At 71.3% G+C, this 221683-nt stretch carries 218 protein-coding genes, 1 tRNA gene and 1 riboswitch (1 of these 220 cut by a window edge); of the genes, 112 read left to right on the top strand and 107 right to left on the bottom strand.

What is annotated here, in order from left to right; translation table 11 throughout:
- Positions 1-53 carry the end of an alpha/beta fold hydrolase gene (locus G3576_RS21315; protein ID WP_164696448.1) on the top strand. Its footprint begins 757 nt before the window's first position, so 53 of the gene's 810 nt are visible here — the last part of the coding sequence; the start codon falls outside the window, past its left edge; the stop codon is at positions 51-53.
- Positions 50-772: an SDR family oxidoreductase gene (locus G3576_RS21310; RefSeq protein WP_164696447.1), complete on the top strand. Its 723-nt coding sequence runs from the start codon at positions 50-52 to the stop codon at positions 770-772. The genes G3576_RS21315 and G3576_RS21310 overlap by 4 nt, the downstream gene beginning before the upstream one ends.
- A 67-nt stretch (positions 773-839) precedes the next feature.
- Here the strand turns inward: G3576_RS21310 and G3576_RS21305 are convergent, their stop codons facing one another.
- Entirely contained in the window at positions 840-1700 is an 861-nt protein-coding gene (locus G3576_RS21305; RefSeq protein WP_164696446.1) for a TauD/TfdA dioxygenase family protein, read from the bottom strand.
- Between the two features lie 235 nt (positions 1701-1935).
- Here G3576_RS21305 and G3576_RS21300 point away from each other — a divergent pair, with 235 nt between their 5' ends.
- The 10 genes from G3576_RS21300 to ychF all read left to right on the top strand — a co-directional run bounded on the left by G3576_RS21300 (position 1936) and on the right by ychF (position 8889).
- Complete coding sequence (locus G3576_RS21300) at positions 1936-2082, top strand: hypothetical protein (RefSeq protein ID WP_164696445.1); 147 nt, start codon at positions 1936-1938, stop codon at positions 2080-2082.
- A 160-nt stretch (positions 2083-2242) separates the two neighbouring features.
- Positions 2243-3385, top strand: a complete 1143-nt coding sequence (locus G3576_RS21295; protein WP_207622950.1) for a YeeE/YedE family protein — start codon at positions 2243-2245, stop codon at positions 3383-3385.
- 82 nt (positions 3386-3467) lie between these two features.
- On the top strand, positions 3468-3755 hold the full coding sequence (locus tag G3576_RS21290) for a c-type cytochrome (protein WP_164696444.1): 288 nt from the start codon (positions 3468-3470) through the stop codon (positions 3753-3755).
- A gap of 11 nt (positions 3756-3766) precedes the next feature.
- Positions 3767-5038: an NAD(P)/FAD-dependent oxidoreductase gene (locus G3576_RS21285; protein ID WP_164696443.1), complete on the top strand. Its 1272-nt coding sequence runs from the start codon at positions 3767-3769 to the stop codon at positions 5036-5038.
- Positions 5038-5475 (top strand): thiosulfate oxidation carrier protein SoxY, encoded by a 438-nt coding sequence (locus G3576_RS21280; protein ID WP_164696442.1) that lies wholly within the window; start codon positions 5038-5040, stop codon positions 5473-5475. The genes G3576_RS21285 and G3576_RS21280 overlap by 1 nt, the downstream gene beginning before the upstream one ends.
- On the top strand, positions 5472-5795 hold the full coding sequence (locus tag G3576_RS21275) for a thiosulfate oxidation carrier complex protein SoxZ (protein WP_164696441.1): 324 nt from the start codon (positions 5472-5474) through the stop codon (positions 5793-5795). Before G3576_RS21280 ends, G3576_RS21275 begins: the two co-directional genes overlap by 4 nt.
- Before the next feature lie 134 nt (positions 5796-5929).
- A complete protein-coding gene (locus G3576_RS21270) occupies positions 5930-6625 on the top strand; it encodes a 50S ribosomal protein L25/general stress protein Ctc (RefSeq protein WP_164696440.1) in 696 nt (231 codons plus the stop codon).
- 93 nt (positions 6626-6718) lie between these two features.
- On the top strand, positions 6719-7318 hold the full coding sequence (gene pth / locus G3576_RS21265) for an aminoacyl-tRNA hydrolase (RefSeq protein WP_164696439.1): 600 nt from the start codon (positions 6719-6721) through the stop codon (positions 7316-7318).
- Entirely contained in the window at positions 7318-7788 is a 471-nt protein-coding gene (locus G3576_RS21260) for a hypothetical protein (RefSeq protein ID WP_164696438.1), read from the top strand. Before pth ends, G3576_RS21260 begins: the two co-directional genes overlap by 1 nt.
- Positions 7789-7794: 6 nt before the next feature.
- Positions 7795-8889 carry a redox-regulated ATPase YchF gene (ychF, locus tag G3576_RS21255; protein WP_164696437.1) on the top strand — a complete coding sequence of 365 codons (1095 nt, stop codon included), beginning with the start codon at positions 7795-7797 and terminating at the stop codon, positions 8887-8889.
- Between the two features lie 115 nt (positions 8890-9004).
- On the opposite strand, the gene G3576_RS21250 is transcribed toward ychF, so the two are convergent.
- A complete protein-coding gene (locus G3576_RS21250; RefSeq protein ID WP_164696436.1) occupies positions 9005-11029 on the bottom strand; it encodes a M3 family metallopeptidase in 2025 nt (674 codons plus the stop codon).
- Between the two features lie 102 nt (positions 11030-11131).
- On the opposite strand from G3576_RS21250, the gene G3576_RS21245 reads away from it, so the two are divergent.
- Positions 11132-12304: a cobalamin-independent methionine synthase II family protein gene (locus G3576_RS21245; RefSeq protein ID WP_164696435.1), complete on the top strand. Its 1173-nt coding sequence runs from the start codon at positions 11132-11134 to the stop codon at positions 12302-12304.
- Positions 12305-12392: 88 nt separating this feature from the next.
- Here the strand turns inward: G3576_RS21245 and G3576_RS21240 are convergent, their stop codons facing one another.
- Positions 12393-12818, bottom strand: coding sequence for a GlcG/HbpS family heme-binding protein (locus G3576_RS21240; protein ID WP_164696434.1), 426 nt, complete (start codon positions 12816-12818; stop codon positions 12393-12395).
- Positions 12819-12829: 11 nt separating this feature from the next.
- Complete coding sequence (locus G3576_RS21235; RefSeq protein WP_164696433.1) at positions 12830-14794, bottom strand: oxidoreductase; 1965 nt, start codon at positions 14792-14794, stop codon at positions 12830-12832.
- Positions 14795-14917: 123 nt separating this feature from the next.
- Between G3576_RS21235 and G3576_RS21230 the strand changes: the two genes are divergently transcribed.
- Genes G3576_RS21230 through G3576_RS21210 form a run of 5 tightly spaced genes read left to right on the top strand, consistent with a single transcriptional unit; the run spans position 14918 to position 19134 of the window.
- Positions 14918-15394 (top strand): tripartite tricarboxylate transporter TctB family protein, encoded by a 477-nt coding sequence (locus tag G3576_RS21230; protein ID WP_164696432.1) that lies wholly within the window; start codon positions 14918-14920, stop codon positions 15392-15394.
- Positions 15395-15397: 3 nt separating this feature from the next.
- Entirely contained in the window at positions 15398-16894 is a 1497-nt protein-coding gene (locus G3576_RS21225; protein WP_164696431.1) for a tripartite tricarboxylate transporter permease, read from the top strand.
- Positions 16891-17913, top strand: a complete 1023-nt coding sequence (locus G3576_RS21220) for a Bug family tripartite tricarboxylate transporter substrate binding protein (protein ID WP_164696430.1) — start codon at positions 16891-16893, stop codon at positions 17911-17913. The genes G3576_RS21225 and G3576_RS21220 overlap by 4 nt, the downstream gene beginning before the upstream one ends.
- Before the next feature lie 2 nt (positions 17914-17915).
- Positions 17916-18668, top strand: coding sequence for a maleate cis-trans isomerase family protein (locus tag G3576_RS21215; RefSeq protein ID WP_164696429.1), 753 nt, complete (start codon positions 17916-17918; stop codon positions 18666-18668).
- Between the two features lies 1 nt (position 18669).
- Entirely contained in the window at positions 18670-19134 is a 465-nt protein-coding gene (locus G3576_RS21210; protein ID WP_164696428.1) for a RidA family protein, read from the top strand.
- Here G3576_RS21210 and G3576_RS21205 read toward each other — a convergent pair.
- Positions 19086-20042: a LysR family transcriptional regulator gene (locus tag G3576_RS21205; protein ID WP_164696427.1), complete on the bottom strand. Its 957-nt coding sequence runs from the start codon at positions 20040-20042 to the stop codon at positions 19086-19088. The genes G3576_RS21210 and G3576_RS21205 overlap by 49 nt on opposite strands.
- Before the next feature lie 106 nt (positions 20043-20148).
- Between G3576_RS21205 and G3576_RS21200 the strand changes: the two genes are divergently transcribed.
- A complete protein-coding gene (locus tag G3576_RS21200) occupies positions 20149-21558 on the top strand; it encodes an FAD-binding oxidoreductase (protein ID WP_164696426.1) in 1410 nt (469 codons plus the stop codon).
- A gap of 119 nt (positions 21559-21677) precedes the next feature.
- On the opposite strand, the gene G3576_RS21195 is transcribed toward G3576_RS21200, so the two are convergent.
- Positions 21678-22136: an Lrp/AsnC ligand binding domain-containing protein gene (locus G3576_RS21195; RefSeq protein ID WP_456237351.1), complete on the bottom strand. Its 459-nt coding sequence runs from the start codon at positions 22134-22136 to the stop codon at positions 21678-21680.
- Positions 22137-22257: 121 nt separating this feature from the next.
- Between G3576_RS21195 and putA the strand changes: the two genes are divergently transcribed.
- Complete coding sequence (putA, locus tag G3576_RS21190; RefSeq protein WP_164696425.1) at positions 22258-25809, top strand: bifunctional proline dehydrogenase/L-glutamate gamma-semialdehyde dehydrogenase PutA; 3552 nt, start codon at positions 22258-22260, stop codon at positions 25807-25809.
- A gap of 1 nt (position 25810) precedes the next feature.
- On the opposite strand, the gene G3576_RS21185 is transcribed toward putA, so the two are convergent.
- On the bottom strand, positions 25811-26764 hold the full coding sequence (locus G3576_RS21185; RefSeq protein ID WP_226381988.1) for an allantoinase PuuE: 954 nt from the start codon (positions 26762-26764) through the stop codon (positions 25811-25813).
- 114 nt (positions 26765-26878) lie between these two features.
- Between G3576_RS21185 and G3576_RS21180 the strand changes: the two genes are divergently transcribed.
- Together G3576_RS21180 and G3576_RS21175 are read left to right on the top strand one after the other, a co-directional pair.
- The gene (locus G3576_RS21180) at positions 26879-27406 is read left to right on the top strand and encodes an ureidoglycolate lyase (protein WP_164696424.1); all 528 of its coding nucleotides are present in this window, start codon (positions 26879-26881) and stop codon (positions 27404-27406) included.
- A gap of 52 nt (positions 27407-27458) precedes the next feature.
- On the top strand, positions 27459-27695 hold the full coding sequence (locus G3576_RS21175; protein WP_164696423.1) for a hypothetical protein: 237 nt from the start codon (positions 27459-27461) through the stop codon (positions 27693-27695).
- Here G3576_RS21175 and G3576_RS21170 read toward each other — a convergent pair.
- The 7 genes from G3576_RS21170 to G3576_RS21140 are packed head-to-tail and all read right to left on the bottom strand — an operon-like array spanning position 27692 to position 35390.
- On the bottom strand, positions 27692-29371 hold the full coding sequence (locus tag G3576_RS21170) for a tannase/feruloyl esterase family alpha/beta hydrolase (RefSeq protein WP_164696422.1): 1680 nt from the start codon (positions 29369-29371) through the stop codon (positions 27692-27694). The two genes, G3576_RS21175 and G3576_RS21170, sit on opposite strands and share 4 nt — an antisense overlap.
- Positions 29372-29394: 23 nt before the next feature.
- Positions 29395-29814 carry a cupin domain-containing protein gene (locus G3576_RS21165; protein ID WP_164696421.1) on the bottom strand — a complete coding sequence of 140 codons (420 nt, stop codon included), beginning with the start codon at positions 29812-29814 and terminating at the stop codon, positions 29395-29397.
- A 12-nt stretch (positions 29815-29826) separates the two neighbouring features.
- Positions 29827-30798, bottom strand: coding sequence for a Bug family tripartite tricarboxylate transporter substrate binding protein (locus G3576_RS21160; RefSeq protein WP_164696420.1), 972 nt, complete (start codon positions 30796-30798; stop codon positions 29827-29829).
- Between the two features lie 53 nt (positions 30799-30851).
- Positions 30852-32525 carry a CocE/NonD family hydrolase gene (locus tag G3576_RS21155; protein ID WP_207622948.1) on the bottom strand — a complete coding sequence of 558 codons (1674 nt, stop codon included), beginning with the start codon at positions 32523-32525 and terminating at the stop codon, positions 30852-30854.
- Between the two features lie 4 nt (positions 32526-32529).
- The gene (locus tag G3576_RS21150) at positions 32530-33498 is read right to left on the bottom strand and encodes a Bug family tripartite tricarboxylate transporter substrate binding protein (RefSeq protein ID WP_164696419.1); all 969 of its coding nucleotides are present in this window, start codon (positions 33496-33498) and stop codon (positions 32530-32532) included.
- Between the two features lie 39 nt (positions 33499-33537).
- The gene (locus G3576_RS21145; RefSeq protein ID WP_164696418.1) at positions 33538-34497 is read right to left on the bottom strand and encodes a Bug family tripartite tricarboxylate transporter substrate binding protein; all 960 of its coding nucleotides are present in this window, start codon (positions 34495-34497) and stop codon (positions 33538-33540) included.
- Positions 34494-35390: a polysaccharide deacetylase family protein gene (locus tag G3576_RS21140; protein WP_164696417.1), complete on the bottom strand. Its 897-nt coding sequence runs from the start codon at positions 35388-35390 to the stop codon at positions 34494-34496. The genes G3576_RS21145 and G3576_RS21140 overlap by 4 nt, the downstream gene beginning before the upstream one ends.
- A gap of 156 nt (positions 35391-35546) precedes the next feature.
- Here G3576_RS21140 and G3576_RS21135 point away from each other — a divergent pair, with 156 nt between their 5' ends.
- The 3 genes from G3576_RS21135 to G3576_RS21125 are packed head-to-tail and all read left to right on the top strand — an operon-like array spanning position 35547 to position 38116.
- Positions 35547-36239 (top strand): GntR family transcriptional regulator, encoded by a 693-nt coding sequence (locus G3576_RS21135; RefSeq protein ID WP_164696416.1) that lies wholly within the window; start codon positions 35547-35549, stop codon positions 36237-36239.
- A complete protein-coding gene (locus G3576_RS21130) occupies positions 36236-37156 on the top strand; it encodes an ABC transporter substrate-binding protein (protein WP_164696415.1) in 921 nt (306 codons plus the stop codon). The genes G3576_RS21135 and G3576_RS21130 overlap by 4 nt, the downstream gene beginning before the upstream one ends.
- Before the next feature lie 54 nt (positions 37157-37210).
- On the top strand, positions 37211-38116 hold the full coding sequence (locus G3576_RS21125; RefSeq protein ID WP_164696414.1) for a polysaccharide deacetylase family protein: 906 nt from the start codon (positions 37211-37213) through the stop codon (positions 38114-38116).
- Between the two features lie 6 nt (positions 38117-38122).
- On the opposite strand, the gene G3576_RS21120 is transcribed toward G3576_RS21125, so the two are convergent.
- The 5 genes from G3576_RS21120 to G3576_RS21100 all read right to left on the bottom strand — a co-directional run bounded on the left by G3576_RS21120 (position 38123) and on the right by G3576_RS21100 (position 42773).
- A complete protein-coding gene (locus G3576_RS21120; protein ID WP_235952284.1) occupies positions 38123-39361 on the bottom strand; it encodes a pyridoxal phosphate-dependent aminotransferase in 1239 nt (412 codons plus the stop codon).
- A gap of 11 nt (positions 39362-39372) precedes the next feature.
- Positions 39373-40149: an ABC transporter ATP-binding protein gene (locus tag G3576_RS21115; RefSeq protein ID WP_164696413.1), complete on the bottom strand. Its 777-nt coding sequence runs from the start codon at positions 40147-40149 to the stop codon at positions 39373-39375.
- A gap of 4 nt (positions 40150-40153) precedes the next feature.
- Positions 40154-40915, bottom strand: a complete 762-nt coding sequence (locus tag G3576_RS21110; RefSeq protein WP_164696412.1) for an ABC transporter permease — start codon at positions 40913-40915, stop codon at positions 40154-40156.
- A 9-nt stretch (positions 40916-40924) separates the two neighbouring features.
- Positions 40925-41926: an ABC transporter substrate-binding protein gene (locus G3576_RS21105; protein WP_164696411.1), complete on the bottom strand. Its 1002-nt coding sequence runs from the start codon at positions 41924-41926 to the stop codon at positions 40925-40927.
- 115 nt (positions 41927-42041) lie between these two features.
- Complete coding sequence (locus G3576_RS21100) at positions 42042-42773, bottom strand: TetR/AcrR family transcriptional regulator (protein ID WP_164696410.1); 732 nt, start codon at positions 42771-42773, stop codon at positions 42042-42044.
- A gap of 185 nt (positions 42774-42958) precedes the next feature.
- Here G3576_RS21100 and G3576_RS21095 point away from each other — a divergent pair, with 185 nt between their 5' ends.
- Together G3576_RS21095 and G3576_RS21090 are read left to right on the top strand one after the other, a co-directional pair.
- Positions 42959-45277, top strand: coding sequence for a xanthine dehydrogenase family protein molybdopterin-binding subunit (locus G3576_RS21095; protein ID WP_164696409.1), 2319 nt, complete (start codon positions 42959-42961; stop codon positions 45275-45277).
- Positions 45274-45747 (top strand): VOC family protein, encoded by a 474-nt coding sequence (locus G3576_RS21090; RefSeq protein WP_164696408.1) that lies wholly within the window; start codon positions 45274-45276, stop codon positions 45745-45747. The genes G3576_RS21095 and G3576_RS21090 overlap by 4 nt, the downstream gene beginning before the upstream one ends.
- Before the next feature lie 112 nt (positions 45748-45859).
- On the opposite strand, the gene biuH is transcribed toward G3576_RS21090, so the two are convergent.
- The 9 genes from biuH to G3576_RS21045 all read right to left on the bottom strand — a co-directional run bounded on the left by biuH (position 45860) and on the right by G3576_RS21045 (position 55104).
- Entirely contained in the window at positions 45860-46537 is a 678-nt protein-coding gene (biuH, locus tag G3576_RS21085; RefSeq protein ID WP_164696407.1) for a biuret amidohydrolase, read from the bottom strand.
- 11 nt (positions 46538-46548) lie between these two features.
- Complete coding sequence (locus tag G3576_RS21080; RefSeq protein ID WP_164696406.1) at positions 46549-47904, bottom strand: LLM class flavin-dependent oxidoreductase; 1356 nt, start codon at positions 47902-47904, stop codon at positions 46549-46551.
- A 15-nt stretch (positions 47905-47919) separates the two neighbouring features.
- Positions 47920-49401, bottom strand: coding sequence for an amidase (locus tag G3576_RS21075; protein ID WP_164696405.1), 1482 nt, complete (start codon positions 49399-49401; stop codon positions 47920-47922).
- Between the two features lie 4 nt (positions 49402-49405).
- Complete coding sequence (locus tag G3576_RS21070) at positions 49406-50233, bottom strand: ABC transporter permease (RefSeq protein WP_164696404.1); 828 nt, start codon at positions 50231-50233, stop codon at positions 49406-49408.
- Positions 50230-51036: an ABC transporter ATP-binding protein gene (locus G3576_RS21065; protein WP_164696403.1), complete on the bottom strand. Its 807-nt coding sequence runs from the start codon at positions 51034-51036 to the stop codon at positions 50230-50232. Before G3576_RS21065 ends, G3576_RS21070 begins: the two co-directional genes overlap by 4 nt.
- Before the next feature lie 3 nt (positions 51037-51039).
- Positions 51040-52080, bottom strand: a complete 1041-nt coding sequence (locus G3576_RS21060) for an ABC transporter substrate-binding protein (RefSeq protein WP_164696402.1) — start codon at positions 52078-52080, stop codon at positions 51040-51042.
- A gap of 30 nt (positions 52081-52110) precedes the next feature.
- Positions 52111-52881, bottom strand: a complete 771-nt coding sequence (locus G3576_RS21055) for an ABC transporter permease (protein WP_164696401.1) — start codon at positions 52879-52881, stop codon at positions 52111-52113.
- On the bottom strand, positions 52878-54005 hold the full coding sequence (locus tag G3576_RS21050) for a ring-opening amidohydrolase (RefSeq protein WP_207622946.1): 1128 nt from the start codon (positions 54003-54005) through the stop codon (positions 52878-52880). The genes G3576_RS21055 and G3576_RS21050 overlap by 4 nt, the downstream gene beginning before the upstream one ends.
- Positions 54006-54099: 94 nt before the next feature.
- On the bottom strand, positions 54100-55104 hold the full coding sequence (locus tag G3576_RS21045) for a LysR family transcriptional regulator (protein ID WP_164696400.1): 1005 nt from the start codon (positions 55102-55104) through the stop codon (positions 54100-54102).
- Positions 55105-55244: 140 nt separating this feature from the next.
- Here G3576_RS21045 and G3576_RS21040 point away from each other — a divergent pair, with 140 nt between their 5' ends.
- A complete protein-coding gene (locus G3576_RS21040; protein WP_164696399.1) occupies positions 55245-56219 on the top strand; it encodes a LysR family transcriptional regulator in 975 nt (324 codons plus the stop codon).
- A gap of 239 nt (positions 56220-56458) precedes the next feature.
- On the opposite strand, the gene G3576_RS21035 is transcribed toward G3576_RS21040, so the two are convergent.
- From G3576_RS21035 to G3576_RS21025, 3 genes are all read right to left on the bottom strand, one after another.
- Positions 56459-56773 (bottom strand): hypothetical protein, encoded by a 315-nt coding sequence (locus G3576_RS21035; RefSeq protein WP_164696398.1) that lies wholly within the window; start codon positions 56771-56773, stop codon positions 56459-56461.
- An 84-nt stretch (positions 56774-56857) separates the two neighbouring features.
- Entirely contained in the window at positions 56858-57028 is a 171-nt protein-coding gene (locus tag G3576_RS21030; protein WP_164696397.1) for a hypothetical protein, read from the bottom strand.
- A 241-nt stretch (positions 57029-57269) separates the two neighbouring features.
- Positions 57270-57344 (bottom strand) — tRNA-Gln (locus tag G3576_RS21025).
- A 326-nt stretch (positions 57345-57670) separates the two neighbouring features.
- Between G3576_RS21025 and G3576_RS21020 the strand changes: the two genes are divergently transcribed.
- Positions 57671-59356, top strand: a complete 1686-nt coding sequence (locus G3576_RS21020; protein ID WP_164696396.1) for a M10 family metallopeptidase — start codon at positions 57671-57673, stop codon at positions 59354-59356.
- A 6-nt stretch (positions 59357-59362) separates the two neighbouring features.
- On the opposite strand, the gene G3576_RS21015 is transcribed toward G3576_RS21020, so the two are convergent.
- Complete coding sequence (locus G3576_RS21015; protein WP_164696395.1) at positions 59363-60127, bottom strand: creatininase family protein; 765 nt, start codon at positions 60125-60127, stop codon at positions 59363-59365.
- A 55-nt stretch (positions 60128-60182) separates the two neighbouring features.
- Positions 60183-60656, bottom strand: coding sequence for a hypothetical protein (locus G3576_RS21010; protein WP_164696394.1), 474 nt, complete (start codon positions 60654-60656; stop codon positions 60183-60185).
- Between the two features lie 206 nt (positions 60657-60862).
- Here G3576_RS21010 and G3576_RS21005 point away from each other — a divergent pair, with 206 nt between their 5' ends.
- Positions 60863-62122, top strand: coding sequence for a c-type cytochrome (locus G3576_RS21005; RefSeq protein ID WP_164696393.1), 1260 nt, complete (start codon positions 60863-60865; stop codon positions 62120-62122).
- 3 nt (positions 62123-62125) lie between these two features.
- On the opposite strand, the gene G3576_RS21000 is transcribed toward G3576_RS21005, so the two are convergent.
- From G3576_RS21000 to ubiA, 3 genes are read right to left on the bottom strand one after another with little or no spacing between them, the layout of a single operon-like run.
- Entirely contained in the window at positions 62126-62536 is a 411-nt protein-coding gene (locus G3576_RS21000; protein WP_164696392.1) for a type IV secretion protein Rhs, read from the bottom strand.
- A 29-nt stretch (positions 62537-62565) separates the two neighbouring features.
- Positions 62566-63210: a class I SAM-dependent methyltransferase gene (locus G3576_RS20995; RefSeq protein WP_164696391.1), complete on the bottom strand. Its 645-nt coding sequence runs from the start codon at positions 63208-63210 to the stop codon at positions 62566-62568.
- A complete protein-coding gene (ubiA, locus tag G3576_RS20990; protein WP_164696390.1) occupies positions 63210-64109 on the bottom strand; it encodes a 4-hydroxybenzoate octaprenyltransferase in 900 nt (299 codons plus the stop codon). Before ubiA ends, G3576_RS20995 begins: the two co-directional genes overlap by 1 nt.
- 29 nt (positions 64110-64138) lie before the next feature.
- Here ubiA and G3576_RS20985 point away from each other — a divergent pair, with 29 nt between their 5' ends.
- Positions 64139-64852, top strand: coding sequence for a 16S rRNA (uracil(1498)-N(3))-methyltransferase (locus G3576_RS20985; RefSeq protein WP_164696389.1), 714 nt, complete (start codon positions 64139-64141; stop codon positions 64850-64852).
- 52 nt (positions 64853-64904) lie between these two features.
- Positions 64905-66248: a glutamate--cysteine ligase gene (locus tag G3576_RS20980; protein WP_164696388.1), complete on the top strand. Its 1344-nt coding sequence runs from the start codon at positions 64905-64907 to the stop codon at positions 66246-66248.
- 166 nt (positions 66249-66414) lie between these two features.
- Here the strand turns inward: G3576_RS20980 and G3576_RS20975 are convergent, their stop codons facing one another.
- The gene (locus G3576_RS20975; protein ID WP_164696387.1) at positions 66415-67071 is read right to left on the bottom strand and encodes a GntR family transcriptional regulator; all 657 of its coding nucleotides are present in this window, start codon (positions 67069-67071) and stop codon (positions 66415-66417) included.
- A 59-nt stretch (positions 67072-67130) separates the two neighbouring features.
- Here G3576_RS20975 and G3576_RS20970 point away from each other — a divergent pair, with 59 nt between their 5' ends.
- Both G3576_RS20970 and G3576_RS20965 read left to right on the top strand, forming a co-directional pair.
- Positions 67131-68162, top strand: coding sequence for a mannonate dehydratase (locus G3576_RS20970; RefSeq protein WP_164696386.1), 1032 nt, complete (start codon positions 67131-67133; stop codon positions 68160-68162).
- A complete protein-coding gene (locus tag G3576_RS20965; RefSeq protein ID WP_235952282.1) occupies positions 68159-69133 on the top strand; it encodes a Bug family tripartite tricarboxylate transporter substrate binding protein in 975 nt (324 codons plus the stop codon). The genes G3576_RS20970 and G3576_RS20965 overlap by 4 nt, the downstream gene beginning before the upstream one ends.
- Positions 69134-69202: 69 nt before the next feature.
- Here G3576_RS20965 and G3576_RS20960 read toward each other — a convergent pair whose 3' ends face one another.
- The 4 genes from G3576_RS20960 to G3576_RS20945 form a co-directional block, all read right to left on the bottom strand.
- Entirely contained in the window at positions 69203-70378 is a 1176-nt protein-coding gene (locus G3576_RS20960) for a pyridoxal-phosphate-dependent aminotransferase family protein (RefSeq protein WP_164696385.1), read from the bottom strand.
- Between the two features lie 83 nt (positions 70379-70461).
- A complete protein-coding gene (gene tldD / locus G3576_RS20955) occupies positions 70462-71892 on the bottom strand; it encodes a metalloprotease TldD (protein WP_328729465.1) in 1431 nt (476 codons plus the stop codon).
- Positions 71893-71915: 23 nt separating this feature from the next.
- Positions 71916-74531, bottom strand: a complete 2616-nt coding sequence (locus G3576_RS20950; RefSeq protein ID WP_164696384.1) for a PAS-domain containing protein — start codon at positions 74529-74531, stop codon at positions 71916-71918.
- A complete protein-coding gene (locus G3576_RS20945) occupies positions 74528-75664 on the bottom strand; it encodes a COX15/CtaA family protein (protein ID WP_328729462.1) in 1137 nt (378 codons plus the stop codon). Before G3576_RS20945 ends, G3576_RS20950 begins: the two co-directional genes overlap by 4 nt.
- A gap of 346 nt (positions 75665-76010) precedes the next feature.
- On the opposite strand from G3576_RS20945, the gene G3576_RS20940 reads away from it, so the two are divergent.
- From G3576_RS20940 to ubiM, 3 genes are all read left to right on the top strand, one after another.
- Entirely contained in the window at positions 76011-76718 is a 708-nt protein-coding gene (locus G3576_RS20940; RefSeq protein WP_235952280.1) for a glycosyltransferase, read from the top strand.
- 5 nt (positions 76719-76723) lie between these two features.
- Positions 76724-77407, top strand: a complete 684-nt coding sequence (locus G3576_RS20935; RefSeq protein ID WP_328729461.1) for a TVP38/TMEM64 family protein — start codon at positions 76724-76726, stop codon at positions 77405-77407.
- Between the two features lie 78 nt (positions 77408-77485).
- Positions 77486-78664, top strand: coding sequence for a 5-demethoxyubiquinol-8 5-hydroxylase UbiM (gene ubiM, locus G3576_RS20930; protein WP_164696382.1), 1179 nt, complete (start codon positions 77486-77488; stop codon positions 78662-78664).
- 19 nt (positions 78665-78683) lie between these two features.
- Here ubiM and G3576_RS20925 read toward each other — a convergent pair whose 3' ends face one another.
- Positions 78684-78968 (bottom strand): usg protein, encoded by a 285-nt coding sequence (locus G3576_RS20925; RefSeq protein ID WP_164696381.1) that lies wholly within the window; start codon positions 78966-78968, stop codon positions 78684-78686.
- Positions 78969-79282: 314 nt separating this feature from the next.
- Between G3576_RS20925 and groES the strand changes: the two genes are divergently transcribed.
- The 3 genes from groES (at position 79283) to G3576_RS20910 (ending at position 81862) form a co-directional block, all read left to right on the top strand.
- Positions 79283-79594, top strand: coding sequence for a co-chaperone GroES (gene groES, locus G3576_RS20920; RefSeq protein WP_133289015.1), 312 nt, complete (start codon positions 79283-79285; stop codon positions 79592-79594).
- A gap of 110 nt (positions 79595-79704) precedes the next feature.
- Positions 79705-81345, top strand: a complete 1641-nt coding sequence (gene groL / locus G3576_RS20915) for a chaperonin GroEL (RefSeq protein ID WP_164696380.1) — start codon at positions 79705-79707, stop codon at positions 81343-81345.
- A gap of 313 nt (positions 81346-81658) precedes the next feature.
- Positions 81659-81862, top strand: a complete 204-nt coding sequence (locus G3576_RS20910; protein ID WP_092955136.1) for a cold-shock protein — start codon at positions 81659-81661, stop codon at positions 81860-81862.
- 108 nt (positions 81863-81970) lie between these two features.
- Here G3576_RS20910 and G3576_RS20905 read toward each other — a convergent pair whose 3' ends face one another.
- On the bottom strand, positions 81971-82525 hold the full coding sequence (locus G3576_RS20905) for a hypothetical protein (protein ID WP_164696379.1): 555 nt from the start codon (positions 82523-82525) through the stop codon (positions 81971-81973).
- Between the two features lie 72 nt (positions 82526-82597).
- Between G3576_RS20905 and G3576_RS20900 the strand changes: the two genes are divergently transcribed.
- From G3576_RS20900 to G3576_RS20890, 3 genes are all read left to right on the top strand, one after another.
- Complete coding sequence (locus tag G3576_RS20900) at positions 82598-83551, top strand: threonine dehydratase (RefSeq protein WP_164696378.1); 954 nt, start codon at positions 82598-82600, stop codon at positions 83549-83551.
- A gap of 124 nt (positions 83552-83675) precedes the next feature.
- Complete coding sequence (locus tag G3576_RS20895; protein ID WP_164696377.1) at positions 83676-84857, top strand: amidohydrolase family protein; 1182 nt, start codon at positions 83676-83678, stop codon at positions 84855-84857.
- A gap of 54 nt (positions 84858-84911) precedes the next feature.
- Positions 84912-85826, top strand: coding sequence for an MBL fold metallo-hydrolase (locus G3576_RS20890; RefSeq protein ID WP_164696376.1), 915 nt, complete (start codon positions 84912-84914; stop codon positions 85824-85826).
- Here the strand turns inward: G3576_RS20890 and G3576_RS20885 are convergent.
- The 5 genes from G3576_RS20885 to G3576_RS20865 all read right to left on the bottom strand — a co-directional run bounded on the left by G3576_RS20885 (position 85819) and on the right by G3576_RS20865 (position 93103).
- On the bottom strand, positions 85819-86253 hold the full coding sequence (locus tag G3576_RS20885; RefSeq protein ID WP_164696375.1) for a tellurite resistance TerB family protein: 435 nt from the start codon (positions 86251-86253) through the stop codon (positions 85819-85821). The two genes, G3576_RS20890 and G3576_RS20885, sit on opposite strands and share 8 nt — an antisense overlap.
- A 90-nt stretch (positions 86254-86343) precedes the next feature.
- A complete protein-coding gene (locus G3576_RS20880; protein ID WP_235952278.1) occupies positions 86344-88398 on the bottom strand; it encodes a prolyl oligopeptidase family serine peptidase in 2055 nt (684 codons plus the stop codon).
- Entirely contained in the window at positions 88399-91194 is a 2796-nt protein-coding gene (locus G3576_RS20875; RefSeq protein ID WP_164696374.1) for an ATP-dependent DNA helicase, read from the bottom strand.
- Positions 91195-91294: 100 nt separating this feature from the next.
- Positions 91295-92305, bottom strand: a complete 1011-nt coding sequence (locus tag G3576_RS20870; RefSeq protein WP_164696373.1) for an aspartate-semialdehyde dehydrogenase — start codon at positions 92303-92305, stop codon at positions 91295-91297.
- Positions 92306-92395: 90 nt separating this feature from the next.
- A complete protein-coding gene (locus tag G3576_RS20865) occupies positions 92396-93103 on the bottom strand; it encodes a carbonic anhydrase (protein WP_164696372.1) in 708 nt (235 codons plus the stop codon).
- A 162-nt stretch (positions 93104-93265) separates the two neighbouring features.
- Between G3576_RS20865 and G3576_RS20860 the strand changes: the two genes are divergently transcribed.
- Positions 93266-94903: a lysine--tRNA ligase gene (locus G3576_RS20860; protein ID WP_164696371.1), complete on the top strand. Its 1638-nt coding sequence runs from the start codon at positions 93266-93268 to the stop codon at positions 94901-94903.
- Positions 94900-96852 (top strand): lysylphosphatidylglycerol synthase domain-containing protein, encoded by a 1953-nt coding sequence (locus G3576_RS32350; RefSeq protein WP_164696370.1) that lies wholly within the window; start codon positions 94900-94902, stop codon positions 96850-96852. Before G3576_RS20860 ends, G3576_RS32350 begins: the two co-directional genes overlap by 4 nt.
- A gap of 30 nt (positions 96853-96882) precedes the next feature.
- Here the strand turns inward: G3576_RS32350 and G3576_RS20850 are convergent, their stop codons facing one another.
- The gene (locus G3576_RS20850; protein WP_164696369.1) at positions 96883-97770 is read right to left on the bottom strand and encodes an NAD(P)H-binding protein; all 888 of its coding nucleotides are present in this window, start codon (positions 97768-97770) and stop codon (positions 96883-96885) included.
- A gap of 148 nt (positions 97771-97918) precedes the next feature.
- On the opposite strand from G3576_RS20850, the gene G3576_RS20845 reads away from it, so the two are divergent.
- Positions 97919-98317 carry a winged helix-turn-helix transcriptional regulator gene (locus tag G3576_RS20845; protein ID WP_235952276.1) on the top strand — a complete coding sequence of 133 codons (399 nt, stop codon included), beginning with the start codon at positions 97919-97921 and terminating at the stop codon, positions 98315-98317.
- Positions 98318-98320: 3 nt separating this feature from the next.
- Here G3576_RS20845 and G3576_RS20840 read toward each other — a convergent pair whose 3' ends face one another.
- Positions 98321-98965 carry a S24 family peptidase gene (locus G3576_RS20840; RefSeq protein ID WP_164696368.1) on the bottom strand — a complete coding sequence of 215 codons (645 nt, stop codon included), beginning with the start codon at positions 98963-98965 and terminating at the stop codon, positions 98321-98323.
- Between the two features lie 177 nt (positions 98966-99142).
- Between G3576_RS20840 and G3576_RS20835 the strand changes: the two genes are divergently transcribed.
- The 12 genes from G3576_RS20835 (at position 99143) to terL (ending at position 110850) form a co-directional block, all read left to right on the top strand.
- A complete protein-coding gene (locus tag G3576_RS20835) occupies positions 99143-99595 on the top strand; it encodes a hypothetical protein (protein ID WP_164696367.1) in 453 nt (150 codons plus the stop codon).
- Complete coding sequence (locus G3576_RS20830) at positions 99592-100056, top strand: hypothetical protein (RefSeq protein ID WP_207622945.1); 465 nt, start codon at positions 99592-99594, stop codon at positions 100054-100056. Before G3576_RS20835 ends, G3576_RS20830 begins: the two co-directional genes overlap by 4 nt.
- 161 nt (positions 100057-100217) lie before the next feature.
- Positions 100218-100466 (top strand): hypothetical protein, encoded by a 249-nt coding sequence (locus G3576_RS20825; RefSeq protein ID WP_235952275.1) that lies wholly within the window; start codon positions 100218-100220, stop codon positions 100464-100466.
- A gap of 5 nt (positions 100467-100471) precedes the next feature.
- Positions 100472-101911 carry a portal protein gene (locus tag G3576_RS20820; RefSeq protein WP_328729445.1) on the top strand — a complete coding sequence of 480 codons (1440 nt, stop codon included), beginning with the start codon at positions 100472-100474 and terminating at the stop codon, positions 101909-101911.
- Positions 101912-101919: 8 nt separating this feature from the next.
- A complete protein-coding gene (locus tag G3576_RS20815; protein WP_164696366.1) occupies positions 101920-102657 on the top strand; it encodes a capsid assembly protein in 738 nt (245 codons plus the stop codon).
- A gap of 272 nt (positions 102658-102929) precedes the next feature.
- A complete protein-coding gene (locus G3576_RS20810; RefSeq protein WP_164696365.1) occupies positions 102930-103769 on the top strand; it encodes a phage capsid protein in 840 nt (279 codons plus the stop codon).
- Positions 103770-103856: 87 nt separating this feature from the next.
- Positions 103857-104426 (top strand): hypothetical protein, encoded by a 570-nt coding sequence (locus tag G3576_RS20805; protein ID WP_164696364.1) that lies wholly within the window; start codon positions 103857-103859, stop codon positions 104424-104426.
- Positions 104427-104430: 4 nt separating this feature from the next.
- Positions 104431-106311, top strand: a complete 1881-nt coding sequence (locus G3576_RS20800) for a hypothetical protein (protein ID WP_164696363.1) — start codon at positions 104431-104433, stop codon at positions 106309-106311.
- On the top strand, positions 106311-106751 hold the full coding sequence (locus tag G3576_RS20795; RefSeq protein ID WP_164696362.1) for a hypothetical protein: 441 nt from the start codon (positions 106311-106313) through the stop codon (positions 106749-106751). The genes G3576_RS20800 and G3576_RS20795 overlap by 1 nt, the downstream gene beginning before the upstream one ends.
- Positions 106752-106811: 60 nt before the next feature.
- Positions 106812-109094, top strand: coding sequence for a phage tail fiber domain-containing protein (locus G3576_RS20790; protein WP_164696361.1), 2283 nt, complete (start codon positions 106812-106814; stop codon positions 109092-109094).
- Positions 109091-109417 (top strand): hypothetical protein, encoded by a 327-nt coding sequence (locus G3576_RS20785; RefSeq protein WP_164696360.1) that lies wholly within the window; start codon positions 109091-109093, stop codon positions 109415-109417. The genes G3576_RS20790 and G3576_RS20785 overlap by 4 nt, the downstream gene beginning before the upstream one ends.
- Positions 109414-110850 carry a phage terminase large subunit gene (gene terL / locus G3576_RS20780; RefSeq protein WP_164696359.1) on the top strand — a complete coding sequence of 479 codons (1437 nt, stop codon included), beginning with the start codon at positions 109414-109416 and terminating at the stop codon, positions 110848-110850. Before G3576_RS20785 ends, terL begins: the two co-directional genes overlap by 4 nt.
- Before the next feature lie 3 nt (positions 110851-110853).
- Here the strand turns inward: terL and G3576_RS20775 are convergent, their stop codons facing one another.
- Positions 110854-111072 carry a hypothetical protein gene (locus tag G3576_RS20775; RefSeq protein WP_164696358.1) on the bottom strand — a complete coding sequence of 73 codons (219 nt, stop codon included), beginning with the start codon at positions 111070-111072 and terminating at the stop codon, positions 110854-110856.
- Positions 111073-111165: 93 nt separating this feature from the next.
- Between G3576_RS20775 and G3576_RS20770 the strand changes: the two genes are divergently transcribed.
- Genes G3576_RS20770 through G3576_RS20760 form a run of 3 tightly spaced genes read left to right on the top strand, consistent with a single transcriptional unit; the run spans position 111166 to position 112369 of the window.
- Entirely contained in the window at positions 111166-111540 is a 375-nt protein-coding gene (locus tag G3576_RS20770; protein WP_164696357.1) for a hypothetical protein, read from the top strand.
- Positions 111537-111983, top strand: coding sequence for a cell wall hydrolase (locus G3576_RS20765; protein ID WP_164696356.1), 447 nt, complete (start codon positions 111537-111539; stop codon positions 111981-111983). The genes G3576_RS20770 and G3576_RS20765 overlap by 4 nt, the downstream gene beginning before the upstream one ends.
- 29 nt (positions 111984-112012) lie before the next feature.
- Positions 112013-112369 carry a DUF952 domain-containing protein gene (locus tag G3576_RS20760; RefSeq protein WP_164696355.1) on the top strand — a complete coding sequence of 119 codons (357 nt, stop codon included), beginning with the start codon at positions 112013-112015 and terminating at the stop codon, positions 112367-112369.
- 8 nt (positions 112370-112377) lie between these two features.
- Here the strand turns inward: G3576_RS20760 and G3576_RS20755 are convergent, their stop codons facing one another.
- Both G3576_RS20755 and G3576_RS20750 read right to left on the bottom strand, forming a co-directional pair.
- Positions 112378-113100, bottom strand: a complete 723-nt coding sequence (locus tag G3576_RS20755) for a DUF4189 domain-containing protein (protein WP_164696354.1) — start codon at positions 113098-113100, stop codon at positions 112378-112380.
- A 131-nt stretch (positions 113101-113231) separates the two neighbouring features.
- A complete protein-coding gene (locus G3576_RS20750; RefSeq protein WP_164696353.1) occupies positions 113232-114209 on the bottom strand; it encodes a Bug family tripartite tricarboxylate transporter substrate binding protein in 978 nt (325 codons plus the stop codon).
- A 200-nt stretch (positions 114210-114409) separates the two neighbouring features.
- Between G3576_RS20750 and G3576_RS20745 the strand changes: the two genes are divergently transcribed.
- Positions 114410-115993, top strand: coding sequence for an ABC transporter substrate-binding protein (locus tag G3576_RS20745; protein WP_164696352.1), 1584 nt, complete (start codon positions 114410-114412; stop codon positions 115991-115993).
- 8 nt (positions 115994-116001) lie between these two features.
- Positions 116002-117378 carry an amidase gene (locus tag G3576_RS20740; RefSeq protein WP_164696351.1) on the top strand — a complete coding sequence of 459 codons (1377 nt, stop codon included), beginning with the start codon at positions 116002-116004 and terminating at the stop codon, positions 117376-117378.
- Positions 117379-117544: 166 nt separating this feature from the next.
- Here the strand turns inward: G3576_RS20740 and G3576_RS20735 are convergent, their stop codons facing one another.
- The 3 genes from G3576_RS20735 to G3576_RS20725 form a co-directional block, all read right to left on the bottom strand.
- The gene (locus G3576_RS20735) at positions 117545-119092 is read right to left on the bottom strand and encodes a UxaA family hydrolase (RefSeq protein ID WP_164696350.1); all 1548 of its coding nucleotides are present in this window, start codon (positions 119090-119092) and stop codon (positions 117545-117547) included.
- 86 nt (positions 119093-119178) lie between these two features.
- On the bottom strand, positions 119179-119589 hold the full coding sequence (locus tag G3576_RS20730; RefSeq protein WP_164696349.1) for a hypothetical protein: 411 nt from the start codon (positions 119587-119589) through the stop codon (positions 119179-119181).
- A 116-nt stretch (positions 119590-119705) separates the two neighbouring features.
- Positions 119706-120452 (bottom strand): SDR family NAD(P)-dependent oxidoreductase, encoded by a 747-nt coding sequence (locus G3576_RS20725; RefSeq protein ID WP_207622944.1) that lies wholly within the window; start codon positions 120450-120452, stop codon positions 119706-119708.
- 124 nt (positions 120453-120576) lie between these two features.
- Here G3576_RS20725 and G3576_RS20720 point away from each other — a divergent pair, with 124 nt between their 5' ends.
- The 3 genes from G3576_RS20720 to G3576_RS20710 are packed head-to-tail and all read left to right on the top strand — an operon-like array spanning position 120577 to position 125826.
- Positions 120577-122166, top strand: a complete 1590-nt coding sequence (locus G3576_RS20720; protein WP_164696347.1) for a thiamine pyrophosphate-binding protein — start codon at positions 120577-120579, stop codon at positions 122164-122166.
- Between the two features lies 1 nt (position 122167).
- A complete protein-coding gene (locus tag G3576_RS20715) occupies positions 122168-123760 on the top strand; it encodes a hydantoinase B/oxoprolinase family protein (protein WP_164696346.1) in 1593 nt (530 codons plus the stop codon).
- A complete protein-coding gene (locus G3576_RS20710) occupies positions 123757-125826 on the top strand; it encodes a hydantoinase/oxoprolinase family protein (protein ID WP_164696345.1) in 2070 nt (689 codons plus the stop codon). The genes G3576_RS20715 and G3576_RS20710 overlap by 4 nt, the downstream gene beginning before the upstream one ends.
- Here the strand turns inward: G3576_RS20710 and ilvE are convergent.
- Entirely contained in the window at positions 125819-126730 is a 912-nt protein-coding gene (gene ilvE, locus G3576_RS20705; protein WP_164696344.1) for a branched-chain-amino-acid transaminase, read from the bottom strand. The two genes, G3576_RS20710 and ilvE, sit on opposite strands and share 8 nt — an antisense overlap.
- A gap of 80 nt (positions 126731-126810) precedes the next feature.
- Between ilvE and G3576_RS20700 the strand changes: the two genes are divergently transcribed.
- The gene (locus G3576_RS20700) at positions 126811-127908 is read left to right on the top strand and encodes an alpha/beta hydrolase (RefSeq protein ID WP_164696343.1); all 1098 of its coding nucleotides are present in this window, start codon (positions 126811-126813) and stop codon (positions 127906-127908) included.
- Here the strand turns inward: G3576_RS20700 and G3576_RS20695 are convergent.
- Together G3576_RS20695 and G3576_RS20690 are read right to left on the bottom strand one after the other, a co-directional pair.
- Entirely contained in the window at positions 127899-128870 is a 972-nt protein-coding gene (locus tag G3576_RS20695; protein WP_164696342.1) for a catechol 2,3-dioxygenase, read from the bottom strand. The two genes, G3576_RS20700 and G3576_RS20695, sit on opposite strands and share 10 nt — an antisense overlap.
- A gap of 38 nt (positions 128871-128908) precedes the next feature.
- Positions 128909-129331 (bottom strand): CBS domain-containing protein, encoded by a 423-nt coding sequence (locus tag G3576_RS20690; protein ID WP_164696341.1) that lies wholly within the window; start codon positions 129329-129331, stop codon positions 128909-128911.
- Between the two features lie 179 nt (positions 129332-129510).
- Between G3576_RS20690 and G3576_RS20685 the strand changes: the two genes are divergently transcribed.
- Both G3576_RS20685 and G3576_RS20680 read left to right on the top strand, forming a co-directional pair.
- Positions 129511-130485, top strand: a complete 975-nt coding sequence (locus G3576_RS20685) for a Bug family tripartite tricarboxylate transporter substrate binding protein (protein ID WP_164696340.1) — start codon at positions 129511-129513, stop codon at positions 130483-130485.
- 17 nt (positions 130486-130502) lie between these two features.
- Positions 130503-131324, top strand: coding sequence for an alpha/beta fold hydrolase (locus G3576_RS20680; RefSeq protein WP_164696339.1), 822 nt, complete (start codon positions 130503-130505; stop codon positions 131322-131324).
- Here G3576_RS20680 and G3576_RS20675 read toward each other — a convergent pair.
- From G3576_RS20675 to G3576_RS20665, 3 genes are read right to left on the bottom strand one after another with little or no spacing between them, the layout of a single operon-like run.
- A complete protein-coding gene (locus G3576_RS20675) occupies positions 131309-132130 on the bottom strand; it encodes an alpha/beta fold hydrolase (protein WP_164696338.1) in 822 nt (273 codons plus the stop codon). The genes G3576_RS20680 and G3576_RS20675 overlap by 16 nt on opposite strands.
- 1 nt (position 132131) lies before the next feature.
- Entirely contained in the window at positions 132132-132911 is a 780-nt protein-coding gene (locus tag G3576_RS20670; RefSeq protein WP_164696337.1) for an SDR family NAD(P)-dependent oxidoreductase, read from the bottom strand.
- Positions 132911-133753: a polysaccharide deacetylase family protein gene (locus G3576_RS20665; RefSeq protein WP_164696336.1), complete on the bottom strand. Its 843-nt coding sequence runs from the start codon at positions 133751-133753 to the stop codon at positions 132911-132913. The genes G3576_RS20670 and G3576_RS20665 overlap by 1 nt, the downstream gene beginning before the upstream one ends.
- A gap of 124 nt (positions 133754-133877) precedes the next feature.
- Between G3576_RS20665 and G3576_RS20660 the strand changes: the two genes are divergently transcribed.
- Positions 133878-135095, top strand: coding sequence for an MFS transporter (locus tag G3576_RS20660; RefSeq protein WP_164696335.1), 1218 nt, complete (start codon positions 133878-133880; stop codon positions 135093-135095).
- Between the two features lie 29 nt (positions 135096-135124).
- The gene (locus tag G3576_RS20655; protein WP_164696334.1) at positions 135125-135895 is read left to right on the top strand and encodes a fumarylacetoacetate hydrolase family protein; all 771 of its coding nucleotides are present in this window, start codon (positions 135125-135127) and stop codon (positions 135893-135895) included.
- 73 nt (positions 135896-135968) lie between these two features.
- Here G3576_RS20655 and wrbA read toward each other — a convergent pair whose 3' ends face one another.
- The 3 genes from wrbA to G3576_RS20640 form a co-directional block, all read right to left on the bottom strand.
- Positions 135969-136586, bottom strand: a complete 618-nt coding sequence (gene wrbA / locus G3576_RS20650) for an NAD(P)H:quinone oxidoreductase (RefSeq protein ID WP_164696333.1) — start codon at positions 136584-136586, stop codon at positions 135969-135971.
- Positions 136587-136690: 104 nt separating this feature from the next.
- The gene (locus G3576_RS20645; RefSeq protein WP_164696332.1) at positions 136691-137668 is read right to left on the bottom strand and encodes a 2-dehydropantoate 2-reductase; all 978 of its coding nucleotides are present in this window, start codon (positions 137666-137668) and stop codon (positions 136691-136693) included.
- Positions 137665-139191, bottom strand: a complete 1527-nt coding sequence (locus G3576_RS20640) for an acyl--CoA ligase (protein WP_164696331.1) — start codon at positions 139189-139191, stop codon at positions 137665-137667. The genes G3576_RS20645 and G3576_RS20640 overlap by 4 nt, the downstream gene beginning before the upstream one ends.
- A gap of 117 nt (positions 139192-139308) precedes the next feature.
- Between G3576_RS20640 and G3576_RS20635 the strand changes: the two genes are divergently transcribed.
- From G3576_RS20635 to G3576_RS20620, 4 genes are all read left to right on the top strand, one after another.
- A complete protein-coding gene (locus tag G3576_RS20635; protein ID WP_164696330.1) occupies positions 139309-140631 on the top strand; it encodes a murein hydrolase activator EnvC family protein in 1323 nt (440 codons plus the stop codon).
- Positions 140632-140709: 78 nt separating this feature from the next.
- On the top strand, positions 140710-142209 hold the full coding sequence (locus tag G3576_RS20630) for a S41 family peptidase (RefSeq protein WP_235952273.1): 1500 nt from the start codon (positions 140710-140712) through the stop codon (positions 142207-142209).
- 21 nt (positions 142210-142230) lie between these two features.
- Positions 142231-143433, top strand: a complete 1203-nt coding sequence (locus tag G3576_RS20625) for a divergent polysaccharide deacetylase family protein (protein WP_164696329.1) — start codon at positions 142231-142233, stop codon at positions 143431-143433.
- A 32-nt stretch (positions 143434-143465) separates the two neighbouring features.
- Positions 143466-143951, top strand: a complete 486-nt coding sequence (locus G3576_RS20620; RefSeq protein WP_164696328.1) for an RNA pyrophosphohydrolase — start codon at positions 143466-143468, stop codon at positions 143949-143951.
- Positions 143952-144026: 75 nt separating this feature from the next.
- Here the strand turns inward: G3576_RS20620 and G3576_RS20615 are convergent, their stop codons facing one another.
- The 9 genes from G3576_RS20615 to atpH form a co-directional block, all read right to left on the bottom strand.
- Positions 144027-145019 (bottom strand): Bug family tripartite tricarboxylate transporter substrate binding protein, encoded by a 993-nt coding sequence (locus tag G3576_RS20615; protein ID WP_164696327.1) that lies wholly within the window; start codon positions 145017-145019, stop codon positions 144027-144029.
- Positions 145020-145071: 52 nt separating this feature from the next.
- Entirely contained in the window at positions 145072-146169 is a 1098-nt protein-coding gene (locus tag G3576_RS20610; RefSeq protein WP_164696458.1) for an endo-1,4-beta-xylanase, read from the bottom strand.
- A gap of 66 nt (positions 146170-146235) precedes the next feature.
- Positions 146236-147375, bottom strand: coding sequence for an endo-1,4-beta-xylanase (locus tag G3576_RS20605; protein WP_235952271.1), 1140 nt, complete (start codon positions 147373-147375; stop codon positions 146236-146238).
- Between the two features lie 2 nt (positions 147376-147377).
- On the bottom strand, positions 147378-148241 hold the full coding sequence (locus tag G3576_RS20600; RefSeq protein WP_164696326.1) for a ferritin-like domain-containing protein: 864 nt from the start codon (positions 148239-148241) through the stop codon (positions 147378-147380).
- Positions 148242-148379: 138 nt separating this feature from the next.
- Entirely contained in the window at positions 148380-148790 is a 411-nt protein-coding gene (atpC, locus tag G3576_RS20595) for an ATP synthase F1 subunit epsilon (protein WP_164696325.1), read from the bottom strand.
- A gap of 90 nt (positions 148791-148880) precedes the next feature.
- Positions 148881-150308 (bottom strand): F0F1 ATP synthase subunit beta, encoded by a 1428-nt coding sequence (gene atpD / locus G3576_RS20590; protein ID WP_164696324.1) that lies wholly within the window; start codon positions 150306-150308, stop codon positions 148881-148883.
- A 13-nt stretch (positions 150309-150321) separates the two neighbouring features.
- Entirely contained in the window at positions 150322-151206 is an 885-nt protein-coding gene (locus G3576_RS20585) for a F0F1 ATP synthase subunit gamma (protein ID WP_164696323.1), read from the bottom strand.
- A 26-nt stretch (positions 151207-151232) separates the two neighbouring features.
- Positions 151233-152771 (bottom strand): F0F1 ATP synthase subunit alpha, encoded by a 1539-nt coding sequence (gene atpA, locus G3576_RS20580; RefSeq protein ID WP_164696322.1) that lies wholly within the window; start codon positions 152769-152771, stop codon positions 151233-151235.
- A 1-nt stretch (position 152772) separates the two neighbouring features.
- Entirely contained in the window at positions 152773-153378 is a 606-nt protein-coding gene (gene atpH / locus G3576_RS20575; RefSeq protein ID WP_207622943.1) for an ATP synthase F1 subunit delta, read from the bottom strand.
- 182 nt (positions 153379-153560) lie between these two features.
- Between atpH and G3576_RS20570 the strand changes: the two genes are divergently transcribed.
- The gene (locus G3576_RS20570) at positions 153561-154787 is read left to right on the top strand and encodes an MFS transporter (protein WP_164696321.1); all 1227 of its coding nucleotides are present in this window, start codon (positions 153561-153563) and stop codon (positions 154785-154787) included.
- Positions 154788-154796: 9 nt separating this feature from the next.
- Here the strand turns inward: G3576_RS20570 and G3576_RS20565 are convergent, their stop codons facing one another.
- The 3 genes from G3576_RS20565 to hisC form a co-directional block, all read right to left on the bottom strand.
- On the bottom strand, positions 154797-155195 hold the full coding sequence (locus G3576_RS20565) for a (R)-mandelonitrile lyase (RefSeq protein ID WP_164696320.1): 399 nt from the start codon (positions 155193-155195) through the stop codon (positions 154797-154799).
- A gap of 265 nt (positions 155196-155460) precedes the next feature.
- The gene (locus G3576_RS20560) at positions 155461-156348 is read right to left on the bottom strand and encodes a prephenate/arogenate dehydrogenase family protein (RefSeq protein WP_164696319.1); all 888 of its coding nucleotides are present in this window, start codon (positions 156346-156348) and stop codon (positions 155461-155463) included.
- Positions 156341-157426 carry a histidinol-phosphate transaminase gene (gene hisC / locus G3576_RS20555; protein WP_164696318.1) on the bottom strand — a complete coding sequence of 362 codons (1086 nt, stop codon included), beginning with the start codon at positions 157424-157426 and terminating at the stop codon, positions 156341-156343. Before hisC ends, G3576_RS20560 begins: the two co-directional genes overlap by 8 nt.
- Before the next feature lie 145 nt (positions 157427-157571).
- Here hisC and metX point away from each other — a divergent pair, with 145 nt between their 5' ends.
- On the top strand, positions 157572-158726 hold the full coding sequence (gene metX / locus G3576_RS20550) for a homoserine O-acetyltransferase MetX (protein ID WP_328729423.1): 1155 nt from the start codon (positions 157572-157574) through the stop codon (positions 158724-158726).
- A 47-nt stretch (positions 158727-158773) separates the two neighbouring features.
- On the opposite strand, the gene G3576_RS20545 is transcribed toward metX, so the two are convergent.
- On the bottom strand, positions 158774-159433 hold the full coding sequence (locus G3576_RS20545; protein WP_164696317.1) for a GntR family transcriptional regulator: 660 nt from the start codon (positions 159431-159433) through the stop codon (positions 158774-158776).
- Positions 159430-160176, bottom strand: coding sequence for a GntR family transcriptional regulator (locus G3576_RS20540; RefSeq protein WP_328729422.1), 747 nt, complete (start codon positions 160174-160176; stop codon positions 159430-159432). The genes G3576_RS20545 and G3576_RS20540 overlap by 4 nt, the downstream gene beginning before the upstream one ends.
- Positions 160177-160354: 178 nt before the next feature.
- On the opposite strand from G3576_RS20540, the gene dctP reads away from it, so the two are divergent.
- From dctP to metW, 7 genes are all read left to right on the top strand, one after another.
- Positions 160355-161344, top strand: coding sequence for a TRAP transporter substrate-binding protein DctP (dctP, locus tag G3576_RS20535; RefSeq protein ID WP_164696315.1), 990 nt, complete (start codon positions 160355-160357; stop codon positions 161342-161344).
- Positions 161345-161351: 7 nt separating this feature from the next.
- Positions 161352-161825 carry a TRAP transporter small permease gene (locus tag G3576_RS20530; RefSeq protein WP_164696314.1) on the top strand — a complete coding sequence of 158 codons (474 nt, stop codon included), beginning with the start codon at positions 161352-161354 and terminating at the stop codon, positions 161823-161825.
- 17 nt (positions 161826-161842) lie between these two features.
- Positions 161843-163123, top strand: coding sequence for a TRAP transporter large permease (locus G3576_RS20525; protein ID WP_207622942.1), 1281 nt, complete (start codon positions 161843-161845; stop codon positions 163121-163123).
- 4 nt (positions 163124-163127) lie between these two features.
- Complete coding sequence (locus tag G3576_RS20520) at positions 163128-163571, top strand: type II 3-dehydroquinate dehydratase (RefSeq protein ID WP_164696312.1); 444 nt, start codon at positions 163128-163130, stop codon at positions 163569-163571.
- A 75-nt stretch (positions 163572-163646) separates the two neighbouring features.
- A complete protein-coding gene (locus tag G3576_RS20515) occupies positions 163647-164675 on the top strand; it encodes an ABC transporter substrate-binding protein (RefSeq protein ID WP_164696311.1) in 1029 nt (342 codons plus the stop codon).
- 11 nt (positions 164676-164686) lie between these two features.
- Entirely contained in the window at positions 164687-165640 is a 954-nt protein-coding gene (locus G3576_RS20510; protein WP_164696310.1) for an isopenicillin N synthase family dioxygenase, read from the top strand.
- A gap of 109 nt (positions 165641-165749) precedes the next feature.
- Positions 165750-166349, top strand: a complete 600-nt coding sequence (metW, locus tag G3576_RS20505; protein ID WP_164696454.1) for a methionine biosynthesis protein MetW — start codon at positions 165750-165752, stop codon at positions 166347-166349.
- Between the two features lie 18 nt (positions 166350-166367).
- Here metW and G3576_RS20500 read toward each other — a convergent pair whose 3' ends face one another.
- Positions 166368-166553, bottom strand: a complete 186-nt coding sequence (locus G3576_RS20500) for a hypothetical protein (RefSeq protein ID WP_164696309.1) — start codon at positions 166551-166553, stop codon at positions 166368-166370.
- Between the two features lie 473 nt (positions 166554-167026).
- Between G3576_RS20500 and phbB the strand changes: the two genes are divergently transcribed.
- From phbB to G3576_RS20485, 3 genes are read left to right on the top strand one after another with little or no spacing between them, the layout of a single operon-like run.
- Entirely contained in the window at positions 167027-167749 is a 723-nt protein-coding gene (gene phbB / locus G3576_RS20495; RefSeq protein ID WP_164696308.1) for an acetoacetyl-CoA reductase, read from the top strand.
- A 51-nt stretch (positions 167750-167800) separates the two neighbouring features.
- On the top strand, positions 167801-168436 hold the full coding sequence (locus G3576_RS20490; RefSeq protein WP_164696307.1) for a YciI family protein: 636 nt from the start codon (positions 167801-167803) through the stop codon (positions 168434-168436).
- Positions 168429-168815: a carboxymuconolactone decarboxylase family protein gene (locus tag G3576_RS20485; RefSeq protein WP_164696306.1), complete on the top strand. Its 387-nt coding sequence runs from the start codon at positions 168429-168431 to the stop codon at positions 168813-168815. The genes G3576_RS20490 and G3576_RS20485 overlap by 8 nt, the downstream gene beginning before the upstream one ends.
- Positions 168816-168820: 5 nt before the next feature.
- Here G3576_RS20485 and G3576_RS20480 read toward each other — a convergent pair whose 3' ends face one another.
- Complete coding sequence (locus tag G3576_RS20480; protein WP_164696305.1) at positions 168821-168994, bottom strand: hypothetical protein; 174 nt, start codon at positions 168992-168994, stop codon at positions 168821-168823.
- 66 nt (positions 168995-169060) lie between these two features.
- Here G3576_RS20480 and yddG point away from each other — a divergent pair, with 66 nt between their 5' ends.
- On the top strand, positions 169061-169906 hold the full coding sequence (gene yddG, locus G3576_RS20475; protein ID WP_164696304.1) for an aromatic amino acid exporter YddG: 846 nt from the start codon (positions 169061-169063) through the stop codon (positions 169904-169906).
- Positions 169907-169921: 15 nt separating this feature from the next.
- Here the strand turns inward: yddG and G3576_RS20470 are convergent, their stop codons facing one another.
- The 4 genes from G3576_RS20470 to gloB form a co-directional block, all read right to left on the bottom strand.
- Positions 169922-170125, bottom strand: coding sequence for a hypothetical protein (locus G3576_RS20470; RefSeq protein WP_164696303.1), 204 nt, complete (start codon positions 170123-170125; stop codon positions 169922-169924).
- Positions 170126-170275: 150 nt separating this feature from the next.
- The gene (locus G3576_RS20465) at positions 170276-170884 is read right to left on the bottom strand and encodes a class I SAM-dependent methyltransferase (RefSeq protein ID WP_164696302.1); all 609 of its coding nucleotides are present in this window, start codon (positions 170882-170884) and stop codon (positions 170276-170278) included.
- Positions 170885-170887: 3 nt separating this feature from the next.
- Positions 170888-171484 (bottom strand): glutathione S-transferase N-terminal domain-containing protein, encoded by a 597-nt coding sequence (locus G3576_RS20460; protein ID WP_164696301.1) that lies wholly within the window; start codon positions 171482-171484, stop codon positions 170888-170890.
- A gap of 10 nt (positions 171485-171494) precedes the next feature.
- Complete coding sequence (gloB, locus tag G3576_RS20455; protein WP_164696300.1) at positions 171495-172229, bottom strand: hydroxyacylglutathione hydrolase; 735 nt, start codon at positions 172227-172229, stop codon at positions 171495-171497.
- A 65-nt stretch (positions 172230-172294) separates the two neighbouring features.
- Between gloB and G3576_RS20450 the strand changes: the two genes are divergently transcribed.
- Both G3576_RS20450 and G3576_RS20445 read left to right on the top strand, forming a co-directional pair.
- Positions 172295-173041, top strand: coding sequence for a class I SAM-dependent methyltransferase (locus G3576_RS20450; protein ID WP_164696299.1), 747 nt, complete (start codon positions 172295-172297; stop codon positions 173039-173041).
- A 117-nt stretch (positions 173042-173158) separates the two neighbouring features.
- The gene (locus tag G3576_RS20445; RefSeq protein ID WP_207622941.1) at positions 173159-173782 is read left to right on the top strand and encodes a hypothetical protein; all 624 of its coding nucleotides are present in this window, start codon (positions 173159-173161) and stop codon (positions 173780-173782) included.
- 18 nt (positions 173783-173800) lie between these two features.
- On the opposite strand, the gene G3576_RS32345 is transcribed toward G3576_RS20445, so the two are convergent.
- The 3 genes from G3576_RS32345 to G3576_RS20430 form a co-directional block, all read right to left on the bottom strand.
- Positions 173801-176296, bottom strand: coding sequence for a calcium-binding protein (locus tag G3576_RS32345; protein ID WP_164696298.1), 2496 nt, complete (start codon positions 176294-176296; stop codon positions 173801-173803).
- A gap of 141 nt (positions 176297-176437) precedes the next feature.
- On the bottom strand, positions 176438-177613 hold the full coding sequence (locus G3576_RS20435) for an acetyl-CoA C-acetyltransferase (RefSeq protein ID WP_164696297.1): 1176 nt from the start codon (positions 177611-177613) through the stop codon (positions 176438-176440).
- Between the two features lie 87 nt (positions 177614-177700).
- On the bottom strand, positions 177701-178948 hold the full coding sequence (locus G3576_RS20430; protein ID WP_235952268.1) for an alpha/beta fold hydrolase: 1248 nt from the start codon (positions 178946-178948) through the stop codon (positions 177701-177703).
- Positions 178949-179461: 513 nt separating this feature from the next.
- On the opposite strand from G3576_RS20430, the gene phaR reads away from it, so the two are divergent.
- The 3 genes from phaR (at position 179462) to G3576_RS20415 (ending at position 181629) form a co-directional block, all read left to right on the top strand.
- Positions 179462-180073, top strand: a complete 612-nt coding sequence (phaR, locus tag G3576_RS20425) for a polyhydroxyalkanoate synthesis repressor PhaR (RefSeq protein ID WP_164696296.1) — start codon at positions 179462-179464, stop codon at positions 180071-180073.
- Positions 180074-180304: 231 nt separating this feature from the next.
- Positions 180305-180778 (top strand): helix-turn-helix domain-containing protein, encoded by a 474-nt coding sequence (locus G3576_RS20420; RefSeq protein ID WP_164696295.1) that lies wholly within the window; start codon positions 180305-180307, stop codon positions 180776-180778.
- Between the two features lie 80 nt (positions 180779-180858).
- Positions 180859-181629 carry a hypothetical protein gene (locus tag G3576_RS20415; protein ID WP_164696294.1) on the top strand — a complete coding sequence of 257 codons (771 nt, stop codon included), beginning with the start codon at positions 180859-180861 and terminating at the stop codon, positions 181627-181629.
- Between the two features lie 195 nt (positions 181630-181824).
- Here G3576_RS20415 and G3576_RS20410 read toward each other — a convergent pair whose 3' ends face one another.
- Together G3576_RS20410 and G3576_RS20405 are read right to left on the bottom strand one after the other, a co-directional pair.
- Entirely contained in the window at positions 181825-183309 is a 1485-nt protein-coding gene (locus tag G3576_RS20410; RefSeq protein WP_235952266.1) for an NADP-dependent isocitrate dehydrogenase, read from the bottom strand.
- A 3-nt stretch (positions 183310-183312) separates the two neighbouring features.
- Positions 183313-183522, bottom strand: a complete 210-nt coding sequence (locus tag G3576_RS20405; RefSeq protein ID WP_164696293.1) for a hypothetical protein — start codon at positions 183520-183522, stop codon at positions 183313-183315.
- A 276-nt stretch (positions 183523-183798) separates the two neighbouring features.
- On the opposite strand from G3576_RS20405, the gene G3576_RS20400 reads away from it, so the two are divergent.
- Positions 183799-186645, top strand: coding sequence for an autotransporter outer membrane beta-barrel domain-containing protein (locus tag G3576_RS20400; protein WP_164696292.1), 2847 nt, complete (start codon positions 183799-183801; stop codon positions 186643-186645).
- A gap of 93 nt (positions 186646-186738) precedes the next feature.
- Positions 186739-187512 (top strand): OmpA family protein, encoded by a 774-nt coding sequence (locus tag G3576_RS20395; protein ID WP_164696291.1) that lies wholly within the window; start codon positions 186739-186741, stop codon positions 187510-187512.
- 7 nt (positions 187513-187519) lie between these two features.
- Here the strand turns inward: G3576_RS20395 and G3576_RS20390 are convergent, their stop codons facing one another.
- From G3576_RS20390 to G3576_RS20375, 4 genes are all read right to left on the bottom strand, one after another.
- Positions 187520-187849 (bottom strand): type II toxin-antitoxin system YafQ family toxin, encoded by a 330-nt coding sequence (locus G3576_RS20390; RefSeq protein WP_164696290.1) that lies wholly within the window; start codon positions 187847-187849, stop codon positions 187520-187522.
- The gene (locus G3576_RS20385; protein ID WP_207622940.1) at positions 187824-188084 is read right to left on the bottom strand and encodes a type II toxin-antitoxin system RelB/DinJ family antitoxin; all 261 of its coding nucleotides are present in this window, start codon (positions 188082-188084) and stop codon (positions 187824-187826) included. The genes G3576_RS20390 and G3576_RS20385 overlap by 26 nt, the downstream gene beginning before the upstream one ends.
- Positions 188085-188164: 80 nt before the next feature.
- Positions 188165-189109, bottom strand: coding sequence for a carotenoid 1,2-hydratase (locus tag G3576_RS20380; RefSeq protein WP_207622939.1), 945 nt, complete (start codon positions 189107-189109; stop codon positions 188165-188167).
- Between the two features lie 8 nt (positions 189110-189117).
- Entirely contained in the window at positions 189118-190611 is a 1494-nt protein-coding gene (locus G3576_RS20375; RefSeq protein WP_207622938.1) for a phytoene desaturase family protein, read from the bottom strand.
- Positions 190612-190899: 288 nt separating this feature from the next.
- On the opposite strand from G3576_RS20375, the gene ppsR reads away from it, so the two are divergent.
- From ppsR to G3576_RS20350, 5 genes are read left to right on the top strand one after another with little or no spacing between them, the layout of a single operon-like run.
- Entirely contained in the window at positions 190900-192288 is a 1389-nt protein-coding gene (gene ppsR / locus G3576_RS20370) for a transcriptional regulator PpsR (protein ID WP_164696288.1), read from the top strand.
- Positions 192288-194483 carry a GAF domain-containing protein gene (locus G3576_RS20365; protein ID WP_207622937.1) on the top strand — a complete coding sequence of 732 codons (2196 nt, stop codon included), beginning with the start codon at positions 192288-192290 and terminating at the stop codon, positions 194481-194483. The genes ppsR and G3576_RS20365 overlap by 1 nt, the downstream gene beginning before the upstream one ends.
- A gap of 8 nt (positions 194484-194491) precedes the next feature.
- Positions 194492-195079 (top strand): biliverdin-producing heme oxygenase, encoded by a 588-nt coding sequence (locus G3576_RS20360; protein ID WP_164696287.1) that lies wholly within the window; start codon positions 194492-194494, stop codon positions 195077-195079.
- 43 nt (positions 195080-195122) lie between these two features.
- Positions 195123-195977: a substrate-binding domain-containing protein gene (locus G3576_RS20355; RefSeq protein WP_164696286.1), complete on the top strand. Its 855-nt coding sequence runs from the start codon at positions 195123-195125 to the stop codon at positions 195975-195977.
- Complete coding sequence (locus G3576_RS20350; RefSeq protein ID WP_164696285.1) at positions 195974-197890, top strand: putative bifunctional diguanylate cyclase/phosphodiesterase; 1917 nt, start codon at positions 195974-195976, stop codon at positions 197888-197890. Before G3576_RS20355 ends, G3576_RS20350 begins: the two co-directional genes overlap by 4 nt.
- Here G3576_RS20350 and G3576_RS20345 read toward each other — a convergent pair.
- The 7 genes from G3576_RS20345 to G3576_RS20315 all read right to left on the bottom strand — a co-directional run bounded on the left by G3576_RS20345 (position 197854) and on the right by G3576_RS20315 (position 203097).
- Positions 197854-198576, bottom strand: a complete 723-nt coding sequence (locus G3576_RS20345; protein ID WP_164696284.1) for a class II aldolase/adducin family protein — start codon at positions 198574-198576, stop codon at positions 197854-197856. The genes G3576_RS20350 and G3576_RS20345 overlap by 37 nt on opposite strands.
- A complete protein-coding gene (locus tag G3576_RS20340) occupies positions 198573-199772 on the bottom strand; it encodes a 3-hydroxybenzoate 6-monooxygenase (RefSeq protein ID WP_164696283.1) in 1200 nt (399 codons plus the stop codon). Before G3576_RS20340 ends, G3576_RS20345 begins: the two co-directional genes overlap by 4 nt.
- A 148-nt stretch (positions 199773-199920) precedes the next feature.
- Complete coding sequence (locus G3576_RS20335; protein WP_164696282.1) at positions 199921-200880, bottom strand: Bug family tripartite tricarboxylate transporter substrate binding protein; 960 nt, start codon at positions 200878-200880, stop codon at positions 199921-199923.
- Positions 200881-200936: 56 nt separating this feature from the next.
- Positions 200937-201695, bottom strand: coding sequence for an NTP transferase domain-containing protein (locus G3576_RS20330; protein ID WP_164696281.1), 759 nt, complete (start codon positions 201693-201695; stop codon positions 200937-200939).
- An 80-nt stretch (positions 201696-201775) separates the two neighbouring features.
- A complete protein-coding gene (locus G3576_RS20325; RefSeq protein ID WP_164696280.1) occupies positions 201776-202069 on the bottom strand; it encodes a hypothetical protein in 294 nt (97 codons plus the stop codon).
- A gap of 39 nt (positions 202070-202108) precedes the next feature.
- Positions 202109-202216: riboswitch (SAM-I-IV-variant riboswitch) on the bottom strand.
- A 105-nt stretch (positions 202217-202321) separates the two neighbouring features.
- Complete coding sequence (locus tag G3576_RS20320) at positions 202322-202654, bottom strand: FKBP-type peptidyl-prolyl cis-trans isomerase (RefSeq protein ID WP_235952264.1); 333 nt, start codon at positions 202652-202654, stop codon at positions 202322-202324.
- 14 nt (positions 202655-202668) lie between these two features.
- On the bottom strand, positions 202669-203097 hold the full coding sequence (locus G3576_RS20315; RefSeq protein WP_164696278.1) for a DUF3830 family protein: 429 nt from the start codon (positions 203095-203097) through the stop codon (positions 202669-202671).
- A 133-nt stretch (positions 203098-203230) separates the two neighbouring features.
- On the opposite strand from G3576_RS20315, the gene G3576_RS20310 reads away from it, so the two are divergent.
- Positions 203231-204130, top strand: a complete 900-nt coding sequence (locus tag G3576_RS20310; protein WP_164696277.1) for a YihY/virulence factor BrkB family protein — start codon at positions 203231-203233, stop codon at positions 204128-204130.
- Between the two features lie 46 nt (positions 204131-204176).
- On the opposite strand, the gene G3576_RS20305 is transcribed toward G3576_RS20310, so the two are convergent.
- The 3 genes from G3576_RS20305 to G3576_RS20295 all read right to left on the bottom strand — a co-directional run bounded on the left by G3576_RS20305 (position 204177) and on the right by G3576_RS20295 (position 207473).
- The gene (locus G3576_RS20305; protein ID WP_164696276.1) at positions 204177-205520 is read right to left on the bottom strand and encodes an SDR family oxidoreductase; all 1344 of its coding nucleotides are present in this window, start codon (positions 205518-205520) and stop codon (positions 204177-204179) included.
- Positions 205521-205633: 113 nt separating this feature from the next.
- Complete coding sequence (locus tag G3576_RS20300) at positions 205634-206368, bottom strand: superoxide dismutase (RefSeq protein ID WP_164696275.1); 735 nt, start codon at positions 206366-206368, stop codon at positions 205634-205636.
- Positions 206369-206420: 52 nt separating this feature from the next.
- A complete protein-coding gene (locus tag G3576_RS20295) occupies positions 206421-207473 on the bottom strand; it encodes an ABC transporter substrate-binding protein (RefSeq protein WP_164696274.1) in 1053 nt (350 codons plus the stop codon).
- Positions 207474-207614: 141 nt separating this feature from the next.
- On the opposite strand from G3576_RS20295, the gene G3576_RS20290 reads away from it, so the two are divergent.
- From G3576_RS20290 to G3576_RS20275, 4 genes are all read left to right on the top strand, one after another.
- Positions 207615-207953: a DUF883 family protein gene (locus G3576_RS20290; RefSeq protein ID WP_164696273.1), complete on the top strand. Its 339-nt coding sequence runs from the start codon at positions 207615-207617 to the stop codon at positions 207951-207953.
- A gap of 15 nt (positions 207954-207968) precedes the next feature.
- Positions 207969-208403 carry a hypothetical protein gene (locus tag G3576_RS20285; protein ID WP_164696272.1) on the top strand — a complete coding sequence of 145 codons (435 nt, stop codon included), beginning with the start codon at positions 207969-207971 and terminating at the stop codon, positions 208401-208403.
- Between the two features lie 104 nt (positions 208404-208507).
- The gene (locus G3576_RS20280) at positions 208508-210547 is read left to right on the top strand and encodes an HWE histidine kinase domain-containing protein (protein ID WP_164696271.1); all 2040 of its coding nucleotides are present in this window, start codon (positions 208508-208510) and stop codon (positions 210545-210547) included.
- Between the two features lie 33 nt (positions 210548-210580).
- On the top strand, positions 210581-211582 hold the full coding sequence (locus tag G3576_RS20275; protein ID WP_164696270.1) for an enoyl-CoA hydratase/isomerase family protein: 1002 nt from the start codon (positions 210581-210583) through the stop codon (positions 211580-211582).
- A gap of 284 nt (positions 211583-211866) precedes the next feature.
- Here the strand turns inward: G3576_RS20275 and G3576_RS20270 are convergent, their stop codons facing one another.
- Both G3576_RS20270 and G3576_RS20265 read right to left on the bottom strand, forming a co-directional pair.
- A complete protein-coding gene (locus G3576_RS20270; protein ID WP_164696269.1) occupies positions 211867-212619 on the bottom strand; it encodes a GntR family transcriptional regulator in 753 nt (250 codons plus the stop codon).
- Positions 212620-212731: 112 nt separating this feature from the next.
- On the bottom strand, positions 212732-213127 hold the full coding sequence (locus tag G3576_RS20265; protein ID WP_164696268.1) for a hypothetical protein: 396 nt from the start codon (positions 213125-213127) through the stop codon (positions 212732-212734).
- A 287-nt stretch (positions 213128-213414) separates the two neighbouring features.
- Here G3576_RS20265 and G3576_RS20260 point away from each other — a divergent pair, with 287 nt between their 5' ends.
- The gene (locus G3576_RS20260; protein WP_164696267.1) at positions 213415-214287 is read left to right on the top strand and encodes a glycosyltransferase; all 873 of its coding nucleotides are present in this window, start codon (positions 213415-213417) and stop codon (positions 214285-214287) included.
- 3 nt (positions 214288-214290) lie between these two features.
- Here G3576_RS20260 and G3576_RS20255 read toward each other — a convergent pair whose 3' ends face one another.
- The gene (locus G3576_RS20255; RefSeq protein WP_164696266.1) at positions 214291-214968 is read right to left on the bottom strand and encodes an SIMPL domain-containing protein; all 678 of its coding nucleotides are present in this window, start codon (positions 214966-214968) and stop codon (positions 214291-214293) included.
- Between the two features lie 164 nt (positions 214969-215132).
- Here G3576_RS20255 and G3576_RS20250 point away from each other — a divergent pair, with 164 nt between their 5' ends.
- The 6 genes from G3576_RS20250 to G3576_RS20225 all read left to right on the top strand — a co-directional run bounded on the left by G3576_RS20250 (position 215133) and on the right by G3576_RS20225 (position 221610).
- Positions 215133-216698, top strand: a complete 1566-nt coding sequence (locus tag G3576_RS20250; RefSeq protein ID WP_164696265.1) for an ABC transporter substrate-binding protein — start codon at positions 215133-215135, stop codon at positions 216696-216698.
- Between the two features lie 21 nt (positions 216699-216719).
- Entirely contained in the window at positions 216720-217061 is a 342-nt protein-coding gene (locus G3576_RS20245; protein ID WP_164696264.1) for a hypothetical protein, read from the top strand.
- Between the two features lie 20 nt (positions 217062-217081).
- Positions 217082-218497: an amidohydrolase family protein gene (locus G3576_RS20240; protein WP_164696263.1), complete on the top strand. Its 1416-nt coding sequence runs from the start codon at positions 217082-217084 to the stop codon at positions 218495-218497.
- Between the two features lie 85 nt (positions 218498-218582).
- Entirely contained in the window at positions 218583-219563 is a 981-nt protein-coding gene (locus tag G3576_RS20235) for a Bug family tripartite tricarboxylate transporter substrate binding protein (RefSeq protein WP_164696262.1), read from the top strand.
- Positions 219560-220705, top strand: coding sequence for a mandelate racemase/muconate lactonizing enzyme family protein (locus G3576_RS20230; RefSeq protein ID WP_164696261.1), 1146 nt, complete (start codon positions 219560-219562; stop codon positions 220703-220705). Before G3576_RS20235 ends, G3576_RS20230 begins: the two co-directional genes overlap by 4 nt.
- On the top strand, positions 220705-221610 hold the full coding sequence (locus tag G3576_RS20225) for an EamA family transporter (protein WP_164696260.1): 906 nt from the start codon (positions 220705-220707) through the stop codon (positions 221608-221610). The genes G3576_RS20230 and G3576_RS20225 overlap by 1 nt, the downstream gene beginning before the upstream one ends.
- Positions 221611-221683: the final 73 nt, after the last annotated feature.

Here is a 221683-nt window from a genome sequence, read left to right as displayed (position 1 = left end):
GGGAAGGGCTGGCGGAGCGTCTGCTGGCCTGGGTGGAGGAAACCTGGAAGTGAGCGATGCGGTCCTGATCACGGGGGGTTCCGGCGGCATCGGCCGCGCCATCGCGCGGCGCGCGGTGGAGGCGGGGCTGACCGTCGTGAACCTCGACCTGCGCGCGCCGGAGGAACCCCTGCCGCGCGAGGCCTTCTTCGCCTGCGACTTCGCGGACCTGGCCTCGGCGCGGGGCGTGCTGGCGGAGGCGGCGGCGAAGCATGGGCCGCTGCGCCTCGTGAACAATGTGGGCGTGGTGAAGCCCGCCAGCATCGAGGAGACGACGCCGGACGATTTGGCGACGGTGATGGATGTGAACCTGCGCAGCGCGCTGCTGGCGGCGCAGGCGCTGCTGCCGGCGATGCGCGCCGCGCGCTTCGGGCGGATCGTCAACATCGCCTCCCGCGCCGCGCTGGGGAAGGAGCTGCGCAGCGCCTATGGGGCCAGCAAGGCGGGGCTGATCGGGCTGGCGCGCACCTGGGCGCTGGAACTGGCCGCCGACGGCATCACGGTGAACGCGATCGGGCCCGGGCCGATCGCGACGGAGCTGTTCCGCCGCGCCAACCCGGACAACAGCCCGCGCACGCGGGCGATCATCGAGGGGGTGCCGGTGAAGCGGCTCGGCACGCCGGAGGATGTGGCGCATGGCGTCCACTTCTTCCTGGACGAGCGGGCGGGCTTCGTGACGGGGCAGGTGCTCTATGTGTGTGGCGGCATGACAGTGGGGCTGGCGCCGGTCTGACGATGCGGGGAAGGCGCTGCCTTCCCCGCACCCCATCCGCCAGGGGCGAGACGCCCCTGGACCGTCTTCAGCCGGCCGAGACCCAGGGCGTCACCAGGTCCGCCGGGCCGAGGGGGCGGCTGCCGCGGACCATGGTGCGGTGCAGGCGCCAGGCGGCCGGGAAGGCGGCGCGGTGCAGGACGGCGCGGTTGTCCCAGACCACCAGGTCGCCGGCCCGCCAGCGATGGCGCAGCGTGATGGCGGGGTCCGTCGCCGCGGCCAGCAGGCGGTGCAGCAGGGCCTCGCCCTCCGCCTCCGGCAATCCGCGCACGCGCGCGGTCGTGTCGTGGTCCAGGACGAGGGCGCGGCGGCCGGTCATGGGGTCGATCCGCACCAGCGGGTGCACCACCGGAGCCAGGCCGGCGGCGCGGCCGCGGGGATGGGCGTGCTCGACGGAGAGGTATTCGATCCGGTCCTTCAGATGGGGATCGAGCCGCGCATAGGCCGCGACCTGGGAGGCGAAGGCGATGACGCCGCCCTCGGCGGGGATCTCGGCGGCGAAGAGGGCGGAGTAGCGGCTGGGCGCCTCGGCCCAGGTCATGTGCGCATGCCACTGGGCGTGGCGGTCATCGGGCTCGTCCTGCTCCAGCACGACCTCCGGCAGGCCGGGCAGGGCGAGGCGGGAGAGCGGGTGGCGGGACAGCGTGCCGAGGCGCGCGGTGAAGGCCACCAGCTGCACGGGGTCCAGCGCCTGGTCGCGCAGCACCACCACCTCATGCGCCTCCAGCGCCTGGCGGAGTCCGGCGGCGGCGGTCTCGTCAAGGTCGCGCGTGACGTCGAGGCCCAGGACCTCCACCCCGAAGGCGGGATGGAGGGGGCGCGTTTCCAGCCCACGGGCGGACAGCGGCGCGGGGCGGGCGGGGAGGATGGCGGCGGCGAGGGAGGACATCGGGGACGGGGCTTTCCGGCAGGGGACAGGCAGGCGGCGGCGGGGTGCGGAGCGTCAACAGCGCCTGCGGATCGCGGTCCCTGTGCCCGGCATGGAAAAACCTTCGTGTTTCGTGGAATCATAATATACCGCTACGGACTCGCGAGTCCATCCGTTCTGATTGTCCGATCCGATAAAAACGACCTTGCGTCGTGCATCACTTGATCGCGCCGTGGATTTCGTGGAACATCCCTCCATGGCTGAACCCAACCCTCCGCGCCGGTCGCGCGCGGCACCGCTTTCCCTGTTCCTCGAAGGCCCGGCTGCGCTGGCGCTGCGGGCCGCGCTGGTGGTGGGCGCCGCGGTGGCTGCGCTGGCGGCCCTCGGGCTGATGCATCCGTGATGGAGGCGGCGATGTGGGGGTGGCTGGCAGCCATCCTGCTTGCCGCCCCGCCCGTGGAGGCGGAGGCCGAGGCGCTGCTGGCGGCGAGCGTCATCCTGTAGCTTCCGTTGCGCCTCCGCGGCGCCTATCTCGCCCCGCAACCGGGAAAAGGGGATCGGGCGTGGCGCAGCTTGTGGCTGGCCTGCTGATGGTAGGCGCCGCGGCCTGGCTGGGGGCGGGCGCCGTGTTCTGGCTGCTCGGCGCGGCGCTGGGCTTCGTGCTGTTCCAGGCGAGTTTCGGCTTCGCCGGCGCCTTCCGCCGGCTGCTGGCGGAAGGCCGCGGCGCGGGGCTGCGCGCGCAGATGCTGCTGCTGGCGGTGGCGACGGTGGTGATGCTGCCGGCGATTGAGGCCGGGAGCCTGGCGGGCGCGCCGGTCAGGGGCCTCGTCTTCCCCGTCGGCGTCGCGCTGCTGGTCGGCGCATTCCTCTTCGGCATCGGGATGCAGATCGGCGGCGGCTGCGCCTCCGGCACGCTCTACACGGCGGCGGGCGGCCAGGGGGCGCGGATGTGGATCACGCTCCTGGCCTTCATCGCGGGGGCGACGCTGGCGGCCTGGCAGTACGAGGCCTGGTCGGACTGGCCCGGGATCGGCGCGGTGTCGCTGCCCGGAGCGCTCGGGCTCGGGCCGGCGGTGGGGCTGAGCCTGGCGGCCTTCGCGCTGGTCTTCGGCCTGTCCCGCCTCATCGAGCAGGCGCGGCATGGCGCGGTGGAACCGATGGGCTGGCAGGCGCGCGCGCCCTTCCCCGGCGTGCTCTGGCGCGGCCCCTGGCCGATGGCCTGGGGGGCGGTGGGGCTGGCGCTGCTCTCGGCCCTGACGCTGTTCCTGGCGGGGCGGCCCTGGGCCATCACCGCGGCCTTTCCGCTCTGGGGCTCGAAGCTCGTGGAGGCGCTGGGGTGGGACGACCCGGCCTTCTGGGCCTTCTGGGAGGATCCGACGCGCACCGAGGCGCTGTTGCGCCCCCTGCTGGCGGACCGCACCACGGTGATGGATCTCGGCCTGATGGCGGGCGCCTTCCTGGCGGCGGCGCTGGCGGGGCGGGCGGGCGCATGGCGCTGGCCGCGGGTGGGGGAGGCCATCGCCTCCGTGGCAGGTGGGCTGCTGCTGGGGGTGGGGGCGGTGCTGGCCTCCGGCTGCAACATCAGCGCCTATCTCGGCGGCATCGCCTCCGGCAGCCTGCATGGCTGGGTCTGGATCGTGCCGGCGCTGCTGGGCAATGCGGTAGGGCTGCGGCTGCGGCCGCTCTTCGGCCTGGGCCGCGCGTGATTCGCGGCATTTGACACCATCGTTTCGTGCATTGTAGCAACTCCCCCGGAACGACGCCGAATGTCGCCCGGGGGAAAGAACGATGATCCGCATGACACTGGCTGCCGCCGCCCTGGCGGCCTGGGCGGGAGGCGCGCAGGCGCAGGCGCCGCTGGTGGCGGAAGGCTGCATCGGCTGCCATGGCCCGAACGGCGCGGGTGCGGGCGGGGTGCCGGCGCTGGCGGGGCGGGATCGGGCGGAGCTGGTGGCCCTGATGGCGGCCTTCCGGGCCAATGAGCGGCCGGCCACCATCATGGGCCGCGTCGCCCGCGGCTATACCGAGGCCGAGATCGCCGCCGCCGCCGACCATTTCGCCCGCCTGCCGCGCTGAGGATGCCCGCCATGACCCTCTCCCGCCGCGCGCTGCTGGGCGCCGCCGCCATACTCGCCACCCCGTCCCTGTCGCGCGCCCAGGGCCAGGCAAGGCTGCTGGTGGTGGGGGGCGGCTTCGGCGGCGCCTCGGCCGCCGCCTTCGCCCGCCGGCGCTACCCGGAACTCGCCGTGACGCTGGTGGAGCCGAAGACGCGCTTCGTCACCTGCCCCTATGGCAATCTGGTCATCGGCGGCGTGCGGCAGATGGGTGACATCACCCATGGCTATGACGGGCTGCGCGCCAAGGGCGTCCGCGTGGTGCATGACTGGGCCACGGGCATCGACGCGGCCGCGAAGCGCGTGCGGCTGCAGGGCGGGGAGACGCTGGAATACGACCGGCTGATCCTCTCCCCCGGCATCGCGCTGCGCTGGGGTGCGATCGAGGGCTATGACGAGGCCGCCGCCGAGCGCCTGCCCCATGCCTGGGTGCCCGGCGATGGCGCGCAGACCCTGCTGCTGCGCCGGCAACTCGAGGAGATGCCGGATGGCGGCGTGGTGGGGCTGGCGATCCCCGGCAACCCCTTCCGCTGCCCGCCCGGCCCCTATGAGCGCATCAGCATGATCGCGGGCTACCTGAAGCGCCACAAGCCGCGGTCGAAGATCCTGGCGCTGGACGCGAAGGACGCCTTCAGCAAGCAGGGGCTGTTCCAGGATGGGTGGAACGCCCTCTATCCCGGCATGATCGAATGGGTGCCGGCCAACCGCGACGGGCGCGTGACGCGCGTGGATGCCGCGGAGCGCGTGCTGGAGACGGAATTCGGCACGCGGCACAAGGTGGAGGTGGCGAACGTCATCCCGCCGCAATCCGCCGCCCGCATCGCGATCGAGGCCGGCCTCACGGACCAGTCCGGCTGGGTGCCGGTGAACCCCGTGACCTTCGAGAGCCGCGCCGCACCCGGCATCCATGTGGTGGGGGATGCCAACATCCCCGGCCCCATGCCGAAATCCGGCTACATCGCGAACTCCACGGCCAAGCAGGCGGTGGCGAGCGCGGTGGCGTCGCTGCGGGGCGAGGCGCCTCCCCAGGCCCTTTACTACAACACCTGCTACAGCCATGTGGGGGAGGATTACGGGATCTCCATCGTCGGCATCTTCCGCCCCAATGCGGAGGGCACGGCGATCGTCGAGGTGCCGAATTCCGGCGGCGTCTCCCCCCGCGGCGACCTGCCGGAGCAGCGGCGGCTGGAGGCGACCTATGCCGACAGCTGGTATGAGAGCATCACGAAGGACATGTTCGCCTGATGGCCCCTGCCCTCACCCGTCGCGCCGGCCTCGGCCTGCTGCTGCTGGCGCTGCCGGGCGGCGCGCTGGCGCAGGAAGACGCCGTGGCGACCGCGATCCGGGAGCAGGTGGGCGATACGACGGCGACCGAGGGCGGGATCACGCTGCGGGCGCCGCCCGTCGCGGAGAATGGCGGCCAGGTGCCGGTCACGGTGCTGGTGGACAGCCCCCAGACCGCCGAGGCCCATGTCACCGCCATCCATGTCTTCGCCACCCGCAACCCGACGCCCGGCGTCGCCAGCTTCCGCCTGACGCCGCTGATGGCGCGGGCGGAGGTGCAGACGCGCATCCGCCTGGCGGAGGACCAGCGGATCATCGCGATCGCGCAGCTGAGCGACGGATCGGTCCGCCGCACGGCCGCGGAGTTGCGCGTGACCACCGGGGGGTGCCTGTCATGACGCTCGCGACCCCCCGCATCCGCGTCCCCCGCAGCGCCCGGCCGGGCGAGGCGGTCGAGATCCGCGCCCTGATGGAACACCCGATGGAGACCGGGCTGCGGCAGGAAGGCGGCCGCGCGGCGCCCCGGGACATGCTGCAGCGCCTCACCGTCTCCGTGAACGGGGCGCTGGCCTTCCAGGCGGAGTTCCGCAACGGCACCTCCGCCAACCCCTACCACGTCTTCTTCCTGAAGCTGGACCGGACCAGCGAGCTGGTCTTCACCTGGACCGACGAGCAGGGGCGGAGCGCCCGGGCCCAGGCGCGCGTCACGGTGGGCTAGCAGGGGGGGCTGAATCCGGCCCGCGAGGCCGGTTTTCCGCGCGGAGCCTTGCGTCCGGGCGCCCTATCCGCTAGGCGTCGCCCCGCGTCGGCACCCCTGGAGGCCGGCGCTTTTCTTTTCAAAGGAGCCTGGCAATGGTCCAGACTGTTCGGATCGAGGCTGTGGCGCGCGAGCACGCAGGTAAGGGGGCAGCACGCGCGACCCGCCGTTCGGGGCTTGTCCCCGGTGTCGTCTATGGCGCCAAGCAGGAAGCGACCCTTGTGGCGCTGGACCCGCGCGACGTCATGAAGGAACTGACCAAGGGCGGCTGGCAGTCGCACCTCTATGAGGTGGCGGTGAAGGAAGGCCCGACGGAGCGCACCATCATGCGCGACGTGCAGTTCGACCCGGTGACCGACCGCCCCGTCCATGTCGATTTCCAGCGCGTCGCCCCCGGCGCCCGCATCCGCGTCCGCGTCCCCGTGACCTTCCTGAACGAGGACACCGCCCCCGGCATCAAGGCCGGCGGCGTGCTGAACGTGGTGCGGCGTGAGGTCGAGGTGATGGCCGAGATCGACAAGGTGCCGGATGGCTTCCAGATCGACCTCGGCGCCGCCAAGGTGGGTGAGAGCCTGCGCTGGTCCGCCATCAAGGACAATTTCGGCGCCCGCCCGGTGATCACCGGCCGCGACTTCGTCGTGGCGACCATCGCGCCGCCCACCACCGACGAGACCCTGGCCCCGGTGGCCGCCGCCCCGGCGCCGGACCCCAAGGCCAAGGGCAAGGGCGGCAAGGCCGCCGCCCCGGCCAAGGCTGCTGCGGCCCCGGCCGCGCCCGCCAAGAAGAAGTAACCTGCTGCCGGCGCCGCTCCCCCCGGGGTGCGGCGCCGGTCTCCATCATCGAAGCATGGGCCGGGCCGCGCGGCAGCGCTGCCCGGCGCGCGCATGGGCGCGGAGGATGTCGTGGCGCTGCTGTGGGTTGGCCTCGGGAATCCGGGGCAGGAACACGCGAAACAGCGCCACAACATCGGCTTCATGGCGATGGACGCCATCGCCCGCCGCCACAATTTCTCCAGCTGGCGCAAGCGCTTCAAGGGCCAAGTGGCGGAGGGCAGCATCGGCGGCACCAAGGTGCTGGCGCTGAAGCCCGAGACCTACATGAATGCCAGCGGCGATTCCGTGCAGCAGGCCGCCGCCTTCCTGAAGCTGGCGCCGGCCGATGTCTGGGCCTTCCATGACGAGCTGGACCTGGCGCCGGGCAAGGTGCGGGTGAAGAAGGGCGGCGGGGCCGCGGGCCATAACGGGCTGCGCGACATGCAGCGCGCCTTCGGCAGCCCCGATTTCTGGCGCGTCCGGCTCGGCATCGGGCATCCCGGGCACAAGGACCGCGTCCATGGCCATGTGCTCGGCAATTTCGCCAAGGTCGATACCTGGGTGGAGCCGCTGCTGGATGCGGTGGCCGATGCCGCGCCGCTGCTGGCCGCGGGCAAGGCCGAGGACTTCATGACGCGCATCGCACTTCTGACTCAGCAGGGACCGGCGTGATGCAGGACGAGGACGGCATGTTCGGGGGCGATTTCGGCGGCCCCGGCCCCGAGGATTTCGCCAATGGCGCCGCGGCACTGGCGGCGGGGCTGATCCGGGAAGCGCAGGCGCTGGCCGGCGCCGCTGCCGCGCTGCGCGCGACCGGCAACCCCAACCCGCCCGGCGTGGCGGCGGCGGAGCCCATTTCCGACGTGCGCCGCCTGCGGATGGTGCTGCACACCGCGGGCGAGGCCGCGCTGCGTGCCGCCCTCGCGCTGGATGCGGCATCGCTGCTGGCGGAGAACCGCAGCCCGCAGGAACACGCCATCCGCATCGCCGATGCCGCCAAGCGCGTCGGCCTGCCGGCGGCGACGCTGGCGCCGCTGCTGCGCGCCGCGGCGCTGGATTTCCGCACCGACGACGCGGCGGCGCGCATCGCCGCCTCCACCCTGGCAGCCGATCTCTGCGCGCTGCTTGCTCAGGAAGGCTGATCTCCCATGGGTTTCAACTGCGGCATCGTCGGCCTGCCCAATGTCGGCAAGTCCACCCTGTTCAACGCGCTGACGGCCACCGCCAGCGCCCAGGCCGCGAACTACCCCTTCTGCACGATCGAGCCGAATGTGGGCCGCGTGGCGGTGCCCGATCCGCGGCTCGGCGTGCTGGCGAAGATCGGCAAGTCGCAGAAGATCGTGCCGACCAGCCTGGAATTCGTGGACATCGCCGGCCTGGTGCGCGGTGCCTCCAAGGGCGAGGGGCTGGGCAACCAGTTCCTGGCGAACATCCGGGAGGTGGATGCGATCGTCCATGTGCTGCGCTGCTTCGAGGATGACGACATCACCCATGTCGAGGGCAGCGTCGATCCGGTGCGGGATGCGGAGACGGTCGAGACGGAGCTGATGCTGGCCGACCTCGACAGCCTGGAGAAGCGCAGCATCGGCCTGCAGAAGCGCGCGCGCGGCGGCGACAAGGAAGCGGGCGCGCAGCTTTCGCTGATCGAGCCGATCCTGGCCGCGCTGCAGGAAGGCAGGCCCGCCCGCACGGCGATCCCGAAGGGGGAGGAGGAGGCGGTGCGCCGTCTCCAGCTCATGACCTCCAAGCCCGTGCTCTATGTCTGCAACGTGGAGGAAGCCTCCGCCGCCAGCGGCAACGCCTTCAGCGCGCGGGTGTTCGAGATGGCGAAGGCGCAGGGGGCCAAGGCCGTCATCGTCTCCGCCGCCATCGAGGCCGAGATCAGCCAGATGGCGGATGCGGACCGCGCGGAGTTCCTGGAGTCGTTGGGCCTGGCGGATAGCGGGCTCGATCGCATCATCCGCGCGGGCTACGAGTTGCTGGGCCTGATCACCTATTTCACGGTGGGGCCGAAGGAGACGCGGGCCTGGACGATCGTGCGCGGCACCAAGGCGCCGGGCGCGGCGGGCGTGATCCATGGCGATTTCGAACGCGGCTTCATCGCGGCCGAGACCACGGCCTATGACGACTACACGACGCTGGGCGGCGAGCAGGGCGCCAAGGAAGCGGGCAAGATGCGCGTCGAGGGCAAGGAATACGTTGTGAAGGACGGCGACGTCCTGCTGTTCAGGTTCAACGTTTGAGCGCGTAGCGCAGACCCCCACCCCGACCCTCCCCCGCAAGCGCGGGGGAGGGAGAGTCCGACGTCCCCTCCCCCGCGCTTGCGGGGGAGGGCTAGGGTGGGGGTAGCGGCCGCCCCTACGCCGCCAGCCCCCGCTTCCTCAGCAGCGCATCCACCGCCGGCTTGCGCCCCCTGAACCCGACATACAGCTCCATCGGGTCCCTCGTATCCCCGGCCTCGAAGACCTGCCGCAGCTTCGCGGCCAGGTCCGGGTGGAAGGGGTCGCCCGCTTCCTCGAAGGCCTCGAAGCCGTCGGCGTCCAGCACCTCCGCCCACAGGTAGAAGTAGTAGCCCGCGGCATAGCCGCCGCCGGCGAAGAGGTGGCCGAAATGGATCGGACGATGCCGCAGCCCGATCGCCTCCGGCATGCCGATGTCGCGCAGGAAATCGGCTTCGAAAGCGGCGAGGTCGAGCGTTTCCGGTGACGTCGCGCGGTGCAGCGCTAGGTCGATCAGCGCGGAGGAGACGTACTCCACCGTCGCGAAGCCCTGCCCCTCATTCCTCGCCGCCAGCAGCTTCTCGAGGATCGCCTCCGGAAGCGGCTCGCCCGTCTCGACATGGCGGGCGTAGCGGCGCAGCACGTCCGGGACGGAGAGCCAGTTTTCCATCACCTGCGACGGGAATTCGACGAAGTCGCCCAGCACGGCGGTGCCCGACTGGGACGGGTAGCGCGCGGTGCTGAGCAGCCCGTGCAGCGCGTGGCCGAATTCATGGAACAGCGTGCGCGCATCGTCGAAGGACAGCAGCGTGGGCGATGCCTTCGCCACGTTATTGTTGTTGACGATGATGGGGGAGACGCGGCCATCCAGCGCATCCGCCACGCGGAAGCTGCTCATCCAGGCGCCGGACCGCTTGCCCGCGCGGGCGAAATTGTCGAGGAGGAAGACGCCGCGATGCGTGCCGTCGGCCTCCGTCACCTCGAAGGCGCGGACATCGGGGTGGTAGCGCGGGATGTCGGCGCGTTCCTCGAAGCTTATGCCGAACAGGCGCTTCGCCGTGTCGAAGACGGCGGCGAGCATGGCATCGAGGGCAAAGTAGGGCTTGAGGGCGCCGGCATCGATCTCGTGCTTCTGCTGGCGGGCGCGTTCGGCCCAGAAGCGCCAGTCCCAGGCCTCGATGGGGTCGTTGTGGCCGGCGGCGCGGGCCATGGCGGCCAACTCCTCGCGCTCCGCCGCCGCGCGGGCCTTGGCGGGCTCCCAGGCCGCGCGCAGCAGGCCCTCGGCGGCCTCCGGCGTGCGGGCCATGGTGTCCACCAGCCGGTATTCCGCGAAATCCGTGTGGCCGAGCAGCCGGGCGCGCTCCGCCCGGAGCGCCAGGATCTCCCGCACCAGCGCCGCATTGTCGCGGTCGGGGTGCAGCGCGCCGCGGGCGACCCAGGCGCGCCAGGCCCGTTCGCGCAGCGCGCGCTCCGTCGAGAAGGTCAGGAAGGGCTCGACGGAGGAGCGCGCGAGGGTGATGACGTAGCCCTCCTGCCCCCGCTCCTTCGCGGCCTCCCGCGCCGCCTGCACCAGGCTGTCGGGCAGGCCGCCGAGCTGGTCCTCCGCCAGCGCCATGGTCCAGTCATTCTCGTCGGCCAGCACGTTCTGACCGAAGGCGGTGTGGAGCGTGGCCAGGCGCGTCGAGAGCTCCGTCAGGCGGTCGCGCGTCACCTGGTCCAGCGCCGCGCCGGAGCGCAGCAGGCCCTGGTAGCGGCGGTCCAGCAGGCGCCGCTGGTCGGGGGCGAGGCCCAAGCCATCGATCCGCGCATGCAGCGCGGCGACGCGCTTGAAGATGCCAGGATCGAGCGCGATGGCGGAGCGGTGGCGGGCCAGCTTCGGCGCCCAGTCCCGCTCCACCGCCTGCAACTCCGGCGTCGCCTGGCTGAGCGTCAGGTTGAAGAAGACGGAGGCGATGCGGGTCAGCAGGCCGCCGGCGCGTTCCAGCGCCTCCATCGTATTGGCGAAGTCGGGCTCGGCCGGATTGTCGCCGATGGCGGCGATCTCCGCGCGATGGGCGTCCAGCGCGGCCTCGAAGGCCGACGCGAAATGCTCGGCCCGGATCAGGTCGAAGGGCGGCACGCCGAAGGGGGTGGTCCAGGGGGCGAGGAGCGGGTTCTCGGTCATGCGATAGTTGTGGGGTGCCGGCCCGCGCGGGTCCAGACCACCTCGACAGGACCGCACGATCCGCTAGCGTCCTTCCCAAGCATACCGGGACGGAACGTGACCATGAAGCACAGCGAGACGCGCATCCTGACCACCCATACCGGCAGCCTGCCGCGGCCGCCGGCGCTGACGAGACTCTATGCGCGCCGCGTGCGGGGGGAAGCGGTGGACCCCAAGGCGATCGAGGCGGAGGGCCGCGCGGCGCTGCTCGGCGTGATCCCGAAGCAGATCGAAAGCGGGCTCGACATCATCAACAATGGCGAGCAGCAGCGGGAGAGCTTCGTGCTGTATCTCCGCCACCGCCTGAGCGGCCTTGGCGACAGCAGCAGCCGCACGGGCTGGGCGGACCTCGATGCCTATCCCGACTACAAGCAGCAGGTGAAGGAGCTGGCGGGGAAGCAGGAGGCCGTGACCAACACGGATTTCCTGCCCGCGGCGATCGGGGAGGTCCGCTACCTCGACCCCGCCGCGGTGAACGATGAATGCACGGATTTCCGCCAGGCGCTGGCGGCGCATTCCGGCAGCTATGCGGAGGCGTTCCTGACCGCGCCTTCCCCCGGCATCATCGGATCCATCGTGCAGAACCGGCACTATGACAGCGAGGAAGCCTATCTGGCGGCGCTGGGCGATGCGCTGCGCGTGGAATACGAAGCGATCGTCGCGCAGGGCTTCCTGCTGCAGCTGGATTGCCCGGACCTGGCGCTGGAACGGCATTGTTCCTACCGCGACCGGCCGCTGTCGGATTTCCTCGGCTTCTGCGAACGCGTGATCACGGCGATCAACCGTGCCATCGCGAACATCCCGCGCGACCGCGTGCGGCTGCATGTCTGCTGGGGCAATTACGAGGGCCCGCACGACCATGACGTGCCGCTGGAGGACATCCTGCCCATCGTGACGCAGGCGAAGGTCGGCGGCTTCGTGCTGCCCTTCGCCAATCCGCGCCACGCGCATGAATACAAGGTCTTCGCGAAGCATCCCCTGGCGGAGGACCAGATCCTCGTCGCCGGCGTGCTCGACACCACCACCAACTTCATCGAGCACCCCGAGGTGATCGCCGACCGGATCGAGCGCGTGGCGCAGGTGATGGGCGATCCGAAGCGCGTGCAGGCGGGCACGGATTGCGGCTTCGATACCTCCGCGGGGCGCGGCCGCGTGGCGAATGACGTGGTCTGGGCGAAGCTGAAGTCGATGCGCCAGGGCTCGGAGATCGCCTCCGCCCGTCTGTTCAGGGGCTGATCGCGATGTGCTGGTTCTGCATGGGCCCCGACGCGCACGGGCTGCGCGCCGAGGCGATCGAGGAGGAGGAGGAGGCGCCGCCGCCGGTTCAGGAGACCGGCGCGCCCACCGCCTCCAGCGCCGCGCGGGCCACTTCCATGTCATCGGAGTAGTGGCCGCCGGAGACGCCGATGGCGCCGATCATCTGGCCCTCCTCCATCACGGGATAGCCGCCGCCGAAGATGGTCAGGCGCGGCGTATGCGTGATGCCGTGCAGCAGCGGCGGATCGTTCTTGATGAAGTCCCACCAGACATGCGTGGCGATGCCGAAGGATGACGCCGTCCAGGCCTTGTCCTGCGATATCTGGATGGCGAGATGCGCGGCGCCGTCCATGGCATGGAAGGCCTTGAGCTGCCCGCATTCATTGACGATGGCGATGCACATCGCCTTCTTGAGCTCGCGCGATTTCGCGACCGCGGCCTCGATCATCCGCTGCGCGGTGTCGCCATCGATGCTGCGCTTGATGATGGACATTGGCGTTCCCCCTATACCGCCCGCGCGGCGATCTGAGCCTCGACCAGCGCGACGGCGACGCGGCGCGGCGCATAGGCATCGCCGACCAGATGCGTGCGCTCCACCCCTGCGCGCTTCAGCGCTTCCACCAGGCCGTTGCGGGATTCCGCCTGGCCGATCCAGAGCAGCGCCGCGCAATCCTCCACCCAGCCTTCCCGCCCCGTGAGGTAGTGGCGCAGCACCACCGCGCCGCCCTCGATCCGCACGGGGGCCATGGAGGTGCGGTATTCCGCGCCGGCCTTGTCGAGTTCCCGCAGCGTCGCGATGCGCGACACCATCGGCAATTCGCGGAAGGGTTCGAAGAAGCGCGTCGTAACCATGAGTCTCCCGAGCGGCGCGACCGCTTCCGCGATTGCGGCGGCCCAGTAGTAGCCATCCTCATCCATCAGCAGGATGCGCTTCGCAGGCCCGCCGCGCAGCGACGCCAATTCGCCGATGGAGGTCGGCGCCAGCACGGGCACGCTGCCATCGCCGGGCAGCGACGGCGCGACGGCCTGCGCGCCGGTCGCGACGATCACGGCATGCGGCTGCTCCGCGAGGATTTTTGCCAGTGTCGCTTCCTCGTTGAGGCGCACCTCCACGCCCGCGCGCTTCAAGGCGCCTTCCTGGAACAGCGTCAGGTGCCGGACCTCGCCACCCAGCGGGAAGTGGCTGGCGTCACGGAACTTGCCGCCCAGGACAGCATCGCGTTCGAACAGCACCACGCGATGGCCGCGCTCGGCGGCGATGCGCGCAGCCTCCATTCCCGCGGGGCCGCCACCGACCACGACGGTCGTGGCGCGCACGGCGCGCTTGAGCTTGCCGAAGAAGTGCTCCCGCCCCGCCACGGGGTTGGTGGAGCAGCCGATGGGCTCGCCGCTGGAAATCCAGTCCCAGCACTGGTTGCAGGCAATGCAGCGGCGGATTTCCGCGGCATGGCCGGTGCGCGCCTTGTTCGCCCAGTCGGGATCGACGATCAGCGCGCGGCAGAGCCCGACCATGTCCCCATCGCCGGCGGCGATGATGCTCTCCGCCTGGTCGGGCGTCTGCACGCGGGTGGATTGCACCACGACGCAGTCATCGCCGACCGCGCGCTTCACCGCGGCCTGGATGCCGCGATAGGCTTCCTGCGGCCAGTGGCGGTCGGGCAGATGCGTGTCGATGGTGTTGAAGTTGCCCTGGCTGAGGGAGACGTAGTCGCAGAGCCCTTCCCGCGCGAGCCTTGCCGCGATCTCGCAGGCCTGGTCGGCATCGATGCCGCCCTGTGTGAACTCCTCCACGGCCAGGCGATAGCCGATGATGGCGCGATGGCCGATGCGACGGCGCACGCCCTGCAGGATCTCGGTCGGGAAGCGCAGCCGGTTCTCGAGGCTGCCGCCATAGCGGTCGTCGCGCTTGTTGGTATAGGGCGAGACGAACTGGCCGATCAGGTGCCCCTGCGCGCCATGGATCTCCACGCCATCGGCACCGGTCTCCATGGCGTTGAGCGAGGCAGAGACGAAGGCCTCCACCATCTGCTCCACCTCCACCGTCGTCAGCGCATGCGGCGTGCCGCCGGAGCGTGGGCAGGGAATGGCGGAGGGCGCGATCAGCGTGCCGACGCGACGGCCGAGATGCTGGCGGCCGCCATGGTTGAGCTGGAAGACGAAGAGCGCGCCGGCCTCATGCACCTGGCCCACCAGCTTGCGCAGCCCCGGGATGGGCCCGCGGTCGAAGAGCGGAATGGCCTGCGGCGTCACGGCATCGCCGGGATGCACGCGCGCCGCTTCGCTGACCACGACGCCCGCTCCGCCTTCGGCAACGCTGCGATAGAAGGCCAGCATACGCTCGCCGACGCGGTTCATCTCCGCGAGGTTGGAGGTGGTGGCCACGCGCATCACGCGGTTGCGCGACGTCGCCGCGCCGATCCGCACCGGCGTGAACAGCCTTGGAAAAGCCTGAACGCTTCCGCCGTCCATGCGCCGGATGTCCTCCCGATTGATGCCAGCCTATGGCGAGACGGTTGTCCGGACAAGACAGCTTGCGCGACCTGCGCGGATCGGGCGATGCTGCGCGCGGGAAGAAACGACACCAGGAATGCCATGGCGCGCCTCGATGCTGCGGTCAGCCTGTTCTGGGTCCTGCTCGGCATCGCGCTGTGCTGGAGTTCGAAGGAACTCGGGCTGAGCGATCCCAGCGGGCCTGGCTCCGGCCTGTTCCCCTTCCTGGCGGGGCTGCTGGTGCTGGCCGGTGGCGTGGGGCTGCTGGTGCGCCACGTCGTGACGGGCGGCCAGCCCGTGCCCGGGGAGGAGATCGCCGCGCAGTTCTGGGAAGCGCCCGGCGCGCCCTTCCGCACCGCGATGCTGATCATCGTCGTCGCCGGCATGATCATCGCCGTGCCCTGGCTTGGCTTCGCGCTGGCGGGCGTCATCGGGCTGCCCATCCTGTTCCGCGTGATCGCGCCGGAGAAATCCTGGATGGCCGCCATCGTCACCGGTGTGATCGCGGCCGGCAGCATGCATCTGCTCTTCGCGGTGGCACTCGGCACGCCGCTGCCGCGTGGCCCGCTGGGATTCTGACGGATGGACACGATCGGCGGCTTGCTGGCGGGCTTCGAGGTCATCCTGACCTGGCAGAATATCCAGTTCATCTTCATCGGCAGCGTCATCGGCACGCTGATCGGCGTGCTGCCGGGCATCGGGCCGCTGGCCGCGCTGTCCCTGCTGCTGCCGGCGACCGTCGCGCTGCCGCCCGTCGGCGCCATCGCGATGCTTTGCGCCATCTTCTACGGATCGATGTATGGCGGGTCGATCACCTCCGTCCTCGTGAACATCCCAGGCGAGGCCGCCTCCGTCGTTACCTGCCTCGATGGTCATGCGATGGCGAAGCAGGGGCGCGCGGGGGCGGCGCTCGGCATGGCGGCGCTGGGGTCCTTCATCGCGGGCACGCTCGGCATCATCGTGCTGTGCCTGGCGGCGCCGATGCTGGGCGCCTTCGCCATCCGCATGGGCCCGCCGGAATATGCGGCGCTGATGCTGCTGGGGCTCGCCTGCACCATCCTGATGATCCAGGGATCGGCGCTGAAGGGCGCGATCATGATCGGGCTCGGCGCCTGGCTGGCGGCGATCGGCATGGACATCGTCACCGGCGAATTCCGGTTCACGGCGGGCAGCGTCGATCTTTCCGCGGGGATCGAATTGCTGGCCGTCGTCATCGGCCTGTTCGGCGTCTCGGAGATCCTGCTGAACGTGGAGCAATCCGCGCGCGGGATGGCGGTGAAGGCGAAGCTGTCGGCGGTGTGGCCGACGCGCGCCGACTGGAAGGCCTCCTTCGCGCCGATCCTGCGCGGCAGCGGGCTCGGCTTCGCCATCGGCCTGCTGCCCGGCGGCGGGCCCGTCACGGCCTCCTTCCTCTCCTACGCCGTGGAACGGCGCGTGGGGAAGAACCCCGAGACCTTCGGCAAGGGCCGGATCGAGGGCGTGGCGGGGCCGGAGGCCGCGAACAATGCGGCGGTGTCCTCGGGCATGATCCCGCTGCTCTCGCTCGGCATTCCCGGCAATGCGGTGACGGCGCTGCTGATGGGCGCGCTGATCATCAACGGCGTGCAGCCCGGCCCGACCATGATGGCGGATCGCGCCGATGTCTTCTGGGGCGTGATCGCCAGCCTCTATATCGGCAACGTCTTCCTGCTGGTGCTGAACCTGCCGCTGGTGGGGTTGTGGGTGCAGCTGCTGCGCGTGCCCTATGCCGTGCTCTTCCCCGCCATCCTGCTGTTGGCGCTGGTCGGCACCTATTCGGCCAACCGCAACCTCTTCGACCTCTGGGTCATGCTGGGCTTCGGCGTGGTGGGCTGGTTCCTGCGCAAGCTCGGCTACGAATTGGCGCCGCTGGTGCTGGCCTTCGTGCTGGCGCCGCTGCTGGAACAGTCGCTGCGCCAATCCATGGTGATGTCGCCCGACGGGGCGATGATCTTCCTCCAGCGCCCGCTGGCGGCGGTGATGATCGCCGCCGCCGTCGGGATGCTTCTGCTGGTCGCTTTCAAGCGCAAGACAACAACCCTAGTGGGAGGAACAGCATGACCATCACCCGACGCGGATTGATCGCCGGCAGTGCCGCACTGCCCTTCGCCGGCGCGGCGATGGCGCAGGAGACGCATCCCGCGCGCGCCGCCCTCAACGCCATCAAGCCCGCGGGCTATCCGCGGGAGCCGATCGAGATGGTGGTCGTCTATCCCGCCGGCGGCGGCATGGACATCACCGGCCGCGTCGTGCAGCGCTTCTTCGAGCGGGTGACGGGCGAACGCAGCTTCGTGAACAACCGCACCGGCGGTGCGGGGCTCGTCGGCCATACCTGGCTGGCGACCCAGGCGCCGCATGACGGGCACGCCATCGGCATCATCGCGAACCTGGTGATCTCCGACGCCGCGCGGTCCCAGGGCCGCTGGCAGGTGAGCGACCTCGACCACATCGCGCATCTGAACGCCGAGCCGCTGAACCTGATGGTGAATGCGGATGGTCCCTTCAAGACGGGCGGGCTGCGTGGGCTGCTGGAAGCGGCGCGGGCACGGCCGGGAACCATCCGCGTCGCCAACGTCGTCGGCGGCTACTACGAATACCTGATCGAGCAGCTGGAACAGGCCAGCGGGTCACGCTTCCTCAAGGTGCCGTTCCAGGGCGGTGGCCCGGGCATCACGGCGCTGCTCGGCAACAATGTCGATCTCGCCTTCGGCTTCTTCGCCGAGGTGCGCGGCCATATGCAGGGCAACCGCCTGTTGCCGGTGGCGGTGACGGGACGGCAATCCACGCCCTTCCTGCCGGAAACGCCGACCGTCAACAGCATCATCGGGCGCAACGACGCCAATTGGGGCGTCAGCCGCTGGATCGCGGTGCCGAAGGCGGTGCCGGCGGATCGCAAGGCCTGGCTGGCCGCGGCCTTCCGCGCCGCCGTCGCGGACCCCGCGCTGGTGGAGGAATTCCGCAACCTCGGCGCCCTGCCCGACCCGGCGCTCGACACGCCGGAGAAGCTGAACGCCGCGGTGGCGCAGATGGCGGAAGCCGAGCGCGCCTACCTCGTCGCCTCCGGCCGCGCGACGCGCTGACCATGCCGGACGTGTTGGGGTGGCGCGGCTGCTTCGGGGTGGTCACGCCCTCCACCAACACGGTGGTGCAGCCGGAATACGACACGATGCGCCCGCGCGGCATCACCAACCACGTCGCGCGGATGCACATCGCCAATGATCCGCTGAACAGCGATGCGGATTTCGACACGCTGATCAGCCGCATCGATGCGGCGCTCGAAGCCGCGCTGGAACGGGTGCTGACGGCGCAGCCGGACCGCATCGTGCTCGGCATCTCGGCCGAGAGCATCTGGGGCGGCGGGCTCGCCGCCGCCCGCGCGATCCAGGATCGGGTGGACCGCATGACCGGCGGCCTGCCCTTCACCCAGGCGGCGGATGCGTTGCCAGCCGCGCTGAAGGCACTCGGCATCACCGGCCCGGTCGGGCTGGTGACGCCCTATTTCCCCGTCGCCCACAGCCATCTCGTGAACTACATCGCCGAGATCGGCTGCGAGGTGGTGGCGGCGAGGCACCTGCAGCGCCCCTCCCCCGTCGGCATCGGGCTGACGCCATTGGCCACGCTGCGCGACGCGATCAATGAGGTGAATCGGCCCGAGGTCCGCGCCATCATCCAGTTCGGCGCCAACCTGCCGATGATGCAGCTGGCGGCGCAGGCGGAGGCCTGGCTCGGCAAGCCCGTGCTGGCCATCAATGCCGTCACCTACTGGCACGCGCTGCGCAGCCACGGGATCACGGACCGCATCGCGGGCTGCGGAAGGCTGCTGGAGGAACACTGACATGCCTACCAACGAGCAACGCCTGGCGGCCCTCGGCGTCACGCTGCCGCCGCCCTTCCGGGACGAGGCGAACCGCGTGCGCGCGCTGCGCTCCGGCATCCATGTCTATATGAGCGGGCATGGGCCGCTCGGCGAGGGGAATGTACCGCTCGTCGTCGGCAAGCTAGGGCGGGAACTCTCCATCGAGCAGGGGCGGGAGGCCGCGCGGATCACGGGGCTCTGCTGCCTCTCCACGCTGCGGCATTACCTCGGCACGCTGGATCCGGTGGTGCGCTGCGTGCGGGTGATGGGCTTCATCAACTGCGCGCCCGGCTTCAACCGGCCGTCGGAGGTGCTGCACGGCTTCTCCGACCTCATGGTCGATGTCTTCGGGGAGGGCGGGCGGCATTGCCGGTCCGCGATCGGCGTGGCGGAGCTCTATTCCGACATCCCGATCGAGGTCGAGGCGCTGTTCGAGTTGGGCTGACCGGCCAGCATCGGTTCGATCACGCCGCGCAGCGCCTCCGCGAAGACGCCGGAGAGCACGGGTTGCGCGGCGCGTTCGGCGGTGAAGAGGCGAAGCGTCTGCGACGGCAAGGCGCGATCCTCGATGGGCACGAAGGCGAGGTCGCCGCGGGCTTCCTCCGGCTGGATGTTCAGGCGGTTCAGCAGCGTCACGCCCTGCGCCAGCACGGCGACGCGCTTCATCACCTCCACCTCGTTGGCCTCCACGATGGGGTCGGGGCGCAGGCCGCCGCGGGCGAGGCCGGCCTCCACCAGCGGGCGGAGCGACATGCCCTCCGCCGGCAACACCAGGCGCGCGGCAAGCAGATCCGCCAGGCGCAGCGAGGCGTGGCCGGCCAGCGGATGGTCCGGCGGCATGACGGCGCCGAGGCGGCATTCCCAGGCCATCAGCGTCGCGATCCCGCGCTGCCCCTCCGCGCCATAGGCCAGGCCGAGATCGGCACGACCCTCCCGCACCGCGGCGAGGATTTCTGGTAATGACAGGCGCTGGAAGACGAGCCGCATGCGGGGCCGCGCGGCGCGGGCGGCCAGCGTGGTGCGGGCGATGAGTTCGGGGCCGAGGCCGCCCATCATGGCGACCGTCAGCGTCCCGCCATGGGCGCCGCGCATCTCCTCGATCAGGGCGGCCGTGCGGTCATGGTCCGCGAGCGTGCGGCGGATATGGGCGACCAGCGCCTCCCCGGCCGCCGTCAGGCGCAGGCGGTTGGGCAGGCGGTCGAAGAGCGGCACGCCCATCTCGGCCTCCAGCGCCAGCAATTGCCGGTTGATGGAGGAGGCGGAGACGGAAAGCCGCGTCGCGGCGCCCCGGATGGAGCCGTGGCGCGCGACCTCATCGAGATAGCGGAGCATCCGCCCGTGCAGGGATCGCATGGCGCGCAGCCTGCCGGGGTGCTGCCCGGAAGGCAACGCCCCGCGCACAAAGTGCTGCTTCCCGGCGCGCGCGGCCGATGCTTCCTGCCGTCAGGAGACCGCCCCAATGCAAGCCGACCTGCCCACCTTCCTGAATGCGCTGGCCGACATCCCGGCCATCACCGACCCCGTGCTGGTCCGCCAGCGCAGCCGGGACATGAGCGGCGCCTTCAGCCCGGTCCTGAAGCGGGAGGCGAAGGACCGCAGCGCCGATGTGCTGCTGCGGCCGCGCAACCGGGAGGACGTCCTGCGCATCGCCGCCGCCGCCGCGCGCGCGAAGGTGCCGCTGATCGCGCGCGGCGCCGGCACCGCCAATTTCGGCCAGGGCATCCCGCTGCGGGGCGGCGCGCTGCTGGACATGACGGCGCTGGACCGCGTGGTGTGGCATCGCGGCCCCGTGGTGCGCGCGGAATGCGGCATCCGGCTCATCGACCTCGATGCCGCGACGAAGCCGGCGGGGTATGAGCTGCGGATGCATCCCTCGACGCGTCGCGCCTCGACCTTGGGCGGCTATCTCGGCGGCGGGCATGCGGGGGTGGGGAGTTGCCAATACGGCATCCTGCGCGACCGCGGGAACATCCTGGCGCTGCAGGTGGTGAGCGTGGAGGAGGAGCCGCGCATCGTCGAGCTGCGCGGCCCCGACGTGAACCTGGTGCACCACGCCTATGGCGCCAACGGGCTGATCCTGGAGGCGGAGATGCCCCTCGCCCCCGCCTGGGCGTGGCAGGAGGCGATGGTCTGCTTCCCCGACTTCATGCAGGCCGTCCGCTTCGGTCATGCGCTGGCGGTCAGCGACGGCATCATCAAGAAGCTGATCTGCCTGCACCAATGGCCCCTGCCCTCGCTCATCCCACCGCTGGCGGGCGCGATGCGGGAGGGGCAGCACATGGCGATCTGCATGGTCGCCGCGCCCTTCTTCGAGTCCTTCGAAAGCCTGGTGCGGGATTTCGGCGGCACCATCACGGCGACGGCGGCGGAGGGCCAGGGCAGCTATGGCGCGCCGGCCTATGAATTCGCCTGGGGGCACACGCGCTTCCACGTCAACAAGAAGGACCGCAGCCTGGTGAACTGCATCGGGCTCTATCGCGATCCGGGCCTGGTGGAGGCGATCGCGCGGTCGGTGAAGCGCTTCGCGGGCCTCGGCCCTTTCCACCTGGAGGCCAAGCGCTTCGACGGCACGCTGTCCTTCCAAGGCTCTCCGCTGTTCCGCTACGAGGATGAGGCGCAGCTGGCCGCGGTGACGGCGGGGATGCAGGAGGATGGCGCGATCGGCGCCAACAACCACACCTTCCTGGTGCGGGAGAACGGCATGAAGCCGGTGGACGAGACGGAGATCGCCTTCAAGCGGGCGATGGACCCCTACAATCTGCTGAACCCCGGCAAGCTGGCGATCGACCAGGCCTCCGTCGCCGCCAGCGCGGGGGCGAAGATCGGGGCCAGCGGCTGGACCTATGCGGGGGCAAAGGCGGCGGAGTGATGCCACCGCACGCGCGGAGTGACCTGCGGCCGGCAAAGCCGGCCGAGGCCGCGAATGCGGCCCGCGGCATGTGCCGCGAAGCCAAGCGGCCGGAGGCCGCGCCCGGCGTCTGAGGGCAATCAAAGGAGGCGCAGCGGTCCGTCATTCTTCACCTCCTCCATCACGGCGTAGGTCCGCGTCTCCTTCACCCCGGGCAGGCTCAGCAGCACCTCGCCCAGGAAGCGGCGATAGGCCGTCATGTCGGCGAGCCGCGCCTTGACCAGGTAGTCGAAGCCGCCGGCGACCATGTGGCATTCCAGCACCTCCGGCGCGCGCGTGACGGCCTCCGCGAAGCGGGCGAAGGCGTCGGGCGTGGTCTTGTCCAGCAGCACCTCCACGAAGGCGAGCAGGCCGAGGCCGAGCTTCTGGGGGTTCAGCCGGGCGCTGAAGCCCAGGATGTAGCCCTGGGCCACCAGGCGGCGGAAGCGCTCGCTGGTCGCGGCCGGGGAGAGGCCGATGCGCTCCGCGAGTTCCGCATTGGTGATGCGGCCGTCGCGCTGGAGGATGTCCAGCAGGCGGAGGTCGATCCTGTCCAGCACCAGCGATCCTTCGGGTTAGTTGACCGTTGACCATTGATCCTATGGCGATCGGCGCAAAACACCAGATGGTGATCCGGCGCCCCGGCCCCTAGCCTGCGGCTGCCGAGACGGAGCCGCCGCCATGACCCCGCCCTTTGCCGACCTGCTGGCCAATGCGCCCCACCGCGACGCGTTGCGCCGCGCCGTCACCGCCGCCACGCGGCGCGCGGAGACGGATTGCCTGCCGCCGCTGATCGAGGCGGCGCGGCTGGCGCCGGATCAGCAGGCGCAGGCGACGGCACTGGCACGGGACCTCGTCACCACGCTCCGCGCCCGCCCGCGCCGCGGCGGGGTGGAGGCGCTGGTGCAGGAATTCTCGCTCTCCTCGGAGGAAGGCGTCGCGCTGATGTGCCTGGCGGAGGCGCTGCTGCGCATCCCGGACGACGCCACGCGGGATGCGCTGATCCGCGACAAGATCGGCGGCGGCGACTGGGCCGCGCATCTCGGCCATTCGCCCTCCCTCTTTGTCAATGCGGCCACCTGGGGCCTGGTGGTGACGGGGCGGCTGACGACGGCGACGGAGGGCGGGCTCGGCGCGGCGCTGACGCGGCTGGTGGCAAGGGCCGGAGAGCCGGTGATCCGCCGCGGCATGGACATGGCCATGCGCATGATGGGGGAGCAGTTCGTCCGCGGCGAGACGATCGAGGAGGCGCTGAGGCGCGCCCGCGCCATGGAGGCCAAGGGCTTCCGCCATTCCTTCGACATGCTGGGCGAGGCGGCCATGACGGCGGCGGATGCCGCGCGCTACCTCGCGGCCTATGAGGGCGCGATCCACGCCATCGGCCAGGCCAGCGCCGGGCGCGGGATCATCGAGGGGCCGGGGATCTCCATCAAGCTCTCCGCCCTGCATCCGCGCTACAGCCGCGCGCAGCGGGCGCGGGTGATGGCGGAGCTGCTGCCGCGTCTGCTCGGCTTCGCACGGCTGGCGCGGCGCCATGACATCGGGCTGAACATCGATGCGGAGGAAAGCGAGCGGCTGGAGCTGTCGCTCGATCTGCTGGAGGCGCTCTGCGCGGACCCGGCGCTGGCGGGCTGGAACGGCATCGGCTTCGTGATCCAGGCCTACCAGAAGCGCGCGCCCTTCGTCGTGGACGTTGTCGCCGACATGGCGCGGCGGACCGGGCGACGGATGATGGTGCGGCTGGTGAAGGGCGCCTATTGGGACAGCGAGATCAAGCGCGCGCAGGTGGACGGCCAGGCGGATTTTCCTGTGTTCACGCGCAAGGTCCATACGGATGTCTCCTACCTCGCCTGCGCGCAGCGGATGCTGGCGGCGCCGGAGGCGATCTTTCCGCAGTTCGCCACGCACAACGCGATGACGGTCGGCGCCATCCACGCCATGGCGGGGCCAGATGCGGATTACGAATTCCAGTGCCTGCATGGGATGGGGGAGCCGCTCTATGAGGCGGTGGTGCAGCGGCTCGGCCGCGCCTGTCGCATCTACGCGCCGGTCGGCACGCATGAGACGCTTCTGGCCTATCTCGTGCGGCGGCTGCTGGAAAACGGCGCCAATTCCTCCTTCGTCAACCGCATCCATGATCCCGCCGTGCCGGTGGAAGCGCTGCTCGAGGACCCCGTCGCGGCGGCCGCCGCGCTGAGCCCCGTGGGACGGCCGCATGACGGCATCGCGGCGCCGCGCGCGATCCTCGGCGCCACGCGCGCGAACAGCGCGGGGATGGACCTGGCGGATGAGGACAGGCTGGAAGCCCTGGCGGCGACGCTGCGCGCCGGCGTTTCGGGAGTCGGCGACGCGCCGCGCCCCGTGCTGAACCCCGCCGATAGGCGCGACATCGTCGGCACGGTGCGCGACGCGACGCCCGATGCCGTGCAGGCCGCGATCGCCGCCGCCGAGGCCGCCGCGTCGGGCTGGGAAGCAACGCCTGCCGCCACGCGTGCGGCCATGCTGGAACGCGCCGCCGAGCTGATGGAGGCGCGCATGCCCGCGCTGCTCGGCCCGATCGTGCGGGAGGCGGGGAAGTCCCTGCCCAACGCCATCGCGGAGGTGCGGGAAGCCGTGGATTTCCTGCGCTACTACGCCGCGGAATCGCGCGGGCTGGCGGGGCGGGCGCTCGGCCCCGTCGCCTGCATCGCACCCTGGAATTTCCCGTTGGCCATCTTCACCGGGCAGGTCGCGGCGGCGCTGGCCGCGGGGAACACGGTACTGGCCAAGCCGGCGGAGGAAGTGCCGCTGATCGGCGGAACAGCCGTCTCCGTCCTGCATGAGGCCGGCGTGCCGCGGGACGTGCTGCATCTGGTCCTGGGTGACGGCACGGTCGGCGCCGCGCTGGTCGCGGACCCGCGCGTGCAGGGCGTGATGTTCACGGGATCGACGGAGGTCGCGCGCCTCATCAACCGCGAACTCGCGACGCGCCTTGGGCGGGATGGGCTGCCGGTGCCGCTGGTGGCGGAGACGGGCGGGCAGAACGCGCTGGTGGTGGACAGCTCCGCCCAGCCGGAACAGGTGGTGGCGGATGTGCTCGCCTCCGCCTTCGACAGCGCCGGGCAGCGCTGCTCCGCGCTGCGGCTGCTCTGCGTGCAGGAGGAGGTGGCGGAGACCGTCATCGCCATGCTGAAAGGCGCCATGGCGGAGCTGCGCATCGGCCAGCCGGATCGCCTCGACACCGATGTGGGGCCGGTGATCTCCGCCGAGGCGAAGGCAGGGCTGCTGGCGCATGTCGAGGCGATGCGCGAGGCCGGCCACGCCGTGCATGCGCTGCCGCTGCCGCCGGATTGCGACCACGGGCATTTTGTCGCGCCGACGCTGATCGAGATCGATGGCGTGAGCGCGCTGACCAGGGAAGTCTTCGGCCCCGTCCTGCATGTGCTGCGCTTTCGGCGCGACGACATGGACGCGCTGATCCGCGACATCGCCGCCACCGGCTATGCGCTGACCTTCGGCGTGCATTCGCGCATCGACGAGACCATCGACCGCCTGGTGGAGGCCGCGCCCGCCGGCAACATCTATGTCAACCGCAGCATCATCGGCGCCGTCGTCGGCGTGCAGCCCTTCGGCGGGCATGGGCTGTCCGGCACCGGGCCCAAGGCGGGCGGGCCGCTCTATCTCCGGCGGCTGATGCGCTCCACGCCGGAGGCGCGCGGTGCGGCGGCGACAGCGGCGGCGGAGAGCTTCCTCGCCTGGCTGCAGGCGGCGGGCCATGACGCGGCGGCCGCCTTCTGCGCCGACGCCATCGCCGCCTCGCGCCTCGGCGAGGACCAGCTGCTGCCGGGGCCCGTCGGGGAAAGCAACCGCTACCGCGTGGAACCGCGCGGCCGCATCCTGTGCGTGCCCGTCACGGAGGAAGGCGCCTGGCGCCACGCCGCGGCGGCACTCGCCACCGGCAATGCGGTGCGGATCGTGGCGCCCGCCGCCTTCCGCCTGCCGCCCGGCCTGGTGGAGCGCGTGGAGGCCGTGCAGGCGGAGGATTGCGCCGCCGTGCTGGCGGAAGCCGAGGGCGCGGCGCTGGTCGCGCTGGCGACGGCCATCGCCGCGCTGGACGGGCCGGTGCGACCCGTCCTGGTGCTGCGCCCCGGCGGCGATGCCGCGGCGATGGACATGCTGGTGGCGGAACGCGCCGTCAGCACCAACACCGCGGCGGCCGGTGGCAATGCCAGCCTGATGAGCCTGGCCGCGTGACCTACGGCCCGACCTTCGCGATCTGCTCCATGCCAGGCTGGTACGGGAAGGTCGCGCGCCAATGCTCCGCGATCTCCGCCCGGCGCGCGACCCAGACGCCCTCGAACTTCCCGATATAGTCGAGGAAGCGCATCAGCCCCGCCGCGCGGGCGGGGTGGCCGATGGAGCGGAGATGCAGGCCGCAGGACATCATCTTCGGCTGCGTCCGCCCCTCCGCATACAGCATATCGAACTGGTCCTTGAGGAACTGGAAGTAGTCCTCCGACGTCGCGAAGACGCCGCGGCCGAACTTGCTGTCGTTGGTCACCAGCGAATAGGGCACGATCAGCTGCGGCTTGCCGTCCTGCAGCACCCAGTAGGGCAGCTCGTCATTGTAGCAGTCGCTGTCGTAGCGGAAGCCGCCTTCCTCCACGAGGAGCCCGCGCGTGTGCACGCTGGGTCCATAGCGGCAATACCAGCCGAGCGGGCGTGATCCGATCGTGCGTTGCAGGCTCTCCACCGCCAGGCGGATATGCTCGCGCTCCTGCTCCTTGGTCAGCTTGTAGTGCTCGATCCAGCGCCAGCCATGGCAGCAGATGTCGTGCCCGGCCTCCCGGATCGCCTCGGCCGCGGGCGGGTGGCGTTCCAGCGCCAACGCGCAGGCGAAGATCGTCATCGGCCAGTTGCGCTCCGCGAACAGGCGCATGATGCGCCAGAAGCCGACGCGGACGCCGTATTCGAACATGCCCTCCGCCGCCAGGTCGCGGCCGCCAGCGGGCACGACATTGGCCGCACTCTCCGTCAGCGTGGCCTCGGAGAACCCGTCGCCATCCATCAGCGAGTATTCGGACCCTTCCTCGTAGTTCATGACGAAGTTGATCGCGATGCGCGCGCCGCCCGGCCAGCGCGGATGCGGCGGGTTGCGGCCATAGCCGATGAGGTCCCGTGCATAGGGCCCGGTCAGGGCGGAGGACATGGGTGCTGCTCCGTGGTCAGGGCGCCATCATGCCGCAGCCAGCGGGGCGCGCCAGCCATTGGCGAGGCGACGAGCCTCCGCCATGCTGCCGCACCCCACAGGAAGGACCACCGCATGACCCGCCGCCTGGTGCTGCAACCGCTGACACAGGCTGCCTTCGCCCCCTTCGGCGATGTGGTGGAAGCCCCGCCGCCGGGGGCGCGCTTCTCGCTCGACCAGACCATCGGCGGCACCGATGGCGCCACGCAACCGCGCCTGTCCTTCAGCTGTTCGGAGCCCTGGGCCCTGCCGCTGGAGGCGACGCGGATGGAACGGCACAACCGCTCCTCCCAATGCTTCGCGCCGATGGATGTCGCGGGCTGGGTGATCATGGTGGCGCCCGATGCCGGCGGCCGGCCGGAGGAAGCCGGGCTGCGCGCCTTCCTCGCCCGCGGCGACCAGGCGGTGAACTACCATCGCGGCACCTGGCACCACCCCGTGCGCGCGCTGGAACGGCCCGGCCGCTTCGCGGTGCTGATGTGGACCACCGGCACCACGGCGGAGGACGAGGAGTGGGCCACGCTGGCGGAGCCCGTCTCGGTCCATCCGGTGGAGCCGGTCTCGATCCATCCGGCGGAGCCGGTCTCGATCCACGAGGGCTGACGCTTCGCCCCCGGCGCGGTAAGCAGGCGCCCCCAACGCCGGAGGATCACGCATGACCCAACAGAACCCGGTCTATCTGCGCTGGCGCGCTGGGCGCCCGCAGCCGGAGGAGGAGCGGTTCGACAACCTCGATGCCGCGCTGGATGCCGTGGAGGCGCGGTGGGAGACGCTGCAGCACCAGGTGCCGCAGATCCTGGACCACCGCCGCATCCTGATGCTGAGCACCGCGGAGATCCTGCAGCTGGCGGAGGAGGAGGACGAGGCCCCCTCCCCCGAGCCCAAGGCCTAACGCGCCGGCGCGAAAGCCAGCGGGTCCGGCCGGGCGGTGCAGATGAAACTCTCCGCCCGGTTGGGATCGCCGCTGCCGCTGTAGCGGGCATAGGCGGGATAGCGGCAGGCCGGCATGGAGCGAACGGTCTGCAGCGTCTCCGGATGGATGTCGAAGGCCGCCGGCGCATCGGGCGGCGCGGTGCCATCCAGCCAGCCCTCCAGGATCGACAGCGTGTCGAACTGGGACGGGCCGACGACATTATGGCCGCTGCCGGCCGTGACGTAGAAGCGCAGGAAGCTGTCCGTCTCCGCCTGGCCCATCCGCGCCACGACGCTGCGGTAGTATTCCGCGACCATCGGCGTGCCGACGGCATTGTCGGCCGCGGGCTGCAGCAGGATCAGCTTGCCGCCGCGGGCGCGGAAGCGGCTGAGGTCCGGATCCGTCGCGTCGAACAGCGTGGAGAGATACTGCAGCCGCGCGGCGTGGCGCGTGGCCTGGAAGTGGAAGGGGTCGAAGGTTTCGCCCTGCACGATGGCGTGGCGCACCAGGATGGCGGCGAAGTTCAGCACGGCGCCGCGGCGCGGCTCGAAGCCCCGCCCGGGCGGCAGCGGGAAGGAAGGCGGCTCCGCGCCCGTGACGTAGAAGGGCCATTGGTAGCGCGGCCCGTCCTCGTCGCCCGTCACGCCGAAGCCCGGATAGCGCGTGATGCCATGCGCGAGCGGCACCTGCATCGACCAGGGCTCCCGGATCGCGTTCACCACGGCGATCTGCGCGTCGCTCAGGCAGCCCTGGCCGCGCGCGCCATCGGGGCAGCGCAGCGTCGCGACATCGTTCGGGCATTCGAGGTAACGCGCGATGATGCCGTCCCTGACGCCATCGGCCTCGTCGCAGCTCTGCCGCGTGCGTTCCGCCACCAGCCGCACCGCCGCCGCATCCAGCCAGCCCGACACCATCAGCGACCGGATGTGGTTGTCGGCCAGGTGGATGTAGAACCAGCTCAGCACCGGGGAGATGGCGATGACGCCGTCATAGTCATCGGGGAAACGCTGCGCGACCATCAGCGCCTCGCGCCCCCCCGCCGATTCGCCGTTGAAGATCACGCGGCGCGGCGCGCTTCCATAGGCGGCCTCGATGACGCGCAGCGCGACGTCACGCGTCTTCTTCATGGACTCGACGCCCCAGTTCCGCATCGCCTCGTCGCTGCGCATGAAGGCGACGTCGGTGCCCTGGTGGCCGCCATCGCCGCCGAAGGTCGCGTAGCCCAGCGCGATGGGATAGGGCGCGGTGAGCGGCACGGGATCGAAGCGGGCGGAGGCCTTCTGGCCCGGCGCGGTGATGACGGACCCGCCGAGCCCGCCGCCGCCGGATTGCAGCGCGCGGCCGTTCCAGGAAAGCGGCAGGTTGACGTTGAACAGGATGCGCGGCGCCGCGGGATCGACCGGCCGGATCTCCCCCTGCACGTTGCAATGCATCGGCAGCGCCTGCGCGAATTCGCCATCGGGGTGCGGGCGTGGTGGCGTTTCCGCCAGGCGCCGCGCCGTGGTGACGGCGGCACCGCCGGTCGGCAGGCCGATGGCGGCGGCGGGAATGGCGAGGCCGGCCATGTCCTCGCAGCGCTGCAGCGCCGTGGTCTGCGCCGCGGCCGGCAGCGCGAGCAGCGCCAGCAGGCCGAGCGTGATCGATGCCCGTCTCATCCCCGTTCCCCCCTGTTGCGCCGTCAGCGCGGCGGCGTTGCGCCGACCGGATGGGCGGCGAAGTATTCCGTATCGACGGGCCGCGGCTTCCAGTCCGGGTTGGTCGGCCAGTCGACGAAGCGCGTCGCCACATCCTCGCCGTAGCGGACGCGGAACAGCAAGGTCCGCTGCGGGCCGTTGGTGTATTCATGCACCTCGCCCGGCGGATGCACGACGAAGCGGCCGGGCGTGACATCCACGCTGGCCTCCGGCGTCCACATCACGCCGCCGCCCTCGAAGCAGAAATAGATCTCCGTCGCCCAGGGGTGGCAGTGGTTGGGGCTGACCTGGCCGGGTTCCCAGCAGGCGACGGTGAAGTCGCCGCCGGCGCTGCGGCCGAGGATCTTCTCGACATGGCGCTGCGGGTTCCAGACCTGCTCGGCGCGAAGGTCGAAGCTGTGCATTCCCGTGGTTCCTCAATTGTCGAGCTGGATGCGCGCGGTGCGGATGACCTCGGCCCAGCGGGAAGTCTCCTCCCGCAGCCTGGTCGCAAAATCGTCGGGGCTTTCATCCATCGCCTCCAGCGCCTGGCGGCGGAAGGCGTCCTGCGTCGCCTCGCTGCGCGCCACGGCGCCGCAGGCAGCGTGGATGGCGTTGACCAGCGGCGCCGGCGTCGCGCGCGGAACCAGCACGCCGAACCAGGACCGGACATCGAGTGGCGCCTGCCCTGCCTCCGCCAGCGTCGGCACATCCGGCAGCATGGCGCTGCGCGTGGTGGCGAGCTGCGCGATGGCGCGCGCCCGCCCGGATGTGATCAGCGGCTGCACCGCCAGCAGGTTGCTGATGACGAAGTGGATCTGGCCGGAGACGAGGTCCGTCGCGGCATGGGAACTGCCGCGATAGGGGATGTGCGTGAGCGGCGCGCCGCTGCGGCTGGCGATCAGCTCCCCGGCCAGATGCTGCTGCGACCCGGCGCCAGGGGAGCCGTAGGAAAGGCCGCCCGGGGTGCTGCGAGCCAGCGCCAGCAACTCCGCGACCGTCGCGGCGGGGACGTTCGGCCCCACCGCGATGACATTGGGCGAGCTGGCGAGGATCGCGACCGGCGCCAGGTCACGCTCCACATTGAAGGGCGCGTTCCGGATCAGGGACGGGTTGATGGTGAGGTTGCCCGCAGCCGCGACCAGCAGCGTGGTCCCATCCGGCGCGGCGCGCGCGACGGAGGCGATGCCGATGCTGCCGCCGCCACCGGGCCGGTTCTCCACCACGGCCGGCACGCCGCTTTTCGCCTGCAGCCCCGCGGCCAGAAGCCGCGCCAGCGCATCGACGGGCCCGCCCGGCGTGAAGGGCGCCACCAGCGTGACCGGGCGGTCCGGCCAGGTGGACTGCGCGCGGGCCGGCAGGGCGAGTGCCACGCCAGTCAGCGCCAACAGGGAACGACGGTTCATCATGGCCATCTCCTCCCGGCCGCCATGGCGGCTCTGGTTTCGTCACTGCCCGGGCGTCATCGCTCCGGGATCAGTGGCATCAGCAGGAAGCTCTCGCGCCCGCCGCCCATCGCGATGCTGTTGCGGCCGCCGAAGATGGTGGCGTCGCGGTCGCGCGAATGGTTGTGCAGGATGCGGCCGGGCTTGCCGGGATATTCGAAGTCGCGCCCTGCGATGGTCAGCACCAGGCGATGGCCCGGCGGCACGATGAGGCAGGTGGGCCAGATCTCGAGGTCGAGCGGCACGAAGCTGCCGGGCTCCAGCGGGTCCACGCGGTCATGCGGATGCCAGGGGCGCCAGGGGGTGGAGCGTGCCTCGTCCAGCGCGCGGTGGGATGCGCGGAGCCAGCCGCGCGCGACGGGCACGGGTTCATGCGCGCCGGTGAACAGCACTTCCTGCCCGTCGGGGGCGAAGCAGCGGAGCGTGGCGAAGACATCCATGTCCGTGGTGCTGGACGCGACCCAGAGGCGCAGGGCGAGCGGGCCGGTGAACTCCATCGCGGAATCGAAGGGCGCGGTGGTGAAATCGACGCCTTCGCCAAAGGCGTCGTAGTCCAGCACGGCGTCGTCGCCGGGCGCCGTCCAGCCGAGCGTGCCCCGGCCCAGGTACAGCTTCGTCCAGCGCGTGCGCGCCAGCGGCCATTCCTGCTCCATGCGCCGCGTGCTCGGCCGGCCGGGATGGCGGATGGAAAGCTGCACGCGCGGCTCGCTCTCCCACCCATTCGCGTCGCCGCGCAGGAAGTGGCCGAGGAAGCGCTTCTGCATCACGACGTAGTCGGGCAGGTAGAAGCTCTCGTAATGCGTGCCGTCATGCATCGAGAGCCATTTGTCGGGCGTGCCCGCCCGCTCGAAGCCCAGCGTATTGCCGCGGAGATGCAGGCCGGGGCCGCCCCAATTGCCCGCGGAGAGCACCGGCACCGCGATGCGCGAGAGGTCCGGCGTGCGTTCGCGCATCCAGCCATCATCCAGCGGATGCTCCGCGATCTGCTGCGGATGCTCCGACCGGCTGCCCTTCAGGATATCGGCGCTGAAGGCGGCGGGGCCCGTCGTGCGCTCGCCGGTCTCGCGGTCCCGATGCGGCGTCTCGGCGCTGCCATGCTGGTTCACCAGCGCCTGGCGCGGCCACCAGGCCTCGGTGAAGGAATTGGACAGGATGCCGCCATGGTGGCTCCAGTCCCGGTAGAGGTCCGTGGCACCCTCCCACGGCACGATCGCCGCCAAATGCTTCGGGCGAAGTGCGGCGACCTGCCACTGCTTGATCGCGAGGTAGGAGACGCCGAGCAGCCCGACCTTCCCGTTCGACCAGGGCTGCGTGCCGGCCCAGTCGATCGCCTCCGCATAATCCTGCGTCTCCCGCGGCGAGAAGGGGTCGAGGTAGCCGGGCGACTTGCCGCTGCCGCGCGAATCCACATTCACCAGCGCGAAGCCGTCCGGCACGAAACGCTCGGGGTCCGGCACTTCCCAGCGCAGCCAGCGGCCGCTGCTGCCATCGGTCGCCAGGCCGGGATAGAGCTTCGTCAGCACCTCCCATTGCGGCGTGTAGCCATCGGCGAAGTGGATGTCCTTGCCGTAGATGCCCATGGACATGATGACGGGGAACGGACCCGGTCCCTCGGGACGGAAAACATTGGCGCGCAGCACCACGCCATCCGCCATGGGGATCGCCACGTCCCGTTCCACGATCATCGTCATGCGATCAATCCACCTGGATGCCCGTGGCGCGGCCGATGCCGGTCCAGCGCTGGAATTCCTCGCCCACGTAGCGCGCCGCTTCCTCCTGCGGCCCGCCGACGGGATCGAGGCCCGTGGCCTGCAGGCGCGCGCGCACCTCGGGCTCCGCCAGCGCGGCATTCACTTCCGCATTCATGCGGGCCAGGATCGGGCGCGGCGTGGCGGCGGGGAAGAGCGCGGCGATCCAGGTGGCATCGACGGCCTCGGGAAATCCGAGCTCGACGGCCGTCGGCACATCCGGCAGCGCGGCGGATCGCTGCGCGCCCGTCACCACCACGCCGCGCACGCTGCCCGCGCGCACCTGCTCCACGCCCGTGTTCATCGCGATGGTGCCGACATCGACCTGCCGCGACAGCACGGCGGTGACGACGGGCGCGGCGCCGGGGAAGCCGATGGGCTGGACGTCAGCGCCACCCAGCACGCGCAGGATGCGCTCCGCCGAGAGATGCCCGGTGGTGCCGACGCCCGGCACGGCCAGGTTCAGCTGTCGCTGCTTGCCGAGTGCGATCAGCGCCGCCAGGTCCGGCGGCCCGGCCTGGGGATGCGTGACCAGCATGTGCGGCGTGGAGGCGACGACGGCGGCGCCGACGAAATCCTCCACCCGGTAGCCCGCGCGCGGGGACAGCGCCGGATTCACGACGAAGGAGGTGGTGGCGAAGAGGATGGTGTGGCCATCCGGCGCCGCGCGCGCCACCTGCTGTGACGCGATGTTGCCGCCGGCGCCGACGCGGTTCTCCACGATGATGGGCTGCGGGAGCTTCGGCCCCAGCGCCTGCGCCATGATGCGCGCCACCACATCCGCCGGCCCGCCCGGCGCGAAGCCGCAGACGAAGCGGATGGGGCGGTCCGGCCACGCCGGCTGCGCCCGCGCGACGAAGGGCATCAACAGGGCAGCGCCGAGCAGCGCCCGGCGCCGCGGGAACATCATGGTCATTCTTGTTCTCCTCCCAGGCAACCCGCGCGTCTTGCGGGTCTAGTCGAGCGAGATGTTCAGCCCGCGCACCACCTCGCCCCAACGCTGCAATTCATCCGCGACGAAGCGGCTGTTCTCCGCACGCGTGCCGCCGATCGGGTCGAAGCCCGTGGCGGCCAGCCGCGCCTGGAAGGCGGGCGTCGCGAGCAGCCGGTTGATGTCGGCGTTCACCTTCTCCAGCACCGCTTCCGGCACCGCGGCGGGGAACAGCACGCAGCACCAGGTGAGGTCGACGATCGGATCGAAGCCTGCCTCCGCCACCGTCGGCACATCCGGCAGCGCGGCCACGCGCCGCGCGCTGGTGACGGCCAGGCCTCGCGCGCGGCCGGACTGCACGATCTGCACCGCCGCCGGCAGCGCGACGGAGGCCATGTCGATCTGCCCACCGAGTGCCGCCGTCATCGCCGGCCCCGCGCCGGTGAAGGGGATATGTTCCGCCTGCACCTTGGCGATCGTCTTCAGCAGGTTCTCCGCCGAGAGATGCGGCGTGGAGCCGATGCCGGCGGAGCCGAAATTGACGGGACGCCGCCGCCCGATCTCCACCAGGTCCCGCAGCGTCCGCACCTCGCCATCGCCGCGCACGGCAAACAGGTTCGGCGTGCCCGCGACGACGGAGGCCACGGCGAATTCCTGCGGCCGGTAGCCCGCATTGCGCGACAGGCTGGGATTCACCGCGAAGGCGCTGGTGGTCAGCAGCGCGGTCAGCCCGTCCGGCGCCGCGCGGGCCACCACCTGCGCCGCGATGTTGCCGCCGGCGCCGCCGCGATTCTCCACCACGACGGGATGCGGCCAGACCTCGCTCAGCGCCTGCGCCAGCAGGCGGGCGATGATGTCCGCCGGCCCGCCGGGCGCGAAGGCGACGATGAAGCGCACGGGCCGGTCCGGCCAGGCGGCCTGCGCCCGCGCGCCGATCGCGGGCAGCGCCAGCGCGCCGCCCAGCAGCAGGCGGCGCGCGATCATCGGCTGCTGCCCTCGCACTTGACCAGCGAAGCACGCCCCGACTGCATATGGGCCGCGAGCTCGGCGCGCGTGCCCGTCCAGGCCTCCGGCGTCGCCTTCACGATCTTCATGATCTCGTCGAAGACCCAGGCGCCGGCGGGGCGGCCATAGACATGGGTGTGGATGGTGACGTCGAGCGTGACGGGCCGCGTCTCACGCTCCAGGCAGGCGGCGAAGGCGTCCTGGAACTGCTCCAGCATGGCGCGGGCATTGTTGCCGTAGCGGATGGCGCTCGGCAGGTCGTTGATGTCCATGATCAGCGGGATGCCGATGATCTCATGGCCCGAAGCCTCGATGGCGAGGTGCGGCATGTCGTCGTCGTTGCAGTCGCCGTGATGCGTGTAGCCGGCTTCCGCCAGCAGGCGGACATGGATCGGGCTGCCCGTGCCGCGCGGGCTGATCCAGCCGATCGGCTTCTCGCCCGTCAGGTCGCTGATGAGCCCGGTGGTGCGGGCGATGTTCTCCCGCTGCCCGGCCTCGTCCAGATACACCGGGATGATGTCCATGCCGTAGGAATGGGCGATGATCTCGTGCCCGCCCTGGTGGATGGCCTTGATCGTGTCCGGCCACTGCTCCGCCAGCACGCCATTGGTCATGACGCTGGCCTTCACGCCGTTGCGCGCCGCGATCTCCAGCGCGCGCCAGATGCCGCGCACCGCGCCGAACATGCCCCAGGACGCCGCATTGGCATCGTAGAAGCCGGGCTTCAGCGGATTGCCCATGGGGCCGATGCCGGGGACGACGCCGGGGGACCAGCCCTCATAGGCGATGTTGAAGATCACGCCGACCCGCGCGCCGCCGGGGAAGCGGAAATCGGCCTGCGGGCGCAGGATGGTGGGCTTCGGGTGGCTCATCGGCTTGTCACTCCCTCAAGGCGCGGCACGCCCGCCAGGGGCCGCAGCGCCGGTAGCGCGTTCTGGACGTCCCGCGCATTTTGTCGAAATTTCCCCGGCGGGCAACCAGCAAATCGGCGAAATTCTTGCATGCCGTCGCTGCATCGCTAAATTGGCATGATGGACAGCACCCTGACCCTGGCACGGCTGGTGGAAGCGCGGCTGCGCGCGGACATCCTGCATGGCGTGCTCCGCCCCGGCGCGAAGCTGCGGCTGGAGACGCTGCGGGAACGCTATGGCGTCGGCGCCTCCCCGCTTCGGGAAGCGCTGGCCGCGCTGGCGGCGGAAGGGCTGGTGCAGCGCCTGGACCAGCGCGGCTTCCGCGTGGCGGGCGCCGACCAGGCGGCGCTGGCCGATCTGGTGGAGACGCGCTGCCTGGCGGAGACGGCGGCGCTGCGGGCCGCGATCGCCCGCGGCGATGCGGCGTGGGAGGAGCGCGTGCTGGTCGCGCATCATCGCCTGGCGCGCGCGTCGCGGTCGCTGGAGGCCGATGCCTTCGTCCCCAACCCCGCCTGGGATGCGCTGCATCGCGACTTCCACCTGGCGCTGCTGGAGCCCTGCGGCGCGCCGAGCCTGCTGGCCTTCTGCGCCGATCTGCATGACCGCAGCACGCGGTTCCGCAACCTCTCCAACAGCCTCGCCTATCCGCAGCGGGACGTGGCGGCGGAGCATGCGGCGCTGTGCGAGGTGACGCTGGCGCGGCGGGCGGACGAAGCCGTGGCGCTGCTGGAGAAGCACTACCGCCACACCGCGAATTTCCTCGGCGGTGCGCTGGAGGAGAAGACGGGCGTGGAGAGCGACGCGCGATGAAGACCCTCGACGTCGTCGCCTTCCAGGGCGCGTCCAACCTGCCGATGTGGGTGGCAGAGGAACAGGGCTTCTTCGCGCGCCACGGCCTCGTGGTGACGCTGTCCATCACGCCCAATTCGGTGGAGCTGGCGCGGGACCTGCATACGGGGCGGCGCCAGGTGGCGCTGACCGCCTTCGACAACGTCGTCACCTATGTGGAGGCACAGGGTGAGGCGGGGATCGAGGGCGGCACCGATTTCTTCGCCTTCATGGGCATCGATGACGCCGTGCTGAGCCTGATGGCGGCGCCGGATGTGCCCGACATCGCGGCGCTGCGCGGCCAGAGCCTGGCGGTGGATGCGCTGACCACCGGCTATGCCTTCGTGCTGCGAGAGATGCTGCGCCTGTCGGGGCTGACGGAGGCGGAGACGCCGTTCTTCCGCGTCGGCGGCCATGGCATGCGGCTGGAGGCGCTGCTGGAAGGCCGCACCGCCGCGACGCTGCTGACCACGCCGCCCGACCTGGTGGCGGAAGCGAAGGGCTTCCGCCGCCTGGCGCGCGCCACCGACATGATCGGCGCCTATGCCGGCGTGACGGGCAATGCCTCCCGCGCCTGGGCGGCTGCGAACCGGGAGACGCTGGTGGCCTTCATCCGGGCCTGGAAGGATGCCATCGACTGGATCGGCGCGGCCGAGAACCGTGATGCCGTGGGCGCGCTGTTCCGCGCGCGCATGGGCGGCGCGCCGGCGGTGGCGGACCGCGCCTGCGCACTGCTGATCGATCCCGTGCGCGGGCTGCGCCGTGACCTCACCATCGATCCCGCGGGCATCGCGACGGTGCTGCGCCTGCGCTCCACCTATGCGGTGCCGGCGCGGCCGCTGACCGATCCCGCGCGCTACATCGACCTGTCCTATCTGGCGGAGGCGACCGGGGGCTAGCGCCGTGCCGGGGCTGGCGCATCATGCGCGCCACGCCCCGCGGAGGATCGTCCGATGAAGCTGCCCGACCAGAACCGCTATGCGCCCAGCGCCATCATCTCCCGCCCCGACTACGCCTGGCCGGAGGGGCGCAGGCTGGCCGTGCAGGTCTTCACCAACATCGAACACCACGCCTTCCGCGCCGGCCTCGGCAGCGACAGCACCGTGGCGGGGTCGCCCCAGACGCAGCGGAACTATGCCTGGCGCGACTACGGGAACAGGGTGGGCATCTGGAACATCCTCGCCCTGCTGGACGAACTCGGCCTGCCGGCCGCGCACAACTGCAACTCCGCCGCGCTGGACCTGATGCCGGAGATCGGCCGCGCCATCCTGGCCCGCGGCGACGAGTTCGTCGGCCATGGCCGCACCAATGCCGAACGGCAGGAAGGGATGTGGGAGGAGGATGAGCGGCGGCTGATCCAGCAATCCCGGGACGGCATCGCGCGGCATGCCGGCCGCGCGCCGCGCGGCTGGCTCGGCCCGTGGCTGTCGCAGGGCACGCATACGCTCGACCTGCTGAAGGAGGAAGGCTTCGACTACATGATGGACTGGCCGGCGGATGACCAGCCCTTCTGGATGGCGACGCGGTCCGGCCCCATCCTGTCCATCCCCTACAGCGTCGAGCTGAATGACAGCCCGGCGATGGTGTTCCGCCACCACACGGGCCGGGAATTCGCGGAGATGATCACCGACCAGTTCGACGAGATGCTGGAGCAGTCACGCCACCGCCCGCTGGTGATGAGCATCGTCCTGCACAGCTTCGTCGTCGGCCAGCCCTTCCGCCTGCGGCCGCTGCGCGACGCGCTGAAGCACATCCTGGCGCATCGGGACCGGCTGTGGATCACGCGCCCCGCCGAGCTGGCCGCGCATGTCGCTGGCCTGCCGAGGGGCATCGTGCCGGGTTCGGAGATGCTGGGCTGAGAGACCCTATCCCAGCACCCGCGCCAGCCGCGCCACGGCCTCGCGTGCGAGTTCGGGGCTGATGGCGAAGCAGATGCGGATGAAGCCCTCGCCTTCCGGCCCGAAGGCGGTGCCGGGGGCGACGCCTACCTTCGCTTCCCGCAGCAGGCGGAAGGCCAGGTCGAGGCTCTTTTCCCCCGTCTCCACCCGCGCCATCAGGTAGAAGGCGCCATCGGGCGGGAAGACGGTGACGCCCTTCAGGCGGGACAGGCCCTCCACCATGATGGCGCGGGCTTCCGCGCAGCGGCCGACCATGGTGCGGATGAAACCGTCCCCTTGCTCCAGTGCCGTCACCGCGGCGTGCTGGATGAAGGTGGGGATGGAGGTGGTGTTGTACTGGCCGAGCTTGCCGAAGGTGGCGGCCAGCCCCTCGGGATAGATGATCCAGCCGGCGCGCCAGCCCGTCATCGCCCAGTTCTTGGAGAAGGTGTTGGTGACGATCAGCCGGTCCGACGGCGTGGCGAGCTGCAGGAAGGACGGCGCGATGGCGTTGCCATAGGTGAAGTGGTTGTAGACCTCGTCCGAGATGATCCAGAGCCCGCGCTCCCGCGCCGCCGCCAGCAGCGCCTCCATCTCCCCCATCGGCATCACCCAGCCCGTGGGGTTGGAGGGGGAGTTCACCACGATGATGCGCGTGCGTGGCGTCACGGCCGCCAGGATGTCCTCCAGCGGCAGGGAGAAACGGCCGGTGGCGCTCTGGCGATAGGGCACCGTGACGGGCACGCCGCCCGTGACGCGCACGGCCTCGCCCAGGTTCGGCCAGCCGGGGACGGGGATGATCACCTCCTCGCCCGGCTCCAGCAGCGCCTGGCAGGCCTGCATGATGGCGTTCATGCCGCCGGCGGTGATGGCGAAGCGCTCCGGCGCCACCTCCACGCCCCAGTGGCGGCGGTGGTAGTCGGACAGCGCGCGGTGCAAGGCGGGGATGCCGCGGGAATAGGTGTAGCGCGTCTCGCCAGCCAGCATGGCGCGATGGGCGGCTTCCACGATGAAGGGCGGCGTGGGCAGGTCGCCCTCCCCGATCCAGAGCTTCACCACCTCCGGGTCGTCGCGGCCGCGATCGGCGACGAGCCCGATCTGGCTGGTGCCCACGCCCTGGATGCGGGCGGGCAGGAGCTGGGTGAGATCGGTGGCGGGCTGGTCCATGATGCGAAGCGGCGTCCCTGTCGGCGCGCTGCGGATGCCCCGCGCCGGGACGGAGGGCAAGCCCCCCGGCCTCAGCTCATGCCGAGCAGCCCGTAGATCCGCCGGGAATAGGCGCCGAAGGCCTCGCTCGTCTTGAGTTCAAGCGTGCGCTGCGGCGGCAGTTCGATCGGGATGTCGGCGGCCATCCGGGCGGGCCCGGCCGTCAGCACCACCACGCGCTGGCCGAGGAACACGGCCTCCCCGATCCCATGCGTCACCAGCACGATGGTCTTGCCGCTCTTCTCCCAGATGCGCAGCAGCTCGACATTCATGCGTTCGCGGGTCAGCGCATCCAGCGCGCCGAAGGGCTCGTCCATCAGCACCAGCTTCGGGTCATGCACCAGGGACCGCGCGATGGCGACGCGCTGCTGCATGCCGCCGGAGAGCTCATAGGGGTATTTCCGCTCGGCCTGGGACAGGCCGACCAGGTTCAGCAGGTCCCGCGCCCGCTCCCGCGTCTCCCGCATCGGCAGGCCGAGGATCTCGGCGGGGAGCATGACGTTCTCCAGCACCCGGCGCCATTTCAGCAGCAGCGGCTGCTGGAAGGCGATGCCGACATCCCGGCCCGGGCGGAAGGGATCGGCCGGGCTGCCGATGGAGACGGTGGAGCCCGCATTGGCCGGCAGCAGCCCTGCGAGGATGCGGAGCAGCGTGGATTTCCCGCAGCCGGAGGGACCGACCAGGCAGACGAATTCCCCGGCCCGGATGTCGAAGCTGGCATCCGACAGCGCCTGGAACTCCGCACCGTCGCGCGTGAAGGTCTTGGCGACGTTGCGCAGGCGGATGAAGGGCGCGGCCTCCGTGTTCATGGGATCAGCCGAGACGGGCATCGCGCACCACCACCAGCGCCTCGAGCGCCGAGACGAGGCCATAGAGGATGATGCCGATCAGGCTGATCAGCAGCACCGACATCATCATCGCCGCGGTGTCGAGCCGCACCTGCACCTGCAGCATGAGGTAGCCGAGCCCGGCTTCCGATCCGATGAACTCGCCGACGATGGCGCCTGCAACGGCGAGCACGGAGCCCACCTTCATGCCGGAGAAGAGGTAGGGCAGTGAACCCGGCAGCTGGATCTTGGTGAAGACCTGCCAGCGCGTGGCGTGCAGCGCGCCCACCAGTTCCAGCAGCTCCGGCTCCGTCTCCCGCAGCCCGCGCAGCGTCGTCAGCAGGATGGGGAAGAAGGCGATGGCGAAGGCGATGACGATGTTGGTGACGACGCCATAGCTCATCCACACGATGACCAGCGGGCCGAGCGCGACCTTCGGAATCATGTTGAAGGTGATGAGCAGCGGCATCAGCAGCGTCAGTGCCAGCCGGCTCCAGGTAAAGGCGAGGGCGAAGAGCACGCCGAGGACGGTGGCGATGGCAAAGCCGCCCATGATCTCCACCGCCGTCACCGCGGTGTTGCCCCACCAGTCGTAGCGGGCATTGCCCAGCGTCGCGAAGGTGGCGGCGGGCGAGGGCAGGATGAAGGCCGGCACCTTGCCGACCGTCACCACCAGGTGCCAGGCCAGCAGGGCGAGCAGGTGGGCGAGCAGCGCAATGCCCGCGACCTGGAGTGTCTTGCGCTGCATCGCGGATGCTCAGCGGGTAGCGGCGGCGGGCAGGCGCAGCGTGGTGTCGAGCAGCGCGTTGGTCGCCACCGCCTCGGCCTCGAAGGGCCGCTGGAGTTCGAAGGTCTCCCGCACCACGGCGAGGTCGGCGCGCACGCGTTCCGGCACCATGAAGCCGAAGGCCTGGTTGCGGAAGGCGTCGTCGTTGAAGAGCTCCGCGACCGTCAGGCGCCAGTTCTGGATCTCCTCCTCCGGCTTGATGCCGGAGACGGCGGCGGCCATGGCGGCGACGCAGGGTTCCGGCGTCTGCACGCAATGGATGTAGGCGCGCTGCGTCACGCGCACCACGGCGCGGGCGACATCCGCCTTCTCCCGCAGGAAGCGCTCATTCGCGATCAGGCTGTTGCCGTAGAGGTTCAGGCCAAGCGAGCGCCAGGAGGCGAAGCCGAGATCGGCGCCGATCTCGCGTTCCATGATGTAGTGGTAGTTGTAGAAGAAGGTGGTGCCATCGACCTGGCGGGAGATGAGCGCGGCGGGCTTGGCGGCGGGGTTGATGTTCACCCAGGTGACGGCGTTGGCTTCCATGCCGAGCCGCCGCGCGATGGCGGGCCACATGACGCGCGCCGCGTCGCCGGGCGGATTGCCGAGGCGGCGGCCCGCGAAGTCGCGCACCGACTGGATGCCGGAGGAGCGGAGCCAGTAGAAGCCCTGCGGCGAATTCGCGAAGATGTTCATCACCGCGACGATGTCCGCCCCCGCGCCGCGCGCGACCATGACGGAGCCGAGGTCGGAGATGCCCATCTCCGCGCCCGCGCCGACGCGGGCGGCGGAGGCGCCGGAGCCGCGCGCGATCTCCAGCCGCACATCGGCGCCGGCGGCGCGGTACCAGCCCTGCTGGATGGCGTAGTAGAGCGGCGCGTGGTCGCCGGATGGCGTCCAGTTCAGCGCCAGCGTCACGCGTTCCTGCGCCGCGACGGGTGCCGCGATGTGCAGCCCGACGATGGCGGCCGCGGCCGCAAGCCACTTCCTCATGACAGCTCCCTCCGGATGGCGGCGCGCGAGGCGCCGGTTTGGACGCGGCCGCCTTCGGCGGTCCGATTAAGTAGTTAGTCAACTTATCCAGGTGTCGCGGGCGCGGTCAAGCCGTTCAGCTGCGCGGTGCCAGGCGCTGCGCGCCGTCATCGCCGTGGCGCAGATAGGTCAGCACGACATCGACGATGTGCCGCCGCCGCCTCTCCCGCCGCGCCCGCGCATTGAGGTCCGTGCGCAGGATGACGCTCAGCGTATGCCGGTTGGAGAGGTAGAAGTACGAGAGGCCGGTGATGGTGATGAAGAGTTCCTGCGCATCCACCTCCGCCCTGAAGACGCCCAGTTCCCGCCCCCGCGCCAGCTGGCGTTCGATGATGGCCAGCAGCGGGTCGTAGAGATGGGCGATGCGGTCGGAGCCGCGGATATGCTCGGCGTGGTGGATGTTCTCCGTGGACAGCAGGCGGATCACGTCGTCGGAGGCGACGAAGAGGTCGAAGGTCGCCTCCGTCAGCCGCCTGATCGCCTCCTCCGGTGCCAGCGCATCCAGCTCCAGGTCGCCATGGTGGGACCGGACGTCGCCATAGACCTCCTCCATCACCGCGACGAAGAGCCCGTCCTTGGAGCCGAAATAGTGGTAGAGCAGGTTGGGGTTCACGCCCGCGGCACGGACGATGGCTTCCGTGCGGGCGCCGGCGAATCCCTTCTCCGCGAATTCCACCCGCGCGCAGGCCAGGATGCGGCGCTGCGATTCGCCGGGGATGCGCGGCTGCGCCTCGGCGTCCCGCCGCGGGGCGGCGCCGGTCCTCTCCGCCGCAGGGCGGGCGCGACGCTTCGGGGTATCTGACCTCATGGTGCGTTTCTATTCCCGTTGCCGTTCCCGCGCGCAAGCGGCGGCGCGATGCAGACTTGACCATCCGCGGCCCGGCTGACTAGCGTTGACTAACTGATTAATCAGAAAAGCAGCCCGCCGCCAGCGCGGCGGGCGGAGGAACGCCGCATGCCGCAACACCCCCGCCAGCCCCTGGCCCGCCAGCCGTGAGCCTCTCCCGCCCCGTCCGGCGGCGGGAGGATGCGCGGCTGCTGACCGGCCGCGGCGTCTTCACCGACGACATCGACCTGCCCGGCCAGGCCCATGCGGTCTTCGTCCGATCCTCCTACGCGCATGGCCATCTCCGCGGGATCGATGCGGCGGCGGCACGCGCCGCGCCCGGCGTGCTCGGCATCTTCACCGCGGCGGATCTGCAGGCCGCCGGCATCGGCCCCATCCCCTACCTGCCCATGCCGGGCTTCCGCATGCCCACCCCGGTGGAGGCCCCTCGCCCCGCCTTCGCGGCGGACCGCGTGCGCCATGTGGGGGAGCCGATCGCCGTGGTGGTGGCGGAGACGCGCGCGCAGGCGGAGGACGCGGCGGAGCTGGTGCTGGCGGAGATCGAGCCGCTGCCCGCCGTGGTCGATACCGCCGCCGCCGTGGAGCCCGGTGCGCCCCGCGTCTGGGACGCGGCACCGGAGAATGTCGGCCTGACCTGGCAGGGCGGCGATGCGGAGGCGACCGCCGCCGCCTTCGCCCGCGCCGCACACGTCACGCGTCTGCGCCTGGTCAACAACCGCGTCATCGCCAACCCGATCGAGCCGCGCACCGCCATCGCCAGCTTCGACGCCGCGACCGAGGCCTGGAGCCTGACCTGCGCCAGCCAGGGCGTGCGCTACATGCTGCGAGTCCTCTGCGAACACACCTTCAAGGTGCCGCAGGAACGCATGCTGGTCTTCACCCATGATGTCGGCGGCGCCTTCGGGGTGAAGGAACAGCCCTATCCCGAGGATGTCGCCATCCTGCATGCCGCGCGGGCGCTCGGCCGGCCGGTGAAGTGGCGCGGCACGCGGGCGGAGCATTTGCTTTCCGACAACCACGGCCGCGACGCGGTGATGGAGGCGGAGCTGGCGCTGGACGGGGAGGGCAACTTCCTCGCGGTGCGGCTCCACGTCCTGGATGCGATGGGCGCCTACTACTCCGTCCACGGTCCCTACGTGACCATCCGCAACACGACCAACGGCCTGCCGCTGGTCTATCGCACGCCCTGCATCGACGTGACGGTGAAGCTCGTCTTCACCAACACCGCCTCCACCGGCCCCTATCGCGGCGCGGGGCGGGAAGCGGCGGCGCTGGTGATGGAAAGCCTGGTGGATGCGGCGGCGCGCGAGACGGGGCGGGACCCCATCGCGCTGCGGCGCCGGAACCTGATCCCAGCCTCCGCCATGCCCTACCGCAACCCGGCCGGGCGGCTCTACGACAGCGGCGATTTCGACGCGGTGCTCGCCAAGGCCCTCGCGCTGGCCGATTGGGATGGCTTCGCGGCGCGGGAGGCCGCATCACGCGCGGCAGGAAGGCTGCGCGGGCGGGGGATCTGCTGCTTCCTCGAATGCGTGGGCGGGCTGCTCTACGAAAGCGCCACGATCCGCTTCCCGGAGGAGGGCGGGATCGACCTGGTGGTGGCGACGCAGTCCAGCGGCCAGGGGCATGAGACGAGCTTCGCGCAACTGGTCGGCGACCGGCTCGGCATTCCGGCGGAGGCCATCCGCCTCCGCCAGGGCGACAGCCGCGACGTACCGCGCGGCCTCGCCTCCATCGCCTCCCGCTCCCTGATCATGGCGGGATCGGCGCTGTCGCTGGGATGCGCGGAGGTGGTGCGCAAGGGCCGCCTGCTGGCCGCGCATCGGCTGGAGGTGGCGGAAGCCGACGTCGTCTTCGAAGCGGGGGAGTTCCGCGTGGTCGGGACGGATCGCGCCGTCGCGCTGCTCGACCTCGCGCGCTGGCGGCGCGAGGCGCCGGTATTGCCTGGCGACCTGCCGGAGACGCTGGATTCGACGGGCGACTTCGATGCGGAGGACCTGAACTTCCCGAATGGCTGCCACATCGTCGAGATCGAGATCGACCCGGAGACGGGGCAGCTCCGCGTGGACCGCTACCTCGCCGTCGATGATGTCGGCGTGGTGATCAACCCCGCCATCGTGCATGGCCAGGTGCAGGGCGGCGTCGCGCAGGGGCTCGGCCAGGCGCTGACGGAGCGGATCGTCTATGATGCGGATGGCCAGATGCTGTCCGGGTCCTTCATGGACTATGCGATGCCCCGCGCCGCCGACCTGCCCTCCATGGCGGTCGCCTTGCATGAGGTGCCGGCGCGCAGCAATCCGCTGGGCGTGAAGGGTGCTGGGGAATCCGGCGTGACGGGGTCGCTCGCCGCCATGTCGAACGCGATCACGGATGCGCTGTGGCGGGTGGGCGTGACGGCGCGCGTCGAACTGCCGGCCACCCCCGAGCGTATCTGGCGGGCGCTGAACGGGGAAGGACAGCCATGACGAAGAACACGATCTGCCTCTGGTTCGATGGCGAGGCCGAGGCCGCCGCCCGCTTCTACGCGGAGGTCTTCCCCGACAGCCGCGTCATCGCCGTCCATCGCGCGCCGGGCGACTACCCCGCCGGCAGGGAAGGCGATGTGCTGACCGTCGATTTCGTGGTCGCCGGCATCCGCTGCATCGGCCTGAATGGCGGCCCGGCCTTCCGGCACAGCGAGGCCTTTTCCTTCCAGATCGCGACCGAGGACCAGGCGGAGACGGATCGCTACTGGGACGCGATCGTCGGCCATGGCGGCGAGGAGAGTGCCTGCGGCTGGTGCAAGGATCGCTGGGGCCTGTCCTGGCAGATCACGCCGCGCGTGCTGACGGACGCGATGGCGGCCGGGGGCGAGGAGGCGCGGCGCGCCTTCCAGGCCATGATGGGGATGCGCAAGATCGACGTCGCCGCCATCGAGGCAGCGCGGCGGGGCTGAGTGATGGCGGTGCTGCCTGCACCAAGGACGCCCCGCCCCACCGCGCGCGGCAGCCAGGCGGTTGATGGACATGCTCGCGGGAAACCGGCGTCGATCGAGGACCGCCTCGTGATCAGGCCAGCGAAGACAGGAGAGCCTCCGAAGTCGAGACAACGCCGAACACGCCGCCCTGCATCGTCACCATCTTGATCGCCGCCTGGTGGTTGCCGAGGTCTGTCGCGCCGCAGCAATCCTCCAGCAGCAGGCATTCGAAGCCGCGGTCATTGGCCTCGCGCATCGTGGTATGGACGCAGACATCGGTGGTGATGCCGGTCAGCACCAGGTTGCGGATGCCGCGGGTGCGGAGGATGAGTTCGAGGTCGGTGGCGCAGAAGCTGCCCTTGCCCGGCTTGTCGATGATGGTCTCGCCCGGCAGCGGCGCGAGTTCGGGAATGATCTCCCAGCCCGGCTCGCCACGGATGAGGATCTTCCCGCAGGGGCCCGGATCGCCGATGCCGGCGCCGATCTGCCGCGACCGCCAGCGCTTGTTGGCGGGCAGGTCCGACAGGTCCGGGCGATGGCCCTCCCGCGTGTGCAGGATGTGGTAGCCCGCGCCGCGCATGGCGGCGAGCACGGCGCGGATGGGCTCGATCGGCGCGCGCGTCAGGGATATGTCGTAGCCCATGGCATCGACATACCCGCCACGACCGCAGAAATCGATCTGCATGTCGATGACGATCAGCGCCGTGTTGTCGGGGCGCAGATCGCCATCGAAGGGCCAGGGATAGGGATTGGCGGGAATGGTGCGCATGGGTGTGCCCGCTACTCCGCCACCATGGCGGGGACAAGGGTCGGGAAGAACTGGCTCTCTGGCCGCTTGAGGCCGACCACGTCGCGCAGCGTCCGGCCCGGATAGCTGGTGCGGTAGAGGCCCCGGCGCTGCAGTTCCGGCACGACGTGGTCCACGAAATTCGTCAGCCCGTCCGGCTGGTAGCCGACATGGACGTTGAAGCCATCGCAGACGCCGGCGCGATACCAATCCTCGATCATGTCCGCGACCTGCTTGCCATCGCCCTTCATCACGGGATGGCCGAAGGAGGGCAGGAAGCGTTCGTAGGTCTGCCGGATGGTCAGCCCCTCCCGCCGCGCGACCTCGCTGATCGCGTAGCGGCGGGACGACCCGCCGATGCCGTCGGGCGTCAGTTCGGGGAAGGGCTCGTCGAGTGCGAAGCCCGTCAGATCCATGTTGACGTAGTGGGAGAGGTGGCGGACGCCGACGACGGGATCGATCAGCGCCTGCTGTTCCTGGAACATCGCCTCCGCCTCGGCCTCCGTGCGGCCGACATAGACGACGCAGCCCGGCATGATCTTGAGCTCGTCCGGCGCGCGCCCGTACTTCGCCAGGCGCGACTTCATGTCGGTGTAGAAGGCGGCGGCCTGCTTTCTGGTGGGCGTCGCGCAGAACATGCAATCCGACATCGCCGCCGCCAGTTCCCGCCCCGGCTCGGACTGTCCCGCACTGAACAGCACGGGGTAGCCCTGCGGCGGCCGCGCCGCGTTCAGCGGGCCGCGCACCCGAAAGTGCTTGCCCTTGTGGTTCAGCGTGTGGACGCGGTTGAGGTCGATGTACTTGCCGCGCGCCTTGTCCTGCGGGAAGGCATCCTCCGCCCAGGAATCCCAGAGGCCCTTGCAGACCTCGACGAATTCCCTCGCGCGCTCGTAGCGATCATAGCGCGCCAGGTGCTCGTCCTTGCCGAAATTCAGGCTGTCCGAGGCGTTGGAACTGGTGACGACGTTCCAGCAGGCGCGGCCCTTGCTGATGTGGTCGAGCGAGGCGAATTTCCGCGCGAGGGTGAAGGGCTCCTCATAGGTCGTCGTCGCCGTCGCCAGCAGGCCGATGCGCTTGGTGTGCATGGCGATGGCGGAGAGCACGGTGACGGGTTCGAAGACCGCGGGCTTGCCGGTCAGGGCATTGGCCTCGAACAATTCGGGCCACTCCATGCCGGCCACGCCATTGCCGTCGGAGATGAAGAGCATGTCGAACAGCCCGCGCTCCGCGGTCTGCGCGATCTCGATCATCTGCTCCAGGTTCATCATGGTGTTGTCATAGGCGCGGGGATGGCGCCAGCCGGCGGGATGGTTGCCCGCGGGATGCAGGCCGGTGATGAGGCTGAGCATCGCGTTCTCCTTGCGTCAGGCCGGGACGGCCATCGCCTCGCGCTGGCTCAGCAGCCCGCGCGGGATGGCCTCGGCGAAGGGGGAATGGCGGAGCGCCGCCAGGTCCGGCGCCGGCATGGGCAGCGCCTGTTCGATGGCGAGGCAGGCGCGCAGCACCAGCGCATCGGCGTAAAGCGGTCCCACCACCTGCATGCCGACCGGCAGGCCGGAGGCGGTGACACCCACGGGGACGGAGGCCGCAGGCTGCTTCGTGAGATTGAAGGCAGCGCCGAAGGGCAAGGGATTTGCGTAGCCGGCATAGCGCCGATCGCGCGGCGCATCGGTATCCGCGTCGCAGCCGGGGATGGCGCCGACCGGCGTCACCAGCAGGTGGTAGCGCTCATGGAACGCGCGCATGCGGGCGCCGAGCTTCTCCCGCGCCTCCCGCGCGGCCAGGTAGGTCATCATCGGCACGGCGGCGCCGCGCGCGGCGGTCTCCACCAGGCGCGGCAGCATCAGCGCCTGCTGCGCTTCCGTGAAGCCGAAGACGCGGAAGGCATTGGCGAGGCCGGGCGCCATGAGCTTGCCGAGCATGGCGCCCGGGTCGTCCATGACGTGATCCACGATCTCCACGATCGCGCCCATCGCCTCCAGCGCCTTGGCGCCGGCGGCGATGAGGGCCGCGACCTCGGGATCGACCTTGGCGAAGCCGAGCGTCGGGCTGTAGGCGATGCGCAGCCCCTTCACGCCGTCCTCGATGCCATCGAGGAAACTGCGATCGGGTGGCGGCAGCGCGTAGCTGTCCCGCGCATCGGGCTGGCTGATCACGTCCATGCACAGCGCCACCTCCCGCACCGTCCGCGTGATCGGGCCGATCACCGCCAGCGTGCCGAGGTAGGAGGAGGGATAGTCCGCGACGCGGCCGAAAGTCGTCTTCAGGCCGAAGACGCCGCTCATGCTCGCCGGCGCGCGGATCGATCCCGCGGCGTCGGAGGCGAGCGCGATGGTCCCCATCCCCGCGGCGGCGGAGGCAGCGGAACCGCCACTCGACCCGCCCGGCGTCATGGCGGGGTTCCAGGGGTTGCGGGAGATGCCGCAGAGTTCGGACTTGGTCACATAGGCCGCGCCGAATTCCGGCACCGTCGTCTTGCCGATCAGCACAGCGCCCGCTTCCCGCATGCGCGCGACGGAGGGGCTGTCCTCCAGCCACGGGCCCTCGGCCGGGATCGCGCGGCTGGCGCGGCGCGTCGGCCAGCCGCGCGTGACGGAGAGGTCCTTCACCGTCGCCGTCACGCCGTCCAGCGCGGAGGCCGGCGCGCCCGCCTTCCAGCGCGCCTCGCTGGCGCGCGCGTCGCGCAGCGCGCTCTCCTCGTCCAGCCAGCAGAAGGCGTTCAGCACGGGGTTCAGCGCGGCGATCTGCGCCAGTACGGCGCGCAGATGCTCCACCGGCGACGCACGGCCCGCCCGGTACAGCGCCACCAACTCGCCCGCCGGCAGCAGCGCCAGATCCTGCGTCATGCCATCATCTCCCGCGATAGGCCCAGCCGGTCAGCCGGCGTTCCAGGAACAGCGAGGCCGCGTAGAGCGTGACGCCCATGGCGGCGAGGACGCTGAGCGCCGCGAAGGCAAGCGCGCCATCCATGTTGTTGGTGGCCACCACCATCACGTAGCCGATGCCGGCATTGGCCGCGATCGTCTCCGCCACGATGGTGCCGATGAAGGCGCCGGTGATGGCGAGCTTGAGCGAGCCGAAGAACTGCGGCATGGCCCGCGGCAGCGCGACCTTCACCATGACGTCGGTCCGCGTGGCGCCGAGGGAGCGCAGCACGTCGTCGAGCTCGGGCGCGGAGGTCGCGATGGCGGTGGCCATGATGACGGTGACCGGGAAGAAGCAGACGACGACCGCCGTGATCACCGCGATATGCGGCCCCGCGCCGAACCAGATGACGAAGAGCGGGATCAGCGCGACGGAGGGAATGGTGTGGAAGCCGATCAGCGCGGGATAGACCATGCGGTAGATGGCGCGCGACGATCCGATGATGCTGCCCAGGACGACACCGATGCTGACGCCGATGGCGAAGCCCATCAGCGTGGATCGCGCCGTCTGCGCCGCCATCATCAGGATCGGCTCATGCCGCGCGACGAGCACACTGAAGAAATTGCTCGGCGCCGGCAGGATGAAGGGCGGCAGGGCGGCGATCCGCACCACCGCCTCCCACAGCGCCAGGACGGCCAGCGCGAAGCCGAGCGGCACCAGCACGGCCGCGAGTGCCCGCCGGCGTCGCCCGCGCGGCTTCGCGGGGCTTGGTGCCGCGACAGGCGCCGGTGCGGCTTCCACCACCGCGCTCATGCGAAGGCGGGCACCGGCGTCCGGGCCTCCGCGATATGCGCGCGCAGCTCCGCCAGCGCCTGCACGAAGCGCGCGTCATAGGTGCTGTCGAGGGTGCGCGGCCGCGGCAGGTCGAAATTCCTGCGCAGCAGGATGCGGCCCGGCCGCGCGCTCATCACATAGATCGTGTCGGCGAGGTAGAGCGCCTCCCGCAAATCATGCGTCACCAGGATCACGGTGAAGGGCTTCTGCATCCACAGCGCCTGCAGCACCGCCCACAGCTCCTCCCGCGTGAAGGCGTCCAGCGCGCCGAAGGGCTCGTCCAGCAGCAGCAGGGAGGGTTCGTGCATCAGCGCGCGGCAGAGGCTGGCGCGCTGCTGCATGCCGCCGGAGAGCTGCCAGGGCAGCTTCTGCTCGAACCCCTCCAGCCCCACGGTGCGCAGCAATTGCCGCGCGCGTTCGACATAGGGGGCCTTGTCGCGGCGGTAGCGGGCGCGGTGGGGCTGCACGATCTCCGCTGGCAGCAGCACGTTGCGCAGCGTGCTGCGCCAGGGCAGCAAATTCGGATTCTGGAAGGCCATGCCGACGATCTTGATCGGGGCCGTCACTTCCTGCGCCGCCACCACGACATTGCCGCTGGTCGCCTTCAACAGGCCGGAGACCAGCTTGAGCAGCGAGGATTTCCCGCAGCCGCTCGGGCCCACCACCGCGACGAACTCGCCTTCCGCGATGCCGAGGCTCGTCGGGTCCAGCGCCGGCGTCGCCTCTTCCCCCTCGCCATAGGTGAGGGTGACGCGGTCGAATTCGACGAAGGGACGCGCCATGCCTCAGACGCGCCCGATGGCGGGGATCACGCGGGCGGAAGCCGGGGGCAGGAAGGAGAGGTCCATGAAATCGCCGACGGCGATGGGCGCGGGCAGGCCTTCCGCCGCGGTGACGATCTCGATGGAGCGCCGCACATTCGCCTCGTTGTAGAAACCGAGGCCGCCTTCCCGCGCATCCGGCTGCTCCACCATGCGGGCGATGCTGTACATCAGGCGCTCGGCCTCGATCCCGCGGTTCAGCAGCGGGTCCTTGCGCATCAGCGCATCCAGGCTGGCGGCGGGGTTGGCGACGGACTCGACCAGGCCGCGATTCACGGCACGCAGCACCTTTCGCACCGTCTCCGGCTTCTCCCGCAGGAAGGACTCGTTCGCCATCATGCCGGCATTGACGATGTTGATACCGAAATCGGAGTAGCGGAGGAAGACCATGTCCTCCTGCCTCACGCCCGCGGCCTTCAGGTTGAACAGCGCCGTGCCTTCATTCGCGGTGATGGCGTCCACGCGCCCTTGGATCAGCATCGCCTCCCGGATGTTGGGCGCCATGTGTTCCCAGCGGATCGCGCTGGCGGGCACGCCGGTGGCGGCGGTGAAGGCGGGAAACATCTTGAAGGCGGCATCGCCCACGGGCGCACCGACCAGGCGGCCGCGCAGATCGTCGGGCTTGCTGATCCCCCGGCCGCGCAGCGACATCACGACCAGGTCCGCCGGCGTCTGGTTGTAGATCGCCTTCACGCGCCGTTCCGGATTCTGCGCGTTGAAGCGCACCAGCGACGCGACGTCGCCAAGGCCGATCTGGAAGGCCCCGCCTGCCAGGCGGTTCACGACGTTCGCTGATCCATCGCCCGCGACAATGTCGGGGTTCAGCCCCTCCGCACGGAAATAGCCGCGCTCCAGCGCCAGGAAGAAGGCGCCGTGCAGGCCCTGGATCTTCCAGTTCAGCGTCAGCGGCAGCCGTTCCAGCGGCTGGGCGATGGCCGGGCTTGCCAGCGCGCCGGCCAGGGCGGCGGCGGTGCCGCGCAGCAACGTCGAACGGGTCACGGTCATGCGCGTCTGGTCCCTGGATGGAGGAAGCGGTCAGCCACGGCGATCCGCCCATCCCACCACGCGCCGCTCCAGCGCGAGGGAGGCGAGGTAGAGCGCGATGCCCATTGCGGCGAGGGTGAGGAGGCCGCTGTAGACAAGCTCCACGTCGAAATCGGAGGCCGCGCGGTTCATCATGAAGCCGAGCCCGCGATTGGCGGCGACGGATTCCGCCAGGATCGAGCCGATGAAGGACAGGGTGATGGCGACCTTCAGCGCACCGAAGAAGGCGGGCATGGATTGCGGCACGCCGACCTTGGCCAGCGCCAGCAGCCGGCTGGCACCGAGGGAGCGCAGCACATCGGCGAGTTCCGCATCCATCGTCGCGATGCTGGCGGAGACGACGACGGCGATCGGGAAGATGACGATGACGGCGGAGGTGACGACGGCCGGCACGGTGCCGATCCCGGCCCAGAGCACCAGCAGCGGCACGATGGCCACCTTCGGGATGCTGTTCACACCGATCAGCGTCGGGAAGACCATAGCGTAGAAGCGGCGCGACGCGCCCAGCGCCACGCCCAGCGCGAAGCCCAGCGCCACGCCCACGACGAAGCCCGCCAGCGTCGTGGACAGCGTCTGTGCGGCATGGGGCAGGATCTCCGCGCCGCGCTGCGCGAAGATGGGCAGGATCTCGGAGGGTTTCGGCGCCACGAATTTGGAGATGCCGAGGGCGCGCGACGCGATCTCCCACGCCAGCAGCAGCGCGGCCACGAACAGCGCGGGGCTCAGCGCTTCCCGCAGCCGGCGCCGTGCCGCCAGCGTCATGGCGCGGCCCCCCGCGCGATCACGCAGACGAGGTTCGAGCCCGGCGCGCCCTGGTGTTCCGCCCCGGCATTGCCGAGCACCAGCGTTTCCTGCGCGATGCCGGCGATGGCGGCATGGGCCACGGCCTTGGCGACATGGCCGGAGAAGCCCGCCAGCAGGTCGGACAGCATGGTGTGGCGCCTGCCCTGCCAATCGCCGACCGAATCCGCACCCGCATTGACGAAGGCGGCGGCGATGCGCGGGCGATCCTCCGCCACGACGATGCCATCCGAGAGCCGCAGCCCGGCGGCAGCGAAGGCCGCGCGCGCGCCATCGAGGTCCAGCTGATGCGTCATCACGCCACGCGCCGCCACATGATCCCCCGGCGCGCCCGCGACGTTGCCGATCACCACCACCCGCACCGCGATCTGTTCGTTGCCGGAGGAGGCGGAGCCGCGCTGCGTGAAGAGGTCCGGCCGGCCCGCAATGGCGTCCTGCGTGATGGCGTCGGCCGCGACTTCCCCCAGCGCCACCGCACAGCCCAGCGCGCTGGCACCGCGGCTCATGGACGATGCGGCCGCCGCGCTCGGATGCACGGTCGCGGCGCCACGGCCCGCGGCCTCCGCCGCGCGCGCCGCGGTCATCTGCGGGCATTTCATCTCGACGCAGGCCACGTCCTCGGCCGCGGCGATGCCCGCCTGCGCCATGCCGGCGCGCACGGCCTCCGCCACCAGGGCCACCTGCACCGGCGTGCCGTATTCCTCCGGCAGCAGCGCGCGCGTGCTGGTCACGCCGATGGCGAGGCGCTTCGCGCCGCCCGGGACGGAAGGGCAATCGGGCACCTTCACGAACAGCGTGATGTGCGGGCTCATCAGCCCTGCGGTGCCGCCGATCATCAGCATGGGAATGCGGTCGAAGACCTGCGCGCGCGACAGGCCCAGCCGTTCCGCGAACAGCAGTTGCAGGCAGGTCGCGGCATAGCCGCGTGCATGGCCATCGCCCTCGGTCTGCGCGATCAGGGCGGCGACATGGGCGGGGTCGACGATCCCCTCATCGAACAGCCGCGCCACGGCGGACACATCCTCCGGCGCCCCCATCGGCACGGTGAAGACGCGTGCCTCATGCATCAACGGGCGATCGGTCACGGGGCCACGGCCATCCTTGCCATTGTGGGGGGCAGCATGGCGCCGGGCTGCAAGCGCCGACGACCATGGAATTCAGCGCGGTGCGTGCTGCTTTTCAGCACGCACGATCAGACCGCAGTGCCGCCGCCACATGCTCCGCCAGCCGCGCCGCGGCGGGGGACGGCGTGCGCCCGCGTCGCGCGACGAGTGCCAGGCGCCCGCGCGCCAGGGCGCGCTCCGCCAGCGGAATCGCCACCAGCGCGCCGCGCGCCACGTCCGGCGCCACGCCGATGGCGCTCTGGAAGGACACGCCGCCACAACCCGCGGCGAAGCGGGACAGCATCTCGAAGCTGTCGGATTCCAGCACCGGCTCGATCCGCAGCGACGAGCCGGACAGCGCTTCCTCGATCAATGCCCGGCTGCCCGTCTCCTGGCAGGACAGGGCGATGGGATAGGCCAGGCAATCCGCCAGGCGCAGGCTCGCGCGGCCGGCCAGCGGATGGTCCGGCGCCATCACGGCGTGCAGCGCCGCCGCACGCTCCGCCATGACCTGGACGTCCGCGCTGTCCGGCGGGTTGTAGACGATGGCGAGTTCCAGCGTTTCCGCCATCAGCTGCCGCAGCAGCGCCACCGTGCCGCCCAGGCTCACGGTGAAGCCGATGCGGGCGTGGAGGCGGTGGAAATCCAGCAGCAGTTCCGGCAGCAGGCCGCGCGCCACCGCTTCCACCGCGCCGATCCGCACCTGACCACGTCGGGCGCCGCGCAGATCCTGCAATTGCTGCTGCAGCGCCTCGGCCTCTCCGCGTTGGCGGCGGATATGGGCCAGCAGCAACTCCCCCGCCGCGGTGGCGCGCATGCCGCGGGGCAGGCGCTCGAACAGTTCCACCCCCAACTCCTCCTCCAGCTCGATCAGCTGGCGGTTGACGGCGGAGGCCGCGACATGCAGCCGCTCCGCCGCCTGGCGGACCGACCCGGCGCGGGCGATCGCATCGATGTAGTGCAGCGCCCGCGGCAGCATGGGCTGGGTCGTCGCCGGCAGGGCGTTGGCCGGGCGCGGCATGGCGCGCAGGGGGCCTGGCAGGGGAGGCGGCGGGGCGGAAAGGCGATACGTCGCGCGCATGGGCCGATGCTCCTGCTGTCCGGGCGTCTCACGGAGGGCCGCAGGGACAGCGAAGCAGGGCGTGGTGTTGCCGCATATTGCCGATGCGGCGTCGGGCTGGTGCCGTAAAGTGGCCACCGATAGCGGACAGGACCTCCTCGATGCCCGATCCCGATCATTGGCGCCCCGATTCCGGCGCCGCCGCCATGCGGCACATGCGCATCTGGACCTATCTGCTGGCCATCCAGCACACCGGCTCCATCCGCCAGGCGGCGGAGCGGCTGAACATCGCGCCCAGCGCCCTCCAGCGTCGGTTGCGCGACGTCGAGCAGGACCTGGGGTTCGACCTGTTCGAACGCTCCGCCAGCGGCGTGCGCCCGAGCGCGGCAGGCGAGATCTTCCTGGGCTGGGTGCGCCGGCAATGCGCGGATCTCGACCGGTCGCGCCAGCAGATGGAAGCGCTGCGCGGCCTCCGCCGCGGCCATGTGCGCGTCGCCGCCAGCCAGGCCGTGGCCAGCGACCTGCTGCCGCGCCAGATCGCCGCCTTCCAGGCGCGCTACCCGCTGATCAGCTTCGAGTGCCCGCTGGTCGGGCATGATGCGGCGGCGGAGAGGCTGGTCGATGGCTCGGCGGACCTGGTGCTGGCCTTCGGCCTGGCACCGCGGCCGGAGGTCCTGCCCCTGCTGTCGATCGGCCAGCGGCTATGCGCCGTGATGGCGGCGGGACACGCGTTGGCGGGGCGCAAGGCGCTCCGGCTGCGCGATTGCGCGGCCCATCCGCTGGCGCTGCCCACGGTCGATTACGGCGCGCGCCGCATCCTGGACGAATGGGCGGCGCGGCGTGGCATGGCGCTCGACCTGACCTTGGAATCGGATTCCTTCGACCTTCTTCGGCAGTACGTCCGCAATGCCCAGGCCGTGACCTTCCAGATCGAGATCGGCGCCCTGCCCGCCGGCGCTTCCGACGGGCTGGTCGCGATCCCGGTGGATGACCGGGACCTCGCCCATGGCCCGCTGGTGCTCGCCCAGCGCCGCGGGCGCGCCCTGCCCGTAGCCGCCGCCGCCTTCGCGGAGCACCTGGCCCGGGCGCTCGACGCGCAGCGCACCACGCCGATGCTGGAGGGCGCGCCGCCCTGATGGCCTGCGTTCCCCAGGACGGTCAGGCACGGTGGCAACGTCGCATAGGCCATGAAGGTTGGACTGACCGGCCAGGTGACGCGGCGGCGTGTTCCTGACCAGCATCGGGGCTGGCGGGGTCCGGCCGCTGCGCCAGGAGAACGTCGTTCCCCGATCCCCACCGCTGCTCCAGACGGCGTTTCCGCAAGATCACCGCCAGCCAAGCCGCCGCCGGGGCGCAGCCGCGGCCAGGTCTGCCGTCACAGGATGGGGGCGCGATGCTGTGCGGCGATGCCGCCGGAGGACCACGGCACGCGGTCGATGTTGCGTGGCGTGGGGGTCGCGGCGTGGTCGAAGAACCAGCGCAGCGCCCGCCGGCCGACTTTGCGATCCACCTCCCCGAAGACACCGGACGCAGCGCATTGGTGAAGAGGCGGCTTGGCGTGCAGGCGGAACGGCCAGCGGTTCCCGGCCAGGAGCCTCGCGATGACCTTGAACACCGGCTCCATGCCGGTCGGCAGTTTCGGGCGCCGCTCGCGGCGATGCGCGACCGCGACGGCGGCGAGGACCGGCATCCCGCCACCCAGGCCGGGACGGACCACGACGTCCAGGCGGGGGACATCCGCCGGTTCCCTCTTCGGCTTTTGCCGAAGATGGTTTCAGGGGAAGCGCAGGATCGCATTCGCCCGCATCGTCGGCGGCAGCTGCGCGCCGCGCGCCGATATCGCGTGCGGGGCCATCGCCCGGGGCTTCATCAGCAGCGGGCCTGTGGGTTTGCCCAGCGGGTCGCGCTGCATCTGGCCGCCAGGTGGATCGGGCGCGCTGTCCATGCAGCCCTGACGCGGCCGCATTGGCCTGTCAGCGGCTGCGGGCGGACCCGCCGGAAGCGTCAACCGGATGGCCTGACACCTGGTCTCGACGCTGGCGCCTCATGGGGGCGTCAGTCCGACCGGCCCTGCAGACGCCATGGGCCAGGCTTGTGTGCAAGGGATGTGGTCCATCGCGCGCTCCGCCGCGTCCGGATTGGCGGACCGCCCGAAATCTTAACGAAAACAGCGCATTACGGCTGGCTGGTTGGGGCGCCAGGATTCGAACCTGGGAATGGCGGTACCAAAAACCGCTGCCTTACCGCTTGGCGACGCCCCATCCGTCACGCGGCGCTACGGCGCCTCCGGTAGCGCGGAAGGCGCCGTCGCACAACAGGGGGGTGTCCGCCCATTCGTCGCGGCCAGCGCGGTCCCGTTCACCGACGCTTCACCCGCAGCGTCGATAAGGGGGGGCAGGGCCCGCCGGCGCGGGCCCCGTGACCAGCCCCGCAACAAGCGGAGGGCGGGCGCGCGCGTGAAGTCCCGCCGCAAAAGCGGCCTCGGACGATCGCGGCGTGTCGATAGCGCCGGACAATCCGGAACATGGCCATGTGCTGGCTGTGCAGGCCCCACAACGGGGCCGCCGACGACGGAGCCTCCGTCGCCGTGCGGCTCGCTGCGGATTCGCCACTGCCGACCGCCCCGCGGTTGCACCTGACGACCTCGGGCAATCTCGCTGTCGATGGCGTGCTGAGCGGCTTCGCCTGGGGCGATGGCGATCCCGTCAGCTTCGCCTTCACGAACAGCCCGACGGACTATGAGAGCTTCTACGGCAGCAACGAACCGACGCGCGGCTTCGCCCAGGTCAGCAGCTCGATGCGCGATGCCGTGCGCAAGATCCTGGTCGGCGAGGCAACCGGCGGCCCCGGCAGCCCAGGCGCCTGGGTGACGGGCTTCACCAACCTGTCGATCATCGAGAGCACGGTGGACTGGGCGGCCGATATCCGGATCGCCCGCTCCTCCACGCCCTCCACCGCCTGGGCCTACTACCCCAATGGGCGGGAGGGGGGCGACGTCTGGTTCGGGTCGCGCAGCGCCTTCGATAACCCGCAGCTCGGCAACTATGCCTTCCTCGTGGCCCTGCATGAACTCGGCCATTCCCTCGGCCTGAAGCATCCGCATGAGGTCTGGAACGGCTTCGCGGCACTGGCCGCCAGTTACGACATGCTGGAATTCACCGTCATGTCCTACCGGTCCCATGCCGGGGTGACGGTGAATACGGGCTACACCAACGGCACCTTCGACTATCCGCAGAGCTACATGATGCTCGACATCGCCGCGCTGCAGGCGCTCTACGGCGCGGACTACACGATGCGCAGCGACAACACCCGGTATTTCTGGAATCCCGAGACCGGGGAGACGGTGATCGACGGCGTCGGCCAGGGCGCGCCGGGTGGCGGCGCCGGCGGCACGGCCAATCGCGTCTTCCTCACGATCTGGGATGGCGGCGGCATCGATACCTACGACCTCTCGGCCTATGCCAATGGCGTGGCCGCGGACCTGGCGCCTGGCAGCTGGAGCGTGCTGTCCGCCAGCCAGCTCGCGGTGCTGGATGTCCGCGAAGGGCTGGTGACGCAGGCGCGGGGCAATGTGTTCAACGCGCTGCTTCACCAGGGCAACACCGCATCCCTGATCGAGAATGCGGTCGGTGGCGCCGGCGCGGATACGCTGCGCGGCAACGAGGCGATCAACCATCTCACCGGCGGCGGAGGGCGCGACCTGCTGGAAGGACGCGCCGGCGATGACGTGCTGGATGGCGGGAGTGGTGCCGACACCATGATCGGCGGCACTGGCGACGACCTCTACCGCGTCGACGTCGCAGGCGATGTTGTCGGGGAGCTTGCCGGCGAGGGTCGCGACGCCATCGTCGCTGCCATCAGCGGCTCGATCACGCTGGCGGATGGGGTGGAGGCGCTGCTGCTGGAAGCCGGCACCACCGGCATCGGCAATGCGCTGCACAACCTGCTGACCGGCAACACCGGCGCGAACCGGCTGGAAGGCCGCGCGGGCGATGACGTGCTGGAAGGGCGCGGCGGCGCCGATACGTTGGTCGGCGGTGCGGGCGCGGATACCTTCGTGCTCCGCCGCGGCGATGGCGTGGACCGGATCGAGGATTTCACCCCCGGCACGGACCTGCTGGCGCTGATGGGCCTCAACAGGACCCCAGCCTCGCTGATCAGCAGCGCCGTTGCCCTGTCCGACGGCCTGTGGATCGACCTCGGCAGCGGCGATGGCGTGCTGCTGGCGGGGCTGACGGCCGGGCGCCTCTCGGCGACCGACTTCGTCCTGTAGCCGGCATCAGCTCCAGAGTTCGGGCCTGGCGAATTCCTCCGCCAGGCGCGCGGCCGCGGCCTCCAGCAGCCGCTCTCCCTTCGCGGCGCTGGCGCTGCGGGGGTCACCGATCACGCCGGTATCCGTCATCTGGTCGAAGCCGCGGCTGCGCTTGAAGCCGGGCGGCGCGGGCGGGGCAAACTTCCGGGGTACCGCGGCCTCGATCCGATCGTCCCTCACGCAGTCGGGGGCGAGGGCCATCATCATCGATGTCTCGGCCTCGCAGGCATGCATGACGTTGGGCTGGGATTCCAGGATGGCTGAGAAGGTGTCGGCATTGGCCAGCCAATAGGTGAGCCCCACCACCGGCACGCCGAGCGTCCGGGTCAGCTCGATGGCGGAACTCGCGATCGCCTCCGTATTGCCGCCATGGCCGTTGACCAGCGCGATGCGCCGGAAGCCGTGCCGCGCCACGCTGCGGGCGATGCCGCCGACCAGGGCCATGAAGGTCGGCAGGTCCAGCGTCATGGTGCCGCCGAAGGCCATGTGGTGCTCGGCCAGGCCGCTCCAGATCGTGGGCGTCACCAGCGCTGGCGTGCCGGCCGCCACCAGGCGGCGCGCCGTGCGCTCCGCCACCGCCGTCGCCAGCACGGTATCGACGCCGACGGCGAGGTGCGGGCCATGCTGTTCGATGGAGGCGACGGGGATCAGCACGACGGTCGCGGGCGTGGCCCGCGCCTGGATCTCCGCGGCGGTCAGCCGCGCCCAGAAGATCTCCTGCCCCTCGGCCATGCCTGCCGTCTCCCCGATGTCGGAAACGGCAGGCTAGGCGGGTCTGGCCAGGATGTCAGGCCCGGGCGCCGGTGCCGGCCAGGCGCTGGCGGCGCATGCGGAGCGACATGCCGAGCATGGTGGCGCCGACCAGCAGGGGCACATAGGCCGGGCCGGGATCGATGCGGACGTTCCGGGTGCCCGCCATCTCCACGATCATCGGCCGCAGGCTGGAGAAGACGTCGATCGCGGCGGCGAAGCCCCAGACCGCCGGTGCCAGGATCAGCAGGATGGCGATGACGCTCGCCTGCTCTGCCCAGCGCTGCCAGCCGGCCACGAAGCGCGTTGCGATGGCCGCCACCAGTGCCAGCGCGGCAATGGCGGAGAGGAGCGGCAGCTTCTCGATGATCGAGAGATCGTGCACGGCATTGCCCGAGCCCTTGAACACCACGGCCGGCATGACGTAGCCGAGGATGGCGGCGGCGGAGCCCACCATCAGCATCATCTGTTCCGTATTCTCGGGCGAGTCCCGCCTGTCGGTCTGCGCCATCGGTGTCGCTCCTGTCCTGGACTGTTGGGGCGAATGAGGTCGCGGGCCGGTGCTGCCGGCGCCAGGACCCGGCCGTGCTTCCGGCGGCGGCCTGCCATTCATGGCTGAATGGTTGCTCACGATTAATTTATGACGGCCGCGAATACAAGCGCTGAATCCATGCGCCGCGTGTTGCCGCACCGGCCGGGCTGCGCAAATCCTGGCGCATGCGCGCGATTCCCCTGCTGATCCTGTTTCTCCTGCCTTTGGCGCCGGTGCGGGCGCAGGAGGCGGTGCATGGCGGACCGGTCCGGGCGCTGGCCGTGGCCGCCGATGGCGGACTGGCCTCGGCGGGCTTCGACCAGTCCATGATCCTGTGGGACGCCACCAGTGGCCGGGCGCGGGCGGTGGTGCGCTGGCATGCGGGCGCGGTGAATGCACTGGCGGCCCTGCCCGGCGGCATGATGGCCAGCAGCGGGGACGATGGGCGCATCGCCCTCTGGCCGCCCCGCCCCGGCGCGCAGCCGCTCCGGGTGCTGGAGGGGCATGAGGGACCGGTTGTCGCCCTGGCCTTCGCCGGGCAGCGCCTGGCCTCCGCCGCCTGGGATGGCACGGCGCGGGTCTGGGACCTTGGCGGCGGGCAATCCCCGCGGGTGCTGGAGGGGCACCAGGGCAACGTCAACGCGGTGGTCTTCGGCGCCGATGGCATCGTCGTCACCGCCGGCGCGGATGGCACGCTGCGCGCCTGGCCGGAAGGCGAGCCGCCGCTCACCCTGGCCGAGTTCGGCCTGCCGCAGAACACGCTCGCCGCCCTGCCCGGCGGCGCCCTGGCCGCGGGGGGCGCGGATGGCGTGGTGCGGATCATCGGTGCCGACGGCGCCGTGCGGGAATTGCTGGCCGGCACGCGCCCCCTGGTCACGCTCGCGGCCTCCCCGGATGGCGTGCTGCTCGCGGCGGGGTCGATCGGCGGCAGCGTCACGCTGTGGGACGTCGCCTCCGGCCGCTTGCGCCAGACGCTGGAAGGCCCGGGCCTGCCGGTCTGGTCCGCGGTCTTCTCGGCCGATGGCAACACCCTCTGGACCGGCGGCGCGGATCGGCGCGTGCGGCGCTGGGATGCCGCGACAGGCAGGCCGCTCGGCCCGCTGGGCGGGGAGGCGGAGGCCGCGCCGGTGGCGGGGCTCGATCCGCATGGCGCCCGCGTCTTCCGTGCCTGCAGCGCCTGCCATGCGCTGACGCCGGAGGGCGGCAACATGGCGGGGCCGCATCTGCACGGCCTCTTCGGCCGCCGCATGGGCAGCGTGGCGGGCTACGAGTATTCCGAGCGCCTGGCGCGGGGCGACATCACCTGGACGCGGGAGACGGTGGCGGACCTCTTCACCCGCGGGCCGGACGAGGTGACGCCGGGCACGAAGATGCCGATCCAGACGGTGGGCAATGCGGAGGATCTGGCCGCGCTGCTGCGTTTTCTTGAGTCGGCGACGCGGTAGAGCCTAACGGCGCTGCTCCGTGCGGCCGACCTGGCGGCCCTGCGCGTCGTAGTGGCGGGTGACGCCGCCGGAGGTCTCGGACCGTCCCGTGCTGCGGCCCTGCGCGTCGTAATGCCGCACCGTGTCGCCGCGCTGTTCGCTGCGGCCGACGGTGCGGCCCTGCGCGTCGTAGTGGCGCGTGGTGTCGCCCCGCGTCTCGCTGCGGCCGATGGTGCGGCCCTGGGCGTCGTAGTCCCGCGTGGTGTCGCCGCGGGTCTCGCTGCGGCCGATGCTGCGGCCCTGCGCGTCGTAGCGCCGTTCGGTATCGCCCCGCGTCTCGCTGCGGCCGATCTGGCGGCCCTGCGCGTCGTAATCGGCCTTGGTCTGGGCCGCGGCCGGGGAGGCCAGGAGCAGCAGGAGGATCAGGAAGCGCATGGCGGGCAGCCTCGAAGCCAAAGCGGGCGTCAGGAAGGCAGCAATCGGGCGATGGTGACGATGCGCTCCGTGCGGTCCTCCAACTCCAGGGAGGTTGGCACGGCAAAGCTGCCGAGTGGTGAAAGCCCGTCGCGCGGCAGATAGGCCCGGCCGGGATCGGCCAGCCAGACCTCCGCCCCCGCCGCCGCCATGGCGCGGAGCCAGGGCAGGATATGGGCGGTCATCGGGGCCTCGTAGCAGACATCGCCGGCCAGGATGACGTCCCAGCGGCAGGCGACGCCGACCACGTCATCCTCCGGCAGGACCAACTCAACGCCATTCAGCGCGGCGTTCACGCGGCAGGCGGCGATGGCGAGGGGGTCGATCTCGGCGGCCTCCACCAGTGCCGCCCCGGCCTGCACGGCGGCGATGGCGGCGATCCCGCAGCCGGCGGCGAAATCCAGCACGCGGCGGCCGGCAATGGCCTCCGGCCGGTCCAGCACGGCCCGCGCCAGGGCCTGGCCACCCGGCCAGGCGAAGGCCCAGAAGGGCGGCTCGATGCCGGTCTGGCGCAGCCATTCCTCCGACGCCTGCCAGATCGGCGTGATCTCCGTCGCGAGGTGCAGCGCGACCTCCGGCACCAGGGGGGCGCGGGCCACGCTGGTGTTGGCCCGGATGAAGGCCTCGGCCTCCATCAGACGCGGCCCGCCAGGAAGGCCAGCGCGATGGCGAAGCCGACCTCCCGGTTCGACTTGAACAGCATCAGGCAATGCGCGGGGTCATGGATGTCGAGCGTGATGACCTGCCGCGCCAGCAGCGCGGCGGGCACCAGCAGCAGGACCAGGAAGGGCCAGGCGAGTCCCGCCAGCCACCAGGCCACCACCAGCAGCACCAGCGTCGCGCCGTAGCAGGCGGCGAGGAAGGGGCGCGTCGCGTCCCGGAATTTCAGCGCCGTGCTGCGGATGCCGACCGTCGCGTCATCCTCCCGGTCCTGGTGCGCGTAGATCGTGTCGTAGCCGAGGATCCAGAAGAAGCCCGCGGCCCAGAGCGCCAGCGCCGGCGCATCCAGCATCCCCGTCGCGGCCGCATAGCCCGTGGGCGCGGCCCAGGAAAACACCAGGCCCAGCACCGCCTGCGGCCAATCCGTGACGCGCTTGGCCAGCGGATAGAGCGCGATCGGCACCAGAGAGCAGGCGCCGAACAGGATCGCCGCCCAGGGCAGCTGCACCAGCACGATCAAGCCCACCGTGCAGAGCCCGGCCAGGAAGACCAGCGCCTGGAAGGGCGTGACGGTGCCCGCCGCCAGCGGGCGACCGCGCGTGCGCTCCACCTGGCGGTCGAGGTCGCGGTCCCAGAGGTCGTTCACCACGCAGCCTGCCGCCCGCATGGCGAAGGCGCCCAAGGTGAAGAGCGCCGCGAGGCGCAGCCCCTCGACCCATCCCGGCGCCGCCATGGCGAAGGCCCAGAAGCCCGGCAGCAGCAGCAGCCAGGCGCCGATGGGGCGGTCGAAGCGGCCGAGCAGGGCATAGGGGCGCCAGGCATCCGGCAGCCTCGCGACCCAGCCGGTGGCCCGGATGTCGGTGTATCCCGTCATGCGCCTATACCTGTCCGCGGAGGCCCCGCATGTCCATCCCACGCCTGTACCTGGAAACGCCACTTGCCGAGGGGGCGGAGGTCGAGGCCGCGCCCGGCCAGGCGCACCATATCGGCACCGTGCTGCGCCGGGGCGCCGGCGATGCCGTGCGGGTCTTCAATGCGAGGGACGGCGAGTTCGCCGCCCGGATCGCGTCCATCCGCAAGGACCGCGCCCGCTTCGTGCTGGAAGGCCGGGTGCGGGACGCGGCGCCGGAGCCCGAGCTCCGCCTGCTGGTCGCGGTGCTGAAGCGGGATGCCATGGATTGGGTGGTGGAGAAGGCGACGGAGCTTGGCGCCACGCTGATCCAGCCCGTCGTCACCCGCCGGACCATCGCGGAGCGCACCAAGGCGGAGCGACTCGCCGCCATCGCCCGCGGCGCGGCGGAGCAATGCGAGCGGCTCTCCGTGCCGGAGGTGCGCGACGCCCTGCCCCTGCACCGGGTGCTGGATTCCTGGGATGGCGCCAGGCTGGTGGTGGCGATGGAACGCAGCCTGGCCGCGCCCTTGCGCGCGCTTCCGCCCGCCCACCCCCTCGCCCTGCTCATCGGCCCCGAAGGGGGGTTCGAGGCGGCGGAGCTTGACGACCTGCGCCGGCGGCCCTTTGTAGTGCCGGCCGCACTCGGTCCCCGGATCCTCCGGGCCGAGACCGCGGCGGTGGCCGGGCTCGCGGCGCTGCAGGCGATCGTCGGGGACTGGACCTAAACGGCCTTGGGCACTCCGCCCCGGGCTGGCGCCAGGAAGAGAACGCAGCACCATGTCGAATCCCGGCGAGGCCGACCTCACGCCGATCACCGATACGCGCCAGCTTGCCGGCTGGTTCGCCGCCGGCAGCAAGCCGCGCGAGGCCTGGCGGATCGGCACGGAGCACGAGAAGTTCGGCTTCCGCAGGGATGGGTTGGAAGCCCCCGCCTACGAACCCCGCGGCATCAGGGCGATGCTGGAGGGCCTCCAGGGCAAGGGCTGGGCGCCGATCATGGACGGCGCCAATGTCATCGGCCTGAAGCGGGACGATGGCTCCGTCAGCCTGGAGCCGGGCGGGCAGTTCGAGCTGTCCGGCGCGCCCATGGCGGACCTCCACGCGACGCGCGTCGAACTCGCGCAGCACCTGCGGGAGGTGCATGAGGTGGCGGGGCCGCTCGGCCTCGGCTTCGCGCCGCTCGGCTTCCACCCGATGGCGACGCGAGAGCAGATGCCGTGGATGCCGAAGGGCCGCTACGCCATCATGCGCAACTACATGCCGCGCGTCGGCGGCATGGGGCTCGACATGATGCTCCGCACCTGCACGGTGCAGGTGAACCTCGATTTCGGCGACGAGGCCGACATGGTGGAGAAGCTGCGCGTCAGCCTCGCGCTGCAGCCGCTGGCCACGGCGCTGTTTGCCAACTCGCCCTTCCGGGAAGGCAAGCCCTCCGGCTTCCTGACGCTGCGCGGGCGGGTCTGGACGGATACCGACCCTGACCGCACCGGCATCCCGCCCGTGGCCTTCGAGGATGGCTTCGGCTTCGAGCGCTTCGCGGACTATGTGCTCGACGTGCCGATGTACTTCATCATGCGGGAAGGCCAGTGGATCGACGCCGCCGGCGTGCCCTTCCGCGCCTTCCTGCGCGGCAAGGCGGAGAAGCTGGCGGGCCACCAGGCGACGATGGGCGACTGGGCGGACCACGTGACCACCGTCTTCACGGATGTGCGCCTGAAGCGCTTCCTGGAGATGCGCGGCGCCGATGCCGGCAGCCCCGCCATGCTGATGGCCAAGCCCGCCTTCTGGACCGGGCTGCTCTATGACGATGCCGCCCAGAAGGCCGCCGCCGCGCTGATCCGCGGCTGGACGGTGGAGGAGATGCGGGCGTTGCGCATGGCGGTGCCGGCGCAGGCGCTGAAGGCCACGATCCGCGGCCGCCGGCTGCGGGACGTGGCGCTGGACGCGCTGGCGATCGCGCGGGAGGGGCTGAAGGCCCGCGGCCTGGGCGAGGAGGTCTACCTGGCGCCGCTGGAGGAGATCGCGGCGAGCGGGATGACGCAGGCGCAGCGCTGGCTGCAGCGCTACGAGACGGCCTGGAACGGCGATGCCTCCCGCATCTTCGCGGAGGCGGAAGCGTGAGGGGTGTGACTTTTTAGTCGCTAACCCCTTTTAGCCGTTTATGCCGTTTATGCGCGTTTAGCACCGTTCTTTCGGGGCCGTGCCGGGGTGGAACGGCGTGTTTCGCGCATGGCTGTGCCGGCGGCGCGCGAACGTAGCAAGAACGTAACGTCGGAGTCCAGGCTTTTCAGCCGACCCGTGCCTGCGGCATGGCCAGCGCACGTTCCAGCAGATCCGCCATGGCATTGTCGGAGGAGGCGACCATCAGCGCGGTCGCCTTGACCCCATCCCGCGCCCGCAGCGCGGCCAGCAAGGCGCGGTGGCTTTCGACGGAGCGCGCCAGGCGGCCGGGGCCGAAGCCGAGGCGCAGCCGCAGCGCCTCCACCAGCGCCCAGCTCCGGGCCATGACGGCGGCGGCATCGGGGTTGCGGGCCAGGGCCAGCAGCGCGGCGTGGAACTGCTCGTTGGCCTCCATCGCGGCGGGGCCGTCGCCGGCGCGCGCCGCGGCCTGGAAGCGGGCATCGATGGCTTCCAGCGCTTCCAGATCCGCATCCGAGACATGGCGCACCACATCCGGCACCAGCAGCCCCAGCACGGCGCCGCGCAGGCGGTAGAGGTTGCGGATGTCCTGCGGCGCCAGCACGCGCACGCGGGCGCCACGATGGGGGTGCGCCTCCACCAGCCCCTCCCCTTCCAGCAGCCGCAGCGCGGCACGCAGCGGCGTGGCGCTGACGCCGAGGCGGGCGGAGAGCGCCGCCACCGTGAGCTTCGCGCCGGGCGGCAACACCCCCTCCACAATCAGGCGGCGCAACTGGGCGATGACGGCGTCTTCGGCGGTGGTCATGCTTGATTCTATCAAATCCAGCGTGTTTGATGCAATCCAAGATGAGGAGACGGGCAGGCATGCGGATCGTGGCCGGGCAGTTCCGGGAGCTGACGCAGGAAGACCTGGCCTTCGCGCGCCAGATCGGCTGCGCCGGCATCACCATCAACAAGCCCGATTTCGACAGCCCCGCCTGGGTCGACTTTCTCAAATCCCAGTTCCGCGCCGCCGCGGGCCCGCGGCCGAAGCGGCGGCGCTGGTCGGCGATGGAGCTGATCCAGCTGCGATCGGCCGTGGAGGCGCATGGCCTGGCGCTGGACTGCATCGAGGGCGTGCCGGCGAATTGGCTGGACAAGGCCATGCTCGGCCTGCCGGGGGCCGAGGCGCAGATCGAGGACTTCCAGGCCACGATCCGCTCCATGGGCCAGGCCGGCATCCCCGTGCTGGGCTACAACTGGATTCCCGATGGCGTCTGGCGCACGGCCAAGGCGGCGCATGGCCGCGGCGGCGCGCTGGTGACGGGGTATGACGATGCGCTCGGCCAGCGCGTCGCGACCGGGCGGCTGCCGGCGCGCGACGAGGCGCAGATGTGGGCGAATTGGGAGCGCTTCATCACCACGGTGCTGCCGGTGGCGGAGGAGGCGGGGGTGAGGCTCTCCCTGCACCCGGATGATCCGCCCGTGCCGGTGCTGGATGGCGTCGCGCGCATCTTCCGGTCGGAGGATTCCTTCGCCCGCGCCATGGCCTTCGCCGACAGCCCGATGCACGGCATCGCCTTCTGCACCGGCACCTTCGCGGAACTGGGCACCGAGGCGATGATGCGGGCGCTGCGGCGCTTCGCGCGGGCGGGGCGCATCCACTACCTGCATCTGCGCAGCGTGCATGGCGCGCTGCCGCGTTTCGCGGAGGCCTTCATCGACGAAGGCACCGTCGATTCCGTCGCCGTGCTGCGCGAACTGCTCGATGCCGGCTTCGACGGCTTCGTCATCGACGACCATGTGCCGCACCTCGTGGACGATACCGTCTGGGGCCATCGCGGCCGCGCCCATGCCACGGGGCATATCGCGGGCATCCTGCGCGCGCTGCGCGCCACAAGGGGAGGAACAGCATGACCGAGGTGATGACGCGCCGCCGCGCGCTGGTGGCGGCGCCTTTCCTGCTGGCGCCCGCCATGGCGCACGCCCAGGGCAGCGACCGGCCCTTGCGGATCGTCGTGCCCTTCCCGCCGGGCGGGACCTCCGACCTCGTCGCGCGCATCATCCAGCCGGAATTGCAGCGGCTGCTGGGCCAGGTGGTGGTGGTGGATAATCGCGGGGGTGCCGCGGGCAATCTCGGCGCCGACCATGTGGCGAAGAGCGCGCCGGACGGCACGACGGTGCTGCTGACGGATCCCGGCATCCTGACGACGAGCCCGAGCCTGTTCGCGCGGCTGCCCTACAATCCCGCGACGGACCTCGATCCCGTCAGCATGCTGATCTACGCGCCCTACATCATGGCGGTGCATCCGGGGATGCCGGTGCGCAACGGGGCGGAGCTGGCCGCATACGTGAAGGCCAATCCGGGACGGGTGAACTTCGCGCATTCCGGCGTCGGCGCGCTGAACCACCTGACGGCGCTGGTGGTGGTGCAGCATTGGGGTGGGGAGGTGACGGAGGTCTTCTATCGCGGCGGCATGCTGGGCATCCAGGCGGCCGCGACGGGGGAAAGCCAGTTGATCGTCAATGGCGCGACGGCGACGCTGCCCTTCGTGACGGATGGGCGCTTGCGCGCCATTGCGGTGACGGGCCCGCGGCGCCTGGCGGAGATTCCCGATGTGCCGACCTTCGCGGAGTTGGGCTGGCCAGCGGCGGAGGCCGGCATCTGGCAGGCCCTGATGGCGCCGGCGCGCACGCCCGCGCCGGTGGTGGCGCGGCTGCACCAGGCTTTCGCGGAGGCCTTGGCCGTGCCGGCCGTGAAGGACCGCCTGGGTGGGCTGGGTGCGGCGGTGCGGACGGAGGGCCCGGACAGCCTGCGCCGCTGGCTGGCCGGCGAGACGGAACTCTGGGGCGGGATCATCCGCGCCCGCGGCATCCGCCTCGATTGACGACGGTCCAGGGGCGGCTCGCCCCTGGCGGGAGGGGTGTGGGGAGGGCGGAGCCCTCACCACGGATGATCAGGCGGCGGTGTCGGCCAGGTAGCCCATCGCCGCGTCCACGCCGCCCGGCGTGTGTGGCACGCCTTCCAGGCGCAGCCCGATCTCGGTGGCGGCCAGCGTGCCGAGCAGCATCGGCTCGTTCAGGTCCCCGAGGTGCCCGATGCGGAAGACCTTGCCGCCGAGCCGCCCGAGCCCCGCGCCGAGCGCCACGTTCATGGTGCCGACACGCTTCCGCAGGGCCTCCGCGTCGTGCCCTTCCGGCATCAGGATCGCGGTGACGGAATCGGAGAGGCGATCCGAATCCTGGCCGAAGAGTTGCGGGCCGTTGTTGCCGGCCCAGTGGCGCACGCAGCGGCGCGTCGCTTCCGCCAGGCGGTGGTGGCGGGCGAGGACGTTGTCGAGGCCTTCCTCCTCGATCAGGCGGAGCGATTCCTGCAGGCCGTAGAACAGCGCGATGGGGACCGTGCCGATGAAGCTGCGGTGCTTGCGGCCGAGCATGGTGGTCCAGGAGAAGTAGTGCTTCGGCAGCGTCGAGGCCTGATGCGCCCGCATCGCCTTGGCGGAGACGCCGGTGAAGCTGAAGCCGACGGGCAGCATCAGCCCCTTCTGGCTGCCGCCGACCGCCGCATCGACGCCCCATTCATCCATGCGGAAATCGAGCGAGCCGAGGGAGGAGATGGTGTCCGCCATCAGCAGCGCGGGGTGCCCCGTCTCATCGAGCAGGGCGCGGATGCGGGCGAGGTCGAGGGTCATGCCCGTCGAGGTCTCGTTGTGCACGGCGCCGATGGCCTTGAAGGAATGGGCGGTATCGGCCGCCAGCGCGGCGCGCAGCGCGGCGTAGTCCACGCCCTTCCGCCAATCCGCCGGCAGCGTCTCCACCACGATGCCGAGATCGGCGGCCATCTTCCCCCAGCTTTCGGAGAAATGGCCGGTCTCGATCACCAGGATGCGGTCGCCGGGGGAGAGCAGGTTCGTCAGCGTCGCTTCCCAGGCGGCGTGGCCGGAGCCGGTATACATGAACACCTCCTGCTCCGTGCGCAGGACGCGCTTGAGGCCGGCGACGCAGCCTTCGTAGACGGCCATGAAGTCGGGGCCGTTGAAATCGACCGTCGCATGGGCGACGGCCTGCATGACGCTGTCCGGGATGTTGGTGGGGCCCGGATTGGCGAAGAAGTGGCGGCCGCGCGGTTTCATCTGTGTTCCCTCCGCGCGGGGCGGGGTGGCCACGCGCTTGGGCGCGACTTTCCGGTGTAATCCGCGCGAAGGGAAGCGGGGCGTCAGACTGCCGTGCCGCCGACCGTGAGGCCCATCATCTTCAGCGTGGGCTGGCCGACGCCGACGGGCACGCCCTGGCCCTGCTTGCCGCAGGTGCCGATGCCGGGGTCGAGGCCCATGTCGTTGCCGACCATGGCGACCTTGGTCAGCGCATCCGGCCCGTTGCCGATCAAGGTCGCGCCCTTCACCGGCGCGCCGAGCCTGCCGTCCTCGATCAGATAGGCCTCGCTGGCGCTGAACACGAATTTGCCGCTGGTGATGTCCACCTGGCCGCCGCCGAAATTGACGGCGTAGAGGCCGCGCTTGACGCTCGCGATCACTTCGGCCGGGTCATGCTGGCCGCCGAGCATCACGGTGTTGGTCATGCGCGGCATCGGGATATGGGCGTGGGACTGGCGGCGGCCATTGCCGGTGGGCGCCACGCCCATGAGGCGCGCATTCTGCCGGTCCTGCAGGAAGCCCACCAGGATGCCGTCCTCGATCAGCGTGGTGCGGCCGGAGGGCGTGCCCTCGTCATCCACCGTGAGCGACCCGCGGCGATCGGGGATGGTGCCGTCATCGACGACGGTCACGCCGGGGGAGGCGATCCGCTGGCCGAGCAACCCGGCGAAGGCGCTGGTCTTCTTGCGGTTGAAATCGCCCTCCAGCCCATGGCCGATGGCCTCATGCAGCAGGATGCCGGGCCAGCCCGGGCCGAGCACGACCTCCATCTCGCCGGCCGGCGCCGGGATGCTGTCGAGGTTGACGATGGCCTGGCGCAGCGCTTCCGCCACCGCCTGCTTCCAGGTGGCCTCACCCAGCACGCGGGCATAGTCGAAGCGCCCGCCGGTGCCGAAGCTGCCGGTCTCCCGCCGGCCATTCGCCTCCACGACGACGGCGACGTTGAAGCGCACCAGCGGACGCAGGTCGGCCACGCGCGTGCCATCGGGGCGCAGGATCTGCACCGCCTGCCATTCGCCGGTGATGGAGGCCATCACCTGCTTCACGCGGGGGTCCTGCGCGCGGGCATAGGCATCGATCTCCGCCAGCAGCGCGGTCTTGGCCGCAAAATCCATGGCGGAGAGCGGGTTGAGGTCGGAATAGAGCTGCCGGTTGGTGGCGCGCGGCGCGACATCGAGCGTGCCGGAATGCCCGGCGGCGACGGCCTTCACCGTCTCCGCCGCGCGGGCCAGCGCGGCTTCCGTGATCTCCGCGGCATGGGCATAGCCCGCGGCCTCCCCGGCCACGGATCGCAGGCCGAAGCCGCGCGTGGCGTCGAAGGAGGCGCTGCGGATGCGGCCATCCTCCAGGCTGATCGCCTCGCTTTCCCGGTGCTCGAGGAAGAGCTCGCCATCCTCGGCGCCGCCGGTGGCGTTGCGCACCAGGCGTTCGGCGGCGGCACGGTCTAGCGTGTCGAAGAACAGGGCGTCGGTCACGGCCAGGGGGTTGGTCACGATGTGTCCTTCCGGGAACTTGGTCAGGCCGGCGAAGCGGGGGCGGCAAGGCAGGAGGCGGGGAAGCGCAGCGCGGCGACGATGCCGGGGCCCTCCTCCGGTTCCTCCAGTCCCAGGCTGCCGCCCATCGCCTCCGCCAGCGTGCGGGCGAGGTAGAGGCCGAGGCCGGAGCCCTGGTAGCGGCGGGCCAGGGAGGCATCGACCTGGGTGAAGGGTTCGAAGACGCGGTCGCGATCCTCCGGCGCGATGCCGATGCCGGTATCGGCCACCTGGATGCGGAGGCCGTCTTCCACAAGCATGGCGGAGAGGCGGATGCGGCCGCCCTGGGGCGTGAACTTCACGGCGTTGGAGAGCAGGTTCATCAGCACCTGCTGCAGCCGCGCGGCATCGCCCATCAGGTCCGGCAGGTCCGGCGCCACGGCGATGGACAGCGCGACGCCCGCCTGCAGCGCCGCATCCGCCGCCGCATGGGCGGCCGATTGCAGCAGCGGCGCGACGGCGACGGGCTGGCGCGCCATCGGCAGCATGCCGGACTGGCTGCGCGCGACATCCAGGATGTCGTCGATCAGCACCAGCAGCTGGCGCCCGGCCTCGTTGATGGCGCGGGAATAGTCCTCGATCCGCGCGGGGTTGCGTTCGCCGACCAGCGCCTCGGAAAAGCCGATGACGGCGTTCAGCGGCGTGCGCAGCTCATGGCTCATGGTGGCGAGGAAACGGGATTTCGCCAGCGACCCGGCTTCCGCCGCGGCGCGGGACTTCTCCAGCTCCGTCCGGATGCGGCGATCCTCGGTCACGTCGGAATAGGTGATGACGTAGCCGCCATCGGGCGTGGGGTCGGAGGCGATGTCGATGACGCCGCCATCGGGGCGCGGCCGGCTGTAGCGCTGGGGGACCGATCGGTCGATCGCCTTCACCCGCGCGGCGCCTTCCGGCGTGATCTGGCCGCGCAGCACCTGTTCGTCGATCAGGTCGTCCATCAGCCGCCCGGGCAGCAGGCGGTCCGCCGGCATGCCGGTGAGCTGGGAGGTCTTGGCATTGGTCGCGACCACGCGGCGGTCGGGGCCGTACATGATGAGGCCGTGGCGGATGGTGCCGAGCATCGCCTCCAGCGCCGCGGCGTGGCTCCGGGCCTCCGCTTCCGCGCGGTGCTGGGCGGTGACGTCGGTGACGACGGAGATGTGGCCGCCATCCGGCAGTATCGCGTCGCGGATGGAGATGACGGTGCCGTTCGGGCGCACGCGCAGCATCTCATCCCAGCCATCGGAGCTGGAGACGAATTTCCGCGCCATGGTGCGCGCGGCATGGTCGGCGGAGAATTCGCCGCTGGCGACGCGGCGGGCGACGAGGTCGTCGATCAGGTCGCCGACCTGGACGGGCGCGCCTTCCATGATGCGGCTGTAGGCGGCGTTGAACATCGTCACGCGGCGGTCGGGGCCATAGACGCAGACGCCATGCGGCAGGGCGGCCAGGATGCCGTCCAGCATGACGGCGCGGGCGCGCGATTCCGCCTCCGCCTTCTGCAGCGCCGTGACGTCGGTGATGACGGAGATATGGCCACCATCGGGCAGGCGGGCGGTGCGGGCCTCGATCACCGTGCCGTTCGGGCGGTGGTGCAGGACGGGACGGGCATCGACGCCGTCGCGGGCGAATTGCCGGCCGATGACGATGTCGGCCTGCGCCGGGCTGAATTCGCCCTCCGCCACGCGCCGGGCGACGATATCCTCCAGCCGCTCGCCCAGCTGGACGACGGAGCCTTCCATGATCCGCGCATGGGCGGCATTGACGAGGGAGACGCGGCGATCCGGGCCGAAGACGCAGATGCCGTGCGGCAGGGCGGCCAGCACGGCATCCAGCATGGCGGCGCGGCGCCTGGCGTCGTCCTCCGCGCGCTTCAGGGCGGTGATGTCGCCGGCCTCGATCAGGCAGCCGCCATCGGGCATGGGCTGCATGGTGAAGCGCACCACCTCCCCCCCCGGGCGCTGGCGCTGGCGGATGGCGGGGCGGTGGCGGTCGCCCTGCATCCGTTCGCTGATCACGGCGGCTTCCTCCTCCGTCACCTCCCCGCGCGCGACCAGCAGGCCCATCACGTCGCGATGGGTGTGGCCCGCGCGGATGCTGTTGGGGGGAAGGCCGATCAGCGCCTCATAGGCGGGGTTGGAGAGGCTGAAGCGCATATCCTGGTCGAACAGCGCGACGCCGCCGTGCAGGCAGGACAGCACCGTTTCCAGCTGGCGGGCACGGGCGGAGGCCTCGGCTTCCGCCCGCACCAGGTTCGTGACATCGGCGCTGCAGGTGAAGAAGCCGCCGCCGGGAAGCGGGCGGCTTTCCAGCAGGATGGTGCGGTCGTCCCGGATGCGGAGCAGGCGGGAGGTGGCGCGGCTGCGATCGACGGAGAGCACGGCCCGCGCCAGCGTCTCCGGATCGCCAGGGCCGTAGCCGCCGGCCCAGGCGAGGATGCGCACGATCTCCGCGAAGGGGGTGCCGGGGGGCGCGATGCGGGGGTCGAGCCCCTGCCAGGCGAAGGTGGCGTCGTTGCTGAGGACGAGGCGGTGGTCGGCGTCATAGACGACGATCGCCATCGGCAGCGCCGTGAACAGCGCGTGCAAGGTCTCCGCGGGCGGCGCCGGCGCCGCCGTCACGGAACAGGGGCCGCGCGGGGAGAGGCCGGGCGAAGCGCATGCAGCGCGACGAGCGCCGCGGCCAGCACCAGCACCGCCGTGGCCTGGTGCAGCGTGCCGAGCGAGACGGGCACCACATGCACCAGCGTCGCGACCCCCAGCGCGTATTGCAGCGCGACGGCGGCGCCGAGGGCGAAGACGGCGCTGCGGGCATGGCCCGGCGCCAGGCGGCGCTGCGCGGCCCAGACGGCGCCCAGCGCCATCACCGCGGCGATCGTCGCCAGCAGGCGGTGGTTGAACTGCACGGCGAGGATATTGGCCGTCATGTTCCGCCACCAGGGATCGAGCAGCAGGTAGCCATCCGGCAGAAGCTGGCCATCCATCAGCGGGAAGGTGTTGTAGGAGAAGCCGGCCCGCGTGCCGGCGACGAAGCCGCCCGCCAGCATGGCCGCGACCAGCGCCCAGACGGCGACCTTCAGCATGCGCCGGACCGGCCGCGCCTCCGCCGCCGCGGTGCCTTCCGGTCGCAGCAGGCCGAGGGCGGTCCAGACCAGGGCGGAGAAGATCAGCAGCGCCAGGCCCAGATGGATCACCAGGCGATAGGGGGAGACGGCGGTGCGATCGGCCTCGAACCCCGAGGCGACCATGTACCAGCCGACCGCGCCCTGCAGCCCGCCCAGCGCCAGCAGGCCGAGCAGCCGCGGCTTGGCGCCGGCGGGGATGCGGCCGCGCAGCCAGAACCAGGCGAGGCCCGCCGCATAGACGAGCCCGATCAGCCGGCCCCAGAAGCGGTGGATCCATTCGAGCCAGAAGATTTCCTTGAACCCCTCGATCCCGAAGCCGGCATTGACCAGCGCGTATTGCGGGATGGTGCGGTAGAGGTCGTAGAGGCGCTGCCATTCCGCCTCGCTCATCGGCGGCAGGGTGCCGGACAGCGGCGCCCATTCCATGATCGAGAGGCCGGAGCCCGTCAGCCGCGTGGCGCCGCCGATGGCGACCATGGCCCAGACCAGGCCGGCCACGCCCAGCAGCCAATACGCGACGGCGCGGCGGTCGCGGCTGGCGGGGGATTCGGCGTCGGGCAGGGTCTGGGAGCGGAAATCGAAGGGCATGGCGGCAATATAGAAGCGGTGGGCGATCTGCGCAGCACCCACCCCCCGCGTGCTTGCCGGGATTCCGCGCCCCTGCTACCCCGCCGGCATGGCCCCCGAGCTTCCCCCGGGGCCGGACCGGCCCCCGGGCGCCAGTTCGGCGCCCGATCTCAACTCCACTGGCGCCAGTTCGGCGCCCGATCTCAACTCCACTGGCGCCAGTCCGGCGCCCGATCTCAACTCCACTGGCGCCAGTCCGGCGCCCGATCTCAACTCCACTGGCGCCAGTTCGGCGCCCGATCTCAACTCCACTGGCGCCAGTTCGGCGCCCGCTCTCAACTCCACTGGCGCCAGTTCGGCGCCCGACTCGACCTCTTCCGGCACCCCCGACATCGCCGTCGTCATCCCCATGCGGAACGAGGGACCCAACGTCCTGCCGCTGGTGGAGGAGATCGCCCGCGCCCTGGCCGGCACCCGCTACGAGATCGTCTGCGTCAATGACGGGTCGGACGACGATACGGGCGAGCGCCTGGCGGAGGCCGCGCGGCGCTTCCCGGTCCGCGCGCTGCGCCACCACCGCGCCTGCGGGCAATCCGCCGGCGTGGTCACCGGCGTTGCCGCCGCCCGCGCGCCCTGGATCGCGACGCTGGATGGCGACGGGCAGAACGACCCGGCGGATATCCCGGCCCTCTGGGCGCGCGCCCGGGCCGAAGCCGCGCAGGGCCCGGACATCCTGGTGGCCGGGCATCGCGTGAAGCGGCAGGACAGCGGCATCAAGAAGGTCTCCTCCCGCATCGCCAATGCGGTGCGCGCCCGGCTGCTGGGCGATGCGACGCCCGATACGGGCTGCGGCCTCAAGGTCTTTCCCCGCGCGCTGTTTCTTCAATTGCCGCGCTTCGACCACATGCACCGCTACCTGCCGGCGCTGGTGCTGCGGCATGGCGGGCGGGTGGTGAGCGAGCCGGTGAACCACCGGCCGCGGACCCGGGGCAAATCCAACTACGGCACGCTGGACCGTCTCGCGGTCAGCATCTCCGACATGCTGGGCGTCATCTGGCTGCAGCGGCGCTGGAAGCGGCCCCAGGTCGAAACCATCGGTCTGGAAGAGCAGTCCTGACCAAGGTGCCCCGCCCCGCCCGCTGGCGGTCACTGTCGAAGCTGCTGGTGCTGGCGGCGGGGCTGCTGGCCGGCGGCGCTTTGCTGCGGGAGATGGGGGGCGTGCCCGGCACCGCCTGGGTGGACAGCACCATCCGGGACGAGGGCATCTGGGGCGAGGTCGTCTTCGTGGCCGTCGGCGCCGCCATCACCGCCATCGGCGTGCCGCGGCAGAGCCTGGCCTTCCTCGGCGGCTATGCCTTCGGCACGGTGCTCGGCACCGCGCTGGCGCTGCTGGCGCAGGTGATCGGCTGCGCGGCCGCCCATGCCTGGGCGCGGGCGCTGGGGCGGGAATGGGCGGAACGCCGGATGGAAGGGCGCTTCGGCCACCGGCTGCGGCCGCTGCGCGATGCGCTGGCCGCCAACCCCTTCAGCGCGACGCTGGCGCTGCGGCTGCTGCCCATCGGCAACAACCTGGCGCTGAACCTGCTGGCGGGGATGGCGGGCATCGGGCTCGGCCCCTTCGTGCTGGGCTCGGCCATCGGCTACCTGCCGCAGACCGTCGTCTTCGCGCTGCTGGGCAAGGGCATCCGGGTGGAGGGCGCGTGGCAGCTGGGCCTGGCGGCGGTGCTGCTGGCGGTCTCCATCGCGCTCGGCCTCTGGCTGCTGCGCCGGCACCGGGCGGCGCGCGTGCTCGACGAGGAAAGCTGATCCCTCACTTGCGCGGGATCATGGACGGCCGGGTCTGTCCGGCCTGAGGTGCGGCCCGATATGCGCGGGATGGATGCCATGGATTGTGACGTCGCCATCATCGGGGCCGGCCCCGCGGGGCTCGCCCTGGCCTCGGCCCTGGCCGGCAGCGGGCTTGGCGTGACGCTGCTGGAGAAGGCGCCGGAGGGGGCGATCGCCGATCCCGCCTTCGATGGGCGGGAGATCGCGCTGACCCGGAAATCCCAGGCCATCCTGCGGGCGATGGGGGCCTGGGACGGGATCCCGGCCGCCGAGGTGTCCCCCCTGCGGGAGGCACGGGTGCTGAATGGCGGCCAGGCGCTGGCGCTGCGGCTGAAGCCGGAGGGGGATGGGGAGCCGCTCGGTCGCCTGGTGCCGAACCACCTGATCCGCCGCGCCCTGCACGGCACCGCGATGCGGGCGGGGGCGCGGCTGCTGGCGGGGCGGGCGGTGGCCGGGCTGCGACTGGGGCGCGACGCCGCGACCGTCACGCTGGAGGGCGGCGAGGCGGTGGCGTCGCGTGTCGTGATCGCCGCCGATTCGCGCTTCTCGGAGACGCGGAAGCGGGCGGGCATCGGCGCGGCGATGGTCGATTTCGGCGGCACCATGGTGCTGGCCCGCATGGAACACGAGGCCGATCATGGCGGCGTGGCGACGGAGTGGTTCGGCCACGGCCAGACCATCGCCATGCTGCCGCTGAACGGGAAGGTTTCGTCGGTGGTGCTGACGCTGCCGCCGGCCCAGGCCGCCGCGGTGATGGTAATGCCGCCGGAAGCCTTCGGGGCGGAGATCACGCGGCGCTATGGCGGGCGGCTCGGGCGGATGGTGCTGGCGGGGACGCGGCACGCCTATCCGCTGGTCGGCGCCTATGCCCATCGCTTCGCGGGGCACCGCTTCGCGCTGCTGGGGGATGCCGCGGTCGGCATGCATCCGGTGACGGCGCATGGCCTCAATTTCGGGCTTTCGGGCGCGGCCCTGCTGGCGGAGGCGCTGCGCGGCGCGCGCGACCCCGGGGAGGCGCCGGCGCTGGTGCGCTACGCCGCCCGGCACCGGCGGGCCACCTTGCCGCTGTTCCTGGCGACCAATGCGGTGGCGCGGCTCTACACCGACGACCGCGTGCCGGCGCGGCTGGCGCGGGCCGCGCTGATCGGCGCGGGGGCGGCGCTGGCCCCGGTGCGGCGCGCGATCGTGGCGACGCTGTCGGAGACGTCGCACGGCCTGGTGCCGCGCCGGGGCTGAGGCCCCGGCGCCGGCCGCCTCAATGCAGGGTGAATTGCCCGTTGGCGTAGCGAAGCTCCGCGGGGCGTGTCAGGGCGGCGGAGGCGACGCGGACGGAGTGCAGCGGCCCGTCGATCTCCCGCCGCCAGAAATCAAGGAAACTGCCGAGCAGCGGGAAGCGCGGCGCCAGATCATGCTTCTGCCAGATGAAGGTCTGCAGGACGCCCGGATGGTCCGGCATGTGGTAGAGGATCTCGGCAGTGGTGAGCCGCCAGTCGGGCAGGGTGGCGAAGCGGGCGAAGCGTTCGAGGCCGGAGAGATCCATCGTGCTCCTTTCTGGCCCGGGCTGGTCGGGCCCTGATGCTGCGTCGCGAGGGTCGGGCCGGTTTGGGTCGCCGGCATGACCATCGCGTTGCAGCATGCCATGCGGGCGAGGCGGGATGTCCAGAAAAACCTTTGGGATCAGTCTGTTAGCACTCGCACTCTGGGAGTGCTGACAACGCTTGACGCGGCCCTGGGACTCCCCTAGATCGTTGGCACTCCTCTGGGGGGAGTGCTAGCGGATGCCATGACGGGTCCGCTGGCCGTGCAAATCTCCGGAAGAGCTTGCCACTCATTGGAAGCGACAGGAGAGGTTCGATGAGCTTTCGACCCCTGCATGACCGCGTTCTCGTTCGCCGCGTGACGGCCGAAGAGAAGACCGCGGGCGGCATCATCATCCCCGACACCGCCAAGGAAAAGCCGCAGGAAGGCGAGGTTATCGCCGTCGGCTCCGGCACGCTGAACGACAAGGGCGAACTGCGCGCCCTCGACGTCAAGGCCGGCGACCGCATCCTGTTCGGCAAGTGGTCGGGCACCGAGGTGAAGCTCAATGGTGAGGAGCTCCTGATCATGAAGGAGTCCGACATCATGGGTATCCTCGACAACCCTTCCGTGGCGAAGGCCGCCTGACGCAGGCCCCGGGCTGGCGCGGTTCGTCCCGCGACGGCCCGACAAGGCCGGCCGGAAGGCCTGCCCTTCGCCTCGTCTCCTCAACGGATCAGATCAGGGAATAAGAGCACATGGCTGCCAAGGACGTTAAGTTCGGCGCCTCCGCGCGCGACAAGATGCTGCGCGGCGTCGACATCCTCGCCGATGCGGTGAAGGTCACGCTGGGCCCGAAGGGCCGCAACGTCGTGATCGACAAGAGCTTCGGCGCGCCGCGGATCACCAAGGACGGCGTGACCGTCGCCAAGGAGATCGAGCTGGCCGACAAGTTCGAGAACATGGGCGCGCAGATGGTGCGCGAAGTGGCCTCGAAGACCAACGACCTGGCCGGTGACGGCACGACGACCGCGACGGTGCTGGCCCAGGCCATCATCCGCGAGGGCGCCAAGGCCGTTGCCGCCGGCATGAACCCGATGGACCTGAAGCGCGGCATCGACAAGGCCGTGACGCACGTCGTGGCCGAGCTCGAGGCCAAGACGAAGAAGATCACCACCTCCGCCGAGGTCGCCCAGGTCGGCACGCTGTCCGCCAACGGCGAGTCCGAGATCGGCGAGATGATCGCGCAGGCGATGGAGAAGGTCGGCAACGAGGGTGTCATCACCGTCGAGGAAGCCAAGTCCATCCAGACCGAGCTCGACGTCGTCGAGGGCATGCAGTTCGACCGCGGCTATGTCTCCCCGTATTTCATCACGAATGCGGAGAAGATGATCGCGGAGATGGACAACCCCTACATCCTGATCTTCGAGAAGAAGCTGTCCCAGCTGCAGCCGATGCTGCCGCTGCTCGAAGCCGTGGTGCAGTCGGGCCGTCCGCTCGTGATCGTGGCCGAGGACGTCGAGGGCGAGGCGCTGGCCACGCTCGTCGTCAACAAGCTGCGTGGTGGCCTGAAGATCGCCGCCGTCAAGGCGCCGGGCTTCGGTGACCGCCGCAAGGCGATGCTCGAGGACATCGCGATCCTGACCGGTGGCCAGGTGATCAGCGAGGATCTCGGCATCAAGCTCGAGAACGTGACCCTTCCGATGCTCGGCCGCGCCAAGCTGGTCAAGATCGAGAAGGAGAACACCACGATCGTCGACGGCGCCGGCTCGAAGGACGAGATCAACGGCCGCTGCGAGCAGATCAAGGCGCAGATCGAGGAGACGACCTCGGACTACGACCGCGAGAAGCTGCAGGAGCGCCTGGCGAAGCTCGCCGGTGGCGTGGCCGTCATCCGCGTCGGTGGCAGCACCGAGGTCGAGGTGAAGGAGCGCAAGGACCGCGTGGACGACGCGCTGCATGCGACGCGCGCCGCCGTGCAGGAAGGCATCGTGCCGGGTGGTGGCACCGCGCTGCTGCGCGCCAGCCAGAACCTGGGCAGCCTGAAGGGCCTGAACAACGACGAGCAGGTCGGCATCGAGATCGTCCGCAAGGCGATCCAGGCGCCGTCCAAGCAGATCGCGACGAACGCCGGCAAGGACGGCGCCGTGGTGGCCGGTGAGGTGCTGCGCACCGACAGCTACACCTTCGGCTACGACGCCCAGAAGGACGAGTACAAGGACCTGGTCCAGGCCGGCATCATCGACCCGACCAAGGTCGTGCGCACGGCGCTGCAGGATGCGGCTTCCGTCGCGTCCCTGCTGATCACGACCGAAGCCATGGTCGCCGAGCGCCCCGAGAAGAAGGCGGCTCCCGCCGGCGGTGGCGACATGGGCGGCATGGGCGGGATGGACTTCTGATCCCGCGCCCGACCGGGGCGACCCGGCTGGGACGGAGGTCCGGAATCTGGACGTCTGGAAATGGGGGCGGACCTTCGGGTCCGCCCCTTTTTTCATGCCCGCTGACACAAAGTTGACAACGCCGTGACCGGGCCTTTCGGGGCTTTGACACCTGACTGGCGGGTTGAGCATCCTTCATGTGTCATTGCGTCCTGGCTTTCCGCCGTGCCTCCCGGGCCACTCCCCGGGTGTCTACAAGGCTCCGCCATCGCATGGCGCCCCCGCCCGGGCGATCGGCGTCAGGGCGTTGCTAGTCAGAAGGAGCGCGGATCGCATGGCGATCGGCACCGTGAAGTGGTTCAATGCGACGAAGGGCTTCGGCTTCATCGTCCCGTCGGACGGCGGGAAGGACGTTTTCGTCCACATCACCGCTGTTCAGAAGGCCGGACTCCAGGGCCTGAACGAAGGCCAGAAGGTGTCCTACGAAGTGGCCATGGAACGCGGCAAGGCGGCCGCCACCAACCTCCGGCCCATGTGAACTGACGGAACCCGCGGATGGCGGGTTCCGCACTGACCGGCACAGACACCCTGGTGCCTGTGCCACCCTGATCGGCCAGCCTGGGATGCCAGGCTGGCCGAAGCTGTTTCAGCCGGCTTCCTGCACGAAGACGCGGCGGGCGCCGACGGCGTGCAGCGCTTCCTCCGCCTGGCGGCGGGCCGTGTCGTCCGGCGCGCGCAGGCCGATGACGGGGCCATGCGCGTCGGGCGGCGGCGCGTGGGTCTCCGCCTCGCGCGGTGCGACGGCATTCGCCACCACCTCCCCCACCGCGCCGGTCCCGGCCCCTGCTGCCGCGGCGGCCGCCACGGCGGGCAGCAGCGCGCCGCCGCTGGCGATGACGATGCCGGCCGCCGCCATGGAGGTAGCGGCCATCGCCGTGCCGACGCCGAGCTGGCGCTGGTTGCGGCGATCCGCTTGCTCCGGGTTCTCGTCCGGCGGGTCGACCGTCTCGTTCACCGCCGGCGGCTCCGGCTGCGCCGCGTTGGTGGAGCCCACCTCGTCACGCGCGCCGCCGGCGCGCAGCTGCGCGATGGCGGCATCGCGCGCCGCCTCGTTCTCGAACTCGCCCCAGACAACCGGCACGGCCGGGGGGGTGGTGTCCTCCTGGCCAGTCCACTGGCTGCTGTCCACGGTGATGGCCATGGTCACGCCCTCCGCTATGGTTCCGCGGAGCAACGCCCCTGGTGCCGTCTCGTTTCCGATCGGAGTGACCGCGTGTTCGACCTGCCCGCCCTGGAAGACGCCGCCCGCCTGGTGCACGGCGTCTTCCCGCCGACGCCACAATATCCCTGGCCGCTGCTGGCCGCGCGCACGGGCGCGGAGGTCTGGGTGAAGCACGAGAACCACACGCCGACCGGCGCCTTCAAGGTGCGCGGCGGCCTTGTCTACATGGACCGGCTGGCGCGGGAGAGGCCGGGCGGGCCGGGCGTGATCTCCGCGACCCGGGGCAATCACGGGCAGTCGCTCGCCTATGCGGGGGCGCGGAGCGGCGTGCCCGTCACCATCGTCGTGCCGCGCGGCAACAGCGTGGAGAAGAACGCGGCCATGCGCGCGCAGGGGGCGACGCTGGTCGAGCATGGCGAGGATTTCGACGCGGCGCGGGTGGAGGCGATGCGGCTGGCCGCGGAGCGCGGGCTGGAATTCGCCCCCTCCTTCGCGCCGGACCTGGTGCGGGGGGTCGCGACCTATGCGCTGGAGCTGTTCCGGGCGGCGCCGCCGCTCGATGCGCTCTATGTGCCGATCGGGCTGGGGTCGGGCATCTGCGGCTGCATCATGGCGCGGGACCTGCTGGGGCTGGCGACGGAGATCATCGGCGTGCAGAGCACCGGCGCCGATGCCTATGCCCGCAGCGTCGCCGCCGGCCGCGTGGTGACGACGGAAGCGGCGGTGACGAAGGCGGATGGCATGGCGACGCGGGTGCCGGACCCCGCGGCGCTGGCGATGATCATCAGGGGCGCCGCGCGCATCGTCACCGTGACGGATGACGAGGTGGCGGCGGCGATCCGCGCCTATTGGCAGGACACGCACAACCTCGCGGAGGGGGCGGGCGCCGCGCCGCTGGCGGCACTGATGCAGGAGCGGGAGCGCATGCGCGGGAAGCGCGTGGCGACCATCCTCTGCGGCGGCAACATCGATCTCGACCTGTTCCGGAGCTGGGTACTGGCGTGATGCTTGCGGATCGAAGCCGATCCGCCCTCAATCGCCGGCGCTTCGCTTGGCTTCGCCGGACTGCCGGCGGCGGCCGTTCGGCCGCTCGCCCGCCTGCGGCGGGCGCCTGTCATGGAGATGTTGAATGAGCGCCTTGCTGATCCGCAACTGCCGCCCAATGGGCGCGGCAGCCACCGACATCCTTGTGGCGGGCGGGCGCATCGCCGCCATGGCGCCGGGCCTTGCCGCGCCGGAGGGCGTCGTGGTGGAGGACGCCGGCGGCGGGCTCGCCTTGCCCGCCTTCGTCGAGGGGCACACGCATCTCGACAAGACGCTCTGGGGCATGGGGTGGTGGAAGAACGAGGTCGGGCCGCGCCTCATCGACCGGATCGATGGCGAACGCGCGGAACGGAAGCGCCTCGGCCTCGACCCGGCGCGGCAGTCGGACCGGCTGGCGCGGGAGTTCCTGAAGCGCGGCACCACGCGCATCCGCAGCTTCGCCGATGTGGATACGGAGAACGGCACCACCCACAGCGATGCGCTGGTCGCGCTGCGGGAACGGATGCGCGGCACCATGGACATCCAGGTGGTGGCCTTCCCGCAATCCGGCGTGCTGGTGCGGCCGGGCACCGCCGAGTTGCTGGAACGGGCGCTGCGCAATGGCGCCGACATCATCGGCGGGCTCGATCCCTCCGGCATCGATCGCGACCCCAAGGGGCATTGCGACCTGATCTTCGGCCTGGCCGCGAAGCATGGCGTGCCCGTCGACATCCACCTGCATGAGCCCGGGGAACTCGGCGCCTTCGCCATGGAGCTGATCATCGAGCGGACGGTCGCGCTCGGCATGCAGGGTAAGGTGGTGGTCAGCCACGCCTTCTGCCTCGGCGACGTGGCGCGGGCCGATGCGCTCTACGCCGCGCTGGGGGAGGCCGGGATCGGGCTGGCGACCACCGCGCCGCCCTCCCGCCCCGTGCCCTCCATCAAGAAGGCGCGGGCGGCGGGGGTTTCCATCTTCGGTGGCAATGACGGCATCCGCGACACCTGGACCCCCTACAACATGCCGGACATGCTGCAGCGGGCGATGCTGATCGGGCTGAAGAACGAGTTCCGCCGCGACGACGAACTCGTGCTGGCCTTCGCCGCCGTCAGCGACTGGGCAGCCGCGGGCTGCGGCTTCGGCGAATACGGGCTGGCGGTCGGCGCGCGGGCCGACCTGGTGCTGCTGGAGGCGGAGAATGTGCAGGAGGCGGTGGTGGCGACGCCGCCATCCCGCACCGTCATCAGCCATGGCCGCGTGGTGGCGCGCGACGGCGTTCTGGCGGTCTAACGAACGCGGTCATCGTCGGGCCGTTCCTGTCCAGGCAAGGGCAGGAGCGAACCGATGAAGATCCACCATCTCGATCTGGGGCATGCGCGACCGCTGGGCGGGCGCCTCATGGACGGGATCAGCCCGGGGCCGGTGGCGCGACTGTCCTGCCACTGCCTGCTGATCGAGACGCCGGCGCATGGGCTGGTGCTGGTCGATACCGGCTTCGGGCTGCGGGACTGCGCGCGGCCCACGCCGCGGCTGCCCGCCTGGAACCTGGCGCTGCTGCGGCCGCGGCTCGACCCCGATCGCACGGCGATCCGCTGGGTGAAGCGGCTGGGCTTCAAGCCGACCGATGTGCGGCACATCGTGATGACGCATCTCGACTTCGATCATGCGGGCGGCCTCATCGACTTCCCGCACGCCACCGTGCATCTCTCCGCGGCCGAGGCCGATGCGGCGGTCAATCCGCGCGGCTTCCGCGACCGCACGCGCTGGCGGCCGGCGCAATGGGGCTATCGCGGGCGCTGGCAGCCGGTGGAGACCAGGCTCGGCCGGCGCGGCGGGGGAGAACGCTTCTTCGGCCTGCCCAATGCGCGGGAGATCGCTGACCTGCCGCCGGAATTCCTGATGGTGCCGCTGCCCGGCCATTCGCCCGGCCATGTCGGCGTGGCGGTGAAGGGGCCGCGCGGCTGGATGCTCCATGCCGGCGATGCCTATTTCAACCGGGCGGAGGTGCATGGCGACGGCTCAGCGCCACCGCTGCTCGCGGGCTATGAGCGGCTGATGGCCGATGACGACCGGCAGCAGCGCGACAGTCAGGCGCGGCTGCGCGCCATGCTGCGCGCGCCGGATTCGGACCTCGCGGTCTTCTGCACCCATGACGCGGTGGAATTCGTCGCCATGGCGGCCTGGAGCGAGAGCGACTACGCGCCGCCGATGGTGGCGGCGAATGATGCCGCCCCGCGCCCGATGGCCGGCATCAGATGACCTGGTAGCGCGCCTTCGCGGCGCGCTCGATCGCGCCGGCCACCAGCCGGTCCAGGTCGAGGCCGATGCGGAGGTCCTGCAGCAGGCGAAGCTCCTCCTGCGTCGCCTCCCCATCGGCCGCACAGACCTCGCAGGCCAGGAGGTAGGCGGTCTCGCGCAGGCGCATGGGCAGCGCCTCCCGGATCATGGTCAGGGCATCGTCCAGGCCATCCGTCCGGCCGAGCAGGCTGGAGACGACCTCCGTCACCGTCTCGATCTCCGCGCTGTGGAAGTCGGAGAAGGCGGGCAGGCCCTGCACCAGGCGGGACATCATGGCGAGTTCGGCGTCGGACATCGGGCCATCGGCGACGGACATCAGCACCATGGCGCAGACCAGCGCTTCCTGCGCGGTGAAGGGCGCGAGGCGGGCGGGGGCGCGGGTCGGCATCTCGATGGTCTCCAAGGCTGGACGCAGGTCGTCGCGCGGGGCGGGCCGGGGGTCAAGCCATCGTCGGATCAGGCTTTCGCCAGCAGGTTGTCACGCCTCCCAGCCGATCGATCGCCGCAGGAAGGCGGCGCCGAGGGCGGCGAAGCGGGCGACCTCGCCATTGTCCTTGCCATAGCCATGGCCGCCGGCCTCCGGCTCGTAGAAGCGGGCGTCGTAGCCCAGCGCCTGCAGCTTGGCGGCCATCTTGCGGGCATGGCCGGGATGGACGCGGTCGTCGCGGCGCGTCGTGGCCAGCAGGATGGGCGGATAAGGCCGGCCGGCCTCGGCGGCGTGATAGGCGGAGAAGTGCTGGATGAAGGCCCAGTCCTCGGGCTTGTCGGGGTCGCCGTATTCCGCGATCCAGGAGGCGCCGGCCAGCAGCTTCGTGTAGCGGCGCATGTCGATCAGCGGGATGGTGCAGAACAGCGCACCGAAGCGCTCGGGATAGCGGGTCAGCATGTTGGCGATCAGCAACCCGCCATTGGAGCCGCCCTCGGCGGCGATCCGGCCGGGCACCGTCACGCCGCGGGCGACGAGGTCGGCGGCGATGGCGGCGAAATCGTCATGGCTGCGGGATTTCAGGGCGCCGCGCCCGGCCTCGTGCCAGGCGGTGCCGAATTCGCCGCCGCCGCGGATCTGGCCGACCACGGCGGTGCCGCCCTTGGCGAGCCAGAGGCGGCCGGAGACGGTGGAATAGACGGGCAGGCGGGAGACCTGGAAGCCGCCATAGGCGGAGAGGTGGACGGGGGCGCGGCCCGTCCCGTCCTTCGGGCCGACCTGGACATAGGGGATGCGCTCGCCATCCGTCGAAACCGCCTCGTGGCGCGTGACGACGAGGCCGGTGGCGTCGAAGGCCGGGGTTGAGGCCTTCAGCAGCGCGGGCGCGCTGGGCGACACGCTGGTCAGCAGCAATTCGGGAGGCGTGACGGGATCCTGGGCCAGGGCCAGCAGGGTGCCATCGGATTCCTCGGCCTCCGCATCGAAGGGCCAGAGGTTGACGACACCGATGCGCGGCAGGCCGGGGATGTCGGCGGCCGCCCATTCGCCCGGGCCGGGCGTCAGGATGGTGAAGACGGGGGCGAGATCGTCGAGGATGGACAGCACCAGCCGGCCGTCGCACCAGGTGAAGCCCTGCAATGCCCTTCGCGGTTCCGGCGTGAAGAGGAGCTGCGGCGCGACCTTCCCCGCCAGCAGATCGGCCAGCGACAGGCCGAGCAGCGTGTCGGGCGCGTAGGTCGCCTCCCCCACCGTCCAGGGCGTGCGCGGCTTCACCGCGATGAAGCCGTGCTGCCAGGTGTAGTGGGCGTCGGTCGGCAGGGGGACCAGCGTGCGGGGCCCGTTCCGGTCGCCGATATGGATGGTGGCGTCGAAGAAGCCGATGCCGTCGCGGAAGACGACGCTTTCCACGCCGCCTTCCCGGTCCACCCCGGCCCAGGCGGAGAGATGGTCCTCCGGGACCTCGAAGATCACCGGCGCCGCCATGGGGTCCGTGCCGCGCGACCAGCGGCGGATGGTTCGGGCATAGCCGGAGCTGGTGGTGCCGCCGAGCGCCGAGGAGACCAGCAGCGTATCCCGGTCCAGCCAGTCCGCGCTGCCCTTGGCTTCCGGCAGCACGAAGCCGCCTTCGACGAAGGCGCGTGCCGCCAGGTCGAACTCCCGCATCACCACCGCATCGCCGCCGCCACGGGACAGGCGCAGCATCGCGATGTCATGCGTGACCGGGTAGGTCACGGCGCCGGCCCAGACCCAGTCCTCGGACTCGGCGGCCGCCAAGGCATCGAGGTCGAGGACGATGTCCCAATCCGGCTTGGCACTGCGGAAACTCTCGAGCGTGGTGCGGCGCCAGAGGCCGCGGGGGTGCTCGGCATCCTGCCAGAAGTTGAAGAGGTGCGGGCCGCGCCGCGTCACCATGGGCAGCTTGTCCGGCCGGTCCAGCGCCGCCTTCAGGCCTTCCCGATCCGCCTCGAACCGCGCATCGGCGAAGGCGGCAAGGGTCTTCGCGTTCTGCTCGGCGACCCAGGCGATGGCGCGCTCGCCCTCCACCTCCTCGAGCCACAGATACGGATCGTCATCCGGGGCGGCGATGGTGGGGCGGAGGTCCATCATTCAGTCCTCATCGAGGAAGGCGCGCGTCTCGGCCACGGCATCGGCCAGGCCAAGGCGGCGGACACTGGTGCCGGCGGGCAGGCCGGCGAGCAGGCGGGAGGGGCAGGAGCGGTCGAGCAGCACGAAGACGCCCTTGTCGTCGCCGCGGCGGATCAGGCGGCCGAAGGCCTGGCGCAGCCGGTGGCGGGCGATGGCGTCGTCATGCGCCTTGGGCTGGCCTTCCGACAGATGCGTCCGGCGTTCCCGGTGCAGGATGGAAGGGCGCGGCCAGGGCACGCGGTCGAAAACCAGCAGGCGGAGTGAGCGGCCCGGGACGTCCACGCCATCCCGCATCGCATCGGTGCCGAGCAGGCAGGAGGCTTCCTCCGCCCGGAAGACATCGACCAGCGTCGCATTGTCCATGGCGTCGATGTGCTGGGCGTAGAGCGGGATGCCGCGCTCCGCCAGGGGCTGGACGATGCGGGCATGGACGTCCCGCAGCCGCCTGACCGCCGTGAAGAGGCCGAGCGCGCCGCCGCCGGAGGCCGAGAACAGCGCGCGATAGGCGCTGGCGACCTGGCCGGGGTCCGACTTGTTCACATCCTCCACCACCAGGACGCGGGTGCGGGTGGCGTAGTCGAAGGGGGAAGCGACGGCGGCGCGGATGGCGGGCGCGGCCAGGTGGCTGGCGCCGGTGCGGGCCTCCGCCGCGCGCCAGGCGGCCTCGGGGTCATCCTCCGACATCTCCGCCTGGTCGCGCAGCGTGGCGGAGGTGATGAGCACGCCATGGGCGGGCGCGGCGACCGCCATGGCGAAGGGCTGGGTCGGGTCGAGGTGATGGCGGAACATGCCGCAGTCGAATTCCCGGCCCTCCCGCCGTTCCAGCGCGAACCAGTCCACATAGTCGGGCCGCACGCCCGGCGGGCGGGGCGGTTCGCGCAGCATGCCCAGCATGGCGCCCCAGGCGCCGAGCGGCATGAGGGCGCGGCGTTCCAGCCCGCGGCAGGCGGCCTCGATGCGGATGCGGTCGCCGACCTCCAGCTCCTCCGCCTCATCCTCCAGCCTTGCATTCAGCCGGTCCCGGAGCAGTTGCAGGGGGGCGTGGAGGCGCGCCAGGGCATCGCGCAGCGCCTCCCCGGCTTCTGCGACGGGCGGCGCCAGCGGGTGCAGGTCGCATTCGATGCCATAGCCGGCGTCGTCGTCGCGCGCGCGCGCCAGCACCTGGCCGCGCACGGCGCGGAGGAAGGATTCGGTCGCGCCGCGGGGCTCGTCGCGTTCATCGGAGAGGCGGTTGGGCCAGCCGGGGCCCGGCAGCGCGCGCGCGGCCTGGAGCGCTTCCTCGAGCGGCAGCAGCAGGTCCGGGCGATCGCCGATGAGTTCCTCAAGCCGCCGGGCGAGGCCGCGGGCGCGGGAACGGCCACCCTCCGCGCCCAGCAGCCAGCGGCGGAGTTCGGCGGTCTCCCCGCCTGTCAGGTCGGCGGAGAAGGCGGCGTCGGCGGCGTCGAAGAGGTGATGGCCCTCGTCGAAGACGAGGCGCAGCGGGCGGCCATCCTCGCCGCCGCCCAGCGCCGCCTGGACCATGACCAGCGCATGGTTGGCGACGACGAGGGTGGCGGTGCGGGCGCGGCGGATGGAGTGTTCCACGAAGCACTGCTTGTAGTGGCCGCAGGCGGAATGGATGCATTCGCCGCGCCGGTCCGCCAGCGGCATGACCGCGTGGTGGCCGAAGAGTTCGGAAAGCCAGCCGGGGAAGTCGCCCCCCATGATGTCGCCATCCCGCGTCGCCAGCGCCCAGCGGGAGACGAGGGCGAGCGGCAGCATGATGCCGCCCATGGAGGCGGCGCCGACCGCCTCCTCCATGTTGAGGAGGCAGAGGTAGTTCTCCCGCCCCTTGCGGACGACGACGCGGCGGCGGCGTTCGTTGGGCTCGGGGTAGAGGCGCGCCGTCTCCTGGTCGATCTGGCGCTGGAGGTTGCGGGTGAAGGTGGAGATCCAGACCGGCGCGCCGTTGCGTTCCGCCCAGAGGCTGGCCGGCGCCACATAGCCCAGCGTCTTGCCCGTGCCGGTACCGGCTTCGGCCAGCACCAGGTTCGGCGCGCCCTTGGCGTCGCGGGCCTGGAAGGCGCCGGCGGCGGCGGAGGCGTAGTCGGCCTGCTGCGGGCGCTGTTCCGCCCCCTCCCCCAGGATCTCCGCCAGGCGGCGGCGCGCCTCGGCGGGGCTGACCGGGCTGTGGGCGGGGGGCGGGGGCGGCGCCGTCTCCTCCCAGTCCGGCAGGCGGCGCCAGACCTTGAGCGGATCGAGGGAGGGGCGCGCATCGGGCTGGCCGAGCGCGGCCAGCACGCTGTCCGCCCAGGGCCACTCCACCTCCGCCCGCAGCTTGGCAGCGAGCAGGGCGGCATCGCGGTTCAGCGGGGCGTTGCGCCCGGCGGCGAGGTGGCGGAGCAGGATGGTGGCGAGGTCCGGCAGCATGGCCGCCATCGCCTCCTCCTCTGCCGGCGCGTCGCGGTCCAGCGCGATGGCCATGCCGCGCGGCGTCGGCGCCACGGGGCGGGCGGGCAGGCAGAAGGCGAAGAGCTCCAGCAGGTCACAGGCCGGGAAGGCGCCGAGGCCGAGGCGCTTGGCCGTGGCCGGCGCATGGACCACCATCGGCGGCGGCATGTCCCGCAGCCGGCGGCCGATCTCGATGGCGGGGCCGGAGAAGAGTTCGCCGTCCGGCGTCAGCAGCGTGCCGCGCCCGAAACCGGCAATGAGGGCGGGACTGTCCGGCAGCAGCAGGCGGGGCTGGCGGGCGGTCTCCGCGGGGCGCGGGCGGTTCATGCCGCCAATGTGGCGGCACGGCCCCTATGAACAAAGGGGGAAAATCGTTCGGATGACCCAATGGCGGCCATCCGACCGACCCTCCCCCGCGCCATGATGGTCAGGCGGCGACCTTCAGCGCCGGAACCCGCTCCGCGATCTGCACCGCGTTCAGCGCCGCGCCCTTCAGCAGCTGGTCGCCGCAGACGAAGAGGTCGAGGCCGTGGTCGCCGAAGACCAGGTTCTGGCGGATGCGGCCGACTTCGCAATCATCCTGCCCCGTCGCCGTCAGCGGCATGGGGTAGAGCTTGTTGGCGACGTCATCCACCACCTTCACGCCGGGGGCGGCGCGCAGCACCTCCCGCGCGGCTTCCGGCGTGACGGGCTTCTCGGTCTCGATGGTGATGGCCTCCGCATGCACGCGCATGGTCGGGATGCGGACGGCGGTGCAGGAGACCGGGAGATCGGGCAGGCCCATGATCTTCCGCGTCTCCCAGACCACCTTCATCTCCTCCTTCGTATAGCCATTGGGCTGGAAGGCATCGATGTGGGGGATGACGTTGAAGGCGATGGGGTGGGCGAAGACCTCGTTCCGGGCCTTCTCCCCGTCAACGAGCACGCGCCGCGTCTCGCGCTCCAGCTCCGCCATGCCCTCGGCGCCGGCGCCGCTGGTGGCCTGGTAGGTGGAGACGATGACGCGCTTGATGCCGAAGGCCTTGTGCAGCGGCGCCAGCGCCACGACGGCGATGGCGGTGGTGCAGTTGGGGTTGGCGATCAGGCGGGCGTTGCCGATGGCGCCCGCATTCACTTCCGGCACCACCAGGGGGACGTTGTCGTCCAGCCGGAAGGCGGAGGAATTGTCCACCACCGTCACGCCGGCCGCGACCAGCGCGGGGGCGTGCTGCTTGGCGAAGTCGCCGGAGACGGCGAGCAGCGCGAGGTCGAGGTCCCGCGCCGCTTCCGGCTTGAACTCCTCGATCGTCACCTCGCCGAAGGGTGTCGGAAGCCGCGTGCCGGCACTGCGGCCCGAGGCGAAGAGGCGGAGTTTCGTCACCGGGAAGCGCCGCCGCCCCAGGACCTCCACCAGCTCCCGCCCCACCGCTCCGGTGGCGCCGATCACTCCGACACGCATCGCACGCTGCTCCTTGTGCAGGCAAACGCGCACCGCATAGCGGAAAGCGGCGGCGGCGCCAAACCTCAACCGCGCAGGGCTGCCCTCCCCTCAGCTCATCAGCGTCACGGCCTCATCATCCAGGTCGTAGCGGGCGCCGACGATCCGCAGCCGCCCCGCGGCGACGGCGGCGGAGAGCACGGGGCTGACCTCCGTCAGGCGGGCGGCGCTGCGCGCGACATTGGCACGCACCGTCCCCTCCACGACGTCCCCGCCCGCACGGATGGCCGCGAGCGCCGAGGGCAGCATGGGCTGGAGCATGTCGCCGAGCTGGGGCGGCAGGCTGACGCTGCTGCGGGAGACGGCGACCGCCGCCTCCGCCGCGCCGCAACGCTCATGCCCCAGCACCATGATCAGCGGGACGCCGAGATTGGCCACGGCGTATTCCAGGCTTCCGACGGCGCCGGTATCGGCGACGTTGCCGGCGTTGCGGACGACGAACAGCTCACCGAGGCCGGCGTTGAACAGCACCTCCGGCGCCGCGCGGCTGTCGGCGCAGCCGAGGATGGCGGCGAAGGGCGCCTGGCCGGCGGCGCGGGCGGCGCGGGCCCCGGCGCTGTGCGCCACGGGCTGCGGGGCGGCGCCGAGATAGCGGGCATTCCCCTGCATCAGCGTGGCGAGCGCCTGGTCGGGCGCCATGCGCGGGCCGGCGGCCGGGGCGGCAGCCAGGGCGGGGCCGGCGGACAGGCAGGCCAGGGCGGCGGCCAGCACGGAGCGGCGGCGCAGGCCGGCGGGGGGACAGCAGAGGCAGGCGTTCATGGCGGCGCTTCCTGGGCAGTGCGCCGCTACCCTAGGGGCGAAAATGCTCCGAAATGTTGACGCCCCGGGCCGCAGGGTGGCGGCCGACGGCACAGCCGGGGTCGCCTGCCCGCCCCGCCCCCCCTATAACCCCGGACCGTTTCCCGCTTGAGGTGCTTCCGCATGTCCGCCTCCCCCGCCGATTTCGCCGCCGTCAGGGCCTGGCCCTTCGAGGAAGCGCGCAAGGTGGCGGAGCGGGTGAAGGCCAAGGACAAGGCCTCCGCGCTGTTCGAGACGGGCTACGGCCCCTCCGGCCTGCCGCATATCGGCACCTTCGGGGAGGTGGCGCGCACCACCTGGGTGCGCCGGGCCTTCGAGCGGCTGACCGGGCTGCAATCCCGCCTTATCGCCTTCTCCGACGACATGGACGGCCTCCGGAAGGTGCCGGACAACGTCCCCCAGCGGGAGATGCTGGCGGGGCACCTGGGCAAGCCGGTGACCGCCATCCCCGATCCCTTCGGCACGCATGAGAGCTTCGGACACCACAACAATGCCCGGCTGCGCGCCTTCCTCGACCAGTTCGGCTTCGACTACGAATTCGCCTCCTCCTCCGACTACTACCGCTCCGGCCGCTTCGACGCGGCGCTGATCCGGATGGCGGAGCGGCATGAGCAGGTCCGCGGCGTGATCCTGCCGACGCTCGGGCCGGACCGCCGCGCCACCTACTCCCCCTTCCTGCCGATCCATCCCAAGACAGGCGTGGTGATGCAGGTGCCGATGGAGGAGGTGCGGCCGGCGGAGGACCTGCTGGTCTGGAAGGACCCGGAGACCGGGGAGCGCTTCGGCACGCGCATCACCGGCGGCCACTGCAAGGCGCAGTGGAAGGCGGATTGGGCGCTGCGCTGGTATGCGCTCGGCGTCGATTACGAGATGTCGGGCAAGGACCTGATCGACAGCGTCAAGCTCTCCGGCGCCATCTGCCGCGTGCTGGGCGGGGAGCCGCCGATCGGCTTCACCTATGAGCTGTTCCTCGACGAGGAAGGCGGCAAGATCAGCAAGTCCAAGGGCAACGGGCTCACCATCGACGAATGGCTGCACTACGCGCCGCCGGAGAGCCTGGCGCAGTTCATGTACAACCAGCCGCAGCGCGCCAAGCGCCTGTTCTTCGACGTGATCCCGCGCGCCGTCGATGAATACGCGCAGAACCTGGACCGGCTGCGCACGGCGCCGGCGGCGGACAACCCGGCCTGGCACATCCATGACGGGCCCACCAACGACCCCGGCACGCCGGTGTCCTTCACCATGCTGCTGAACCTGGCGAGCGTGATCAACGCGGACCACCCCGACATGCTCTGGGGGTTCCTCCGCCGCTACGCCCCCGATGCGAATGGGGAGACGCATCCGCTGCTGGCGCGGCTGATCAACCACGCCGTCGTCTACTACCGCGACCGCGTGCTGCCGACGAAGAAGCACCGCGCACCGACCGAGGGCGAGCGCGTGGCGCTGGCGGCGCTGGCCGCGGCGCTGCGCGACCGGATCACGGACCTCGAGGCGCTGCCGCCGGAGGAACAGGCCAAGGCCATCCAGGACCTGGTCTATGATGCCGGGCGGCGGGAGCCCTTCCTGGAGCCGGCGAAGGACGGGGGCCGGCCGGGCGTGTCCCGCGCCTGGTTCAACGCGCTCTACCAGGTGCTGCTGGGCCAGCCGGAAGGGCCGCGCTTCGGCGGCTTCGTGGCGCTCTACGGCATCGCCGCCACCATCGCGCTGATCGAGGGCGCGCTGGCGCGGCCGGTGGTCGCGGAAGACGCCCAGACGGCATGAAGGGCTTCCTCTCCCTCGCCAGGCGCCATGGCGTCGCGGTGTTCGGGCTGCTGCTTCTGGTGGCGGCGATCTGGGTGGTGCAGAAGGAATTCCGCAGCCTCTCCGTCGCCGACATCAAGGCGGCGCTGGCGGCGATCCCGCCGGCCACGCTCTGGATCGCGGGCGGCTGGACGGTGCTCGCCTATGCCGTGCTGACGATCTACGACCGGCTGGGCAGCGTCTATGCGGGCTATCCCGTGAGCTATGCGCGGACCTCGCTGGCCTCCTTCTGCGCCTATACGCTGGCGCACAACCTCGGCTTCGCCGCGGTGTCGGGGGCGGCGGTGCGCTACCGCTTCTACGCGGCCTGGGGGCTGCCGCCGGTCGCCATCGCCAAGGTCGTCGCCTTCACCAGCCTGACCTTCGGGCTCGGCGGCTTCGCGCTGGGCGGCATGGTGCTGGTGGTGGAGCCGGAGGTGGTGCCGGGCCTCGGCGAGCATGTGCCGCATTGGATCATGCAGGCGATCGGCCTGGTGATGTGGGCGCTGGTCATCGCCTACGTCACCATGTCCCGCATCCGGTCGCACATCACGGTATTCGGCCACCGGATCGACCTGCCGGGTTTCCGCATGGCGGTGGCGCAGACACTGCTGGCCAGCGTCGATGTCGCGGTGACCGCGATGATCTTCTATGCGCTGCTGCCGCCGGCGGAGGGGCTGACCTTCCTCCGCTTCCTCGGCATCTACATCACCGCCTATACCGCGGGGATCGCGGCCAGCCTGCCCGGCGGCATCGGCGTCTTCGACGGCGCCATCCTGATCGGCCTGCAGCCCTGGCTGACGCCGGCGCAGGTGGTGGGCGCGCTGCTGCTGTTCCGCCTCTACTACTACATCGTGCCGCTGTTCCTGGCGGGCATCCTCTTCGCGGGGTTCGAGATCGCGCAGCGCCGCGCCGTGCTGGCGCGCTTCGTGGCCGACCAGCGCGTGACGGATGCGCTGGAAGTGCCGGCCATCGCGGGGCTGGTGGGGCTGGGTGGCACGCTGCTGCTGTTCCTGGGCGCGCTGCCGACGCGGGACAGCGCCGTCGCGCTCTGGGCGGGGTATGAGGCGGCCGTCGCCTCCCACTTCGCGGCTTCCGTCGTGGGGTCGCTGCTGCTGGTGATGGGCTATGGGCTGCTGCGGCGGCTGACGCTGGCCTGGGGCGCCGGGATCGTGCTGCTGCTGAATGGCGCGCTGATCTGCTGGCTGCGGGGCGATGCCTGGTGGCTCTGGGGCGCCTTCCTGCTGGTGGCCGCGCTGCTGGCCGCCATGCGCAGCGCCTTCTACCGGGACGCAAGGCTGATGCGGGAGCCGCTGGGGGTGGAGACGGTGCTGCCACTGGCCGTCGTCGGCGCCTGCGCCATCATGCTCGCCATGGTGAGCTATGGCGGCAGGGTCGGCGGCGAGAGCTGGTGGGAAGTCGTGATGAGCCCGCTGGCGCCGGACAGCCTGCGCTTCTCCGTGGGCCTGGCCGCCGTGCTGCTGCTGGTGGCCGCGGCCCGGCTGCTCCGCCCCGCGCGGCTGGCGCCGGAGCCATGGGATCAGGAGGTGCGCGGCCGCCTGAAGGCGCTGGGTGCCGTGGCGCCGGAGACCGCCGACGGCGCGGTGTTCGGGGAGGCCGGGCGCGCGGGCTTCGGCTTCGTGAAGCGGGACGGCATCTGGCTGGCGCTGGGTGACCCGATGGGGGAGGAGCGGGACCGCGTCTCCGCCATCTGGCGCTTCCGGGACATGTGCGACCGCGCCGGCGTGGATGCGGCCTTCTGGCGCGTCGGCCCCGGGTTGCTGCGTGTCTATGGCGATATCGGCCTGACCGTTTTCCCGATCGAGGGCGAGGAGGGCGACCGCTACCTCGCCTGCCGGGCGGAGCGGGACCTGGAGGCGCTGCTCCCCCTGATGCCGGTGGTGGAGCCGACGAAGGGCTTTTCGCGATAGGGCGGGGGGAACTGCTCCCCCCGCGCCCCCTCAGGCTGCCGCCGCTAAGGCGCCCTTCCGGCTCTCGAGAAATGCCTCCAGCGTCCGCGGCGCGGCGCCGGTCAGGCGCGCCACCACCCCGGTCGGCGCGGGCATCCTTCCCTCACGCGTGTTGCGGTCGAAGGAGACGAGGACCGGGACCAGGAAGGGCGGCACGCCATGGCTCGCGAGGCCCGTCGCCAGGGCTGCATCCTCCACCGCCGCGACTTGGACGGGCCGGCCGAAGATCCGCGTGACCAGCGCGGCGAGTTCCGCCACCGACCATCCCGCCGGTCCGGTCACGTCCAGCGTCTGCCGCCCCTCTCCCCCCGCCGCCAGCGCCGCCGCCGCCGCGCGGGCCGCATCCTGGCGCGCCACATAGGCGACGCGGCCCTCGCCCGCCGCGCTGGCCCAGACGCCGGAGGCCAGGATGCCGGGCAGCGAGGCCAGCAGGTTCTCCTGGTACCAGCTGACGCGAAGGATCGTGTGGGGCAGGCCGGTGGCGCGGATCGCCTCCTCCGTCCCGTGATGGTCGGCCGCGAAGACGACCGGGGAGCCGGGCTCCGGGTTCGGCATGGAGGTGTAGAGGAGGTGCCGCACGCCGGCCCTGGCCGCCGCCTCCACCGCCGCGCGGTGCTGCGCCAGGCGGCGGCCCGGGCGGTCCAGCGCATCGGTGGAGACGATCAGCGCGCGGTCGATGCCGCGGAATCCCTCGGCCAGGGAGGCCGCATCGTCGAAGTCGAGGCGCCGCGCCTCGATCCCCCGCGCGGCGAGGTCCGCGAGCTTCGCGGGGTCCCGCGTGCCGGCCACGATCGGGCCGCGGTGCAGGGTGGCGAGATGGTCGAGGGCGAGGCGGCCGAGCTGGCCGGAGGCGCCGGTGACGAGGAGGGTTTCGGGCATGGTCCGGGGTCCTTGATGCAGGCGATTTCGAGCCCTGGTTCCGAAAGGGAAGCAGGGCTAGAAATGAGCCTGCTGGACTTGGATCAGGCCGCCGGCCGCGTAAAGAAGGCACCGTTCTGGTGCCTGGTGACAGGAAGGATACCGCCCCTTGGATGAAGCGCCGCCCCGCAAGACGCTGGCCGAGGTGAAGGCCAGCGGCATGACGATCGAGGATTGCCCGATCCGCGACGTGCTCGCGGGGCTGTCGGGCAAATGGTCGGTGCTGATCCTGCTGGCGCTGGACGAGCGGCCGCACCGCTTCGGCGAATTGCGCCGCGCGGTCAGCGACATCTCCCAGCGCATGCTGACGCTGACGCTCCGGGACCTGCAGCGGGACGGGCTGATCACGCGCACCGTCCACCCGACCGTGCCGCCCAGCGTCGAATACGGGCTGACCGGGCTGGGCCGGTCGCTGGTCCTCACGCTGCTGCCGATGATCCGCTGGGCGGATGCGAACCACGCCGCCATCCGCGGCGCGCGGCGCGGCTTCGACGCGGCGGCGGCGTGACGCCTATTGGCTGGCCCAGACGATGCGGTGCATCCAGGCCAGTTCCGCGAGGTCGAAGCTGTAGTTGGGATGCGCCGGGTTGAGGCTGGCGAGTTCCACGCGCCGGGCGGATTGGCGCAGCAGCTGCTTGGCCATCACCTCCCCCGCCCGGGTCCGCACCACCACGCGGTCCCCGCGCCGCACCGGCGCGCCGGGGGAGACGATGACGACGTCGCCGTCGCGGAACACCGGCTCCATGCTCTCCCCGCTGATCTCCAGCGCATAGGCGTTGGGGTCAGGCACGTCGGGCACCGAGATCTCGTCCCAGCCGCCGCCGACGGGGTAGCCGCCATCGTCGAAATAACCCTCCCCACCCGCCTGGGCGAGGCCGATCAGCGGGATGCGGCGTGCGGAGATGGCGCGGTTGCGCGGCAGGACGGGGGCGCCGGTGACCAGGGAGGCGAAGGCCTCCATCCCCGTGCCGGTGGCGTGCAGAACCTTGGCGACGCTTTCGGTGGAGGGCCAGCGCGCCCGCCCATCCGCGCCGGTGCGCTTGGACGGGTTGAAGGCGGTGGCGTCCAGCCCCGCCCGGCGCGCCAGGCCGGAGGCCGACAGCCCGTGTTCGGCGGCGAGCGCGTCGATCGCCCGCCAGATATCCTCGTGCCGCATCGCAGCCGGCCCCTCATGCGAATCGAGACCCCCATATGGGGGTTCGCGCTGGGCATCACATCCTAGGTTTCGAGTCGCGAATCAATAGGAACAACATCCTTGCAACCCTGAGTGGAACGGTCTAGAAGGGGCTTGTTCCTGTTTTGTTCGGGAACGGACGAGGAAGGACCCCTTGAGATGGCTTTCGTCACCAGCCGCGCCCCTGTCCTGGCCAGCATGAGCCGCGCGGAACCCTTCAGCTGTGCCGAGGATGCCTGGTTCTGGACCATGGCGGCGCTGACCGCCCGGCGCGACGGCGCGCGGCTGGGCGCGGCGCGTGGGTCCGTCGTGCGGCCCTGCGAGCCCGATGACGTGGTGAAGGTGCTGGACCGGCTGTACCGCCAGCGGCGGATCGACCTGGCCCATGCGCGCATCCTGCGCATCTGGGGCGAGCGCGGCGAACAGCCGAGCCCGCGCATCCCGCAGGAAGCCGGTGACCTGCGCCTGTGGCGGGAGGCGATGGACCGGCTGGACTATCCGCTGCGGCAGAAGGGGATCGTCGCCGGGCCGGCGCGCGGGATGACGCTGCCGGTGGAGACGCCGAAGCGTGGCGGGGCGGAGATCCTGCCCTTCCCGGGGCCGCGTCGATGAGAGCGCGGCTCGCGCATCGACGCCTGCTGGCCGCGGACGGGCCCAGCCAGGGCGTCTGGATCGCCTTCGGCGGCGTGGCGGACCAGCCCTGGCTGCGGCTGTTGCGGCCCGGCTTCCGCCACTGCTTCGCCGCGCTGTCGGACGAGGCCGGCTGGACGGTGCTGGAACCGCTGTCGGGCCGGCTGATGGTGGCGCGCCTCCCGGTGGCGGCGGGCTTCGACCTGCCGGGCTTCTATCGCCGCGCGGGGCTGCGCGTGCTCGGCCCTTTCCTGCCGGGGGAGCCGGCGGCCAGCCTCGGGCCGAGCCTGATGCCGTTCACCTGCGTCTCGCTCTGCCGCGCGCTGCTCGGGCCCGGCGCGCCCTTCGCCGTCACGCCCTTCGGGCTGTTCCGCGCGCTGGGTGGCCGGGTGGAAGGCGCGACCGCCTCGAGAATCTTCGGCGAAATAGGAATTAATTCTTGACGCGGCGCTGACAGGCCGCTACACAGGCCAGGCCACGGGGCGAGTTGCGCCCGATGGCACCTCCCTCCGGTCCCTGCCTCGGGCCCGTCCGGTTCGCCGGACGGGCCCTTTCTTTTGGCGGCGGGCCGGCCCGTTCACCGATCAAGCCGAAGGAAGCGCGCATGGGTGGCCTGATCAGGGCGCCGAAGCCGGCGGCGCCTGCCGCCGATTCCACCGCCGCCACGGTGCAGGCGCAGGCCGATGCCGCCGCGGCGGCGCAGGCCAGCGCGGATGCCGCGGCGGAAACCGCCCGCCGGAAGGCGCTGGACCGCGCGCGGCGCGGCCTGGCCGGCACCATCGCGACCTCCGCGCGCGGCGTGCTGGATCCCGTGCCGGGCTTCGCCCAGCGCAAGAACCTGCTTGGGGAATGAGGGCGATGATGACCCCGGACGAGATCCTGGCCCAGCACGCCCGTGCCAGCGCCCGCCGCCGCCCGCTGGAGGGCCAGTGGCAGGATTGCTACGACGTCGCCCTGCCCGCGCCGAATGCGGCGCCGCTGTTCGATGCGACCGCCGCCGATGCGGCGGAACAGCTCGCGGCGTCCCTGCTCGCCGAACTCGTGCCGCCCTGGTCCCGCTGGTTCGGCCTGGCGCCGGCCCGCAAGGTGGCGGACAGCGCGGCAGCCCAGGATGTGGCGAAGGCGCTGGAGGAGGCGGCGGAGACGCTGCAGGGGCATCTCGACCGGTCCAATTTCGGGCTGGAGGTGCACCAGGCCTTCCTCGACCTGGTCGTCACCGGCACCGGCCTGCTGCTGGTGGAGGAGGCGCCGGTGGGGGAGGCTTCCGCGCTGCGCTTCTCCGCCGTGCCGATGCGCGATGCGGTGCTGGAGGAAGGCGTTTCCGGCCGGCTCGACACCGTGTTCCGCTCGATGCGGCTGACGGCGGCGGAGATCAAGGCGCGCTGGCCCGCGGCGATGATCGAGGAGCGCCGCCGGGGCGAGGACGAGACCCCGCCGAAGCTGCGCGTGGTGGAAGCCGCCTGGCCCGATCCGCGCCATGGCCACCGCCTGGCCGTGGTGGTGGAGGAGGAGGATGGGACGCCCCGGCTGCTGGCCGAGGGCCGTTTCGCGGAGAGCCCCTTCATCGCCTTCCGCTGGCTGAAGGTGCCGGGCGAGACCTATGGCCGCGGCCCCGTCGCCAAGGCGTTGCCGGACATCCGCACCGCCAACAAGGTGGTGGAGCTGGTGTTGAAGAACGCCTCCATCGCGGCCACGGGCATCTGGCAGGCGGAGGATGACGGCGTGCTGAACCCCGCCACGGTCCGCCTGGTGCCGGGCGCCATCATCCCGAAGGCGCCGGGTTCCTCCGGCCTCACGCCGCTCGCCGCGCCGGGGAATTTCGACGTCTCCCAGCTCGTGCTGACCGACCTGCGCACCCGCATCCGGGGCGCGCTGCTGGCCGACCGCATCGCGCAATCCGAGAAGGCCGGCATGACGGCGACGGAGGTGCTGGAGCGCAGCGCGCAATCCGCGCGGCTGCTCGGCGCCACCTATGGCCGGCTGCAGGCGGAGCTGCTGACGCCGCTCGTCGCGCGCTGCCTCGCGGTGCTGCGCCGCCGTGGCGAGATTCCCGCCCTGCTGCCCGATGGGCGGGAGGCGCGGCTGACCTATGCCTCGCCGCTGGCACGCGTGCAGGCCCGCGCGGATGCGGCGGACACGCTGCTGTTCCTGCAGGCGGCGGCGACGCTGGGTCCGGAGGCGCGCGCCACGCTGGATGCGCCGGCGGCCGCGCGCTGGCTGGCCCGAACGCTGGGCGCGCCGCCCGAAATCCTGCGGCCCGCCGATGCGACCCCCGCCCAACCCCAGACCCAGGAGTGAGCCCCGGCATGCCCGAGGATCTTCTCGAGACCGCCCTGAAGCCGGAAGCGCCGCAGGGCCGCACCCCCCGCCCGGCCGAGATCCCGGAGAAGTTCTGGGACGAGGCCGCCGGCGCGCTGCGCGTCGATGCGCTGCTGAAATCCTACCTGGAACTGGAACGCCGCATGTCCCAGCGCCAGGCGCCGCCCACGGATGACGCGCCGGAGGAGGAGCGCCAGCGCTGGCGCCGGCTGCTCGGCATTCCCGACAGCCCGGATGGCTATGAGATCACGCCGCCCAATGAGGTGGTGACGCCCGACGCGGCGGTGAATGCCAGGCTGCACGAGGCGGGCTTCACGCCGCGCCAGGTGCAGCTGGTCTATGACCTCGCCGCGGAACGGCTGATGCCGCTGATCGCCGAGGCCGCCGCGGATTTCGAGGCGGCGCGCCAGGTGGAGAAGCTGCAGGCGCATTTCGGCGGCGAGGAACGCTTCCGCCGGATCGCGGCGCAGCTGTCCAGCTGGGGCCGCGCCAACCTGCCGGAAGCGGTCTTCACCGCGCTGTCCAGCACCGCCGAAGGCGTCATCGCCCTGCAGCGGATGATGGAGGGCAAGGAACCGCCGCTGGCGCGCGACGCGCAGGCGGAAGCCGGGCCGGATGAGGGCGAGCTGCGCCGGATGATGCGCGACCCCCGCTACTGGCGGACGCGGGAGCCCGATTTCGTGAAGCGTGTCACGGACGGGTTCAAGCGGCTCGTCGGCGAATAGCCGACGGCTGAGATCCGGCCAGGCGCCCGCTGCCCCTCGCAGCGCGTGGCGCCGGCCGGCATCGCCGCGCCCCATCCCCGGGCGCGGCGATCGCGGGGCGGATGGCGCGGGCCGACACGGTCCCCATCCGCCCCGCCCCCCTTCCCGCAAGCAACCCGCGCGAGCGGGCCTGCGGAGCCATGCCGTGGCGCCGGCCCCAGGGGTGCACCACCCCAGGGGGCAACCGGCGGCGCGGCCCCTTCCCCGCACCCACAAGACGAAGGAGGGCCGCGATGCCCACCAGCACCCAGATCGACGCCGTCTTCACCCGCCAGTTCGAGGCCGAGGTGAAGGAGGCCTATCAGCGCCATGGCAGCAAGCTGCGCCCGCTCGTGCGGTCCAAGTCCGGCGTCACCGGCTCCAGCACCTTCTTCCCGAAGGTCGGCAAGGGCACCGCCGCGGCGAAGACGCGCAACGGCGCCGTGCCCGTGATGAACCTGGAGCACGCGCAGGTCGAATGCGTGCTGCAGGACTACTATGCCGGCGACTGGATCGATCGCCTCGATGAGCTGAAGACCAACATCGATGAGCGCACGGTCGTCGCCAATGCCGGCGCCTATGCGCTGGGCCGCAAGACGGATGAGCTGATCATCGCGGCGCTGGATGCCGGCACGCGGGAAGCGATCGGCACCGCGCCCGGCACCACGGATACGGACGGGCTGACCAAGGCCAAGGTGCTGCTGGCCTTCGAGATGATGGGCGCGGCGGAAGTGCCGGATGATGGCGGCCGCGTCGCCGTCGTCGGCTGGAAGCAGTGGAGCCAGCTGCTGGACATCGAGGAGTTCGCCTCCTCCCAGTATGTCGGCGAGGAGGCGCTGCCCTGGAAGGGCAGCCAGGCGAAGCGCTGGCTCGGCGCGCTGTGGATGCCGCATTCCGGCCTGACCAAGTCCGGCGCGCTGCGCTACTGCTACTTCTTCCACCGCACCGCCATCGGCCATGCCGCGGCGGCGGAAGTGCAGACGGACGTGACCTGGCACGGCGACCGCGCCGCGCATTTCGTCGCCAACATGATGAGCCAGGGCGCCGTGCTGGTCGATGACATGGGCGTCGTGCGCATGCGCGCGGCGGAGTAAGGCGCAAGGGTCAGCCTGTCGCCACCACCAGGGGCGGTCCTCCGATGACGGGGGCCGCCCATCCTCCCGCGAACGGACATGACAACCATGGCACTCACCGCGCTCGCGCTGTGCTCGCGCGCCCTGCTGCGCCTTGGCGCGCAGCCCGTCGCCTCACTGGATGAGGGGACGGCGGAGGCGGAGGTGGCGGCGAACCTCTACGCGCCGGTGCGCGATGCGCTGCTCTCCGCCCATCCCTGGTCCTTCGCCACGGGCCAGGCCTCCCTCCCCCGCCTCGCCGCCGTGCCGCAGGCGGACATGGCGCATGCCTTCCAGCTGCCGCCGGGCTTCCTGCGGGCGCTGTCCGCCGGCAGCGGCGGGCGCGGGCGGGGCACGCCCTATCGCATCCATGAGGACCGGCTGCACGCCGATGCCGAGCAGGTCGTGCTGACCTACATCTTCCGCGCCGATGAAAGCGCCTTCCCGCCCTTCTTCGCGCAGGCGCTGGTGGCACGGCTGGCGGCGGAATTCTGCCTGCCGCTGACGGAATCCGCCTCGCGGGCGGAGATGCTGTTCCGCCTGGCGGAGACGGAGCTGCGCGGCGCGCGGCAGATCGACAGCCAGCAGGATACGCCGCGCGCGATCGAGGATTTCCCGCTGGTCTCGGTCAGGGGGTGATCGCATGACCATCGCGACACGACGCACCAAGTCATCCTTCACCGCCGGCGAACTCGCTCCCAACCTCTATGGCCGCGGCGACCTCCGCGCCTTCGAGAATGGCGCGCGGCGGCTGCGCAACGTCGTCATCCAGCCGACCGGCGGCGTCGCGCGCCGCCCGGGTCTGCTGCATGTGGCGACGCTGCCGGGCCCGGCGCGGCTGATCCCCTTCGAATTCAACACGGAGCAGACCTACCTGCTGGCGCTGACCGAGGGCCAGCTGCAGGTCTTCCTGGGCGATGCGGCGGTGGCGACCCTGCCCGCGCCCTGGTCGACCAGCATGCAGGCGCAGGTCGCCTTCACGCAGAGTGCGGATACGCTGCTGCTGTTCCACCCGGAGGTGGCGCCGCAGCGCCTGACGCGGACCAGCCATACCAGCTGGACGCTCGCGCCCTTCGTCTTCGATGCCGTGCCCGTCTACAATTTCCGCCCGGGCGTGACGCTGACGCCATCCGCGACCAGCGGCACCATCACGCTGACGGCCTCCGCCGATGTCTTCTCCGCCGGCTATGTCACGGCGTCCTTCCGCATCGCCGGGCTGACCGCGACGATCACCGCGGTGACGGATGCCCGGAATGCGACGGCGGTGGTGGCCGGCACGCTGCCGGGCACCACCGCGACCACGGACTGGGCGGAGCCCGCCTTCAGCGGCATCCGCGGCTATCCCGTCTCCGCCTGCTTCCACCAGGACCGCCTGGTGCTGGGCGGATCGCGGGACCTGCCGAACCGGCTCTGGCTGTCGAGGACCGGCGACATCGGCAATTTCGACAACGGCACCGGCCTCGATGACCAGGCGATCGAATTCGCGCTGGTCTCGGACCAGGTGAATGCGATCCGCGCGGTCTTCTCCGGCCGGCACCTGCAGGTCTTCACCTCCGGCGCCGAATGGATGGTGACGGGCGATCCGCTGACGCCTTCCTCCATCCAGCTGCATCGTCAGACCCGCGTCGGCAGCCTGGTGGACCGGCAGGTGCCGCCGGTCGACGTGGATGGCGCGACGCTCTTCGTCGCGCGGTCCGGCCGCGCGGTGCATGAATTCGCCTATACCGACGTCGCCGATGTCTACCAGGCCAATGACCTTGCGCTCGTCGCGCATCACCTGATCCAGTCGCCGGTCTCCATGGCCTATGACCAGACCATGCGGCTGCTGCATGTGGTGATGGCGGATGGCTCGATCGCGACGCTGACGCTGTATCGCGCGGAGCAGGTGACGGCCTGGACGCGGCTCGACACCGATGGCCTGTTCAAGGCGGTGGCGGAAACCGAGGGCCGCGTCTTCGCCGTGGTGCAACGCCGCGGATCCTACCGCCTGGAACGCTTCGACGCCACGCTCGGCCTGGATGCCGCGCTGTCCGGCAGCAGCGCGGCGGAACAGGATGTCTGGTCCGGGCTCTCGCATCTCGAAGGGGCGGAAGTGGGCGTGCTGGCCGATGGCGCGCCGCGAGGCACCGCGACCGTCGCGGCGGGCGCCGTCACGCTCGATCCGCCGGCACGGTCGGTGCAGGCCGGGCTGCCCTTCCGCCATGTGGTGGAACCGCTGCCCACCGCATTGTCGGGCGCGAGCGGCGCGGCCTCGGCGCCGCTGCGCCTGGTTTCCGCCACCTTCCGGGTGATGGAGACGCCGGCGCTGGAGGTCGATCTCGGCCGCGGGGTGCAGCCGGTGCCGTTCCGGCGGCTCGATACCGCGCTGCTGGATGCGGCGCCCGCGCCCTTCACCGGCGATGTCACGCTGCGCGCGCTGGGCTGGCGGCGGGATGCGATGGCACCGCTGTGGCGGGTGGAGGGTGAGACGCCGCTGCCGCTGACCCTGCTTTCCGTCACCACCGACATGAGGATGACCGACTGATGGCGCAGCTCGCCCCCATCGCGACCGCGCTCGGCGCGGGCGCATCGATCTATTCGACCGTGCGACAGGCCCAGACGCAGTCGAGCAACGCCCGCGCCCAGGCCGAGGCGGCCCGGCAGCAGGAAGCCGCACGCCAGCAGCAGCTGGCCGCGCAGCAGGCGGCGGAAGCCCGGGCGCGGGAGGCGCGGCTGGCGGGCACCACCGCCGCAGCCCGCGCGCGGCTGGCCGCCAGCGGCGTCTCCCCGGACGAAGGCTCCGCCGCCGCCCTGACGGCGGGCTTCGAACGCGATGCCGCGGCTGCGCAGGCGGATAGCGACCAGGTCTTCGCCGCCCGGCTTTCCGCCGGGCGGCGCAGCCTGCTCAACAATGACGGATCGCTGACGACCTGGCTGCGCGCCGGCAGCAGCTTCGGCAATTCGCTGCGCAACCTGCTGGATTGATGTCCCGTCGCCACGCCGAAGGCGTGGCGCCTTCCCTGCCCCCCTTTCCTGGAGCCCACGATGGCCGAGCACATCCGCATCGGCGACGTCGCGCCGCGCGTGCAATACGTGGGCGATGGCGCGCGCACCGACTTCACCTACCCCTTCCCCATCTTCATGGCGGAGGAGATGGAGGTCCGCATCGACGGCATCGTCCTCGGCAGCGGCTACACCGTCTCCGGCGCCGGCCTCTCCGATGGCGGCACCGTCACGCTTCCCGCCGCGCCGGCCATCGGCAGCACGGTGACGCTGCGGCGGCGCATCAAGGTCGAACGCACCACCGACTTCCAGGACAATGGCGTGCTGCGCGCCCGCACGCTGAACGACGAGCTCGACCGCATGGTGGCGGCGCTGCAGGAGCAGCGGGAGGAGCTTTCCTCCGCCCTCAGGCGGGATCCCGCCGACATCGGCGGCGAGATGACGCTGCCGATGCGCAGCGCGCGCGCCAACCGGCTGCTCGGCTTCGACAGCGTGGGCGACATCGTCGTCGTGCCGCGCGATTCCGGCCTGCTGACCGCGCCCTTTCCCGGCGCCGTGCCGCACACGGTGGAGGACAAGCTGGCGGAGACGCTGACCGCGCGCGATTTCGGCGCGACCGGCGATGGCGTGACGGATGACGGGCCCGCGCTGCAAGCCGCGATGAACGCGGCCGCCGCCTCCGGCAAGATGCTGACGATCGGGGAAGGCTCCTTCCGCACGCAGCAGCCGCTCACGCTGCCGGGCGCGGCGGCGGGGCTCACCATGCGTGGCCGCATCGTCTATGCGGGCCCGGGCAACCAGCCCGCGCTCACCATCGGCGATGGCGGCACGACGCGCAACGCCAACAAGCTGCACAGCGGCATCGCGGTGACGCGCGCCACCACCAGCGACTGGCTGAGCGAGGGCGACATCGGCGTGGTGCTGCGCAACCACGACGCCTCGCTGATCGAGATCCGGGAGATCACGGGCTTCACCATCGGGCTGCGCACGCTGGGCGATGAGCGGGGGTTTGAGGATACGACGCTCATCCTCGGCCGCTTCGTGAACAACAAGATCGGGCTCGACGTGCATACCCTGACGGCGGCGGCGTGGAACACTTCCATCCGCTACTATGGCGGCCACTTCGCCGTGGGCAGCACGGTCCATACGGACAAGGACCGCTTCGGCATCCGCTTCTCCGCCGAGCCCGGCGCCTATGTCGCGCATAACCGCCATCTGTTCGACGGCCCGAATTTCGAGCTGAATGCCCGCGACATCCCGGCGACCGGAATCCCCTTCCTGATGGAGGTGAACAGCCGCGCCGTGGTGGCGCGCGCCATCCGGATGGAAGGCTGCGACCCCATCGTGGCCCGCCACACCGCCGGCGCGCAGGACCATCTGTATGAGATCGCCTGGGCGAGCCAGGGCTATGCGATCGAGATCGAGCATACGGAGACGGCGACGCGTCTCGGCGGCGTGGTGAAGGCCTATCACCAGGCGCTGCCGAACCGGGAGGCGACGCGGGAAGTGGCCTCGGTCCCCTCGCTCCGCGCCGCCGCCATCCGGTGGAATGGGACGGAGACGGGGTTCGAGAAGCTGGCCTGCCTCTCCACCAACGTCTCCGGCAGCCCGACATCGCTGCCGCAATTCGCCTTCCCGGCCCTCGATTCCTACGTGCTCACCAGCCGCGGCGTGATCCTGACCGGCGGGCGTGGCCTCGGCTTCGTCGTGGATACGGCGCGCTGCAAGGACTTCGCGCTGACCGTGGATGCGGATTCGCCGCGCCTCGTCGTGATGGCCTTCGATGCCAGCTGGAACCTGCTGACCGATGCGGCGGGCACGATGGTCATGGCGTCCGGCCAGTCGCTGGCCTGGAACGCGACGGCGCGGTGGTGGCAGGGGTCGGCGGACATGGATGATGCCGGGCTGACGCGGCTGCAGGCGATCCGCCTGGCGCCGCAGGTGGCCACCGCCATCATCGGTGTCGCGCGCATCACGACGGATTACGAGGTGCGGGCGATGCGCCTGCATTGCGATCCGCGCCAGGCGCCGCCCCTGCTGTATGGGCTGCCCGACCTTCGCATCGGCGTGCGGGACCTGATAGCCGAACAGGCCTGGGACCCGCCCTCCATCGCCGCCGGCGCCAGCGCGCAGATCAACGTCACCGTGGCCGGCGCGCGGCCCGGGGATTTCGTGCAGGCGGCCTATTCGCTCTCCACCTCCGGCTGCGTCTTCCTGGCGCAGATCGGGGCGCAGGATACGGTGACGGTCACGGCCTGGAACCGCTCCGGCGCGGCGGTGGACCTCAATGCGGGCACGGTGCGCGTGCGGGTGGTGAAGGCATGAGGAAGCCTGCCGGGACGACCCGCGGCAAGGCCCAGCGCGTGCCGCGGGCCAAGCTCGCCGCCGTGCTGGACCGCGTCGCCGATGAATACGCGCATTTCATCAACGACCCGCCGCTGGAGGAGGTGCCGCCGGATGCGAAGACCTTCGCGGCGCGGCAATCCGCCGCCCGCGCCGCGCTGGCGCATATCAGCGAGCTCGCTGCCCTGGCCACGGGAGATGCCGAGGAGGCCGAGGAGGCGGTGCAGGATGTCCTGGCCCATGCGCGCGCCATGATCGCGCGCGAGGGCGAGGGCGAGGATCCACCCACGGAGGAGAACGCTTGAGCCCACGCCCCGCCGACCTGGTCGAATTCGCCTGGATCTGGAACCAGGCGAGTGGCCTCGGCACGCCTGCCCTGCACCGGCGCGTGCTGCGCTGGCTGCAGGCGCGGGAGAAGGCCGGGGACCGGCGGCTGCTGCTGATGGCCTTCCGGGGCTTCGGCAAATCCACCCTCATCGGCCTCTACTGCGCCTGGCGGCTCTACCGCGCACCGGAGACGCGGATCCTGGTGGTGGCGGCGGATCATGCGCTGGCGACGAAGATGGTGGCGAATGTGCGCCGCATCCTCGGCCGCCATCCCCTTTGCGCCGCGCTGCTGCCGGGCCATGGCGAGGGATCCTGGGCGTCGGACCGCTTCACCGTGGCGCGCGAGGGCGTGCTGCGCGATGCCTCCATGATCGCGGCGGGCATCGGCGGCAACATCACCGGCGCGCGCGCCGACCTCATCATCGCCGATGACGTGGAGGTCGCCGGCAATTGCGACACGCCGGGGAAGCGGGAGGAGCTGCGGGAGCGGCTTACCGAGGCCGAGTTCGTACTCGTCCCCGGCGGCACCATGCTCTTCGTCGGCACGCCGCATACGGAGGAGAGCCTCTATGCCGAAGGCGAGGCCGGCTTCCTCTCGGGCTACCGTCGCCTCATGCTGCCGCTGCTGGATGCGAACGGGCACAGCGCCTGGCCCGAACGCTTCCCGGATGCGGCCGTAGCGGCGCTGCGCGACCGGGTCGGCCCCATCGCCTTCCGCCGGCAGATGATGCTGGAGCCGGTGGCGATCGGCGCCGCGCGGCTCGATCCCGCGGCGATGTCGCGCTACGCCGCGGAGATCGACTACCGGGAGGCCAATGGCCGCGGCGTGCTGTCCCTGATGGGCACGCGCCTCGTCTCCGGCGGCGGCTGGTGGGACCCGGCCTATGGCCGTCCCGGCACCGGCGATTCCAGCGTGCTGGCCGCGATGTTCGCGGATGCGGAGGGGCGGCACTACCTCCACCGCATCGCCTACCTGCTGCATGACCCGGATGCGGAGGAGGATGCCGCGACCCAGCAATGCCGCGCGGTCGCGGCGCTGGCGCGGGACCTGATGCTGCCCGTGGTGCGCGTGGAGACGAACGGCCTCGGCCGCTTCCTGCCCAGCCTGCTGCGGCGGGAGATGTCGCGCGCCGGCTGCGCCTGCACGGTGGTGGAGGCGACGAGCCGCCGCGCGAAGTCGGAGCGCATCCTGGCGGCGCTGGACCCGGTGCTCGCCGCCCGTCGCCTCTCCGCGCATGAGAGCGTCTTCCGTGGCCGCTTCGTGCGGGAGATGGCGGAATGGCGCCCCGATGCGCCGGGGCTGCGCGACGATGCGCTGGATGCCGTGGCCGGCTGCCTGCTGGCGGAGCCGGTGCGGCTGCCCTTCGCGCCGCCGGCGCCGCGCACCGCCCTGCCCTGGCGCGGCCTGTAGCGGTTACGCCCGCTTGCGGGCGATCTCCGAGGCATGCCGCTCCAGCCCGGCGGCTGTCGCCTCGAACCGCCCATCGGGCCGGCAGCGGGCGAGCCCCATGCCGGCCAGCCTCTGCAGGCAGGGGCCGTCCTTCAGCCCATCCGGGCGCCCATGCGGCCTGACCAGCGTCAGCCGGTGCAGCGCCGATCGGCAGCAGGTCTCCAGGTAAGGCTCGTTCCACATCGGCCGCGCGGCGCATCCCCCAGTCCCGCGCGGCCCTTCCGCGCGGCCCCCCCAGGGTGGTTCCGCCGCCGCTTCCCTTCAAGGAGTGCCCCCATGATCCCCGAGATCCCGCCCCAGCTGCTGGCCGCGGCCGCGGATGCGCCGCTGGCGTTGCTGATGCTCTGGATGGTCCATCTGCTGCGCCGGGACCTGATGGCGCGGCCGGAACCGCCGCCCGCCCCCGCGCCGCCGCCCTCCTCCGCCCGCGACGACCTGGCCGAGTTCAAGCTGGAGGTGGCGCGCACCTATGTGCCGCTGTCCCTGATCCGCGACCTCGATTCGCGGCTGTCGCTGCACCTGGTCCGCATCGAGGAGAAGCTGGACGAGGTGAGCCGCGCCGCGACCGCGGCCGCCGCCATCTCCGGCCAGGTCGTCACGCCCCGCAAGGTCGGCTTCTCCGCCCGCGCGGAAGCGGAGCCGCGGTCGTGAGCGCGGCGATCGGCAGCCCGGCCACGCCCCCGGGGCTCCTGGTGCTGGCGCTGACGCTCTGGGGGGAGGCCGCCGGCCGCCCGGTGCGGGGGATCGAGGGCATCGCCGCCGTGGTCATGAACCGCCTGCGCCTCGCCAGCGCGCCGGAGGGGCCGCGGCACCTCGGCACCGGGGTCAGCGCCATCTGCCGCGCGCCCTTCCAGTTCGCCTGCTGGCATCCAAGGCATCCCCGGCGCGACGCCATGGCGAACCCGGCGACGCGGGCGGACCCGGCCTTCGCCATCTGCCAGCGCATCGCCGCGCGGGCGCTGTCAGGTTCCCTGCCCGACCCGACCGGGGGCGCCACCCACTACCATGCCGCCGACACGCTGCCCCGCTGGGCCGTGGGCCAGGTGCCGGTGGCGGAAGCGGGCGGGCTTGTCTTCTACCGCCTGCTCGGCTGAAAACGCCCCCGCAAGCCGGGGGCCGCGCGATGGAAGACCGCATCTACACCATGGTGAGGGAAGCCGATTGGCGCGCCGCGGAGGACGCGGGCGCCTATGCCGGCAGCGCGCATGACCAGCGCGACGGCTTCCTGCATTTCTCCACCGCCGCCCAGCTGCGCGCCAGCGCGGCCAAGCACCGCGCCGGCGTCGCCGATCTCTGGCTGGTGGAGGCCGATGCGGCGCGGCTCGGCGATGCGCTGAAATGGGAGCCGGCTTCCGGCAGCAGCCGACCCGGCCTGTTCCCGCACCTCTATGCCAGCCTGCCGCTCTCTGCCGTGCTCTCCGTCACGCGCCTGCCGCTGCGCGCGGATGGCACGCACGACTTTCCCGCGACGATTCCCTGAAGCGGATGTCAGCCGCAGCGCGAGGTGGCGATGCGGCAGGAGACGCCGGCCGCCAGGCGGCCGGAGCAGTCACGCAGCGCGGCGAATTCGGCGGAGGTCTCATCCGCCCCCGATCCCGTCCCGTAATGGTGGATGGTGAAGGTCCGGGGGTCTGACGTGATCACCAGCCCTGTCGCCCGGATGCCATAGGCGATGGCGAGGCAGCGATCCGCGGTTTCCGCCAGCAGGCGGCAGGGATTGTTGTTGTTGCGGCGGAAGCACTCCGTCTCCGCCCCGCGATGCGCCGCCATCCGCTCCTGCGGCATGGAGATGGACAGGCCGCGCCCCGGCAGCGGCGCTGCATAGGCGACGATGCTGCGGCCCGCGGCGGCGCTGCGCTGTGGCATGGCATTCGGCACACCGGCAGCCACGCCCGGTCGGGCGCTGGCCATCGCGCCCGATGTCGAGGGCGCGGAACTGCCGCGGCCGGTGGCTTCCGGCGTGCCGCGCTGGTTCTGGCGGGACAGGTGCCGTTCACCCGCCGCGCAGCGCACCAGGCAGGCCTGCACGGGCTGAGGGTTCATGGCCCGCTCCGGCATCCGCGCATCGCATTGGCGCCGGCAGGACATGCTGTCGACCGGCTTGTTCGCCTGGCCGGATTGCGCCGAGGCCGGCACGGGCAGCCACAACGCCGTGATCAGGCACAGCAACGCGGAGAGCCGGGCAAGGCCGGCTCCTTCCGAAGTGAACATCCCTGGGTCGCCTCGAAGCCTGCGGTCGCCGGCATCACGTCTTGTATGCACGACGATCCAAAGAGGTTACTCCTTAGGCAGGCGGACGACCAGCCTCTTTGGTGGCATGGCGATCCAATTTCGTCATGCCATCAATCCACCCTCGCGCCGCTTCGGCGCACAGCATCCGCCCATCGCGCGCGCTCCGCCACCAGGAAGGCGTCCAGGCTGCGGTCGCCCAGCGCCACCGGCTCGGCACTCCTCGCCCGCATCAGCGCCTTGTAGCCGTCGGACGCCGTGACCTCCGCCAGCGTGGCGGAGAGCCGCGCGGCGACCGGCGCGGGTGTCCCCACCGGCGCGAAAAGGCCGAACCAGTTCGGCGCATCCAGGCTGGGGAAGCCCGCCTCCACCAGGCTTGGCACCTCCGGCAGGTCCGCCGCGCGGCCGCGCGTCGCGATCCCGACGATGCGGGCCTGGCCGCCCTGGTGCAGCGGCAGCGCGGTGGTCAGCGCATCGAACATCATCGCCACCTGGCCGCCCGCGAGGTCCGCCAGCGCCGGCGGGCTGCCGCGATAGGGCACATGCACCAGCCGCAGCCCGGCCTCCGCCGCGAAGAGTTCCGCGGTCAGATGGGTCAGCGACCCGCTGCCGGAGGAGGCGAAGGGGATCTCCCCGGGCTTCGCCTTCGCGGCCTCGAGGAAGGCGGCGAGCGTCGGCTGCGGCAGGGCGCGGGGGCTGACCAGCATGACATTCGCCTGCGCCCCCAGCAGGCCGAGGCAGGTGAAGTCGCTGTCGGGATCGTAGTTGAGCCGGCTGTAGAGCGGCTTGGCGATGCCCATCACCGCGGGCCCGACGGCCAGCAGCGTGTAGCCATCGGGCGCTGCCTTCGCCACCGCCTCCGACCCCACATTGCCGCCCGCCCCGGCGCGGTTCTCCACCACCACGGGCTGGCCCAGCGACCGCGCCATGGCCTCCGCCGCCGCACGGGCGAGGATGTCCGTAATGCCGCCGGGCGCGAAGGGCACCACCACGCGGATGGCGCGATTCGGGAAGCCGGCCTGCGCCAGGGCCGGCGTGGCGAGGCCACCGGCCATTCCGGCCAGCAGCAGGCGACGGGCGATCAGGGTCATGGCGACGTCTCCGCGCAGGAAAGGCGCGAGCATCCTCCGCCTGCTGCACCGCGGCAATGCAGGCGACCGGTTTTTGCCCAACTTGCCGGCAAAGCATCGCCGCCTGCGAAAAACAGCATGGTTTTCAAGCAGTCCGCCCGCCTTGCGCGCAACCGGTTCCGGCAGGAAGCTCCGCCTCCCTTGTGAAGGCCCATCGACGCATGACCAGGCCCCGGCTCTTCGCCCTCGCGCTGCTCGCCGCCACGCTGCCCGCCGGGATCCCTGCAGGGGCGCCGCGGGCGCAGGGGCTGACGCTGGCGCTGGCCTCCACCCCGACCGCGATCGATCCCCACTTCCACAATCTGGTGCCGAACAACGCCATCGCCGCGCATGTCTTCGACAAGCTGGTCCACCAGGATGAACGCCAGCGCCTGGTCCCGGGCCTGGCGGAGTCCTGGCGCCCGCTCTCCGACACCGCCTGGGAGTTCCGGCTGCGGGAGGGCGTGACCTTCCACGACGGCGCCGCGCTGACCGCGGAGGACGTCGCCGCCAGCCTGCGCCGCGTGCCCGCCGTGCCGAACAGCCCCGGCCCCTTCACGCAGTTCACCCGCGGCATAGCCTCCGTCGAGGTCGTGGACGCCCGCACGCTCCGCATCACCACGCGCGGCCCGCAGCCGCTGCTGCCGACGGACCTCTCCGTCATCAACATCATCCCGCACCGGCTGGAAGCCGCCACCACCGCCGATTTCCGCGCCGGCACCGCCATGGTCGGCACCGGCCCCTTCCGCTTCGAGAGTTTCACCCCGGGCGACCGCGTGGTGCTGACGCGCCACGACGGCTATTGGGGCGGGGCCGCGCCCTGGCAGCGCGTCACGCTGCGCATCGTGCCGAATGACAGCGCCCGCGCCGCCGCGCTGCTCTCCGGCGATGTGGACGGCGTGGACGCGGTGCCGATCACGCAGCTGGAGGCGCTGAAGCGCCGGTCGGATCTCCGCCTGTTCCGCGCCACCTCCAACCGCGTGATGTTCCTCTCCTTCGACACCTTCCGCGAACAAACTCCCCACGCCACCCAGCGTGGCGGCGCTGCCATGCCGAACCCGCTGCGCGATCCCCGCGTCCGCGCCGCCATCTCCCGCGCCATCAACCGGCCCGCCATCGTGGACCGCCTGATGGAGGGTGAGGCCATCGCCGCCGGCGGCCTGCTGGCCGATGGCTTCTTCGGCGCCAGCCCGCGCCTCCTGCCCGAACGCTTCGACCTCGACGGCGCCCGCCGCCTGCTGCGGGAGGCCGGGCTGCCGAACGGCTTCGCGCTGACCATCCATGGCCCGAACGACCGCTTCCCCAATGACGAGAAGATCCTGCAGGCCGTGGCGCAGATGCTGCAACGCGCCGGCATCGAGACGCGGGCGGAGGCGCTGCCCTTCAACACCATCCTCTCCCAGGGCGGGCCACCCAACCACGCCTATTCCACCATGCTGCTGGGCTGGGGCAGCAATACCGGGGAGGCCTCCTCGCCGCTCCGCGCGCTGCTGGCCACGGTGGATCGCGACCGCGGCATGGGGGTCGGCAATCGCGGCCGCTATTCGAACCCGGCACTCGACGCCGTGATCCAGCAGGCGCTGGCGACGGTGGACGACAATGCCCGCAGCGCGCTGCTGCAACAGGCCAGCGAGATGGCCATGGAGGATCACGCGCTGGTGCCGATCCTCTACCAGGTGAATATCTGGGCGACGCGCGGCGGCCTGGCCTATACGCCGCGCGCGGATGAGTGGACCCTGGCGCGCTTCTTCACGCCCGCGAACTGACGAAAGACATGATGATGACCGAGGCCTGGCGCCTTTCCGCCACCGAACTCGCCGCGCGCTACCGTGCCGGCACGCTGCGGCCGAGCGAGGCGCTGGCCTCCGTCCTGGCGCGGATCGCGCAGGCGAACCCCGCCATCAACGCCATCGCGACGCTGGACGAGGCGGGCGCCAAGGAAGCCGCCGCCGCCGCGGATGCGCGCTTCTCCGCGGGCAAGCCGCTGAGCGCGCTGGATGGCGTGCCCGTCTCCATCAAGGACAACATCACCCAGGCCGGACTGCGCTGCGCCTGGGGCAGTGAGCTCTACCTCGACTACGTCTCCGAACACGACGAGACGCCGGTCGCCCGCCTGCGCGCCGCGGGCGCCGTGCTGATCGGCAAGACCAATGTCTCGGAGTTCACGCTGGGCCGCGGCAACATCGACACCAAGGCCTTCGGCGTCACCCGCAACCCCTACAACCCCGCCTTGACCTCCGGCGCCTCCACCGGCGGCGGTGCGGCGGCGGTCGCGACCGGCTTCGGGCCCGTGACCCTCGGCACCGATGGCGGCGGCTCCATCCGGCGTCCGGCCTGCCACAATGGGCTCGTCGGCCTGAAGCCCTCCACCGGCCGCGTCGCGCGGCGCCACGGGCTTCCCATCATCCTCGACGATGCAGAGGTCATCGGGCCCATCGCGCGCACGGTCGATGACCTCGCCGCGACGCTGTCTCTCATCCAGGGCCCGCTGGCGGAGGATCGCCTCTCCATCGGCGTGCCCGGCCCGCATGAGGAACCGCCGCCGCCGAAGAACCTCCGCGTGCTCTACATCCCGCAATTCGGCGACTGGAAGGTGGACGCCCCCGTCGCGGAAAGCTGCGCGGAAGCGGCGCGCAACATGGCCGCGCTCGGCCACCGCGTGACGACGGGCAAGCTGCCCGTGGACCTCGCGCTGTTCGAGAAGCACTGGCCGACCTTCACGCAAGGCGGCCTGGCCTGGCTGCTGCGGGGCAAGGAATGGCGCGGGAAGATCGGCGCGATCTATGAGGAGATGGCCGATCGCGGCGCCACCCTCACCGCCGCCGACTACATCGACGGCCTCGCCGCCTTCCGCGAGGTGCAGGCACAATTCGCCATTGCCTTCCAGGACTGGGACGTGCTGATGACGCCGACCGCCGGCGCCCTGCCCTGGCCCGCCGACCAGTTCGGCCCGCCGCACAACCGCGCCTTCACCGGCATCGTGAATGCCGGCGGGCTGCCGGGGATGAACGTGCCCTGCGCCCCCTCCGCCGACGGACTGCCGATCGGCTTCCAGCTGATCGGCCCCTACGGCGCGGACTGGCTGCTGGTGGCGCTGGCGCGGCAATACGAGGCCGCGCATCCCTGGGCGGATCGCTGGCCGCCGCTGTGACATCGGCGGACCGGTCGCTTGACCGGTCCGAGCGCCCGAACGGGCGCCGCCGGTAGTCCGGCGAAGCCAAGCGCGCGGAGCGCGCGCCCGGCGTTTGAGGGCATGAAAAAAGCGAGGCTCCGCCTCGCGCTCCGCCGGGGGGCGTGGCGCCCCCCGGACCCCGCCTCTAACCCGTGATTCCAATTTGCCACGGGGCAAATTCGTGCTTGCCGACGCCGAGCTCCTCGCTCTTCGTCTTCTCGCCGGAGGCGATGCGCAGCATCAAATCGAGGATGCGCTCGCCCATCTCCTCCATGCTGGCGGTGCCATCCAGGATCTCGCCGCAATTGATGTCCATGTCCTCCTCCAGCCGGCGGAACATGGGCGTGTTGGTGGCGAGCTTGATGGAGGGCACGGGCTTCGCGCCATACATGGACCCGCGCCCCGTGGTGAAGGCGATCATGTTGGCGCCGCCCGCCACCTGGCCGGTGGCGGAGACGGGATCGAAGCCCGGCGTATCCATGAAGACGAAGCCCTTCGTCGTCACCGGCTCCGCATAGCGCAGCACATCCATCAGCGGCCCTGTGCCGCCCTTCATGGAGGCACCCAGCGACTTCTCGAAGATGTTGGCGAGGCCCCCGGTCTGGTTGCCCGGGCTGACCGTGCCGTTGATCTGCGTGTCGCGGCCGGGCGTATAGACATCCTTCCACCAGCGGATGCGCTCGATCAGCTTCTCGCCGACCTCCCGGCTCGCGGCGCGCCGCGTCAGCGTGTGCTCGACGCCATAGATCTCCGGCGTCTCCGACAGGATCGCGGTGCCGCCATGCCGCACCAGCAGGTCCATCGCATTGCCGAGCGCCGGGTTGGCGGTGATGGAGGAGAAGCCGTCGGAGCCGCCGCATTGCAGCCCGACCGTCAGGTGTTCGGCCGAGACGGTGGTCCGCGTCGCCTTGTTCGCCTCCGGCAGCATCGCCTTCACCGCCTCGATGCCCGCATCGATGCTCTTCCGCGTGCCGCCGATCTCCTGCATCACCAGCGTCTTCAGCAGCGGCCCGGGCGTGAGACCCTGCTCCGCCAGCAGCCCCGCGATCTGGTTGCGCTCGCAGCCCAGGCCGATGACGACGACCCCCGCGACATTGGCGTGGCGCATGTAGCCGCCCAGCGTCCGGCGCAGCAGCTGCATCGGCTCCCCCGACAACTCCATGCCGCAGCCCGTGGAGTGCGTGAAGGCGGCGACGCCATCGACATTCGGGTAGTCGGCCAAGCGTTCCGGCGTGAACCAGTCCGCCACCGCATGGCTGACCGTCGCGGAACAATTGACCGACGACACGATCGCAATGAAGTTCCGCGTGCCCACGCGCCCGTTCGGCCTCACGATGCCCGCGAAAGTCTTGCGCTGGTCGGGCGGCACCATCGCCACCGGGCGGTAGTCCCGGCCGATGGCGTAGTCGCGGTCGAATTCCCGGAACTCGATGTTGTGGTTGTGCAGCATGGTGCCGGCGGGGATGTCGTCCGCCGCGAAGCCGATGGTGACCTGGTACTTCAGCACCGGGTCGCCCTTGCGCAGATGCTGGGTGGCGATCTTGTAGCCCGCCGGCACCTTGTCCCGCGTCACCAAATTCTCGCCGGGGATGGAGGTGCCGGGTTCGCATTCCGTGCGGGCGACGACGACGTTGTCATCGGGATGCAGGCGGATGACGGGGCCGTTCAGGCGCTTGGCGTGAAGATCGATCATGGTTTCCTCGGGGGTGCGGCCGTGCTGCCGATCCCCCCATATCGCCACATCAGGCGCCGCCTGTCAGCGCCCCGGGCGAAGGCGCGTCATTCCGCCGGCACCATCACGGGGTGGCGCCGCGGGGACCGCGCGGCGGCCAGCAGCACCAGCCGCAGCAGGAACATCACGACCCCAGCCAGCCAGACCAGCGACGCCGCAATGGCCAGCGCCGGCGCCTGCTGCTCGATGGAGAGGTAGATCCCGAAGGGAAAGAGGAAGGCGCTGCTGGTGGAGAGCGCGAACTGCGCCACCGCCGGCACCGGGTTCGCGTGCAGCTGCGGATAGGCGCGGTAGGTCAGGCCCATCAGCGCGAGCGACGTCCAGCCCAGCAGGTTGAGATGCGCATGCACGGGGGCCAGGTGGAAATCATGCTGGATGCCCATCATGATGCCGAGGCAGACGCCGACCAGCAGGCAGGTGGCGGCGGCGATGATGAAGAACAGCGGAAGCCGGGGCATGGGATTGGTGTTCCTTGAATGGCGGCGCGCCTTCTAGTCCCGCGCCGCCGCCGCTTCATGTCACCGCGCCCCGCGGTTGTTTCATTCGTATCGCGACTGTTTCGCGCACCCTCTTGTCATCCCAGCATCTGCCCGCCATCGACGATGATCGTCTGCCCCGTCACCCAGCGCGCCGAATCGCTGGCCAGGAACAGCGCGACCTCCGCCACTTCCTCCGGCGTGCCGAGCCGGCCGAAGGGGATGGAGCCGAGGATGCGGTTGTAGAGCGCGGGATCGCTGCTGCGCCGCTGTTCCCAGGACCCGCCCGGGAATTCGATGGAGCCCGGCGCCACCGCATTCACCCGCACGCCATCCGGCGCGAAGGCGGCCGCCTGGCTCTGCGTGTAGTTCACCAGCAGCGCCTTCACCGCCGCATAGGCCGGCGTGCGCAGCGAGGGACGGAAGCCCGAGATCGAGGTCACGTTCACGATGCTGCCGCGCGACTGCTTCAGCCACGGCGTCGCGGCGCGGCTGGCGCGCACAGTCGCCATCACGTCCACGTTCAGCCCGCGCGCCCAATCCTCCTCCGTGTCGCGGGACCCGAAGCCGCTGGCGTTGTTCACCAGCACGTCGATCCCGCCCAGCGCCGCCGCGGCGGCCTCCACCCAGCCCGTGACATCCGTCAACACGCCGAGGTCGGCGGAGGCCGCATGCGCCGTCACGCCGCAGGCCGCGATCTCCGCCCGCGTCGCCTCCAGCGGGCCCGCGCCCCGCGCGCAGATGGACACCGCCGCGCCCGCCTGCGCGAAGCCGAGCGCGATCGACCGACCGATGCCCCGGCTGCCGCCCGCCACCAGCACCCGCTTGCCCGCGAAACCCGCCATCACGCCTCTCCCATGCCGATCCCGCGCAGCAGAGGGTGGCCGCCCCCCTTTGGCAAGACACCCGTCTTGGCAAGCCGCGCGCGCGGGGGCAGAGGAATGGAGGATCGGGGGAAGGAACGTGGCGATGACCTTGACGGAAGCCTTGCTTGCCGAACTTGCACGGCGCGGCACGCGGCGCATCTGGGGCGTGCCCGGCGGCGGCTCCTCGCTCGATGTCATCGAGGCCGCGCCCCGCTTCGGCATCGACTTCATCCTCGCCCGCCAGGAATCCAACGCCGCCATCGCCGCGATGGCCGATGCCGAACTCACCGGTGCGCCCGGCGTGGTGCTGACGACCAAGGGCCCCGGTGTCGGCAATGCGGTGAACGGCCTGGCCTGCGCCACGCTGGAACGCGCGCCCCTGCTGCTGCTGGCCGATGGCTTCACGCCGAAGCAGACCAGCTGGGTCACGCACCAGTATTTCGACCAGCGCGCCATGACCGCCGGCGTGGTGAAGGCCTATGCCCGCGCCGATGCCGAAGCCCCCATGGCCGGCATCATGGCCCTGCTGGACCAGGCGGAGGCCGCCCCCCGAGGCGCCGTGCACCTGGACCTGACCGGAGAGGCCGTGCGCCGCCCCGCGCAGCCCGTGGAAGGCTTCCAGGCCATGGCGCCGCACCACCCCCCGGTCGGCGATGCCGCAGCCCTGCTGACCGCCGCTAGGCGCCCCGTGCTGCTGGTGGGGGTGGAAGCCGCCAACGCCACGAACGCCGCCGCGCTGCGCCGCTTCGCGGAGGCGCTGGGCTGCCCCGTCCTCGTCACCTACAAGGCCAAGGGCGTGCTGCCGGACGCGCATCCGCTCTTCGCCGGCATTTTCACGGGTGGCACGCTGGAAGCGCCCTGCGTCGGCCAGGCGGACCTCATCATCCAGGTCGGGCTGGACCCGGTGGAGCTGATCCTGCAGCCCTGGCGCTACACGGCGCCGATCCTCGACATCGCGCTGCGCCCGCATCCCGTTCGCTATGCGGAGCCGACCGCCGCGGCGCACGGCCCGCTCGCCGACAGCATCGCGCTTCTGGAACCGCGCGCCTCCACCTGGACGGCTCAGGGGATTGCCGTGTTGCGGGACACCGCGCTGGCCGCGCTGGAGTGGCAGGGCAGCGGCGGTGTCTCGCCGCCCGACATCGTGCGCATTGCGCAGAAGGAAGCGCGGGCCGCCGGCGCCACGCCGCGCGTCGCCGTCGATGCCGGCGCGCACATGTTCTCCGCCACCGCCTTCTGGCAATGCGAGCAGGCGCGGGATCTGCTGATCTCGAACGGCCTGGCCTCCATGGGCTTCGCCCTGCCCGCCGGCCTCGCCGCCGCGCTGCATGACCCCGCGCGCGGCGCCATCGCCTTCACCGGCGATGGCGGGCTGATGATGTGCCTGGGCGAACTCGCCACCGCCGCGCAGCTCGGCGCGAAGCTCGTCACCATCGTCTTCAACGACAGCGCCCTGTCGCTGATCGACATCAAGCAGCAGCAGCGCCAGCTGCCCCAGGCCGGCGTCCGCTTCACCCGCACGGATTTCGCGGCCGTGGCGGAGGGCTTCGGCGTGAAGGGGCTCCGCGCCGACGATCCCGCGCAATACGAAACCGCGCTGCGCCAGGCCTTCGCACATGACGGGCCGTCACTGATCGACGTCACCGTGAACCCCGCCGGCTATCCCGCGCAGCTCCAGGCGATGCGGGGCTGAGATGGCACTCTCCGCCCTTCGCCTCGGCAATGCCTGGGCCCGCATCGCGGGGCTGATGGATGAGGCCGCGGAAACCTTCGTGCGCACCTCCTTCTCCTCCGTCGTGCGCGACAACTGGGACATGGCCGTCGGGCTGATGGACAGCGAGGGACGGCAATTCGCGCAATCCTCGCGCTCCGTCCCCAGCTTCGTCGGCACCATGCCGCGGACGCTCTCCGCCATGCTCGCCCGCATCCCGCGCGCGCGTCTGCAGCCCGGCGACGTGCTGATCAGCAACGACGGCTATCTTGGCACCGGGCACCTGAACGACATCACCATGGTGAAGCCGGTCTTCGCGGGCGGCTGCATCACCGCCTGGATCGGCAGCATCTTCCACGCCACGGATATCGGCGGTGCCCCCTCCGTCGAGGCGCGCGACGCCTGGGAGGAAGGCCTCACCATCCCCGTGGCGCGCATCCTGAAGGGCGGTGTCGAGAACGAGGACGTCATCGCCTTCCTCGAAGCCAATTGCCGCATGCCCGGCGAGGTGCTGGGCGACATCCGCGCGCAATTCGCGATGTATGACCAGGCCGAGCCCCGCCTGCTGCGCATCCTGGCGGAGGAAGGCATTTCGTCGGCCGACCAGCTCGCCGCCGAGATCTTCGGCCGCTCCGAACGCGCGATGCGCGACGCCATCGCCGCCGTGCCGGATGGGGAGGTGACGGACGAAGTCACCGCGGATGGCTTCGAGCATCCCGTGACGATCAGGCTGCGCCTCGCCATCAAGGGCGACGGGCTGACGCTCGACTTCACCGGCACCGGCGCGCAGATCCTGCGCCCCGTGAATTCGCCGCTGAACTTCACCCGCGCCTATTCCAACTACGCCGTGAAATGCGCCTTCGATCCGCTGACGCCGAACAACGATGGCAGCTTCCGGCCGATCCATCTGATCGCGCCCGAAGGTTCCATCGTGAACCCCCGCCACCCCGCCCCCGTCTGGGGCCGGCATTTGACGGGCCACTACCTGCCCATGCTGGTTCTGGCGGCGCTGGGGAAGATGATCCCGGATCGCGTGGTGGCGGAATGCGGCAGCCCGCTCTGGAACGTCTATTTCACCGGCGAGCAGCCCGATGGCCGGCGCTATGTCCGCATGTTCTTCATGAATGGCGGCCATGGCGCCGCGGCCGCCCATGACGGCGCCTCCTGCCTCTCCTTCCCCTCCAACGTCGCGACGCAGCCGGTGGAGCAGTTCGAGAATGCGGTGCCGATGCTGGTGACGGAGAAGTCGCTCATCCCGGGCAGCGGCGGCGATGGCCGGATGCGGGGCGGTCTCGGCCAGCGCCTCGGCTTCCGCGTCATCGGCGAGAAGCCTGTCACCGCCACCTACCGCCATGAACGCGTGCAGCACCCGCCACGCGGGTTGCTGGGCGGGGAGGCCGGGCGCGCGGGGCGCGATCTTCTCAACGGCCAGCAGGTCGCCGCCAAGGCGCGCATCGTGCTGCAACCCGGCGATACGCTGACCTTCGAGACCCCCGGCGGCGGCGGCTTCGGCCCGCCCGGCGAACGCAGCGCAGAAGCGCGTGCGCAGGACAGTGCGGAAGGCTATGTGGCATGACGCCCTGGCAGATCGGCGTCGATATCGGCGGCACCTTCACCGATTTCGTGCTGCTGGACAGCCGCGACGGGCGGCTCTTTAACGGCAAGCTCCTCACCACGCCGCATGCGCCCGAACAGGCGGTGCTGGAAGGCATCCGCCAGCTCCTGGCCACGCATGGTGTCGCACCCACCGAGGTCAGCCACGTCATCCACGGCACCACCCTCGTCGCCAATGCGCTGATCGAACGCCGCGGCGTGCCGACGGGCTTCCTGACGACCGAAGGCTTCCGCGACATCCCGGAGATCGGCACCGAACTCCGCCACGATACCTATGACCTCTTCATGCGCCGGCCGGAACCGCTGGTGCCGCGCCGCCTGCGCCTCGGCGTGCCGGAGCGGCTCCGCGCCGATGGCGCGGTCGTCAAGCCGCTGGAGGAGGATGCTGCCCGCGCGGCCATCCGCGCGCTGCGGGATGGCGGCGCCCAGGCGCTCGCCATCTGCCTGCTGCACGCCTTCCTCAACCCCGTGCATGAACGCCGCCTAGCGGAGCTGGCGCGGGAAGAAGCGCCGGGGCTGACGCTGTGCCTGTCCTCCGACCTGGTGCCGGAGATCGGTGAATACGAGCGCGGCACCACCACCATCTGCAACGCCTATGTCCAGCCCGTCTTCGAACGCTACCTCGCACGCCTGCGCGGCGGCCTTTGCGACGCCGGCCTCACCGGCCCGCTCTTCCTCATGCTGTCGGATGGCGGCACGGTGCGGGACGACGTGGCCGCGAAACACCCGATCCGCCTGGTGCAATCCGGCCCCGCCGGCGGTGTGCAGGCGACGCGCATCGTGGGCGCCGCGGCCGGCGCGCGGGACGTGCTCTGCTTCGACATGGGCGGCACCACCGCCAAGGCCGCGCTGATCGACCAGGGCGAGCCGCAGCGCAGCCTCGATTTCGAAGTTTCTCGAGTTGACCGCTTCCGGAAAGGCAGCGGCTTTCCCTTGAAGGTGCCGGTCATCGAGATGATCGAGATCGGCGCGGGCGGCGGTTCCATCGCGCGCGTCGATCGCCTCGGCCTCATCAAGGTCGGGCCGGACAGCGCCAGCAGCGATCCCGGTCCCGCCTGCTACGGGCTCGGCGGCACGCTGCCGACGGTGACCGATGCCGATCTGCTGCTGGGCTACCTGGCGCCGGACAGCTTCCTCGGCGGCGACATGGCACTCGACGTCGCGGCCGCCGAACGCGCCCTGCTGGAGCATATCGGCAAGCCGCTCGGCCTTTCCGCGGTGGAGGCCGCCTGGGCGGTGCATGAGACCGTGAACGGCGCCATGGCCCAGGCCGCTGCGATCCATGCGCTGGAGAAGGCGCGCCGGATCGAGGACTACGCCATGGTCCCGATCGGCGGCGCCGGCCCCGTCCATGCCTGCGCCATCGCGATGAAGCTCGGCCTGCCGACACTCGTCTCGCCACCCGGCGCCGGCGTCGCCTCGGCCTTCGGCTTCCTCGCCGCGCCCATTTCCTTCGCCCATCTCCGCGCCCTGGTGGCGCCGCTGGCCACGCTCGACATGGAGGCGCTGCGCGCGATGATCGGCGCGATGGAAGCGGAGGGCCGCGCCATGGTCGCGGAAGCCGGCGTCGCCGACAGCGATGTCTCCATCCGCATCCTCGCCGCGCTGCGCTATGCCGGCCAGGGCTACCAGGTGGAGGCCGCCGTCAGCGCGGATGCCATCGCGCGGGGCGACCGCGATGCCATCCGCAACGCCTTCGAAGCGGAATACCGCCGCCTCTATGGCCGCATCGAAGCGGGCCTGCCCGCGGAGACCGTCGGCTGGCGCGTCATCGTCAGCGGCCCCACGCCGTCGCTGCGCCTCGCCCCCGCCGGCCAGCACAGCGGCGCCGCCCGGAAGGGCACGCGCCGCGCCTGGTTCGGCGATGGCTTCGTCGAGGCCGCAGTCATCGACCGCACCGCGCTTCGCCCCGGCGACACCGTCTCCGGCCCCGCCTTGGTGGAGGAGCGGGAGAGCACGCTGGTCCTCCCCCCCGGCGCCACCGCCACCTGCGATGCAGGCCTGAACCTGGTGGTGCGCTTCAGGTGACGATGGCGCGCCACTCCGGATGGGCGTCGGTGGTGCCGCGCACCACCGCCTCATAGGCCGCCTGCAGGCGCTGCGTCATCGGGCCCGGCTTGCCGTCACCGACCGGCAGCCGGTCCACCGAGGTCACCGCCACCAGCTCCTGCCCCGTGCCGCAGAGGAAGACCTCGTCGGCCACATACAATTCGGTGCGGTCCACCTCCCGCTCCTCCACGGGAATGCCAAGTTCGTTGGCGAGCGTGAGCACCGTCGCGCGCGTCACACTTTCGAGAATGTCGCTGGTCCGCCCCGGCGTCACCAGCACGCCGTCACGCACCAGGAACAGGCAGGCCGCCGCGGCCTCCGAAAGCTTGCCGCGCGCCGTCAGCAGCAGCGCGCTGTCATAGCCATCCGCCTTGGCCTGCAAGGTCGCCAGCCGGCTCGCATGATAATTGGCGGAGGCCTTGATGCGCGGCGGCATCGCATTGTCCGCGATCCGGGTCCAGGAGGAGACGCAGGCCGCGAGGCCACTCGCGAATTTCTTGCTGCGCTCCCGCGGCAGCGCCGCCGCGATCCAGCCGACCGGCCCCGTCGTCGCCATCATGCCCATGGATTCGATCTGCACCTGCACGCGCAGATAGGCATCCTCGTCCGGCGCATTCAGGCGGATCACCTCCAGCACCGCCGCGCGCAGCGTCTCCGTCGAGGGCGGGTTGTCGAAGCGCATCACCTTCATGCCCTGCTGCAACCGCGCCAGGTGCTCATCCAGGCGGAAGACGCTGAAGCCGCCGGTGACGGGGTGGCGATAGGCGCGCAGCCCCTCGAACACCGCAACGCCGAAGGCGACGCCAAGGGCGAGCGGATGGATGCGCGCATCGTTGAATGGCATCGCCACGCCGTTGTGGATGATGGTGTGGGCCTGCCACATCGCGTCGCCTTTCGCTGCTGGTCGCCGCGAGTGTGGTCGGCTGCTACACTGCCCGCAAGCCATCGAGGGAAACGCGCCGCATGACTCCCCTGCCCCTGCCGCCCGGCATCCGCAGCCGCATCATCCCGCGCGTGAACGGGCTTTCGATGCATGTGCTGGAAGCCGGCGAAGCGGGGCGCCCCTGCCTGCTGCTGCTGCACGGCTTCCCGGAACTCGCCTTCTCCTGGCGCCACGTCATGCCGAGGCTCGCCGCCGCGGGCTACCACGTCGTGGCGCCGGACCAGCGCGGCTATGGCCGCACCACCGGCTGGACGGCGGAATACGATGCGCCCCTCGCGCCCTTCACCATGCTGAACTTCGTGCGAGACGCGCTGGCGCTCGTGGAGGCGCTGGGCCTGGCGCGCGTGCATGCCGTGATCGGGCACGATTACGGATCGCCCGTCGCCGCCTGGTGCGCCCTGGTCCGGCCCGACATCTTTCCACGCGTGGCACTGATGTCGTCCCCCTTCGCGGGGCCGCCTTCGCGCATGCCCGCGCCGCAGGAGGATGTGCATGCCGCCATGGCCGCGCTGACGCCGCCGCGCAAGCACTACCAATGGTACTACGCGACCCGCCCCGCGGCTGCCGACATGAACAACCCGCCGCAGGGGCTGCACGCCTTCCTGCGCGCCTACTACCACCACAAATCCGCGGATTGGGCGGGCAACACACCGCATCCGCTGAAGGGCTGGACGGCGACCGAACTGGCGAAGATGCCGGACTACTACATCATGCCGCTACGCGCGACGATGCCGGAGGCGGTGGATCCCTTCATGCCATCCCAGGCCGAGATCGCCGCGAATACCTGGCTGCCGGAACGCGACCTTGCCGTCTATGTCGCGGAATACACGCGCACCGGCTTCCAGGGCGGGCTGCAATCCTATCGCTGCAACACCGGCGGCGCGAATGCGGCGGAGCTGACGTTGTTCAGCGGCAGGCGGATCGAGGTGCCGGCCCTGTTCATCAGCGGCGCCGCGGATTGGGGCACCTTCCAGTTCCCCGGCGCCTTCACGCGCATGCAGGATGTGGCCTGCGCGGATTTCCGCGGCGCCCATCTGGTGCCGGGCGCCGGGCATTGGGTGCAGCAGGAACAGCCGCAGCGCACGGCGGAATTGCTGATCGGCTTCCTTCAGTCCTGAACGCCATCCGGCAGCGGCGGCGTGCCATGGGTGTGGAATGACTTGATCGTCTGCAACCCCCAGGCTTGGCCCTTCCGGCGTTCCGCCTCGGTCCAGGTGATGGTCTTCCAGTCCGGCGCCAGCACCAGCCGCGCGCCAGCATTCGCCACCTCAACCCGGTTGCCGCCGGGCTCCCACACATAGAGGAAGAAGGTCTGCTGCACCGCGTGCTTGTGCGGCCCCGTCTCGATGAAGACGCCATTCTCCAGGAAGACATCGGCGGCCTGCAGGATCGCTTCCCGGCTGTCCAGCGCGAAGGTCACGTGGTGGAAGCGGCCGGGCACGCCATGCGCTTCCTTGGTGAAGGCGAAGTCGTAGGATTTGTTCGTGGCCGTCAGCCACATCCCCGCTTCCTCGCCGCTGTCCAGCTCGATCCGCTCCGTGCAGCGGAAGCCGAGCGTGCTCTCGAAGAATTCGCGGCAGGCGCGCACATCCACGGCCAGGCAGTTGAAGTGATCGAGCCTCCGCACATTCACGCCGCGCGCCGGAAAGCGCTGCGCCTGGTTCTTCAGCGCGGGGCGGAGCGCTTCCGGCGCCTCGTACCATTCGGTCTCGTAGTAGATCTCGAAGAGGTGCCCGTCCGGATCGCGGAAGCGCCAGCCCGTGCCGTGGCCGAATTCGCCCTCCTGCGCCCACACCTCATGCCCCGCCGCCCGCAGCGCCGCTACGCGCCGCGCCAGCGCCTGCGGGCTGCGCGTGCGGAAGGCGGCGTGGCCGAGGCCCGAAGTATGGCTCGCCGTCAACTGCAGCGAATAGCGTTCGTAATCGTCCCAGCCGCGCAGATAGACGCTGTCGCTGCGGCGCCCCGCCTCCGTCATGCCCATGACGTCCAGGAAGAAGCGCAGGCTCTCCTCCGGCTTCGGCGTCAGCAGCTCCACATGGCCGAGGTGGGCGATGTCCCAGATCGGCTCCGGCGTCTCCATGGTGGCGTTCCCGCGATTCACTCGCGGCCAGGATAGCCTCAGCGCATCCGCTCGAAGAAGCCGCTTTCCTCATCGAGGCGCGCATGCTCCCGGGCCCGGAAATCGTAGCGGGAGACGATGCCACAGACGCGACCATCCTCGCAGATCGGCAGGTGGCGGAACCCCGCATCGTCCAGCAGCCGCAGCGCCTCCATCGCGCCGTCGCGGGGATGCAGCGTGGTCGGGCTCGGCGTCATCACCTCGGCCAGCGTCGTCGCCTTCGCGTCCCGCGCCTCCGCCAGGCAGCGCAGCGCATCGCGGCCGGTGAAGATGCCGACCAGGCGGTCGCCCTCCTCCACTACCAGCACCGCGCCGACGCGGCGGCCATGCATGGCGGCGCAGGCTTCCGCCACCGACGTCCCCGGCGGCATGGCCAGCGGGCGCTGGTCCTTCACCAGGTCGCCCATCGAGCGGTCACGCATGGCAAGCCCCTCCCTGGTTGGAAGGCCAGACTGCGCCCTGGCGCCGCTGCCTTCCTTGATCCACCGCAACGCGCGATGCGCGCACGAGGCGGCATCGCCCGCTTCCGGAAAGGCGAAAGCCTTGCGCCGCCGCATGGCTGCCGGCACGCTCACTGGGATACAGCAGGGACATCGGTGCCATGACGACGCTCGCCCGCCGCCCCCTCCTCGGCCTGCTTGGTGCCGCCGCGCTGGCCGGCACCGCCGCCGCGCAACCGGCCTTCCCGACGCGCCCCATCCGCGTCGTCATCCCCTTCGGCCCCGGCGGGGGAACGGACAACCTGATCCGCATGCTGGAGCCGCATGTCAGCCGGGCGCTCGGCCAGCCCCTGATCATCGAGAACCGGCCGGGTGCGGCCAGCGTCGTCGGCACGGAGATGGTGGCGCGCGCCGAGCCCGATGGCTACACGCTGGTCGCACTCGACAGCAGCTTCGTCATCAACCCGGGCCTGCTGCCCTCCCTCCCCTACGACCCCGCGCGGGATTTCGCGCCGGTCACCATCCTGGCGCATGCGCCGGTGGTGCTGCTGGCGCATCCCTCGCTGCCCGCCACGACGCTGCCGCAGCTGATCGCGCTGGCCAAGGCGCGACCCGGTGCCTTCGCCTATGCCTCCGGCGGCAATGGTGCGCCGACGCACCTTGTCGGAGAGATGCTGAAGGCCGAGGCCGGGATCGACCTGACGCATCTGCCCTATCGCGGCACCGGCCCCGCGATGAACGACATCATCGCGGGTCACGTACCGCTCGGCGTCAACGGCCTCAGCGCTTCCGCCGTCCACATCACCAGCGGCCGTGTGCGCGCGCTGGCCGTCACTGGCGATGCGCGCGCGGAGGCTTTCCCCGATGTGCCCACCTTCAAGGAACTCGGCCTGCCCGGCGTCGACCTCTACACCCATTGGGGCGTGCTGACCCGCGCCGGCACGCCGCCCGCCGTGATCGATCGCCTCGCCACCGCCTTCAACGAGGCCGTGCTGCGGCCCGACCTCAAGCAGCGGCTGAACGACCTCGGCTTCGTGCCCGCCGGTGCGGGCGCGGCGCGCTATGCCGAGACCATTGCGCGGGAGACCGCGCGCTTCACCGCCGTGATCCGCGCCGCCAATATCCGGCCCGACTGACCAGGAAAGTTCCACCCATGATCGAGCCGACCCTGTCGCGCTTCACCAGCAGCGACGGCATCAGCCTGGCGTATCGTGTCGACGACTTCACCGATCCCTGGCGCGACCAGGGCATTCCCGTGCTGATGCTGCACGCCGCCATGGGCCGCTATCGCCGCTGGTATGCCTGGACGCCGATCATCGCGCGCCAGCATGCGACGATCAGCATGGAGTTGCGTGGCCATGGGTCGTCGCAGATCCCCGGCGCCGATGTGCCGTTCAGCCTGGAACGCCTGGTGCAGGATGCGCGGGAATTGCTGGATCTGCTGGCCGTGCCGCGCGTGCATGTCGTCGGCCTCTCCGCCGGCGGCTATGTCGGCCAGCGGCTGGCGATCGAGAGCCCGGAGAGGGTCGCGACGCTGAGCCTCTTCGCCTCCACCCCCGGCCTCAAGGGCACGCAGGCCGCGACCTGGCCGGAGCGCATCGGCAAGGTCGGCATCGAGGCCTTCGTCCGCGCCACCGCCAGCGACCGCTTCGGCCCCGATGCCGATCCCGCTTTGGTGGACTGGTTCTGCCGCCAAGTCGGCGCCAATGATCCCGCCTGGATCGGCCGCTTCGTCACCCATATGTCGTCGCGCGATTGGACCGAGGATCTGCCGCGCATCACCTGCCCGACCCTCATCGTCGCCCCCGGCCATGAGCCGATCGGCGAGAACAACACCTATGAGGTGATGGCGAAGGCGATCCCGAACGCGACGCTCATCGAATATGACGGCATGCCGCACAACATCGGCGATGCCGCGCCGGAGCGTTGTGCGCGGGAAGTGCTGCGCTTCCTGCAGGGCTATCGCGCGGGATAGCCGAATCTGTCGCGGTGGAAGGCCAGGATGTCGGACACGCAGCGGTCCGGCATCATGTCCGCGATGTTGTGCGGCATGTGCTCATACTCCGCCATGCGGACATCCGGGATGCGTTCGCGCATGAGGTCATAGACATTGGCCTCCCCCACCGTCTCCCCACCCGGGAAGATCACCAGCGTGGGGCAGGCGATGCGGTGCAGCTCGCCGCTCCAATCCTGCGTCGTGTTGTAGCCGATGAAGCGGGCGAGGAAGGCCGGGTCATTCTCAGCCGTCTGCTTCAGGAACCAGTCGACCAGGCCGGGATCGCTGGTGGCGAGGTCGAAGCGCATGGCAATGGTGTCCGTCAGGAAGGGCGTGAGCCCTTCCTTCGCGATGCGCGTCAGCCAGCCCCGCGCGCTGGGGCTGAGCCCGGGCGTCGATCCCACCAGCGCCAGGCTCTGCACCTTCGTCGGGTGCTTCAAGGCCAGGTTCTGCGCGACATAGCCACCGGCGGAATTGCCCGTGACATGCGCGGCCTCCAACCCCAGCAGCGTCATCAACTCCGTCACGTCGGCCACCAGCCGGTCCATGTCGAATTGCTTGTCTGCGGGCGGCACGGATGACGCGCCATGGCCGCGGAGGTCCATCCGCACCAGCCGGAAATGCCGCGCGAGCCCCGGCACCCAGGAATAGAAGCGCTGCGAATTGCCCATGGCGGAATGCAGCAGCAGCATCACCGGCGGCTGGCGCCAGGGATCGGTGAAATCGTCGATGTAGTAGGCGATGCGTTCGCCATCGCTGGTGGTGAAGGTCGCGCGTTCCGTCATCTCAATAGGCCGATCGCCCGCCATCGGCGGGAATGGTGGCGCCGGTGATCATCCGCGCGGCGTCGGTCGCCAGGAACACCGCCGTCGCCGCGATATGCTCGGGATCGCCGATCCAGAAGGGATACTCCTTCGCACGGTTCACGGGGTCCTGCGGATCGCGGCCCGGCACCGCCGCTTCCTCCAGCGTGCCGAAGGTGCGGATGACGCGTTCCGTCATCACGCGGCCGGAGGCGATGCAGTTCACCCGCACGCCCTGCTTCGCGTAATGCCCCGCCAGCGCACGGGTCAGCGACAGGATCGCGCCCTTGGCCGCGCTGTAGCAATGCGCGGGGTTGGCGCCCCGCAGCGCGGCGCCGGAGGACATGTTGATCACCGCGCCGCCACCCGCCGCGATGATATGCGGGATGGCATGGCGGCAGCACAGGAAGGTGCCGCGCAGGTCGAGGTTGATGGTGCGATCGAAGGCCTCAAGCGGCACCTCCGTCACCGGCCCATCCATCGGGTCCGTGCCGCCCGCGGTGTTGTAGAGCACGTCGATGCGCCCGAAGCGCGCCACCGCTGCCGCGACGCCAGCCGCAACGCTCTCGTCGCGCGTCACATCCATCGTCACGGCCAGCGCTTGGCCGCCCGCCTCTGTCACGGATCGCGCCGCCGCCTCCGCGCGGTCCGCCAGCAGATCCGCCACCACCACCGCCGCCCCCGCCTGCGCGAAGGCGCGCGCCGCCGCGCTGCCGATGCCGCCACCGCCGCCCGAGATGAAGGCGACTTTGCCCGCCAGCATCACGCCTGCCCCGCCTTCACGCGGTCGCGGTATTCCTGCTGCACCTGTTCCAGCGTGCGGAACTCCGCGCCCATCTTCGTGACGCCGTCGATCAGCTTCTCCAGCATCATCATGCGGTGACCGCGGCCGATGACGTAGGGGTGGAAGGTGAAGACCAGCATCCCCCATTCATTGGTGCGGGTCATGTACTCGAAATCCGCCAGCCAGTTCTCCAGCACCGCATTCGCATTCGCCAGGCCCGGCATCACCGCGCCACCGACGCGGAAGAATTCGAAATGCGGATGGTCGTCCAGCGACCAGGAGATCGGGATTTCCACGAGGTCCGTGACCTCCCCGAACTGCAGCGGCTGGTCCGCCACGCAGACATCGCCCCGCCGCGCGAAATAGGGCTGGCAGTCATGCCCCATCATGCTGCTGTCGTACTGGCACCCGTGCTGACGGATCAGGTCGATGGTTCGGTCACTGAGGTCCCAGGAGGGCGAGCGATAGCCGACCGGCCCCTTGCCCTGCAGATCCTTGATGGCCTCGACGGCGAGCGCGAATTCATCCGCCTCCTTCTGCGCCTCCAACGCCGCGGGCGGCACATGGCTCCAGCCATGGTGGCCGATCTCGTGCCCCTCCTTCAGGATGCGCTCGCAGGCCTGCGGATAGGTCTTGATGACGACGCCCGGCACATACCAGCTCGCCTTGATGCCGCGGCTGCCGAGCAGGTCGAGGATGCGTCCCGCGCCCACGACGCCGAACTCGCCACGCGATACCGGCGTCGGCGTGGTCATGCCGCGGGAGGCGAAGCCCGACCAGGTATCGAAATCGAAGGAGAGGCAGGCGATGTGGCGCGGCATGGGCGACTCCCGCGCGCGGCGGGGGACTTCGCACCGCGCGACTGACGTGACTATCGTGCCCGAGCATGAACGCCACCCCAGCACGCCGCAAGGCGTTGCCCCCGCTGCACACTCGGCTTGCGTGATGGGCATCCCCGCCTGGATCGCGGCGCTGTCGGCGACGCTGCTGATGCAGACCGTCGCCTCCTTCCTCACGCAGTCACTGCCCGTCGTCGCACCGCTGATCACCGCCAGCGCCGGCCTGCCGCCGGAGGCGATCGGCAACCTCGCCGCGCTTGTGGCGCTGGGCACCGTGCTGTTCCTGCTGCTGGGCGGGCCGTTCCTCGCGCGCTTCGGCCCGGTGCGCACCTTGCAGGCCGGCGCTGCGATCTCCGCCATCGCGATGCTGGTCGCGGCGCAGGGCTCGGCGGCCGCGCTGGTGCTGGCCTCCCTGCTGCTCGGCATAGGCTACGGGCCCTCGCCCCCCGCGGGCAGCCGCATCCTGGCGGCCACGGCACCGCCCGGCCACCGCACGCTGATCTTCTCCGTCAAGCAGGCGGGAGCGCCGCTGGGCGGTGCGCTGGCGGGCCTTGCCACCGCGCCCATCGCCGCGCAGTTCGGCTGGGTGGCGGCGCTGCTGGCCACCATCGCCGTCGCGCTGCTCGCAGCCGCCATCATCCAGCCGCTGGAGCGCACGCTGGACGTCGAGCGTGATCCGACGCAGCGCCTCACCATCCTGACGCTGTTCCGCCGCTCCACCTGGATGGCGCCCCTCGCGGCGCTCGGCCTGCATGGCGCGCTGCCGCCGCTGACCGTGCTGGCGATGAGCTTCGCGACGTTGCAGGGCTGCCTCTTCACCTTCACGGTCACCTGGCTGACGGTGGATCACGGCATCGGTCTGGTGCAGGCCGGCACCGCCTTCGCCTGCATGCAGGGCGCGGGCGTGGTGGCGCGCATCGTGCTCGGCTGGCTCGCGGACCGCACGGGCCAGCCCTCGCTGAACCTGCTGGTGCAGGCGGGCGTCGCCTGCGCGGCGGGCATCGCCTTCGCGCTGATGCCGGGCAGCAGCCCGACCTGGCTGATCTACCTGCTGTCCGGCCTGGCGGGCTTCGTCGCCGCCAGCTGGAACGGCATCTACATGTCGGAGGTCGCGCGGCTCGTGCAGCCCGCGCAGGTCGCGGCCGCGACCTCCGGCTCCACGCTCTTCACCTTCCTCGGCTATCTCGCCGCGCCGATCTTCTTCGCGCTGATGGTGTCGCTGACGGGCAGCTGGACATTGGCCTTCCTGCTGGCGGCGGGGCAGCTCGGGGTAGTGGGGCTCGGCGCCGCGGTGCTGTTGCGGCGCGCCATCCGCCGCGGGTAGAGCTTGCGGCTATCAACAGGGGAAACGCGATGACGCTCTGGGTCCGCTACGCGCGCAACGGGCAGGAAGGCTTCGGCACGCTGGAGGGCGATGCCATCCAGCCGCATGCGGGCGACCTCTTCGCCGGCGCCACGCCCGAAGGTGCCTCCTTCCCGCTGGCGGAGGCCACGCTCCTCGCCCCCGTTCGCCCCGCGGTCTTCATCGGGCTCTGGAACAATTTCGCCGAGGCCGCCGCGAAGCAGGGCCTGACGCATCCGGAATCGCCGCTGTTCTTCCTGAAGTCGCCGCGCAGCATCGTGGGGCCCGAGGCCACCATCACGCCGCCACCGGGCTACACCGGCCGCGTGATCTATGAGGGCGAGCTGGGCCTCGTCATCGGCAAGCGCGTGTCGAATGCGAGCGAGGAGGAAGCCGCCGCCGCGATCTTCGGCCTGACCTGCGTGAATGACGTGACCGCGCTGGAGACGCTGACGGCCGATGCCTCCTTCCCGCAATGGGCGCGGGCCAAGGGCGCGGACAGCTTCGGCCCGGTCGGTCCCGCCATCGCCACGGGGCTCGACTGGTCCACGCTGCGCGTGAAGGTTTCCCTTAACGGCCGCGTCCGCCAGGACTTCCCGACGTTGGACATGATCATCCCGCCCGCGCGCATCGTGTCGCTGCTGTCGCGGGAGATGACGCTGGAGCCGGGCGACCTGATCGCCTGCGGCACCAGCGTCGGCGCCTTGCCGATGCGCCCCGGCATGACCGTCGAGGTCACCATCGACGGCATCGGCGTTCTGCGGAACACCTTCGCCGGCTGAAAAGCCTCGCGGTCCAGGGCCCCGGTGGACCCTGGCGAGGGGGGTCCGGGGGGAGCAGCGCTCCCCCCGCCGATCACCCGAACAGGTTCCCGCCCGCCTTCACCGCCGCCGCTACCTTGGCGACGTACTGGCCCTGGAAGCGCGCGCCTTCCAGTTCCACCGCGGAGGGCTGGCGGCTGCCGTCGCCGTCGGTGATGGTGGAGGCGCCGTAGGGGCTGCCGCCCTTCACCTCGGCCACGCCCATCTGGCCCTGGAAGGCGTAGGGCAGGCCCACGATGATCAGGCCGAGATGCATCAGCGTCGGCAGGAAGGTCAGGATCGTGCTCTCCTGCCCGCCATGCTGCGTGGCGGAGGAGGTAAAGACGGACCCCACCTTGCCGTTCAGTGCGCCCTTGGCCCAGAGCCCGCCGGTCTGGTCGATGAAGTTCCGCATCTGGGACGTCACGCTGCCGTAGCGCGTGCCGCTACCGAAGATGATGGCGTCGTAGTTCGGCAGTTCGTCCACGGTCGCGACCGGGGCGGCCTGATCCATCTTGTAGTACGACTTCCGCGCAACTTCTTCCGGCACCAGTTCCGGCACGCGCTTGATGTCCACCTCGGCGCCGGCGGCGCGGGCGCCCTCGGCCACGGCCTGCGCCATGGTCTCGATATGGCCATAGGCGGAGTAGTAGAGCACGAGCACGCGGGTCATCGGGCAGCTCCCATCGGATTGCGGAGAGCAGCCTCTAACGACCCGCGGCCAGGATCGGCCATCAGCCTGCCGTGATGATGATCAGAAGCGCGGCGGATGACCCCTCAATAGCAGCCGGCCACCCGCGCCCGGGCCCGGACGAGGGCCAGCACCGTGTCGCAGGTCGGCACCGGCACCTCCACCAGCGCCGCCAGTTCCACGACGGCGCCGAGCAGCGCGTCGATCTCCATGGGCCGCCCGCGTTCCAGATCCTGCAGCATGGAGGTCTTGTGTGCGCCGACCTCCGCGCCCCCGGCGATGCGCTTGTCCACATCGATGGCGAAGCGGACGCCGAGCTTCTCCGCCACCGCCTGGCCTTCCAGCATCATGGCGCGGGCCACGCCACGCTGGCCGGGATCGCCGATCAGCACGTCGAGCGTCACGCCGGTCAGCGCGCTGATCGGGTTGAAGGCCATGTTGCCCCAGAGCTTGACCCAGAGCTCGTCGCGGATCTTGGGCCGCACCGGCGCCTTCAGCCCCGCCGCGATCAGCGCCTCGCTGAGCGCCGAGACGCGCGGGCTGCGGCTGCCATCGGGCTCGCCCAGCGTGAAGCGGTCGCCATAGGTGTGCTCGATCACGCCGGGCTCCGGCACCTCGGCGGCGGGATAGACGATGGCACCGATGGCCCGCGACGGCGCGAGCAACTCGCTGACCACGCCGCCGGGATCGACGCTCTCCACGCGGCGCCCTTCATGCGGGCCCGCGAGCTTGTGGAAGTACCACCAGGGGATGCCGTTGACGGCGGAGACGATGGCCGTCTCCGGCCCTAGCAGGGGCTGCATCTGCTTTGCCGCGCCCGGCAGCGAATGCGCCTTCAGGGTCACGACGACATAGTCCTGGACGCCCGCTTCCTCCGCGGTCGCGACGGCGCGGACGGGCACGGTGGTCTCCGTCCCTTCGCTCCGCAGCACCAGCCCCTTGGACTGCATGGCCGCGAGATGGGGGCCACGGGCGATGACCGTGACCTCGTGATCCCCCTTGGCAGCGAGCTTCGCCGCCATGAGCCCGCCGATCGCGCCGGCGCCGAAGACGCAGATCTTCATGCCGTGAGCCCCAGCTTTTCCGCCAGCCCGATGCGCATCAGCTTGCCCGTCGCCCCCTTCGGGATCTCCGCCAGGAACACGACCTTCCGCGGCACCTTGAAGTCCGCCAAATGCTTCGCCGCGAAGTCGCGCAGCTCCCGCTCCGTCAGCTCCATCCCCTCCCGCAGCACCACCGCGGCGCCGACCTCCTCGCCCAGCATCGCATGCGGGATGGAGAAGGTGAGCGCCTGCGCGACGGCCGGGTGTTCGGACAGCACGCCATCGACCTCGAGCGGGCTGACCTGCTCGCCGCCGCGCTTGATGAGTTCCTTGAGGCGGCCGGTCAGCAGCAGGTAGCCATCCTCGTCGAACATCCCCTGGTCGCCGGTGCGGAACCAGCCATTGGTGAAGGCTTTCGCGTTCGCCTCCGGATTGGCCTCATAGCCCTTGGTGACGTTGGGGCCGCGGATCACGACCTCGCCGATCTCGCCCTTCGCCAGGATGCTGCCGTCATCGGCCATGATGGCGACCTCCGGCCCGGCGGGCAGGCCGACAAGGCCCGGCTTCTGCGCGCGCGGCGGCAGCGGATTGCTGCACATCTGGTGCGACGCCTCGGTCATGCCATAGGCCTCGATCACCGGCGCGTTGAAGACGCTGGCCAGGTCCTTCATCGCCTGCGCGGGCAGGGAGGCGGAGGAGGATCGCAGGAAGCGCAGCGGTGCGCGGGCGATGATCTCCTTGTTGCGCTCCGCCCGCGCCAGGATGGTCTGGTGCATGGTCGGCACGGCCGTGTACCAGCTCGGCCGTTCGGCATCGAGCCAGCCGAAGAACTTCAGCGCGTTGAAGCCCGGCGTGCAGATCACGGCGCTGCCGGCGGACAGGGACGACAGCGTCGCCGCGATCAGCCCGTGGATGTGGAACAGCGGCATCACGTTCAGGCAGGCATCGGATGGCGTCAGCGCCAGCGTCTCCGCGATGTTGCGGGCGGAGGCCGTGATGTTGGTCTGCGTCAGCGGCACGATCTTCGGCCGCGCCGTGGTGCCGGAGGTGTGCAGCACCAGCGCGACATCCTCCGCCTCGGCCATCCCTGGCGAGGATGCGGTGCCGGAAGGCCCGCCCTCCAGCGTGAAGGCGCCGGCGCCCGCGGCCGCATCCGGCACCAGTTCTATGATCGGCACGCCGAGCTTGGCCGCGGCGGCGCGGGCCGGCGTCTCGTTGCCCTGCTGGACGATCAGCGCCTTGGCCTTCAGATCCTCGATGTAGAATTCGAATTCCTCGCCGCGATAGGCGGGGTTGAGCGGCGCCGTCGTGGCCCCGGCCGCGACGGCCACGAAGGCGGCCGCCATCTCCGGCCCGTTCGGCAGCACCATCGCCACCCGGTCGCCCCGCCCGATCCCGCGCGCGTTCAGCGCGGCGACGGTCGCCTCCGCCAGGCCCCGCAGCCCCGCATAGGTCAGGGGGGCGCGGCCTTCCGGCGCGCGGATGGCGGCGGCCTCCGCCTGCCCCTGTTTCAGCAGTTCCGCAATCGTGCGGGTGGCGGCCATCTGGAAGTCTCCCACTATCGTTGCGCCGGAGTATGCCGACGCGAACCGTTGCAAGGAAGGGTAACGCCCGCGGCGCCGAACTGGCCGCATCCCCGCCGCGGATGCTACGCAGGCCGCGTGTCACGCCGCCGCTGGATGATCCCGGCCGCCCTTTCGGCCCTGTTCTGCCTCGCCGCGCCCCCCGCGCCGGCGCAGCCTTCCGCGCGCGACCTGCGGGACGCCGAACGCACCGCCACCGAGCGCCGCCGCGCGGCGGAGGCCGCCACCGACCGCGCCCGCGCCCTGGCGGAGGAAGAGATCGCCCTGGCCGAGCGCCGGGTCGAAGCCGCCAGCCGCGCCCAGGCCGCCGAAGCGGCCGTGGAGGATGCCCGCCAGCAATTGATCGCCGCCCGCCGCCAGGTGCAGGCCGCGACCACGGAGATGTCAGCCCGCGCCGCGGCGCTGCGCCCCCTGCTGCCCGTGATGCTGCGCCTCTCCCTCTGGCCCGCCGAGACCGTGCTGGCCGTGCCCGGGGAACCGGAGGACACGCTCCGCGGTGCCCTGGTCCTGCGCGGCCTGGTCCGGCGGCTGGAGGAGGAATCCGCCGCGCTCCGCCGCGCCGAACAGGCAGCCCGGGACGCGGAAGCCCTGGCCGCCCGTGAAGCCGCCGCCCTCGCCTCGGCGGAGGCCGCGGCGCGGGAGGCCGAGTCGGCGCTGGAGGCCGAGCTGGCCGAGGCCCGCCGCCGCCGCACCGCGGCGGAGGAGCAGGAGGAACGCGCCGCCACCCGCGCCGCGGAGGCCGCCGCCCGCGCCACCGACCTCGCCGATGTGCTGGCCAGGCTGGAACGCGAACGCCAGCGGCGGGAGGCGGAGGAGCGCGCCAATGCCGCCGCCCGCGCCGCGGAAGCCGCCCGCCGCGCGGCGGAGGAAGCCCGCGAACGGCGCCTGGCCGAAGCCGCCCGCGCCCGCGCCGCCGCCGAGGAAGCCCGCGCGCGGGAGGAAGCCCGCAGCCGCAGCGCGAGCCGCGCCCCCGCGCGGGAGGACCCAGCCCCCCAGCGCCAGGCCGCCGCCCCCGTCGCCCCCTCCGGCGGCCGGGCCGTCCCGGTCGCCGGCCGCATCGCGACCCAATGGGGGGAGGCCGCGGCCGGCGGTCCCCATCGCGGCCTGACCTATGCGGCCTCGGGGGGCGCGCGCGTCGTCTCCCCCTGCAATGGCCGCGCCGTTTTCGCCGCCCCCTTCCGATCCTTCGGGCTTCTGTTGATTGTGGATTGCGGGCGAGGATACCATTTTGTTCTGGCGGGCCTGGATCGGCTCGACGCCTCGGCCGGGCAGCGGCTGCTGGCGGGGGAGCCGATCGGCGTGCTGGGTGGGGCTGGCGCCTCCGGAGGTTCCCTCTATGTGGAGCTTCGGCGGAACGGCCAGCCGGTCGATCCGCGGCCGTGGTTCGCGGCGCGGGGGTAACCCCGGGGTCATAACCCCGGGTCATATTGGTCAGGTCGCGGGCCTTCCGGCCCGGGACCCAAGGATGCGGGTGGTCGCATGGGCGACGTGTCTGGACGTCAGGATGATCAGCGCAGCGCCCCGGGCAATGCGCGGGTGCCGAGTCTCGGCCCGGTGATGGCGCCGCCCCCGCCCCCCAGGCGCAGGCGCCTCGGCACCTTCGGTGCCGTCACCGCGGCCTTCATCGCCGGCGCCGTCGTCGGCCCGGTGATCGCGCTCCCCACCATCCAGGCCTGGGCGCAGGATGGCGGGCGGGCGGAGACCTACCGGCTGCTCAACCTCTTCGGCGACGTCTTCGAACGCATCCGCGCCGAATATGTGGAGCCCGTCACCGACCGCGACGTGATCGAGAATGCGATCAACGGCATGCTGCAGGGCCTCGACCCCCACAGCAGCTACATGAACCCGCGCAGCTTCCGCGACATGCAGGTGCAGACGCGCGGCGAGTTCGGCGGCCTCGGCATCGAAGTCACGCAGGAGGGGGGGTACGTCAAGGTCATCTCCCCGATCGACGACACCCCCGCCGCCCGCGCCGGCGTGAAGCCCGGCGACCTCATCACTCACCTCAACGGCCAGTCCACCCAGGGCCTGACGCTCCAGGAAGCGGTGGAGCAGATGCGCGGCGAACGCGGCACCGCCATCCGCCTGACCATCCGGCGGGAAGGCGAAAGCCGCCCGGTCGAACTCTCCCTGACGCGCGACGTCATCCGCCCGCAGGTCGCCCGCTTCCGGCTGGAGGGCAACGACATCGCCTATGTCCGCCTCTCCTCCTTCAATGAGCAGACGGAAGGTGCGCTGCGCCGCGCCATCACCTCCATGCGCAACCAGGCGGGCACCAACCTCAAGGGCCTGATCCTCGACCTGCGCAACAACCCCGGCGGCCTGCTCGACCAGGCCGTGCAGGTGGCGGACGACTTCCTGGACCAGGGCGAGATCGTCTCGACGCGCGCCCGCCGGGCGGAGGATGCGCAGCGCTGGAACGCCCGTCCGGGCGACATCGCCCAGGGCCTGCCCATGGTCGTGCTGGTCAATGCCGGCTCCGCCAGCGCCTCCGAGATCGTCGCCGGCGCGTTGCAGGACCATCGTCGCGCGATCGTGATGGGCGTGAAGTCCTTCGGGAAGGGCAGCGTCCAGACCGTGATGCCCATCCCCGGCCAGGGCGCCATCCGCCTGACCACGGCGCGCTACTACACGCCATCCGGCCGCTCCATCCAGGCGACGGGCATCGAGCCCGACATCGAGGTGCTGGCCGCCCGCGCCGAGGCCAATGCCCCGGGGCGGGACCGGGAGGCCGATCTGCGCCGCGCGCTGCGCAATGACGGCGAACGCGCCGCCACGCCGCAGCCCCCGCCGCCGCCGCTGCCGCCGCTCAACCTGCCGGCCGGCGTGCTGGACCGGGTGGTGCGGGCGCCGGCCGAAGGCGCCGCCGCCTTCGACCCGACCAAGCCCGAGACCGACCACCAGCTGCAACAGGCGGCCCAGCTGCTGCGCGCCATCGCCGCCGCGCCCGCCCAGCCGCAGCGCCGCGCCCAGCGCTGACCGACCGATGCCTGGCGGCCGATGAGGGTGACAAGCCGCCAGGCGCTGGCCGCATTCTGGGCCGGCCTCGTCGTCACCCTCGGCGCCGGGGCCATCACGCTGCAATGGCTTGGCCCGCCGGCCGCCCCGGTGGCGGCCGAACAGGCGGCGCCGGCATCCCCCGACGCGCCGGCTGATCCACCACCGGCCCCGACGACGCCTGCCGCCGCCACGACCCCGGCCATGGCCAGCCCCGCCGTGGCGGAGGCACCCGCCGCGCGGCCGGCCGCGACACCGGTCGCCGCCCCCGCCCCCACGCCCGTCACCGCACCGGAACCGCCGCCGCTCGCCGCCGCCGCGCCACGCCGCGCCGCGGCCGACCCCGTCATCCCCCCGCCCGACCCGCTGCTGCAGGAACCTTCCCGCCACGGCGCGCCGATTCCGAAGCTGGGGCCGGAGGGCCGCACCGCCATCCGCACCTACGCCCGGCCCTTCGACCGGGAGGATCGCCGCCCGCGGATCGGCCTGATCGTCGGCAACATGGGCGCCTTCGCCCAGCATTCGGAAGAAGCCATCCGCCGCCTGCCCGGCGCCGTCACCCTGGCCTTCAGCCCCTACGCCACCCGCCCCGAACCCCTGCTGGAACGCGCCCGCGCGCGCGGGATGGAGGTGCTGACGGCCCTGCCCCTGGAACCCGCGGGCTATGGCCGGGATGCCGACCCCGGCGACCGCGCGCTGCTGACCACGCTGCCGATCGGGGAGAATATCGAGCGCCTGGAATGGGCCCTGTCCCGCACCCCCGCGCAGGTCGGCGCCATCGGCGCGCTGTCCCGCATGCGGGGCGAACGCTTCGCCCAGAATGCGGAGCTGCTGGGCCAGATGCAGCAGGTGCTGACCGCGCGCGGCCTGCTCTACATCGACCCTCGTCCGGGCGCCCCGCAGCCCGCCCGCGCCATCGGCCGCGTCGTGGACGTGCTGCTCGACGAACCCTCCGAGACCCGCGGCGAGATCGAGCGACGCCTGGCGGAGCTCGAAGCCCTCGCCCGGGCCAGCACGCCGACCTCCGCCCTCGGCCTGGTCGGCAACCCCACCCCCGCCGCCGTCGCCGCGATCCTGTCCTGGGCATCGGGGCTGGAGGAGCGCGGCGCCGTCCTCGCCCCCGTCACCACCATGCTCCGCCGGCCCTCCGAACAGGCCGCGCAGCAGGCGCCGCCCGCCACGCCGGTTGCCGCGCCCGCTCGGTGACGATCCGCGAGGCCGGCGCTACAAAAGGGGGCATGAAGCTCCTCCCCTACCGCCCGAATGTCGGCGCCGTGCTGTTCAACCCGGCGGGCCTCGTCCTCGTCGCGCGCCGCGCCGACATGCCCAATGCCGAGGGCCGCGCCGGTGGCTGGCAGCTGCCGCAGGGCGGGGTGGATGAGGGCGAGGACCTTCGCGTCGCCGTCCTGCGCGAATTGGCGGAGGAGATCGGCACCGGCCAGGCCGAGATCATCGCCGAACACCCGGAGTGGCTGACCTACGACTTCCCGCCCGAATTGCAGCGAATGCGCATGGCACAGAAGTATCGCGGCCAGCGCCAGCGCTGGTTCGCGCTGCGCTTCACCGGGCAGGACAGCGACATCCGCCTGGACGCCGACCCCCACCCCGAATTCGACGCCTGGCGCTGGGCACGGATCGAGGAACTCCCCGAGCTCGCCGTCAACTTCAAGCGCGCGATCTATGAGGAGCTGGTGCGGGAATTCGGGCGCTTCGCCGCGCGGTAGCCCGCGGCGCAAAGCCCTCTCCCCCCCACCGGGGGAGAGGGTTGGGTGAGGGGGGCCAAGCCCCGATGGATAACGCTACTCCGCCGTCGCCCCGCTGATCTCCACCAGCTGCTTCCAGCGATTCTCCTCCTCCCGCCAGAAGGCCAGGAAGGCGGCCGGGCTTTCATCCACCACCGTCTGGAAGCCGAGCGGCGCCAGGCGCTCCCCGAAATCGGGCGCGCGCACCACCTGCACGATGGAGGCATGCACCTTCTCCAGCACCGGCGCGGGCAGCCCGGCCGGGGAGGTGACGGCATACCAGGCCTGGGCATCGATCCCCTGGCCCGGCAGCACCTCATCCATGCCCGGCACATTCTCCAGCCCCGGCACGAAGGTCACGCGACGGGCGGAGCCGACCGCGATGGCGCGCACCCGGCCTTCCCGCACATGCGGCATCAGCGCGGGCATGACGTCGAACATCATGTCGATGTTGCCCGCCACCAGGTCCTGGATGGCCGGCCCGCCGCCGCGATAGGGGACATGGGTGATGTCCACATTCGCCGCCCGCTTCACCCGCTCGATGAACAGGTGGCTGGTGGTGCCGGTGCCCGACGACCCCATGGAGACGCGCCCCGGATTGGCGCGGGCGAAGGCGATCAGCTCCGCGAAGCTCCGCCAGGGCCGCTGCGCGTTCACCGCCATCAGGATGGTGCCGGTGGAGACGCGGGTGACCGGGCCCAGGTCCCTCAGCGGGTCGATCGGCATGCGGTTGCCGTAGAGGAACTTGTTGGCGGCCAGGGTATTGGCCGCCGCCAGCATCAGCGTGTGGCCATCCGGCGGCGACTGCGCGACATGCTGGCTGCCGATGTTGCCGCCGGCGCCGGCGCGGTTCTCCACCACGAAGGGCTGACCGAGCAGCGCCTGCAGGCGCTCCGCCAGCATGCGCGCGGTGATGTCGAGCGCGCCGCCGGCGGCGATCGGCACCACGATGCGCGTCGGACGGTTCGGCCAATTGGCCTGGGCCTGCCCAAGGGCGGGGGTCGCCAGCAGGACGAGGGGCGTCATCAGGGTGGCGCGGCGGCTCAGCATCGTCGTGGGTCTCCCGTTGTTGCGCGCACCATGCCGCGCCGCGGTCGTTTCGTCATCGTCCTTCGAAGGCCCGTGCCAGCGCATGCCAGAACGGCTTGCGCCGGTACTGCGCATCCAGGGGCAGCGCCCGCACCACCGCCCCATCCGCACGCCGCGCCGGCGCCCAGGCATTCAGCCAGGAATGCGGGTCCGCCAGGCCCCAGGTCAGCACCATCCGGCACCCCTCGGCCAGCGCGGTGGAGACGACGGCATGCGCCCGCGCCGCCACCGCCTCGTCCCGCGCCGGGATGTCGGCGTCGCGCAGGGGCTGGCCCGCGGGCTCGATCACGTCCAGTTCAGTCAGCAGCACCTCCAGGCCCATGCCCCGGACCTCGCGCAGGAAGGCCGCGAAGGGGGCGGGGCTGAAGGGCTGGTCGAGCGGCATATGGGCCTGGATGCCCAGCGCCTGCACCGGCACGCCACGCTCCCGCATCCCGCGCAGCAGCCGCAGCATCCGGGCGCGCTTCTCCGCCGCGCGGGGCCAATCGGCCTCCAGACCGTAATCGTTGATCACCAGCCGTGCCTCGGGATCGGCGGCGCGGGCGGTCTGGAAGGCCAGGTCGATCCAGCCCGGGCCGATAGCCCGCCACCAGGCGCCATCGCGCAGGTCCTGGTCCGGCAGCAGGTCCGGGTCGGCGATGGCCTCGTTCACCACGTCCCAGTCCCGGATGCGGCCCCGCGTCATCCCCAGCACGCCGAGGATATGCGCCTCCAGCAGCGCGGCCGCGCGGGCGGCGGGCGCCCCATCCAGCGCGGCCCAGACCCAGCGCGGCATGGCGGTGTGCCATCCCAGCGTGTGCCCCCGCACCGCCTGGCCGTGGCGGTCGGCGAAAGCGAGGATCGGCTCCATCTCCCGCAGCGTGAACTGGCCCTGGCGGGGCTGCAGGCTGTCCCACTTCCCCTCGCCCTCCGGGACCAGGATCGCGGCCTCCCGCGCCAGCGCGGCGTCATAGGCGGGATCGCGGCCCAGCCAGCGCGTGCTGGCGGCGGCGCCATAGGTGATGCCGCGGCGTGCGGCGATGGCCCGCAGCCCCTCCTCCAGCGGCTGGCCGAAGGCAGGCGGCACCAGCGCGGGCAGCGCGAGGCCGGCGATGAGCCGGCGTCGTCCCATGATCGTCACGGCTTTGCTCTCCCGGTTCGAGAGGGAAGGCCATGGCGATGGGGGAGTTCCCGGACGTTACCCCGCCGGCTGCCCCAGATAGGCCCGGGCCAGCGCCCGCCACATCTGCTTGCGGTTCAGCTCCCAGTCATAGGGCAGGCCGCGATGCACATCGCCGGCCGCCAGCGCCACCGCCTGTTCGCGGTGCAGCCAGGACCAGCGGTCGCTGATGCCCCAGGTCAGCAGCGTGCGCGCCCCACCCTCGAAGGCGGCAGAGGCGAAGGCATGGACCCGCTGCGCCACGGCGAAATCCCGCGCCGGGAAGTCGCCGACCGGCGGCCGCAATTCCCGCACATCCAGCTCCGTGATCAGCACCTGCAGGTCGAGCGCGCGGATCTGCCGCACGAAGTCCCGGAACTGGTCGGGCCGGAAGGGATTCCTCAATTGCAGATGCGCCTGGATGCCGACGGCGTCGATCGGCACGTTGCGGGCGCGCAGCCCGCGCAGCAGCCGCAGCAGGCGCTGGCGCTTCTCCTCGGAGGAGGGCGTGTCGTCCTCCACCCCGTAGTCGTTCAGCGTGATGCGCAGCAGCGGGTCGCGATCCCGCGCCGCGCGCAGGGCGATGGCGATGTAGTCGGGGCCGAGCGCCCGCAGCCAGGGCGTGTCCCGCAGATCCGTGGTGTTGCCCGCGGGTTCCGGGACGTCGGAGCCGGGCGGGTTGGCGATCGGCTCGTTCACCACGTCCCAGTCGCGGATGCGGGGGCGGGTATGGGCGAGCACGCGGTCGAAATGCGCCTCCATCACCCCGCGCGCCCGGCGGGGGCTTTCCCCGATCGCGGCGACGGCCCAGGGCGGCAGATCCTGGTGCCAGACCAGCGCATGGCCGCGCACGGTCTTGCGGAAATGCCCCGCCCAGGCCAGCAGCGCATCCAGCGGCCCGGTCTCGAACCGCCCTTCCTCCGGCTGCAGCGCGGCGAATTTCCCTTCGTATTCCGGCACCAGCACGCTGGCTTCCTGCGCGACCAGCGCCGCGAATTCCGGCTCCTCCGCGATCAGCTTGGCGGTGACGGCGCAGCCATAGGTCATGCCCCGCCCGGTCGCGATCTCCCCCAGCGGCCGGTCCGGCGCGCTGGACGGCGAGAAGGGCTGGCCGAGCGCCGCCTGCGCCAGGAAGGGGCTGAGCAGCAGGGGCGCCGCCGCGCGCCGCGTCAGGTCCAAGGTCAGGCCGCCATCGCGGGGGAGCGCGCGTCATTCGCCGCGGCCGCCTTCGCCATCTCCTGCCGGAAGCGGTCGCGCCGCCATTCCAGCAGCTTCCAGGCGGCCCGCGCGGCGATGGCCGAGAGGCGCCCGCGTGGCTCCAGCCCGATCGACTTGAAGACCATGCCCATGCCCCGCTCGATATGGCGGAAGCGATAATAGCCCATCGCCCGGCTCATATAGCCCGCGATGCAGCGGTCATGGCTGTAGGGTGTGTCCTCGCTCTCATTGCCGCAATGGAAGGCGAAGGCGAGTTCGTCATCCTCGCTCTCCCCGATCCGCCCCGCCGCGACCTTAAGGCGCTGGAGGAAGGACAGGTTCTCCCGCGCCAGGTATCGCTTCATGTGGTCGTAGAAGAGCTTGAAGTGCCGGTATTCATCCGCCGCGATCAGGCGGCAGATTTCCTTCAGCACCGGCTCCTCGGTCGCCTCGCCGAGCGCGGTGTAGTAGCTGCTGGTCCCCGTCTCCACCATGCAGCGCGCAATCAGCTCCCCGGTGCGGGAGCCGCGGATGGAGGCATCGGCCTTGAGGTCGATCTGGTAGCCCGCGCGGTAGCGGGCGAAGGCGGCTTCGAAATCCCAGCCCGGATCGGCGAGCATGCCCCAGCGGCCCAGCGTATCGCCGTGCTGCGTCTCCTCCACGCCCCAATGCTCGGCGGCGGCCTGGAAGGCGGGGTCCTCGGCGAAGACGCGGGTGAGGTAGGTGACGTAGTCCGCCGCGTTGCGCTCCACCATCGCGGCCGCCTTGATCAGCGGCACCACGCCGGGATCGAGCTTCGTGCGGTCGAAGCGGTCCCAGGCCACCTGATCGATATGCCAGTGCTTCATCGACGGATCGCCACCCCTGTTGCGCGCCCCCTGCGGCCCCGGATGTTCGGCGCCGGGGCCGCGGATTCAAGCGTCCTTGAAACACGAAGGGCCGCGCCGCTCATCGCGGCGCGGCCCTGTCGGTGCATCAGGCCAGGCTCAGGCCGCTTCGGCGACCGTGACGGCCACGCGCGCGGCCAGCAGCTTCGCCATCACGGCGTCGCGCTTCTCCGGCGTGTCGTTGGCGGCGGCGGCGTAGGCGGCCTCGGCCTCCCGCACCCGGGCCTCGGCGGCGGCCTTGGAGAGCTGGCCGACCGGCGTCGCCTCATCCGCCAGGACCGTGCAGCGATCCGGCGTGACTTCGGCGAAGCCGCCCGCGACGAAGAGGCGTTCGGTGATCTGCCCGCCCTCAGTCACCGCGATCACGCCGCCGCGCAGCGTCACGATCATCGGCGCATGGCCCGGCAGCACGCCCATCTCGCCCTCGGCGGCGGGCAGCACGGCCATCTCCACCGCCCGGCTGAGCAGCAGCTTCTCCGGGGAGACGAGTTCGAGCTGGAAGGTGGCCATCGGGTGATCCCGTTCTCAGTCATGAAGCCCGCCCGGACGGGGCGGGCATGGCGCCCGGCCTCGGCAGATGCCGAAGCCGGGCAGTCAGCCTCAGGCCGCGGCCTTGAGGGTTTCCGCCTTCTTCACCGCTTCCTCGATGGTCCCGACCATGTAGAAGGCGGCCTCGGGCAGGTGGTCGTAGTCGCCGCGGCAGATCGCGGCGAAGCTGCGGACCGTGTCCTCCAGCTTCACGAACACGCCCGGCGTGCCGGTGAAGACCTCGGCCACGTGGAAGGGCTGGGAGAGGAAGCGCTGGATCTTGCGCGCGCGCGCCACGATCAGCTTGTCCTCTTCCGACAGCTCGTCCATGCCCAGGATGGCGATGATGTCCTGCAGCGACTTGTAGGTCTGCAGGATCTTCTGCACTTCGCGGGCGGTGTTGTAGTGCTCCTCGCCCACGATCCGCGGGTCCATCGCGCGGCTGGTGGAGTCGAGCGGGTCCACCGCCGGGAAGATCGCCATCTCGGCGATGGAGCGGCTGAGCACCGTCGTCGCGTCAAGGTGCGCGAAGGACGTCGCCGGCGCCGGGTCGGTCAGGTCGTCCGCCGGCACGTAGATCGCCTGCACGGAGGTGATCGACCCCTTCTTCGTGGAGGTGATGCGTTCCTGCAGCGCGCCCATGTCGGTGGCCAGCGTCGGCTGGTAGCCCACGGCGGAGGGGATGCGGCCCAGCAGCGCCGACACCTCGGCGCCCGCCTGCGTGAAGCGGAAGATGTTGTCGATGAAGAACAGCACGTCCTGGCCCTGCTCGTCGCGGAAGTATTCCGCGACCGAGAGGCCGGACAGCGCCACGCGGGCGCGCGCACCCGGCGGCTCGTTCATCTGGCCGTACACCAGGGCCACCTTGGACCCCTCGGTGTTGCCCTCGTTCAGCTTGATGACGCCGGCATCGACCATCTCGTGGTAGAGGTCGTTGCCCTCACGCGTCCGCTCACCCACGCCGGCGAAGACGGACACGCCGCCATGCGCCTTCGCGATGTTGTTGATGAGCTCCTGGATGGTGACCGTCTTGCCCACGCCGGCGCCGCCGAACAGGCCGATCTTGCCGCCCTTCAGGTAGGGGGCCAGCAGGTCCACCACCTTGATGCCCGTCACCAGGATCTCGGCGCTGGTCGCCTGGTCCTCGAAGGCCGGGGCCTCGCGGTGGATGGTGTAGGTCTTCTGCGCGTTGACCGGGCCACGCTCGTCGATCGGCTCGCCGATCACGTTCATGATGCGGCCGAGCGTCTCGTTGCCGACGGGGACGGAGATGCCCGCGCCCGTGTCCACCACCTCGGCGCCACGGACGAGGCCGTCCGTCGTGTCCATGGCGATGGTGCGCACGGTGCGCTCGCCCAGGTGCTGCGCCACCTCGAGGACCAGCGTGCGGTCGTCGATCTTGACGTGCAGGGAGTTCAGGATGGCCGGGAGCTCGGCGGGGAACTGGACGTCCACCACGGCGCCGAGAACCTGCGAGACCTTGCCGACGTTGTTCTTCATGGCTGTGTGCTCCTCAGACCGCCTCGGCACCGGAGATGATCTCGATCAGCTCGCTGGTGATGTTGGCCTGTCGCGTGCGGTTGTAGTTGAGCGTGAGCTTGTTGATCATCTCGCCCGCGTTGCGGGTCGCGTTGTCCATCGCCGTCATCTGGCTGCCGAAGAAGCCCGCCTGGTTCTCCAGGATCGCGCGGTACATCTGGATCGCCAGGTTCTGCGGCAGCAGCGTCGCGAGGATCTCCTCCTCGCTCGGCTCGTATTCATACAGCGCCTGCGGGCCGGTGGACGCCGCGGCATTGCCCTCCGGCAGCGTCGCCGGGATCATCTGCTGCGCGGACGGCACCTGGCTGATCACGCTGCGGAAGCGGTTGTAGATCAGCGTGCAGACGTCGAACTCGCCGGCCTCCAGCATCTCCGTCACGCGGGTCGCGATCGCCTGGGCGTCGCTGAAATCCACGCGCTTCTTGCCCTGGAAGCTGATCTCGCCAACGATCCGGCTGCCGTATTCGCGCTTCAGGAACGTCGCGCCCTTCCGGCCGACGGACAGCACCTTCACCGTCTTGCCCGCGGCTTCCAGCTCCCGGATCTTCGTCCGGGCGAAGCGGCTGACATTGGTGTTGAAGGCGCCGGCCAGGCCGCGGTCACCCGTGACCACGACCAGCAAGTGAACCTTGTCCGCCCCGGTGCCGACCAGCAGCTTCGGCGCATCCGGGCTGCCCGCCACGGAAGCGCCGAGGGAGGCCAGCATGCGCTCCATGCGCTCGGCATAGGGGCGCGCGGCCTCGGCCGCCATCTGGGCGCGGCGGAGCTTGGCCGCCGCGACCATCTTCATCGCCTGGGTGATCTTCCGCGTGCTCTTCACCGAGGTGATCCGAGCACGCAGCGCCTTGAGGCTGGCCATCCGCCGCTATCCCTTTTCGCCCAGCCTCAGCTGAAGGACTTGGCGAAGCCGTCGAGGAAGGCGATCAGCTTGCCCTCGACATCCTTCTTGATCTCGCGGTCGTTGCGGATCGAGGCGACGACGTCCGGATGACGCGCCTTGATCTCGGACAGCATCTGCCGCTCGAACTCGCCGACCTTGGAGACGGGCAGCGCATCGAGGTAGCCGCGCGTGCCGGCGAACAGGCTGATCACCTGCTCCTCCACCGGGACCGGCTTGTACTGCGGCTGCTTCAGCAGTTCCGTCAGGCGCGCGCCGCGGGCCAGCAGGGCCTGCGTCGTGCTGTCGAGGTCGGAGGCGAACTGCGCGAAGGCCGCCATCTCTCGGTACTGCGCCAGCTCCAGCTTGATCTTGCCGGCCACCTGCTTCATCGCCTTGATCTGCGCGGCGGAGCCGACGCGGGAGACGCTGAGGCCGACGTTCACGGCGGGGCGGATGCCCTTGAAGAACAGTTCCGTCTCCAGGAAGATCTGCCCGTCCGTGATCGAGATCACGTTGGTCGGGATATAGGCTGAGACGTCGCCGGCCTGCGTCTCGATCACCGGCAGGGCGGTCAGCGACCCCTTGCCGAAATCGTCGTTCATCTTGGCCGCGCGCTCCAGCAGGCGGCTATGCAGGTAGAACACGTCGCCCGGATAGGCCTCGCGGCCCGGCGGACGGCGCAGCAGCAGCGACATCTGGCGGTAGGCGACGGCCTGCTTGGACAGGTCGTCGTAGAAGATGACGGCATGCATGCCGTTGTCGCGGAAGAATTCGCCCAGCGTGCAGCCCGTGTAGGGCGCCAGGAACTGCATCGGCGCCGGATCGGACGCCGTGGCGGCGACGATGATCGAATACTCGAGCGCGCCGTTCTCCTCCAGCGTCTTCACCAGCTGCGCGACGGTGGAGCGCTTCTGGCCGACGGCGACGTAGATGCAGTAGAGCTTCTTGTGCTCGTCATCGCCCGCGGCGGCATTGGCCGCCTTCTGGTTGATGATGGTGTCCAGGATCACGGCAGTCTTGCCGGTCTGGCGGTCACCGATGATCAGCTCGCGCTGGCCGCGGCCGATCGGGATCAGGGCGTCGATCGCCTTGATGCCCGTCTGCATCGGCTCATGCACGGACTTGCGCGGGATGATGCCCGGCGCCTTCACCTCGACGCGCATGCGCTTGTCGGCGACGATCGGGCCCTTGCCGTCGATCGGGTTGCCCAGCGCGTCCACGACGCGGCCGAGGAAGCCCTTGCCGACGCCGACGTCCACGATCTCCCCGGTACGGGAGACGGTGTCGCCTTCCTTCACGCCCTTGTCGTCGCCGAAGATCACGACGCCGACATTGTCGGTCTCGAGGTTCAGCGCCATGCCCTTGAGGCCGGCGCCCGGGAACTCGACGAGCTCGCCGGCCATCACGTTCTGCAGGCCGAACACGCGCGCGATGCCGTCACCGACCGTGAGCACGGTGCCCACCTCGGCGACATTGGCTTCCGCATCGAACCCGGAGATCTGAGCCTTCAGGATCTCCGAGATCTCGGCAGGACGGATCTCCATATCAGGCGGCCCCCTTCATGGCGTACTGCAGGCGCTGCAGCTTGGACTTCAGTGAGTTGTCGTAGAGGCGAGAGCCGATGCGGATGACGAGGCCACCGAGCAGGGTGGCATCGACGCTCTCGCGCAGCTGCACGCCGGAATAGCCGGCTTCCGTCAGCCGCGCGGTGATCTGCGCGCGCTGCGTGTCCGACAGCGGATGGGCGGTCGCGACCTCGGCGATCTGCTGCCCGCGGCGCGCCGCAAGCTGCGCGCCGAAGGCGGCCGCGACTTCCGGCAGCTTGGACAGCCGCCGGTTGATGATCAGCACGCCGACGAGGTTGCGCACTTCCGTGCCCACCCCGGCGCGTTCCAGCACCGCGAAGGCGGCGCGCTTCTGCTCCGCCGCATCGTAGCGCGGATCGGCCACGAAGGACCGGAAGCCGGCATCCTCGCGCCACAGCGCGAAGAGCGTCTCCAGATCCTTGGCGATGCGGTCGGCCGCACCAGGCTCGGCCTGGCGAAGATCGTCCACGATGCCGAGCAGCGCGAGCGCATAGCGCTCCGACAGCCCGGTAGGGTTCGGGGCCTTGGTGGAGGCCGAGTCTGCGTTGATCGCTGCGGAGGCCAAGGTGGTCCCGGTCCTGTCTCTGGGCAGAGCTTCTGCGGATCGCGCATCAAGGGGAGTAAGCGTTTGCTAACCCCCGTCCCGCGGCGGGCGCGCCTTAGCATGCGTATTGCGGTGCGGCAACACATCCCGTTCACAGAAGATGGCGGTTCACAGCCGGCACGACCCCGTCCAGCATGCCGCAAATGCCCGCCAGTACTCCCTTTCCGCCCCAACCCTTCCATGGCTGGAGGGTCGTGGCCGCGGCCTTCATCCTGGCGATTTTCGCCTGGGGCATCGGCTTCTACGGCGTCGGGATCTTCATCGCGACGCTGTCGCAAAGCCGGGGCTGGCCCATCGGCGGGCTTTCCGCCGCGGTAACCTTTCACTTCCTGGTCTCGGCCGCCCTGGTCGCCCTGCTGCCGGACTGGCACCGCCGCTTCGGCATCGCCGCCACCACCCGCGCCGGCGCGGCCGCCTTCGCCCTCGGCCTGGCGGGCTGGGGATGGGCGCCGCATCCCTGGCTGCTGGCGCCGGCCGCGGCGCTGACCGGCATGGGCTGGGCGCTCTGCAGTGGCGCCGCCATCAATGCCATGCTGATCCCCTGGTTCGACCGCCGCCGCCCGGCCGCGCTGGCTATGGCCTATAACGGCGCCAGCGTCGGCGGCATCGCCATGGCGCCCTTCTGGGCCTGGCTGATCGCCGGCTGGGGATTCGGCACCGCGACCCTGGTGGTGGGCGCCCTGCTGCTTGCCGTGGTCTGGCCACTGGCCGGGCTGGTGCTGGGCCGCCGCCCCGCCGAATTCGGCCAGCACCCGGATGGGGAAGCCACCGCCCGCCCCGCCCCTGCAAAGCCCCCGGCCCCGGCGCGGGACCGCGCCGCGCTGCTGCGGGATCCCCGCTTCATCGGCCTCTCCGCCGCCTTCGCCATCGGCCTCTTCGCCCAGATGGGGCTGGTGACGCACCTCGTCTCCCTGCTCGCCCCGGTGCTGGGCGTGCAGGGGGCGGGCCTCGCCGTCTCGCTCGTGACCGTCTTCGCCCTGCTGGGCCGCACCGTCACGGGCTGGCTGCTGCCCGCCGGCGAGAAGCGCCGCCTGGCCGCCGCCGCCACCTTCGCCACCCAGGTCGCGGGCTCGCTTGCGCTGATGCTGGCGGGCGGCGAGCCCTGGCTGCTGCTGCTGGGCTGCGCCCTCTTCGGCATCGGCGTCGGCAACCTGCTCTCGCTGCCGCCCCTCATCGTCCAGGCGGAATTCGCCCCGGCGGAGGTCGGGCGCGTGGTCGCGCTGATGCAGGCGATCAACCAGGCGCTCTACGCGCTCGCCCCGCTGGGCTTCGGGCTGATGCGGGACGCGGCCTCCACCACGGCCGCCATCAGCCTCGCACTGATCCTGCAGGCGGCGGCGGGGGTCATGGTCCTGCGGAGACCGGGCTGACCGCGGGGTTCAGGGCCCTCGGTAATCGGCGTCGGAGACGTGTTCCAGCCAGGTCACCGGGGAACCGTCGCGCTTCTCCTGCACGGCGATGTGGCTCATCGCCGTGGTCGCGGTGGCGCCATGCCAGTGCTTCTCCCCCGGCGGGAACCAGACCACGTCACCCGGGCGGATCACCTCCACCTTGCCACCCTCCCGCTGCGCCCAGCCGCACCCCGACGTCACGATGACGGTCTGGCCGTAGGGATGGGTGTGCCAGGCCGTGCGAGCGCCAGGCTCGAAGGTCACCAGCGCACCCGCCGCCCGGGCAGGCTCCGGCGGGCTGAACAAGGGGTCGATGCGGACCGTGCCGGTGAAATACTCGGCCGGCCCCGTGGTCGAGGGCACCGAACCCGCGCGCGTGATGTCCATGGCCCTGCTCCCTCGGTTCAGGCCCGTCAGATGGCGCCGCCACCACGCCACCGCCAGCCGGGATGGTCGGCATGCACGCCCGGCCAGGCTTCACGACGCGCGATTATCCTGGCGCCTCGCCCGCGTTCCGGCTATGTTCGCGGCACCACCAGCCCATCCGCGACCGGACGGCACCCGCGACATCGGCACCCCGAAAAACGGTGCTAAACGCACCTAAACCGCATAATCGGGCTAAAGGGGTTAGTGGCTAAAAAGCCACACACCCTCACGCCTGCTTCCGCTCGATCAAGCCCTGCCGGATCTTCCGGCCGCGCCGGATCCGGTCCTCGATGAACTCCGCCTGGCCCCAACGCACCGCCCGGCCCAGCGCGTGCGAATCCTCCGTGAAGCGCGCCAGCATCTCCAGCAGCGCCTCCCGGTTGTTGAGGAAGACGTCGCGCCACATGGTCGGATCGCTGGCGGCGATGCGGGTGAAGTCCCGGAAGCCGGAGGCAGCGAATTTCAGCACCGCCTCCTTCGTCTCCTCCGCCAGGTCGTCGGCGGTGGAGACGATGGTGAAGGCCAGCAGATGCGGCAGGTGGCTGACGATGGCGACCACCTTGTCATGGGTGGCGGGGTCCAGCGTCTCGATCATGGAACCGCAGCGCCGCCACAGCTCCCGCACCTTCTCGACGGCCTCGGGATCCGTGCCGGCGACGGGGGTGATGATGGTGTAGCGGCCCTGGAACAGCTCGGGGAAACCCGCATCGGGGCCGGAATACTCGGTGCCCGCCATCGGATGCGCCGGCACCAGGTGGCAGCCCGCCGGCATCAGCGGGCCGAGGTCGCGCAACACGCTCATCTTGGTGCTGCCGACATCGGTGACGATCGCGCCGGGCTTCAGGTGGGGGGCCACCTGCGCCATCACCTCGGCATAGGCGCCGACGGGCACGCAGAAGATGACGCAGTCGGCGCCCTGCACGGCCTTGGCCGCGTCTGGCTCCACCACGTCGGCGATGCTGAGTTCGCGCACTCGCGCCAGGGTCGCCGGCGTCTTGGCATGCGCCACGACGGTCCGCGCCAGGTCGCCCCGCACCCGCGCGACCCGCGCGATGGAGGAGCCGATCAGCCCGATGCCCAGCAGGCAGAGGCGATCGAAGAGAGGCTCAGCCATTCCGGGAGAAATCGGTGAGGGCGTCGATGACCATCTGGCATTCCTCGGCCGCGCCGATGGTGACACGCAGGCACTGGGGCAGCCCGTAGCCGCCCATGGCGCGCACGATCAGCCCGCGGGCGCGCAGATGCGCATCCGCCGCCTTGGCCCGCGTGCCGTCGCCGAAATCGACGAGAAGAAAGTTGCCCTCGCTCGGCCAGACCTTGAAGCCGGCGGCTTCCATCGCGGCCGCCACCTTGCCACGCCATTCCGTGTTGTGGGCGATGGACTTCTCGATCCAGCCGGGCTCCGCCAGCGCCGCGATGCCGGCCGCCATGGCGGCGGCGTTCACGTTGAAGGGCCCGCGCACGCGGCCGAGGATGTCCACGATCGGCGCGGGCGCATAGGCCCAGCCGAGCCGCATGCCGCCGAGGCCGAAGATCTTGCTGAAGGTCCGCGTCATCACCGTGTTCGGCGTGGCGTCCACCAGCTTCTGGCCGGGGTCGTAATCCGGCCGCGTGACGTATTCGGCGTAGGCACTGTCCAGCACCAGCAGCACGTCCTGGCGGAGTTCACGGCGCAGCCGCTCCACCTCGCTCTGCGGCAGGATGCTGCCGGTCGGGTTGTTGGGGTTGGCGAGGAACATGAGGCGCGTGCGCGGCCCGACCGCGGCGAGCAGCCCATCCACATCGGCCGTGAGGTTCTTCTCCGGCACCTTGATGACCTGGCAGCCCGCCCAGCGGCCGGTGATCTCGTACATCATGAAGCCATGGGCGGACATGACGAGTTCGGTGCCCTCGCCCCCATACGCCAGGATGAGCATGGCCAGCAGCTCGTCCGACCCGTTGCCGCAGACGATCCGGGCGGGGTCGAGCCCGAAGCGCGCGCCGATCGCCTCCCGCAGCGCGGTGGCGCCGCCATCGGGGTAGCGATGCGCCTCCCGCGCATTGGCGGCGATCGCCTCGATGGCGGAGGGCGGGGGGCCGAAGGCGCCTTCGTTGGAGGAGAGCTTGATGATGCGGTTGACACCCGGGACCTTGGACTCGCCGCCGACATAGGGCTCGACCGAGAGGATGGACGGGCGCGGCATGACGGTCATGGCAGGGGTCCCTGGACGAAGGCGGGAAAGGGGCGTGATCCATAGACGCGCCGGCCCGCCCCGCCAAGGACCGCCGCTTGCACGCGACGGTTGCCGGAAGCGGCCGCCCCGCCTATTCCTGCGGCGGAAACGCCCCGAGACCGATGTGACCGAGGCCCTGGCCCCCCTCCCCCAGCTGGATCATCAGCGCGCCGTCTTCGCCGATGGCCTCGCGCTGGACAGCGGCGCCGTCATCAAGCCGCTTTCCGTGGCCTATCGGACCTATGGCAAGCTCAACGCGCTGCGGACCAATGCGGTGCTGATCTGCCACGCCCTGACGGGCGACCAGTATGTGGCGGAAACCCAGCCGCTGACGGGCAAGGGCGGGTGGTGGGACACGCTGGTCGGCCCCGGCAAGCCGGTGGACACGAACCGCTTCTTCGTCATCTGCGCCAATGTGCTGGGCGGCTGCATGGGCTCCTCCGGCCCGGCCGAGGAGATGACCGACGCCGAGGGCCAGCCCATGGGCCGGCCCTGGGGGATCGATTTCCCGTCCATCACCATCCGCGACATGGTCCGCGCCCAGAAGCGCCTGGTCGATCACCTCGGCATCGATCGCCTGCTGGCGGTCGTCGGCGGGTCCATGGGCGGCATGCAGGTGCTGGAATGGGCCGCGACCTATCCGGACATGGTGGTGGCCGCCGCCCCCATCGCCACCGCCTCCTACCACTCCGCCCAGAACATCGCCTTCCATGAGGTCGGCCGCGCCGCCATCCATGGCGACCCCGACTGGAAGGGCGGCCGCTACTGGGAGGATGGGCGCATCCCGGCCAAGGGGCTCTCCGTCGCCCGCATGGTCGCCCACATCACCTATCTGTCGGAGGCGGCGCTGGGGCGGAAATTCGGCCGCCGGCTGCGCGGTGCCTCGGCACTGACCTTTCTCGAGGATGTGTTCGAGGTGGAGAGCTACCTCCGCCACCAGGGCAGCACCTTCGTCCGCCGCTTCGACGCCAACAGCTACCTCACCATCACCCGCGCCATGGATTATTTCGACCTGGCGTCGGAGCATGGCGGGGAGGTCGCGAATGCCTTCCGCGGCACGCGCACCCGCTTCCTGGTGGCATCCTTCAGCAGCGACTGGCTGTTCCCGACCGAGGAGAGCCGCGCCCTGGTCCGCGCGCTGAATGCCGCCGCGGCCAATGTCTCCTTCGTCGAGATCGCGACCGACAAGGGCCACGACGCCTTCCTGCTCGACGAACCCGTCTTCCATCGCGCGCTGGGCGGCTTCCTCAAGGGCGCCGCGGAGCGCGTCGGCGTGTAGCCGGCCCGCGCGACGCAGCGCCGCGGCCTTCGCGATCCCTCAACGGGTCAAAGCGCGCCGCTGGCCAGCGCGTGGTCCACCCCGGCCAGGATGTGCAGGTTGAGCACCGATCGCGCCGCGGCCGGATCGCGGCGCAGCGCGGCGTCGCGCAGCGCCGCATGCTCCTCCGCCGCGATCACGCCGCGGAAGCCCAGGGCCAGGTTCTGGTAGCGCTGGTAGCGGTCGAAGGTCGCGGCATGCGTCGCCATCAGGGTGCGTGACCCGCAGGCGGAGATCAGCGTCTGGTGGAACTGCGCGTCGAAGTGGCGCCACGCCTCCAGCGCCTCGTTGTCGCCCGCCAGCAGCCTCTCCTCCATCTGGCCCAGCTTGTGATGCGCCGCGACGACGCGGGCCTCCCACTCCACGTCGCCGGCGCGGAAGGATTGGTCCAGCGCATGGCCCTCGAGCAGAAGGCGAAGCCCGGCCAGCTCCCGCAATTCGGTCGCCGAGAAGGGGGCGACCTCGAAGCCGCGCTGCCCCTCGGCGATGACGAAGCGTTCCGCGACGAGGCGGGAAAGGGTCTCGCGCAGCGTGCCCACGCCGGCGTCATAGGCGTCGCGCAGCGCGTCGAGCTTCAGCTTCCGCCCGGGCTCCAGCCTGCCGCGCAGGATGTCGGACCGGATCAGCCGATAGGCCCGCTCCCCCGCCGTTTCCGCCGGGTCCCTCACCGGGCGCCGCCCTGGCGCCTGGCCGGCGGCGTGGCCGGGACGCTGCGCGCTTCGAAGGCGATCGGCGCGAGGGCGCGGCTGCGCAGCACCTGGTCCACGCAGCCCGCGATATGCGCTTCCAGCACCTCTCCGGCACGGGCGGCGTCGCGCGCCAGGGCGCAGCCGAGCAGCGCCGCATGCTGGTCGGCGGCGACGGCGCCGCGGAACACGACGGCGACCATCTGGTAGCGGAGGTAGCGGTCATAGGCGGCGGCGTAGGTTTCCAGCAGCACGCCCGATCCGCAGGCCTCGATCAGCGCGTGGTGGAATTCGCGGTCGTAGCGCTTCCAGAGCGCGGTATCCGCCGCCTCCCCCGCCAGCAGCTTCCTCTCCAGCGCCGCCAGCTTGTGATGCGCACCGACCACGCGCCCTTCCCAGTCGAGATCGCCCGCGGCGAAGGACAGGCGGATGGCATGGCGTTCGAGCAGCAGCCGCAGATCGGCGATCTCGCGGAAATCCTCGGCGGAGACGGGGGCCACGGTGAAGCCCCGCTGGCCTTCGGCGACGACAAGCCCTTCGGTCGCCAGCCGGTTCAGCGCCTCCCTCAGCGTGCCGACGCCGGCATCGTAGATGGAACGCAGGCCATCGAGGCCGAGCTTGCGCCCCGGCGCCAGGCGCCCCAGCAGCACGTCGGCGCGCAGGCGCCGATAGGCGGCCTCGCCTCCGTCCTCCCGCGCTTCCTTCGCCTCGTCGCTGCGGATCACCGCGCCGCTCCCTGGCTGACGGCCGCAGTATCGGCCGGTGGGCAGGCAACGACAATATCGGATATCCGGGCAAACATAGGATGAATTAGAAAATCCCGCTTGATCACCGCAATCGCGGCTACTAGCGTTCCGCCATGCCGTGACGCGGCCAAGGACGGTCCAGGGAAGGGAACACCTCATGTCATTGCTCACCGGGCGTCGCCCGCTGCTCGGCATTGCCGCCGCGCTTGCCACCGCCCCGATCCTGAAGGCGGAAGCGCAGGCCCGCCGGCGCATCCGCTTCACCGCCGTCTTCTCCGACCAGGACATCCGCGCCGATGCCATGCGGGGCTTCCAGCGCGACCTGGCCGGCGAATTCGACGTGGAGCTGCACCACAACGCGACGCTGTTCCGCCAGGGGACGGAGCTTGTCGCCATCCAGCGCAACAATGTGGAGATGGCGAACCTCGCGCCGCAGGATTTCTCCCGCCAGATCCCGGCCTGGTCGGTCCTGGCCTCGGCCTATCTGTTCCGCGACGTGGACCACATGAACAAGGTCTTCGCCGGCCCGATCGGCGACGACTTCAAGAAGATGGTCCGCGACCAGCTCAACGTGCAGATCCTGGGCCCGCTCTATTTCGGCACGCGGCACGTGAACCTGAAGCCGCGCACCCGCATCACGACGCCGGCCGACATGCGCGGGATCAAGCTGCGCATGCCGCCGGGCGAGACCTGGCAGTTCCTGGGGGAGGCGCTGGGCGCCAACCCGACGCCGGTCGCCTTCGCGGAACTCTACACCGCGCTGCAATCCGGCACGGTGGACGGGCAGGACAACCCGCTGCCGTCGAGCCGCACCATGCGCTTCAACGAGGTGACGACGCAGTTCGTACTGACCAGCCACCTGGTCGCCTATGACCTGCTGTCGATCTCCTCGCGCCTGTGGGACCAGCTGACGCCGGCGCAGCGCAGCGCGGTGCAGGCCGCCGCCGACAAGGCCATTGCCGAGAGCACGCGGCGCCACCTGGCGGAGGAGCAGGCCGCGGCCGAGTTCTTCCGTACCCAGGGGCTGGAGGTCTATGCACCGAACGTGGACGCCTTCCGGGCGGAGGCGCAGCGGCGCTACCTCGCTTCCAGCCAGTCCCAGGCCTGGCCCGCGGGAATCCTCGACCGCATCAACGCCGTCCGCTGACGCGGCGATGATCTTCTGGCTCGGCCGCCGCGCGGAGGATGTGCTCTCCGCGCTGCTGGCGGCGATGTTCGTCGCCTTCATCCTCCAGATCGTGACGCGCTACGTGATGAACGCGCCGCTGAGCTGGACGGCCGAGTTCTCCACCCTCTGCTGGCTCTGGGGCATCCTCTGGGGCGCCGGGCTGGTGCTGCGGGATGAGGAGGAGATCCGCTTCGACGTGCTGTATGGCGCCATGTCGCCCGGCGTGAAGCGCGTGGCGGATACCATCACGGGCAGCGCGGTGGTGGCTATCTTCACCTGGTCGCTGCCCGCGATGGCTGACTACGTCACCTTCATGAAGGTGGAGAAGACCGCCTATCTCGGCTTGCGCTTCGACTACGTCTATTCGGTCTACCTGGTCTTCGCGGTGGCGCAGATCGTCCGCCATGCGCTGATCGTCTGGCGGTCCGTCACCGGCCGCGGCCTGGCGCGGGGGGCGTGACGATGCTCTCCCCCCTCATGCTCATGCTCATCACGCTGCTCGGCCTTTCCTGCCTCGGCCTGCCGATCGGCGTCGCGATGATCTCCGCCGCCATCGTCTATCTCGGCGCCTCCGGGCAGGACATGTCGATCGCGGCGGAGCAGGTGCTGAACGGCCTCAACGGCAGCTACGTGCTGCTGGCCGTGCCGCTCTTCATCTTCTCGGCCGGGCTGATGAATGCGGGCAGCCTGACGGACCGGCTGCTGCGCTTCTGCGACCTGCTGGTGGGGCGCTTCCGCGGCGGCCTCGGCCACGTCAACATCGTGCAGAGCGTGATCTTCGCCGGCATGTCGGGCTCCGCCGTCGCCGATGCCGCGGGCAGCGGCAAGGTGCAGATCGACATGATGACGAAGGGCGGCGTCTATCCGCCGAGCTACGCCGCCGCCATCACCGCCGTCACCGCCGTGATCGGGCCGATCATCCCGCCTTCCATCCCGATGGTGCTCTATGCGCTCGTGGCCGATGCCTCCATCGGCTACCTGTTCCTGGGCGGCGTGATCCCGGGCCTGCTGATGGCGCTGGCGCAGATGGGCATCAACAGCTGGATGGCCCATCGCAACAACTGGCCGATCGCGGAGAAGGTGCCTCTGCGCGAAGTGCCGCGGCTGACGGCGGAAGCCCTGCCCGCGCTGCTGATGCCGGTCATCCTGCTGGGCGGCATCTATGGCGGCGTGATGACGCCGACGGAGGCCGCGGCCGTCGCCGCCGCCTATGCCTGGCTGATCGCCGCCGTCTTCTACCGCAGCCTGACGCTGCGCCAGACCTGGAACGCCATCGTGGCCAGCGCGCGATCGACCGCCGCGATCGGCATGCTGATCGCGGGCGCGCTGGCGCTGAACTACGTCATCACCAGCGAGAACGTGCCGAATACGGTGCGCGCCATCCTGGCGGGATGGGATCTGTCGCAATGGCAGTTCCTGCTGCTGGTGAACATCATCCTGCTGGTGCTGGGCTGCCTGATGGAAGGCAGCACCATCCTGCTGATCGTGGTGCCCGTGCTGGTGCCCGCCGCCCAGGCGCTGGGCGTGGACATGGTGCATTTCGGCGTCATGGTCGTCGTCAACATCATGCTGGGCCTGGTGACGCCGCCCTACGGGCTGCTGCTGTTCATCGTGGCCAAGCTGTCGAACCAGCCGCTGATGGCGGTGGTGCGGGACACCATGCCCTTCCTGCTGGCCATGGTCGCCGCCCTGCTGGTCATCACCTACGTCCCCGAACTCGTGCTCTGGCTGCCGCGCCAGCTCGGCTATCAAGGGTGAGAGAATGCCCCGCACCATCCATGTCTTGAACGGCCCCAACCTCGATCGCCTCGGCAAGCGGGAGCCCGAGATCTACGGTCGTACGACGCTGGCGGAGATCGAGGCGCTGTGCCGTGCGGAAGCCGGCAACGATGCCCTGGTGTTCCGCCAGACCAATTGGGAAGGCCAGCTGATCGAATGGATCCATGAGGCGATCGACACGGACGCCGCGGGTCTCGTGATCAACCCGGCCGGGCTCAGCTTCCGCTCCATTCCCCTGGTCGATGCGCTGCGCATGTTCCCGCGCCCGATCGTGGAGCTGCACATCTCCAACATCCATCGCCGCGATGCGCTGCACCAGCATTCGCTCGTCTCCACCCTGGCCACGGCGGTGATCGCGGGGCTCGGCGCGCCCGGCTATGCGGTTGCCGTCCGCGCGCTGCGGGACATGCTGGATCGGCCGGCCTGACCACCGGCCGGCGGCCGCCGCGGTCCTGGCAAGCTTCTTGCGTGGCCCTGGGCACCCAGCCCGGAGGCTCCGCCCATGCCGATCGCCCGCCGCACCCTCGGTCTTGCCGCCGCCAGCCTGCTCGCCGCCCCCGCGCTCCGCGCCCAGGGGCTGCCCCGCGTCAAATACCAGGTGGACTGGGCCTTCCAGGGGCCCAACGCCTTCATGCTCTATGGGCGGGAGAAGGGCTTCTTCCGCGATGCCGGGATCGACATCCAGATCGACCGCGGCTTCGGGTCGGGCCGCGTGCCCATCGATGTGGCGGGCGGCGCCTATGAAATCGCCCAGGCCGACATCAACCCGGTCATCAAGTTCATCGCGGAGAACCCGAATGCCGGCCTGGTCGTGGTCGGCGTCTTCGGCGACCGCAGCCTGCTCTGCGCCACGGTGCGGGAGGATGGGCCGATCCGCGCGCCGAAAGATTTCGAGGGCCGGACCCTGGCGGCGCCGGACAGCGATGCGGGCCGGCAGATCTTCCCGGCCTTCGCCCGCGCCGCCGGCTTCGACGCCAGCAAGGTCAACTGGCTGACGGTGCGGCCGGAACTGCGGGAGCCCATGCTGGTGCAGCGCCGCGCAGATGGCATCACCGGCGCCGCGACCAGCACGGGCATGTCGCTGAAGGCGCTGGGGATGGATTGGCCGCAGCAGCGCATCCTCTGGTACCGGGATTTTGGCCTGCCGCTCTATGGCACCTGCTGGCTGACCACGCGCGACTATGCAAGGCGCAACCCGGAACTGGTCCGCGCCGTCGTCGCCGGCGGTATCCGGTCCCTGCGGGAAGCCCATCGCGACCCCGCGGGCTGCATCGCGGCCCTGAAGGCGGCGGAGCCGCTGACCGATGTCGCGATCGAGGCGGAGCGCCAGCAGGTCTCGCTGCGGGAGCAGATCGTCTCCGACCACGTCATCGCCAACGGCCTGTCCTCCGTGGTGCCGGCCCGCTTCCAGCTGGGGCTGGCGGCAGTGGAGGAAGCCTATGGCATGGCGCCGAAGCTGAAGCCGGAGGATGTCTATACCGACGCCTTCCTGCCGCCCGCCGCCGATCGGCGCCTGGTGGTGACGAGCTGAGGCGCGATCCCATGAACGACGCGATCCCGACCCTCGATTTCGAGCCCTTCCTGCACGGCACGGCCGCCGACCGCGCCCATGCGGCCAAGGCCATCGGCGGCGCCTTCGAACGCTACGGCTTCATCCAGCTGGTCGGCCATGGCGTGCCGCAGGAGGCGCTGCAGGGCGCCTTCGCGGCGGCCGAGGCCTTCTTCGACCGGCCGGAGGACTGGAAGCGCCAGGTGCAGGACCGCCGCAACAACCGCGGCTACATACCGATGTTCGACACCGCCCTGCCCGGCCAGAAGCCCGGTGGGCATGAGGCCTTCAGCATCGGGCACCTGACGCGGCCGGAGGATCCCGACCTCCGCGCCCTGCCCTTCCATGCGGAGACGCCCTGGCCCGACATGCCCGGCTTCCGGGAACGGGTGGAGGCCTGCTACCGCGCCATGTACGACTGTGGGCAGCAGATCCTCTCCGCCGTCGCGCTGCACCTTGGCGTCGCCGAGGATTTCTTCGCCGAGGCCGCGCGGCAGAGCTACTCCAACATGCGCGTCATCCACTACCCGCCGGCGGAAGCCATCGCGGACCGCACCGATATCGGGGTGCGCGCCCATGCGGATGAGGGTCTGATCACCCTGCTGGTGCAGGACATGAATGGCGGCCTCGCGGTGCAGGGCCCCTCCGGCGACTGGCTGCCGGTGGTGCCGAACCGGGAAGCGATGGTGGTGAACGCCGGCAAGCTGCTGCGCCGCTGGACCAATGGGCGGTACCAGGCGGCGATGCACATGGTGGTCAACCGGTCGGGGCGGGAACGCTATTCCATCCCGCTCTTCGTCCACCCCTCCTACCACACCCGCATCGACCCGATGACGCTGGTGGGGGAGGCGCCGGCCGCCGAGGAGTTCGCGCCGATCGTGGCCGGGGAGCAGGTGTACCGGAACTTCATGGCCCGCCGCCTGTCCTGGCAGGAAGCGACGTCCTGATCCCGCTGCTGGACGCCACCCCGGCGGAAAGCTAGATCGCCCGGGACGCCTGCAACGGATGGGAATGCCCGTGCCCGACGCCGCCGAGGTGCGCTTCGTCGCCAAGAACATGCGCCTCGATCTCCGCCTGATCGCGGAGATGATCCAGCCCGGCGCGCGCGTGCTCGACATCGGCTGCGGCGACGGCGCGCTGATCGAACACCTGACGCGCCTGAAGGGCGCCGATGCGCGGGGCATCGAGATCGACATGGCGGAGGCGACCGAAGCGGTCGCCGCGGGGCTGCCCGTGATCCATGGCGATGCCGATGCCGACCTCGCCTTCTATCCCGATGGCGCCTTCGACTATGTGGTGCTGTCGCGCACGCTGCAGGCGGTGGAGCGGCCGCGGGAGGTGCTGCGCCAGATGCTGCGCATCGGCGCCCGCGCCATCGTCTCCTTCCCCAATTTCGGCCACTGGCAGATGCGGGTGAAGCTGCTGCTGGGCGGCCGCATGCCGGATACGGAGGTGTGGAGCCGGCCCTGGTACGAGACGCCGAACATCCACCCCTGCACGATCCGCGACTTCTTCGCGCTCTGCGCGATGGAAGGCTATGTGGTGGAGAAGTGGCTGGCGGTGGACGACAAGGGCCTCAGCACGCCCTGGAAGCGGTCCCCCTGGCTCGCCAACCTGTTCGGCGAACAGGCGCTGTTCCTGCTGCGGCGGGGGTGACACCCGCCGCACGGAGGATCAGTGCAGGCTGACGCCCGCCGGCGCGCCCTGCGCGGGCAGCAGGGAGGCCGCCATGGCGGCGTGCCGCGCCGCGGCCTCCGCGCCAAGGCGGCGGCATTCGGCCTCGACATAGGCCAGCATCAGCATGATGGCGGCCTGGTCGGTCTTCTCGCCATCCGAGGAGGCGGGCAGCTGGGTCTGCATGATGTTGGTCCTGGGGGTAGGGCCCAAGCGCGGCCGGTGCTAAGCGTATTGCATACCGATCACGTATCCGTGAAGACAAAATCGCATGCGTCGGTTTTCCACCATCGGTTGCGTCGTCCGGCATCAGCACAGCCGAACCCCGCAGACGATCCTGCCGATGGCGTGGCAACCGGTTAGGATGGCAAAAAAATCCCCGGCGGTTGTCCGCCGGGGCTGAGTTCAGGGAGGAAACGTCCAGGAACGTCCGTGCGGCGCAAAGGGGCGCCTCGGGACATGGCGGAGAGTAGGGCACGCCATGCGCCCTTGCCTTGATGTGAATCAAAACGCCGTGTTCTTCGCCCTTGATGCGTGTTTGCTCTCCTGCCCCGGGCGCGCGAGGATGGGTTGGTGTTGCCAGGCCAACCGGCCCGGCGGCATGCAGGGAAGCGAGGGGCGCGCAAGGCGCGTCGCGACAACAGGGTGGGAGAGCCGGCATGGCACGGGTTGCATTGGTGACGGGTGGTCAGCGTGGCATCGGCGCCGCGATCAGCGAGGCGCTGCAGGCGGCGGGCCGCAAGGTCGTTGCCTCCTACGCCGGCAACGACGCCGCGGCGCAGGCGTTCACGGAGCGCACCGGCATCCCCTGCTACAAGTTCGACGTGGGTGACTTCGATGCCTGCGTCGCCGCCGTGCAGAAGATCGAGGCCGAGGTCGGGCCCGTCGAGGTGCTGGTGAACAACGCCGGCATCACGCGCGACGCCATGATGCGCAAGCTGACGCGCCAGATGTGGGACGACGTCATCGATACCAACCTCGGCAGCTGCTACAACATGTGCAAGGCGGTGTGGGATGGGATGACGAGCCGGAAGTTCGGCCGCATCGTCAATATCGGCTCCGTCAACGGCCAGGCCGGGCAGCTCGGCCAGGTGAACTACGCCGCCGCCAAGTCGGGCATCCACGGCTTCACCAAGGCGCTGGCCCAGGAAGGCGCGCGCAACCAGGTCACGGTGAACGCCGTGGCGCCGGGCTATGTGGACACGGAGATGGTGCGCGCCGTGCCGGCCGACGTGCTGGAGAAGATCATCGCCCGCATCCCGCGCGGGCGCCTCGGCACCGCGCAGGACATCGCGCGCGGCGTCGCCTTCCTGACGGCGGATGAGGCCGACTTCATCACCGGCTCCACGCTGTCCATCAATGGCGGCCAGCACATGTACTGAGACCGGCCGGGGGTGGCCGCCGCCATGGCCGCCCCCGCCCAGGAGACCGCCATGACCACCGCCATCATCGCCTTCGACGGCACGGACCCTGAAGCGCCGTCGCGCCGCGCGGCGGCGCGCGACGAGCACGTCGCCTTCAGCGCCGCGGAAGCCGCGGCCGGCCGCCTGCAGCTCGGCCTGCCCCTGCATGACGAGACGGGGCGAAGCCTCGGATCGTTGATGATGATCGCAGGCGATGCGGCGGCGCGCGACGCCTACCTCGCCGCCGAGCCTTTCGCGCGGCTTGGCGTCTGGCAGCGGATCGAAGCGCACCCCTTCCGCATCGCGCCGCTGCCCTACCAGGGCTGGCCGCAGGCCGCGCCGCATGGGCGGACCCATACGGTGACCATCGCCTGGGACGGGACGGATGACGGCGCGTTGCAGCGGCGCCTGGCGCATCGCCAGGGGCATTTCGACCGCGTCCGGCCGATGGCGGCAGACGGCACGCTGCTGTTCGGCGGCGCGCTGCTCTCGGCCGATGGGTCGACGATGCGCGGCTCCATCGCCGTGACGCGTCACCTGACGCATGAGGAGGCGCGCGCCTGGATGGCGCCCGACCCCTATGTGGCGGGCGATGTCTGGCGGGACATCACGCTGTTCGGCACCAGCTTCCGCGTCCTGCCCTACCAGGCGCTGCCGCATGCCTAGGCTGCTGTCCTACGAGGAAGCGGCGCCGGAGGCGCAGGCCGTCTTCGACGAGATCAAGGCCGCGCGCGGCGTCGATGACGTCAACAACTTCTGGAAGGCGCTCGCCATCGATCCGCCGCTGCTGCGAAGGACCTGGGACAGCCTGCGCGCCGTCATGGCGCCGGGCGCGCTGGATCCGGCGGTGAAGGAGATGCTCTACCTCGCCGTCTCCATGACCAGCGGCTGCGCCTATTGCACCGCCAGCCACACCGCCGCCGCCCGCGCCAAGGGCATGACGGAGGCGCAGTATGGCGAGCTTCTCGCCATCGTCGGCATGGCCGCGGAGACGAACCGGCTGGCGGAGGCGCTGCGCGTGCCGGTGGATCCACAATTCGACTGAGGCGGCTACTTCGTCTTCCGCCGTGGCCGCTTCGGCTTCGCATCGGGCACCGCCGCGCGCGCCACGGCCGCGATCCAGGCCTTCTGCCCCCGCCTCATCGCGTTGGCCGCATGGCCCATCCACCAGCCCGCGGCGCGGCTGGCGGCACTCATCATCATGCTGCGGGGGGTGCCCTTCATGGCGAGGGCAACGCGCTGGCGCCTCCCCCGGTTCGCGTGGCGGGGCGGGCGGCGTAGAAGGCGCACATGTCCACCGCCACCATCGCCGGCTGCGGCGCCCTCGCGCTCTGGGCCTTTCTCGCCCTTCTCTCCCGCCTCGCGGCGGGCATCCCGCCCTTGCAGATCACCGCCATGGGCTTCGCCGTCGGCGGCGTCGTGGGCCTCGCCGTCGTGGCGGCCACGGGGAGGCTTGGCGCGCTGCGGCAGAGGCCGCTTGCCTGGCTGCATGGCGTGGGCGGGCTGTTCGGCTACCACGCGCTCTACTTCATCGCCCTCGCCCTCGCCCCGGCGGTGGAGGCGAACCTCATCAACTATCTCTGGCCGCTGCTGATCGTGCTGCTCTCCGCACCGCTGCGCGGATTGCGGCTCGGCCCCGCGCGCCTCGCGGGCGTCGGCCTCGGCTTCGCCGGCTGCGCCATCCTGGTCGGCACCGGGGCAAGCTTCCCGGCGGAGGCGCTGCCGGGCTTCCTGGCCGCGCTGGGCTGCGCCGTCACCTGGGCCGTCTATTCGGTCACCGCGGGCACGAAGCCGCTCGCCGGCGTGCCGACGGAGGCGGTGGCGGGGTTCTGCCTAGCGACGGCGGCCTGCGCCCTTGTGGCGCACCTCGTGTTCGAGACCACGGTCCTGCCGGATGCGCGGCAGGCGCTCGCGCTGCTGCTGCTCGGCCTCGGCCCGGTGGGCGCGGCCTTCTTCCTCTGGGATGTCGGCATGAAGCGCGGCGATCCGCGCCTGCTCGGCACCCTGGCCTATGCCGTCCCCGTCGCCTCCACCCTCCTCCTCATCCTGGCGGGGGAAGGCACCATGTCGCTGCGCGTGGTGCTCGCCACCCTGATGGTCGCGGGCGGCGGCATGATCGCGGCGCGGGCGCGGTAGATCAGGCCCGGAAGATCAGGCCGCCAGCGCCGTTCCGCGCTTCGCCAGGCAGGCGCTGACCAGCGCGGCCAGCTGGCCGGCCGAGATCTCATCCATCCGCAACATCAGGCGTTCGCCAGCCTGCGTCACCAGGTCGATGCTGAAGCCCTCGGCCCCCATGCCGACCGCCACCGGTTCACAGAGCGCCCCGCCAACGCCCATCGCTTCCTGCTTCGCCACCGCAACCTCCTGTCCGTCGCCAGTCCCGCCCGGCTATTCCGGTGCGGCGCGGATCATCCGCGCAGACATCAATTGCCCGACCCTCCGCAACAAACCTGTTAACGGTCCGGCGGCGGCGACGCTTCACGACAAAGTCAGTTGCTGGCCGCGTCAGGATGGCTTCCGCAACAAGGCGCGCACCACCTCGGCCGGCCCCTGGTGGCGTGGGCCCTCATCGAGGCGAACGGTGCCTTCCAGCAGTTCCAGCACCTCCAGCGCGCCAAACAGATCCTCCACGATGGCGCGGGACCACAGCAGTTCCGGCATCTTCGGGCCGCCGCTGCGCCGCCCCTGCTGGGCCGGGGTGAAGCATTCCAGCGCGAGCAGCCCGCCCGGCGCCAGCGTGCGGACGACGCCCGCCGCCGCCGCGGCACGGTCCGCCGGCGGCAGGTGCAGGTAGATCCAGGCGACCAGGTCGAAGCTGGCCTCCGGGTAATCCCAGGCGCTGGCATCCGCCGTGACGCAGTCCATCGCCATGCCCCGCCGGGCCGCCAGCGCGGCCGCCTTGGCGGAGCCGACCGGCGACCAGTCGAGCGACGTCACCGCCAGCCCCTGCCCCGCCAGCCAGGCGCCGTTCCGCCCCTCCCCATCCCCCAGCGCCAGCGCCCGCATTCCCGGCCGCAGCCGGGGGGCGAGGCTTTCCAGGTAGAGGTTCGGCGCCTCCCCGAACTGGAAGTCGCCGCCGGCATAGCGTTCGTCCCAGGCGAGGCTGGTGCTCATCGCTCAGCCCGGCGCGGTGCGGGCCATGGCCGGGTGGGCGGAGACCTCCGCATACCAGGCGGCCAGCTTCGGATGCGCTTCCCGCCAGGGCTCATGCCCGAAGCGGAAGTCGAGGTAGCCGAGCGCGCAGGCGACGGCGACGGAGCCGACATCGCCGAGCCCCGCGGGCGGGCTCGCCTCCAGCACCGCCAGGCCGCGCTCCACCGCCGCCTTCTGGCGGGCGATGAAGGCGGCGCGGGCCTCGTCCTGGGGATGGGCGGACTGGCCGCGGCGCGCCACGGCGGCATCCATGATGCCATCCGCCAGCGCGTGGCGGATCTGCACCGTCAGCCGCGCCGGGCTGCCGGTGGGCGGGAACAGCGGCGCTGCCTCGCCCAGCGTGTCCAGGTATTCGCAGATCACCGGGCTGTCATAGACCGCACGCCCATCCTCCAGCACCAGGGCCGGGATCTTCGAGAGCGGGTTGTCCTGCAGCAGGTGGGCAGGGGAGACATGGGGGTCGGTCGCGACCGTCTCGATCTGCCCGTCGATGCCACGCAGGATGGCACAGGCCAGGACCTTGCGGACGAAGGGGCTGGCGGGGGCGTAGTGCAGTTTCACCGGCTGTTCCTCACCTGAAGTGGTTCTTGGCTTCCCGCCGGGCGGTGAACTCCGCCAGGTCGCGGGCGCGGAAGTAGGGATTGCCCGCCAGTTCCTGGGCGAGCGTGGTGGGCACGGTCGGGCGCCCCGCCGCGCGCAGCGCCGCGGCCGCTTCGGCCTCCGCCCGCAGGGCCTTGTTGTCGGGCTCGATGGTCAGGGCGAAGCGGGCATTGGTCTCGGTATATTCATGGCCGCAGCAGAAACGCGTGTTGGGCGGCAGTTTTGCGAGTCGCCTGAACGACTTGTAGAGCGCCTCCATGCCGCCGGCCTCCAGCGGCCGGCCGCAGCCCAGCGCGAAGACGATGTCGCCGCACAGCAGGAAATGGTCGGCGGCGAAGTGGAAGGCGATGTGGCCGGTGGTATGGCCGGGCAGGTGCATGACCGCGGCGCGGGCGGCGCCGAACACCACCTCGTCACCCTCGCCCACCGCCTCGTCCAGCTTCGGCAGGCGGTGCAGGTCCGGCTTGCCGCCGATGACGCGCGCCTGCGGGTAGCGGGCGCGCAACTCCTCCACCCCGTTGATGTGGTCGCCGTGATGGTGGGTCAGGAAGATGGCATCGAGCGTCCCGCCCGCCGCCTCCACCGCCGCGATGGCGGGCCCGGCCTCGCCGGGGTCGCAGATGCCGATGGCGCCCGTCGGGCCATCCTTGAGCAGCCAGAGGTAGTTGTCCTCGAGGCAGGGGACCGCCTCAACCTTGACCGACATGGCAATCCGGCTCCCGGTCCAATGCCCCCGTCCAAACCGGGGGCTTCTGCCCCTATATCCCCGGCATGACGACCGAGGTCCATGCCCTGGAGGCGTTCTACGCCTCCCCCGGCGGAGAAGCGGCGGCGCGGCTGGTCCGTGCGCGCCTGGCGGGGCTGTGGCCGGCGCTGTCGGGCATGACGGTGCTCGGCATCGGTCACGCCGCGCCCTATCTCGGCCTGTGGCAGGGGCAGGCGCGGGCCTGCATCGCATTGACCCCCGCGCATGCCCACCATCCCGTCGCCCCCTGGCCGCCCGTGATGCCCGGCCCCTGGCCGGGCGCCGCCCGCCCCTCCGCCGCTGTGGTGGCGGAGGAGGAGGCGCTTCCCTTCGCGGATGCCAGCATCGACCGCATCCTGCTCGTGCATGGGCTGGAGGCCGCCGAGAATGCGCGGCGCCTGCTGCGGGAAGCCTGGCGGGTGCTGCGCGACGACGGAAGGCTGATCATCGTGGTGCCGAACCGGCTCGGCCTCTGGGCGCAGCTGGAACGCACGCCCTTCGGCCATGGCCAGCCCTATTCCAGCGGCCAGTTGTCGCGGCTTCTCGCCCGGCACCTCTTCCGGGTGGAAACCCGGGATGCCGCGCTCTTCCTGCCGCCCTACGGGCTGCGGCTGCTGCGGGCTGCGGCGCCGGCGGTGGAACGCGCCGGCCGCACGGTCTGCCCGCGCCTCGCCGGCGTGGCGATCGTCGAGGCGGAGAAGGATCTGTTCTCCGGCATGCCGGCGGGCGCCGTCGCGCTGCGCCGCCGCGTGCTGGCGCCCGTGGCCGTGTAGGCCATCCCAGGACCTCACCACTTTCGACGCCCGGCAACGGGTTGTTCACTCCGCCATGTCATTCCTGCCGGACCGCGCCACCGTTGGTGAGGATCGGCGCGACGAGGATGACGCTGCATGTCCATGACGATCGACCCGGGCGCCACGACCTCGGAGGCCGCCATCCGCGCAGCCCTGCGGGCGGAACTCGACCCCGCACTCTCCGCCCTCCACAGCTTCGTGGACCGTCGGATCGCGGAGCTTTCGGCGGAGTTGCATGCCAGCGTGGAGATCGCCGACATGGGCGAGACGCGCATGACCAGCGAACTCGCCCGCATCCAGGAACAGATCGCCCAGCTGGTCGCGGTCCCCGCCGCCGCCACCCGCAACAGCGGGCTGGAGCTGGAAGCGGTGGTGCAGGCCACGGAGGCCGCGGCCAACACCATCATGGAAGCCGCCGAGGCGATCCAGGACTGGGTGGCGGGCGGTGGCCAGGACGCCAGCGCCGTCGCCGCCATCGCGGCCCGCGTGAATTCGATCTTCGAGGCCTGCAGCTTCCAGGACGTGACCGGCCAGCGCATCCGCCGCGCCATCCAGCACCTGCAGCAGGTCGAGACCATGCTGGATTCGATGATCCCCGACGGCACCGGGAAGGACCCGGCCAAGCCGACGCTGCAGATCGCCACCGCCATGCGCACCGTGGAGAAGCCGAGTGGCGGCGACCTCGGCCAGGACGACATCGACGCGCTGCTGAACATGTAGGGCGCGGGCGGCCCCGCCCTACAGGATGAAATCGGCCGCGGTCAGCACCGTATCCACCGCGAAGCTGAGGCTGATTCCCGTCCCGCCCGAGGTGGTCACCACGGCATAGGGGTAGGGATCGCCCGGCGGCGAGTAGCCCAGCAGCGCCTGCACCGCGCTGAAATCCGCATAGCCGAAGGCGGTCAGGTCGATCAGGTCCTGTCCCTGCGTGAAGTCCTTGATGCTGTCCTGGCCGTGGCCGGGAGCGAAGACGAAGACATCCGCGCCGCTGCCGCCGAAATAGACCTGCTCCGACGCGCCATCGATGAAGCGGTCCGCGCTCTCGGTGCCGACGAAATCCTCGAATCCCAGCATGACATTGGCGCCGCCGCCGCCGAGCGAGAGGGTGCCCGCCGCCACATCCACCGTGGCGCCGAAGCCGCCATAGACGGCGGAGAGGTCGAGGCTGTCATGGTCCGCGCCCCCCTCGAAGCGGTTGCCCTCGAAGACCAGGCTGTGGGTGGCGCCGTCGAAGAAGGTGGCGACCTGCACGATGTCGCGGCCATCCCCGGTCAGGATCGTGTTGTCCCGCATGATGATGGTGGCGTCGCCCCGGGCGCCCGCCGCGCCATCCAGCCCGGCCACGCCGGCATGGGTCGTGGTGGTGATGTCGCCGCCATCCGCGACGCCATCCTCGCCGATCTCCGTGCTGCCCGCGCCACCTGCGCCACCCGCGCCGCCGGTTGCCGCGGCCTCCAGCCGGACCAGCGTCTCCACCACATCGGGGGTGGCGATGGTGGCGCCGGAGATTTCCGCCGTGGCGTTCCCGCCCGCGCCGCCCGTGCCGCCATTGCCACCGATGTCGGGGCCTTCCTCGATGGTGGTGACGGCGTCGCCGGCGGCCGGCTGTTCGGTGAAGCTGCTGCGATTGAGGCCCGGCGCGCCGCCGGCGCCGCCCGCGCCACCGGCACCGCCCACGGCATGGGCGACCAGCGTCCAGTCCACGTCGGGTGCCACGCCGCCCTGCAGGCCGAGCAGCCGCGCCACCGCATCGCCGCCCGCGCCGCCGGCACCGCCCGCGCCGCCTTCCCCGCCATCCCGCGCCCCGGCGAGGTCGGCATAGAAGGCGCCATCGCCGCCGGTGCCGCCGGCACCACCCGCGCCGCCATCGCCGGCCAGCACGCGCACCGTGAGCGCCTGCTGCATCGCCGCCGTATGGTCGCCGATGTAATCCGTCAGCAGCGCCGTGGCCCGGCCGCCCGAGCCTCCCGCGCCGCCGGCCCCGCCCGCGCCGCCCTGGCCGGCCGCGTGGGCCACGCCATCCACCACGGCGCTTCCGGCATCGAGGATGTCCAGGTCTTCCTCGAAGGCCGAGGCACCGCCCGCGCCGCCGGCGCCGCCCGCGCCACCGGCACCGCCCGCAGCGACGATGGTGAGCGACGCAGGGTCCTGCGTCATGCCTAGGATGCCGAGACGCGCGCCGACGTCATCCACCGTCGCCGTCGCCTCCCCGCCCATCCCGCCGGCCTGGCCGGCCGTGCCATCCGCGCCATCGGCGGTGGTGCGGGTGTCGAGGGGCGTGCCCAGCACCAGCGTGTCGTCGCCTGCCGCGCCGGCGCTGCCACTCGCCCCGGCCGCGCCATCGCCGCCGGCGACGGTACCGGTGCGGGCCACGCTGTCCGCCGCGGTGCCGCCCGTGACGAGGTCCGCGGCGCCATAGAGCAGCAGGGACATGGATTCGCCCGCCTCGCCCGCCGCCACGCCATCGGCGCCGGTGTAGCTCCGGTCCTCCGTGATGCTGATCGGCGTCGCGGGGGCGGCATAGAGGAAGTCGGCGGCGTCCAGGCTGGAAAGCTGCGTCTGGCGCAGCGTCACCGTGACGCCGCCGGCCAGGTCGAAGCGCACCGTGGTCCCGACCTGGCGGGCCGCGGCCATGGCGCCGGCGAAATCCATGATGCCGAAGGCGCTGAGGTCCAGCCGGTCCGCGCCGTTGCCGAAATCATTGACCAGCGTCGATCCGGCCTCGGGCCCGATGGCGAAGACATCGGCGCCGGCGCCGCCATTCAAGCGGTCCCGCCCGCCGCCGCCGGACAGCGTATCGTCACCCGCGCCGCCGCTGATCTCGTCACTGCCAGCGCCGCCGCGCAGCAGGTCATTGCCGCCGCGGCCGACCAGACGAAGCGCGCCGGCGAAGCCGGAGGCCTCCACCGCGAGGCTCGGAGCGCCGGAGGCCACGGTGACGATCGGTGCGGCGCCGAGGGCCGAGCGCGCCTCCGCGCCGAGCGTCAGGGAGACGGGACCGGCGGCATGCACCACCATCCGCTCGAACCCCGAAAGCCCTGCGAAGGCGTTGTCGGCCAGGGTGAGCCCGCCGGTGACGCGGATGCGGAGCGTGTCGAAGCCGCCGGCTGCATCCTGCGAAAGGCCGGGCACCAGCAGGTTCGCGGGATCCCGCAGCAGGAAGTCATCGGCACCGGCGGTGCCGGCCTGCACCAGCGGCGCGCCGGAGAGCGGCCGGATTAGAAACAGCGCCATCGCCAGCAGCCCCCGGGATTCTTCCTGGTCAGCATCGTTTCACCACGAGGCCGCCGTCCAGGGGGCGTGAAACACCGCGCAACGAAAAGGGCCGCGCCCTGGCGGACGCGGCCCCTTCCGTTCAGTCAGCCGGTCAAGGCGTCAGGCGCGCTCGACACACATCGCGACGCCCATGCCGCCGCCGATGCAGAGCGTGGCGAGGCCGCGCTTGGCGCCGCGGCGCTGCATCTCGAACAGCAGGGTGTTCAGCACGCGGGCGCCCGAGGCGCCGATGGGATGGCCGAGCGCGATGGCGCCGCCATTCACGTTCACCTTGGAAGGATCCCAGCCGAGGTCCTTGTTCACCGCGCAGGCCTGCGCGGCGAAGGCCTCATTGGCCTCGATCAGGTCGAGCGTGTCGATCGACCAGCCCGCCTTCTGCAGCGCCTTGCGGCTGGCCGGGATCGGGCCCGTGCCCATGATGGAGGGATCGACGCCCGCCGTGGCCCAGCTGACGATGCGCGCCATGGGCGCCACGCCGCGCTTCGCGGCCTCGGCCGCCGACATCACGACGATCGCGGCCGCGCCGTCATTGATGCCGGACGCATTGCCGGCGGTGACGGTGCCGTCCTTCGAGAAGGCCGGGCGGAGCTTGGCCAGGATCTCCATCGTGGTCTCGGGCTTCGGGTACTCATCCTCGCTGATCACGGTGTCGCCCTTGCGGCCCTTCACCGTGACGGGGACGATCTCGTCCTTGAAGCGGCCGGCCTTCATCGCCTCACCGGCCTTGCGCTGGCTGGCGGCGGCGAATTCGTCCTGCTCCTGCCGCGTCAGCTGGTACTTCTGCGCGACGTTCTCGGCCGTATTGCCCATGTGGTAGCCCTGGAAGGCGTCCCAGAGGCCGTCCTTCAGCATGGTGTCCACCAGTTCCAGCCCGCCCATCTTCTGGCCGGCGCGAAGCTGGGCGCAGTGGGGGGCCTGGGTCATGCTCTCCATGCCGCCGGCAACGACGATGGCGGCATCGCCGCAGGCGATCTGCTGCGCGGCCAGCGCCACGCTGCGCAGGCCGGAGCCGCAGAGCTGGTTGATCCCGAAGGCGGTGCGCTCCACCGGGATGCCGGCGGCCACCGCGGCCTGGCGGGCGGGGTTCTGGCCGGCGCCGGCGGGCAGCACCTGGCCCAGGATCACCTCATCCACCTCCTCCGGCTTCACGCCGGCGCGGGTGAGCGCCGCCTGGATGGCGACGGTGCCGAGGGCATGGGCGGAGAGGCTGGCAAAGGCGCCGTTGAAGGAGCCCACCGGCGTGCGGGCGGCGGAGGCGATGACGATCTCGGTCATGGGTCCTGGGACTCCTTGATGAAGCGTGACTGGTATTGCGGTGCAGTGTGGGACGGGCGGGGCGCCGCTACAAGCTTTCGGGCCCGGCTACAGGCTGCGCAGCCATTCCAGCAGCGGGCGCCACAGCGCCGCTTCCGCATTGCCGCCGGCCGCCATGCCGATATGGCCGGAAGCGGCTTCGTGCACCGTGGACCGGGGCAGCCGCGCCGCCAGCGCCCGCGCGCTGTCCGGCGGCACGATGCGGTCGCGATGCGGGATGGCGCAGAAGGCGGGCATCGCCAGCGCGCCGGGATCCACCACCGCGCCCGCCACCCGCCAGGCGCCGCGCATCGGCGTGTTGGCGCCGTACCAGCCGCCCAGCGCCTCCCTCGCCACGGGGGCGGCGAGCGGCACGCCGTCATTCAGCCAGTCCTCCAGCGCCACGAATTGCGCGGCGCGGTCGGAGGCGGGGTCGAGCCGCGCGAAGGCCCTGAATTTCTGCGGGATGCCGAAGGGGTCGAGCCCGGCGAAGAGGGTCTGGATGGCATCGACCGGCAGCGTGCCGGTGGCCTGCAGCAGCGGCTCCAGCCCCGGCAGCAGGGCGCTCGCGGCGCGGGCACGCTCGGCATCCTCCGCCGAGGGATGGAAATCCCAGGGCGTGGCAAGCAGGCCGAGTGCCCGGACCCGGTCCGGCCGGCGCAGCGCGGCCGCCAAGGCGAGCAGCCCGCCCATGCAGTAGCCCACCAGCACCACCGGCCCGGGCATCGCCACCAGCGCGCGTTCCAGCCGCCCGGCGATGTAGTCCGTGAGCGAGAAGTCGCGCTCCGCGGCTCCCGGCCAGCCCCAGTCCAGCAGCAGCGGCCGCACCCCCTGCCCCGCCAGGAAGCGCATCATCGACCGGCCGCGCATGAGGTCCAGCACCTGCGCCCGGTTCACGAGCGAGGGCACGAAGAGCGCGACGGGCCCGGCCGATCCCGGGGCGTGATCCAGGATGCGGCTGTCACCCTCCGACCAGATCGCCGGCGGGTCCGGCAGGTCGCGCGCGAAGGGATGGCGGCGATAGGCGGCGATGCCGGCCAGCAGGGCGCGGTCGGCGCGCATCAGCCGGCGGATCACCGCGGCGCGGAAGGCCTCAGGCCGGTGGTTTCCGGCGGCGAGGGCGGCGCCGATCCGAGCGATCTCCGGCTGCGCCGCCTTCGAGATCGGCCAGCCGCCGCTCCAGCTCGGCGATCCGGTCGGTGACGGGATCAGCCCCGCGCTGCCGATCGCCGCCATGCCCCTGCCCATCCCCAGCATCAGGTGCAGCGGCAGCGGGCGGGGGCCCCGGCGGCGGTGGCGGGCTTCCGGCGCCATCATGCGGCGGGTATCCCGGGCCCCAGCCGGGCGGTGACGCGAAATTGGGCGGCGGGAAGCCGGATGGCCCGAAAGCTGGGCGGAAGGCGGCAAACGGGTCGGGGCCGCCCGGCGGCGTCCGGCCGAAGGGGGGCGCGGTGGCGGCCCGCATCCAGGCGGCGCCGAGTCCCGCCCAGGCCGCGGCCATGCCGGCCAGCCCTTCCGCCACCTCCCGATCCGCGGCGAGGCCCGCGATCTCCGTCTGCCAGAGGGTGATCCAATCCTCCGCCAGGCGGTCGAGATCCGTGCTCCCCTCTGGCCCTTCCGGTTTGGGGTTGCCGTCCTTCGGCCGGTCGCCAGGCATCAGGCGGCGCCAAGGGGGGCCTGGCGGCGCGGGCCGGTCGGTCGGGCGAGACAAGCTGGTGCCAGCAGGGGCGGCATTCCGGTCGCATATTTACGCATCAGGGCTTTCGCACTGCATCAATCACCATGTTAGCATCATCGGTGGCGGCGCACCCGCTTCGGGAAGGCAAACGGATGGCAAACGACACCACGCAGGCGACGGCGGAGACGGAAGGCCCCTCGACCCCCCCGGTGGTCGTGAAGAAGTATGCGAACAGGCGGCTCTACAACACCGAATCCTCCTCCTACGTCACGCTGGAGGACCTGGCCGTCATGGTGCGGAACGGCCGGCACTTCGTGGTCTACGACGCCAAGTCGGGCGAGGACATCACGCGGAGCGTGCTGACGCAGATCATCGTCGAGGAGGAGGCGAAGGGGCGGAACCTGCTGCCGACGTCCTTCCTGCGGCAGATCATCGGCTTCTATGGCGACAGCATGCAGTCGCTGGTGCCGCGCTACCTCGAAAGCGTGATGGGCGCCTTCTCCCGCCAGCATGACCAGGTGCGGCGCACGGTGGAGCAGACGATGGGCGGCTTCATGCCCTTCGGCGGGCTGGAGGAAGTGGGCAAGCAGAACATGGCGATGATGGAGCGCGCCATGAACCTCTTCGCCCCCTTCCGGACCGGCATGGAACCGCCGGAGCCCGCCCCCGATTCGGCCCGGCTTGCGGCGCTGCAGGCCGAGGTGGAGACGCTGCGCCGGCAGCTGGAGCAGTTGAAGGCCGCCAAGAAGGGCAGCGCGGAGTAGCCTGCGCCACCCTGGCGCGCGGCTTGCTTGCATTGGCCGCGTGATCGTGCATTCGGTTGCACGAGCGTTTTCATGAACCCGCCCCCCGGAAGAACCGGGGATTGAATCGTCCATGGCGGCGCAAACGCGCCGGAAAGTCGAAACTCACACTGTTGTCATGCGCGCCTCGGGCGAACGCATGGGCATCTATCGCATTGCACGGTGCGTCAAACACCGGCAGGGATCGAAATCATGGCAACCACTGACACCGATCGGCGCAACGGCAGCGCCAAGGCAGCGCCCCAGGCTTCGTCGCGTGAGACGGCGACTCCGGGGGAGCGGCCTGGCCAGCGCGCCAATGCGGCCGACCGGCATGTGGGCGCGCGGATCCGCGAACGCCGGGTGATGATGGGCCTGTCCCAGCAGCAGCTGGCGAAGATGATCGGCGTGACCTACCAGCAGGCGCACAAGTATGAGCGCGGGCTGAACCGCATCTCCGCCGGGCGGCTGTTCGAGATCGGCCAGGTGCTGGGCGTTCCCGTCTCCTGGTTCTTCGACGGGCTGGCGGTGGAAGGCCCGGGGCAGGAGGCATCGCCGCGCCAGCGCATGTGCCTGGAGCTGGCCCGCAACTTCGCGCTGATCGACAACGAGAAGCACCAGGAGGCGCTGTCCCAGATGGCGCGCGCCCTGGCCGCCCAGTCCCAGGCGGAACGCGAAGGCGGCTGACGCCGCCGGAACAGACGTCCTTCCGTGGCGTTTCCCCCCCGTGACGCACCCCATGGCGGGGCGCGCGGGAAGGGCTTGGCATGCGCGCAGAGGGTCGACGGGATGGGCGGCATGAGGGCGGGCGCCGGCGCGGCGCCAATCCCTATCGCCGCCTGCCCTGGATCGGTGCCGGCGTGCTGGCGGTGGTCGTGGGCATCACCTTCCTCGCCGCCGATGGCGCGCCGCCATCGCGCATGACGGGTGCGGGCATGGTGCCCGCGCCGCTTCCGCCGCCCCCGCCGGGCAACCCCGCCCCCGCCGCCGCGCCCCCCCGGTTGTCCGGTGAGGTGGCGATGGAGGAGGCGCGGCTGGCGGCGCTGCGGGAAGCCCGCCTCGGGCTGGAACGCGAGATCGAGACGTTGCGGGCGGAGCTGGAGGCGGTGCAGCGCGCCCTGCCGTCGCAGAAGACCATGCCGACCGAACCGGCCGGGCCCGCGCCGGCGCAGCTGACGCGCCTGGCGCCCGCTGCCCCGCCGGCCCCCGTGGCGCCGGCCGCGGTGCCGGCCCCGCCCCCACCGGCCGATGCCGGGCTGCGCATCGTGCTGCATCACCGCAGCAGTTCCAGCCAGGGCGCGGCGGCGGCGGAGGAGGTGGCCGGGCGACTGCGGGAGGCGGGGCTGGAGGTGCAGTCGACCCGGCAGGCGCCCTTCGTGCCCTCCACCCCCGTGGTCCGCTACTTCCATGAGGAGGACCAGGCGGCGGCGGCGCGGATCGCGGGGCGGCTCGGCCGGGGCTGGGCGATCCAGGATTTCCGGGCCTACCAGCCGCAGCCGTCCCCCCAGACGATCGAGGTCTGGATCCCCGGGGGGTGAGATACTGTGGCTTTTAGGCCACTAACCCCTTTAGCCCGATTATGCCGTTTAGCCGCGTTTAGTCGCGATTCGCGCGCCGGTTTGGGACAAATTCACGCCCGCACGGCCAGCGATGCCGTAACGGCGGGTTCCAGGCGCGATGCGGCGGATGATGGCCGGAACATACCGTGAAACCATCGCCCGCCGCCACTGGATTCAGCCGGCGCGGATCTCGTCCTGCGCCTTGCTGAAGGCGTCCACGCCGTCGAAGCGCTGCAGCATCTCCACATGCATCCAGCGATGCCCCCGGCCGATGCGTGACAGCAATTCCAGCGCCGCGGCCGACGCATCGCCGGCCTCGGGCGCCTTCAGCCGGAAGCGGGCGCGGAACTGGTCCACCAGGAAGGTGGTGCCGCCCTGGGGCGGCCAGACCTGGGCGCCGCGGGAGGCGATGGTCTGCAGCGCGAAGGGCGTGCCCTCCGCCAGCGCACCCAGCGCGGCACCGAGCGCCGAGGGGTCCTCCCTGCTCTCGATGAAGACATCGACGCCGACAACCTCTCGCGTCGCGGCGGGGCGGGCGAAGGGCTCGGCCGGCCAGGTCCGCATGGCGATCGGGCGGTAGTCCCGCGCCGGGACCCGGGCGCTTTCCCGCCCCAGATTGGCGATGACGCGGGCGACATAGGCGTCCGTGCCGACGCCCTGGCCGGGGGCGGCGATGTCGCCCGTGAGGTCGCGCCCTTCCTCCAGTGTGACGTAGAGCGCGTGTTCCACCCGCCGCGCGGTGGCGAAGTCGCCGATATGGCGCAGCATCATGACGGAGGAGAGCAGCAGCGCGGTCGGGTTCGCCAGGCCCTGGCCGGCGATCTGGGGGGCCGATCCGTGCACCGCCTCGAACATCGCGACCTCGTCGCCGATGTTCGAGGAGGGTGCGACGCCAAGGCCGCCGACCAGGCCGGCGGCGAGGTCGGAGAGGATGTCGCCGTTCATGTTCGTCATGACGCAGACGTCGAACTGTTCCGGCCGCACGACCATCTGGTGCGCGGCGTTGTCCACGATCATGTGTTCATGGACGAGGGACGGGTGCTCCTTCAGCACGCGCTCGCCGACGCGCTTCATCATGCCTTCCGTCAGCTTCATGATGTTGGCCTTGGTGGCCACGGTGACCTTCCTGCGGCCCTCGGCCTCCGCCAGCGCGGCGGCCATGGCGACGATGCGCTCGCAGCCCGCCTCCGTGATCACCTTCAGGCATTGCGCGACGCCCGGAGTCTGCATGTGCTCGATGCCGGCATAGAGATCCTCGACATTCTCGCGCACCACGACGAAGTCGATGCCGCGCCCGGCGAAGGGAGTGCGGATGCCGGGAATCTCCCGCACCGGGCGGATGTTCGCATACATCTCGAACACCTTGCGCAGCGTGACATTGGCGGATTTCTCGCCGAAGCCGACGGGGGTCTCGAGCGGCCCCTTCAGCGCCACGCGGTTGGCGGCGATGCTGTCCAGCGTTTCCTGCGGCGCGCCGGAGCCCACACCCTTGCGGAAGGCCTCCGCGCCCGCCACCGCATCCTCCCATTCGATGCGCGCACCGGCGGCGGCAAGCACGGCCTGGGTGGCGCGCATCACCTCCGGCCCGATGCCGTCCCCGGCGATGGCGGTGACCTTGGTGGGGGAGGCGTGCTGGTCCATCGGGCAATCGTCTTTCATCGGTCACGGCGTTTGCTGCACCGCACTATACGCCCGGGGCGGGGCGGCGTTCGCGGGCGCGGCCCGGTTTCGGTGATCGACGTCGCGCATCGCATTGATCACGTTTTCGCGATCCGGCAGGCTGGAACTGAGGATCCGGCTGCCCCGCCGGGCCGCGCGGGCCACGGCGCCATCTTGCCCGGGGGCTGTTGACGGCGTCTTGATGCCGATCAAGCGCGGCCCCGACGCTCGGCAATCCGCGGCTTTTCGCGCCGTGGCGGCGACCCCCGCCATCCGTGGAACCGGGCCCGCCTGGCCGGCGATGCGCCTGCCGGGGTCGGCAGGCCGGTCGAAACGTCCAAGAAACGGGACGTGCAAGACCAGACACGGCGTTGTTACCGTCCCTGTTGCAGAGTTGTCGTGGACGATTCGCGGATGTGGCGAAGCAGGGCTGCCACATCCTCCGTGTCAGGCCCAAGTCACGCGGTGGAACAACGAGAAATGTTAATCATGTCGGCTGGAGACCGCCTTTGCGGCGGGGCAGCGAATCTGCGTCTTGTCTCAGCCATGCGGCCAGGGCGGCCGCTCTCGACCTGGCTTCTTCTATCCAGCACCGCCCTGACAGCCCTGGCGCTGGCCGCGCCGGCGGCGGCGCAGCAGAGCTGGACGGGAAGCCTCGGCTCCAGCTGGTTCGCCCCGGGCAACTGGACCAGCGCGGTGCCGACCACCGCCGATGCGGTGACCATCGGCGGCACGCCGCCGGCCGATCCCGTGATCAATGGCGGATCGGCCAGTGCCTCCACCGTGACGGTGACGGGCGGGCGCGCGCTCGGGCTCTCCGGCGGGGGCAGCCTGGCCGTCAGCTCCACGACCACCATCGGCAATGGCGGGGGCGCGGGCAGCGTCACCGTCTCCGGCACCGGGACCAGCTGGGACAGCACCAGCAGCATCGATGTCGGCTTCGGGGGCGCGGGGTCGCTGACGGTGCGGGACGGCGCGCGGCTGACCACCTTCGAGGGCTCCCTCACCCTCGGCGCCCAGGGCGTGGTGACCATCACCGGGCCGGGCACGACGGTCGATATCGGCACGCGCACCGTGACGCTGCCGCCGGACTGGGCTTCCGCCGCCGGCTGGCTGCAGCCGAATGAGGGCACGCTGGTCATCGCCAACGGCGCAGCCGTGATCGCGGATGCGACCTATATCGGCGGAGCCGGTTCGACCTGGGCGAATGCGACCGTCACCGGCCGCGGCACGACGCTGCAGAACGCGCTCAACGTCTATGTCGGCGGCAACGGCAACGGGAATGTCGGCTTCGGGCGGCTGACGATTGCCGATGGCGCCGTCGTCACCGCCTATACCGGCGCGGTCGGCACCGATACGGGCTCCTTCGGCGAGATGGTCGTCACCGGCGAGGGGTCGCGCTACGAAAGCCTGCGCCGCACCGGCTTCAACGGCAATTTCCGCGTGGGCTTCAACGGCGACGGCCAGGTGGCGGTGCGCAATGGCGGCTACATCGGCGCCGCCAACATCATCGACATCGCGACCAACAGCGGCAGCCGCGGCGTGCTGGCGGTGGGCGGCGCGCTCGGGGAGGCCGCGCAGGCGCCCGGCACGATCAGCGCGGCGAACGGCATCTTCTTCGGCGCCGGCGACGCCACGCTGCTGTTCAACCACACCGGCACCGCCTATGCCTTCGACCAGCGGATCTTCGGCAGCGGCGGGCAGATCCGGCACCAGGCGGGCACGACCATCTATTCCGGCGATGGCGGCAGCTACAACGGCGCCATCAACGTCACGGGCGGGCGGCTGATCGTGAACAGCACGCTGGGTGCCACGGGCAGCACGGTGACGGTCGGCAATGGCGGCACGCTGGGCGGCTCCGGCACCGTCGCCAGCCTGGCGGTGCAGGCCGGCGGCACCGTCTCCCCGGGCAACAGCCCGGGCACGCTGACCGTCTCGGGCAACTACACCCAGGCCGCGGGCGCGATCCTGGTGGCGGAGGTGGTGCCGGGCGTAACGGCCGACCGCCTGGTGGTGAACGGCACCGCCACGATCCAGCCGGGCGCCATCCTGCAGCTGGTGCGCGCCGGCGGCGGGGCCGTCTCGCTCGACACGGTCTATACGGTGCTGAGCGCGACGGGCGGCGTGACCGGGACCTATGTGGTGACCGGCGATCCGGAGCTGTCCACCTTCTACCAGCTCTATGCGAGCTACGGCGCCAATGGCGTGACGCTGGTGCCGGCGCAGTCCCGCGGCTTCGGCACCGCGGCGGCGACGCGCAACCAGGCCGCGGTGGCGGATGCGATGCAGGGGCTGCCGGCCAGCAGCGCGATCCGCACCGCGATCGGCGTGCAGCAGACGGATGCAGCCGCGCGCCTCGCCTATGACAGCCTCTCGGGCGAGATCCACGCCTCCATCCGCGGCGCGATGCTGGAGGAGACGCGCTTCACCCGGCAGGCGGCGCTCGACCGGGTGCGGGTCTCGCTGGGCGGCATCGGCGGGGGCGGGACGGAGGCGGTCGCGGGCAACGTGCCCGGCATCGCCTTCTGGTCCCAGGGCTATGGCGCCTGGGGGCGCAGCGCCGGGGACGGCAATGCCGCCACCCTGTCGCATGACAGCGGCGGCCTGGTGGTGGGCGCGGACATGCCCGCCTTCGATGGCTGGCGGGTGGGCCTGCTGGCGGGCTACGGCGATGCCGGCTTCGAATCCGGGGCGCGCGCCGCCAAGGGATCGGCGGAGACGACGACCCTCGGCCTCTATGGCGGCCGGCAATGGGGGGCGCTCGGCCTGCGGCTGGGCGCGACCCAGGGATGGAGCGAGATCTCGACGCGCCGCAGCCCGGCCTTCGCCGGCTTCGCGGAGGGGCTGACCGGCAAGACCAATGCGCAGACCACGCAGGTCTTCGGCGAGATGGGCTGGCGCATCGACCTCGGCGCCGCCGCGATCGAGCCCTTCGCCGGGCTGGCGCGGGCGGATGTGCGGGAGGATGGCTTCACGGAACGCGGCGGCAGCGCCGCGCTGACGGCGGAGCGCGGCAATGCGGGCGTCAACTACGGCACGCTCGGGCTCCGCGCCGCCACGGGGACGCAGCTGGGCGAGACCACGCTGGGCCTGGCCGGCATGCTGGGCTGGCGCCATGCCTGGGGCGACGTGACGCCGACCGCCGACCTGCGGCTGGCGGGCTCCGCCCCCTTCATCGTCGGCGGCACGCCGATCGCGAAGGATGCGGCGGTGGCGGAGGCCAGCCTCTCCGCCAGCCTGACCCAGGCGCTGGCGCTCGGCGTCTCCTTCAACGGGCAGTTCGCCGATGGGGCGCAGAGCCTGGGGGCGCGGGCCAACCTGACGCTGCGGTTCTGAACGGCTCCCCGCGCGCCGGATGAATTTTCCGCGCGCGCGGACCGCCAACGGGAGCGCTGCGGCGTTGGCGGGGGGATGAGAAGGAACCCCGCCATGACGCTGCGCCCGCTGATGATCGGTTTCCTGGCCACGCTGGCCCTGCCCGCCGCGGGCCAGGGCCTCGGCCCCCTGATCGTCGAGGGCAATGCCCAGCGCCAGACGATCGACTGCACGGGCCGGGACGTGACGGTGCGCGGCGAGCGCAACGCCCTGACCTTCACCGGCGGCTGCCGGAGCCTGGAGGTGCAGGGCAATACCAGCACCATCCGGGCGGAGCTGGCGCCGGGTGCGCGCGTGAGCCTGCGGGGGGAGACGCTGGAGCTGACCTGGTCGCAATCCGCGGAGGGTGCCGCGCCGCGCATCGCGCAGGAGGGGCGGCAGATCCGGGTGGAGCAGGTCGCGGCCTCGCCAGCGCCGGTGCCACCCGCCCGCCCCGGCGTGACGCGGCGGGAGACGGCGCGGGGCGTGGCGCTCAATCTTTCGGGCGACGTGCTCTTCCCCTTCGGCGCCGACCAGCTGCGGGCGGAAGCGGCGGAAGGGCTCGGCCAGGTGGTGACGCTGGTGCGGGAGCTGCGGCCGCGCACGCTGCGGATCATCGGTCACACCGACAGCGTGGGGGACGCCGCGGTGAACCAGGAATTGTCGCTGCGGCGCGCGCGGGCGGTGCAGCGCTGGCTGGAACAGCGCGTCGGCGATGCGATGCCGGCGGTGGTGGTGGAGGGCCGCGGCGAGCATGACCCGGTGGCGCCCAACACGAAGCCGGACGGGAGCGACGACGCGGAGGCGCGGGCGCTGAACCGGCGGGTGGAGTTCGTGCTGGAACGATGAGGCGCGGCTACCGCCCGAACAGGTCGGAATGCGTGCCGGCGCGGACGAAGATGACGCTCGGCCGCTTGCCGGCATCCGCCAGGCGATAGATCAGCAGGAAGTCGCCGCCGATGTGGCACTCGCGATGGTCCTGGAACTCGCCGGCCAGCGCATGGTCCCGGCGTTCGGGCGGCAGCGGGCCCTCATTGGCGATGAGGTGCATCATCACCGCCTTGAGCCGAGCCATGTCGTAGCGCCCGGATCGCGTCAGGCGCTCCCAGTCCTTGCGGAACTCGCCCGTGCAGTCGGAGGCCCGCGGCAGGGTTGCCCGCTTACCGCTGGCCACCGTCGAGGTCATCGAGCAGGGCGGCGGGCGTTTCGAAGCGGGCGCTCAGGCTGCGCGCCTCCTCCATGGCGGCGCGGGTGCGCGCATTGGGCACCTCCAGCGCGAAGGGCAGCTTCTGGTCGGCCGCGACCCGGTGCAGGAAGACGCGCACGGCCTCGGACATGGTCAGGCCCATCTGCTCCAGCGCGATGGAAGCCCGTTCCTTCACCTCCTCCTCCACCCGGACATGCAGCATCCTGGTGCCCATCGCGACCTCCTCTGCCAGGGGCGGGCCGGATGTATCTCATCTGAGATACAGAAGCCACCGGAATCGCGGGGGAGGCTGCCTCAGCGCAACGGGCGCGGCACCCGGAAGGGGAGCATGGCGTACATGGCGGGGCTGGCGAAGCGGTCCAGCGAGAGGCTTTCGTGGACGGCCGTCGCCTCCCGCCCCAGCAGCCGGGTGCGGATCTCGGAGCGGGAGTAAAAGGGGGCATCGACCAGGGTGCGCACCAGGCGGGCCTGGCCGTCCTCCGCCCGGGTCGGGCGGGCGATGCGCCAGAGCGTCTTTCCCAGCTCGACCTTGGGCTGCACGGGGATATCCGTGACGCTGCCATCGGTACCGACGCGCAGCGCAAGGGACTGGTTCGTGCCGTCGCGGCGCTGCGCATTGTAGAGGATGGCGGTTGCCTCCGGCATCGGCGCCCGGCACCAGTCCCAGCCGACGAAATCCTGCTCCAGGGGGGCGGTGCCCCAATTGGTGTCGAAATAGGCGGGGCCGGACCAGGTCAGGGCGGGGTCGGTGAGCGTGACCTCCACGCGGGAGCGTGCGGCGATGGGGTGCCAATGGTGGCGACCGTCGCTGTCCAGGCGGAAGGCGCGGGTGGAGAGCGCATCGGGGCGCAGCACCACGCGGCCGCGGAGCTTCCCGGGGATGGGGGCGGTGCGTTCGTCGATCTCCACCGTCAGGGCCTGGCCGTCCCAATGGGCGCTGCTGGGGCCGATGCGGAGCGTATTCGCGTCGCGGGAGAGCGCGCCACGGCGGCGATCCGTCATCGCCCAGCGGCTGGGCGCGCCGTAGAGCGCCACATGCATGCAGTTGTGGTCTTCCGGATCGCCGCCGCCGCCGCGCCGCGCCAGCGCATACCAGGGGGAGAAGACGGTGCCGATGAAGGCGATGATGGTGATGCCGTGCTTCCCATCGTCGCTGAGCGCATCGATGTACCACCAGCTGTAGCCGCGGGGCGCCACCGGGCGGTCGAATTCCCAGCCGCGGAGGGAAGTATGCGTCATGCCGTCCATCAGATCCGCTCCGCCATCGCGGCCTCGGCCGCCAATCGTCCCGAGATCGCCGCCATGGCGAGGCCCGCGCCGGGATGGGTCGCGCCGCCGGCCAGGAACAGGCCGGGCAGCGCCGTGCGCGCCGCCGGGCGGCTGAAGATCGCCTTCCAGCCCTGCACGGCCGGGCCGAAGAGGGCGCCGCCGGTGCCGGGGGCCAGCGCCTCGTAATCCGGGGGTGTCATCACCGCCGTGGCGTCGCGCGTGATGGTCAGGCCGGCGCCTTGCATGGCGCCGAAGGCGGCGGCCTCCGCGGCGGCGAGCGCGGCGGGGTCCATGCGGCGGCCATCGGCGCGGGCGGGCGCGCTGACCAGGGCGAGCAGGCCTTCCCGCCCCTCGGGCGGCGGCGCCACGCCGTGGCGGCCCTGCGCCCAGAGGGTGACGGAGGGCCGGTCCGGCATGCGGCCGCGATAGGTGAGCGCGGCAAGCTCCGCCATGGCATCGCCAGCGTGGAAGACGGTGAGGCGCGGCAGGTCCAGGCCCTCGGCCCTTCCGGCCATGGCCCAGCTGATGCCGGAGAAGCTGCGCTCTCTCGGCGTCATCGCCGGCACGGCGCGGGCGGCGGCGGCACCGAGATGCCCGGCGGCGAGCGTCGCGGGATCGGCGTTCAGGATCACCTGGGCGAACTCGATCACCTCCCCATCCCGCAGCGTGACGCCGGCGATGCGGCCGCCGGCGACGCGCAGGCCGGCGACATCGGCGCCGTGGCGGAAGGCCACGCCCTTGGCGGCGGCCGCCTCCGCCATCGCCTGGGGCAGGCGCGCCATGCCGCCCTCGATCGCCCAGAGGCCGCCGGCCTCCACCTGCGCGACCAGCATCAAGGTGGCGGGGGCGACGAGGGGCGAGGTGCCGACATAGGTGGAGAGGCGGGAGAAGACCTGGCGGAGGCGGGGATCGGCGAAATGCTCGCCGAGCGCATCCCAGAGCGTGCCGAAGGGCGAGGTGCCGAGCAGCCCGCGCATCCCCGCCTGCGCGCCGAGCGCCAGCGCGCCGGGACGCTGCACCGTCAGGAAGGGTTTCTCCAGTGCCGCCCAGCATTTCGCGGCGCGGGCCATGAAGTCGCGGTAGCCCTTCGCGGCGGCGGTGCCGGCGAAGGCGCCGATGGCCGATTCGGCGGCGGCGGCATCGGCCGGCAGGTCGAGCCGGCTGCCATCGGGCCAGAGGTGGCGGCCGAGCAGGGGCAGGCGTGTCAGGTGCAGATGACGATCAAGCCTGGTGTCAGCCGCCTCGAACAGCGCGTCGAAGACCGGGCGGAGGCTCAGCGCGCCGGGGCCGGCATCCACGGCGAGGCCGCCGAGGGGGATGGCGGCGACCTTGCCGCCCGGCACCGCGCCACGTTCCAGCACGGTCACGGACCGGCCGGCGGCGGCCAGCGTGATGGCGGCGGCAAGGCCGCCGATGCCGGCGCCGATGATGCCGATCGGCTTGTCGGGGCTCCGTTGGGTCGGTCCGCGCATGCCCTGAATAGGTCGTGGAATGACGCCGAGTGTCAAGCATGCTTGACACTACTTTGGCGGTGGGCTGCGAGAATTTGTGAATTGCCTCGCGATTGTCTCAACGACCAGTCGTCATCTTACATTGACGTAGGGCGCTTAAAGTCCCACACAGTATCAAGCGTCTTCGCCAGTGCTGCGACGATGGCGCAGGTCCTCCGCCAGGCTCTGCCCTCCAGGTTCTGCCGCGCGGTCGGGCCGAAACGACGGACCCATCCTCCCCATGACCCGCGCCCCCATGGTTCGCGACCAATGACCCGCGTTGCCGTCATCCAGCCCGACATCATGCTCACCCTCGACTGGGAAGGCGTGATCCGGAATGCCGCGCTGTCCGAGACGATGCGGGGCGAGCCGGTGTCCGAGTGGCTGGGCCGGCCCTGGATGGAGACGGTCAGCGACATCGGCGGGCTGCAGGTCCGCCGGATGGTGGAGGATGCGCGCGCCTCCGGCGTCTCCGCCTATCTCCAGGTCACGCAGCGCTTCCCCTCCGGCCTCGAGATCCCGGTCGAATACACCACCGTGCGGCTGGGTGGGCAGGCCGGCCTCATCGCGGTGGGCAAGAACCTGCAGGCGGTGGCGGAGCTGCAATCGCGCCTGGTCGCGGCGCAGCAGGCGCGGGAGCAGGATTACTGGAAGCTGCGGGAGATCGAGACCCGGTCCCGCCTGCTGTTCGACGCTTCCTCCGAAGCCGTGCTGGTCATCGCCGCCTCCACCCTGCGGATCGTGGAGGCCAATCCGGCCGCGATCCGGGAGCTTGGCCTGGCGCCGGGCTGGAACTTCGCCGATGAGGTCGCGCCGCGCGACCGGGCTGCCTTCCGGGACGTGCTGCTGCGCGCCCGCGAACAGGGCCGCGCGCCGGGGGTGATGATGCACCTCGGCACGGAGGCGACACCCTGGCTGCTGCGGGCCTCCCTGATGGCGCGCAACCCGGGCCCCGTCTTCCTGATCCAGCTGACGCCGGCCACCGTGCAGGCGCAGGTGCAGGAGATGGCGGAGGAGCAGCCGCGCGGCGTGCCGCTGCGCGGCGATGCGCTGCTGGAGGAGATGCCGGACGGCTTCGTGGTGATCGACCAGGGCGGCACCATCCGCCGCGCCAACCGCGCCTTCCTGGACCTGGCACAGGCGGGGTCCGAGAATTCCGTGGTGGGCGAGAAGCTGGACCGCTGGCTGGCGCAGCCCGGCATGGACGCCACCGTGCTGATGCAGACCATCGCCCAGCACGGGGAGGTGCGGCTGCTGCCCGCGACGCTGACCGGCAGCCTGGGGACGGAGACGGAGGTCGAGGTCTCCGGCGCCGCCATCCGCGCCCCGGTGCGGGGCGCCTCCGACGACCAGCGCATGATGGGCTTCATCATCCGCGACATCGGCCGGCGCATGCTGGCCTCCGGGGAAGCCGCGGCGCTGCGCGCGGCGCTCGGCGCGCTGGCCAATGATGTGGGGCGCGTGCCGCTGCCCGCCATGGTGCGCAGCACCGCCGCCCTGGTGGAACGCGCCTGCATCGAGCGCGCGCTGCGCCTGGCCGGCAACAACCGCACCGCCGCCGCCGATGCCCTCGGGCTCAGCCGGCAGAGCCTCTACGCCAAGCTCGAACGCTACGGGTTGAGCGAGGACCGGGAGGGGTCTGCGGAAGGGCGCCCGTGATGTCCGATCGCCGCGAACCGGGCACGATGGAGGGCGACCCCGCCTTCGGCGCCGCCGACCTGTCCAATTGCGAGCGGGAGCCCATCCACCTCGCCGCCTCCATCCAGCCGCATGGCGCGCTGCTGGCGCTGCGCGAGCCGGACCTGACCATCCTCCAGGCCAGCGCCAATGCGGCCGCCTTCATCGGCGCGGCGGCGCCGCTGCAGGGACGGCGCCTCTCAGCCGTGGAGGCGCGCATCGCGGCCGCGCTGGCGCCGCTGCTGGCGGACCCGCTGGACGAGATCCCGGGCGCCTTCCGCGTACGGCTGGACGGGATGGTGCTGGACGGCATGGCGCACCGCCCCGCCGGTGGCGGGCTGATCCTGGAGCTGGAACGCGCGGGGCCGGACGAGAATTTCGCCGGGCGGATCGAGCCCGCGCTGCAGACCATCCTGGCCAGCTATGCGGTGCGGCCGCTCTGCGACGAGGTGGCGCGGATCTTCCGCGGGCTGACGGGCTATGATCGCGTCATGGTCTACCGCTTCGACGAGGACCATCACGGCGAGGTCTTCGCGGAGGAACGCGACCCCTCGCTCGAGCCCTATCTCGGCAACCGCTATCCCGACAGCGACATCCCGCAGGTCGCGCGGCGCCTCTACATCCGCAACCGCGTGCGGGTGGTGGCGGATGTCTACTACGCCGCCTGCCCGCTGGAACCGCGGCTCTCGCCGCTCACGGGCCGCGACCTCGACATGTCGCTCTGCGTGCTGCGCAGCACCTCGCCCATGCATATCCAGTACCTCAAGAACATGGGGGTGGGGGCGACGCTGGTGGCCTCCATCATGGTGGGCGGGCGGCTCTGGGGCCTGATCGCCTGCCACCATGACAGCCCGCGCCGCGCGCCCTTCGCGCTGCGCGCCGTGGTCGAGTTGCTGGCGGAAGCCGTCGGCACGCGGATCGCCGCGCTGGAAAGCTTCGTGCAGGCGCAGGCGGAGCTTTCCGTCCGCCGGCTGGAACAGCGGATGATCGAGGCGATCTCCCGCGACGGGGATTGGCGGAGCGCGCTGTTCGACAACCCCAACACGCTGCTGGCGCCGCTGAACGCGACGGGCGCGGCGCTGCTGTTCGAGGGGCAGACCCAGACGACGGGCGACGTGCCCTCCACCGCGGGGCTGCGCGACATCGGGCAGTGGCTGGACGACCAGCCCCGCCGGCCGGTGATCGGGACGGCGAGCCTGGGGCAGGATGCGCCGGGGCTGGCGGGGCTGACGGCGGTCGCCTCCGGCGTGCTGGCGACGCCGATCTCCTCCACGCCCGGCGAATACATCATCTGGTTCCGGCCGGAGCAGGTGCGGACCGTGACCTGGGGCGGCGACCCGACCAAGCCGGTGACGGTGGGCGACGATCCGCGCGACCTCTCGCCGCGCCGGTCCTTCGCGCAGTGGCACCAGGTGGTGGAAGGGCGGTCGGAGCCCTGGACGCCGAAGGACCTGGCGACGGCGCGGATGGTGGGCGACACCGTCAGCGACGTGGTGCTGCAGTTCCGATCGGTCCGCATGCTGATCGCGGAGGACCAGCTTTCCCAGATCCGTCGGCAGGTCGGCAATTCGCCCCAGGCCGTGGTGATCTGCGACGCGCAGGGCAACATCGACCTGCGCAACGACGCCTTCGACGCGCTGCTGCCCGGCGTGCGCGGCGCGGCGCCGCGGCGGATCGACCAGCTGCTGCCCTTCTTCGCCGACCCGACCGAGATCGGACGGCGGCTGCGGGACGTGCTGGACAACCGCCGGTCCTGGCGGGGCGAGGCGCGGCTGGCGGATGGCATGGGCGCGGGACGGCCGCTGCTGGTGCGGGCGGATCCCGTCTTCTCCTCCCCCGACCGCGTGCTGGGCTACGTCTTCCTGTTCAACGACCTGGCGGAACGCAAGGCGGCGGAAGCCGCGCGGCGCCGCTTCCAGCAGGGCATCGAGGAAGGCTCGCGGTCCCGCGCCGGGCGGCTCGACCGCAAGGCGGATCTCGCCTTCCGGGCCATCCTCTCCTCGGTGGTGGAGAATGCGCAGCTGGCGGCGCTGGAGATCACGGACGGCGTCGATGTCGCGCATATGCCGGAGCAGCTGGAGAGCGTCCGCGCCTCCGTCGCCCGCACGGCGGAGGTGCTGGAAGCGCTGATCCGGCATTCCAGCCGGTCCGATCCGCAAGGCGACGACCGGGGTTGAGCATCGCCATGACGACCAGCGCGCGGGACGCGCTGCGGGAGGCGACCGGCGCCGTACATGAAAGGCTGCACGGGGTCGAATGCTTCGCGCGCCTGGCCAGCGGGCGGATCACCCGCGAGGAATACCGGGCGCTGCTGGCGCGGCTGCAGGGCTTCCACGCGGCGCTGGAGGCCGCGCTGGCGGCGGCACCCTCCCTGTCCCCATCCTTGGCCATTTGGGGCATCGACCTGGCGGAGCGCCGGCGTTCCCCCCTGCTGGTGGCGGATCGCGCGGCGCTGGGCGACGAGGCCGCGGTGCCGGCGGCGCCGATCCCGGTGCCGGGCAGCGCCGCGACGGCCATGGGGTGGCTCTACGTCTCGGAAGGCTCGACGCTGGGCGGCCTGCATCTGGCGCGGGCGCTGGACCCGCTGCTGGGCGAGGCGCGGGAGGGGCGGCTGTTCCTGCTCGGCCACGGGGCGCGCCATGGCGCGATGTGGCGGGAATGCTGCGCGGCGATCGAGGCCTGCGGCGCCGATCCGGCGCGCCGCCAGGCCATGACGGAGGGCGCGGTGGCGGGCTTCCACGGCTTCGAGTCCTGGTTCGGCGAGGTCGATTAGCGCTCGGTTCACAGCTGCCGGGCATCCTGCCCGCATGACGCCCGTGCCCGACAGAGACACGCCGCCACGCCTGCCGCGCCGCGCCCTGCTGGCGGCGGCGATGGCCATGGGTGCGGCCCTTCCCTTGCCTGGCGCGCGGGCCGCTGGCCTGACGCTGGGCGGCACCGGCATGGCGATCGCCATCACGCGGCTGCTGCTGGATGAATGGCTGCGCGGCGGGGGCGGCGTGCCGGCGACGGTGCTGAACAGCCTGGGCAGCGCGGGCGGCCTGGCGGCGCTGCGCGCGGGGCGGATCGACATCGCGCTGGCCGGCCGGCCGCTGACGCCGGCGGAACAGGCGCAGGGGCTGGTCGCCACGACCTTCGCGACCAATCCGCTGGCCGTCGCGACGCATGAGGCGACGCCCGCAGACGGCGTGACCACGGCGGAACTGGCCGATGCGCTGTCCGGCGAGCTGACGAGCTGGCCCGGCGGCGGCCCGCTGCGCGTGGTGCGGCGTGACCGGGCGGAGGGCGACTGGATCCTGCTCTCCAGCCTGTCGCCGGAGATCGCGCTGGCCGTGGACCGCGCCCATGCCCGGCCGGGCCTGGCCACCGCCGGGACGGACCAGGAGAATGCGGAGCTGCTGGAGCGCATCCAAGGTTCCTTCGGCATCATCTCCGTCGGCCAGGCGATGGCGGAACGGCGCCGGCTGCGGCTGCTGGCGCTGGATGGCGTGGCGCCCACGCTGGAGGCGCTGGTGTCGGGCCGCTACCGCCTCTCCCGCGCCCTGGCGGTGGTGACGCGGGGCGAAGCGCCGGCCGCGGCGCAGGCCTTCCTCGACTTCCTCGCCTCCCCGCCTGCTCGCGCGCTGCTGCGGGCCCATGGCTACGTCCCCGTGCCGGCCGAAGCGGCATGAGCGAGGCCATCGAGCAGCGACGCATGCCGGGCGGCATGGCGGCCGAACCTTCCGCCGGCGATGCGGCGCTGGTGCGGCTCGTGACGGGCTTCGCCGCCGGGATCGCCATGCTGGTGGCGGTCGCGCTGCCGGTCATGCATGTCTGGACGGAGCTGCGGGAGGAGAATGCGGCGATGGAGGCGGAGGCGCGGATCGTCGCCTATACTGTCTCCCAGATCGCGAGCCGCGATCCGGACCTCTGGCGCTTCCAGGCGGCGCGGCTGCGCGCGGCGCTGGCGACGGCGACGCCGGAAGCCGACGTCACCATGCGGGTGCGCGACGTGAACGGCGATACGCTGGCGGCGATCGAGGCACCGCTTCGTGGCCCCCTGCATGGCGCCAGCGCGCCGATCTTCGAGAACGGCCAGCCCGTGGGGACGGTCGAGATCGAGCATTCGGGGCTGCACCTGCTGGTGCAGTCGGTCTGGGTGACGCTGGCCTCCCTCTTCCTCGCGGGCGGGTCCTATGTCGCGCTGCGGCTGCTGCCGCTGCGCATGCTGCGACGGGCGACCAGCCGCATCACCCATCTCGCGACGCATGACCAGCTGACGGGGCTGCCGAACCGGCGGCTGTTCCATGACCGGCTGGAACAGACGGCGGCGGGGCTGAAGCGCTATGGCGGGCACTTCGCCGTGCTGGCCCTCGACCTCGACCGCTTCAAGGAAGTGAACGACACGCTGGGCCATGCGGCGGGGGACGAGCTGCTGCGCCAGGTGGCGAAGCGCATCACCGACGCGATGCGGGAAAGCGATACGCTGGCGCGGCTCGGCGGCGACGAATTCGCCATCATCCAGCGCAGCGCCGAACAGCCCAAGGCGGCGGAGGCGCTGGCCGCGCGGCTGGTGGAGCTGCTGTCGCAGCCCTTCATCCTGCATGGCAACCAGGCGATGATCGGCACCAGCATCGGCATCGCGCTGTCGGTGGAAAGTGCCCCCGACCACCTGCTGCAGGATGCCGACACGGCGCTGTATCGCGCCAAGGCGGAAGGGCGGAACGGCTTCCGCTTCTTCTCGGCGGAGATGAACCAGGCGCTGCGCGAACGCCGCGCGCTGGAACAGGATCTGCGGGAGGCGATGGCCACGGGCCAGCTGCACCTGCACTACCAGCCGCAGGTCAATCTCTCCACCGGCCGGGTGATCGGGCTGGAGGCGCTGCTGCGCTGGGACCATCCGGTGCGCGGCCGCGTCATGCCCGACCGCTTCATCCCGCTGGCGGAGGAGATCGGGCTGCTGAGCCGGATCGGCGAATGGGTGCTGCGGGAGGCCTGCGCCGTCGCGACCCGCTGGCCCGGGCTGCGCATGGCGGTCAACATCTCCGCCCACCAGTTCCAGGCCGCCGACTTCCTGCGCGCCGTGCGGACGGCGCTGGAGGAGACGGGGCTGCCGCCCGCCCGCCTCGAGATCGAGATCACGGAAGGCGTGCTGCTGACGGACACGGAGCGCACGCTGGCGACGCTGGAGGCGCTGCACGCGCTCGGCGTTTCCGTTGCCATGGATGATTTCGGCACCGGCTATTCCTCGCTCGGCTACCTGCACAAGTTCCGCTTCGACAAGATCAAGATCGACCGCAGCTTCGTCGCGACCCTGACGGACGATCCGCAGGCGGTCGCGATCGTCCGCGCCATGATCGGCATCACCCATGCGCTCGGCCTGCGGTGCAATGCGGAGGGGGTGGAGAACGCCGTGCAGGCGGCGCTGCTGCGCGCGGAAGGCTGCACGGAGGCGCAAGGCTACCTCTATGGCCGCGCGGTGCCGGAGACGGAGCTGGCGGCGCTGATCGAGAGCGCCGGCGGGCCGCAGGCGGAGGCCGTGGCCCCGCCCGCGGCCGGGGAGGCGCCCTACACGCCGCCGAATCCGGCGCGGGTGATCCAGTAGTCCCAGGCGCGGGCGAGCGGCATGTCGGAGAGCAGCATGGTCGCGGTCTTCTCCACCTCACCCGGCGTCAGGTAGCTGACGGGGCCGTAGGGCAGGCTCGCCAGCACCATCGCCGCATTGTCCTTCATGTAGACGGCGGTGAAGACGGCGGCGCGGAGGCTGACGCCGACATTGCAGGCACCATGGCGCGCGAGCAGGACGGAGCGGTGCGGGCCGAGCGCGCGCGCCAGCGAATGGCCGCGCGGCAGGTCGTCCACCAGCATGTTGGTGTCGCCGAATTCGTCCTGGCTGTCCCAGATCGGCACCTCCGCCCCCATCACGCTGCCCATGTGGAAGACGGGCTTCAGCGGCGTCTTCGTGACCGTGAAGGGGATGACGGGGCGGGCGTGGTGGTGGATCACGGCGCGCACCTCCGGCCGGGCCATGAAGATGGCGGAGTGGATGGCGCGTTCCGCATAGATGCGGCGGCCATTCTGCGCGATGGGCGTGCCGTCCAGCTCGAACTCCATGATGTCGTCGCTGGTCACGGCCACGGGGCTGCGGCTGCGGGAGAGGAAGTAGCGGTCCGGCCGTTCGGGATGGCGCAGGCTGACATGGCCGAAATCGTCGATCACATCCTCCCGCGCCAGGATGCGGTTGGCGATGACCAGTTCGCGGATGGCGTGGGCGACGGCGTCGGAGCTCATGCTGCTTTGTCCTGTGTGATGGGCCCGGTGCCGCCATAGAGCCAGGCGAGGGTGTCCCGCCATTCCGCCTGCGACTTCGCGGCCATGATGGAGTTGCGCAGCGCGGCATGGGCGCCGGCGGGGTGGTAGACGTGGTCGCCGATGGCGCGGGACTGCAGCTGCACGCGCGCCGTGCGCAGCGCGCGGGCATCGCGATAGGCGGGCAGCGCGGCCTCGATCTCGCCCTGGTGCGCGGCCAACGTCTGCGCCAGGCAGACCGCATCCTCCATCGCCATGCAGGCGCCCTGCGCCATGTACTGCATCATCGGATGCGCGGCGTCGCCAAGGAGTGCCACGCGGCCATCGACCCAGCGCTCGATCGGGTCGCGGTCGCAGAGGACCCAGAGCTTCCAGTCGCGTCCCTGGCGGATGATCTGCTGGGCCATGGGGTGCACATGGGTGAAGCCGCGGAAGACCTCCTCGGCCTCCACGGGCTTGCCCGCGACGGGCTCCGGCGCGTCGTTGTGGTAGGTGACGACGAGGTTGAAGGTCTTCCAGCCCTGCAGCGGGTAGTGGACGATGTGGCATTTCGGGCCGGCCCAGAGGGTCGCGGCGTTCCAGCGCAGTTCCTCCGGCATCTGTTCGGTCGGGATGACGCTGCGATAGGTGGTGTGGCCGGAGACGCGGGGCGCGCCATCGCCGACGAGCTGCCGGCGCACCTTGGACCAGAGGCCATCCGCGCCGATCAGCGCGCGGCCGCGCAGGCGTTCGCCGGTGGCCAGGATGGCGGTGACGCCGGTGCTGTCCTGCTCATAGGCGACCACCTCGGCCGAGGTGCGCAGCGTGATGAGGTCGCTGGCGCGGCAGCCTTGCAGGAAGACCCCGTGGAGGTCGCCGCGGTGGATGACGGCGTAGGGGTTGCCGAAGCGCGCGCGGAAATCGGGGCCGAGGTCGATGTGGCAGATCTCCTCCGCCGTCAGCGCGTCCATCAGCCGCAGCCGGTCCACATAGATCGCCATGGCGCGCGCCGTGTCGCCGACGCCCAGCCAGTCGAAGGCATGGAAGGCGTTGGGGCCGAGCTGGATGCCCGCCCCCACCTCCCCCATCGCCGGCGCCTTCTCCAGGACGATGGACGAAAAACCCTGGCGGGCGAGGCCGAGGGCGGTGGCGAGGCCGCCGATGCCGCCGCCGGCGATCAGTATGGGCGGGCTGGTCATGCCGCCATGCCTTTTCGCTGACACGAAAAGGCCCTCAGACGCCGGCGCTTCGCTTGGCTTCGCCGCATAAGCGGCGGGCCGCATTCGCGGCCTCGGCCGGCGTGAAGAACACCGGCCGCCATCGGATCACCAGAAACGCTCGCGGGCATCACTCCGGCTGGATCCCCGCGAGGTCGGCGATGCGGCCGTTCTTCACGTTCTCCTGCGCGATGAAGGCGGCGAAGCTGGCAGGCGTGTCGGAGGTGAAGGCGTCCGCGCCCATCTCGGTCAGGCGGCGCGCGATCTCGGCCTCCTGGCCGATCTCGTTCAGCTGGCGGGCCAGGGTATCGGCCGTGGCGGCGGGCAGGCCCTTGGGGCCCCAGACCGCGTACCACAGCAGGAAGTCGATGCCGGGGATGCCGGCTTCCGCGATGGTCGGGACATCGGGCATGGCGGCGCTGCGGGTCGCGGCGCCGATCAGCGCGAAGGCGCGCAGCCGGCCAGCCTGGACCAGCGGCTGGGCGGAGAGGAGGGGCGCCACCATCAGCGCGACATTGCCGGCGACGACGTCGTTGATGGCCGGCGCGGTGCCCCGGTAATGCGCCACCACCGCGTCATCGGCGCCGATGGCGCGCTTCAGCCCCTCGGCCGCCAGATGCGCCATGGATCCGGCGCCGGAGGTGGAGAAGGTGTAGTGCCGCGGGTCGCGCCGCATCGCCGCCGCCAGCTCCTGCATGGTGCGCGCGCGGGACTGCTCGGGATGGCCCACGACCAGCAGCGGCGCGGTGGCGAGGCGGGCGATGGGCGTGAAATCGGCGACGGGATCATAGGGCAGGTTGCGCACGACGCGCGTGCCCATCAGGTGGATGTCGGCATTGACGAGGAAGGTCGTGCCATCCGGCGCGCTGCGCGCGACTTCCGCCGCGCCGATGGTGTTGTTGCCGCCCGCGCGGTTCTCGATCACCCAGTTCTGGCCCGCACGGGAAGAGAGGCGCTGGGCGTAGAGGCGGCCGATGACGTCGATGGCCCCGCCGGGCGCGGCGGGGACCACGAGCCGCACGGGCCGCCCCTGGGCGCGCGCGGCGAGGGGCAACAGCACGCCAGCCGCCAGCATCGTCCTGCGCTTCATGGACCCGATCCTCCGTCGTTTTGCGGGGAGGATCGCAGGCGGCCCGGACCTGTCAATCAGGCGGCGCTGAGGTGCCGCGATAATCGGTCCAGCGCCTGCGCCTCGATCAGCGCCTCCGGCGTGTCGAGCGGCGTCAGTTCCGCGGCCGGACCCTCGATGGCGATGACCTGGCGGCCTTCCTCCCGCGCCGCGGCGACGATGCCGGTCAGGCGCAACTCGCCGCGGGCCTCGTCGGGGCGGATGGCGCGCAGCCAGCGCACCAGGTCCACGCTGCGGGCGCAGAGCACGCCGGCATCGCAGAGGCCGATGGCACGCTCCGCCGCCGTCGCCTCCGCCCAGGGCACCACGCGATCCACCTGGCCGGTATCGGCGCAGGCGAGGACGCGGGCGAGCGGCGCCGGCGAAGCGGGGCGGAAGGCGAGCAGGGCCAGGTCCGCGCCATCGCGTCGCGCGTCCCGCAGCGCCTGGAGGCACGCGGCGGAGAGGGAGGGCAGGTCGCCCCGGATCACCGCCGCATCCCCGCGGAAGCCGGCCAGCATGGGCGCGGCCAGCAGGGCGGCATGGGCGGCGCCGCGCCGGTCCCGCTGCACCACGGTGCGATGCGGCGGCGGGGGCGGCGGCAGGTCCGCCATTTCCGGCCCGATGACGAGGATGGCGCGGCCGAAGACCCCCGCGGCGGCATCCATCACGTGGTGCAGCATGGGCCGCCCGCCGATGGGTTGCGCCGGCAGCGGGCGCGCCGCGTTCGGGCTGGGGCGCGCCGCGAGGATGATGGCGACGGCGGTGGAGGATCTGGGCACGCGCGAATGGGGCATGGGACTTCCCGGCCTCTCGCGAAAGGCGAGCAGGCAGGGCCCCCGGCGCAACCGGCGTGCCATGCGAAATGCAAGAAACTTTAGCGACGCATCCCTGAAGCCGCCGCCAGCAGCCAGTCGCGCAGCGCGGCGCGTTCATCGCCATCGCGGATGCGCTCGACATGGATGGTCAGGTGGCCCGGGCGGCGGTCGGGCAGGATGCGGATCGCCTGGGTCCAGATCTCCGCGCCACGCCGATGCAGCGTGACATAGAGGAGGGAGGGCGCACATCGCCCGAGGCGGTCGCGCCACTCGCAGAATGCGACGAATTCCGCCGCGTCATGCGGGCCGAGAAGAAGGGTTAGGTCCGGGGGCGTCCCCGCGCTGTCCAACATGGTGGCCTCCTGGTGTCCAGGAGATCGAACCGACGGCGGCGCTGCCCGATTGGTTGCCGGTGAGGCCGCATCCCCCCTTGCGGGAGCGCCACCTTGCCCGGGAAGGCAGGTTGGCGTTGGGCGTCGGCCCAACTCCTGATGCTGGAGGAGGCTTTATCGCGGGAGGCGCGGGGGAGGCAAGGGCTTTCCCCGAAAGGGCAGTCCCCCCCTCACCCAACCCTCTCCCCCGTCGGGGGAGAGGGCTTCGGGGCGTCAGCCGACGCCGAGCAGTTCGACGTCGAAGACCAGCGTGGCGTTGGGGGGGATCACGCCGCCGGCGCCGCGGGCGCCGTAGCCGAACTCCGGCGGGATCGTCAGGCGGCGGTGGCCGCCGATGCGCATGCCCGCCACGCCGCGGTCCCAGCCCTGGATCACATGGCCGGCGCCGAGGGGGAAGCTGAAGGGCTCGCCGCGGTCGCGGGAGCTGTCGAACTTCTTCCCCTTGTTCTCCGGCGCCTTCGGGTCGAACAGCCAGCCGGTGTAGTGCACGGTCACCTGCTTGCCGGAGACCGCCATGGTCCCCTCGCCTTCGGTGATGTCGGTCATGCCAAGGGCCATGGTCAGCCTGCCTTTCGGAAAGTGATGGGCTTGTTGCCGTCCCACAGCACGGAACGCCCGATGGCATAGAGACGATCCAGCCCCTCGCGGATCGTCAGGAAATGGTTGCCCGCCAGCGGCCCGGCCTTGGAGGCGAAGGCGACGGCGCCGTAGGCCAGCAGGATCTCCGTCTCGCTGACGCTGGTCGGCAGGCCGCCGGGATAGACGATGATCTGGCCGGGGGCCGGGTGGCTGGTCGCGTTCTCGTAGCCGATGGAGAGGTCACGCTCCCCCATCGGGATCCAGCAGGCCTCGCCGGACCAGCGGACATGGATGATGCGGTCGTTGAAGGGCAGCAGTTCCCGGAAACGGGCCACCGTCTTCGGCGCGTCCTTCTCCTCGTAGAAGGCGTGGAAGATCTCGCCCCCGATGTCGATCTCGATGTCGGCCATGCCGTGGTCTCTCCCGGTCTGTCGCCCGCCCCTACGCTGCCCGGGGGCGCTTGCCAAGCGGGGGTCCTCACGCCGCCGCGCGCAACCCGCGGCACCTGGCGCCGTTGCGGCCCCGCGTGGATGGGATGCTGCGATGCGAAGGCGCGCCTGGTCGATCATCAAGGAGACGGTGAACGGCTTCATCGAGGATGAGGCGATGACGCGGGGCGCCGCCATCGCCTGCTACACCATGTTCTCCATCGCGCCGCTGCTGATCGTGGCCGTCGCCATCGCGGGCGCCGCCTTCGGCGAGGAACGCGTCAGCGCCGCGGTCGCCGAGCAGTTGCGCGCCCTGGTGGGACGGGATGGTGCCGCGGCGGTCGAGGCCATCATGGAGGGGATGGATGGCGACGGGACCGGCAGTTCGGGCATCCCCGCGCTGGTCAGCCTGGCCGTGCTGCTGATCACCGCCTCGGGCGTCTTCGCGGAGCTGCAATCCGCGCTGAACGCGATCTGGAAGTCGCCCCCGCCGCCGGTGACCATCTCCACCCTGGTGCGGGCGCGGCTGCTCTCGATCGGGCTGGTGGCGACAACGGGCTTCCTGCTGCTGGTGTCGCTGATCGCCTCCGCCATCATCTCCGCGCTGTGGAAGTGGACCGAACAGCTGGCGCCGGAGCTGGTGCCGCTGCTGCAGGGGGCGAACCTGCTGGTGTCCTTCCTGCTGACCGCTCTGCTGTTCGCCGCCATCTACAAGATCCTGCCGGACCGGCGGCTGCGCTGGCGGGACGTGGCGGTGGGGGCGCTCGGCACCGCGCTGCTGTTCGGGATCGGGAAGGCGGCCATCGGCTGGTATATCGGCGGCAGCGGCATCGCGGCGAAATACGGCGCGGCGGGTGCGCTCGTGGTCGTGCTGCTCTGGGTCTACTACTCCGCGCAGGTCTTCCTGCTGGGGGCGGAATTCACCCGGGCCTGGAGTGGAAGGCTGCGGCGGCACAAGCCGCATCCCGTGGGTGCGGAGGCGCCGAAGCGGGTGGAGGTGCAGGACCCCTCCTGAACCCGGGGCTGCCGCGGGAGGATGCCCTCCCCCCGCGACCCGGCGGTCAGAACAGCCCGCTGCGGCGGGCGCGACGGACCAGTTCGGCGCCGATGCGCGCGGGATCGGGCAGCAGGCCGAGCAGCCGCGAGACATCGGCGCGCCCCGGCAGGTGACGCTGGATATCCCGGGCGCTCGGCAGGTGACGATAGCCCGGCACGTCGCGCAGCCGCGGCAGGTCGCTCGTGCTCGGCAGGTCACGGCGGCTCGGCAGGTAGCGGTAGCCGGGCAGGTCACGGGCCCGAGGCAGGTCTGCCAGGCGCGGCATGCGGTCCGGCACATGGCGCGCGATGCCACGCGGCAGGTGGTCCATCGCCAGGCTCGCCAGGCGCCCATGGCCGCTGCGCCGCGCCGCCAGCGCGCCCGCCACCAGCGCGACGCCACCGGCCAGCACGGCCAGGGTCGCCATGGGGTGCATCTGCGCCTCCAGCACCAGGCTGGATTGGCGCGCGGCGGGGCCGGGCAGGCTCGATCGTTCCTCGCCGCCCGGGCGGCCCTCATGCAAATTGTCGCGGCGGCCGGGGCGGCCGGCATGCTGGCTGGTCTGCGCGGCGCGGGCACCCTTGGCCATCAGCGCATCGGTGGCGCGCGGGAAGAGCGTGCCGAGGACGGAGATCATCAGGCCGCCGCCGCCGACATAGAGGTCCCGGCGCGGCGTGGTGGCCGCGAAGGTGATGGCGCGGGCGACGACCTTGGGGTCATAGGTCGGCGGCGGCACGGCCAGGCCCGGCGTGCCCAGCAGGTTGCGCGCATGCTCGGCGAAGAGGCTGTCGATCGCGGCCGGCTTGACCAGGGTGACGCTGATCGGCGCGCCCTCGGCCTGCAATTCCATGCGCAGCGCATCGGTGAAGCCCTTCACCGCATGCTTGGTCGCGGAATAGGTGCCCTGGTAGGCGATGGCGCGGTCAGACAGCACGGAGCCGACATTGATGATGGCGCCGCCACGGGACTTTAGGCGCCGCGCCGCCACCAGGCTGCCATGCACCACGCCCCAGTAGTTGGTCTCGAACAGCCGGCGCTGGTCGTCGATCGGCGTCTGTTCCTGCGTGCCGTAGATGCTGGCGCCGGCATCGTTCACCCAGGTGTCGAAGCCGCCGAACTTCTCCTCGGTGAATTTCGCGACGCCTTCCATGGCCTCGAGGTCCGCGACGTCGGCCACGACATATTCTGCGCGGCCGCCGGATTCGCGGATGGCGTTGACGGCGGAGACGAGGGAGGGCTCGTCCCGGGCGACGAGTACCACGGCGGCGCCGCGCCCGGCCGCCATCCGCGCGGTGGCGAGGCCGATGCCGGAGGAGGCGCCGGTGATGACCAGCGTCTGCTGGGATAGCTTCTTGAGGCGGATGGCCATGGCGGTGACGGACCTTTCGGGTGGTCACCGGGAACGGCGTGAAGGGGTGGGGGGTTCCGACAGGCCGCCCCACCCCGCCTCCTCCCGCGCCGAGGCGGGGGAGGAAAAGGACGTCAGACGGTCAGCGTGCCGGCCTTGGCGGCGGCGTAGCGCTCCGCGACCTTCGACCAGTCGATCACGTTCCACCAGTTGGCCGTGTATTCGGGGCGGCGGTTCTGGTAGCGCAGGTAATAGGCGTGTTCCCAGACATCGTTGCCGATCAGCACCCGCTGGCCGTCCATCAGCGGGTTGTCCTGGCCCGGCTTGGTGACGATGGCGAGGCGCCCGGCCTGGGTGACGGTGACGAAGGCCCAGCCGCTGCCGAAGACGCCATTCGCCGCCGCGTTGAAGCGGTTCTTGAAGGTGGCGAAATCGGTGAAGTCCTGGTTGATCGCCGCCGCCAGCTCGCCGGTGGGGTCGCCGCCCCGGCCGCCCATGATGCCCCAGAACATGCTGTGGTTGGCATGGCCGCCGCCATTGTTGCGGACCGCGGTGCGCACGGCCTCCGGCACCTGGCCGAGATTCATCAGCAGCCGGTCGAGCGGCATGGCCTGCAGCGCCGTATGCTCCCGGATCGCGGCGTTCAGGTTGTTGACCTGGCCGCCATGGTGGAAGCGCCAGTGCAGTTCCATGGTCCGCGCATCGATGGCGGCCTCGTTCGCATCGAAGGCGTAGGGCAGCGGGGCCAGGCTGTGCGGGCCGGTCGGCGCCGGGGCTGCCTGCGCGAAAGCGGCGCGGGGCGCGGCCCAGATGGTGGCGCCGAGCGCGGCGCCGAAGCCGAGCAGGTGGCGGCGATGCATCATGGTCATGGGGTTTCCTTTCCCGGGTGGCGTGCTGGGGCAGATGGGGTCCCAGACGGGATCATGGACGGGCCAGCCAATCCGCGAATCGCCGGGACAGGCGATCCATGTTGTCCAGCCAGAAGCGGTCATCGATGCGCAGCGCCGTCGCGGCATTGGGCGGCGCGGTCGGCAGCGTGGCCAGGACGGGCGGCGAGAGCAGGGCATTCGCCTCCCGCGCCGTGACGCCGTAGGGGATCAGCGGCGGCAGCAGGGCCTGCACCTGGGGCTGGCCGGCATAGGCCAGGAAATCCAGCGCCTGCGCCCGGTTCGGGCTGCCGCGCATGATCACCCAGCTGTCCAGCGTAGCAAGGTTCTGCGCCCATTGGATGCCGAGGTCGCGGCCATCCAGCGCATTCGCCGCCGCGATCCGGCCATTATAGGCGGCGGCCAGCGCCACCTCGCCCGAGGCCAGCCATTGCGGGGGCTGGGAACCCCTCTCCCACCACATCAGCTCGCCCCGGATGGTATCGAGCCGCCGCAGCGCGCGATCGACGCCGGCTTCCGTCGCCAGCACGCGATAGACCTGGCCGGGGTCGACGCCATCGGCCAGCAGCGCGATCTCCAGCGTGGTCTTCGGCCCGCGGCGCAGCGCGCGGCGGCCGGGGATGCGGGCCGTGTCGAAGAAATCCGCCCAGCCGCGCGGCGGCTCCGCCAGGCGGCCGCGGTCCCAGGCCAGGACGAAGGAATAGACGACGGCGCCGACGCCGCATTCGTTCACGGCCTGCGGCACGTAGCGATCGGTGCCGCCGATCAGCGGCCAGTCCATCCGCTCGAAGAGCCCTTCCTCGCAGCCCGCCAGCAACTCATCGGCCTCGACCTGCACCAGGTCCCAGTTGTTGTTGCCGTCTCGCAGCCTCGCCCGCAGGACGTCGATGCCGCCATCCCAGGTGCCCTCCAGCATCCGGGCGTTGCGGGCCTGCATCCAGGGGCGGAAGAAGACCTCCCGCTGCGCTTCCTGATAGGCGCCGCCCCAGGAGACGATGGTGAGGTCGCGCATCTGCGCGCGCGCGGACCCGGCGGCGAGGCAGGCCAGGGCCAGCAACGGCAGCAGCAGAAGCAACCTCGCTTGCATCGCCAATCCTGCCTCCTGCTGCCTGTCGGTGGGGGAAGGTAGCGCCTTCGGGCATCGCGTCGAAGGGGACATTGGCCCGGAACCGAATCACGGTCGCGACGTTCGACCCGCGACCCCGATACCCCGATGAAGGAAGACACCATGTCCCAGAGCGCCAATGACCTCCGCAACCTGCGCGACGAGGCCGTGGAAAGCGGCAGCCGCCTTGCCGACGACGCGCGCGCCGAACTCGCCCGCCTGCGCGGCCAGGTGGAGCGGCTGATGGAGGAGCGCGTGACGCCGGCGCTCGGCTCCGCCGCCGAGACGGTCGAGGATTACGGCCGCCGCGCCAAGGAGACGATCGAGGAGAACGCCTACGCCCTGTCCGACACCGTGCGGGAGCGTCCGCTGGTGACCGTCGCGGTCGCGGCGATCGGCGGCTACCTGCTGGGCCGGCTGATGGGTGGCAACACCTACGTCTATCCGGACCGGCACCGCTAAGCGGGGATCGTAGGCATGCGCCTGTTCCGGCTCGCCCAGGCCGCCTGGCAGGCGGAAAGCCTCTATCTGCGCCGCACCAGCCGTGGCTACGCCGTGCAGGCGGGTTACGGCGCGGGGGCAGCGGTCTTCGGGCTGCTGCTGCTGCTGATGCTGCACATCGCGGCCTTTGCCGCCTTGGTGCCGGGCTTCGGCCCGGTCTGGGCGGCACTGATCGTGGCGCTGGGTGACCTGGTGCTGGCGGGCATCCTCGGCCTTCTGGCGCGGAACCCGCCGCGTGACCCGGTGGCGGAGGAAGCGCTGCGCATCCGCCAGGCCGCGACGTCCCAGCTTTCTGACGGGGCCATGCGGGCGGCGATGCTGGCACCTCTGCTGAAGAGCCAGACCGCCAAGAAGGGCCTGTTCGGCGCGGCGATCACCGCCGCGGTGGTGGGGCTGATGTCCCGCCGCTGAAACCCGGCAGCCTTTCCGCTATCGTCACATGGGAGTGAGGGCGTCCCGCCTGGGGCGCCCTCTTCGCATGTGGCGGCTATGGGGAGGGCGCTGGGGGAGTGGCCATGGACGATGCGGCGCGCGGCGACGCCGTGGCAGGGAATGAGGCGGAGCGGGTTCTGCGTTCGGCCCGCAGGGACCAGGGCGCCGCCCGGCGCGTCCGCGCGGGCTTCGCCATCCTGCTGGCCGGCGTGGTTGCGGCGCTGCTGCCCCTGGCCGCCATCGGCATCTATGCGGCCATGGAAGCCAATCGCAGCCATCGGGTCGAATCCGAGGCGCGGCTGATGGATGTGGCGCGCACCGTTGCGGCGACGCTCGATTCCGAATTGCAGCTGCGCCTCGGCATCGCGCGGCTGCTGGCCTCCCTCGCCGCCTTCGACGACCTGGCCGACACCCCGGCGGAGGAGATGCAGCACCTGTTTCGCCGCCTGCAGGACAGCGCGGCGATCCTGGGCGGCGCCACGCTGAATGTCTGGACCGGCGTGGCTGGGCCGGCGGAGACCCCGGTCCGCATCGTCAGCACGCTGCAGCCCTTCGCCATGATGCGTGCGCCGGTCAGTACCCCGGCAGCGGAGGAGGTGATCCGGCGCGCCGCGCAGACGCGACGGCCCGCGGTGGGGCGCCCCTTCGACAGCGTGGCGACCGGCAATACGGGTTTGCTGATCGCCTATCCGGTGCTGCGGAACGAGGCGGTGGTGGCGGTGCTCACCGTGAGCCTGCGGCAGGCCGACATCCAGGCGGTCCTGCGCCAGCAGACCCTGCCCAACGGGACCATCGCCGGCGTCGTCCACCGGGACGGGCAGCTGCTTGCCCGCGTCCCGGAAGCGCATATCGGGGAGACGGCGCGGCCCGCCGTGATGGGCGCGATCGGCACCGCGACCTCGGGCGGCTTCCGCGGGCAGTCGCTGGATGGGCAGGCCGTGGTGGGCGCCTTCACCGCCCTGCAGCTGGCGCCGGACTACGTCATCGCCGTCGCGGCACCAGAAGCGGTGGTGGAGGCCGACTGGATCCGCACGCGGACCCTGCTGCTGGCGGGCGCGGCGGGCGCGGTGGCGATGACGGTGCTGGCCCTGCTGCTGTCCGGCGGTGCCTGGCGGTCCACGCGCGGCCTGGTGCAGAACCAGGATGCCTGGCTGAACATCGCGCTCGACAAGACGGGCCTGGCCACCTGGGAATCCGACCAGGCAACGGGCCGCGCCGTCTGGTCGCCGCGGCATTTCGACCTGCTCGGCTACCCCCGCGAACCCTCCGGCCGCGTCGCCGCCGCGCTGTGGTGGGAAGCGGTGCATCCCGACGACCGCGCCCAGGTCCGCCAGCAATGGAAGGCGAGCGGCGACAACCCGGACGGGCTGGTGCGGCTGACCTACCGCATCATCCGGCGCGACGACGGCCAGGTCCGCTGGTGCGAAAGCATCAGCCGCTTCGTCGCGCCGGGGCGCCTCGCCGGCGTCATCATGGATGTCACCGACCTGCGGCGGCAGGAGGAGGAGCGGCTGCTGCTGGCCCGCGAGGTGGACCACAGGTCGAAGAACCTGCTGGCGGTGGTGCAGGCCATGGTCTCCATGACCCGGGCCGATAGCGCGGAAGCACTGCGCGCGGCGCTGTCCCAGCGCGTGCTCTCGCTGGCCAAGACCCATACCCTGCTGGCGCGCAACCGGTGGCAGGGATCCACCATGCGGGAGGTGGCGGAGAACGAGTTGCGCGCGAATGGGGAGGCGATCCGGCTGGAGGGCGACGCCATCGCCCTCCGCCCGGAAGCGGTCCAGCCGCTCGCCATGGCGCTGCACGAACTCGCGACCAATGCGGTGAAATACGGCGCGCTGTCCGTGGCTGGCGGCCAGGTGTCGCTCGCCTGGCGGGAGGCGGAAGGCCAACTGGTGCTCGAATGGCGGGAGGCATCCGGCCCCCCGGTGCAGGCGCCGGCCAGCAGCGGCTTCGGCAGCCGCATGATCGCCCGCGTGCTGGCGCAGCTTGGCGGCACCATCGCCTTCGACTGGCGGGCCGAAGGGCTGCACGCGGTGATCACCATGCCGATGGACCGCATCATCCCCGGCGGCAGCAACCCGCCTTCCGAGGCGGTTGCGCTGGATGGCGGGGCCGCGTAACGCCCGGGGATGACCGACCCGGGAGCGAACCGCATGGGCGAAACCGCCGAAGCCACCGTGATCCTCAAGCGCGAAGGCGCTGCCGGCACGCTGCTGATGAACCGGCCCCGCGCCCTCAACGCGCTCGACCTGCCGATGATCGAGGCCTTCGCCAGCGCCATCCCCACGCTGCGCGCCGACCCCGCCGTGGCGCTGGTGGTCCTGGAGGGCGCGGGCGGCAAGGCCTTCTGCGCCGGCGGCGATGTGCGGCGCATCCGCGAACTGGCCCTGGCGCGCGACGCCTCGGGGATCGAGGCCTTCTTCGCCGGCGAATACGCCGTGAACGCCGCCATCGCCGGCTTCGGCAAGCCCTGGGTCAGCCTGATCGACGGCGTCTGCATGGGCGGCGGCATCGGCGTCTCCGTCCATGGCAGCCACCGCATCGTCACGGAACACGCGATGCTGGCCATGCCGGAGACGGCCATCGCGCTGTTTCCCGATGTCGGCACCAGCCACGTCCTGCCGCGGCTGCCCGGCGCGCTCGGCCCCTGGCTGGCCCTGACCGGCGCGCGGCTGCGCGGCGCGGAAGCGGTGGAAGCCGGCCTCGCCACCCACTTCGTGAAGCGGGAGAGGCTGCCCGCGCTGCGCGACGCCCTGCTGGCCGGGGACATCGGCGCCGTGGACCGCCTGGCCGAAGCCGTGGCCCCCGGCGCCATCGCCGCCCAGCGCCCCGCCATCGACCGCTGCTTCAGCCATGCGACGCTGGCAGACATCCAGGCCGCGCTGGCGGCCGAGGATACGGACTGGGCCCGCGCCCAATCCGCCATCCTGGCCCGCATGTCGCCGACCAGCATGGCCGTGACGCTCGAACTGCTGAAGCGCGGCGCAACCCTGGACCTGGCCGGCTGCCTGGCGATGGAACTGCGCCTGACCCGCGCCGTGACGATGCACCCCGACTTCGCCGAAGGCGTCCGCGCCGTGCTGGTCGACAAGGACAACCACCCGCACTGGCAACCCACGCCGGACGCGGCCACGGTCGAGGCGATGTTCGGGTAGCGGGGTGCGGCGCCGGGTCCGGGGCGGGCGCGCGGATTGCCCGGGGAAGGGACGCTGTCCCTTCCCCGATACCCCTTCCCTGCCAAGGGCCAGCGGGCCCTTGGGAACCCAGGAGATACAACGACGAAGGGGGAGGGGGCACTTCGGCCCCCTCCCCCTTCGTCGTTATGCCCGCGGTCCAGGGTCCCGTCGGACCCTGGCGGGGAGAGGTCTGGAGAGGGGCGAGCAGCCCCTCTCCAGAGGCCACCAGCGCACCCATCCCCAGAACCCGGCGCCGCGCCCCGCTACCGGAGCTTCACGTCGATCCGGACCATGTCGCCGCGGTAGATGCCGTTGGCGATGAGGAGGGTGGTGCCGCTGGGGTCGAGGGCGGTGCGGTGGACATGGGCGACGGGGGCGTTGAGGGGGAGGTGGAGGGCGGCGGCGGTCTCGACATCCGCGCTGCCGATGGTGAGCGTCTGCCGGGCCTCGGCGATGGTGACGCCGGGCAGGCCGGCCACGAGTTTCAGGCTGGTCTTGGTGACCAGGTCTTCCGCCGTGACCTTGGCGGAGAGGCGGTCATCCATCCAGACATCGGCCAGCAGGAAGGGTTGGCCGTTCCGCCAGTGGCGGCGGCGGAGGTGCCGGTAGCTGGGGGCGGGCTGGCCGGCATGGGCCGGGGCGACGCTGCCGTCCTGGTTCGGGTGGTCGGAGAGGATCTCGATCTCGGCGCCTTCGCGGGAGCGGAGCAGGCCGTTCCAGTCGGTCTCGACGTCGCACCAGAGGCGGTCGGGTGGGGTCGCGCGGACGAAGGTGCCCTTGGCGCGGAAGCGCTCGATCAGGCCTTCCTGGGCCAGCTGGTCCAGCGCCTGGCGGATGGTGGCGCGGGCCACGCCGCATTCGGCGGCGAGGTCGTCGACGGTCGGGATCTGCTTGCCGGCGGGCCAGGTGCCTTGTTCCACGCGGTGGCGGAACAGGGTCGCCAGCTGAAGGTAGCGGGCGACGGCGCTGCGGTTGAGGTCTGGGGCCGGGCGGGGGGTGCCCGTGGAGTGGTTCATGCGGGCGTCCGGGTTCGGCCGCGGAGGGGCGGGCGTGGTCGGACGCTAATCGGGGTGCGGGCGAAAGGCCACATCATTTGCCCTTCCCCGCTTCCCCGGTGGCGTGCCCCGTTCAGGCGCCCGCGCGCATGATCTTCGGGATTTCCTCCCGGAACCGGAAGCGGAGCGCGGACCAGGTATCGTCCAGCGCCACCTGCGTGACCGGCAGCAGGCCTTCCGTGGTCAGCGGGTCCCAACCATGGTCGCGGTCGAGGTCGGAGCGTACCGGTCCGGTCTTCTTAGGGTAGGCGAACCACAGCCGGGCGCCGATGCCGTAGAGGTTCAGCGCGCGGGGGGCCACGGCCCGGAGCGTCGCCTTGTCCGCGGCGAAGGCCAGGATGAGATCCGCGGCGGCGGTCGCCCCATTCGGCAGTCCAAAGGTCATTCCCTGCGGGGCACCGAGCACCGCGCAGGCCATCCCCGGGCGGTAGCCAAGTTTGCGCGCCACCTCCCCGATCACGACACCCATTCGAGTCTTTTCCGTCACCGAGTTGCCATCAGAGCAGGCGGTCTAGCGCATAAGTGGGCGGCATGCATGCATTCAATGGGCGGGTCCGCCCTGCGTTTTTTGTCATCTTTGTTCGAAACGCGCCGATTCGGCTTATGTTCCTGACTTATCCACACCATGCCGTCTGATCGTAGACGAAGCAGTGGATGACGCGGGCATGAGCAGATCGTCATTCGATGCTGCGCGCGGGCCCGACTCCGAGGCTGCGGCGCTTGCCGCGGCGCCGGGGCGCGTGGCAGGGGGCAGGAATGGATGCCGTTCTCTCCCGTGTCACGATCGTGACCGTCACCTGGGCCAGCGAGGTGGCGATGCGCGGCTTCCTGGCCGCGCTGCCGCAGGGCGTCCGGCTCATCGTGGTGGACAATGCCAGCCCGGACGGCACGGTGGCGGCGGTGCGCGCGGCGCGGCCAGGGGCGCTGGTGGTGGAGAACGCCGCCAATCTGGGCTTCGGGGCGGGCTGCAACCGGGGGCTCGACCGGGTGGAGACGGAGTTCGCGCTGCTGGCCAACCCCGATGCGCGGCTGACGGCAGCGGCGATCGCGGGGCTGGTGGCGGCGGCGGAGGCGCATCCGGCGGCGCGGCTGGTGGCGCCGCTGATCCTGGACGGGTCGGGCCGGCCCGTGCGGTCCTGGAACGCGTCGCATCTGCGTCGCGGGGCCATGCCCGGGCGGCGGGAGGGGGAGCCCTGGCCGGAGGGGATGTTCTGCGCCGACTATGCCTCCGGCGCCTGCCTGCTGCTGCGGCCAGCCTTGGGGCAGGCGGGGGACGGGCTGCGCTTCGATGAGCGCTTCTTCCTGTTCTACGAGGATGACGACCTCTGCCTTCGCGCCGGCGGCGTGCTGGTGGAGCCTGCCGTCGGCGTGGCGCATGAGGGCGGGCGGTCCTCCGGCGGGTCGGCGCGGGTCGCCTGGCGAAAGGCCTGGCACATGGCCTGGTCCCGCCTGCTGTTTCTCCATGTGCATGGCGGGCCTGTGGGCAGGGAGGCCTGGCGCATGGCGGCGCGGCATGCGGGCAAGGCGATCGGCCATGCGCTCACGCTACGGGGGCGGAAGCTGGTGGCCGATCTCGGATCGCTCGCGGGGACGCTGGCCTGGATCGGGGGGCGGCGCCGGGCGATGTAACGCTCAGCGGGGGCGGAGCACGACCACCGCCTCCACCGTCGCGGGCACGGTGATGTCCTCCGCGATCGCGACCGGGGGCGTCGATCCGCTGGCGCTGCTGCGCATCGCGGCCATGGGTGCCGGGCGGGGCGAGCGGTCGGGGGCGTCGATCCGCACTTCCCGGATGCCGGCGACCGTCATGTTGAGCTGGGCGGCCAGGGCATCGGCGCGGCGGCGCAGCGCGTCCAGCGCCAGGCGGGAGGCTTCCTCCCGCGCCGTCCGCGCGGCCTCCCGCGTCAGGGTCCAGGAGAGGGACTGCATTGCCAGGCCCTGGGATTGCAGCGTGCCCGCGAGGTCGAGCAGCGGCGCTGCCTCCCCACCCCGCAAGGTCACGGATTGCGCGGCCTGCCAGCCGCGGCCTTCCTCCCCGCGCCCGGTCCAGTAGCCGCCGGTCGAGACGCGGACGGAGGAGACCGCCTGCGCGCGGGCAACCGCGGCGGTGATGGCGCGGTTCACCGCCTCCTGCGCCGCGGCGGCGGAGGGGGCGCGGGCCTCGGCGCGGAGCGTCGCCACCACCTCATCCGGCGCGCGGGTCACCTCGGCAGTCTCGGACAGGTGCAGCGCGGTCTCGACCGGCTGGGCGAAGGCCAGGGCCGGCAGGGTGGCGAGGGCGGCGCCGAGGAGAAGCAGGCGGCGATGCATCGAGGCAGGTTCCTTCGTAGACGATCAGACGGCGATCACGCGCTGCTTATCACGCCGGTCGTGGCGGGATGGCGGCGGGGCCGTGGCGAGGTTCGGAATGCGGTTGACGATTCCGCGATGCGGACGGACGCTCGCGCGATCCACGCCACGGAGATTCCCGCCGCATGCGCCACCTCGCCCTTGCCGCCCTGCTCGCCCTGGGAGCGATCCCCGCGGCCGAGGCTCGCAACTTCACCTGGGCCTACAATGCGGATGTGCTGACGCTGGATCCGCACAGCTCCAACAACACCTTCACCAACACCTTCATGGGCAATGTCTATGAGGCGCTGGTGCGGCACAACGACCGGATCGAGATCGAGCCGGCGCTGGCGGAGAGCTGGGAGCGCACCACGCCGACCGTGTGGCGCTTCAACCTGCGGCGCAACGTCGTGTTCCACAATGGCGAGAGCTTCGACGCGGACGACGTGATCTTCACCTGGGCGCGGGTGAACACGCCGGGGTCGATGGCGCGTGGGCTGCTGGGATCGATCAAGGAGGTCCGCAAGGTCGACAGCCACACGATCGAGATCGAGACGCATCGTCCCTTCCCGATCCTGCCGGCCTCCATCACGCAGTTCTTCATCATGGATGAGGGCTGGAGCCGCGCGAACAACGCGACGGAAGCCGCGAACCTGGCCGGGCAGCAGGAAAGCGGCGCGACGCGCGTGGCGAATGGCACGGGTCCCTTCCGCATCGTGGAGCGGCGGCCGGATGAACGGACGGTGCTGGAGCCGCATGCGGGCTGGTGGGACCGGCCCGTCCACAACCTGACGCGCGTGACCTTCCAGCCGATCCGCAGCGCCGCGACGCGCACGGCATCGCTGCTGTCCGGCGCCATCGACGCGAATGTGGAGGTGCCGCTGCAGGACATCCCCCGCCTGCTGCAGGACAGCCGCGTGCAGGTGATCGAGGGGCCGGAACTGCGCACCATCTATCTCGGCTTCGACCATGAGCGGGAGGAGCTGCTCTATTCCGACGTGCGCGGCCGCAATCCGCTGAAGGACCGGCGGGTGCGGGAGGCGATCTATCGCGCGATCGATGTCAATTCGCTGGTGCGCGGGGTGATGCGGGAGAAGGCCTGGCCCGCGGGCATGATGGTGAGCCCCTTCCTGACCGGCGCGCCGCAGGACCTCAACACGCGCCTGCCCTTCGACCCCGATGGCGCGCGGCGGCTGCTGGCGGAGGCCGGGTATCCGCAGGGCTTCAGCGTCGGCATCGTCTGCCCGAACGACCGCTACGTGAATGACGAACGCACCTGCCAGGCGATCGCCGCCATGCTGGCGCGCGTCGGCATCCGGTTGCAGCTGCAGAGCGAGCCGACCGCGGTGTGGTCGCGCCGCACGGCGAATCGCGACTTCTCCCTCTACCTGCTCGGCCATGCCGGCCTGCCGCTGGCGGACAGCTATTCCACGCTGAACGAGGTGCTGCGCACGTCGAGCCGCACGACGGGCGGGCTGAACTACGGGCGGTGGTCCAATGCGGCTTTCGACGCGCTGGTGGCACAGGCGGCGGAAGCGGCGGATGAGACGGCGCGGCGGCGCTTCATTCGCGATGCGCTGGCGATCGAGCGCGCGGAGATCGCGCATGTGCCGCTGTTCCAGCAGCCCATCGCCTGGGCGGCGCGGCGGGGGATCGATCTGCGCCAGGCGCCGGACAACCGGCTGCGGCTGTGGCTGGTGAAGGTGGAGTGAGGAGCGGCGCCACCTTCCGCCATGAAGGCGCTGGACGATCTGCTGCTGCTGCCGAACGTCCTGCGCGTGTTCCGGCGCCATCCCGCCGATCCAGCCTGGTATCTGTTCAAGGAAGGGTGGCCGTGGAGCGGCGTCTGGGCGATCCATTGCCGAACCGACATGCAGGGGACGGATCTGTTCTTCAGCATGGGCTGGCGGGACTGGACCACCTTCGCGGGTCCGCCGTTCGCGGTGCCGTCTTTCTGGCTGTGGATGACGGTGGCGCGGCGGCGATGGCTGAAGGCTCACGCGCATCGGATGCCGCGGGCGATATGGCGGGACGGGCTGCGGCTCGACGACGAAGCGCGATCAACGAATGACTGAATGACTGACCAGGAGACTCCATGACCGATCTTCTCATCCGCGGCGGCGTCCTCATCACCATGGACACGACGCGCCGCGTCATCGATGACGGCGCCGTCGCCATCAAGGATGGCCGCATCGTCGCCGTCGGGCCGACGGCCGAGGTCGTCGCGGCGCATGGCAACGCGACCACGGTGATCGAGGCCAAGGGCCGCGCGATCCTGCCGGGCCTCATCGACGGCCATGCCCATGCGGGGCATGGCCTGGTCAAGACCATGGGCAACAATGACGGTGCCGCCTGGTCCGAGGCGTGCCGGATCATCTACACCCTCGCCTCCCCCCCTTCCTTCTGGAAGGCCGAGGCGATGCTGGCGGCGCATGAGCGGCTGCGCTTCGGCGTGACCACGGGCGTCTCGCTGCTGGGTGGCGGCGACAGCATCGGGCGCGTGGATGATCCCGCCTTCGCCGATGCGCATGCGACGGCGACGGAGGCCGTCGGCATCCGCAGCATCCTCGTCGTCGGCCCGACGCGGCCGCCCTTCCCGCGCCCCTATGTCGGGCCGGATGGCGTGGAGCGCCCCGTCTCCTTCGAGCAGCAGCTGGAGACCATCACCGCCGCGCTGGAGGCCTGGCACAACAAGGGCCGCGTGAAGCTGGCGACGCTGATGCCGGTCTACCGGGAAGCGAAGCACGACCCGGCCAAGGTGCGCGAGATCGAGCGCCAGGGACGGCTGGTGCGCGATGTCGGGAAGAAGCATGGCGCCTGGTTCCACCAGGATGGCCACCGCCAGGGCAGCATCGAGATGGCGGACCGCATGTTCGGCCTGATGGGGCCGGATAGCTGGCACAGCCACTGCACCGATTTGACGGATGCGGATATCGAGACGCTGGTGCGCACCGGCGCCTCCGTCGTGCACAACCCCTCCGCCATCGCGGCCGTGCGCGGCTACTGCCCGGCGCCCAGGATGATGCAGGATGGCGTGACGGTGATGATCGGGTCCGATGCGACGGCGCCCGACCGCAGCGGCGACATGTTCCGCCACATGTTCCAGTGCATCCGCTACCACCAGCGCCATTTCCGCGACGAGACGATGATCCCGCCCGGCAAGGCGCTGGAGATGGTGACGATCGACGCCGCGAAGGGCATGGGCCTGGACAAGGAGATCGGCAGCCTCGAGGTCGGCAAGAAGGCGGATGTCATCACCGTGGACCTCACGGGGCCCCACATGGTGCCGGCCAACATGCCTGTCGCCCGCGTGGTCTATTTCGCCAATGGCCATGACGTGATGGATGTCGTCGTGGACGGCAATGTCCTGATGCGGGATCGCGTGACGCCGCACCTGGATGCGACAGAGATCGCGACGGCGGCGTGGCGGGAAGCGGATGCGATGCTGGAGAAGTCGGGCCTGCGCCACATGACCGTCGAGGATCCGGGCTGGGGCAAGGTGAAGCGGTAGGGCCAGACCCGCGCGCGGCGCGCTGGCCGCGCGCGGATTGTCGGGTGATGATCGTCCCGGGAAACGCCACCGGGGAACCACCGCCATGACGCAGCGCCGCGCGCTTCTAGCCTCCGCCCTTGCAGGCCTCGCCGTGCCACGGCTGGCACGGGCGCAGGCCTGGCCGACCAGGCCCGTGCGCATCGTGGTGCCGGATGCGCCGGGCGGCGGCAATGACAGCACGGCGCGCATCTTCGCCAACCACCTGGAACAGGCGCTCGGCCAGCCCGTGCCGGTGGACAACAGGGCCGGCGCGGGCGGGCGGATCGGCGTGGAGCACGCCTTCCGCAGCCCGGGCGACGGCACCACGCTGCTGCTGGGCAATGCGGGATCGAACGGCATCAACGCCGCGCTCTATCGCGACCTGCCCTACAACCTCGAGACCAGCTTCGTGCCGATCTCGCTGCTGGTCACCGGCCCCAATGTCCTGGCGGTGAACCCGCGCGTGCTGCCGGTGGCGAGCGTGGCGGAGCTGCTGGCGCTGATCCGCAGCCAGCCGCGCGGGCATTTCAACTATGCGACGGCCGGTGCGGGCTCCTCCGCCCATTTCTCGGCGGAACTGTTCAAGGCGATGACGGATACCGACCTGGTGCATGTGCCCTTCCGCGGCGCGGCGGGCATGGCGCAGGCGGCGGTGGCGGGGGATGCGCCCTTCCTGATCGCCAACATGGTCAACGTCATGCCCTTCATCCGCCGCGGCGAGCTGCGCATGCTGGCGGTGACGAGCCTGGATCGCTGGCCCGATGCGCCGGAGGTGCCGACGCTGCATGAAAGCGGGTTGCAGGGCTTCGAGACCATCGCCTGGAACGGGCTCTTCGGCCCGCCTGGCCTGCCCGATGCCATCGTGCAGCGGCTGCTGCCGGAGCTGCGGCGGATCGGCGCGCTGCCGGAGGTGGTGGACCGCATCAAGCTGCTGGGCGGCACCATCGTGACCAGCCCGCCGGAGGTGCTGGCCGCGCGCGTGCGCGCCGACATCGCCAAGTGGAAGGAATTGGCGCAGCGCGCCAATATCAGGATCGACGGATGATCATCGAGCGCATCGCCTTCCGCGGCCTCAACGTCACGCCCAAGACCAACTGGTGCTTCATCGAGGTCACGACGCAGGACGGGCTGACGGGCCTTGGCGAATGCACGCTGGCGAACCAGGAACCGCTGGTGGCGGCGGAGGTCGCGCGGCTGGACGCCACATTGCGCGGGCAGGATGCGGGGGCGCGCAACCGCATCGCGCGCTGGCTGCCGCATGCGCCGGGCGGGCTGGTGGCGGCGACGGCGATCTCCGCGCTGGACCAGGCCCTCTGCGACCTGGCGGCGCAGCGCAGCGGGCAGCCGATCCATGCCTGGCTCGGCGGTGCGCTGCATGATCCCGTCACGCTCTATGCCAACATCAACCGCGGCACCAATCCGCGCACCCCTGAGGGTTTCGCGGCGGCCGCGAGGCGCGCGGTGGCGGAGGGGTTCGTCGCGGTGAAGCTGGCGCCCTTCGAACCGCTGGTCTGGGAGGATGGCTACACGCAAGCCAACCGCGCAGCCTATGCGGAGGGGCTGGCGCGCATCGCCGCGGTGCGGGAGGCCGTCGGGCCCGATGTCGCCGTCATGGTGGACGCGCATTGGCGCTTCTCCGCCGGCGGCGCGGCGGCGCTGGTGCGGGATGTCGCGCCCTTCAACCTGTTCTGGCTGGAATGCCCGGTGGCGGAGGCGAACCACCCGGCGATCACGCGGCTGCGCGGCATGGCGAATGACCGCGGGATGCGGCTGGCGGGGGCGGAGACGCTGTCGGGGCTCGCTGCCTATCGCCCGCTGGTGGAGGCCGGCTGCTACGACGTGCTGATGCCCGATGCGAAGCATGCCGGCGGCATCGAGGAGATCCGCCGCATCGGCGCGCTGGCGCAGACGGCCGGGATCGAGATGGCGCCGCACAACCCGACCGGGCCGGTGTGCCACGCGCATTCGGTGCATCTCTGCGCCACCATCCCGAATTTTCTCCTGCTGGAAGTGCAGTTCGGGGAGACGGAAGCCTTCTTCGATATCGTGGAGGGTGAATCGCTGCGCTTCGATCGCGGCACCGCAAGGCTCTCCCAGGCGCCAGGACTTGGCGTGAAGCTGGCGCCGACGACGCTGCCGGAATGGAAGCGCATGGACCGGCCCTGGCTGGACCCGAGGCTCGGGTGATGCCGGGCTGGATCGCCTTCAGCGTCGCGGCCGCGCTGTTCCAGTGCTGGCGCACCGCCATGCAGCAGCGGCTGCGGGACCAGCTTTCGGTCAATGCGGCGGGGGTGGTGCGCTACCTCTACGGGGTGCCGCTCGGCGTCGCGCTGGCGGCGGGATACGGTCTGGCGAACGACTATTCGCTGCCGGCCATCGGGCTCGCCGTGCTCGGGCTCTGCGCGGCGGCGGGGTTCCTGCAGATCCTCGGCACCAACCTGCTCATCATGGCCTTCGGCTACCGCAACTTCGCCGTCGGCACCGCCTATTCCAAGACCGAGGCGATGCAGACGGCGGTCGTCGCGACCATCCTGCTGGGCGAGCACCTTTCGCCGCTGGCCTGGGCGGGAATCTGCGTCGGCGTCGGCGGCGTGCTCTATCTGTCGCTGGCGGGTCGCGGCACGACGCCGATGGAGCTGCTGCGCGGCGTGACTCAGCCGGCGGCGCTGTGCGGGATCGGCGCGGGGTTCTGCTTCGGCTTCACCGGCGTGCTGATCAAGGCGGCGAACCAGGCGATGCCGGGCGATGACCTGATCTTCAAGGCGCTGCTGATCCTGGCGATGACGAATGCGATGCAGACGGTGATGCAGGGCGGCTACCTGGCCTGGCGGGAGCCCGCGCAGTTCGTGGCGGTCTTCCGCAGCTGGCGGATTTCGGCGCAGGTCGGCACGCTCTCCGCGCTGGGATCGGCCTGCTGGTTCTCCGCCTTCGCCCTCGCGCCCGTCGCCATGGTGCGCGCGGTGGGGCAGGTGGAGATTCTCTTCACCCTCGCCTTCTCCCGCTTCTATCTGCGGGAGAAGGCGAAGCGCGCCGATGTCGTGGGCGCGCTGGTCGTGGTCTCGGGCGTCGTGCTGGTGCTGTTGGGGCGTTAGAGCCGATTCTCATCAGGTTGCGGCATAGCCGGCGTGGCGGAGGTAGTTGGCGCATTCGGCGGGTGTGAAGGCG

Origin of the sequence: Falsiroseomonas algicola, assembly GCF_011040385.1 — a bacterium.
In the GTDB taxonomy this organism is placed as follows: Bacteria; Pseudomonadota; Alphaproteobacteria; order Acetobacterales; family Acetobacteraceae; genus Falsiroseomonas; species Falsiroseomonas algicola.
Note: the sequence above shows the minus strand (reverse complement) of the source record. Positions and strands in the feature narration are given on the sequence as shown.

Excerpts from the sequence above, each read along its gene's own strand:
- G3576_RS21305 (WP_164696446.1), bottom strand. The coding sequence starts at position 1,700 with ATGTCCTCCCTCGCCGCCGCCATCCTCCCCGCCCGCCCCGCGCCGCTG.
- G3576_RS21300 (WP_164696445.1), top strand. The coding sequence starts at position 1,936 with ATGGCTGAACCCAACCCTCCGCGCCGGTCGCGCGCGGCACCGCTTTCC.
- G3576_RS21290 (WP_164696444.1), top strand. The coding sequence starts at position 3,468 with ATGATCCGCATGACACTGGCTGCCGCCGCCCTGGCGGCCTGGGCGGGA.
- G3576_RS21285 (WP_164696443.1), top strand. The coding sequence starts at position 3,767 with ATGACCCTCTCCCGCCGCGCGCTGCTGGGCGCCGCCGCCATACTCGCC.
- G3576_RS21280 (WP_164696442.1), top strand. The coding sequence starts at position 5,038 with ATGGCCCCTGCCCTCACCCGTCGCGCCGGCCTCGGCCTGCTGCTGCTG.
- G3576_RS21275 (WP_164696441.1), top strand. The coding sequence starts at position 5,472 with ATGACGCTCGCGACCCCCCGCATCCGCGTCCCCCGCAGCGCCCGGCCG.
- G3576_RS21270 (WP_164696440.1), top strand. The coding sequence starts at position 5,930 with ATGGTCCAGACTGTTCGGATCGAGGCTGTGGCGCGCGAGCACGCAGGT.
- pth (WP_164696439.1), top strand. The coding sequence starts at position 6,719 with ATGGGCGCGGAGGATGTCGTGGCGCTGCTGTGGGTTGGCCTCGGGAAT.
- G3576_RS21260 (WP_164696438.1), top strand. The coding sequence starts at position 7,318 with ATGCAGGACGAGGACGGCATGTTCGGGGGCGATTTCGGCGGCCCCGGC.
- ychF (WP_164696437.1), top strand. The coding sequence starts at position 7,795 with ATGGGTTTCAACTGCGGCATCGTCGGCCTGCCCAATGTCGGCAAGTCC.
- G3576_RS21250 (WP_164696436.1), bottom strand. The coding sequence starts at position 11,029 with ATGACCGAGAACCCGCTCCTCGCCCCCTGGACCACCCCCTTCGGCGTG.
- G3576_RS21245 (WP_164696435.1), top strand. The coding sequence starts at position 11,132 with ATGAAGCACAGCGAGACGCGCATCCTGACCACCCATACCGGCAGCCTG.
- G3576_RS21240 (WP_164696434.1), bottom strand. The coding sequence starts at position 12,818 with ATGTCCATCATCAAGCGCAGCATCGATGGCGACACCGCGCAGCGGATG.
- G3576_RS21235 (WP_164696433.1), bottom strand. The coding sequence starts at position 14,794 with ATGGACGGCGGAAGCGTTCAGGCTTTTCCAAGGCTGTTCACGCCGGTG.
- G3576_RS21230 (WP_164696432.1), top strand. The coding sequence starts at position 14,918 with ATGGCGCGCCTCGATGCTGCGGTCAGCCTGTTCTGGGTCCTGCTCGGC.
- G3576_RS21225 (WP_164696431.1), top strand. The coding sequence starts at position 15,398 with ATGGACACGATCGGCGGCTTGCTGGCGGGCTTCGAGGTCATCCTGACC.
- G3576_RS21220 (WP_164696430.1), top strand. The coding sequence starts at position 16,891 with ATGACCATCACCCGACGCGGATTGATCGCCGGCAGTGCCGCACTGCCC.
- G3576_RS21215 (WP_164696429.1), top strand. The coding sequence starts at position 17,916 with ATGCCGGACGTGTTGGGGTGGCGCGGCTGCTTCGGGGTGGTCACGCCC.
- G3576_RS21210 (WP_164696428.1), top strand. The coding sequence starts at position 18,670 with ATGCCTACCAACGAGCAACGCCTGGCGGCCCTCGGCGTCACGCTGCCG.
- G3576_RS21205 (WP_164696427.1), bottom strand. The coding sequence starts at position 20,042 with ATGCGATCCCTGCACGGGCGGATGCTCCGCTATCTCGATGAGGTCGCG.
- G3576_RS21200 (WP_164696426.1), top strand. The coding sequence starts at position 20,149 with ATGCAAGCCGACCTGCCCACCTTCCTGAATGCGCTGGCCGACATCCCG.
- putA (WP_164696425.1), top strand. The coding sequence starts at position 22,258 with ATGACCCCGCCCTTTGCCGACCTGCTGGCCAATGCGCCCCACCGCGAC.
- G3576_RS21185 (WP_226381988.1), bottom strand. The coding sequence starts at position 26,764 with ATGTCCTCCGCCCTGACCGGGCCCTATGCACGGGACCTCATCGGCTAT.
- G3576_RS21180 (WP_164696424.1), top strand. The coding sequence starts at position 26,879 with ATGACCCGCCGCCTGGTGCTGCAACCGCTGACACAGGCTGCCTTCGCC.
- G3576_RS21175 (WP_164696423.1), top strand. The coding sequence starts at position 27,459 with ATGACCCAACAGAACCCGGTCTATCTGCGCTGGCGCGCTGGGCGCCCG.
- G3576_RS21170 (WP_164696422.1), bottom strand. The coding sequence starts at position 29,371 with ATGAGACGGGCATCGATCACGCTCGGCCTGCTGGCGCTGCTCGCGCTG.
- G3576_RS21165 (WP_164696421.1), bottom strand. The coding sequence starts at position 29,814 with ATGCACAGCTTCGACCTTCGCGCCGAGCAGGTCTGGAACCCGCAGCGC.
- G3576_RS21160 (WP_164696420.1), bottom strand. The coding sequence starts at position 30,798 with ATGATGAACCGTCGTTCCCTGTTGGCGCTGACTGGCGTGGCACTCGCC.
- G3576_RS21155 (WP_207622948.1), bottom strand. The coding sequence starts at position 32,525 with ATGACGATGATCGTGGAACGGGACGTGGCGATCCCCATGGCGGATGGC.
- G3576_RS21150 (WP_164696419.1), bottom strand. The coding sequence starts at position 33,498 with ATGACCATGATGTTCCCGCGGCGCCGGGCGCTGCTCGGCGCTGCCCTG.
- G3576_RS21145 (WP_164696418.1), bottom strand. The coding sequence starts at position 34,497 with ATGATCGCGCGCCGCCTGCTGCTGGGCGGCGCGCTGGCGCTGCCCGCG.
- G3576_RS21140 (WP_164696417.1), bottom strand. The coding sequence starts at position 35,390 with ATGAGCCACCCGAAGCCCACCATCCTGCGCCCGCAGGCCGATTTCCGC.
- G3576_RS21135 (WP_164696416.1), top strand. The coding sequence starts at position 35,547 with ATGATGGACAGCACCCTGACCCTGGCACGGCTGGTGGAAGCGCGGCTG.
- G3576_RS21130 (WP_164696415.1), top strand. The coding sequence starts at position 36,236 with ATGAAGACCCTCGACGTCGTCGCCTTCCAGGGCGCGTCCAACCTGCCG.
- G3576_RS21125 (WP_164696414.1), top strand. The coding sequence starts at position 37,211 with ATGAAGCTGCCCGACCAGAACCGCTATGCGCCCAGCGCCATCATCTCC.
- G3576_RS21115 (WP_164696413.1), bottom strand. The coding sequence starts at position 40,149 with ATGAACACGGAGGCCGCGCCCTTCATCCGCCTGCGCAACGTCGCCAAG.
- G3576_RS21110 (WP_164696412.1), bottom strand. The coding sequence starts at position 40,915 with ATGCAGCGCAAGACACTCCAGGTCGCGGGCATTGCGCTGCTCGCCCAC.
- G3576_RS21105 (WP_164696411.1), bottom strand. The coding sequence starts at position 41,926 with ATGAGGAAGTGGCTTGCGGCCGCGGCCGCCATCGTCGGGCTGCACATC.
- G3576_RS21100 (WP_164696410.1), bottom strand. The coding sequence starts at position 42,773 with ATGAGGTCAGATACCCCGAAGCGTCGCGCCCGCCCTGCGGCGGAGAGG.
- G3576_RS21090 (WP_164696408.1), top strand. The coding sequence starts at position 45,274 with ATGACGAAGAACACGATCTGCCTCTGGTTCGATGGCGAGGCCGAGGCC.
- biuH (WP_164696407.1), bottom strand. The coding sequence starts at position 46,537 with ATGCGCACCATTCCCGCCAATCCCTATCCCTGGCCCTTCGATGGCGAT.
- G3576_RS21080 (WP_164696406.1), bottom strand. The coding sequence starts at position 47,904 with ATGCTCAGCCTCATCACCGGCCTGCATCCCGCGGGCAACCATCCCGCC.
- G3576_RS21075 (WP_164696405.1), bottom strand. The coding sequence starts at position 49,401 with ATGACGCAGGATCTGGCGCTGCTGCCGGCGGGCGAGTTGGTGGCGCTG.
- G3576_RS21070 (WP_164696404.1), bottom strand. The coding sequence starts at position 50,233 with ATGAGCGCGGTGGTGGAAGCCGCACCGGCGCCTGTCGCGGCACCAAGC.
- G3576_RS21065 (WP_164696403.1), bottom strand. The coding sequence starts at position 51,036 with ATGGCGCGTCCCTTCGTCGAATTCGACCGCGTCACCCTCACCTATGGC.
- G3576_RS21060 (WP_164696402.1), bottom strand. The coding sequence starts at position 52,080 with ATGACCGTGACCCGTTCGACGTTGCTGCGCGGCACCGCCGCCGCCCTG.
- G3576_RS21055 (WP_164696401.1), bottom strand. The coding sequence starts at position 52,881 with ATGACGCTGGCGGCACGGCGCCGGCTGCGGGAAGCGCTGAGCCCCGCG.
- G3576_RS21045 (WP_164696400.1), bottom strand. The coding sequence starts at position 55,104 with ATGCGCGCGACGTATCGCCTTTCCGCCCCGCCGCCTCCCCTGCCAGGC.
- G3576_RS21040 (WP_164696399.1), top strand. The coding sequence starts at position 55,245 with ATGCCCGATCCCGATCATTGGCGCCCCGATTCCGGCGCCGCCGCCATG.
- G3576_RS21035 (WP_164696398.1), bottom strand. The coding sequence starts at position 56,773 with ATGCCGGTCCTCGCCGCCGTCGCGGTCGCGCATCGCCGCGAGCGGCGC.
- G3576_RS21030 (WP_164696397.1), bottom strand. The coding sequence starts at position 57,028 with ATGGACAGCGCGCCCGATCCACCTGGCGGCCAGATGCAGCGCGACCCG.
- G3576_RS21015 (WP_164696395.1), bottom strand. The coding sequence starts at position 60,127 with ATGGCCGAGGGGCAGGAGATCTTCTGGGCGCGGCTGACCGCCGCGGAG.
- G3576_RS21010 (WP_164696394.1), bottom strand. The coding sequence starts at position 60,656 with ATGGCGCAGACCGACAGGCGGGACTCGCCCGAGAATACGGAACAGATG.
- G3576_RS21005 (WP_164696393.1), top strand. The coding sequence starts at position 60,863 with ATGCGCGCGATTCCCCTGCTGATCCTGTTTCTCCTGCCTTTGGCGCCG.
- G3576_RS21000 (WP_164696392.1), bottom strand. The coding sequence starts at position 62,536 with ATGCGCTTCCTGATCCTCCTGCTGCTCCTGGCCTCCCCGGCCGCGGCC.
- G3576_RS20995 (WP_164696391.1), bottom strand. The coding sequence starts at position 63,210 with ATGGAGGCCGAGGCCTTCATCCGGGCCAACACCAGCGTGGCCCGCGCC.
- ubiA (WP_164696390.1), bottom strand. The coding sequence starts at position 64,109 with ATGACGGGATACACCGACATCCGGGCCACCGGCTGGGTCGCGAGGCTG.
- G3576_RS20985 (WP_164696389.1), top strand. The coding sequence starts at position 64,139 with ATGTCCATCCCACGCCTGTACCTGGAAACGCCACTTGCCGAGGGGGCG.
- G3576_RS20980 (WP_164696388.1), top strand. The coding sequence starts at position 64,905 with ATGTCGAATCCCGGCGAGGCCGACCTCACGCCGATCACCGATACGCGC.
- G3576_RS20975 (WP_164696387.1), bottom strand. The coding sequence starts at position 67,071 with ATGACCACCGCCGAAGACGCCGTCATCGCCCAGTTGCGCCGCCTGATT.
- G3576_RS20970 (WP_164696386.1), top strand. The coding sequence starts at position 67,131 with ATGCGGATCGTGGCCGGGCAGTTCCGGGAGCTGACGCAGGAAGACCTG.
- G3576_RS20965 (WP_235952282.1), top strand. The coding sequence starts at position 68,159 with ATGACCGAGGTGATGACGCGCCGCCGCGCGCTGGTGGCGGCGCCTTTC.
- G3576_RS20960 (WP_164696385.1), bottom strand. The coding sequence starts at position 70,378 with ATGAAACCGCGCGGCCGCCACTTCTTCGCCAATCCGGGCCCCACCAAC.
- G3576_RS20940 (WP_235952280.1), top strand. The coding sequence starts at position 76,011 with ATGCGGAACGAGGGACCCAACGTCCTGCCGCTGGTGGAGGAGATCGCC.
- ubiM (WP_164696382.1), top strand. The coding sequence starts at position 77,486 with ATGGATTGTGACGTCGCCATCATCGGGGCCGGCCCCGCGGGGCTCGCC.
- G3576_RS20925 (WP_164696381.1), bottom strand. The coding sequence starts at position 78,968 with ATGGATCTCTCCGGCCTCGAACGCTTCGCCCGCTTCGCCACCCTGCCC.
- groES (WP_133289015.1), top strand. The coding sequence starts at position 79,283 with ATGAGCTTTCGACCCCTGCATGACCGCGTTCTCGTTCGCCGCGTGACG.
- groL (WP_164696380.1), top strand. The coding sequence starts at position 79,705 with ATGGCTGCCAAGGACGTTAAGTTCGGCGCCTCCGCGCGCGACAAGATG.
- G3576_RS20910 (WP_092955136.1), top strand. The coding sequence starts at position 81,659 with ATGGCGATCGGCACCGTGAAGTGGTTCAATGCGACGAAGGGCTTCGGC.
- G3576_RS20905 (WP_164696379.1), bottom strand. The coding sequence starts at position 82,525 with ATGGCCATCACCGTGGACAGCAGCCAGTGGACTGGCCAGGAGGACACC.
- G3576_RS20895 (WP_164696377.1), top strand. The coding sequence starts at position 83,676 with ATGAGCGCCTTGCTGATCCGCAACTGCCGCCCAATGGGCGCGGCAGCC.
- G3576_RS20890 (WP_164696376.1), top strand. The coding sequence starts at position 84,912 with ATGAAGATCCACCATCTCGATCTGGGGCATGCGCGACCGCTGGGCGGG.
- G3576_RS20885 (WP_164696375.1), bottom strand. The coding sequence starts at position 86,253 with ATGCCGACCCGCGCCCCCGCCCGCCTCGCGCCCTTCACCGCGCAGGAA.
- G3576_RS20880 (WP_235952278.1), bottom strand. The coding sequence starts at position 88,398 with ATGATGGACCTCCGCCCCACCATCGCCGCCCCGGATGACGATCCGTAT.
- G3576_RS20875 (WP_164696374.1), bottom strand. The coding sequence starts at position 91,194 with ATGAACCGCCCGCGCCCCGCGGAGACCGCCCGCCAGCCCCGCCTGCTG.
- G3576_RS20870 (WP_164696373.1), bottom strand. The coding sequence starts at position 92,305 with ATGCGTGTCGGAGTGATCGGCGCCACCGGAGCGGTGGGGCGGGAGCTG.
- G3576_RS20865 (WP_164696372.1), bottom strand. The coding sequence starts at position 93,103 with ATGAACGCCTGCCTCTGCTGTCCCCCCGCCGGCCTGCGCCGCCGCTCC.
- G3576_RS20860 (WP_164696371.1), top strand. The coding sequence starts at position 93,266 with ATGTCCGCCTCCCCCGCCGATTTCGCCGCCGTCAGGGCCTGGCCCTTC.
- G3576_RS32350 (WP_164696370.1), top strand. The coding sequence starts at position 94,900 with ATGAAGGGCTTCCTCTCCCTCGCCAGGCGCCATGGCGTCGCGGTGTTC.
- G3576_RS20850 (WP_164696369.1), bottom strand. The coding sequence starts at position 97,770 with ATGCCCGAAACCCTCCTCGTCACCGGCGCCTCCGGCCAGCTCGGCCGC.
- G3576_RS20840 (WP_164696368.1), bottom strand. The coding sequence starts at position 98,965 with ATGCGGCACGAGGATATCTGGCGGGCGATCGACGCGCTCGCCGCCGAA.
- G3576_RS20835 (WP_164696367.1), top strand. The coding sequence starts at position 99,143 with ATGGCTTTCGTCACCAGCCGCGCCCCTGTCCTGGCCAGCATGAGCCGC.
- G3576_RS20830 (WP_207622945.1), top strand. The coding sequence starts at position 99,592 with ATGAGAGCGCGGCTCGCGCATCGACGCCTGCTGGCCGCGGACGGGCCC.
- G3576_RS20825 (WP_235952275.1), top strand. The coding sequence starts at position 100,218 with ATGGGTGGCCTGATCAGGGCGCCGAAGCCGGCGGCGCCTGCCGCCGAT.
- G3576_RS20820 (WP_328729445.1), top strand. The coding sequence starts at position 100,472 with ATGATGACCCCGGACGAGATCCTGGCCCAGCACGCCCGTGCCAGCGCC.
- G3576_RS20815 (WP_164696366.1), top strand. The coding sequence starts at position 101,920 with ATGCCCGAGGATCTTCTCGAGACCGCCCTGAAGCCGGAAGCGCCGCAG.
- G3576_RS20810 (WP_164696365.1), top strand. The coding sequence starts at position 102,930 with ATGCCCACCAGCACCCAGATCGACGCCGTCTTCACCCGCCAGTTCGAG.
- G3576_RS20805 (WP_164696364.1), top strand. The coding sequence starts at position 103,857 with ATGGCACTCACCGCGCTCGCGCTGTGCTCGCGCGCCCTGCTGCGCCTT.
- G3576_RS20800 (WP_164696363.1), top strand. The coding sequence starts at position 104,431 with ATGACCATCGCGACACGACGCACCAAGTCATCCTTCACCGCCGGCGAA.
- G3576_RS20795 (WP_164696362.1), top strand. The coding sequence starts at position 106,311 with ATGGCGCAGCTCGCCCCCATCGCGACCGCGCTCGGCGCGGGCGCATCG.
- G3576_RS20790 (WP_164696361.1), top strand. The coding sequence starts at position 106,812 with ATGGCCGAGCACATCCGCATCGGCGACGTCGCGCCGCGCGTGCAATAC.
- G3576_RS20785 (WP_164696360.1), top strand. The coding sequence starts at position 109,091 with ATGAGGAAGCCTGCCGGGACGACCCGCGGCAAGGCCCAGCGCGTGCCG.
- G3576_RS20775 (WP_164696358.1), bottom strand. The coding sequence starts at position 111,072 with ATGTGGAACGAGCCTTACCTGGAGACCTGCTGCCGATCGGCGCTGCAC.
- G3576_RS20770 (WP_164696357.1), top strand. The coding sequence starts at position 111,166 with ATGATCCCCGAGATCCCGCCCCAGCTGCTGGCCGCGGCCGCGGATGCG.
- G3576_RS20760 (WP_164696355.1), top strand. The coding sequence starts at position 112,013 with ATGGAAGACCGCATCTACACCATGGTGAGGGAAGCCGATTGGCGCGCC.
- G3576_RS20755 (WP_164696354.1), bottom strand. The coding sequence starts at position 113,100 with ATGTTCACTTCGGAAGGAGCCGGCCTTGCCCGGCTCTCCGCGTTGCTG.
- G3576_RS20750 (WP_164696353.1), bottom strand. The coding sequence starts at position 114,209 with ATGACCCTGATCGCCCGTCGCCTGCTGCTGGCCGGAATGGCCGGTGGC.
- G3576_RS20745 (WP_164696352.1), top strand. The coding sequence starts at position 114,410 with ATGACCAGGCCCCGGCTCTTCGCCCTCGCGCTGCTCGCCGCCACGCTG.
- G3576_RS20740 (WP_164696351.1), top strand. The coding sequence starts at position 116,002 with ATGATGATGACCGAGGCCTGGCGCCTTTCCGCCACCGAACTCGCCGCG.
- G3576_RS20735 (WP_164696350.1), bottom strand. The coding sequence starts at position 119,092 with ATGATCGATCTTCACGCCAAGCGCCTGAACGGCCCCGTCATCCGCCTG.
- G3576_RS20730 (WP_164696349.1), bottom strand. The coding sequence starts at position 119,589 with ATGCCCCGGCTTCCGCTGTTCTTCATCATCGCCGCCGCCACCTGCCTG.
- G3576_RS20725 (WP_207622944.1), bottom strand. The coding sequence starts at position 120,452 with ATGGCGGGTTTCGCGGGCAAGCGGGTGCTGGTGGCGGGCGGCAGCCGG.
- G3576_RS20720 (WP_164696347.1), top strand. The coding sequence starts at position 120,577 with ATGACCTTGACGGAAGCCTTGCTTGCCGAACTTGCACGGCGCGGCACG.
- G3576_RS20715 (WP_164696346.1), top strand. The coding sequence starts at position 122,168 with ATGGCACTCTCCGCCCTTCGCCTCGGCAATGCCTGGGCCCGCATCGCG.
- G3576_RS20710 (WP_164696345.1), top strand. The coding sequence starts at position 123,757 with ATGACGCCCTGGCAGATCGGCGTCGATATCGGCGGCACCTTCACCGAT.
- ilvE (WP_164696344.1), bottom strand. The coding sequence starts at position 126,730 with ATGTGGCAGGCCCACACCATCATCCACAACGGCGTGGCGATGCCATTC.
- G3576_RS20700 (WP_164696343.1), top strand. The coding sequence starts at position 126,811 with ATGACTCCCCTGCCCCTGCCGCCCGGCATCCGCAGCCGCATCATCCCG.
- G3576_RS20695 (WP_164696342.1), bottom strand. The coding sequence starts at position 128,870 with ATGGAGACGCCGGAGCCGATCTGGGACATCGCCCACCTCGGCCATGTG.
- G3576_RS20690 (WP_164696341.1), bottom strand. The coding sequence starts at position 129,331 with ATGCGTGACCGCTCGATGGGCGACCTGGTGAAGGACCAGCGCCCGCTG.
- G3576_RS20685 (WP_164696340.1), top strand. The coding sequence starts at position 129,511 with ATGACGACGCTCGCCCGCCGCCCCCTCCTCGGCCTGCTTGGTGCCGCC.
- G3576_RS20680 (WP_164696339.1), top strand. The coding sequence starts at position 130,503 with ATGATCGAGCCGACCCTGTCGCGCTTCACCAGCAGCGACGGCATCAGC.
- G3576_RS20675 (WP_164696338.1), bottom strand. The coding sequence starts at position 132,130 with ATGACGGAACGCGCGACCTTCACCACCAGCGATGGCGAACGCATCGCC.
- G3576_RS20670 (WP_164696337.1), bottom strand. The coding sequence starts at position 132,911 with ATGCTGGCGGGCAAAGTCGCCTTCATCTCGGGCGGCGGTGGCGGCATC.
- G3576_RS20665 (WP_164696336.1), bottom strand. The coding sequence starts at position 133,753 with ATGCCGCGCCACATCGCCTGCCTCTCCTTCGATTTCGATACCTGGTCG.
- G3576_RS20660 (WP_164696335.1), top strand. The coding sequence starts at position 133,878 with ATGGGCATCCCCGCCTGGATCGCGGCGCTGTCGGCGACGCTGCTGATG.
- G3576_RS20655 (WP_164696334.1), top strand. The coding sequence starts at position 135,125 with ATGACGCTCTGGGTCCGCTACGCGCGCAACGGGCAGGAAGGCTTCGGC.
- wrbA (WP_164696333.1), bottom strand. The coding sequence starts at position 136,586 with ATGACCCGCGTGCTCGTGCTCTACTACTCCGCCTATGGCCATATCGAG.
- G3576_RS20645 (WP_164696332.1), bottom strand. The coding sequence starts at position 137,668 with ATGAAGATCTGCGTCTTCGGCGCCGGCGCGATCGGCGGGCTCATGGCG.
- G3576_RS20640 (WP_164696331.1), bottom strand. The coding sequence starts at position 139,191 with ATGGCCGCCACCCGCACGATTGCGGAACTGCTGAAACAGGGGCAGGCG.
- G3576_RS20630 (WP_235952273.1), top strand. The coding sequence starts at position 140,710 with ATGGGCGACGTGTCTGGACGTCAGGATGATCAGCGCAGCGCCCCGGGC.
- G3576_RS20625 (WP_164696329.1), top strand. The coding sequence starts at position 142,231 with ATGAGGGTGACAAGCCGCCAGGCGCTGGCCGCATTCTGGGCCGGCCTC.
- G3576_RS20620 (WP_164696328.1), top strand. The coding sequence starts at position 143,466 with ATGAAGCTCCTCCCCTACCGCCCGAATGTCGGCGCCGTGCTGTTCAAC.
- G3576_RS20615 (WP_164696327.1), bottom strand. The coding sequence starts at position 145,019 with ATGCTGAGCCGCCGCGCCACCCTGATGACGCCCCTCGTCCTGCTGGCG.
- G3576_RS20610 (WP_164696458.1), bottom strand. The coding sequence starts at position 146,169 with ATGGGACGACGCCGGCTCATCGCCGGCCTCGCGCTGCCCGCGCTGGTG.
- G3576_RS20600 (WP_164696326.1), bottom strand. The coding sequence starts at position 148,241 with ATGAAGCACTGGCATATCGATCAGGTGGCCTGGGACCGCTTCGACCGC.
- atpC (WP_164696325.1), bottom strand. The coding sequence starts at position 148,790 with ATGGCCACCTTCCAGCTCGAACTCGTCTCCCCGGAGAAGCTGCTGCTC.
- atpD (WP_164696324.1), bottom strand. The coding sequence starts at position 150,308 with ATGAAGAACAACGTCGGCAAGGTCTCGCAGGTTCTCGGCGCCGTGGTG.
- G3576_RS20585 (WP_164696323.1), bottom strand. The coding sequence starts at position 151,206 with ATGGCCAGCCTCAAGGCGCTGCGTGCTCGGATCACCTCGGTGAAGAGC.
- atpA (WP_164696322.1), bottom strand. The coding sequence starts at position 152,771 with ATGGAGATCCGTCCTGCCGAGATCTCGGAGATCCTGAAGGCTCAGATC.
- G3576_RS20570 (WP_164696321.1), top strand. The coding sequence starts at position 153,561 with ATGCCCGCCAGTACTCCCTTTCCGCCCCAACCCTTCCATGGCTGGAGG.
- G3576_RS20565 (WP_164696320.1), bottom strand. The coding sequence starts at position 155,195 with ATGGACATCACGCGCGCGGGTTCGGTGCCCTCGACCACGGGGCCGGCC.
- G3576_RS20560 (WP_164696319.1), bottom strand. The coding sequence starts at position 156,348 with ATGGCTGAGCCTCTCTTCGATCGCCTCTGCCTGCTGGGCATCGGGCTG.
- hisC (WP_164696318.1), bottom strand. The coding sequence starts at position 157,426 with ATGACCGTCATGCCGCGCCCGTCCATCCTCTCGGTCGAGCCCTATGTC.
- dctP (WP_164696315.1), top strand. The coding sequence starts at position 160,355 with ATGTCATTGCTCACCGGGCGTCGCCCGCTGCTCGGCATTGCCGCCGCG.
- G3576_RS20530 (WP_164696314.1), top strand. The coding sequence starts at position 161,352 with ATGATCTTCTGGCTCGGCCGCCGCGCGGAGGATGTGCTCTCCGCGCTG.
- G3576_RS20525 (WP_207622942.1), top strand. The coding sequence starts at position 161,843 with ATGCTCATGCTCATCACGCTGCTCGGCCTTTCCTGCCTCGGCCTGCCG.
- G3576_RS20520 (WP_164696312.1), top strand. The coding sequence starts at position 163,128 with ATGCCCCGCACCATCCATGTCTTGAACGGCCCCAACCTCGATCGCCTC.
- G3576_RS20515 (WP_164696311.1), top strand. The coding sequence starts at position 163,647 with ATGCCGATCGCCCGCCGCACCCTCGGTCTTGCCGCCGCCAGCCTGCTC.
- G3576_RS20510 (WP_164696310.1), top strand. The coding sequence starts at position 164,687 with ATGAACGACGCGATCCCGACCCTCGATTTCGAGCCCTTCCTGCACGGC.
- metW (WP_164696454.1), top strand. The coding sequence starts at position 165,750 with ATGCGCCTCGATCTCCGCCTGATCGCGGAGATGATCCAGCCCGGCGCG.
- G3576_RS20500 (WP_164696309.1), bottom strand. The coding sequence starts at position 166,553 with ATGCAGACCCAGCTGCCCGCCTCCTCGGATGGCGAGAAGACCGACCAG.
- phbB (WP_164696308.1), top strand. The coding sequence starts at position 167,027 with ATGGCACGGGTTGCATTGGTGACGGGTGGTCAGCGTGGCATCGGCGCC.
- G3576_RS20490 (WP_164696307.1), top strand. The coding sequence starts at position 167,801 with ATGACCACCGCCATCATCGCCTTCGACGGCACGGACCCTGAAGCGCCG.
- G3576_RS20485 (WP_164696306.1), top strand. The coding sequence starts at position 168,429 with ATGCCTAGGCTGCTGTCCTACGAGGAAGCGGCGCCGGAGGCGCAGGCC.
- G3576_RS20480 (WP_164696305.1), bottom strand. The coding sequence starts at position 168,994 with ATGAAGGGCACCCCCCGCAGCATGATGATGAGTGCCGCCAGCCGCGCC.
- yddG (WP_164696304.1), top strand. The coding sequence starts at position 169,061 with ATGTCCACCGCCACCATCGCCGGCTGCGGCGCCCTCGCGCTCTGGGCC.
- G3576_RS20465 (WP_164696302.1), bottom strand. The coding sequence starts at position 170,884 with ATGAGCACCAGCCTCGCCTGGGACGAACGCTATGCCGGCGGCGACTTC.
- gloB (WP_164696300.1), bottom strand. The coding sequence starts at position 172,229 with ATGTCGGTCAAGGTTGAGGCGGTCCCCTGCCTCGAGGACAACTACCTC.
- G3576_RS20450 (WP_164696299.1), top strand. The coding sequence starts at position 172,295 with ATGACGACCGAGGTCCATGCCCTGGAGGCGTTCTACGCCTCCCCCGGC.
- G3576_RS20445 (WP_207622941.1), top strand. The coding sequence starts at position 173,159 with ATGTCCATGACGATCGACCCGGGCGCCACGACCTCGGAGGCCGCCATC.
- G3576_RS32345 (WP_164696298.1), bottom strand. The coding sequence starts at position 176,296 with ATGGCGCTGTTTCTAATCCGGCCGCTCTCCGGCGCGCCGCTGGTGCAG.
- G3576_RS20435 (WP_164696297.1), bottom strand. The coding sequence starts at position 177,613 with ATGACCGAGATCGTCATCGCCTCCGCCGCCCGCACGCCGGTGGGCTCC.
- G3576_RS20430 (WP_235952268.1), bottom strand. The coding sequence starts at position 178,948 with ATGATGGCGCCGGAAGCCCGCCACCGCCGCCGGGGCCCCCGCCCGCTG.
- phaR (WP_164696296.1), top strand. The coding sequence starts at position 179,462 with ATGGCAAACGACACCACGCAGGCGACGGCGGAGACGGAAGGCCCCTCG.
- G3576_RS20420 (WP_164696295.1), top strand. The coding sequence starts at position 180,305 with ATGGCAACCACTGACACCGATCGGCGCAACGGCAGCGCCAAGGCAGCG.
- G3576_RS20415 (WP_164696294.1), top strand. The coding sequence starts at position 180,859 with ATGCGCGCAGAGGGTCGACGGGATGGGCGGCATGAGGGCGGGCGCCGG.
- G3576_RS20410 (WP_235952266.1), bottom strand. The coding sequence starts at position 183,309 with ATGAAAGACGATTGCCCGATGGACCAGCACGCCTCCCCCACCAAGGTC.
- G3576_RS20400 (WP_164696292.1), top strand. The coding sequence starts at position 183,799 with ATGTCGGCTGGAGACCGCCTTTGCGGCGGGGCAGCGAATCTGCGTCTT.
- G3576_RS20395 (WP_164696291.1), top strand. The coding sequence starts at position 186,739 with ATGACGCTGCGCCCGCTGATGATCGGTTTCCTGGCCACGCTGGCCCTG.
- G3576_RS20390 (WP_164696290.1), bottom strand. The coding sequence starts at position 187,849 with ATGACCTCGACGGTGGCCAGCGGTAAGCGGGCAACCCTGCCGCGGGCC.
- G3576_RS20385 (WP_207622940.1), bottom strand. The coding sequence starts at position 188,084 with ATGGGCACCAGGATGCTGCATGTCCGGGTGGAGGAGGAGGTGAAGGAA.
- G3576_RS20380 (WP_207622939.1), bottom strand. The coding sequence starts at position 189,109 with ATGACGCATACTTCCCTCCGCGGCTGGGAATTCGACCGCCCGGTGGCG.
- G3576_RS20375 (WP_207622938.1), bottom strand. The coding sequence starts at position 190,611 with ATGCGCGGACCGACCCAACGGAGCCCCGACAAGCCGATCGGCATCATC.
- ppsR (WP_164696288.1), top strand. The coding sequence starts at position 190,900 with ATGACCCGCGTTGCCGTCATCCAGCCCGACATCATGCTCACCCTCGAC.
- G3576_RS20365 (WP_207622937.1), top strand. The coding sequence starts at position 192,288 with ATGTCCGATCGCCGCGAACCGGGCACGATGGAGGGCGACCCCGCCTTC.
- G3576_RS20360 (WP_164696287.1), top strand. The coding sequence starts at position 194,492 with ATGACGACCAGCGCGCGGGACGCGCTGCGGGAGGCGACCGGCGCCGTA.
- G3576_RS20350 (WP_164696285.1), top strand. The coding sequence starts at position 195,974 with ATGAGCGAGGCCATCGAGCAGCGACGCATGCCGGGCGGCATGGCGGCC.
- G3576_RS20345 (WP_164696284.1), bottom strand. The coding sequence starts at position 198,576 with ATGAGCTCCGACGCCGTCGCCCACGCCATCCGCGAACTGGTCATCGCC.
- G3576_RS20340 (WP_164696283.1), bottom strand. The coding sequence starts at position 199,772 with ATGACCAGCCCGCCCATACTGATCGCCGGCGGCGGCATCGGCGGCCTC.
- G3576_RS20335 (WP_164696282.1), bottom strand. The coding sequence starts at position 200,880 with ATGAAGCGCAGGACGATGCTGGCGGCTGGCGTGCTGTTGCCCCTCGCC.
- G3576_RS20330 (WP_164696281.1), bottom strand. The coding sequence starts at position 201,695 with ATGCCCCATTCGCGCGTGCCCAGATCCTCCACCGCCGTCGCCATCATC.
- G3576_RS20325 (WP_164696280.1), bottom strand. The coding sequence starts at position 202,069 with ATGTTGGACAGCGCGGGGACGCCCCCGGACCTAACCCTTCTTCTCGGC.
- G3576_RS20320 (WP_235952264.1), bottom strand. The coding sequence starts at position 202,654 with ATGACCGACATCACCGAAGGCGAGGGGACCATGGCGGTCTCCGGCAAG.
- G3576_RS20315 (WP_164696278.1), bottom strand. The coding sequence starts at position 203,097 with ATGGCCGACATCGAGATCGACATCGGGGGCGAGATCTTCCACGCCTTC.
- G3576_RS20310 (WP_164696277.1), top strand. The coding sequence starts at position 203,231 with ATGCGAAGGCGCGCCTGGTCGATCATCAAGGAGACGGTGAACGGCTTC.
- G3576_RS20305 (WP_164696276.1), bottom strand. The coding sequence starts at position 205,520 with ATGGCCATCCGCCTCAAGAAGCTATCCCAGCAGACGCTGGTCATCACC.
- G3576_RS20300 (WP_164696275.1), bottom strand. The coding sequence starts at position 206,368 with ATGACCATGATGCATCGCCGCCACCTGCTCGGCTTCGGCGCCGCGCTC.
- G3576_RS20295 (WP_164696274.1), bottom strand. The coding sequence starts at position 207,473 with ATGCAAGCGAGGTTGCTTCTGCTGCTGCCGTTGCTGGCCCTGGCCTGC.
- G3576_RS20290 (WP_164696273.1), top strand. The coding sequence starts at position 207,615 with ATGTCCCAGAGCGCCAATGACCTCCGCAACCTGCGCGACGAGGCCGTG.
- G3576_RS20285 (WP_164696272.1), top strand. The coding sequence starts at position 207,969 with ATGCGCCTGTTCCGGCTCGCCCAGGCCGCCTGGCAGGCGGAAAGCCTC.
- G3576_RS20280 (WP_164696271.1), top strand. The coding sequence starts at position 208,508 with ATGGACGATGCGGCGCGCGGCGACGCCGTGGCAGGGAATGAGGCGGAG.
- G3576_RS20275 (WP_164696270.1), top strand. The coding sequence starts at position 210,581 with ATGGGCGAAACCGCCGAAGCCACCGTGATCCTCAAGCGCGAAGGCGCT.
- G3576_RS20270 (WP_164696269.1), bottom strand. The coding sequence starts at position 212,619 with ATGAACCACTCCACGGGCACCCCCCGCCCGGCCCCAGACCTCAACCGC.
- G3576_RS20265 (WP_164696268.1), bottom strand. The coding sequence starts at position 213,127 with ATGGGTGTCGTGATCGGGGAGGTGGCGCGCAAACTTGGCTACCGCCCG.
- G3576_RS20260 (WP_164696267.1), top strand. The coding sequence starts at position 213,415 with ATGGATGCCGTTCTCTCCCGTGTCACGATCGTGACCGTCACCTGGGCC.
- G3576_RS20255 (WP_164696266.1), bottom strand. The coding sequence starts at position 214,968 with ATGCATCGCCGCCTGCTTCTCCTCGGCGCCGCCCTCGCCACCCTGCCG.
- G3576_RS20250 (WP_164696265.1), top strand. The coding sequence starts at position 215,133 with ATGCGCCACCTCGCCCTTGCCGCCCTGCTCGCCCTGGGAGCGATCCCC.
- G3576_RS20245 (WP_164696264.1), top strand. The coding sequence starts at position 216,720 with ATGAAGGCGCTGGACGATCTGCTGCTGCTGCCGAACGTCCTGCGCGTG.
- G3576_RS20240 (WP_164696263.1), top strand. The coding sequence starts at position 217,082 with ATGACCGATCTTCTCATCCGCGGCGGCGTCCTCATCACCATGGACACG.
- G3576_RS20235 (WP_164696262.1), top strand. The coding sequence starts at position 218,583 with ATGACGCAGCGCCGCGCGCTTCTAGCCTCCGCCCTTGCAGGCCTCGCC.
- G3576_RS20230 (WP_164696261.1), top strand. The coding sequence starts at position 219,560 with ATGATCATCGAGCGCATCGCCTTCCGCGGCCTCAACGTCACGCCCAAG.
- G3576_RS20225 (WP_164696260.1), top strand. The coding sequence starts at position 220,705 with ATGCCGGGCTGGATCGCCTTCAGCGTCGCGGCCGCGCTGTTCCAGTGC.